Source organism: Sporosarcina sp. 6E9 (assembly GCF_017921835.1).
Lineage (GTDB): Bacteria > Bacillota > Bacilli > Bacillales_A > Planococcaceae > Sporosarcina.
In genome coordinates this window covers 228,369-459,054 of record NZ_JAGEMN010000001.1, presented here as the reverse complement: position 1 = coordinate 459,054, position 230,686 = coordinate 228,369, and the positions used below count along the sequence as shown (strand labels likewise).

At 38.1% G+C, this 230,686-nt stretch carries 227 protein-coding genes, 1 other RNA gene, 3 pseudogenes and 1 riboswitch (2 of these 232 only partly in view); of the genes and pseudogenes, 57 read left to right on the top strand and 174 right to left on the bottom strand.

Annotation, left to right across the window (positions count from 1 at the left end; all coding sequences use genetic code 11):
• The 3 genes from J4G36_RS18820 to J4G36_RS02465 all read right to left on the bottom strand — a co-directional run.
• Positions 1 to 590 carry the 5' portion of a family 4 glycosyl hydrolase gene (locus J4G36_RS18820; protein ID WP_210468384.1) on the bottom strand. Its footprint begins 694 nt before the window's first position, so only the first 590 of its 1,284 coding nucleotides appear in the window; the start codon lies at positions 588 to 590; its stop codon lies off the left edge, out of view.
• Between the two features lie 555 nt (positions 591 to 1,145).
• Complete coding sequence (locus tag J4G36_RS02470; RefSeq protein ID WP_210468382.1) at positions 1,146 to 1,589, bottom strand: hypothetical protein; 444 nt, start codon at positions 1,587 to 1,589, stop codon at positions 1,146 to 1,148.
• Between the two features lie 6 nt (positions 1,590 to 1,595).
• Positions 1,596 to 1,943, bottom strand: coding sequence for an ASCH domain-containing protein (locus J4G36_RS02465; RefSeq protein ID WP_210468380.1), 348 nt, complete (start codon positions 1,941 to 1,943; stop codon positions 1,596 to 1,598).
• A 258-nt stretch (positions 1,944 to 2,201) separates the two neighbouring features.
• Between J4G36_RS02465 and J4G36_RS02460 the strand changes: the two genes are divergently transcribed.
• Positions 2,202 to 3,413, top strand: a complete 1,212-nt coding sequence (locus tag J4G36_RS02460; protein WP_210468379.1) for a CynX/NimT family MFS transporter — start codon at positions 2,202 to 2,204, stop codon at positions 3,411 to 3,413.
• A 111-nt stretch (positions 3,414 to 3,524) separates the two neighbouring features.
• Here J4G36_RS02460 and ribH read toward each other — a convergent pair whose 3' ends face one another.
• From ribH to J4G36_RS02430, 6 genes are all read right to left on the bottom strand, one after another.
• Positions 3,525 to 3,995 carry a 6,7-dimethyl-8-ribityllumazine synthase gene (gene ribH, locus J4G36_RS02455; protein WP_210468378.1) on the bottom strand — a complete coding sequence of 157 codons (471 nt, stop codon included), beginning with the start codon at positions 3,993 to 3,995 and terminating at the stop codon, positions 3,525 to 3,527.
• A 12-nt stretch (positions 3,996 to 4,007) separates the two neighbouring features.
• Entirely contained in the window at positions 4,008 to 5,201 is a 1,194-nt protein-coding gene (locus J4G36_RS02450) for a bifunctional 3,4-dihydroxy-2-butanone-4-phosphate synthase/GTP cyclohydrolase II (protein WP_210468377.1), read from the bottom strand.
• Positions 5,202 to 5,216: 15 nt separating this feature from the next.
• Positions 5,217 to 5,867, bottom strand: a complete 651-nt coding sequence (gene ribE / locus J4G36_RS02445; protein ID WP_210468376.1) for a riboflavin synthase — start codon at positions 5,865 to 5,867, stop codon at positions 5,217 to 5,219.
• Between the two features lie 626 nt (positions 5,868 to 6,493).
• A riboswitch (FMN riboswitch) is annotated at positions 6,494 to 6,668 on the bottom strand.
• A 95-nt stretch (positions 6,669 to 6,763) separates the two neighbouring features.
• The gene (locus J4G36_RS02440) at positions 6,764 to 7,651 is read right to left on the bottom strand and encodes a glycine betaine ABC transporter substrate-binding protein (protein WP_210470388.1); all 888 of its coding nucleotides are present in this window, start codon (positions 7,649 to 7,651) and stop codon (positions 6,764 to 6,766) included.
• Positions 7,652 to 7,653: 2 nt separating this feature from the next.
• Positions 7,654 to 8,505, bottom strand: a complete 852-nt coding sequence (locus J4G36_RS02435; RefSeq protein WP_210468375.1) for an ABC transporter permease — start codon at positions 8,503 to 8,505, stop codon at positions 7,654 to 7,656.
• Entirely contained in the window at positions 8,498 to 9,760 is a 1,263-nt protein-coding gene (locus J4G36_RS02430; RefSeq protein ID WP_210468373.1) for a quaternary amine ABC transporter ATP-binding protein, read from the bottom strand. The genes J4G36_RS02435 and J4G36_RS02430 overlap by 8 nt, the downstream gene beginning before the upstream one ends.
• A 218-nt stretch (positions 9,761 to 9,978) precedes the next feature.
• Between J4G36_RS02430 and J4G36_RS02425 the strand changes: the two genes are divergently transcribed.
• The 3 genes from J4G36_RS02425 to J4G36_RS02415 all read left to right on the top strand — a co-directional run bounded on the left by J4G36_RS02425 (position 9,979) and on the right by J4G36_RS02415 (position 12,597).
• Positions 9,979 to 10,524 (top strand): GbsR/MarR family transcriptional regulator, encoded by a 546-nt coding sequence (locus J4G36_RS02425; RefSeq protein WP_210468371.1) that lies wholly within the window; start codon positions 9,979 to 9,981, stop codon positions 10,522 to 10,524.
• Between the two features lie 106 nt (positions 10,525 to 10,630).
• A complete protein-coding gene (locus tag J4G36_RS02420; protein ID WP_210468369.1) occupies positions 10,631 to 11,128 on the top strand; it encodes a PH domain-containing protein in 498 nt (165 codons plus the stop codon).
• Positions 11,125 to 12,597, top strand: coding sequence for a PH domain-containing protein (locus tag J4G36_RS02415; RefSeq protein WP_210468367.1), 1,473 nt, complete (start codon positions 11,125 to 11,127; stop codon positions 12,595 to 12,597). The genes J4G36_RS02420 and J4G36_RS02415 overlap by 4 nt, the downstream gene beginning before the upstream one ends.
• 41 nt (positions 12,598 to 12,638) lie before the next feature.
• Here the strand turns inward: J4G36_RS02415 and J4G36_RS02410 are convergent, their stop codons facing one another.
• The 6 genes from J4G36_RS02410 to J4G36_RS02385 all read right to left on the bottom strand — a co-directional run bounded on the left by J4G36_RS02410 (position 12,639) and on the right by J4G36_RS02385 (position 16,948).
• Positions 12,639 to 13,091, bottom strand: a complete 453-nt coding sequence (locus J4G36_RS02410; RefSeq protein ID WP_210468365.1) for an OsmC family protein — start codon at positions 13,089 to 13,091, stop codon at positions 12,639 to 12,641.
• Between the two features lie 47 nt (positions 13,092 to 13,138).
• Positions 13,139 to 13,627 carry a hypothetical protein gene (locus J4G36_RS02405; RefSeq protein ID WP_210468364.1) on the bottom strand — a complete coding sequence of 163 codons (489 nt, stop codon included), beginning with the start codon at positions 13,625 to 13,627 and terminating at the stop codon, positions 13,139 to 13,141.
• Positions 13,628 to 13,743: 116 nt separating this feature from the next.
• Positions 13,744 to 14,877, bottom strand: a complete 1,134-nt coding sequence (locus J4G36_RS02400) for a bifunctional cystathionine gamma-lyase/homocysteine desulfhydrase (protein WP_246880374.1) — start codon at positions 14,875 to 14,877, stop codon at positions 13,744 to 13,746.
• A 1-nt stretch (position 14,878) separates the two neighbouring features.
• A complete protein-coding gene (locus J4G36_RS02395) occupies positions 14,879 to 15,811 on the bottom strand; it encodes a PLP-dependent cysteine synthase family protein (RefSeq protein ID WP_210468362.1) in 933 nt (310 codons plus the stop codon).
• On the bottom strand, positions 15,811 to 16,281 hold the full coding sequence (locus J4G36_RS02390) for an S-ribosylhomocysteine lyase (RefSeq protein WP_210468361.1): 471 nt from the start codon (positions 16,279 to 16,281) through the stop codon (positions 15,811 to 15,813). The genes J4G36_RS02395 and J4G36_RS02390 overlap by 1 nt, the downstream gene beginning before the upstream one ends.
• Positions 16,282 to 16,294: 13 nt before the next feature.
• Positions 16,295 to 16,948, bottom strand: coding sequence for a class I SAM-dependent DNA methyltransferase (locus J4G36_RS02385; RefSeq protein ID WP_210468360.1), 654 nt, complete (start codon positions 16,946 to 16,948; stop codon positions 16,295 to 16,297).
• A gap of 180 nt (positions 16,949 to 17,128) precedes the next feature.
• Between J4G36_RS02385 and J4G36_RS02380 the strand changes: the two genes are divergently transcribed.
• Positions 17,129 to 17,665 carry a manganese efflux pump MntP gene (locus J4G36_RS02380; protein ID WP_210468359.1) on the top strand — a complete coding sequence of 179 codons (537 nt, stop codon included), beginning with the start codon at positions 17,129 to 17,131 and terminating at the stop codon, positions 17,663 to 17,665.
• A gap of 82 nt (positions 17,666 to 17,747) precedes the next feature.
• Here J4G36_RS02380 and J4G36_RS02375 read toward each other — a convergent pair whose 3' ends face one another.
• A complete protein-coding gene (locus tag J4G36_RS02375) occupies positions 17,748 to 18,491 on the bottom strand; it encodes a FixH family protein (RefSeq protein ID WP_210468357.1) in 744 nt (247 codons plus the stop codon).
• A gap of 149 nt (positions 18,492 to 18,640) precedes the next feature.
• Here J4G36_RS02375 and J4G36_RS02370 point away from each other — a divergent pair, with 149 nt between their 5' ends.
• The 3 genes from J4G36_RS02370 to J4G36_RS02360 are packed head-to-tail and all read left to right on the top strand — an operon-like array spanning position 18,641 to position 21,302.
• A complete protein-coding gene (locus J4G36_RS02370) occupies positions 18,641 to 19,315 on the top strand; it encodes a response regulator transcription factor (RefSeq protein ID WP_210468355.1) in 675 nt (224 codons plus the stop codon).
• A 3-nt stretch (positions 19,316 to 19,318) separates the two neighbouring features.
• Positions 19,319 to 20,743, top strand: a complete 1,425-nt coding sequence (locus J4G36_RS02365; RefSeq protein ID WP_210468353.1) for a sensor histidine kinase — start codon at positions 19,319 to 19,321, stop codon at positions 20,741 to 20,743.
• Positions 20,730 to 21,302, top strand: a complete 573-nt coding sequence (locus J4G36_RS02360) for an SCO family protein (protein WP_210468351.1) — start codon at positions 20,730 to 20,732, stop codon at positions 21,300 to 21,302. The genes J4G36_RS02365 and J4G36_RS02360 overlap by 14 nt, the downstream gene beginning before the upstream one ends.
• Before the next feature lie 92 nt (positions 21,303 to 21,394).
• On the opposite strand, the gene J4G36_RS02355 is transcribed toward J4G36_RS02360, so the two are convergent.
• The 9 genes from J4G36_RS02355 to J4G36_RS02315 form a co-directional block, all read right to left on the bottom strand.
• On the bottom strand, positions 21,395 to 21,955 hold the full coding sequence (locus tag J4G36_RS02355) for a hypothetical protein (protein WP_210468349.1): 561 nt from the start codon (positions 21,953 to 21,955) through the stop codon (positions 21,395 to 21,397).
• A gap of 100 nt (positions 21,956 to 22,055) precedes the next feature.
• Positions 22,056 to 23,303, bottom strand: a complete 1,248-nt coding sequence (locus J4G36_RS02350) for a glutamate-5-semialdehyde dehydrogenase (protein ID WP_210470387.1) — start codon at positions 23,301 to 23,303, stop codon at positions 22,056 to 22,058.
• Between the two features lie 33 nt (positions 23,304 to 23,336).
• Positions 23,337 to 24,437 (bottom strand): glutamate 5-kinase, encoded by a 1,101-nt coding sequence (gene proB / locus J4G36_RS02345; RefSeq protein WP_210468347.1) that lies wholly within the window; start codon positions 24,435 to 24,437, stop codon positions 23,337 to 23,339.
• Positions 24,438 to 24,611: 174 nt separating this feature from the next.
• Positions 24,612 to 25,163 (bottom strand): YusW family protein, encoded by a 552-nt coding sequence (locus tag J4G36_RS02340; protein WP_210468346.1) that lies wholly within the window; start codon positions 25,161 to 25,163, stop codon positions 24,612 to 24,614.
• A 114-nt stretch (positions 25,164 to 25,277) separates the two neighbouring features.
• Complete coding sequence (locus J4G36_RS02335; RefSeq protein WP_210468344.1) at positions 25,278 to 27,293, bottom strand: penicillin-binding transpeptidase domain-containing protein; 2,016 nt, start codon at positions 27,291 to 27,293, stop codon at positions 25,278 to 25,280.
• A 138-nt stretch (positions 27,294 to 27,431) separates the two neighbouring features.
• The gene (gene rlmN, locus J4G36_RS02330) at positions 27,432 to 28,496 is read right to left on the bottom strand and encodes a dual-specificity RNA methyltransferase RlmN (RefSeq protein WP_210468342.1); all 1,065 of its coding nucleotides are present in this window, start codon (positions 28,494 to 28,496) and stop codon (positions 27,432 to 27,434) included.
• Positions 28,497 to 28,658: 162 nt separating this feature from the next.
• Positions 28,659 to 30,041: an aspartate aminotransferase family protein gene (locus J4G36_RS02325; RefSeq protein WP_210468340.1), complete on the bottom strand. Its 1,383-nt coding sequence runs from the start codon at positions 30,039 to 30,041 to the stop codon at positions 28,659 to 28,661.
• 67 nt (positions 30,042 to 30,108) lie between these two features.
• Positions 30,109 to 32,073 (bottom strand): TRAP transporter permease, encoded by a 1,965-nt coding sequence (locus J4G36_RS02320; protein WP_210468338.1) that lies wholly within the window; start codon positions 32,071 to 32,073, stop codon positions 30,109 to 30,111.
• Between the two features lie 40 nt (positions 32,074 to 32,113).
• On the bottom strand, positions 32,114 to 33,118 hold the full coding sequence (locus tag J4G36_RS02315; protein ID WP_246880372.1) for a TAXI family TRAP transporter solute-binding subunit: 1,005 nt from the start codon (positions 33,116 to 33,118) through the stop codon (positions 32,114 to 32,116).
• A gap of 372 nt (positions 33,119 to 33,490) precedes the next feature.
• On the opposite strand from J4G36_RS02315, the gene J4G36_RS02310 reads away from it, so the two are divergent.
• Both J4G36_RS02310 and J4G36_RS02305 read left to right on the top strand, forming a co-directional pair.
• Positions 33,491 to 33,808, top strand: a complete 318-nt coding sequence (locus J4G36_RS02310) for a YflT domain-containing protein (RefSeq protein ID WP_210468337.1) — start codon at positions 33,491 to 33,493, stop codon at positions 33,806 to 33,808.
• A gap of 128 nt (positions 33,809 to 33,936) precedes the next feature.
• Entirely contained in the window at positions 33,937 to 34,314 is a 378-nt protein-coding gene (locus tag J4G36_RS02305) for a hypothetical protein (protein WP_210468336.1), read from the top strand.
• A 51-nt stretch (positions 34,315 to 34,365) separates the two neighbouring features.
• On the opposite strand, the gene J4G36_RS02300 is transcribed toward J4G36_RS02305, so the two are convergent.
• The 9 genes from J4G36_RS02300 to hisZ form a co-directional block, all read right to left on the bottom strand.
• Positions 34,366 to 34,530: a hypothetical protein gene (locus J4G36_RS02300; protein ID WP_210468335.1), complete on the bottom strand. Its 165-nt coding sequence runs from the start codon at positions 34,528 to 34,530 to the stop codon at positions 34,366 to 34,368.
• Positions 34,531 to 34,586: 56 nt separating this feature from the next.
• Complete coding sequence (locus J4G36_RS02295; RefSeq protein ID WP_210468334.1) at positions 34,587 to 35,132, bottom strand: hypothetical protein; 546 nt, start codon at positions 35,130 to 35,132, stop codon at positions 34,587 to 34,589.
• A 111-nt stretch (positions 35,133 to 35,243) separates the two neighbouring features.
• Positions 35,244 to 35,867, bottom strand: coding sequence for a bifunctional phosphoribosyl-AMP cyclohydrolase/phosphoribosyl-ATP diphosphatase HisIE (gene hisIE / locus J4G36_RS02290; protein ID WP_210468333.1), 624 nt, complete (start codon positions 35,865 to 35,867; stop codon positions 35,244 to 35,246).
• On the bottom strand, positions 35,851 to 36,624 hold the full coding sequence (hisF, locus tag J4G36_RS02285; protein ID WP_210468332.1) for an imidazole glycerol phosphate synthase subunit HisF: 774 nt from the start codon (positions 36,622 to 36,624) through the stop codon (positions 35,851 to 35,853). Before hisF ends, hisIE begins: the two co-directional genes overlap by 17 nt.
• Positions 36,614 to 37,336, bottom strand: a complete 723-nt coding sequence (gene hisA, locus J4G36_RS02280; RefSeq protein ID WP_210468331.1) for a 1-(5-phosphoribosyl)-5-[(5-phosphoribosylamino)methylideneamino]imidazole-4-carboxamide isomerase — start codon at positions 37,334 to 37,336, stop codon at positions 36,614 to 36,616. The genes hisF and hisA overlap by 11 nt, the downstream gene beginning before the upstream one ends.
• Before the next feature lie 161 nt (positions 37,337 to 37,497).
• Positions 37,498 to 38,082, bottom strand: coding sequence for an imidazoleglycerol-phosphate dehydratase HisB (gene hisB, locus J4G36_RS02275; RefSeq protein ID WP_210468320.1), 585 nt, complete (start codon positions 38,080 to 38,082; stop codon positions 37,498 to 37,500).
• A 1-nt stretch (position 38,083) separates the two neighbouring features.
• Positions 38,084 to 39,364: a histidinol dehydrogenase gene (gene hisD, locus J4G36_RS02270; protein ID WP_210468318.1), complete on the bottom strand. Its 1,281-nt coding sequence runs from the start codon at positions 39,362 to 39,364 to the stop codon at positions 38,084 to 38,086.
• 6 nt (positions 39,365 to 39,370) lie between these two features.
• Complete coding sequence (hisG, locus tag J4G36_RS02265) at positions 39,371 to 39,997, bottom strand: ATP phosphoribosyltransferase (RefSeq protein ID WP_210468316.1); 627 nt, start codon at positions 39,995 to 39,997, stop codon at positions 39,371 to 39,373.
• Positions 39,998 to 41,218: an ATP phosphoribosyltransferase regulatory subunit gene (gene hisZ, locus J4G36_RS02260; protein WP_210468307.1), complete on the bottom strand. Its 1,221-nt coding sequence runs from the start codon at positions 41,216 to 41,218 to the stop codon at positions 39,998 to 40,000.
• A gap of 126 nt (positions 41,219 to 41,344) precedes the next feature.
• Here hisZ and J4G36_RS02255 point away from each other — a divergent pair, with 126 nt between their 5' ends.
• Positions 41,345 to 42,142, top strand: coding sequence for a histidinol-phosphatase HisJ family protein (locus J4G36_RS02255; RefSeq protein ID WP_210468305.1), 798 nt, complete (start codon positions 41,345 to 41,347; stop codon positions 42,140 to 42,142).
• Positions 42,143 to 42,201: 59 nt separating this feature from the next.
• Here the strand turns inward: J4G36_RS02255 and J4G36_RS02250 are convergent, their stop codons facing one another.
• Positions 42,202 to 42,414 carry a DUF6366 family protein gene (locus J4G36_RS02250; protein ID WP_210468303.1) on the bottom strand — a complete coding sequence of 71 codons (213 nt, stop codon included), beginning with the start codon at positions 42,412 to 42,414 and terminating at the stop codon, positions 42,202 to 42,204.
• A 138-nt stretch (positions 42,415 to 42,552) separates the two neighbouring features.
• On the opposite strand from J4G36_RS02250, the gene J4G36_RS02245 reads away from it, so the two are divergent.
• Positions 42,553 to 42,909 carry a hypothetical protein gene (locus J4G36_RS02245; RefSeq protein ID WP_210468301.1) on the top strand — a complete coding sequence of 119 codons (357 nt, stop codon included), beginning with the start codon at positions 42,553 to 42,555 and terminating at the stop codon, positions 42,907 to 42,909.
• Between the two features lie 137 nt (positions 42,910 to 43,046).
• Here J4G36_RS02245 and J4G36_RS02240 read toward each other — a convergent pair whose 3' ends face one another.
• The 12 genes from J4G36_RS02240 to J4G36_RS02185 form a co-directional block, all read right to left on the bottom strand.
• Positions 43,047 to 44,492, bottom strand: coding sequence for a WD40/YVTN/BNR-like repeat-containing protein (locus tag J4G36_RS02240; RefSeq protein ID WP_210468299.1), 1,446 nt, complete (start codon positions 44,490 to 44,492; stop codon positions 43,047 to 43,049).
• A 223-nt stretch (positions 44,493 to 44,715) separates the two neighbouring features.
• Positions 44,716 to 45,864, bottom strand: coding sequence for a mannitol-1-phosphate 5-dehydrogenase (locus J4G36_RS02235; protein WP_210468297.1), 1,149 nt, complete (start codon positions 45,862 to 45,864; stop codon positions 44,716 to 44,718).
• 1 nt (position 45,865) lies between these two features.
• On the bottom strand, positions 45,866 to 46,303 hold the full coding sequence (locus J4G36_RS02230; protein ID WP_210468295.1) for a PTS mannitol transporter subunit IIA: 438 nt from the start codon (positions 46,301 to 46,303) through the stop codon (positions 45,866 to 45,868).
• Between the two features lie 12 nt (positions 46,304 to 46,315).
• Complete coding sequence (locus J4G36_RS02225; protein WP_210468293.1) at positions 46,316 to 48,406, bottom strand: BglG family transcription antiterminator; 2,091 nt, start codon at positions 48,404 to 48,406, stop codon at positions 46,316 to 46,318.
• Positions 48,407 to 48,487: 81 nt separating this feature from the next.
• Positions 48,488 to 49,930, bottom strand: coding sequence for a PTS mannitol transporter subunit IIBC (locus tag J4G36_RS02220; protein WP_210468291.1), 1,443 nt, complete (start codon positions 49,928 to 49,930; stop codon positions 48,488 to 48,490).
• 177 nt (positions 49,931 to 50,107) lie between these two features.
• Positions 50,108 to 50,662 carry a GNAT family N-acetyltransferase gene (locus tag J4G36_RS02215; RefSeq protein WP_210468289.1) on the bottom strand — a complete coding sequence of 185 codons (555 nt, stop codon included), beginning with the start codon at positions 50,660 to 50,662 and terminating at the stop codon, positions 50,108 to 50,110.
• Positions 50,663 to 50,914: 252 nt separating this feature from the next.
• Positions 50,915 to 52,297, bottom strand: a complete 1,383-nt coding sequence (gene gdhA / locus J4G36_RS02210; RefSeq protein WP_210468287.1) for an NADP-specific glutamate dehydrogenase — start codon at positions 52,295 to 52,297, stop codon at positions 50,915 to 50,917.
• A 533-nt stretch (positions 52,298 to 52,830) separates the two neighbouring features.
• Entirely contained in the window at positions 52,831 to 53,613 is a 783-nt protein-coding gene (locus J4G36_RS02205; protein WP_210468284.1) for an HAD family hydrolase, read from the bottom strand.
• A 57-nt stretch (positions 53,614 to 53,670) separates the two neighbouring features.
• Positions 53,671 to 55,359 carry a dihydroxy-acid dehydratase gene (ilvD, locus tag J4G36_RS02200; protein WP_210468282.1) on the bottom strand — a complete coding sequence of 563 codons (1,689 nt, stop codon included), beginning with the start codon at positions 55,357 to 55,359 and terminating at the stop codon, positions 53,671 to 53,673.
• 129 nt (positions 55,360 to 55,488) lie between these two features.
• Positions 55,489 to 56,778, bottom strand: a complete 1,290-nt coding sequence (locus J4G36_RS02195) for a LysM peptidoglycan-binding domain-containing protein (RefSeq protein ID WP_210468270.1) — start codon at positions 56,776 to 56,778, stop codon at positions 55,489 to 55,491.
• A 545-nt stretch (positions 56,779 to 57,323) separates the two neighbouring features.
• Positions 57,324 to 58,982: an FAD-binding dehydrogenase gene (locus J4G36_RS02190; protein ID WP_210468268.1), complete on the bottom strand. Its 1,659-nt coding sequence runs from the start codon at positions 58,980 to 58,982 to the stop codon at positions 57,324 to 57,326.
• Between the two features lie 26 nt (positions 58,983 to 59,008).
• Complete coding sequence (locus J4G36_RS02185; protein WP_210468265.1) at positions 59,009 to 59,794, bottom strand: MBL fold metallo-hydrolase; 786 nt, start codon at positions 59,792 to 59,794, stop codon at positions 59,009 to 59,011.
• Positions 59,795 to 59,958: 164 nt separating this feature from the next.
• Between J4G36_RS02185 and J4G36_RS02180 the strand changes: the two genes are divergently transcribed.
• Both J4G36_RS02180 and J4G36_RS02175 read left to right on the top strand, forming a co-directional pair.
• A complete protein-coding gene (locus J4G36_RS02180) occupies positions 59,959 to 60,561 on the top strand; it encodes a spore coat protein (protein WP_210470385.1) in 603 nt (200 codons plus the stop codon).
• A gap of 135 nt (positions 60,562 to 60,696) precedes the next feature.
• On the top strand, positions 60,697 to 61,356 hold the full coding sequence (locus J4G36_RS02175) for an HAD family hydrolase (protein WP_210468262.1): 660 nt from the start codon (positions 60,697 to 60,699) through the stop codon (positions 61,354 to 61,356).
• A 45-nt stretch (positions 61,357 to 61,401) separates the two neighbouring features.
• On the opposite strand, the gene J4G36_RS02170 is transcribed toward J4G36_RS02175, so the two are convergent.
• The 12 genes from J4G36_RS02170 to J4G36_RS02115 form a co-directional block, all read right to left on the bottom strand.
• A complete protein-coding gene (locus J4G36_RS02170) occupies positions 61,402 to 63,309 on the bottom strand; it encodes a PTS fructose transporter subunit IIABC (RefSeq protein ID WP_210468260.1) in 1,908 nt (635 codons plus the stop codon).
• On the bottom strand, positions 63,309 to 64,238 hold the full coding sequence (gene pfkB, locus J4G36_RS02165) for a 1-phosphofructokinase (RefSeq protein ID WP_210468257.1): 930 nt from the start codon (positions 64,236 to 64,238) through the stop codon (positions 63,309 to 63,311). Before pfkB ends, J4G36_RS02170 begins: the two co-directional genes overlap by 1 nt.
• Positions 64,235 to 64,987, bottom strand: a complete 753-nt coding sequence (locus J4G36_RS02160; RefSeq protein WP_210468255.1) for a DeoR/GlpR family DNA-binding transcription regulator — start codon at positions 64,985 to 64,987, stop codon at positions 64,235 to 64,237. Before J4G36_RS02160 ends, pfkB begins: the two co-directional genes overlap by 4 nt.
• A 189-nt stretch (positions 64,988 to 65,176) precedes the next feature.
• Positions 65,177 to 66,148 carry a S8 family peptidase gene (locus J4G36_RS02155; RefSeq protein ID WP_210468251.1) on the bottom strand — a complete coding sequence of 324 codons (972 nt, stop codon included), beginning with the start codon at positions 66,146 to 66,148 and terminating at the stop codon, positions 65,177 to 65,179.
• Between the two features lie 330 nt (positions 66,149 to 66,478).
• Positions 66,479 to 67,090: a pyroglutamyl-peptidase I gene (locus tag J4G36_RS02150; protein WP_210468248.1), complete on the bottom strand. Its 612-nt coding sequence runs from the start codon at positions 67,088 to 67,090 to the stop codon at positions 66,479 to 66,481.
• A 76-nt stretch (positions 67,091 to 67,166) separates the two neighbouring features.
• Positions 67,167 to 67,406, bottom strand: a complete 240-nt coding sequence (locus J4G36_RS02145; RefSeq protein ID WP_210468246.1) for a ferredoxin family protein — start codon at positions 67,404 to 67,406, stop codon at positions 67,167 to 67,169.
• Between the two features lie 448 nt (positions 67,407 to 67,854).
• Positions 67,855 to 68,043, bottom strand: coding sequence for a hypothetical protein (locus J4G36_RS02140; protein WP_210468243.1), 189 nt, complete (start codon positions 68,041 to 68,043; stop codon positions 67,855 to 67,857).
• A 21-nt stretch (positions 68,044 to 68,064) separates the two neighbouring features.
• Positions 68,065 to 68,973, bottom strand: coding sequence for a homoserine O-acetyltransferase MetA (metA, locus tag J4G36_RS02135; protein WP_210468240.1), 909 nt, complete (start codon positions 68,971 to 68,973; stop codon positions 68,065 to 68,067).
• A 454-nt stretch (positions 68,974 to 69,427) separates the two neighbouring features.
• A complete protein-coding gene (locus J4G36_RS02130; protein ID WP_210468238.1) occupies positions 69,428 to 71,032 on the bottom strand; it encodes an ABC transporter permease in 1,605 nt (534 codons plus the stop codon).
• On the bottom strand, positions 71,032 to 71,937 hold the full coding sequence (locus J4G36_RS02125) for an ABC transporter ATP-binding protein (protein WP_210468234.1): 906 nt from the start codon (positions 71,935 to 71,937) through the stop codon (positions 71,032 to 71,034). The genes J4G36_RS02130 and J4G36_RS02125 overlap by 1 nt, the downstream gene beginning before the upstream one ends.
• A gap of 18 nt (positions 71,938 to 71,955) precedes the next feature.
• A complete protein-coding gene (locus J4G36_RS02120) occupies positions 71,956 to 72,579 on the bottom strand; it encodes a TetR/AcrR family transcriptional regulator (RefSeq protein WP_210468231.1) in 624 nt (207 codons plus the stop codon).
• A 149-nt stretch (positions 72,580 to 72,728) separates the two neighbouring features.
• The gene (locus J4G36_RS02115; RefSeq protein WP_210468229.1) at positions 72,729 to 73,349 is read right to left on the bottom strand and encodes a hypothetical protein; all 621 of its coding nucleotides are present in this window, start codon (positions 73,347 to 73,349) and stop codon (positions 72,729 to 72,731) included.
• A 121-nt stretch (positions 73,350 to 73,470) separates the two neighbouring features.
• On the opposite strand from J4G36_RS02115, the gene ssrS reads away from it, so the two are divergent.
• A non-coding RNA gene (gene ssrS / locus J4G36_RS02110) (6S RNA) lies at positions 73,471 to 73,661 on the top strand.
• 72 nt (positions 73,662 to 73,733) lie between these two features.
• A complete protein-coding gene (locus J4G36_RS02105; protein WP_210468226.1) occupies positions 73,734 to 74,288 on the top strand; it encodes an SLOG family protein in 555 nt (184 codons plus the stop codon).
• Positions 74,289 to 74,330: 42 nt separating this feature from the next.
• On the opposite strand, the gene J4G36_RS02100 is transcribed toward J4G36_RS02105, so the two are convergent.
• A complete protein-coding gene (locus tag J4G36_RS02100) occupies positions 74,331 to 76,400 on the bottom strand; it encodes a catalase (RefSeq protein WP_210468224.1) in 2,070 nt (689 codons plus the stop codon).
• Between the two features lie 300 nt (positions 76,401 to 76,700).
• Between J4G36_RS02100 and J4G36_RS02095 the strand changes: the two genes are divergently transcribed.
• A complete protein-coding gene (locus J4G36_RS02095) occupies positions 76,701 to 77,624 on the top strand; it encodes a LysM peptidoglycan-binding domain-containing protein (protein ID WP_210468221.1) in 924 nt (307 codons plus the stop codon).
• A gap of 68 nt (positions 77,625 to 77,692) precedes the next feature.
• On the opposite strand, the gene J4G36_RS02090 is transcribed toward J4G36_RS02095, so the two are convergent.
• Together J4G36_RS02090 and J4G36_RS02085 are read right to left on the bottom strand one after the other, a co-directional pair.
• On the bottom strand, positions 77,693 to 79,366 hold the full coding sequence (locus J4G36_RS02090) for a ribonuclease J (RefSeq protein WP_210468218.1): 1,674 nt from the start codon (positions 79,364 to 79,366) through the stop codon (positions 77,693 to 77,695).
• A gap of 119 nt (positions 79,367 to 79,485) precedes the next feature.
• Positions 79,486 to 80,319 (bottom strand): alpha/beta fold hydrolase, encoded by an 834-nt coding sequence (locus J4G36_RS02085; protein WP_210468216.1) that lies wholly within the window; start codon positions 80,317 to 80,319, stop codon positions 79,486 to 79,488.
• 231 nt (positions 80,320 to 80,550) lie between these two features.
• Between J4G36_RS02085 and J4G36_RS02080 the strand changes: the two genes are divergently transcribed.
• On the top strand, positions 80,551 to 81,459 hold the full coding sequence (locus J4G36_RS02080) for an aldo/keto reductase (protein WP_483315886.1): 909 nt from the start codon (positions 80,551 to 80,553) through the stop codon (positions 81,457 to 81,459).
• 45 nt (positions 81,460 to 81,504) lie between these two features.
• Here the strand turns inward: J4G36_RS02080 and J4G36_RS02075 are convergent, their stop codons facing one another.
• Both J4G36_RS02075 and J4G36_RS02070 read right to left on the bottom strand, forming a co-directional pair.
• Positions 81,505 to 81,717 (bottom strand): hypothetical protein, encoded by a 213-nt coding sequence (locus J4G36_RS02075; protein ID WP_210468211.1) that lies wholly within the window; start codon positions 81,715 to 81,717, stop codon positions 81,505 to 81,507.
• Positions 81,718 to 81,834: 117 nt separating this feature from the next.
• A complete protein-coding gene (locus J4G36_RS02070) occupies positions 81,835 to 83,574 on the bottom strand; it encodes a sulfate adenylyltransferase (RefSeq protein ID WP_210468209.1) in 1,740 nt (579 codons plus the stop codon).
• 284 nt (positions 83,575 to 83,858) lie between these two features.
• On the opposite strand from J4G36_RS02070, the gene J4G36_RS02065 reads away from it, so the two are divergent.
• A complete protein-coding gene (locus J4G36_RS02065; protein ID WP_210468206.1) occupies positions 83,859 to 84,242 on the top strand; it encodes a VOC family protein in 384 nt (127 codons plus the stop codon).
• Positions 84,243 to 84,303: 61 nt separating this feature from the next.
• On the opposite strand, the gene J4G36_RS02060 is transcribed toward J4G36_RS02065, so the two are convergent.
• From J4G36_RS02060 to J4G36_RS02035, 6 genes are all read right to left on the bottom strand, one after another.
• Entirely contained in the window at positions 84,304 to 85,251 is a 948-nt protein-coding gene (locus tag J4G36_RS02060; RefSeq protein ID WP_210468204.1) for a DUF3137 domain-containing protein, read from the bottom strand.
• Positions 85,252 to 85,839 carry a LemA family protein gene (locus J4G36_RS02055; protein ID WP_210468195.1) on the bottom strand — a complete coding sequence of 196 codons (588 nt, stop codon included), beginning with the start codon at positions 85,837 to 85,839 and terminating at the stop codon, positions 85,252 to 85,254.
• Between the two features lie 170 nt (positions 85,840 to 86,009).
• Positions 86,010 to 86,996: a ring-cleaving dioxygenase gene (locus tag J4G36_RS02050; RefSeq protein WP_210468192.1), complete on the bottom strand. Its 987-nt coding sequence runs from the start codon at positions 86,994 to 86,996 to the stop codon at positions 86,010 to 86,012.
• A 24-nt stretch (positions 86,997 to 87,020) separates the two neighbouring features.
• Positions 87,021 to 87,455, bottom strand: a complete 435-nt coding sequence (locus J4G36_RS02045) for a MarR family winged helix-turn-helix transcriptional regulator (RefSeq protein ID WP_210468175.1) — start codon at positions 87,453 to 87,455, stop codon at positions 87,021 to 87,023.
• Between the two features lie 168 nt (positions 87,456 to 87,623).
• Complete coding sequence (locus tag J4G36_RS02040; RefSeq protein ID WP_210468173.1) at positions 87,624 to 88,208, bottom strand: hypothetical protein; 585 nt, start codon at positions 88,206 to 88,208, stop codon at positions 87,624 to 87,626.
• Positions 88,209 to 88,227: 19 nt separating this feature from the next.
• A complete protein-coding gene (locus J4G36_RS02035) occupies positions 88,228 to 88,866 on the bottom strand; it encodes a hypothetical protein (RefSeq protein ID WP_210468170.1) in 639 nt (212 codons plus the stop codon).
• 160 nt (positions 88,867 to 89,026) lie between these two features.
• Here J4G36_RS02035 and J4G36_RS02030 point away from each other — a divergent pair, with 160 nt between their 5' ends.
• Positions 89,027 to 89,467, top strand: a complete 441-nt coding sequence (locus tag J4G36_RS02030) for an SRPBCC family protein (RefSeq protein ID WP_210468169.1) — start codon at positions 89,027 to 89,029, stop codon at positions 89,465 to 89,467.
• Positions 89,468 to 89,549: 82 nt separating this feature from the next.
• Here the strand turns inward: J4G36_RS02030 and J4G36_RS02025 are convergent, their stop codons facing one another.
• Positions 89,550 to 89,867: a hypothetical protein gene (locus J4G36_RS02025; protein ID WP_210468168.1), complete on the bottom strand. Its 318-nt coding sequence runs from the start codon at positions 89,865 to 89,867 to the stop codon at positions 89,550 to 89,552.
• Between the two features lie 136 nt (positions 89,868 to 90,003).
• Positions 90,004 to 90,879 (bottom strand): hypothetical protein, encoded by an 876-nt coding sequence (locus J4G36_RS02020; RefSeq protein WP_210468163.1) that lies wholly within the window; start codon positions 90,877 to 90,879, stop codon positions 90,004 to 90,006.
• Between the two features lie 323 nt (positions 90,880 to 91,202).
• Here J4G36_RS02020 and J4G36_RS02015 point away from each other — a divergent pair, with 323 nt between their 5' ends.
• Entirely contained in the window at positions 91,203 to 91,958 is a 756-nt protein-coding gene (locus J4G36_RS02015; RefSeq protein WP_210468161.1) for a hypothetical protein, read from the top strand.
• Between the two features lie 122 nt (positions 91,959 to 92,080).
• On the opposite strand, the gene J4G36_RS02010 is transcribed toward J4G36_RS02015, so the two are convergent.
• The 3 genes from J4G36_RS02010 to J4G36_RS02000 all read right to left on the bottom strand — a co-directional run bounded on the left by J4G36_RS02010 (position 92,081) and on the right by J4G36_RS02000 (position 94,805).
• A complete protein-coding gene (locus J4G36_RS02010; RefSeq protein ID WP_210468154.1) occupies positions 92,081 to 92,779 on the bottom strand; it encodes a general stress protein in 699 nt (232 codons plus the stop codon).
• 67 nt (positions 92,780 to 92,846) lie between these two features.
• The gene (locus J4G36_RS02005; protein WP_210468153.1) at positions 92,847 to 93,113 is read right to left on the bottom strand and encodes a hypothetical protein; all 267 of its coding nucleotides are present in this window, start codon (positions 93,111 to 93,113) and stop codon (positions 92,847 to 92,849) included.
• Positions 93,114 to 93,335: 222 nt separating this feature from the next.
• Positions 93,336 to 94,805 carry a protein adenylyltransferase SelO gene (locus J4G36_RS02000; protein WP_210468151.1) on the bottom strand — a complete coding sequence of 490 codons (1,470 nt, stop codon included), beginning with the start codon at positions 94,803 to 94,805 and terminating at the stop codon, positions 93,336 to 93,338.
• Between the two features lie 165 nt (positions 94,806 to 94,970).
• On the opposite strand from J4G36_RS02000, the gene J4G36_RS01995 reads away from it, so the two are divergent.
• Positions 94,971 to 95,243: an alpha/beta-type small acid-soluble spore protein gene (locus J4G36_RS01995; RefSeq protein WP_210468149.1), complete on the top strand. Its 273-nt coding sequence runs from the start codon at positions 94,971 to 94,973 to the stop codon at positions 95,241 to 95,243.
• Between the two features lie 70 nt (positions 95,244 to 95,313).
• Here J4G36_RS01995 and J4G36_RS01990 read toward each other — a convergent pair whose 3' ends face one another.
• Positions 95,314 to 95,565, bottom strand: coding sequence for a hypothetical protein (locus J4G36_RS01990; RefSeq protein ID WP_210468145.1), 252 nt, complete (start codon positions 95,563 to 95,565; stop codon positions 95,314 to 95,316).
• 109 nt (positions 95,566 to 95,674) lie between these two features.
• Positions 95,675 to 96,379, bottom strand: coding sequence for a VCBS repeat-containing protein (locus J4G36_RS01985; protein WP_368668710.1), 705 nt, complete (start codon positions 96,377 to 96,379; stop codon positions 95,675 to 95,677).
• Between the two features lie 110 nt (positions 96,380 to 96,489).
• Here J4G36_RS01985 and J4G36_RS01980 point away from each other — a divergent pair, with 110 nt between their 5' ends.
• The gene (locus tag J4G36_RS01980) at positions 96,490 to 96,990 is read left to right on the top strand and encodes a methylated-DNA--[protein]-cysteine S-methyltransferase (RefSeq protein WP_210468144.1); all 501 of its coding nucleotides are present in this window, start codon (positions 96,490 to 96,492) and stop codon (positions 96,988 to 96,990) included.
• Between the two features lie 208 nt (positions 96,991 to 97,198).
• Here J4G36_RS01980 and J4G36_RS01975 read toward each other — a convergent pair whose 3' ends face one another.
• From J4G36_RS01975 to J4G36_RS01960, 4 genes are all read right to left on the bottom strand, one after another.
• Positions 97,199 to 97,981 (bottom strand): YqhG family protein, encoded by a 783-nt coding sequence (locus J4G36_RS01975; protein ID WP_210468143.1) that lies wholly within the window; start codon positions 97,979 to 97,981, stop codon positions 97,199 to 97,201.
• A 248-nt stretch (positions 97,982 to 98,229) separates the two neighbouring features.
• Positions 98,230 to 99,762, bottom strand: a complete 1,533-nt coding sequence (locus tag J4G36_RS01970) for a DEAD/DEAH box helicase (RefSeq protein WP_210468142.1) — start codon at positions 99,760 to 99,762, stop codon at positions 98,230 to 98,232.
• A gap of 128 nt (positions 99,763 to 99,890) precedes the next feature.
• Complete coding sequence (locus J4G36_RS01965) at positions 99,891 to 100,304, bottom strand: universal stress protein (RefSeq protein ID WP_210468141.1); 414 nt, start codon at positions 100,302 to 100,304, stop codon at positions 99,891 to 99,893.
• Between the two features lie 14 nt (positions 100,305 to 100,318).
• A complete protein-coding gene (locus J4G36_RS01960) occupies positions 100,319 to 101,728 on the bottom strand; it encodes a SulP family inorganic anion transporter (RefSeq protein WP_210468140.1) in 1,410 nt (469 codons plus the stop codon).
• A gap of 117 nt (positions 101,729 to 101,845) precedes the next feature.
• Here J4G36_RS01960 and J4G36_RS01955 point away from each other — a divergent pair, with 117 nt between their 5' ends.
• Complete coding sequence (locus tag J4G36_RS01955) at positions 101,846 to 102,382, top strand: recombinase family protein (RefSeq protein ID WP_210468139.1); 537 nt, start codon at positions 101,846 to 101,848, stop codon at positions 102,380 to 102,382.
• Between the two features lie 53 nt (positions 102,383 to 102,435).
• Here the strand turns inward: J4G36_RS01955 and J4G36_RS01950 are convergent, their stop codons facing one another.
• The 9 genes from J4G36_RS01950 to J4G36_RS01910 all read right to left on the bottom strand — a co-directional run bounded on the left by J4G36_RS01950 (position 102,436) and on the right by J4G36_RS01910 (position 107,660).
• Complete coding sequence (locus tag J4G36_RS01950; RefSeq protein ID WP_210468138.1) at positions 102,436 to 103,086, bottom strand: plasmid pRiA4b ORF-3 family protein; 651 nt, start codon at positions 103,084 to 103,086, stop codon at positions 102,436 to 102,438.
• A gap of 120 nt (positions 103,087 to 103,206) precedes the next feature.
• A complete protein-coding gene (locus tag J4G36_RS01945; protein WP_210468137.1) occupies positions 103,207 to 103,986 on the bottom strand; it encodes a sulfite exporter TauE/SafE family protein in 780 nt (259 codons plus the stop codon).
• A 59-nt stretch (positions 103,987 to 104,045) separates the two neighbouring features.
• A complete protein-coding gene (locus J4G36_RS01940; protein WP_210468136.1) occupies positions 104,046 to 104,273 on the bottom strand; it encodes a sulfurtransferase TusA family protein in 228 nt (75 codons plus the stop codon).
• Between the two features lie 28 nt (positions 104,274 to 104,301).
• Positions 104,302 to 105,429, bottom strand: a complete 1,128-nt coding sequence (locus J4G36_RS01935) for an MBL fold metallo-hydrolase (protein WP_210468135.1) — start codon at positions 105,427 to 105,429, stop codon at positions 104,302 to 104,304.
• A gap of 22 nt (positions 105,430 to 105,451) precedes the next feature.
• Entirely contained in the window at positions 105,452 to 106,021 is a 570-nt protein-coding gene (locus J4G36_RS01930; protein ID WP_210468134.1) for a sulfurtransferase TusA family protein, read from the bottom strand.
• Positions 106,022 to 106,074: 53 nt separating this feature from the next.
• Complete coding sequence (locus J4G36_RS01925) at positions 106,075 to 106,371, bottom strand: rhodanese-like domain-containing protein (RefSeq protein WP_210468133.1); 297 nt, start codon at positions 106,369 to 106,371, stop codon at positions 106,075 to 106,077.
• A 16-nt stretch (positions 106,372 to 106,387) separates the two neighbouring features.
• Positions 106,388 to 106,756 carry a rhodanese-like domain-containing protein gene (locus tag J4G36_RS01920; protein ID WP_210468132.1) on the bottom strand — a complete coding sequence of 123 codons (369 nt, stop codon included), beginning with the start codon at positions 106,754 to 106,756 and terminating at the stop codon, positions 106,388 to 106,390.
• Positions 106,757 to 106,782: 26 nt separating this feature from the next.
• Entirely contained in the window at positions 106,783 to 107,262 is a 480-nt protein-coding gene (locus tag J4G36_RS01915; RefSeq protein WP_210468131.1) for a DsrE/DsrF/DrsH-like family protein, read from the bottom strand.
• 137 nt (positions 107,263 to 107,399) lie between these two features.
• On the bottom strand, positions 107,400 to 107,660 hold the full coding sequence (locus J4G36_RS01910; protein ID WP_210468130.1) for a metal-sensitive transcriptional regulator: 261 nt from the start codon (positions 107,658 to 107,660) through the stop codon (positions 107,400 to 107,402).
• A gap of 209 nt (positions 107,661 to 107,869) precedes the next feature.
• Between J4G36_RS01910 and J4G36_RS01905 the strand changes: the two genes are divergently transcribed.
• The gene (locus tag J4G36_RS01905; protein WP_210470383.1) at positions 107,870 to 108,367 is read left to right on the top strand and encodes a DUF2243 domain-containing protein; all 498 of its coding nucleotides are present in this window, start codon (positions 107,870 to 107,872) and stop codon (positions 108,365 to 108,367) included.
• Positions 108,360 to 109,160, top strand: coding sequence for a cytochrome c oxidase assembly protein (locus tag J4G36_RS01900; protein ID WP_210468129.1), 801 nt, complete (start codon positions 108,360 to 108,362; stop codon positions 109,158 to 109,160). The genes J4G36_RS01905 and J4G36_RS01900 overlap by 8 nt, the downstream gene beginning before the upstream one ends.
• Positions 109,161 to 109,226: 66 nt before the next feature.
• On the opposite strand, the gene J4G36_RS01895 is transcribed toward J4G36_RS01900, so the two are convergent.
• Both J4G36_RS01895 and J4G36_RS01890 read right to left on the bottom strand, forming a co-directional pair.
• Positions 109,227 to 109,661: a YugN family protein gene (locus J4G36_RS01895; RefSeq protein WP_210468128.1), complete on the bottom strand. Its 435-nt coding sequence runs from the start codon at positions 109,659 to 109,661 to the stop codon at positions 109,227 to 109,229.
• Positions 109,662 to 109,805: 144 nt separating this feature from the next.
• Positions 109,806 to 110,201 carry a UPF0158 family protein gene (locus J4G36_RS01890; protein WP_210468127.1) on the bottom strand — a complete coding sequence of 132 codons (396 nt, stop codon included), beginning with the start codon at positions 110,199 to 110,201 and terminating at the stop codon, positions 109,806 to 109,808.
• A gap of 138 nt (positions 110,202 to 110,339) precedes the next feature.
• Here J4G36_RS01890 and J4G36_RS01885 point away from each other — a divergent pair, with 138 nt between their 5' ends.
• From J4G36_RS01885 to J4G36_RS01840, 10 genes are all read left to right on the top strand, one after another.
• Entirely contained in the window at positions 110,340 to 110,921 is a 582-nt protein-coding gene (locus J4G36_RS01885) for a protein-L-isoaspartate(D-aspartate) O-methyltransferase (protein ID WP_210468126.1), read from the top strand.
• Between the two features lie 288 nt (positions 110,922 to 111,209).
• Positions 111,210 to 112,739 carry an AbgT family transporter gene (locus J4G36_RS01880; RefSeq protein WP_210470382.1) on the top strand — a complete coding sequence of 510 codons (1,530 nt, stop codon included), beginning with the start codon at positions 111,210 to 111,212 and terminating at the stop codon, positions 112,737 to 112,739.
• A 16-nt stretch (positions 112,740 to 112,755) separates the two neighbouring features.
• Positions 112,756 to 113,181, top strand: coding sequence for an OsmC family protein (locus J4G36_RS01875; RefSeq protein ID WP_210468125.1), 426 nt, complete (start codon positions 112,756 to 112,758; stop codon positions 113,179 to 113,181).
• Positions 113,182 to 113,477: 296 nt separating this feature from the next.
• The gene (locus J4G36_RS01870; RefSeq protein WP_210468124.1) at positions 113,478 to 113,747 is read left to right on the top strand and encodes a hypothetical protein; all 270 of its coding nucleotides are present in this window, start codon (positions 113,478 to 113,480) and stop codon (positions 113,745 to 113,747) included.
• Positions 113,744 to 113,977, top strand: coding sequence for a hypothetical protein (locus J4G36_RS01865; protein ID WP_210468123.1), 234 nt, complete (start codon positions 113,744 to 113,746; stop codon positions 113,975 to 113,977). Before J4G36_RS01870 ends, J4G36_RS01865 begins: the two co-directional genes overlap by 4 nt.
• A 224-nt stretch (positions 113,978 to 114,201) precedes the next feature.
• The gene (locus J4G36_RS01860) at positions 114,202 to 114,888 is read left to right on the top strand and encodes a hypothetical protein (RefSeq protein ID WP_210468122.1); all 687 of its coding nucleotides are present in this window, start codon (positions 114,202 to 114,204) and stop codon (positions 114,886 to 114,888) included.
• Positions 114,889 to 114,908: 20 nt separating this feature from the next.
• Positions 114,909 to 115,673 (top strand): DUF6792 domain-containing protein, encoded by a 765-nt coding sequence (locus J4G36_RS01855; RefSeq protein ID WP_210468121.1) that lies wholly within the window; start codon positions 114,909 to 114,911, stop codon positions 115,671 to 115,673.
• Complete coding sequence (locus J4G36_RS01850; RefSeq protein WP_210468120.1) at positions 115,670 to 116,524, top strand: hypothetical protein; 855 nt, start codon at positions 115,670 to 115,672, stop codon at positions 116,522 to 116,524. The genes J4G36_RS01855 and J4G36_RS01850 overlap by 4 nt, the downstream gene beginning before the upstream one ends.
• Positions 116,518 to 116,865 (top strand): hypothetical protein, encoded by a 348-nt coding sequence (locus J4G36_RS01845; RefSeq protein WP_210468119.1) that lies wholly within the window; start codon positions 116,518 to 116,520, stop codon positions 116,863 to 116,865. The genes J4G36_RS01850 and J4G36_RS01845 overlap by 7 nt, the downstream gene beginning before the upstream one ends.
• A gap of 155 nt (positions 116,866 to 117,020) precedes the next feature.
• Positions 117,021 to 117,215 carry a small, acid-soluble spore protein tlp gene (locus tag J4G36_RS01840; protein WP_210468118.1) on the top strand — a complete coding sequence of 65 codons (195 nt, stop codon included), beginning with the start codon at positions 117,021 to 117,023 and terminating at the stop codon, positions 117,213 to 117,215.
• A gap of 117 nt (positions 117,216 to 117,332) precedes the next feature.
• On the opposite strand, the gene J4G36_RS18655 is transcribed toward J4G36_RS01840, so the two are convergent.
• The 3 genes from J4G36_RS18655 to J4G36_RS01830 form a co-directional block, all read right to left on the bottom strand.
• Entirely contained in the window at positions 117,333 to 117,458 is a 126-nt protein-coding gene (locus J4G36_RS18655) for a hypothetical protein (protein WP_256439539.1), read from the bottom strand.
• A 49-nt stretch (positions 117,459 to 117,507) separates the two neighbouring features.
• On the bottom strand, positions 117,508 to 118,263 hold the full coding sequence (locus tag J4G36_RS01835) for a SurA N-terminal domain-containing protein (RefSeq protein ID WP_210468117.1): 756 nt from the start codon (positions 118,261 to 118,263) through the stop codon (positions 117,508 to 117,510).
• 195 nt (positions 118,264 to 118,458) lie between these two features.
• Entirely contained in the window at positions 118,459 to 119,472 is a 1,014-nt protein-coding gene (locus J4G36_RS01830) for an acyltransferase family protein (protein ID WP_210470381.1), read from the bottom strand.
• A gap of 531 nt (positions 119,473 to 120,003) precedes the next feature.
• Between J4G36_RS01830 and J4G36_RS01825 the strand changes: the two genes are divergently transcribed.
• The 3 genes and pseudogenes from J4G36_RS01825 (at position 120,004) to J4G36_RS01820 (ending at position 122,776) form a co-directional block, all read left to right on the top strand.
• Positions 120,004 to 120,780, top strand: coding sequence for a metal-dependent hydrolase (locus J4G36_RS01825; RefSeq protein WP_210468116.1), 777 nt, complete (start codon positions 120,004 to 120,006; stop codon positions 120,778 to 120,780).
• Positions 120,781 to 121,037: 257 nt separating this feature from the next.
• Positions 121,038 to 121,163: pseudogene (locus tag J4G36_RS18920) on the top strand (DUF8189 domain-containing protein); the annotation flags it as partial.
• A 308-nt stretch (positions 121,164 to 121,471) separates the two neighbouring features.
• Positions 121,472 to 122,776 (top strand): alkaline phosphatase, encoded by a 1,305-nt coding sequence (locus tag J4G36_RS01820; RefSeq protein ID WP_368668709.1) that lies wholly within the window; start codon positions 121,472 to 121,474, stop codon positions 122,774 to 122,776.
• Positions 122,777 to 122,853: 77 nt separating this feature from the next.
• Here J4G36_RS01820 and J4G36_RS01815 read toward each other — a convergent pair whose 3' ends face one another.
• Positions 122,854 to 123,225 (bottom strand): VOC family protein, encoded by a 372-nt coding sequence (locus tag J4G36_RS01815; RefSeq protein ID WP_210468115.1) that lies wholly within the window; start codon positions 123,223 to 123,225, stop codon positions 122,854 to 122,856.
• Between the two features lie 215 nt (positions 123,226 to 123,440).
• Here J4G36_RS01815 and J4G36_RS01810 point away from each other — a divergent pair, with 215 nt between their 5' ends.
• Entirely contained in the window at positions 123,441 to 124,445 is a 1,005-nt protein-coding gene (locus J4G36_RS01810) for an urea transporter (protein WP_210468114.1), read from the top strand.
• 28 nt (positions 124,446 to 124,473) lie between these two features.
• Here the strand turns inward: J4G36_RS01810 and J4G36_RS01805 are convergent, their stop codons facing one another.
• The 3 genes from J4G36_RS01805 to J4G36_RS18650 form a co-directional block, all read right to left on the bottom strand.
• On the bottom strand, positions 124,474 to 124,812 hold the full coding sequence (locus J4G36_RS01805; RefSeq protein WP_210468113.1) for a DUF378 domain-containing protein: 339 nt from the start codon (positions 124,810 to 124,812) through the stop codon (positions 124,474 to 124,476).
• Between the two features lie 246 nt (positions 124,813 to 125,058).
• Complete coding sequence (locus J4G36_RS01800; RefSeq protein ID WP_210468112.1) at positions 125,059 to 125,763, bottom strand: CBS domain-containing protein; 705 nt, start codon at positions 125,761 to 125,763, stop codon at positions 125,059 to 125,061.
• 170 nt (positions 125,764 to 125,933) lie between these two features.
• Complete coding sequence (locus J4G36_RS18650; protein ID WP_256439537.1) at positions 125,934 to 126,056, bottom strand: hypothetical protein; 123 nt, start codon at positions 126,054 to 126,056, stop codon at positions 125,934 to 125,936.
• A 319-nt stretch (positions 126,057 to 126,375) separates the two neighbouring features.
• Between J4G36_RS18650 and J4G36_RS01795 the strand changes: the two are divergent.
• The 3 genes and pseudogenes from J4G36_RS01795 to J4G36_RS01790 all read left to right on the top strand — a co-directional run.
• A pseudogene (locus J4G36_RS01795) lies at positions 126,376 to 126,489 on the top strand (DoxX family membrane protein); the annotation flags it as partial.
• A 411-nt stretch (positions 126,490 to 126,900) separates the two neighbouring features.
• On the top strand, positions 126,901 to 127,023 hold the full coding sequence (locus tag J4G36_RS18645) for a hypothetical protein (protein WP_256439536.1): 123 nt from the start codon (positions 126,901 to 126,903) through the stop codon (positions 127,021 to 127,023).
• Between the two features lie 39 nt (positions 127,024 to 127,062).
• A complete protein-coding gene (locus J4G36_RS01790; RefSeq protein ID WP_210468111.1) occupies positions 127,063 to 127,626 on the top strand; it encodes a DoxX family protein in 564 nt (187 codons plus the stop codon).
• Positions 127,627 to 127,678: 52 nt separating this feature from the next.
• On the opposite strand, the gene cdaS is transcribed toward J4G36_RS01790, so the two are convergent.
• A complete protein-coding gene (cdaS, locus tag J4G36_RS01785; protein WP_210468110.1) occupies positions 127,679 to 128,290 on the bottom strand; it encodes a sporulation-specific diadenylate cyclase CdaS in 612 nt (203 codons plus the stop codon).
• A gap of 134 nt (positions 128,291 to 128,424) precedes the next feature.
• On the opposite strand from cdaS, the gene sspL reads away from it, so the two are divergent.
• Both sspL and J4G36_RS01775 read left to right on the top strand, forming a co-directional pair.
• Positions 128,425 to 128,559, top strand: a complete 135-nt coding sequence (gene sspL, locus J4G36_RS01780) for a small, acid-soluble spore protein L (RefSeq protein WP_210468109.1) — start codon at positions 128,425 to 128,427, stop codon at positions 128,557 to 128,559.
• Positions 128,560 to 128,787: 228 nt separating this feature from the next.
• Positions 128,788 to 129,279: a DinB family protein gene (locus tag J4G36_RS01775; RefSeq protein ID WP_210468108.1), complete on the top strand. Its 492-nt coding sequence runs from the start codon at positions 128,788 to 128,790 to the stop codon at positions 129,277 to 129,279.
• Between the two features lie 481 nt (positions 129,280 to 129,760).
• Here J4G36_RS01775 and J4G36_RS01770 read toward each other — a convergent pair whose 3' ends face one another.
• The 8 genes from J4G36_RS01770 to J4G36_RS01735 form a co-directional block, all read right to left on the bottom strand.
• Entirely contained in the window at positions 129,761 to 130,585 is an 825-nt protein-coding gene (locus J4G36_RS01770; RefSeq protein WP_210468107.1) for a hypothetical protein, read from the bottom strand.
• A 52-nt stretch (positions 130,586 to 130,637) separates the two neighbouring features.
• A complete protein-coding gene (locus J4G36_RS01765; protein WP_210468106.1) occupies positions 130,638 to 132,050 on the bottom strand; it encodes a serine hydrolase in 1,413 nt (470 codons plus the stop codon).
• A 161-nt stretch (positions 132,051 to 132,211) separates the two neighbouring features.
• The gene (locus J4G36_RS01760; RefSeq protein WP_210468105.1) at positions 132,212 to 133,003 is read right to left on the bottom strand and encodes a cytochrome c oxidase assembly protein; all 792 of its coding nucleotides are present in this window, start codon (positions 133,001 to 133,003) and stop codon (positions 132,212 to 132,214) included.
• Positions 133,004 to 133,262: 259 nt separating this feature from the next.
• Positions 133,263 to 134,447 carry an aminotransferase class I/II-fold pyridoxal phosphate-dependent enzyme gene (locus J4G36_RS01755; RefSeq protein ID WP_210468104.1) on the bottom strand — a complete coding sequence of 395 codons (1,185 nt, stop codon included), beginning with the start codon at positions 134,445 to 134,447 and terminating at the stop codon, positions 133,263 to 133,265.
• A 60-nt stretch (positions 134,448 to 134,507) separates the two neighbouring features.
• Positions 134,508 to 135,167, bottom strand: coding sequence for an MOSC domain-containing protein (locus tag J4G36_RS01750; RefSeq protein WP_210468103.1), 660 nt, complete (start codon positions 135,165 to 135,167; stop codon positions 134,508 to 134,510).
• Between the two features lie 301 nt (positions 135,168 to 135,468).
• On the bottom strand, positions 135,469 to 136,743 hold the full coding sequence (locus J4G36_RS01745) for a cation:dicarboxylate symporter family transporter (protein ID WP_210468102.1): 1,275 nt from the start codon (positions 136,741 to 136,743) through the stop codon (positions 135,469 to 135,471).
• A gap of 143 nt (positions 136,744 to 136,886) precedes the next feature.
• Positions 136,887 to 137,771: a response regulator gene (locus J4G36_RS01740; protein WP_210470378.1), complete on the bottom strand. Its 885-nt coding sequence runs from the start codon at positions 137,769 to 137,771 to the stop codon at positions 136,887 to 136,889.
• An 11-nt stretch (positions 137,772 to 137,782) separates the two neighbouring features.
• Positions 137,783 to 139,042, bottom strand: a complete 1,260-nt coding sequence (locus J4G36_RS01735) for a sensor histidine kinase (protein WP_210468101.1) — start codon at positions 139,040 to 139,042, stop codon at positions 137,783 to 137,785.
• Positions 139,043 to 139,544: 502 nt separating this feature from the next.
• Here J4G36_RS01735 and J4G36_RS01730 point away from each other — a divergent pair.
• Positions 139,545 to 139,775: a hypothetical protein gene (locus tag J4G36_RS01730; RefSeq protein ID WP_210468100.1), complete on the top strand. Its 231-nt coding sequence runs from the start codon at positions 139,545 to 139,547 to the stop codon at positions 139,773 to 139,775.
• 57 nt (positions 139,776 to 139,832) lie between these two features.
• Here J4G36_RS01730 and J4G36_RS01725 read toward each other — a convergent pair whose 3' ends face one another.
• The gene (locus J4G36_RS01725) at positions 139,833 to 140,438 is read right to left on the bottom strand and encodes a hypothetical protein (RefSeq protein WP_210468099.1); all 606 of its coding nucleotides are present in this window, start codon (positions 140,436 to 140,438) and stop codon (positions 139,833 to 139,835) included.
• Between the two features lie 269 nt (positions 140,439 to 140,707).
• Positions 140,708 to 141,298 (bottom strand): hypothetical protein, encoded by a 591-nt coding sequence (locus tag J4G36_RS01720; RefSeq protein WP_210468098.1) that lies wholly within the window; start codon positions 141,296 to 141,298, stop codon positions 140,708 to 140,710.
• A gap of 257 nt (positions 141,299 to 141,555) precedes the next feature.
• Here J4G36_RS01720 and J4G36_RS01715 point away from each other — a divergent pair, with 257 nt between their 5' ends.
• The gene (locus J4G36_RS01715; protein WP_210468097.1) at positions 141,556 to 141,957 is read left to right on the top strand and encodes a hypothetical protein; all 402 of its coding nucleotides are present in this window, start codon (positions 141,556 to 141,558) and stop codon (positions 141,955 to 141,957) included.
• Positions 141,958 to 142,070: 113 nt separating this feature from the next.
• Here the strand turns inward: J4G36_RS01715 and J4G36_RS01710 are convergent, their stop codons facing one another.
• The 6 genes from J4G36_RS01710 to J4G36_RS01685 are packed head-to-tail and all read right to left on the bottom strand — an operon-like array spanning position 142,071 to position 146,481.
• The gene (locus J4G36_RS01710) at positions 142,071 to 142,694 is read right to left on the bottom strand and encodes a hypothetical protein (RefSeq protein WP_210468096.1); all 624 of its coding nucleotides are present in this window, start codon (positions 142,692 to 142,694) and stop codon (positions 142,071 to 142,073) included.
• 51 nt (positions 142,695 to 142,745) lie between these two features.
• Positions 142,746 to 143,204 carry a hypothetical protein gene (locus J4G36_RS01705; RefSeq protein WP_210468095.1) on the bottom strand — a complete coding sequence of 153 codons (459 nt, stop codon included), beginning with the start codon at positions 143,202 to 143,204 and terminating at the stop codon, positions 142,746 to 142,748.
• A 34-nt stretch (positions 143,205 to 143,238) separates the two neighbouring features.
• Positions 143,239 to 143,658, bottom strand: a complete 420-nt coding sequence (locus tag J4G36_RS01700; RefSeq protein WP_210468094.1) for a DUF5082 family protein — start codon at positions 143,656 to 143,658, stop codon at positions 143,239 to 143,241.
• A 22-nt stretch (positions 143,659 to 143,680) separates the two neighbouring features.
• Positions 143,681 to 145,084 carry a T7SS effector LXG polymorphic toxin gene (locus J4G36_RS01695; protein WP_210468093.1) on the bottom strand — a complete coding sequence of 468 codons (1,404 nt, stop codon included), beginning with the start codon at positions 145,082 to 145,084 and terminating at the stop codon, positions 143,681 to 143,683.
• Positions 145,085 to 145,089: 5 nt separating this feature from the next.
• Entirely contained in the window at positions 145,090 to 145,368 is a 279-nt protein-coding gene (locus tag J4G36_RS01690) for a hypothetical protein (RefSeq protein WP_210468092.1), read from the bottom strand.
• A gap of 3 nt (positions 145,369 to 145,371) precedes the next feature.
• Positions 145,372 to 146,481: a hypothetical protein gene (locus J4G36_RS01685; protein ID WP_210468091.1), complete on the bottom strand. Its 1,110-nt coding sequence runs from the start codon at positions 146,479 to 146,481 to the stop codon at positions 145,372 to 145,374.
• 967 nt (positions 146,482 to 147,448) lie between these two features.
• Here J4G36_RS01685 and J4G36_RS01680 point away from each other — a divergent pair.
• Entirely contained in the window at positions 147,449 to 147,817 is a 369-nt protein-coding gene (locus J4G36_RS01680) for an SLAP domain-containing protein (RefSeq protein WP_210468090.1), read from the top strand.
• Positions 147,818 to 147,846: 29 nt separating this feature from the next.
• Here J4G36_RS01680 and J4G36_RS01675 read toward each other — a convergent pair whose 3' ends face one another.
• Positions 147,847 to 148,266 (bottom strand): hypothetical protein, encoded by a 420-nt coding sequence (locus tag J4G36_RS01675; RefSeq protein ID WP_210468089.1) that lies wholly within the window; start codon positions 148,264 to 148,266, stop codon positions 147,847 to 147,849.
• Between the two features lie 184 nt (positions 148,267 to 148,450).
• Between J4G36_RS01675 and J4G36_RS01670 the strand changes: the two genes are divergently transcribed.
• Positions 148,451 to 149,143 carry an SDR family oxidoreductase gene (locus J4G36_RS01670; protein ID WP_210468088.1) on the top strand — a complete coding sequence of 231 codons (693 nt, stop codon included), beginning with the start codon at positions 148,451 to 148,453 and terminating at the stop codon, positions 149,141 to 149,143.
• Between the two features lie 213 nt (positions 149,144 to 149,356).
• On the opposite strand, the gene J4G36_RS01665 is transcribed toward J4G36_RS01670, so the two are convergent.
• The 6 genes from J4G36_RS01665 to glgB all read right to left on the bottom strand — a co-directional run bounded on the left by J4G36_RS01665 (position 149,357) and on the right by glgB (position 159,325).
• Positions 149,357 to 150,802, bottom strand: coding sequence for a carbon starvation CstA family protein (locus J4G36_RS01665; RefSeq protein ID WP_210468087.1), 1,446 nt, complete (start codon positions 150,800 to 150,802; stop codon positions 149,357 to 149,359).
• Positions 150,803 to 151,143: 341 nt separating this feature from the next.
• On the bottom strand, positions 151,144 to 153,567 hold the full coding sequence (locus J4G36_RS01660) for a glycogen/starch/alpha-glucan phosphorylase (RefSeq protein ID WP_246880370.1): 2,424 nt from the start codon (positions 153,565 to 153,567) through the stop codon (positions 151,144 to 151,146).
• Between the two features lie 29 nt (positions 153,568 to 153,596).
• Positions 153,597 to 155,072, bottom strand: a complete 1,476-nt coding sequence (glgA, locus tag J4G36_RS01655) for a glycogen synthase GlgA (protein ID WP_210468085.1) — start codon at positions 155,070 to 155,072, stop codon at positions 153,597 to 153,599.
• A 36-nt stretch (positions 155,073 to 155,108) separates the two neighbouring features.
• A complete protein-coding gene (gene glgD, locus J4G36_RS01650; RefSeq protein ID WP_210468084.1) occupies positions 155,109 to 156,215 on the bottom strand; it encodes a glucose-1-phosphate adenylyltransferase subunit GlgD in 1,107 nt (368 codons plus the stop codon).
• 12 nt (positions 156,216 to 156,227) lie between these two features.
• On the bottom strand, positions 156,228 to 157,376 hold the full coding sequence (locus J4G36_RS01645; RefSeq protein ID WP_246880369.1) for a glucose-1-phosphate adenylyltransferase: 1,149 nt from the start codon (positions 157,374 to 157,376) through the stop codon (positions 156,228 to 156,230).
• Complete coding sequence (gene glgB / locus J4G36_RS01640) at positions 157,373 to 159,325, bottom strand: 1,4-alpha-glucan branching protein GlgB (RefSeq protein ID WP_210468083.1); 1,953 nt, start codon at positions 159,323 to 159,325, stop codon at positions 157,373 to 157,375. The genes J4G36_RS01645 and glgB overlap by 4 nt, the downstream gene beginning before the upstream one ends.
• A 390-nt stretch (positions 159,326 to 159,715) precedes the next feature.
• On the opposite strand from glgB, the gene pulA reads away from it, so the two are divergent.
• Entirely contained in the window at positions 159,716 to 161,854 is a 2,139-nt protein-coding gene (gene pulA / locus J4G36_RS01635) for a type I pullulanase (protein ID WP_210468082.1), read from the top strand.
• 181 nt (positions 161,855 to 162,035) lie between these two features.
• On the opposite strand, the gene J4G36_RS01630 is transcribed toward pulA, so the two are convergent.
• From J4G36_RS01630 to J4G36_RS01615, 4 genes are all read right to left on the bottom strand, one after another.
• On the bottom strand, positions 162,036 to 162,875 hold the full coding sequence (locus tag J4G36_RS01630) for a malate synthase (protein ID WP_210468081.1): 840 nt from the start codon (positions 162,873 to 162,875) through the stop codon (positions 162,036 to 162,038).
• A 456-nt stretch (positions 162,876 to 163,331) separates the two neighbouring features.
• On the bottom strand, positions 163,332 to 163,556 hold the full coding sequence (locus J4G36_RS01625) for a hexameric tyrosine-coordinated heme protein (RefSeq protein WP_210468080.1): 225 nt from the start codon (positions 163,554 to 163,556) through the stop codon (positions 163,332 to 163,334).
• A 192-nt stretch (positions 163,557 to 163,748) separates the two neighbouring features.
• Positions 163,749 to 164,564, bottom strand: coding sequence for a ZIP family metal transporter (locus tag J4G36_RS01620; protein ID WP_210468079.1), 816 nt, complete (start codon positions 164,562 to 164,564; stop codon positions 163,749 to 163,751).
• A gap of 148 nt (positions 164,565 to 164,712) precedes the next feature.
• A complete protein-coding gene (locus J4G36_RS01615) occupies positions 164,713 to 165,444 on the bottom strand; it encodes an FG-GAP-like repeat-containing protein (protein WP_210468078.1) in 732 nt (243 codons plus the stop codon).
• A gap of 312 nt (positions 165,445 to 165,756) precedes the next feature.
• Here J4G36_RS01615 and J4G36_RS01610 point away from each other — a divergent pair, with 312 nt between their 5' ends.
• Positions 165,757 to 166,080 carry an EthD family reductase gene (locus J4G36_RS01610; RefSeq protein WP_210468077.1) on the top strand — a complete coding sequence of 108 codons (324 nt, stop codon included), beginning with the start codon at positions 165,757 to 165,759 and terminating at the stop codon, positions 166,078 to 166,080.
• 190 nt (positions 166,081 to 166,270) lie between these two features.
• Here the strand turns inward: J4G36_RS01610 and J4G36_RS01605 are convergent, their stop codons facing one another.
• The 28 genes and pseudogenes from J4G36_RS01605 to J4G36_RS01470 form a co-directional block, all read right to left on the bottom strand.
• Complete coding sequence (locus J4G36_RS01605) at positions 166,271 to 166,666, bottom strand: VOC family protein (RefSeq protein ID WP_210468076.1); 396 nt, start codon at positions 166,664 to 166,666, stop codon at positions 166,271 to 166,273.
• A 1,587-nt stretch (positions 166,667 to 168,253) separates the two neighbouring features.
• On the bottom strand, positions 168,254 to 169,078 hold the full coding sequence (locus tag J4G36_RS01600) for a hypothetical protein (RefSeq protein ID WP_210468075.1): 825 nt from the start codon (positions 169,076 to 169,078) through the stop codon (positions 168,254 to 168,256).
• Positions 169,062 to 169,595, bottom strand: coding sequence for an RNA polymerase sigma factor (locus tag J4G36_RS01595; RefSeq protein WP_368668707.1), 534 nt, complete (start codon positions 169,593 to 169,595; stop codon positions 169,062 to 169,064). The genes J4G36_RS01600 and J4G36_RS01595 overlap by 17 nt, the downstream gene beginning before the upstream one ends.
• 281 nt (positions 169,596 to 169,876) lie before the next feature.
• Positions 169,877 to 170,287, bottom strand: coding sequence for a carboxymuconolactone decarboxylase family protein (locus J4G36_RS01590; protein ID WP_210468073.1), 411 nt, complete (start codon positions 170,285 to 170,287; stop codon positions 169,877 to 169,879).
• Positions 170,288 to 170,494: 207 nt separating this feature from the next.
• Positions 170,495 to 171,833 (bottom strand): annotated as a pseudogene (locus tag J4G36_RS01585) (purine-cytosine permease family protein).
• Between the two features lie 408 nt (positions 171,834 to 172,241).
• Positions 172,242 to 174,521, bottom strand: coding sequence for an ATP-binding cassette domain-containing protein (locus J4G36_RS01580; RefSeq protein ID WP_210468072.1), 2,280 nt, complete (start codon positions 174,519 to 174,521; stop codon positions 172,242 to 172,244).
• Positions 174,522 to 174,719: 198 nt separating this feature from the next.
• Positions 174,720 to 175,085 (bottom strand): TIGR02328 family protein, encoded by a 366-nt coding sequence (locus J4G36_RS01575; protein ID WP_210468071.1) that lies wholly within the window; start codon positions 175,083 to 175,085, stop codon positions 174,720 to 174,722.
• 173 nt (positions 175,086 to 175,258) lie between these two features.
• On the bottom strand, positions 175,259 to 175,672 hold the full coding sequence (locus J4G36_RS01570; RefSeq protein ID WP_210468070.1) for a pyridoxamine 5'-phosphate oxidase family protein: 414 nt from the start codon (positions 175,670 to 175,672) through the stop codon (positions 175,259 to 175,261).
• A gap of 91 nt (positions 175,673 to 175,763) precedes the next feature.
• Entirely contained in the window at positions 175,764 to 177,497 is a 1,734-nt protein-coding gene (locus J4G36_RS01565) for a serine hydrolase domain-containing protein (protein ID WP_210468069.1), read from the bottom strand.
• A 126-nt stretch (positions 177,498 to 177,623) separates the two neighbouring features.
• Entirely contained in the window at positions 177,624 to 178,076 is a 453-nt protein-coding gene (locus J4G36_RS01560; protein ID WP_210468068.1) for a hypothetical protein, read from the bottom strand.
• A 558-nt stretch (positions 178,077 to 178,634) separates the two neighbouring features.
• Positions 178,635 to 179,870, bottom strand: a complete 1,236-nt coding sequence (locus tag J4G36_RS01555; RefSeq protein ID WP_210468067.1) for a dicarboxylate/amino acid:cation symporter — start codon at positions 179,868 to 179,870, stop codon at positions 178,635 to 178,637.
• 136 nt (positions 179,871 to 180,006) lie between these two features.
• Positions 180,007 to 180,516 (bottom strand): YfiT family bacillithiol transferase, encoded by a 510-nt coding sequence (locus J4G36_RS01550; protein ID WP_210468066.1) that lies wholly within the window; start codon positions 180,514 to 180,516, stop codon positions 180,007 to 180,009.
• Between the two features lie 253 nt (positions 180,517 to 180,769).
• Positions 180,770 to 182,554, bottom strand: a complete 1,785-nt coding sequence (locus tag J4G36_RS01545; protein ID WP_210468065.1) for a DUF4153 domain-containing protein — start codon at positions 182,552 to 182,554, stop codon at positions 180,770 to 180,772.
• A 408-nt stretch (positions 182,555 to 182,962) separates the two neighbouring features.
• A complete protein-coding gene (locus J4G36_RS01540) occupies positions 182,963 to 184,396 on the bottom strand; it encodes a vWA domain-containing protein (RefSeq protein WP_210468064.1) in 1,434 nt (477 codons plus the stop codon).
• Between the two features lie 15 nt (positions 184,397 to 184,411).
• A complete protein-coding gene (locus J4G36_RS01535) occupies positions 184,412 to 185,587 on the bottom strand; it encodes an AAA family ATPase (protein WP_210468063.1) in 1,176 nt (391 codons plus the stop codon).
• Positions 185,588 to 185,827: 240 nt separating this feature from the next.
• Positions 185,828 to 186,325, bottom strand: coding sequence for an LURP-one-related/scramblase family protein (locus J4G36_RS01530; protein WP_210468062.1), 498 nt, complete (start codon positions 186,323 to 186,325; stop codon positions 185,828 to 185,830).
• 304 nt (positions 186,326 to 186,629) lie between these two features.
• The gene (locus J4G36_RS01525; RefSeq protein WP_210468061.1) at positions 186,630 to 187,364 is read right to left on the bottom strand and encodes an ABC transporter permease; all 735 of its coding nucleotides are present in this window, start codon (positions 187,362 to 187,364) and stop codon (positions 186,630 to 186,632) included.
• Positions 187,336 to 188,088: an ABC transporter ATP-binding protein gene (locus tag J4G36_RS01520; protein ID WP_210468060.1), complete on the bottom strand. Its 753-nt coding sequence runs from the start codon at positions 188,086 to 188,088 to the stop codon at positions 187,336 to 187,338. Before J4G36_RS01520 ends, J4G36_RS01525 begins: the two co-directional genes overlap by 29 nt.
• Positions 188,085 to 189,110, bottom strand: coding sequence for a hypothetical protein (locus J4G36_RS01515; protein WP_210468059.1), 1,026 nt, complete (start codon positions 189,108 to 189,110; stop codon positions 188,085 to 188,087). The genes J4G36_RS01520 and J4G36_RS01515 overlap by 4 nt, the downstream gene beginning before the upstream one ends.
• A gap of 4 nt (positions 189,111 to 189,114) precedes the next feature.
• The gene (locus tag J4G36_RS01510) at positions 189,115 to 189,882 is read right to left on the bottom strand and encodes a SagB/ThcOx family dehydrogenase (RefSeq protein ID WP_210468058.1); all 768 of its coding nucleotides are present in this window, start codon (positions 189,880 to 189,882) and stop codon (positions 189,115 to 189,117) included.
• The gene (locus J4G36_RS01505; RefSeq protein ID WP_210468057.1) at positions 189,860 to 190,750 is read right to left on the bottom strand and encodes a thiopeptide-type bacteriocin biosynthesis protein; all 891 of its coding nucleotides are present in this window, start codon (positions 190,748 to 190,750) and stop codon (positions 189,860 to 189,862) included. The genes J4G36_RS01510 and J4G36_RS01505 overlap by 23 nt, the downstream gene beginning before the upstream one ends.
• 6 nt (positions 190,751 to 190,756) lie before the next feature.
• Positions 190,757 to 192,070 (bottom strand): hypothetical protein, encoded by a 1,314-nt coding sequence (locus J4G36_RS01500; RefSeq protein WP_210468056.1) that lies wholly within the window; start codon positions 192,068 to 192,070, stop codon positions 190,757 to 190,759.
• Positions 192,070 to 193,737 carry a YcaO-like family protein gene (locus J4G36_RS01495; protein ID WP_210468055.1) on the bottom strand — a complete coding sequence of 556 codons (1,668 nt, stop codon included), beginning with the start codon at positions 193,735 to 193,737 and terminating at the stop codon, positions 192,070 to 192,072. Before J4G36_RS01495 ends, J4G36_RS01500 begins: the two co-directional genes overlap by 1 nt.
• The gene (locus tag J4G36_RS01490; protein ID WP_210468054.1) at positions 193,738 to 195,288 is read right to left on the bottom strand and encodes a hypothetical protein; all 1,551 of its coding nucleotides are present in this window, start codon (positions 195,286 to 195,288) and stop codon (positions 193,738 to 193,740) included. It lies immediately after the preceding gene.
• Positions 195,260 to 196,354 (bottom strand): hypothetical protein, encoded by a 1,095-nt coding sequence (locus J4G36_RS01485; protein ID WP_210468053.1) that lies wholly within the window; start codon positions 196,352 to 196,354, stop codon positions 195,260 to 195,262. Before J4G36_RS01485 ends, J4G36_RS01490 begins: the two co-directional genes overlap by 29 nt.
• A complete protein-coding gene (locus J4G36_RS01480; RefSeq protein WP_210468052.1) occupies positions 196,341 to 198,830 on the bottom strand; it encodes a lantibiotic dehydratase in 2,490 nt (829 codons plus the stop codon). Before J4G36_RS01480 ends, J4G36_RS01485 begins: the two co-directional genes overlap by 14 nt.
• A 178-nt stretch (positions 198,831 to 199,008) precedes the next feature.
• Complete coding sequence (locus J4G36_RS01475; RefSeq protein ID WP_246880368.1) at positions 199,009 to 199,203, bottom strand: thiazolylpeptide-type bacteriocin; 195 nt, start codon at positions 199,201 to 199,203, stop codon at positions 199,009 to 199,011.
• Positions 199,204 to 199,306: 103 nt separating this feature from the next.
• Positions 199,307 to 199,498: a thiazolylpeptide-type bacteriocin gene (locus J4G36_RS01470; RefSeq protein ID WP_246880367.1), complete on the bottom strand. Its 192-nt coding sequence runs from the start codon at positions 199,496 to 199,498 to the stop codon at positions 199,307 to 199,309.
• A 434-nt stretch (positions 199,499 to 199,932) separates the two neighbouring features.
• On the opposite strand from J4G36_RS01470, the gene J4G36_RS01465 reads away from it, so the two are divergent.
• Positions 199,933 to 200,094, top strand: a complete 162-nt coding sequence (locus J4G36_RS01465; protein ID WP_246880366.1) for a hypothetical protein — start codon at positions 199,933 to 199,935, stop codon at positions 200,092 to 200,094.
• 419 nt (positions 200,095 to 200,513) lie between these two features.
• Here the strand turns inward: J4G36_RS01465 and J4G36_RS01460 are convergent, their stop codons facing one another.
• Positions 200,514 to 200,879 (bottom strand): rhodanese-like domain-containing protein, encoded by a 366-nt coding sequence (locus J4G36_RS01460; RefSeq protein WP_246880365.1) that lies wholly within the window; start codon positions 200,877 to 200,879, stop codon positions 200,514 to 200,516.
• A 255-nt stretch (positions 200,880 to 201,134) separates the two neighbouring features.
• Here J4G36_RS01460 and J4G36_RS01455 point away from each other — a divergent pair, with 255 nt between their 5' ends.
• Both J4G36_RS01455 and J4G36_RS01450 read left to right on the top strand, forming a co-directional pair.
• On the top strand, positions 201,135 to 203,375 hold the full coding sequence (locus J4G36_RS01455) for a YhgE/Pip domain-containing protein (RefSeq protein ID WP_210468049.1): 2,241 nt from the start codon (positions 201,135 to 201,137) through the stop codon (positions 203,373 to 203,375).
• Positions 203,376 to 203,688: 313 nt separating this feature from the next.
• Positions 203,689 to 205,095: an MDR family MFS transporter gene (locus tag J4G36_RS01450; protein ID WP_210468048.1), complete on the top strand. Its 1,407-nt coding sequence runs from the start codon at positions 203,689 to 203,691 to the stop codon at positions 205,093 to 205,095.
• A 165-nt stretch (positions 205,096 to 205,260) separates the two neighbouring features.
• Here the strand turns inward: J4G36_RS01450 and J4G36_RS01445 are convergent, their stop codons facing one another.
• Together J4G36_RS01445 and J4G36_RS01440 are read right to left on the bottom strand one after the other, a co-directional pair.
• Positions 205,261 to 206,193: a catalase family peroxidase gene (locus J4G36_RS01445; RefSeq protein WP_210468047.1), complete on the bottom strand. Its 933-nt coding sequence runs from the start codon at positions 206,191 to 206,193 to the stop codon at positions 205,261 to 205,263.
• Positions 206,194 to 206,278: 85 nt separating this feature from the next.
• On the bottom strand, positions 206,279 to 207,517 hold the full coding sequence (locus J4G36_RS01440) for an NADH:flavin oxidoreductase/NADH oxidase family protein (RefSeq protein WP_210468046.1): 1,239 nt from the start codon (positions 207,515 to 207,517) through the stop codon (positions 206,279 to 206,281).
• Positions 207,518 to 207,760: 243 nt separating this feature from the next.
• On the opposite strand from J4G36_RS01440, the gene J4G36_RS01435 reads away from it, so the two are divergent.
• The 3 genes from J4G36_RS01435 (at position 207,761) to J4G36_RS01425 (ending at position 210,168) form a co-directional block, all read left to right on the top strand.
• Positions 207,761 to 208,207 (top strand): MarR family winged helix-turn-helix transcriptional regulator, encoded by a 447-nt coding sequence (locus J4G36_RS01435; protein ID WP_210468045.1) that lies wholly within the window; start codon positions 207,761 to 207,763, stop codon positions 208,205 to 208,207.
• Positions 208,208 to 208,231: 24 nt separating this feature from the next.
• Positions 208,232 to 209,383, top strand: a complete 1,152-nt coding sequence (locus J4G36_RS01430) for an MFS transporter (protein WP_210468044.1) — start codon at positions 208,232 to 208,234, stop codon at positions 209,381 to 209,383.
• Positions 209,384 to 209,625: 242 nt separating this feature from the next.
• A complete protein-coding gene (locus J4G36_RS01425) occupies positions 209,626 to 210,168 on the top strand; it encodes a Gmad2 immunoglobulin-like domain-containing protein (RefSeq protein WP_210468043.1) in 543 nt (180 codons plus the stop codon).
• A 204-nt stretch (positions 210,169 to 210,372) separates the two neighbouring features.
• On the opposite strand, the gene J4G36_RS01420 is transcribed toward J4G36_RS01425, so the two are convergent.
• The 16 genes from J4G36_RS01420 to J4G36_RS01345 all read right to left on the bottom strand — a co-directional run.
• Entirely contained in the window at positions 210,373 to 212,352 is a 1,980-nt protein-coding gene (locus J4G36_RS01420) for a TRAP transporter permease (RefSeq protein ID WP_210468042.1), read from the bottom strand.
• A gap of 36 nt (positions 212,353 to 212,388) precedes the next feature.
• Positions 212,389 to 213,390 carry a TAXI family TRAP transporter solute-binding subunit gene (locus tag J4G36_RS01415; RefSeq protein ID WP_210468041.1) on the bottom strand — a complete coding sequence of 334 codons (1,002 nt, stop codon included), beginning with the start codon at positions 213,388 to 213,390 and terminating at the stop codon, positions 212,389 to 212,391.
• A 21-nt stretch (positions 213,391 to 213,411) separates the two neighbouring features.
• Positions 213,412 to 214,257 (bottom strand): carboxylating nicotinate-nucleotide diphosphorylase, encoded by an 846-nt coding sequence (gene nadC, locus J4G36_RS01410; protein ID WP_210468040.1) that lies wholly within the window; start codon positions 214,255 to 214,257, stop codon positions 213,412 to 213,414.
• A 371-nt stretch (positions 214,258 to 214,628) separates the two neighbouring features.
• Positions 214,629 to 215,318 (bottom strand): hypothetical protein, encoded by a 690-nt coding sequence (locus J4G36_RS01405; RefSeq protein ID WP_210468039.1) that lies wholly within the window; start codon positions 215,316 to 215,318, stop codon positions 214,629 to 214,631.
• A 22-nt stretch (positions 215,319 to 215,340) separates the two neighbouring features.
• Positions 215,341 to 215,913, bottom strand: coding sequence for a signal peptidase I (locus J4G36_RS01400; RefSeq protein WP_210468038.1), 573 nt, complete (start codon positions 215,911 to 215,913; stop codon positions 215,341 to 215,343).
• A gap of 90 nt (positions 215,914 to 216,003) precedes the next feature.
• Positions 216,004 to 219,609 (bottom strand): S8 family serine peptidase, encoded by a 3,606-nt coding sequence (locus tag J4G36_RS01395; RefSeq protein WP_210468037.1) that lies wholly within the window; start codon positions 219,607 to 219,609, stop codon positions 216,004 to 216,006.
• A gap of 755 nt (positions 219,610 to 220,364) precedes the next feature.
• Complete coding sequence (locus J4G36_RS01390) at positions 220,365 to 221,261, bottom strand: exonuclease domain-containing protein (RefSeq protein ID WP_210468036.1); 897 nt, start codon at positions 221,259 to 221,261, stop codon at positions 220,365 to 220,367.
• Between the two features lie 340 nt (positions 221,262 to 221,601).
• Positions 221,602 to 222,426: a DUF2726 domain-containing protein gene (locus J4G36_RS01385; RefSeq protein WP_246880364.1), complete on the bottom strand. Its 825-nt coding sequence runs from the start codon at positions 222,424 to 222,426 to the stop codon at positions 221,602 to 221,604.
• Between the two features lie 433 nt (positions 222,427 to 222,859).
• The gene (locus tag J4G36_RS01380) at positions 222,860 to 223,678 is read right to left on the bottom strand and encodes a carbohydrate ABC transporter permease (RefSeq protein WP_210468035.1); all 819 of its coding nucleotides are present in this window, start codon (positions 223,676 to 223,678) and stop codon (positions 222,860 to 222,862) included.
• Positions 223,678 to 224,538, bottom strand: a complete 861-nt coding sequence (locus J4G36_RS01375) for a carbohydrate ABC transporter permease (protein ID WP_210468034.1) — start codon at positions 224,536 to 224,538, stop codon at positions 223,678 to 223,680. Before J4G36_RS01375 ends, J4G36_RS01380 begins: the two co-directional genes overlap by 1 nt.
• A 92-nt stretch (positions 224,539 to 224,630) precedes the next feature.
• Complete coding sequence (locus tag J4G36_RS01370; RefSeq protein ID WP_210468033.1) at positions 224,631 to 225,932, bottom strand: ABC transporter substrate-binding protein; 1,302 nt, start codon at positions 225,930 to 225,932, stop codon at positions 224,631 to 224,633.
• 96 nt (positions 225,933 to 226,028) lie between these two features.
• Complete coding sequence (gene hisD, locus J4G36_RS01365) at positions 226,029 to 227,282, bottom strand: histidinol dehydrogenase (protein ID WP_210468032.1); 1,254 nt, start codon at positions 227,280 to 227,282, stop codon at positions 226,029 to 226,031.
• 93 nt (positions 227,283 to 227,375) lie between these two features.
• Entirely contained in the window at positions 227,376 to 228,629 is a 1,254-nt protein-coding gene (locus J4G36_RS01360; RefSeq protein ID WP_210468031.1) for an ester cyclase, read from the bottom strand.
• Positions 228,630 to 228,735: 106 nt separating this feature from the next.
• On the bottom strand, positions 228,736 to 229,527 hold the full coding sequence (locus J4G36_RS01355; protein WP_246880363.1) for a carbohydrate ABC transporter permease: 792 nt from the start codon (positions 229,525 to 229,527) through the stop codon (positions 228,736 to 228,738).
• A gap of 74 nt (positions 229,528 to 229,601) precedes the next feature.
• Entirely contained in the window at positions 229,602 to 230,480 is an 879-nt protein-coding gene (locus J4G36_RS01350; RefSeq protein ID WP_210468029.1) for a carbohydrate ABC transporter permease, read from the bottom strand.
• Positions 230,481 to 230,605: 125 nt separating this feature from the next.
• Positions 230,606 to 230,686 carry the final stretch of an ABC transporter substrate-binding protein gene (locus tag J4G36_RS01345; protein ID WP_246880362.1) on the bottom strand. Its footprint extends 1,263 nt past the window's final position, so 81 of the gene's 1,344 nt are visible here — the last part of the coding sequence; its start codon lies off the right edge, out of view; its stop codon occupies positions 230,606 to 230,608.

The window sequence follows — 230,686 nt, the reverse complement described above, 5'->3', positions numbered from 1 at the left end:
CAAGCCTTTACATCAATATGTTCACGATCGATAGCCAGGATTGTAGATACGATTTCAATCCCCGCATTTATTTGATGACAGAGCCCTACCGCTTTGACATTCGTGTATTTCTTAATGGCCATGCAAAGTCTGCTCTCCGGATTCGTAAAGTTGATCAATAAAGCCTCTGGGCAAATTTTCTCTATATCTTTACAAATGTCCAGAAAGATTGGTAGGTTTCTCATTGTGTGAAAGACGGCACCTGGCCCAACATTTTCCCCCAAAACATGTTTGATACCGTATTTTTGCGGTACAGCGAAATCCTGTTTCCACATCTTCACACGATCAACAGCAATTGACACGATTATAAAATCTGCCCCCTGCAACGCTTCTTCCCTGTCGGTGGTAGATGAAATCTGATATCCAGCACCCAAACTATCATTAATACGATTGGCAGCAAGCGCAGTTTTTTCTACAGCATTCTTGTCGATATCCATTAAAACAAGCGTACTTCCCCATAAATCAGTTGTCGTGAATGCATCTTTTATCATGCTCAATCCAAAGACTGCGCTGCCCGCCCCAATAATAACAATTTTCGGTTTATTCCGCACAAAATAAGCCCCCTATAACCTTATTACTATTCGGTTAGTAAACTTAACTTACCAATTGGTTTATATACTACTATGAAAATTCTGACATGTCAACGGTTACAAAGTTCTTAGATTAGTAGATTAGTAGAGCAATAAAGTCCAATGTTACTTGACGCCGTGCATCCTGATAATTATATTTTACACTCGATAATATGAATCAAAAACTTTTCGAAAAAAGCAAAAATAAAAGCTTATCTTGAATGGAATTCCCAATCAAGACAAGCCTAGTTTTTTGATTTACCGAACAACTTTTTTATTCTTTCTGCTTCTCACTATTTTAACGACAATCGGATAAATAATCGGTCCATATTTTATGATTCTTCGGATCAGTCTACCCATGAAATTCTCCTCCACTTTTTAAGGCATCTACCTTGTACCATTTGTTAAATCGTATTTATTATTCCTTTTTCACTAGTTTTTAAACAATATTTAATGCAGACGATTGTTGTCTTCGGGTCAGTCAACTATATCCAATAAAAAAAGCGCACCTCATGGAGATGCACTTTAATATGTATTTTACCAGAGCACCGGTTTTTGCACCATTAGCCAAAGCATGACTAGCATCAAACCGACGTATATCCATGATGTTTGATTTAAACGATTAAGAATATGGTTTTTATTTTCCCCTGGTTTTCCAAAACGTTTTAGAACGATTGTAAATCCCCTAGAGAGAAATAAACCTGACAAAAGCAGAACTGCCACTGTCATCACTACCCAGGACGTATACCATGGCCATGGCCCAAAAATTAATAATAGGACACCTGACACGACTAGTACATGTCCCGCATGCATGACAATTCGGATCACGACGTTGACAATGGATAAGTATGCATTTTCTACATCAGTGTTAACGTCGCGTAAACGCTTGATTGTTGGCATTAATATAAACAATGGTCCAATGGACAGTACTGCACTAACAACATGTATGAAAATAATTAGAGCATAAAAGTCTAGTTTCATACGAAATCATTTCTTAACGGGGCTAAATTCATGAACCCAGACGCTCATCTTTGGTATCCAAGGCATTTTCGGGTGAAGCGCTAAAATAGATTGTTTATAATCTTCCATGTTCGCATACCCTTCTGTTTTGGCATGTTCGTCCGTCATTTCACCGAGGGTCTGCGAGTACAGTGCATCGACTTTGAATTCTTGCCCTTTCAATACCATGATTTCACCAGGGTAAGCATAAACACCGTTACGTCTCGTCGCTGTTTTCTCACCGTTTAATACTTTCTCAACATCCGCTTCAATCGTTACTAGGCGCTCAATCGAGCAGGATTTTTCTGGCAAGTTATCTTTTGTTTGATTTGTCATGTTTTGACCCCTTTTCAATTACTTATTCTATTTACTAGTATAACTATCTTTCCAATATATCGCGAGAAATAGCATGTTTGACTTTGGCTTCATTGAAATCTATAAGTCGCCCTATTTTTTTCAGGGACACACTTTTATAGGTATGTTGACATTCAGACAGTACCTTTTACATTCCTTCATATAACTGATAAAGTTTCCTATTGAAGCAACTTTCTACATAGCTAAAATAGCAAGCTTTATACATAAGGAGGAAGTCATATGAGCGTTCCTGTTGAGAAAGAGATAGAGCAGCGGCGTTCAACAACTAGTTTAATAATTCTCGTCGTTGGAATTATTTTTCTTGCCACTAATTTACGTGCACCAATCACTGCGATCGGACCTGTTGTCGCCATGATTCGCGACAGTTTAGGGATTTCGAATACAGCTATCGGTACATTAACGACAATACCCTTACTGGCATTTGCGGTATTATCACCTTTTGCACCGCGTTTAGCAAGAAGATTTGGTATGGAAATCGTTTTGTTTTTCGTGCTGATTGTGCTTTCAATTGGTCTCGTCTTAAGACCGATGGGCGGATTTTCAACCCTTTATCTAGGCACAATTCTAATGGGTGCAGGAATTGCCATTGCCAATGTCCTTATGCCGGCGTTTATTAAGATGAAATTCCCTAATAATATCGGCATGATGACGGGTGTTTATTCGATCTCTATGAATTTAACAGGGGCTCTCGCCGCAGGTTTAAGTATACCTATTGCTACATCTAGCAGTTTCGGCTGGAAAGGATCTATTGGCATATGGGCAATTTTAGCCATCATAGCGCTTGTTATCTGGATCCCTCAAATTCTACATAGAAAAAACGATTCGTTGCCGGGGCAAAATGGCGTCAAAGGAAAATCGCTTTGGCGTTCTAAACTCGCCTGGAAAATCACCATATTCATGGGACTGCAATCTTTATTGTTTTATTGCTTGGTCGCTTGGTTACCCGTTATCTTACAAAGTCGAGGAATGGAATCAACACAGGCAGGTTGGATGCTATCGGCAATTCAATTCTCGCAATTACCCTTTACCTTCATCGTCCCAATCATTGCAGGTCGCATGAAGAACCAAGTTTCACTAGTTTGGATCACATTCGTATTGATGACAGCTGGACTATCCGGAATCTTATTTGGTAATACTTCCCTGGTTTTAGCTTCAGTGATTATCATCGGTGTGGCATCTGCATTCGCTTTCGGTCTGGCAATGATGTTTTTCTCACTCCGTACGCGTAACTCTTTTGAAGCAGCTGACTTATCAGCGATGGCACAATCATTCGGTTATTTACTTGCAGCGTCTGGTCCGCCGCTTTTCGGCCTTCTATTTGACCTAACAAATGGTTGGACATTCCCGCTACTATTATTAATCTTAGCAACCGGCCTTCTTTTCTTCGTAGGTCTCGGTGCTGCAAAAGATGAATATGTTTCAGAGACATAAAAAACTCAACTTGTATGATGACAAGTTGAGCACTCAACTTGTATATGACAAGATGAGCACTCAACTCGTGTTAAACGAGTTGAGTTTTTTGTTCCATAATATGAAACTTAATTAGTTTTCGAACTGATTCATCAAATTAGCCATTTCAATTGCGGCAGCGCCCGCATCCCAACCTTTATTTCCAGCTTTCGTACCCGCACGCTCAATGGCTTGCTCAATTGTATCTGTTGTTAAAACACCGAAAATAACAGGAATGCCTTCTTGCATATTAATGGCTGATACCCCTTTGGCCACTTCACTACAAACATAGTCAAAATGAGGTGTAGCTCCGCGAATCACCGTTCCCAATGTAATAATTGCATCATATTTTCCCGATGCGGCCATTTTCTTCGCAACAAGCGGTATTTCATATGCACCCGGTACCCACGCTGTGGCAATATCATTATCGTTTACACCGTGTCGACGAAGCGCATCTTCTGCCCCATTTAAAAGTTTACCTGTTATAAAATCATTAAACCTCGAAACGACGATTCCAATCTTTAACCCTGTACCCACTAAATGGCCTTCATAAGTTGTTCCCATTATAATTCCCCCTTAATTATGTAATACATGTCCTAGTTTACTTTTCTTCGTTTCCATATAGTGCTTGTTCTCTACTTTTATAGGCATTTCGATTTGCAGTCGCTCTGTAATCTTAAGTCCATGACCTTCAAGTCCAGATACTTTTCTCGGATTATTTGTCAATAAATGAATAGTCGTCAATCCGAGTTCTCGTAAGATTTGTGCACCGATTCCATAATCGCGTAAATCATCGAGAAACCCTAATTTCTCATTCGCCTCAACAGTGTCATAGCCTTCTTCTTGTAACTTATAAGCTTTCATTTTATTAACAAGGCCAATCCCTCGCCCCTCTTGACGCATGTAAAGCAGGACGCCTTTTCCAACTTTTTCAATTTGTGCAAGTGCGGCTTTGAGCTGAGGACCACAATCACATCTACATGATCCAAAAACGTCACCCGTTAAACACTCTGAATGTACACGCACAAGTACATTTTCTGCACCTTTAATATCTCCTTTTACAAGTGCGATATGTTCACGTCCCGTTAATGCTTCTACAAAAGTAACAGCTGTAAAATCGCCATTTTCTGTTGGCATTTGAACATCTACGACACGTTCAACCAATGTTTCGTTTTTACGACGGTAAGCGATCAAATCTTTAATCGTTAAAATGACTAAATCAAAGCGTTCCGCGATTTCTTTTAACTGCAAACTTCTAGCCATCGTGCCGTCAGCATTCATAATTTCACAAATAACGCCAACTGGTTCTGAGCCAGCTAATTTCGCTAAGTCAACCGCAGCTTCCGTGTGTCCTGCACGTCTTAAAACACCGCCCGCTTTGGAAACTAATGGGAAGATATGTCCTGGTCTTTTAAAATCAGTCGGTTTTGCATCTCTACTTAGCATTTTCAAGATAGTATCGGATCGTTCAAACGCGGAAATACCCGTATGTACAGAAGAATGATCAATGCTAACTGTGAATGCTGTTCCATATGCATCGCTATTGTTCTCGGTCATCGGATTCAAATTGAGTTGTACCGCTTTTTCTTCTTCAATCGGCACGCAAATTAGTCCGCGGCCTTCAGTGGCCATGAAGTTGATCACTTCAGGCGTCGCAAATTCGCCAAGTGCAACGAAATCTCCTTCGTTTTCACGGTCTTCATCATCTACAACGATAATTGCTTTACCTTGTTTAAGTTCTTCAATTGCTTTTTCTACTGTTGCATACAAGTCTACCTCAACTCCCTAATCTAAAAATCCGGTCGCAATAAGCGTTTCCATCGTTACACTGCCACTCGGCTCCTCTTCTTTTTTCGTCAATAATCTTTCAATATATTTCGCCAACATATCACATTCAATATTTACTTTATCCCCAACATTTTTTTGTCCGATGATAGATTCTTGTTGCGTCACAGGAATCAAGGAAATAATAAAACCTGAATCTGTCACACCAAAAACAGTTAGAGACGTTCCATCAACTGTTACAGAGCCTTTCGGAATAAAATAATTCAATAACTCTCGTTCGATTTCAATTTCCATATACACTGCATTCGCAACGTTACGAACAGATATAATTTCACCCGTTCCGTCGACATGGCCGCTGACAAAATGGCCTCCGAATCGTCCGTTTGCTGCCATCGCGCGTTCTAAATTAACCGAACTTCCTGCCCGAAGTTCCTGTAGCGTAGTAGCTTTCATCGTTTCCGGCATCACATCGGCAATAAAATGATCGCTTGAAAAATTTGAGACCGTCAAACAAACGCCGTTAACGGAAATACTATCTCCTTTGTTCACGTCACTTAGCACTTTCCTGCAGGTAATCGCGAGTTGAAGTGAAGTTGCTCCTGGCGTTACCCGGGACACAGTTCCAATTTCTTCAATAATTCCAGTGAACATATGCGGTTATTCCTTCCTCTAGTTACTAATGGCTAAAATACTTTACACAAAACTTTTTTTAAAAATCAACTCTATTAATGAGTATGCTAAAAAGCCTCTCTCTGACTAAGCAGAATCGAGCGTGAATAAAAATATTGCTTTTAACGAGTAAATCTTGATTAAATTATCTATCTTGTATTGGATTCTCTCCACCATGGGGCGAACGGGTGGTAAGGAAAGGATAATCATGAAGAACGGTTTATACGTCAACCCTCAAAATATCATTTTGAGCGCGTTGAAAAATGGACAGGAGCTGTCCCTTATTACAATGAAAGCTCCATCCAGGGTGGCGGCTACTTTCAAAGTGACGTGTATTATTCCGTATTTGTAAAAAATGCTTGGTTCAATTGTCGCTCTGCCTCTTCTTGCAACCAGAGAATATTGCCACAAATATCGGCAATCTTAAGAAGCCTATAATCTGGCCGTCTGACACAAACACACCCATTTTTCGAAGCGGCAAGTGTGTCCTTTTAAATTACGGTCAAATTCTAGAACAATATTCATAAGATGCTCTTAAACTATGAGTATTCCCCCTTTCAAATAAAATTGAAGAGGACAAAGTCTCAAGCATTGCATCTAAAATAACCAAACAACTTCTCCCATCCAGACTATAACTGTCGGTGCCGGACTTTCACCAGCTCCACCGCCCCTCAAAAAAGAAGGTCGGGTCACGGACTAATGAGCAAGGGAGAAGAATGCAGTACAATTCTTCTTTGCTCAATCACCGTCGGTAAGGAATTTCACCTTGCCCCGAAGAGTTTGTTATATAAATGCTATTTAAACGTTAACACAGATAAAACATTAAATCAAAAAAACTCAGCCCGATTGCTCGGAACTGAGTAAAAAACTTCATGAATTTATTCTTTTAAATCTTCTATTGAGTCGATGTCCATATATTTCGGTACAACTAGACCAATTTTTACGCCTTCCATGCTCGTACCAATATCATCGTATTTTCCTTCAAACTTTTCTGCATAAGTTTTGTGTGTAATTGGCAACCAACCCGCAAGAAGTACATCTGCGCTTCCATCAGCAACAGCTGTCCACATTGGACCTGCTTCAACTTGTGACATTGTTACTTTATAGCCCATATCTTCCAATACAAGCGCAACTACATTTGTGCTCGCAATCGTACTATCCCAAGCTACATAGACAAACTTGATCTCATCACCATCTACTTTATCAACGCCTTCTGTCCATGATGCCACTTTGTCTTCATTTTTATCAAGCCAGTTTTGCGCTGCAACTTCAGGTTCTTCACCATCGATAATCTCGACCATGACTTCAGCCATATCTTCTTCAGTCCACTTAAAGTTTGCAAGGATTTCATAAGCTTCTGGTGAGTCTTCTTCGAGTCCTAAACGACCAATTGTGTGAATCTCTTCCGCTCCGCCAAATGACCCTTCAGGATCCTCAAGATATTTCAATTCGAATTTCGCGAATTTCCAGTGCGGGGACCACCCTGTAACAATAATCGGTTCTTCTTTGTCATAGGCCCTTTGTAATGCCGCTGTCATTGCTGCCCCTGAACCCGATACAACTTCCCATTTATCGAGTTCATAATCAACAAGCGCACGGTCTGTTGCTTCCATAATGCCTGCACCTGGGTCGATTCCAGTAATCTTATAATCTACAGATTTACCTACTGAATCAGTAGCCCCTCCTTCTTCTTTGTCTTCGCCACAAGCAGCTAACCCTACTGCAAGTAATGCAACTGCTCCTAGTCCTAAAATTTTCTTTTTGATCGTCATGAATTTGTTCCCCCTTGTTTTTTAGATCCGGCATGTTGAGTGATTCTGTCTAAAATAATCGCAACAATTACGATAGCGACACCTACTTCAACACCTACTCCGGTCTTTAACTGCGTTACTGCTCGGTAGACCTTCTCACCAAGTCCTGGTGCACCTACCATTGAAGCGATAACAACCATTGATAGCGAAAGCATAATACTTTGGTTTATACCTGCCATAATAGTTGGCTTGGCGAGCGGGATTTGAATCTTGCTCAACCTTTGCCACGATGTGGAACCAAATGCCTCTGTCGCTTCTATCAAATCTTTAGGCACTTGTTCAATTCCCAACATTGTTAAACGTATTGTCGGAGGCATTGCAAAAATTACAGATGCCACAACACCGGGGACAACCCCTATATTGAAAAAGAAAATTGCTGGTATTAAGTAGACGAATGCTGGCATTGTCTGCATTAAATCCAGAATTGGGTTGATAATATTACGTACTGTCGCTTTTTGCGAACCCCATATTCCAATGGGAATTCCTATCGCAATGGCGAACACGACGGATGTAAGTACGAGCGCTAACATCTGAAGCATGTCGTACCAAAATCCTAAATAATCGATAAACAAAAATCCGATTAAAGTGAAAACCCCTATTTTTCTTGTAGAAATTAGCCATGCAGCAATTGCAAATAATATAGCAAGAAGAATTGAAGGAACAACTGCCAACGTATCTACAAATCCTTCAACAATTGTTTGCAAAACAATTGCTATGCCATCTAAAACGGATCCAAAATGTTCAATCAGCCAATCTACACCATTGTCAATCCACTCAGAGAACGGAAGTCTTGGCAATAGTTTATCCATTTCCATTCACCTCTATCGTCATTTCTTCAATCGAATCCACAACGCCATTTTCATTAATGAATTGGCCATTCCCTGACAATGCACCGATAAAAGCGCCGCGGATAATGATGCCGCGAAGGCGTTCGTTCTCATCGATGACAGCAACTGGGATCGTTGCGGTTGAAACGATATCAAACAACTCCGTTAAAACGCGGTCTTCGGGAACCGTGAGAAGATCAGTTGTAAGCACTTCCTCGAGCGACTGATTTTTCTCTGTCGCTTCTAAAGCATCCTGTGCCATGACTGCGCCGAGTAATTTCCCTTTTTTATCGACAACATAAATTGAAGAAATGCGGAGGCGTTTCATAAGTCGAAGTGCAACCCGTGGCCCTCGGTCTATTTGAACAGTATCAGCCTGTTTCATAATGTGACCAGCCGTCAATACCTTCGACAGATCAACATCCTCAACAAATCTTGCCACGTACTCATTTGATGGATTCATCAGAATTTCTTCAGGTGTTCCAATTTGTACGATTTCTCCGTCTTTCATTAACGCAATACGATCACCAATTCTCAGGGCTTCATCTAAATCATGTGTAATGAAAACGATTGTTTTTCCCATATCATTATGAAGTTGTAATAATTCATCTTGCATATCTTTTCGTATGAGTGGATCTAATGCACTAAAAGCTTCGTCCATCAATAAAATATCTGGATTATTTGCCAATGCACGCGCAAGACCAACCCGTTGCTGCATGCCTCCACTTAACTGGGATGGATACTGATCTTCGTATCCTGCAAGACCAACTAGCCTCAAGGCTTCTTTCGCTTTACTTTCTCTTTCTTCTTTCGAGAACCCTTGGATTTCCAATCCATACTCTGTATTCGAAAGAATTGTTTTATGTGGAAAAAGAGCAAAGTTTTGAAAGACCATCCCGATTTTTTTTCGCCGTACATTGCGGAGTTGCTCTTTATTCATCGTTACAACATCTTCGCCATCTATTAATATATGGCCTGTTGTCGGGTCGATTAATCGGTTAAGAAGTCTAACTAAAGTAGATTTTCCGCTTCCAGACAATCCCATGATGACAAAGATTTCTCCATCATAAACATCGAATGAAGCATTTTTAACACCGACCGTTGCACCTGTGTTCTTTAAAATCTCACCCTTCGTTTTTCCTTCTTTTAATAACTGTACTGCTTTTCTGCTGTTTCTACCGAAAATTTTCGTAGCGTCTTTTACTTCGATCTTTTTTCGGGCAATTTGTTCTGACATACTTACACTCCCTACTAGGTATTTCCTATCTATAATTTACTAGTATAGCTGTAACACATTTGTAATACAACTGTTTTTACAATTTAAATTGAATATACGGTTAGAACTGTATGAACTTTTGATGGTATGAATTGCTTTTCTAGAAAAACTGTACTACGCTATAAGAAAACAGCTAGAATAAGCTTAGATAAGCCCTTAGCTATAAGGAGTTGCGGAAAATGGATGGGAATGAAAGATTGGAAAAGGCTCGTAAACGGATTACAGAATCAATTGCGCAAAACATTCATCTATACGGCCTCCCACCCTCTGCTGGAAGACAATATGGAATGATGTTCTTTCAAGATCGGCCTCTAACACTTGACGATATGTCGGAAGAACTTGGAATGAGCAAAACGAGTATGAGCACATCGATAAGAGCACTAGCCGAAGCGAAGTTAGTCGACCGTGTATGGGAACGCGGCGTTCGAAAAGATTTATATGAAGTGAAAGATGATTGGTATCAAGGCTTCATTGATATGTTTAATAGTAGATGGCGAAGTTCAGTTTCCCTTCATTCAACGGCCATTAGAAGATCACTTAATGAACTAGATGAGCTAATAAATGACGAAACAATTAGTCCTGAAGTGTTAGAAAAAGCTAAAATCGACAAAGAAAAGATTTTGTATATTCGTGATTATTACGATTGGCTCGATCGCCTTATCGATGCTTTTGAAGAACATGACATTTTTAATCTCGTTCCGAAAAAAAATCAAACTGAAGAATGACTAAAAAACGGCATCCATTTATGTGGATGCCGTTTTTCTTCTGAAACTATATTGTGGTAACATCGTATATTAATATGTAATTAATTGAATCATAGGGGATGGTTAGATGTATTCGCAAGTTCATGCACCAGGAAATCGATTATCAACAGACGCTGTAAAAGTTTGGATAATAAGCGGTGTGATTAATTATACGATTTGGCTCGCTATATTATCGGGTTTTTTGTATTTAGATTATCGATTTTCCTGGTACGAGTGGATTGGCTGGGTGTTAATTTGCATTATTAGTTTACTAGCACTAACTGGTATTTGGTCCGTCTTTATCAAACCTTTTTTGCTTTATAAAAACTGGCGATACGATGCTGCTGAAGAATTTTTGCAATTAAAGTCTGGAGCATTCAATGAAGAACATCAACTTGTTCCGATGACAAAAATCCAATCTGTGGCGACTAACCAAGGTCCTATTCTAAGAAAGTATGAGTTATACTCGCTGACTATCGAAACAATGGGATCTACTCATAAAATCCCTGCACTTCCAAAAGACGTTGCCTTTGAACTACGGAACCGCATTGCCCATTACGCTAAAATAAAGGAAGTTGACGAATGAACAACTTCAAACGATATCATCCATTCATCATTGTCATGAATTTATGGACATTACTTAAAAACAGTTTTGCCATTTTTGTCTTTTTCATTTTTTCATTCGTATCGACATCACCACTTTATTCATACGGAAGACTGGCGTTTCTCCTGTTCTTTGCGTTAGCCGTATTAAAGATTATTATGGACTGGTTTGTCGATAAATACGAAATTGTCAACGAGTCGTTTCAAATGTACCATGGGATTGTCTTCAAAAATGAACGCATTGTGCCATTTTCAAAGGTACAAAATGTACAGCGACAAACTTCGTTCCTTCATAGAGCGTTTAAACTAACATCGCTGACACTCGAAACCGGCATAGCCGGTTCTGACGGCGCGGTTGAATTTAAAGTGATTACAGTTAAAGAAGCAGATCGCATCGAAGACCTTATAAAAAAAGTTGAATTAGAAGTCGAGACTACTGTTGAATATCCTGAAGTAGAGACGAAATCGGACCAGCGGGTTATTCATTTTACCCCAACAAAAAAAGATGTTTTAAAAGCTTCCTTCACATCCTTTAGTTTTCTATTATTAATACCAATTGTTGGCTCCATCTTTTCTAAAATCGAGAAACTTGAATGGGTAGAGAAAAAGGCTGAAGGTGTTTTATCAAGGATTATCGAGTCTAGCTTCACTACTGTTATCATGGTGATTCTATTGATTATTTTTTCTATTATTATTGGAATTGCCAGAACCTATATAAAATACGGGAAGTATGAAATTGCATCTGATGATGAACGGATTTACATTACTAAAGGCGTACTACATGAATCTGCTTTTACAATTACGAAAGATAATGTACAAGCGATTGAGATCAGGCAATCCACAATTAAACGTCTGCTTGGACTTGCGGAAATTAAAGTAATAAGTGCTGGTGGTGTTGGCGAAGGGTTGCTTGAACCGAACTCGCTCTATCCATTCTTACCTATCAATCGGGCGTATGAAATAATCCATGAAATTTTACCTTCTTATGAAGTTTTCAATACGATGGAGCGACTTCCAAGAATATCATTTTGGATTCGCATGCTAAAACCTAGTTGGATTTGGATAACTTCTACGTTAGTGCTATTTTATTTCAAACCGCCCTTATTGGATTTCGAACAAGCTTGGTGGGTTATCTCAGTCGGCCTGCTTCTAATAATCATTGTTTCCAGGCTGCTCAATTATTTTAATACTCGCTATACCTTGAACGAAGAGTTCATCCAATTCAAAACTGGAAGCTTCGAAACTTCAGTATTCATTTCAAAACGTACTAAAATAATTGAGATAAGTGTTAGACGGAGTAAGATTCAACAGCTTCTGGGACTTGCTTCAATAGTAACGGTCAACCACGCTAAACCATTTCATTATTCGAGTGTAGATGACGTTCCGCTAGAAATGGCAAGTAACTTTTACACATGGTATGCAGGTCGAGTAGATAAAATAAAAACAGAATAAAAGCATGCGTACACTTCGTTTTGGAAGTGTATGCATGCTTTTTATAAATCTTCACTCTTGATAACTGCTTGTAATTCCACCTCAACATTACCTTGAATAGCTCTGCTAATCATGCAAGATGTCTCTGCTTTTTCCGCTAGTCTAAGCGCAAGCGACTTGTCTTTTTCTGTTGCGTCTGCTTTTAGCACGATAGATGGTTTATGAATGATCTTTTTATATGTAATAACGCCATTTGTCACATCGACAACGCCTACTGATTCCATCGTCAATACTTCTTTTTCGAGATTACTTCGCTCCATCATTGCAGCCAATGTGATGATATAACAAGTCGCCGCAGCTCCTAATAGCATTTCATCTGGATTCGTTCCGATCCCTGGCCCTTCCATTTCCGGTGGAATCGAGACTTTTGTTTTCAAATTCCCGGCGTCGATTGTTCCGACATCATTCCGTAAACCCGGCCAATTCGCCGTTAGGTGGAAATAGTGCTCTGTCATTTTAATAACTCCTTCGCTATATCTGTTGAGATAAGTGTAACAAATTATTATGGATGAACGCTAAAAAGACCCCTAAGAGTAAAAATTCTCAATAGAAGTGCAATGAATAAAGATGCTGTTAAAAATATAAGGTATGTGTTCACATTGAAATATTGATTATTGACATGTATTGACATGAATGAAGTTATTTGATTAATATAATCCCAATCCACAAAATCAAATTGTTCCTTATAAGCATCAGCTAAAACATTGCGATATGCCATGAAAGAAGCCTTTTGATAAATGACCGCAACCACCCAATAAATTGCAATTAACGTCATAGTGAAAACTAAGGGTTTTCTTTTGACTTCAATATTTATTAATTTAAACCATAAAAATACTAAATAACAAAAAAGTAAAAAAAGAACTGTGATTAATGGTATTGCGGGGTTTCCGTTTCCAGAAGTCTGCCCCGGGAAAGGTGTCATTTGATTAATGAGAATAAAAAGTAATGCACAAACTAAACTAATCAAAATCACTAGTGCTTTATTCTTCATCTGAACCATCCCCTTTATTATATATTAACAGATAAGTTAATAAACCGGCGATTACATAAATAAAAAGATTGGCCGAGGCATTCTCTACTTAACCAATCTTTTTATCAACCTTATTGTTATGCCAATGATTGTTCCAAGTCCTCCAGTAAATCCTCAACATCCTCAATACCCACAGAAATACGAACCAATCCGTCTGTAATTCCTAATTCCAGTCTGCGATCACGTGGAATCGATGCGTGTGTCATTCTTGCCGGGATTGAAATTAAGCTTTCTACGGCACCTAAACTTTCAGCAAGTGTGAAGTAACGTAATTTTGCTAGCAGTTCATCCGCTTTTTCTTCGCTACCAACATCGAATGATATCATACCGCCAAAACCCGTCGCTTGTATTGTCATTAATTTATAACCTGGATGATCTTCTAGCCCAGGATAATAAACTTTTCCAATTGCGTCATGCGCGACTAAAAATTTTGCGATCTTTAATGCATTTTCATTATGCTCTTCCATACGAAGCCCGAGCGTTTTTATCCCGCGTATTAATAACCATGAATCTTGCGGTCCAAGAACAGCTCCAACTGAGTTTTGAATGAAATGCAGTTCCTCCGCCAGTTCATCGGTTGCAACAACGACAAGCCCTGCGACGACATCGCTATGTCCACCGATATATTTTGTTGCACTATGCAGCACGATATCTGCTCCTTGCGAAATGGGTTGTTGGAAATAAGGCGTCATAAATGTATTGTCGACAATTGTTAACAATCCTTTTTCCTTACCAAGCTTAGCAACTGCTTCAATATCTGTCACTTTCAGCAAAGGGTTCGTTGGCGACTCTAAAAATATCGCTTTCGTGTTTTTCTCGATCGCCGCTTCGACTTCAGCAATATCACTTGAATCGACAAATGTCGAGGAGATACCGAAGCGATTCAATACTTTCGTCATGACACGGTAAGTCCCGCCGTATACATCGTCCGTCAAGACGATATGATCACCTTTACTGAACAGCATCATGACCGAACTGATTGCCGCCATGCCAGATCCAAAAGCAAACCCGGCTTGGCCGCCTTCTAAATCACTTATTAATACTTCCAATGCATGACGCGTTGGATTTCCAGTACGTGAATACTCGTAACCGTTAAATACGCCGACTGATTGTTGTTTATACGTGCTCACCTGATAAATCGGAGTTGAAACAGCACCTGTCGTTTCATCCCCCACAATTCCACCGTGAATTAACTTCGTTTTTGCTCGCAATTTATTCGCTCCCTTTGAACAAATCATAAATATCTTGACTTAAATACCGTTCACTTGAATCCGGAAATATAGTGACAATGTGGCTGCCTTCTTTCGCTGCTTCTGCTTCACGTAATGCCGCGCAAAAAGCAGCCCCGGAAGAACTTCCGACAAGTAGTCCTTCGTATTTTGCTAGATTTCTTAGTTGAGTAAATGCTTCTATGTCGCTTACTGTATGAATCTCCTCAAAATAGGAAGTTTCCATATACTCGGGGATAAATTCCATACCAATTCCCTCGGTGACATGGGGCCCTGCTATTCCACCATTTATTATCGAGCCTTCTGGTTCTACGATAACTGTTTTCACAAGTGAATTTTTCCCTTTTAAATACTGAGCAGTTCCCATGAAAGTCCCGCCGGTTCCTGCCCCCGCAACAAAGATATCAATTTTTCCATCCAAATCATTCCATAGTTCAGGTCCAATTGTTGCTACATAAGTCGCGGGGTTTGCGGGATTGGAAAACTGTGAAGGCGAATATGCTCCAGGTATTTTTGAAACAAGTTCACGGGCTTTTTCAATTGCACCTGTCATCCCTAATTCAGTTTTCGTATTGATTATTTCTGCGCCAAGTGCACGCATTAACGTTTGTTTTTCCACACTAAACTTTTCTGGCACAACAAATTTCACATAGTATCCTTTTCCGATTACCGCGAGCGCTAAACCGATTCCTGTATTCCCAGCAGTCGGTTCGATAATCGTTCCGCCGGGCCCAAGAGCACCCGACCTTTCGGCATCCTCGATGAGAGATATCCCTAACCGATCTTTCACACTACCACCTGGATTTAAATACTCGAGCTTCGCGAAAATCCGGCAATTATTCGGGACAGGAATATGGTTGATCTCAACAATCGGTGTATTTCCGATTAGCTCTTGCACACTGCTATAAACATTCATTACTTCTCCTCTTTGTACACTTGGTGCCATTCATCTTTCTTCAGAAGCATATTCTCCGCCAGTTCTTTTGCGCCATCCAAGCTATGATTTGCAGCCCATCCGCACTGAACGACGTTGCACGCCGGTACTTCATTTGCCATTAGCACATCTTTTAATGTTTTTTCTAAAATCGACAGAATCTCATCGTAATTATTATGATTTATGACCGTTAGATAGAAACCCGTTTGACATCCCATCGGACTAAGATCTACAACTTGATCTGTGTGATTTCTAATATTTTCAGCCATGATATGTTCTATTGAATGGAGCGCATCCATTTTCATGAACTCAGTATTTGGTTGTGTAAACCTAAGATCGTATTTATAGATTTCATCGCCCAATGCCCCTGTTTTTTTTCCTGCCAAACGCACATATGGCGCAGCTACTTTTGTATGATCTAAATTGAAACTTTCAACATTTAATTTTTCCATGGTTTTTCTCCCCTTAGTTTTTACTTTTCAACTTCTTAGTCGCGTTCAGAATCCAAACATAATCATTCATTTGCTTGCAAGCGACATCAAATCCTGCCTTCATAAATAAATCCATCAACACGGGTACCGTTGTGTAATACTCACGCTCTAAATCATCTGCCACATTATGAAAACCTCGTGAACGCTCTTTGGCAATTTGCGCTTTTTTTGCTCCTTCGGTTATAAACATCGTATCTGCAAAAATCACTTTACCGTTTTCCTCCAACAACTCGGCATATTTCTTAAGCGCAACTCCTTTTTCTACATCCGTCAAATGATGGAATACATAAGTGCTAACGATTGTATCGATTAATAAGCCGTCCACTTCAAAATCCAATAAATCACCGTCTATGATTTTCAGCGTTGGAAATCGTTCACTAGTAAGTTGGCGCATTGCATCGTTTGGTTCGATACCGATAACAGTCAAACCTTTATCTACTAATTTAGCAGTTAAGTTTCCCGTACCTGTTCCAAACTCAAGAACTGTTCCCGATGATTTATTTGCAACATCAGCCAATATTTCGTCATAGCCTTCAAACACATCGCGATACTCCGGGTCCTTCCCCGCTACAGATGCATCATACGAATCAATCCATTCATCAAAAATATCAATGAATTCACGTCCCATTTCAAAACTCCTTTTATAAACATACTATTCATACCGACTTAGTAGGAATTAGGCTTGCACTACTACTTATACCACATTTTAAAAAATATGCCAAGTGAAGCTTAAAATTATTACTTGCACGCCATTATATGTTTACTCATATATATAGATGATTACTATCTTTTGCGGGAGGAAATAACGATGGAATGGTTAACCATCTTGTTAATCAGTATTGCGGCTAATATTGATAATTTAGGAATTAGTGTATCATATGGGTTAAAAGCGAATCGAATTCCTTTTACAACAAATATAATAATCGCGATTATTTCCGCCATATGTACTTTTATCTCGATAACTGCGGGACAACTTTTATCCAATTACCTTTCAAATTCTACCGCAAACTTTGTGGGTGGATTTTTAATTGTTTGCCTTGGCTTATGGATTATCATTACTTCAAAAAACAAAGTACCTAGTAGAGTAATAAATATCGGATGGAAAGAGTCGATTTTTCTAGGGAGCTTACTTGGACTTAATTGTTTAACAATAGGGTTCGGCGCTGGAATTACGGGAATTCCCCCGCTTTATGCCTCATTATCAATTGGATTATTTTCGATAATTTCAATTTCCATAGGCATTACAATCGGAAATAAAATTGGAAATACATTATTCGGTAAATACTCAAATAGCTTTGCAGGATCATTACTAATATTTATTGGGTTCTATGAAATATTTATTTGACTTATAGGTTTTTTCTACCTATAGGCTTGGCAACTAAAAAAGAACTTTTTCGATTAAATAATAATCGAAAAAGTTCTTTGAATTACTTAACTGTTATTTCATGCTCAATATGTTCATGTAAGTCTTCATCATCTTCAACATGAATTTGGACATGATAAGTGCTAGCTTTTTCAAATGTAAAGTCGGCTACATATTCGCCGGCTTCAATTTCTTTTGCATCTACCCAATCGTGTTTTTCAGATAGATCACTCCAAATTTCATATCGGACCTTTAAGCTTTCATAAGGTTCATTATCTATCTTGATTTGAACAACCAGCTTTTCATCACTATTCGCAGCTACTTCATCTGGCGTCATAAATTCCATTGAAAATCCTTCAGTATGGTAATGATGATCAGGTTCTGCTTGTTCATCATAATTTCCGCCATCTCCTACAACAACTTCTTTCAACGGCATCGTATGAAGCCCATTAGCTGTTACATGCACTTGCACGTGGAATAATCCTTCATGTTCAAATGAAGTTTCCGCTGTATAAATACCGCTTTTTTCATTAACAGAATCAATCATTTCGCTATCAGATTTCTTTCCTTCTTCCCAAACTTCAAATACGACTTCGTCAGCGTCTTCAATTTCCTCTTCACCTTGCGTGACATACGCTTTCATTTCCACAGTTTCGTTAATATCTACTGTTTCAGAAACAGTAAGTTCGACTTCTAACATTTCAGGTGCTTTTACTTCTGTAGGCACTTCCTCTTCCTTACCATTCCCACAAGCAGCCAACGCACCGACCACAACGATCAGTATTAATAAACCGATTTTTCTTTTCAACTGTATTCCTCCTCGTTCTATTTGATAACGCAATCCTGCTCAATCCAGTATAATTATAAATAATTACTTCGAACTTTATGTGAAGTCGCCCTACATTTCACATGGACTTCATAATTGCATCCGAAAATAGAAATAAAGAGGTGTTTTACATGAATGGTTATACAATAATGATTATTGATGATGAGAGTCAAATGAGGGAACTCGTTCGTACATTTTTAGAAGCTGAACAATACCATGTCATTGAAGCAACAGACGGTATCCATGCTTTAGATCAAATAAATAAAACTTCACCCGACTTATTAATCGTCGATGTGATGATGCCCTATATGGATGGTTTTCAATTTGCGGAAGAAGTAAAACGCAAATCATCCATTCCCATTATTTTTTTATCAGCAAAAGGCGATGAATGGGACAGAGTAAAAGGACTCAAACTCGGTGGAGATGATTATATCGTCAAACCTTTCCTTCCGGCAGAGTTAGTAGCACGGGTTGAATCTGTTCTTAGACGCACGTACCAAAATTCCAATTCACAAAACTTGCTGAAAGTCGGGCCATTTGTCATTGATTCATCCGCGCATACTGCAACAGTCGATGGCAAATCTTTATCGTTGACGTTGAAAGAATTTGGGCTTTTGCAACTGTTTTTAACGAATAGAGGACGCGTCTACACCAGAGAACAACTTCTGGAACTTATTTGGGATGAAAACCATAAAAGTACAGACCGCACCGTAGATACGCACATTAAAACATTGCGCTTAAAACTAGGTGATTACGCCAGTGTGATTGAAACTGTGTGGGGTGTTGGATATAAATTAGAGGTGTGAGTAGTGAAAAATTCCAGATTGACATTCAGTAAGAAAATACTCGTTCTTTTACTATCGAGTGTTGGATTTACAATATTATTTTCTTTTTTCTTCATTCATTATTTATATTCCAATTTGTATCTGGCTAGTATTGAAGAATCTATCATCTATCAAGGACAAAGAACAGCGTCCCATTATCATTACGGGGAATTAAGCGATGAAATCATCGAAAAAATTCAATGGTATAATATCGTTTCAGAATACGAAATAATTGTTGTTGATAAACTAGATGATTTATCTTCTTACTTCCCATACAAAATCAATTATGAAACGTTAGTTGACCCACAAGATCAAGCGTCGTTAGAAAATGGTAAATATGTTCTGAAAGAGGGATTCGTCGAAGAATTTGACCGTGAAATTATTGGGGCCATTTTTCCGATCAAAGGCGAAGACAGTCTGCTCGGTTTTATCTATATATATGTCCCGCTTGCGGCGATTCAAGACGTGTTTCGGGATAGTATTCCAGTACTCTTAGTTACTGGTACATTGTTTTTCTTTATCCTCTTTTTAATCGTCAATCGTTTCTGGAATTCGATATTTAAACCGTTAAAAAAACTTCAACAACAAGCCGTAGAAGTATCAGAAGGACAATACTCGAAATACCTAGAATTTACTTCAGATGATGAAGTCGGGCAATTAACGAGAGCTTTTAATAAAATGAGCTATTCTCTCGGACAACAAGAGAAACGTAAAAAAGAATTTACTTCAAACATTGTTCATGAACTACGCACCCCACTCACCTATATTACGGGTTATACGCAGGCATTAAAACATAAGATTTACACATCACCTGAAGAAGCCGCAAACTACCTAGTAACAATTGAAAAAGAAGCGGAACGGTTAAGCAAACTCATTAATGATTTGAATGAATTAAATCATTTACAAGAAGACTTTTATTCAATTGAATCCCAGCCAATCGCGATTGCCCAATTATTAACAGACACGATTGACCTATTTATGATTCTAATTGAACAAAAAAAGTTGACACTCAATTTAACCATTCGAGAAGATTTAATCATTATGGGCGATCCTCAGAGAATCCAACAAGTCTTCTATAACGTTTTGGATAATGCAGTCAAATATTCAACAGAAAAAAACAAAATTAAAATCAACTTGGTGGATGATGGTAATTACGTTCTATTTTCAGTAATAAATCAAGGCACACCTATTCCAGAAGAAGATATTAATCGAATAGGAGAACGTTTTTTCCGTACTGACAAAGCGAGAAACCGTGCAACTGGAGGCACTGGATTAGGCCTTTCCATCGTGAAAGAAATCGTTCGATTGCATAACGGAACTTTTACAATCGAAAGTAACGCTTCTGAAGGGACCAACGTTTTAATTCAATTGCCAAAGTGGAAAGAAGGGGATTTCAATGAGAAAACTTAATGTAATCATTCAAGTACTGTGTGTTTCCCTTCTTCTTCTCGCCTGTACACCCAAACATCAAGAAGAACGCAAAATTGAACCGTTTACATTTACCAATCAAGAAGGACAAGCGTTTGGAATGAATGATTTAAATGATACTATCTGGGTTGCTAATTTCATATTCACGAACTGCACAACAATTTGCCAACCGATGACCGCTGAAATGGCATCCCTTCAGCGTATATTCAAAGAAAAAGACTTCAACGTTGAATTCATATCATTTACAGTTGATCCAGCGATTGATAAACCAGATAAATTAAAATCATTTATGACAGACTTCAGCGATGACCTTTCGAACTGGAATTTATTGACTGGATATACACAAGCCGAGATAGAAGTTTTCGCAAGAGATCAATTTCAAACCATCGTGCAAAAACCAGCCTCCTCAACCCAAGTCATTCACAGTTCAAACTTTTACTTGATCGGTAAAGACGGGTATTTTGTGAAGGAATATAACTTTGTAGATGCAACTTATGTAGATGAAATGATAACGGATATTCAAGAATTAATGAAAAACTGAGGAAGCCCTCCGAAAAACTCTCCAAAAGAGTGATATCAGTAAAAAATGAGTACATGAATAAAAGAATAATTCATGTACTCAAAATTCATTTTTTAATCATATAAATATATAATTTGAAGCAAATATGACGCCTCGTCAGAAATGATACTTATAGACAAAGAAGTCTCCCCTTTTGTTCCGATCATTGTGTGCATCATCGGTCCAATCTCCATTTTCTCAACCTCATATCCATTATCCACTAAATACTTATCGTACATTTCCAAACTCCCTATAAATTCGCCTTCTATTTGATAGGATAACGTAATGGAATTTCGACCGTATTCGTCATCCCTATCTTTTGGTGAAATGCTTGTCATAACTAAAAACTCTTTTGCTGGCAACGAAATATCCTGTGGAAATTCATCTGGAATTTCCGCATGCGATCCCATATTTATTGTTACCGCAGTCCCATCCCCATCCTGGCCCGTTGTGACGGAGACGCCACCATCATCGGAGTCAATATCTATCGTCGATTTTTCGCCGTCTTCTCCTTCTATCTCTACGCCGCCTTTACCTAGCTTAATCTTTCCGCCATCTCCTGTAGGAATCGATATGCACCCAGTTAGCAATAACATGACGGCCAGAAAACACATAAAACTTCTTAATATATTCATCTAAATAACCTCCAAATAGTTTCTGGATCATTTTCCAGTCTATTCAGAATAACGATGAAAAGTTAAAATAACGTAAAGAAGTTGAATTCATTATCGAAAGTTATTCGCGTATTTGTCCGTCCCCTTGAATGACAAACTTACTCGAGGTAAGCGCCTGAAGCCCCATCGGCCCTCTCGCATGCAACTTTTGGGTACTAATCCCGATTTCTGCACCGTAGCCAAATTCGAATCCATCCGTAAAACGCGTCGATGCATTATGATACACCGCAGCTGCATCTACTTTAGTCAAAAAGAGCGTAGCATGATTTTTATTAGTTGTGATAATCGCTTCCGAATGACCCGTTCCGTATTGATTAATATGATCAATCGCTTCGTTAACAGTTCCAACTACTTTCACACCAACTGACAGCCCCAGGTACTCCGTATACCAATCTTCCTCCGCAACTTGTTCTGCAAATGAAAACAAATCTGATACAATTTGATCTCCGAAAATCTTAACATGATTTTCATCAAGTGCATGAAGAAGCTTCTCCCCATGTTCTGCAAACCATTTTTCATGAATGAGAATCGTTTCAATAGCATTACACACGGATGGACGCTGAACTTTCGCATTCAACCCAATCCTGATAGCCATATCCAAGTCAGCTGATTCATCGATATACAAATGGCAGTTCCCTGCACCCGTTTCCAATACCGGAACTGTCGATTGTTTCACTACAGTCTCGATTAATTTTTTCCCACCGCGTGGAATTAACACATCAAGGTAATCATTCAATTGAAAGAGTTCTTTCGCAGTTTCATGACTTGTATCTTCAATCAACTGAACTGCGTCCACTGGGATAACACTCTTTCCAAGCGCTTTGTGGATGGATTGTATAAGTGCTTGATTTGAAAATTTAGCCGAAGAACTTCCTCTTAAAATCACAGCATTTCCTGTTTTCAATGATAATGTCGCTGCATCAACAGTCACATTTGGACGTGCTTCATAAATCATTCCAATAACGCCAATCGGAACGCGTTTTTTATTTATAAGTAATCCATTATCTTTCGTGATAGATTCAATGACTTCCCCGACTGGATCTTGTAATTGCACCAATAATTTAATCCCGTCGGCCATCGCTTTAATACGATCTTTTGATAGCATGATGCGATCTAACACTTCATCTGTAAGACCATTTTCACTTCCTAGGGCTAAATCCTTTTCGTTTTCAGTTAGTAATAATCCAGTATCGAAAATCAATTGATTGGCAATTAAATTGAGGGCCTCATTTTTTCTTTCTGTAGAAATTCCGATTAATTCTGAACTGACATCTTTTGCTTTTTTACCTTTTAGATGGACTTCACTTATGATTGCTACCTTACCCATTTTAAATTCCCCCTTTTATATGCTGACCCATTTTTCACGATGGATTACTTCTACTGGTGTAGAATTTACACGTTTCGTCTGTTCTTTACTCTTCTGTCCCATAATTTTAAGTAAATCATTCGATGAATACGTTACTTCGCCTTTACCGATTAATCCATTCACCCCAAATACTTCAACGATATCACCTGGGTAAAAGCTTCCTTTTACTTGAAAAATTCCAGCTGGTAGTAAATTTTTACTTTTATAAAGAATTGCCTCTTCGGCGCCTTTATCAACAAAGAGTTTTCCCGTCGCCTCCGAGTGCATCGCAATCCATTGCTGACTTATATTGATTGAATTATGAACAGGGTTTGAAATATAAGTTCCATCCCCCGCACCTTGGATCATTTCCAATAACTTGTTTTTACCATAGCCAGTGCCTATGAAAACCGGAACACCGACCGAAAGTGCAGTTTTTGCTGCTAATAATTTGGATTGCATACCGCCCGTTCCAACTGTTGAACCTTTGTCGGTTGTGAAGGATAACATTTCATCAGTAATTTCATTAAGTGATTCAATTTTTTCGGCAGTCGGATCTGCATGAGGATTTCCTGTATAAAGGCCATTTACATCAGTTAAGATGATTAATTGATCCGCCCGAATGAACCCACTAACTAAGGCTGATAACATATCATTATCACCGAATGTCAATTCTCTGACTGAAACTGTATCGTTTTCATTAATTATCGGCAAAATTCGGCGCTCAAGTAATTCTGTAAGTGTTGCATATGCATTTTTAAAACGTTCGCGACTTGTGAAGTCATCTCGTGTCAGTAGAATCTGTGCGGGCACAATTGAAAACTTTGTAAATTTATCGATATAAGATTGGATTAGTAAGCTTTGACCAACAGCCGCTGCCGCCTGCCTTCCTTTCAGTGTAATCGGTCGTGCGCTATACCCTAATCTACCAAAACCAGCCGCCACCGCCCCCGACGATACCAACAGAACTTCATGGCCCGCCTTACGTAACTCAGCGAGCGCATTCACATGATCAGTGAATTTCTCTTGGTCAATTTCCCCTCGTGCATTCGTTAATGAACTGCTTCCGATTTTTACAACAATGCGCTTTTTCCTCATTTGACATTTCCCCTATATAGTTTCTAAATTTAATGTATGTATATTTATGCTAATTGATGAATAAATAACATCTTACTATACATTCACAAAAAAAGAAAGAGAATTATCAAGGAAATTAAAAACCGAATGCAAAAAACTGCCTATTCCTCGAAATTAGGAATAGGCAGTTAAATATTATTTAATATCTTCAAACTCTACTTTCGTTCCATCTTTAAACGTGATTTCTACTTCGAATTTAGTGTAATCATTTTTCAAATTAAAAACGTCTAGTACTTGCTCTATGGCGTCTGCCTGGCTCGTCTCTTGGTCAATTGTCAATTTCTTCACCAAAGGATAAAGCTCATTAAAAGCATCGGTTCCTTCTTTCCTGACCCCGTTGATTGAATCCTCAATTTCTGCTTCAATCGTGCCATCCTTGTTTCTTTCAAGTTCTACGTCATATTCATCTTGAGTTCCATATTCAATATCCAGATTGAATTCCAAGTAATCAAGTTCATCCATTTTGGCAAGGCCTTCTGAATTATCTGCATTTGTTTGTTTATTTGTGTTTGCTCCAGTATTTGTGTCCGTGCCATTTGTTCCTTCAGTTCCGCTTGTTGCATCATTATTATTGTCTTCAACTGTTTGTTTGTCTTGTGTTTGATTATTATCGTTCTTGTTCGTTCCACAAGCTACAACAACTAAAGAAAGTGCTAACACTGCGATAAAAAGAAATATTTTCCTCATTTTATCGACCTCCTCCTTATTATTTGTTCCCGAATTGATCTGCTTTTACACATGGAACTCAAAAAAGTAGCAAATCTCCATCATCACAATGGAATTTGCTACTTGAATGTTTTTTTATTTTGACATCACATTGGCAACTTTTTTTACAACATGATTACTGCCACCCTGATCTTCTACACCTTCAATCATCATTGCTATAATGTATGACATGTCCTCTGTGGGATAAGCGACAAAGAAACCATTTTCTTTCCCTGATTCGCTTTGTGATGATTTTAGTTCTGCCGTTCCTGTCTTCCCTGAAATTTTAATCGCTGGGATATTTGCATCTTTCGCAGAACCGCTAACGACGACTTCCCGTAAATCTTTCCGGAGAATTGCCGCATTTTCAGGAGAAATGAGCCCCTCTTTCCACACTTGACCTTTTTGTTCATCTTCAAATAATATCGGTTTAACCATTTTTCCATCATTAATAATCGGTCCATAACTTGAAGCCAAATGAACGATATTCATTAACATTTGACCTTGTCCAAATGATGTATCTGCAAGTTGTCCTTCTGATGCAATCTTACCATCATTTGAGATTTGCGACTTTCGAAGTGGATAACTAAAAGGAATTTCCTCTTCAAAACCAAACTTAGTGAACCCTTCAACAAATTTGTCCCTTCCCAAAGCCAATGCTTCCATCGCAAAATAGATATTATCCGAGTAAACGAGCGCTTTTTGTAAATCAACTGGATTTGGAGGGCTATATAATCGTGATACTTTGAAATTTCCCCATGAACTATCCTTTTGCCATTTATTATCGTTTATTGTATGACCTTTCTTAGGGTTCAGCGTTCCTGCAGTTAAACCAATTGCTGCTGTTACTGGTTTAATCGCTGAACCCGGTGCATACGATGCCGCAAATCTATTTAAGAGAGGCTCATCAGGATTCTCAGTCAATTCATTATAGCGCGAACCACTAACCCCGATAGCAAATTCATTGGGGTCGAATGCTGGTGAACTTGCTAAAACGAGCGTTTCACCTGTTTTCGGATCAATAACTGTAGCAGTTCCCGGTTCATGATTCATTGCTTCAAACGTAGCCTTTTGTAGATCAGCATCGATAGTTAATTTAATATTTTCTCCGTCTACTGCAGACTTTTCGGCAATTGTAATTTCAGCATCATGATCCGTTTTTTTAATATAAATTCGAACACCGTCTTCCCCCCGAAGTCGTTTCTCGAGCAGTTGTTCTAATCCGCGCTTACCGACAAGGTCTGTATCCACATAACCGTCCTCCGCAAGCTTTTCTAATTCATCCGCATTAATCCGACCAATATAGCCGATTAAATGAGAAAGTGCATGACTATATGGATACTCTCTAAGGTCCGCTTTTTTTGATCCTACACCGGTTATTTGTTTTGCTTCATCGAAAATTGCTTCTTGTGTGAAAGCTAAATTCTTTATCGGAACGAATAGATCCGGTTTAACCCAACTTTGGTTCAATTGTTTATCGATAAATTCTGGTGTTGTTCCTAGAATACTTGCTAATTTTTTCGTATCCGCATCTACATCAAATTGTCCAGGAACTACTCCAACTTCAATACCTGAGCCATTTACTGCGATTGCCTTATCATTTCGATCGAAAATCTCTCCACGATTTGCATGTATTGTCGAAACACCTACCTTATCCTGTTTCATTAAGTCAGGCAATATGAATGATGGATCCCATTCTATGTACCAGTTATCTTTTTCTTCACGCACTTCACTTTTTAATACGACATCCTTTTCAAATTCAATGGGACCAGCGATTGTTTCCATTTTAATCTGAACAGGGTACGTATAATTTTCTTCTTTATTATAAATTTCATCTTCGTCTACGACATCTGGCTTATCAAATTCGATGACGACGTCTTTAATCCCCAAATCCTTATATAGTAATTCAGTCCGGTCAATGAACTGCTCCCTGCCAAAAGCTTCTTTTGAACGTTCTTCAATAAATTCATCGTACATTTTAGTAAATTCAGCTTTACTCCATAAATCGACATACTCGCCTAATCTATCCATCGGCGTAACTTCTTTTTCTTTTTTCGTGCATGCCGATAAAAGTAAAATGAATGTCAGGAAAATAATTACACGTTTCTTCATAAACTTTGCCCCCTTTAGCCTTCTCTTTATATGATAACAAAGTATTAGATTTAGTCCCACAACTATTGTTCCAAAATAATTAAAATAAAAAAAACGATGCAACAAGTTTTGCTTAAACTTGATGCATCGGTCGATGATTTATATAGCTTTTGTCTTCTTAATTTGTTTACTTCTTAATTGTCCGCAGGCCGCATCGATATCGGTTCCTTGCTCGTGACGGACACCGCAATTGATTCCTGCATTTTTTAATGTTTCATAGAATGATTTAATCGCTTCCGGCGTACTTCGACTATATTGTCCATGTTCGTCAACAGGATTATAAGGAATCAAGTTCACATAGGACAAATGACGCTTATTCGCAAGCAATCTGGCAAGTTGTTTCGCTTCTTCAACATGATCATTAACATCATTCAATAAAATATATTCGAATGTTATGCGACGATTTGTCGTTTCCAAGTAATAATCAATCGATGCCATAAGTTTATCAATCGGGAATGCCCGATTAATTTTCATGATACTTGTACGAAGCTCATCATTTGGTGCATGTAATGAAACAGCCAAATTTACTTGTAGATTTTCATCCGCAAAGTCCCTAATTTTATGTGCCAGTCCACTTGTTGAAACGGTAATATGACGAGCTCCGATTCCAAGACCTTTTTGCGCATTAACAACGCGCAAGAAATCCATCAAGTTCGTGTAATTATCGAACGGTTCGCCAATGCCCATAACGACGATATGACTGACACGTTCATTTAACTCTTTCGCGTCAAGGTGTTGCTGAACCTTCATAATTTGCTCAACAATTTCACCGCCAACTAAATCGCGGCTCTTTTTAAGCAGCCCACTCGCACAAAAACTGCACCCGATATTACAACCAACTTGGGTTGTAACACAAACTGAATAACCATATGGAAATTTCATCAAAACCGTTTCGATTAAATTACCATCTTGCATTCTAAATAAAAACTTAATCGTTCCGTCGGCAGACTCCTGTTTGACCGTCTGTTCCAATGTTTGTATAACGAACTGTTCTTCTAATTGTTCGATGCATTCTTTATTTATGTTTTTCATATCGCTAAAATTAGTTACACGTTTTTTATAGAGCCAGTCCCATATTTGTTCAGCACGAAATCTTTTTTGACCGTGTGCGATTAACCAATCGGATAACTGCTCAGGGGTTAAACCATAAATTGATTTTTTCATTTCTTTGCCTCATTTCAAAAAATACAATCCATTCATTATACTACTTTATTACTGAAAATGGAACAAGTTTTTTTACCTAATGTCATTTTTAGATGTATCCAGATAAATAAAACGGATTATTCACGGCCCGTTACAATCACGCCGTAAATAATCCGTTAGCATCTAAAACAATCGATTCAATGTCTTTTCATATGCATCTAGTGTGCGGTCAATTTCTTTTTCACCATGCGCAGTCGATAAACTATAACGATTAAGTGGTTTTGTGTATACACCTAGTGATAACAAGTGATAATCGATTTCTTTCCGCAATTTAAAATTGGACTGTTGTAAATCACGATAATTTCGAATTTGTTTCCTATCTGTTAGTACTAAATTGAATATAGATCCCAAACCAATCGTTTGCGATTCAATTCCTTTTGTAGAGAATAATTGATTGATTCCTGTTTTTAATTTATCTGTCATATCAAAAACATGCTGAATTTCATTTTCCAATAGTTCAATGGTTGCTATGCCTGCAGCTAGTATCGTTGGATGGCCATTATACGTTCCGCTATGAAATAAGACATCTTGAGCGCTTGAGGCTTTACTCTGACTATTATCAAAAACATCCGATGCTGCGGAAGGTGTGCTAATATCCATGATTTCCTTCTTGCCACCAACAATACCGAATGGAAAACCGCCACCAACCACTTTTCCCAATGTCGTGATATCCGGTTTAATTTCGTACAGTTCCTGGGCCCCTCCTAGACTAACGCGGAAACCCGTTTTAACTTCGTCAAAAATTAGTAGAATACCTAACTCAGTTGTTAAGTTCCGCAACTCATCCATAAAACGCTTTTCCGCTGGTATGAAACCGCCTTGAATTGGTTCTATAATTACCGCTGCAACTTCATCTTTTTCAATCATTAATATTTCCTTAGTCGCTTCAAAATCGTTAAAAGGCAAAATTATGGTATTTTCAAAATGATGAGGATCTACACCTTTCGACTCGGATATTGCTATCGGATTGCTCGCGGGTCCCGCTGCATTTACGGATGGATTAATACTTAATAATACTTGATCGAATCCGCCATGATAATGCCCTTCAAATTTTGCTATTTTATATTTACCAGTGTATGCATAAGCAAGACGAATCGAAAGCAAAGTAGCTTCAGTTCCAGAGTTCGTGTATCGTAATTTTTCCATACCCGGATATAACTGTTGGATTTTCTGCCCCATTTTCACTTCCAAATGATGTGGTGTACCGAACAATAAAGTTCCATCATTCGTAATTTGTTCCTGGATCGCTTTCAAAATTTTCGGATGTCCGTGGCCAGTCATCAAAGCACCATAGGAAAGTAGATAATCTACATATTCATTACCGTCGATATCGGTCAGATAAGCACCGGATCCTTTTGCCATAATTGTCGGATACGGTTCGAAAAACTTTATATTCGCGGTAACACCACCTGGCATAATTTTTTTAGCGGACTTTGAAAATTCAAGTGATTGAGGCGTTTTCTCGATATATGCTTCCCTTCCCGATAACACTCCGCTTTGATCCATATAATTAACCTCCTATCATTATTTTCGAAGAAAAAAAAGCTAACCCAGCACGGATTAGCTTTTCAGTTTAAACTGTAATGGCACTCGATTCTAATTGCTCTTTAGCTTCATCTGGTCTTTTTGATTGGATAAACCAAATTGCAGCTAGTAAAACGAATCCAATTGCACTAGTTTTCAATTCAGGAACTATCAACATAAGACCCCCGCTAAATAAAACAACTCGTTCCCATATCCTTGAATTTCTTGCAAAGTAGCCAATAACAGCACTACTCACGCCTATCATTCCTAAAATAGCGGTCGATACTGCTAGCAATAATTTAAGCGGCGTCGCATCCACCAGCACCAGAATTGGATTGTAGATAAACACATACGGGATAATGAATGCCGCAATCGCTAATTTCACAGCTGTAACCCCAGTTTTAAATGGATTACCTTTCGCTATCCCAGCTCCCGCATACGCGGCTAAACAAACAGGCGGCGTGATGTCCGCAACGATTCCAAAATAGAAAACAAACATATGCGCAGATAAAGGCACAACCGCAAACTCATTGATAAGCACGGGGGCTGCAATCGTTGCCGTTACTACATAATTTGCTGTCGTTGGCAGACCCATTCCAAGAACAATACATGCAATCATCGTGAAGAACAGCGCTAGAAGAAGATGTCCGCTAGATAATGCAATAACTCCAGCTGCAAATTTCGAACCTAACCCAGTAATACTTACAACCCCTGCAATAACTCCCGCAGTTGCAACAGCTGCAATTACTGGAAGGGCTACTCTCGCACCTTGTTCTAATACATTTACAATTTCTCGTATATTCATTCGTGACTCTTTCCGTACATAAGCTACAAGAAATGCTGACAAAATCCCGAATAATGCCGCACGTTGTGGCGTATATCCGATCATTACTGTACCGATGATTACGAATAACGGAATAAGCATAAAGCCGTTTTTAATCATCAAATCTTTAAATATCGGTAATTTATCTTTTGGCATGCCATAGATTTTTAATCTTTTTGCTTCAAAATGAGTCCCGATAAATATACCCGTGAAATAAAGGATGGCAGGAACAAGTGCTGCCAGCATAATTGTTGCATAGGAAACACCTAAATATTCCATCATGATAAAAGCCGCGGCCCCCATCATCGGCGGCATTATTTGTCCGCCCGTAGATGCAGAAGCTTCGGTAGCACCCGCGAATTCCGGCGTGAAACCAGCTTTTTTCATCATTGGGATTGTAAATGATCCAGATGCAACTGTGTTGCCGACTGAACTTCCGGAAACAGTTCCTTGTAGTGCACTCGCAACAACCGCAGCTTTAGCTGTTCCACCGGTATAACGACCGGTTAATGCAAAAGCGATATCATTAAAGAATTTACCAATCGGGGTGTGAACTAAAATAACGCCGAAAAATAAAAAGAGGTAAATAAACTTTGCCGATATTTGAATGGGTGTCCCAAAAACACCACTTTCTTGGAACCAAAGATTTGGTGCAAGACGTTCAATAGAAAATCCAGGATGCGATAAAATTTGTGTGGGTATCAACCTTCCATAGAGAGCGTATAAAATGGCTACGCTTGCTACGATAACTATCGGTAACCCGACGGTCCTTCTCGTTGCTTCAAGAACGAGAAGAACACCTAGGATTGAGATAATGACATCGGGCATGCTGTATCCTGAGATTCTACTTTGTAAAATAGAATCAAAGAAAATTATTTTATGATACGCTACATACATCGCGCTAAAGGCCAGGATTAAATCATACCAAGGAACGGTTTTCTGTGTGTTCATCCAGGCTTTTTTTGCTGGATATAGGAGAAAGATAATTCCCAATGCCGTACCTAAATGAATCGCACCTTGTTTTTGCGTTGGAAGTGTTCCTGCATATCCAGTGTATAAATGAAAGATTGTCAACGCGACGCCGAGAAATGTTACGACCCACGCCCATTTTCCAATTTGAGTACGAAATTGATTTTCCTTATCATACTTTTCAAGGATTGCTTGTGCATCGACTTCTTGAACATTTTTCATGTCGCGTATCCCCTCTCATTTCAGATGTTGATCGATGCAATTACTTCAAATCATCAAAGCTTGTAATTTTAGTTTTTTCTCTTGTCACAATTTGAATGACCTCCGGATAAATATGTCCAATGAATGCTGCATTTTTCACTTCATTGTCCTTGAAATCCGCTTCGCCGTTCAATGCTTGACCAGCAGGTACGTGAACTGCCATTCCTAAGTCCATATGACCATCACGAATACTTGCCAAGTTTTCTACTGAAGCACCTGTTTCTGTATTCGTTACATTAACGCCATCGATATGTTTATTCCAAATGCTAGCCATTTCGCCGCCTAACGGATAATACGTTCCGCCCTGGCTTCCTGTCCCTAGAATAAATTCAGATTTCCGGTCGCCTTCTTTTGCAGTAAGTTCCGCTACTTCGTTGTCGACAGTTAGTCCTTGTTCTTCATAATATCTTTTAGCGCCTGGATGGATTAATAAGCCTTCAGCACCGCGAAGTGCATTTTCAAGCGTCATTTGTTTTGCTTGATCATGTGTGTTTTCACTTGCATTTTCAACCATAATTTTTGCCATCTGATATCCGAGCTCATCATCAATCGTATCTGTGTTCCCCATTAAAACTGCGTAAGCGGTTACAGTTTCAACATCTTCAGTCAAGAAATCATACGTATCCTTTGGAATCGTCAATCTTCTATACCCTGAGTTTTCCTCAATATATTTTATTGCTTCATCAGAAAGACTTAGCATTTTCACATCTTTCGAAGAAGCTTGCAAACTTTCGATACTACCTGCTGGCAATCCTAGAATCCCAATGGAAACATCAATATTTCCATCTTGAACACCGTCCGCCGCATCCCCAAATCCTTCTTGGAATTTATTGTAGTCGGCATCTTCAATTCCATAAGCTTTTAAGATTAGTTTCGATACGTTATTCGTTTCACTCGCTGGTGGCCCAATCGCAATATTTTTCTTTTCTCCGCCACTACAAGCTGAAAGTATAACAAGTAAACCAATGACTAGAAATAATAAAGCACGCATTTTCGTCTGTTTCAACTAAATTCCCCCTCGTATTATATTTCCTACAACCCTAGTAAGCTTGTACTCTGGGAGATAATGCTAATCAACTGTTAGTGCCCACCGAAAGGTAGTAGCTTATTATAGATTATACTATTAAACTTTTTAAATACAACGACTTTTCCATATAATCTGATTAGCGGCGAGCGATTAAAGTTAAACTTTCCTTTAACAATGGGATTCTTCTATTAATTATGCTGTCATAATTTTTTATCCTACACACTAAGGAGACGACTGCACGAATATAGGAAATCCGATTCATTTATCGATTAATTTTTACAAGTTTTGTTTAGAGCTAAGGAAATGTAGGTATACAAGAAGTAAGAAATAAATTTGGAGGGAATATAAACTATGAAAACAATCGTAGAAAATGCAGTACAAGCAAAAGAAGAAGTCGAGAAATTGGAGATGCAAGGCTATTCTCGAGATGACATTTATATCTTTGCGCATTATAAGGAAAGAGAAGAAAATATCTCCGATGCATTAGATACCGAAGAAGTTGGCATGAAGGAGCAAGGTTTTCTGGATAGCATGAAAAACTTAGTTTCCTCTCGAGGCGATGAATTGCGTTCTAAAATGGAAGCAGCAGGGTTAACTGCTGAAGAAGCCGACGATGCTGAAAAAGAATTGGATCATGGAAAACTTGTTGTTATTGCCAAAAAAGACTAAATTTCAACAAATAACTACCCCCACTCCTAAACGAGTGGGGGTTTTGCCATTTTAACGAGCTTTTCATACATTATTGTACAAATGTCTTCAATAATTCGGTATCATAGACTAGAAGGTGGGTGTGAATCGTGGAAAATAACTTCGGTAAAATCGGTGTAGTTGCTGGCTTGTCGACTTTTGTTCTTTTAATCGTCGGAATTCGAAACGTATTGGGTCAACCAATTGAAATATTAAATTTTGTTGCTTTTTCTGTTTTCGGCTTAATTATCGGAATCATTATGGCTTCAATATTATTTTACAAATTAAGAATCGCCTTTTACATGTTCAGTTCATTTCTATTGATTGCTTTTATTGAAATGTTTCGGAACTTCATTATGAATGCCAATGGACAAGGTGATTTAATTGGCGTCCTATCGCTGTTTATCATTACTTCATTTGGACTTGGTCTTTCATTGATTGTCCAATTTATTGTCATTTTACTGAATAAAAAAAAGAACGCTAACTAAAAATCTCAGGCAAGGAAACGGTTGTAGTCGTTTTTTCGCCTGAGATTTTGCTTATGATGAAGCCTTATTTTTTTGTTTTATTACTGCCATAACCAAATTGAATAAAGCTAAAATCGCAAACAAGATTGCAAATCCATATTGTCCATTCTCATAGCGATTATATGCAAAATACCCCATAAACAAAGCTAGCCCAATATCTAGATATTTTGACCCCATGTCCATAACCTCCTCTAGCCTAAAACCATTACTAGATTCAGTATACATGATGCATCTTAGTCCACACCTATATATTCAACATTCGCCATACTCCGGATACCGCCACTTAGCTCTTTCACATGGCCATTTTCGGTTAATCTCAAACGATTACCATCAATAAAAATGAATACAAATTCTGGAAATCCGTCGCCAGGTAGACGATCATAGTAAAAAGCTTTGTCTATTTCTTCCCAAAGATAGATGTGCTGCTCCTGGGAAAAAAGGGTTCTGAATGAGATTGAATCATTTGATAAAGCTGTATAGGTTAACGATGCATAATAAAAGAAAACCCCACTTGTGAGTAAAAAAATTAGGCTAAAAATAATTGAAATCCTTTTTATATCTAAAAAGAAAAGAGTTGCCGGGGCTAACAGTAAAAATAAAAAAGCTATAATATAGGCGACATAGCCCTTCCCCGGTACAATGACACCCCAATTGTCAGGGGAAAAGTACAAGGTGTCTGCGACATTCGATGGTATTATCAAGAGGAGTATAGGAGATATCAGCAGGACGACAATCGCAATTGCCATATATACATGTCTTGTCTCGTAAACCTTTTCCATTTTTTCACCACCCCTGTTTAATTCAGACTGTACCATATATCCTATCAACTATATGATATGCCGATAAAACAAATAAACCACTTACAGCATTTTAACTGTAAGTGGCTAGCATTATGATTGAGCTCTTCTTTTCAATAATTCTTCTTTAATATCGGATAGGCTAACATCTGAAATCTCCATCAACACTAGCGAATGGTAAAGTAAGTCAGCAAGTTCACTTGTTAACTCGGCTTTATCTTCATTTTTGGCACCGATAATTACCTCGCTTGATTCTTCGCCGACTTTTTTGAGCACTTTATCGATACCTTCTCGGAAAAGATAGGATGTGTATGATTCTTCTATCGGATTCGCTCGGCGATTTTTAATTTCGGCGATGACTTCGTGTACGATTTCACGGTTTGATAGTTCAACCTCCAAACTCGTGTTATAAAAACAAGATTTCTTGCCAGTGTGACAAGCAGGCCCCAACGGCTCGACTTGAACAAGTACGGCGTCGCTATCGCAATCAAATGAAAGCTGCTTCACAATTTGACGGTTACCAGAAGTTGCGCCTTTATGCCATAATTCTTGGCGTGATCGACTAAAGAACCACGTTTCTTTTGTTTCAATCGTTTTCGTTAACGCTTCTTCATTCATATAGGCGAGCATTAAGACCTTTCCGGTTTGGCTATCTTGTACGATGGTGGGAATGAGCCCTTTTTCATCGAATGAAACAGATTCAATTTCTATCGTCATTGTCCATCAGTCCTAACTCATTAGTTTTCAAAAAGTCTTTTAGTGTTCGGATATTGATTTCATTATAGTGAAAAACAGAGGCTGCCAACGCCGCATCGGATTTTCCTTCTGTTAAGACTTTCTCAAAGTCTTCCATCTTCCCTGCTCCGCCACTTGCTATAATGGGAATCTTTACCGCTTGAGCGATGGTTCGATTCAGTTCTAGGTCATAGCCTTCCTTCTCGCCGTCTCCGTCGATACTGTTAATAACTAGTTCACCTGCACCTAACTCTTCACCTTGAACGGCCCACTCAATAGCATCTAGGCCTGTATCTACCCGTCCGCCTTTACTAAAGACGGACCATTTCGAAGGTCCGACCTTTTTCACATCCATCGATAAGATAACGCGTTCAGAGCCAAACTTGTTAGCAGCATCTTTTATAAATTGAGGATTATCTAGTGCAGAACTATTAATCGATACTTTATCCGTTCCAACGTCCAATAAGTGTTGTATATCTTCAAGCGTTCGAATACCGCCGCCGACGATAAATGGAATGGGAACTTCTTTCGCGATAGTCGCAATCGTATCTAAAAATAAAGGCCGATTATCCGTTGATGCTGTAATATCATAAAAAACAAGTTCATCTGCACCGTCTGCCACATATTTTCTTGCCAAATCAATTGGATCAGCGACTTCTTGAATGTTTTCAAACTTCCGTCCTTTTACGACTTTACCTTTATCAACATCTAAACATGGAATAATACGTTTACTCGCCATTCTTGTCTCCTCCCAGAAGCTCGTCTAACGTTACAGTGCCTTCATAAAGTGCTTTTCCCATTATAGCTCCGTAAAGATTCATTTCTTTTAACAGTTCAAAATCATTTTGAGTGGTAACACCACCTGAAGCGATAATATCGATTGAGGATGCATCATTTATTTCTTTTAATTCCTGAAAATTTGGTCCTTGCATCATGCCATCTTTTAAAATATCTGTGTAAACGACTGTTTTTACACCGATTTCTGCTAACTCTTTTATTAAGTCAGTGGCTAGTGTATTGCTCGTTTCAGTCCAACCATCTGTAGCGACCATTCCGTTACGCGCATCGATTGAAACAGCGATTTTGTCGCCATATTTTCCAACTGCTTCTTCCAAAAAAGGGCGATTTGTGATGGCAGCCGTCCCAATTATAATTCTACTGACACCATTCTCAATATGTTCATCAATAATCTCCATGGAGCGAATTCCGCCACCCACTTGAATAGGAATTGAAACTGCTTTTGCTATCGCTTGTATTGCAAGACGATTTGAGGAATCGCCCGTTTTTGCACCATCAAGGTCAACGATATGTATGTATTCCGCCCCTTGTTTTTCCCATAGCAATGCCATGTCAGTCGGCGAATCACCGTATATAATTTCTTGATCATAATCACCTTGTATCAGTCGAACACACTTGCCATTTCTTATATCAATTGCAGGAAACAGAATCACGTACCATCGCCTTCTTTCGGATTAATAATAATAAAGTAGTTTAGATTTGAAAAATACTAATCAAGCAGCTTGCAAGTCGGGACTACTATTCACCCGTAGACAACTAGCATAATTTCCTGGAAAATGTCTGTCCACCCGCAACGGAAATCCACAATGTCTCTTTAAAGTAATCCCTTTGTCGAAGGAACCCCTTTAACATCTGGATTAATCTTACTAGCTGCGCTTAAAGCCCTTCCAAACGCTTTAAATATCGATTCAATAATATGGTGCGTGTTTTTCCCATACTGCAAATTGATATGTAACGTCACTTTTGCGTTGCTCACAAATGCCTGGAAAAACTCTTCGACTAGTTCTGTATCGAACTGCCCCACTTTGTCTTTCAATCCTTCGACATGATAAACGAAAAACGGACGCCCACTTATATCAATCGACACAGTCGACAAAGCCTCATCCATCGGAATCGACACAGTCGCATATCTGTCAATGCCTTCTTTCGTTCCAATGCTCTTATAGAATGCTTGTCCCAATACGATTCCAATATCTTCAACCGTGTGATGTTGGTCAACCTCAATATCCCCATCACACGCAACTTTCAAATCGAATAAACCATGCTTCGTAAATAAAGTCAGCATATGATCAAAAAAACCAACACCTGTTTGAATATCTGTTTCTCCACTACCATCAATCGCAAAATCTAATGAAATTGATGTTTCAGCAGTTGCTCTTGAAATTGATGAACTACGCATATTATTTGTCCGCCTTTCGAATCGCAATTGAATTTGCATGGGCCGATAACCCTTCTGCATTTGCCAAAGTAATGATATCATCCGAAACATCCCGTAATGCTTCCTCGGAATAATGAATGATACTTGATCGTTTAATGAAGTCATACACACCAAGCGGCGAGGAAAATGTTGATGTGCCACTAGTCGGTAATGTGTGATTTGGACCTGCTATATAATCACCCAAGGCTTCTGGTGAGTGGTTCCCTAAGAAAATCGCACCCGCATTATCGATAAATTGCATTTGTTCCATCGGATTTTCAACCATTAGCTGTAAATGTTCCGGGGCAAGTATATTAACCAATTCAAATGCTTCATTTAATGAATCGACGCGTACAATCCGTCCATTATCTTCAATCGATTTTTCAATAATAGACTTCCGTTCTGATAAAGCCGTTTGTTTCTTTACTTCTTCACTTAATTCCTCCGCAAAAGATTGACTTGTCGTGATACAAACCGCTGTCGCTTGTTCATCATGCTCCGCTTGTGACAATAAATCCGCTGCCACGTATCTGGGTACTGCGGTTTCATCGGCGACAACACAAATTTCACTAGGACCTGCAATCATATCAATCGCGACATCACCGAACACCCACTTTTTCGCACGTGCAACATACGCATTTCCAGGGCCAACAATCTTCGCAACTTTTTGTACCGTCTCCGTTCCATATGCCAATGCCGCAACGGCTTGTGCACCACCAACTTTATAAATCGTTTCAATCCCGACTTCAGCGGCGGCAACTAGAACATGCGGATTGATCTTTCCGTCTTGCCCCGCTGGCGTTGTAATCGCAATGTTTTTTACGCCGGCTATTTTTGCAGGGATCGCATTCATCAAAACCGTTGAAGGATACGTTGCCTTTCCACCAGGGACATAGATTCCTACACGAGCGAGAGGTGTTATTTTTTGTCCTAGAAATATACCACTCGCTTTCGTTGTAAACCAAGATTTTTCAGTTTGCTCCTCATGAAAAGCGCTAATATTTTCATGGGCTTTCTTGATTGCGACTATAAATTCATCACTGACTAACGCTCTCGCCTCAATGAATTCCTCTTGGGAGACGAGTAAATTATCCAGCTCCACCTTGTCAAATTGAGCCGTGTATTCGATAAGCGCTTCGTCACCTCTTTCTCGAACCTGTTCGATAATTTTCAGCACAGTTCGATCTAAATCTTCATGACTACCGATTGTTGTATCGCTCTTATTTAATTCAATCTCATATTGTTCGCCAGTAAGTATTTTCAACAACCATCACTCCAATACTACTTTTACCTTCGTTATAAACCGTTCAATTTGGTTCGTTTTTGTAGCGAAACTCGCTTTATTCACAATGAGTCTCGCACTAATATCGACGATTTTATCCAACACGACAAGTCCGTTTTCTTTCAACGTCGTTCCTGTTTCAACAATGTCGACAATCACTTCGGATAAACCAATAAGCGGTGCCAATTCGATGGAACCGTTCAACTTTATCGTTTCAACACGAATTCCTTTTCTATCGAAAAATGCTTTTGTAATGATAGGATACTTTGTTGCCACAGTTAAAGGCGCACCATTCTGCAGCTTTTGAGTAGGAAAACCAGCAACAACGACTTGACATTTCCCGAGGTTCAGATCCACTAGTTCATAGACATCAGGTTGTACTTCCATAATTGTGTCTTTCCCAATGACCCCAATATCCGCTGCACCTTTTTCTACGTATGTAGTTAAATCAGCTGTTTTCACAAAGATGAGCTTTACTGTTTCTGTTTCATCGTACATGACTAGTTTCCGACTTTTATTATGATAATCCGGAAAGTTCAGTCCTGCTTTTTCGAGTAGATTCATTGCCTGTTTTGACGTACGTCCAGTCGCAATGGCTAATGTTAGATAATCCACTTACATTGCCCCTTTCGCACCATTTAACATCTTGAGTAATTCATTTAAGGATTGGAATGAAGTTTCCTCTTCCCGATACTTAAATATATTTTGGTCATTTGAAATCATTAATTGATAAATGCTGTCTTGCACATTCGATGATGCCTTCAATAGTGGATAAGAAAGAACTGTATAGTTTCGCTCACGTAATTCATTGGCAATTAGAATGGATTGTTGTAAATTATCATCACCGTAAAGTATTTTAATATCAATCGGTGTTCGCACGGAGACGGTACCGGTTGTTAAAGCTGTTACAAGCGACTCTACCTCACATGCAAAACCGATTGCCGGTAAGTCCGCGCCGAATTCATTGCCCAACTGGTTGTAACGGCCCCCCATTAAAACAGGCTTCCCAAACTTCTCCACAAAACCTTGGAAAATCACATCCGAATAATACCCCATATGATTGATAAGCCCTAAATCGAGTACGATATTATCCTTCAATCCATATAATTTAAGAATTTCATAGACTTCTAACAGATATGCGAGCGTTTCGTCCATTTTCTCTGTTTTGATCATGTTCTCGGCTCTTTCGCTCACTTCCATTGGATTCCCGTATAACATTGGAATCGTAACAATCGCGTCGATAATGTCCTCAGCGATATTGAATTGCTTAAGGAAAGGTCTAAGTTCTACAATATTTTTCGCTTGTATTAAACCCTTCAACTGTTCGATATCTGGCGTATCTAAATCTATCATTTGAATTAATTCCTGAAAGAAACCGGCATGACCCATTTCAATTTTTATTTCACTGAAACCTAAATCCTTCAAGGTATGGCATGCAAGCGCAATTACTTCTGCATCCGCTTCAGGAGAAGTTTCACAAAAATACTCAACTCCGGCTTGCGTGCCTTCAATACTATCTTCCTCAAATGACGATTGTCTGAAAACATCTTGGACGTAATAATAACGTAAATCATTTGGTAGCTTAGGATAGTTATCTGCTAGTTGCTTAGTAATCGGTACTGTAATATCCGGTCGAAGTACAGAAACTTCGCCAGTTCGATTAATTATTTTCATCATTTCTTTTTGGTTGATAGAACTTTTCACTTGTGAATACAGGTCGTATTGTTCAAACATCGGTGTTTTTATGCGTTCATAACCGTATGTTTTAAATCTTTTATTAATCGTTTTAATTGTACGTTCATACCTTTGATAGTCTTTGACATTTTGGTCATTCATTCTATAATCATTATACAATTGTAATTTTCACACCTTTCCGCCGAACACTTTAATACTTTACTAGAGTGAAGTTGTTTATTACTATAATATATGAAATACTGATTGTCAACACAAGGAGGAATTTTGATGTTTGATTACCATATGCATAGCCATTTTTCTGCAGATTGTACGACTTCAATGGAAGATATGGTCGTTGGTTCTATTGAAAAAGGACTGAAAGAAATTTGTTTTACTGAACATATCGATTATGAGTATCCAGATGAAACGATTGTTTTCGATCTCGATTTACGTGAATACAGCGAGACAATAAATCATTTGCAAAAGAAATATGATGGACAAATTCGTTTGAAAAAAGGAATCGAAATTGGCGTACAACCCCATTTACTACATAAATATGAGACTTTAATGGACAAAGAAGCGTTCGACTTTGTTATTTGTTCTATGCATACGACCGAAAAGAAAAGTTTACATTATGGGGAAATTTTTGAGGGCAGGACAATTGAAGAGGCCTATATGGTTTATTACGATGAACTATTTGATTGTGTGAAAAACTTTAAGCGATTTAATGTGTTGGGACATGTTGATCTAGTCAAACGTTATTCAAAAAAACAGCCAACCGCACGTTTCCACGATGAACTGTCGGCTATATTCAATGAAATTATTCCTGCGGGAAAAGGCATCGAGTTAAATACATCGGGTGTTCGATATGGCTTGCCACATGCCATGCCAAGCGATGACGTTTTAAAGCTATATAAACAATGCGGCGGTGAAGTTATTACGTTGGGTTCAGATGCACACCGCGTGGGGGAAATTGCATTTGATTTCAAGGAATCATTAGCGTTGCTACAGTCAGTTGGATTTAACTATATTGCGACATTTGATCAGCAACAACCGACGTTTCATCCGATTGAAGGACTGTTATAAATGGCGTTGTGAAACAGAAGAGTCTTTTTGCTCTCTTCTGTTTCACATTTAAATTATCTTCAAAACAAGAGATGATATAAAACATACCCAACTATAATGCTGATAATTAGTAAACCCATACCTTTCCAACCTAACCCGCCCGTTAAATCAGTTAGATTCCCACTACTTCCCCTATTAAGAGAATCGTGCAGAGAACCCGTAGAATTATTTTTCAATTCACTCTGCCTTAATCTTTCTCTTTTTTCTTCAGGCGTTTCTTTATGTTTATTCAAATTAGCTGCCACTCCCGAAATAATTCCTATTTTATATTCCCTAATAGTTTTGTATCTTTCTTATGATACTCTAATATTATCAGATATATCTATATAATCGTACCCTTTCGAATAATAATATGGTTAGGAGTGATTTAAGTGAAGGTAAGTCCACGTTTTTTAGTACTTTTCATATTTATTGTTCTTACTGTGGCACATTTTTCGAAGGGAGGTTATCCCTATCCAAATGATTTACCCAGGAAGGGAGAATTATCAATAATAGTCGTTGTTCCAGATAATGAAATTATAGGAACACCAAATTTCTTAACAAACTTTGGTGAACGTGGTATTTCTGAAATTATCTCAATTTATTTTAGCGTAATTAATAATACACATCCTTTATTAAAAATAGATAAAGCTCCTTATTATATATTTCTAGATCACAAAGGAATTGTCTTTGAGACAACAGATATTGAAGATGCTATTATGTTTTATAATCAAAATGTAAATGAATGAACCCGTTACAAAGAGATTCAAATCAGAGGATTACTTGGGCTATTAGTGCCTGATGTTCAATTAATTTAACAATTAACATAAAAAACGCTGAATTTATCTGTTCAGCGTTTTTAGTAATGTAATGAAATTTATCGTCTCTACTGAATCATCATTTCTTCCCACGAATAATTTGGTATGGTTGCTATCCATAACGTATCTCCCATGATATCCACATCCCAAACGATGGTATCCACGGCATCAAACACTTTTTCAGATTTTCCGTCATCTTTCGTACTAATGGAATAAATCGCTTCACCTCTATATGTGTATCCGAATAATTTCTCTCCTTTTTTAATAAACTTACCTACCATTTCATCAACTTGAATCTTTCTCCAATTACCTTCTTGAAGATTTCGGGTCCAAATGCCACTTTCTGTGGTAATGAATAACCTATTATGATTCACTTTCATGTCATCAGGTACATCATTACTATTCGGCATGGCTATCTCGTTCCAGCCATCATTTGTCTTTTGCAAAAGCTTCCTATCTTCTGTGAGTCCTAACAAATCACCATTATCCGATATTTGAATCGCATAAAATGGTTTGGGAACAATCGCCGTGTCCCAACTTTCCCCTTGATTGGTTGTATAATAAATAGTTCCATTTGATAGCACAGCTATATGGTTGTCGATTGAATAATCTACGAGCTCAATCATGTGGTCTAACGATAGAATTTTCGTTCCTTTATTCTTTGATGTAATACCCGCCCATATTTCTTTTTCCGTTGCCGCGTATAAGCGATCATTTTTATCAAACCACGCGTGTGTGACATAATTATTAACTTGGAGCTCTGTCCCGGACTTTCCGTTGTTTTTGCTCAATTCAATAAAAGGTTGCTTGGTTGTACTAAATTGTGTGGGCTTTTTGTCTCCCCATACGACTAACTTTTTGTTTCCAGCGACAACTCCCGTAATTGCCATCCCTTTTCTTGTTAAGGTATCGGTACCCATACGTTTGGATAGTAATCCGCCACCGTATGGTAATTTATGCATGGCACTGACCACTTCTCCGTTTTGAGCATTGAAAGAAATTGAAGTAAAGCGATTATCTTGATCATTTCCAAACACTGTTAGAATGGGCTTGCCATCAATACTATCTAGTGTAAAGTTATAGCCCGTTGCCCAATCTATTCCTTGTTTTAGGCCGTATTTATCCTTTGCTAGTTGGACAACATCAGGGCTATCCAACTTAATCTCATCGTAGGATATTGTTGGATCCGGAGTTTGCTTACTTGTTTCAAACAAGGTAATTTTCTTTTCCGTGATTCCAATTATCACAAAATCCTCTGTACCTGGAACAATAAAGATCATAACCCATTTAAAGCGTTTCCCTGCTTCTCCTCTCGAGCCTTCCATCGTTTCATCTACACTGTTTACACTTGTAAGTGTTGCGTTTTCATTCCATTCTTTTGCTCTCTCGAATCCAATGTCAATTGCTTCTCTTAATGTAATTTCACCTTCTGAAGCGAAACCCTCATTGCCAATGAAATTTACAAAAACTAAAGAAATAAATAATAAACAAAATATTGTTTTTAAGAAACTCAAAATTACCACCATCCTATGATTAAGCGCATTTTTAGGATGGAGTAAATACTTCGTTATATACCTTCTTAAATCCAATGTAACTAAAACAGTTATTAGACTTATTATGCGCTGATATGATTATTACAATGAAAAAAAGTGATGATTTTACTGCCTTATAATCGAATATCCGTAACAAAAAAAACGTGTACTTGAACAAGGAATCGTTCAAGTACACGGTAATATTTTAGTCTAATTTCTTATATTGATCTTCAATCGCAGTAAATAGTGCTGTACCAGTTGTTAAGCCAGTATACTTTTCAATCGCAAATTCGATTCCTTCTTCCCGAATTGCTGATTGAATTTCAACAGCATCAGGATCTTCCACGTAATCATAACGGAATGCAGCCGCAATCGCGGATACTAAATTCCTAGGGACTTCATTAAACAAGTCACAGTACTGTTGTGCAGGGCTGATGAATCGATCATTCGATTGCAGTTTACGCACCGGGGAACGTCCTACCCTGGTCGTCTCATCAGTAATAAATGGATTTGCAAAACGACCGATGATTTTTTGAATATATTCGTTATGCTTCTCTTCATCGAATTGATATTTCTCAACAAGAAGTCTGCCTGTTTCTTGCAATACCTTCTTGGTAGTCGTCTTTACAGCTTCATCAGCTAATGCCTCGTGAATGATACCTATATTCGCTTGATAGCTTAAATACGCTACAGTCGCATGTCCAGTATTCACTGTAAATAGCTTTCTCTCAATGAACGGTTCCAAGTTTTCTACAAAAGTAATTCCTTTAACGGGTGGATTATCGCCAATGATCTCTGCATCTTCCACAACCCACTCGTAAAAAGGTTCTACTTTAACAAGTAACTTGTCGTCGTTTACTTCGTTTGGCACGATACGATCTACCGCTGCATTGGGAAAACTGAAAAACTGATCAAATGAAGTTTTTTCCTCATCGCTTAACTGTTCATAAACTTTCTCTTTCAGAAACGCACTGCCGCCAATCATATTCTCACAAGCAATGATTGTTAATGGCGTTTTAGTATGCGTCAATCGCTGCTGAAGTCCCTTAGCGAGTAGACCCGCGATATGGGGTAAGATATTCGGTCCAACTGCTGCTGTCACCAAGTCAGCCTTGCTGATAGCCTCAATCACTTGCTCAGGATTTACCGCGCTATTAATCGCTCGCACATTTTTTACAATCGATTCATCCTGTGTCGCGTTAGCAAGTTGAACGGTATACGCTTGTTTTTCGTTTATCAAGTCGACAATTTCGCTATTCACATCGATAAAGCATGTCTCATATCCTGATTGATACAATAAGCTTCCGATAAAGCCTCTTCCTATATTTCCTGCGCCGAAATGCACTGCTTGCATATTAGTTAACCCCTTCAAAGAAAGAAAGAACTTCCTCTTCTGTGGTAGCACTTACGATTTTCTCAACATTTTCTATTTCTGAAACAACGATTGCAATGTTAGAAAGAATCTCTAAATGCTCATCGCCTTTTCCAGCAATTCCAATGATCAATTTTACGATATTCCCGTCGCCAAAGTCGACACCCTCCGGTACTTGAATAATCGCTAGTCCAGAGTTTTTCACCTCTGTTTTTGCATCATCAGTACCATGCGGAATCGCAACAAAATTCCCCATAAATGTAGAAGTCATTTCTTCACGCTCAAGCATTTTCTCGATATATGCCGACTCAACGTATCCTCTATCGACAAGAACCTGCCCTGTAAAACGAATTGCTTCTTCTTTGTTTGTTAACACCTTATTTAAAACGATATTTTCTGCTGATAAAATTGATAATGACATGACTAACACTCCTCAGTTTTTAATTTTTTCATCTACAAATCGTTCTAACTTTGACCCTAAATAAGCATGAATCAGGGTCTCGTCCTTAGATTCAAATAACTCAATACTTTGTTCACTTTCGATAATTAAAGTGCTTATTAAACTCAACACTTCTAACCCCGGTTCGTGATATGGATCCGGCGACAATAACAGTAAAACCTGATGCACTTCAATGTCATTTCCGTCCATTGCCTTCATTACAATTGGTTCCCTAAGCGTATGTACTGTAAACGAAGGCTTTAGCACTTGTCCATGTTTCGTGTGAAATAAAGCCAACTTCGTATCAGGAATACCAAAACCGCCAAGTGCTTCCCTTGCAAACAATGCTTCTGTTATCACTTCCGCATTTTTAATGACTTGTTTTCTTTCCAAGTGCTCGCACATATTTTGGATACAAGTTTCTAGTGGTAGGCCGTCTTCTTCTGTCGTATGTTGAAATCCAGCTAACAAATCGGCCACGGCTTCTGTATAAAATTGAATACGCTCCATTCGCGCTACGATAGCTTCTATGCTAGTAACATGTTCCTTCAATTCAGGTGCTGCTTTAATGAGCATTTTTCTCTTTACAAATAATTCGATTTGAGTTACTTCTTCCGTTGTTAAAAATGGACTAACCATAATATATTCATGTGAGAAATCTTGCAAATGAATCGTTGAAATCACTAAATCTCGATCCGAAATCTGAAGTTCATTGAGTTCGAAAACAGAAACGTTCCTAACTTCTTCTATCTCCCGAATTTCTCTTCGTAGCTGAGTTGCTAACATTTTAGAAGTCCCAATTCCGCTAGAACAAACAACATAGGCTTTCAAATTGTTTTTCCCAGTCAAACCTATAATAGCAGACCCAAAATGCATCACTAAAAAACCTATTTCTTCATCAGGAATCTTAATATCGGTAAATACCTTTTCGCATGCTTCGGAAACAATTTGAAATAAATCCTTATAATCCTTGCGTATGCTTTGTATCAAAGGGTTTGTAATCCCCATATTTTGTTCAATCCGATATAAAGCGGGTCTAAGATGCGTGACAAGCCCTTCCAAAAGCGGGGCATTGTTCGTCAACTGATAACCTGTAATTTCTTCAACGTTTTGTATTAATCTCTTCGCCTGCATCATGACTGTGAAACTTGGAACTTCAAGCAAATTTTCTTCATTTTGTCGAAGTTTAGCCCCTTGTAGATGCATCGTAATATAGCCAATTTCAGCTTCTGGAATTTCAATGTTGAAACGTGAAATTAACTGACTAATAATTTTCCGTGCAGTCTCGTATTCCGGTTCCTGTTTCAGCTGGTTTAAAAAATCTTTATTCATTTCAATTTTCTCGCCTTGCTTAATGCGCTCAATTGCCAACGCTAAATGGACGATTAGCCCGACGTAAGCATTATCCGTAATTGAAATGAGGGTGTCATTTTTTAATTCGCGCATGACATCCTCAATAACAAGCAACTTTTCTCGATCAACAAGATGCAGTAAGCGCTCTGAAATAGCATTTTCTTGAATAGCAAATTTCTTTTGAAGACTGCCTTCTATCAAAGATAAAAATTCATCCTCTTTTAATGACTTGGCAATCACATAACTAATTGCCCTTCTCTTCGCTTTTTCGGGACCGCTCAATTCAATGCCATATCCTCTTTTTCTTAGGATGGATAGTTGAAAGTGTTCTAATTGTTCTTCTAACTTTATTAAATCAGCGCTTATCGTCGCAGCTGTGACCCGCAATTCATTTGCCAAAGTAAATAATTTTACGGGTCCTGTTGCTTCATATAATGTGCATAGAATCAACGTTTGTCTTTCGTCAGCCATATAATCCTGTAAGGAAAGCGTCATCAGCCTTCTTTTCAGGTTTTCTTTATTTTCTTCAGACCCAGTAATTTGAATTCCGACGCCGGTTTTTCTGACAAGTCCAAGATCATGCTCATTTAAAAGCTTTTCAATACCTTTTAAATCACGATGAATGGTTCGGGAACTGACACCAATTTCCTCCGCCAAATCTTTAATTGTTAATTCGTCGCGTTTATCGAGCAATATTTCCACGATCAATTTTTCCCTTGCAGAAATATACATTAGAAACACTCCATTATCAAGCTAGATTTTCATCAGTAAAACTCAGCTTACATTACATAAGCTGAGTTTTATTGGCTTTATTTATTCCTGCAGCTTGTCAAGAAGTTCATCATATTTCGGGCTGTTTAAAAAGTTTTCTACAGAAATATGGTAAGCGGTTGGTACTTTTTCCTGCGCACGTTCTGTTAAATCTTTATGGGTTATGACAACTTTTGCATCAGCAGGTAAATTGTTAATCGCCATATTTGAAACAGCGATGTCAAGTTCTGCTTTCTTCACTTTGTTTCTTAATATGCCGGCACCCATTGCACTGGAACCCATTCCCGCGTCACAAGCGAATATAATGCTTTTGACATCAGAAAATGAAATTTCATTCGTAGGTTCTTCCACAACTGGTTGTTGCATCAAATCAGCTGCGTGGCTTTCTTTCCCTTTTAATGCAGATGTCTTTTCCGTCGCTTTCGCCAACTCTTCATCATCTTCATCTGATTGCTTGGCAGTCTTTAATATAAGTGCCGCTATAATGAATGACACGGCTGTTGCAACTAGAACTCCGGCAATGACACCGATATAACCGCCTTTAGGAGTAAGCGCAAGGATTGCAATTATACTACCAGGTGATGCTGCTGCAACTAAACCTGCTCCCGATAACTGGAATGTCAATACGCCAGCTGCCCCCCCGAAAATTACCGCGACCAAAAGTAGCGGTCTCATTAAAATATACGGGAAATAAATTTCATGAATTCCACCCAGGAAATGAATAAAACCTGCACCGGATGCTGTTTGTTTCGCCATACCTTTACCAAAAACCATATAGGCCAGTAAAATCCCAAGCCCTGGTCCTGGATTCGATTCTAATAGAAAGAGTATTGATTTTCCGACTTGCGCGGATTGCTCGATTCCAATTGGGCTTAACACACCGTGGTTAATGGCGTTATTTAAGAACAATACTTTCCCCGGTTCAATAAATACACTCGCAATCGGCAATAAGTTTGCATCAACGATTACTTGAACACCCGCTGCAAGAGATTTATTTAACCCCTCCACTAAAGGACCAATTCCTTTATAAGCGACAAGCGTTAAAGCACCTCCAATAATTCCCGCTGAGAAATTATTGACAAGCATCTCAAAACCTGACTTCACTTTTCCTTCAATCAATTTATCAAACTTCTTAATGACCCAACCACCTAAAGGTCCTACAATCATCGCACCAAGGAACATTGGAATATCTGCACCAACAATGACACCCATTGTCAACGTCGCACCAACGACTCCTCCGCGAATATCATAAACAATACGTCCACCAGTAAAACCAATTAAAATAGGCAATAAGTAGAATAGTATTGGATCTACCAGTTCTGCAAAACCTGCATTCGGAATCCAACCTGTAGGAATGAATAACGCGGTGATTAATCCCCAAGCAATAAACGCGCCTATATTCGGCATGATCATGCCGCTTAGGAAACTTCCAAAACGTTGAATCCTAACTTTAATATCTCTATTTTGTTGTGGTTCTTTTACCATTTACATAAACTCCTTTCTTAACTTTGCATATGACACGATAATATTTCATTCGATTCTTTTCAATAGTAGAGCGTTTTCACCCAATAAGCTATTGAATGAAAACGCCATTTTGTCACATCTATTGTTGCCATCTTTTTATGTACGGGGATTTCTCATGAAACTATTCTTGTCGAAGCTTTAATACTTTATCATTTTCCGATTCAAAGTTTGTTCCATCAAGGCCCAAGCTTCATCACATGTTGTGCTAGTCAGGTATGGTTCAAATCCATAATTCAAGTACATATTAACCGCCTGATAACTAGTCGTTTGAGATGTTAGATATGCTTGCGAATGATGACGGGCCAAAATATTCATCGCTTCACTCAGTAGCGGTTTCGAAAGTTTTCTTCCTTGATATTCCGGCACCACGCCTACCCAGTGAATCCTACCTAATCCTTCACCATAGCCTTCCAAATCACCGTACCAAGCAGTTGTCGTAGCAATCGCTTCTCCTTGCTCATTTTCAATGAACAAACAACGCGCAGTCATTTCATCAATATGTGCACCAAATTCATTTTTAAAATGTGCAAGGGCGGCATTTTCATCTTTAAATTCCCCTACACTTGTTTCAATCCTCGTCCAATTCTTTTCGTCCCCTTCTTCAAACAACCTGATTCGAAACTCAGCTGGTAGCGAATATTGAGGAATATTTAACATGTTTTTCCTCACCATAGCTAGTTTAATTCTTTTCATTTAAAGGCAACTCCCTTTTGTCAGTAACTGTTTATTAAAATATACACATCATAGTAACATAATTTATCAACGATTATCCTAATTTTCCCGGCAAAAAGTTTTGCTTGCAGTTATATGCGATTTGCTTGCACTGAATAGGATTTTCTTGCAAGTGAGGACCTTCTACCCGCGCGATAGTTGGTGCAACAAAAAACACTAGACGCCACGCCAACAGTTAATGTTGACGCATTGTCTAGTGTTCTAGTTAATTACTTATCGAATGCCATGGGCCATCATCGCATCTGCAACTTTTAAGAAACCTGCAATGTTCGCGCCGACAATTAAATTGCCGGGTCGCCCATATTCCTCTGAAGCAGTTAAGCAACTTTGGAAAATTTCATGCATTACTTCTTTAAGTTTTGCGTCGACTTCTTCAAATGTCCAGTTGAGGCGCATACTGTTTTGCGACATTTCCATTGCCGATACGGCAACACCGCCAGCATTCGCGGCTTTCGCCGGAGCAAATAGGACATCATTTTCGACGAATAAGTCAATCGCTTCTTTTGTGCATGGCATATTTGCGCCTTCTGCAATTGCCTTTACATTATTATTAATAAGTTTATGGGCTGCCGCCTCATCGATTTCATTTTGAGTTGCGCATGGCAAAGCAATATCGCAATTGATCGACCAGATTCCAGTGCAGTCTTCAAAATACTTGGCACTGGAATGGAACTTTTTATATTCCTTTATACGCTTGTTACCTACTTCTTTCAACAGCTTTACAGTTTCAACGTTTATACCATTTTCATCATAAATATAACCGCTGGAATCACTACATGCAACAACTTTCGCACCTAGTTCAATTGCTTTTTCCATTGCATAAATCGAGACATTCCCAGATCCTGATACAACAACTCGGCTTCCATTAAAGGTTAAATCATTCACTTTCAACATTTCTTCAGCAAAGTAAATGGTTCCGTAGCCAGTTGCTTCTTTCCTACCCAAACTTCCGCCGTAATTCGGGTCTTTCCCCGTAAAGACGCCCGCCTTATGGCCGCCATGGATACGATTGTACTGTCCGGACATATATTCAACTTCTCTTCGACCTACGCCAATATCTCCAGCCGGAACGTCGAGATCCGGACCGATATACTTACTTAACTCAGTCATAAAGCTTTGAACGAAACGCATAATTTCACGCTCAGACTTATTTTTAGGGTCAAAATCAGAACCCCCTTTACCAGCTCCAATCGGTTGGCCAGTAAGGGAGTTTTTAAATATCTGTTCGAACGCCAAAAACTTCATAATACTCGTATTGACGGAAGGGTGGAATCGAATACCACCTTTATAAGGTCCTAAATCGCTATTAAATTGTACTCGGTACCCACGATTGACATGGACTTTTCCTTGATCATCTTCCCAAGCAACTCGAAAGGTGATAATTCGATCCGGCTCGGTAATTCTTTCTAATATGCCATCACGAATATAATGTGGGTTTTTTGAGAAAACTGGACGTAATGAATCGAATATCTCCCGGGTTGCTTGTAAAAACTCTGTTTCCCCAGGGTTTCGCTTTTTTATCAAAGAATAAACCTCATGGACATAATCATTTGCAAGTTTTTTTGGATCTTCATAAGTTTCATTTAAATTTGCCAAAATATCATCAGTCCTTCCTTTAAGTCAAATTACATCAATAAGACCGTTTCGTAGGCTTTAATAAAATCCAGCGCGTATTGTGAATCACAAAAGTATACTTCCCCTTTAATTGTTGAAATGACGGGCTTCCGCTGAATCATGTTAAATTACACGAATTTAGTATATTTCTTTATAATACAATTAAATCTCGATACATTCAACATGAATATTTGAAAAAATAAATCAATATTGTGTACATTCCAATATAAAATACTTTATTTTTTCAATAAAAAGGCGTATTATTCTAGTATTCAGACAACGCGAGTAATCTGATAAGTTTTTTAAATCTAGTAAAAGGAAGAAGGAAATTGCGATGAAACCTATGAAAATAATACGAACAATCGTGAGTGCAAATTTCTTGTTGTTATTTGTCTTTGCTTTTCTTCCCATCCTTATGATTAAACCCGATATCGAAATCATGCAGATAGTCTTGGATTTTATTAACAAAGAATAAGTGTAATGAAAAAAGGCCTCTCATACGAAAGGCCTTTTCTTTATTTCTCCAGTATCGGAAATAGTTCTTCCAAGTTTTCGATTTCATAAGTCGGTTTGATTTCATTATGCGGTTCATTGTTCTCTCGGTTTATCCATACAGAAGGAATACCAACATAGGATGCGCCTAGAATATCCGTCATTAAATTATCCCCGACCATCAACGCTTGACTGGGTTTCACATCGCATAGTTCCAACGCATGATCAAATATTGTTCGATCCGGCTTACCTATGCCAAACCCTCCCGAAATGATGATATGCTCGAAATAAGGTGCAATTTCAGGTGTAATTTCAAGTTTGGTATTTTGCAAACTCGGTGAGCCATTTGTTAGTAATACTAGCTGGTAATCATTTCTTAGTTTATCCAGCACTTGAAAAGTTTCTTCATAAACAAATGGGCTTTTTTTCCGTTCTTCGATAAACAGTTCTGCTAGTTCACTGCCCAATTTAGCATCTTTAATGCCAAGACGGTTAAGACCGCGAGTCCACGCTTCACGTCGATAAGTTGGAACGATTTCCTTCATCTTCTGAAAACTCTCTCCCGCATCATCAAACGTACCCCATAATCCTTCAAATGGGTTAATCCCTATCAGCTTTGTATGTTCATAAGTTTCGTAAGTTTCATATAATGCGCGCGCTTCTTCCCGAACAGCCGCTTCAAGTTCGCTAGGATCAACATCATAACTGTTGGTAGCCGCCTCACAAGTCTTTTGAAAAGCTGTCGCAACACTTTTCTTATCCCATAATAATGTATCGTCCAAATCAAAAATTATTGCTTTAATCATTGTTATCCCCTATCCATAAAGAATCGCCCCTAGTCAGACTAGGAGCGTTCGTTCAAGTTATTTACGATTGAAAAAATCTGTTACTGCACCGATTGACGCACAGGATACGTTATGAGCGTATTTTCCTAAAACCCCGCGTGTGTGTAATGGTGGTGCAACCCAATCTTTCTTACGTCTTGCAAATTCTTCATCAGAAACTGCAACCTTTATTTCTTGCGTTTCTGCGCTAATTGTTATTTCATCATCATTTTGAATAAAAGCGATTGGTCCACCAGCTTGTGCTTCTGGAGAAATATGACCGACGACTAGTCCATGTGTCCCGCCGGAAAATCTTCCGTCCGTTAAGAGTGCAACTTTTTCACCCAACCCTTTACCGACAAGTATACCAGAAATCGAAAGCATTTCCGGCATTCCCGGCCCACCTTTTGGACCGACATATCGAATTACTAAGACATCGCCTTCTTTAACTTTGTTTTCCATTACAGCATTTGTTGCTTCTTCTTCCGTATCAAACACACGAGCAGGACCTGTATGCGTCTTGACTGACACGCCAGACATTTTTGCAACCGCTCCATTTGGTGAGAGATTCCCTTTCAGGATAACTAGAGGACCTTCATCACTTAAAGCTTCTTCAAATGGCATGATAATTTTTTGGCCTTCAGCTAAATCAGGCGCTTCCTTCAAGTTTTCCGCAATTGTTTTACCGGTTACAGTCAAGCAATCTCCGTGCAGATAACCAGCTTCTAAAAGCATTTTCATAACGGCTTGTACGCCGCCAATTCGGTGCAAGTCTTCCATTACATACTTTCCGCTAGGTCTTAAATCTGCAAGATGTGGTGTTTTCTTTTGAATACGATCAAAGTCGTCCATCGTCAAATCCACTTCAATGGCATGTGCCATAGCAAGGAGATGAAGAACAGCGTTAGTAGATCCACCCAATACCATGACAACTGTAATCGCATTTTCAAACGCTTCTTTCGTCATGATATCTTTGGGATAGATACCCTTTTCCATTAAATTATAAAGTGCATGACCTGCTTCTTCACAATCCGCTAGTTTATCCCCCGAAACTGCAGGGTTTGATGCACTGCCCGGTAAACTCATGCCGAGTGCTTCAATGGCTGATGACATTGTGTTTGCAGTATACATACCACCGCAAGAACCAGCACCAGGACATGCGTGACATTCAATTTTTCGTAGTTCTTCTTCATCGATTTGTCCGCTATTTAATTGCCCAACACCTTCAAAAACTGAAACTAAATCGATACTTTCTCCGTGCAGTTTCCCTGCGGCAATTGTACCACCATAAACAAATATAGCTGGTACTTCAGAATTTGCGATTGCAATCATACAACCAGGCATGTTTTTATCGCAGCCTCCGATTGCAACAAGCCCATCTAAGTTTTCGCCGCCAACAACAGTTTCAATAGAGTCGGCAATAACATCCCGGCTAGGCAAGGAATAACGCATGCCTTCTGTGCCCATTGAAATTCCATCCGCAATCGTAATGGTATTAAAAATCATCGGAACTGCTCCGGCATCTCTTGCACCTTTTTTCGCGGCTATCGCCAATTTATCAATATGTATATTACAAGGTGTTACTTCACTCCAGGTACTAGCAATCCCTACCATTGGTTTTTCAAAATCTTCATCTGTTACCCCAACAGCACGTAACATCGCGCGGTTTGGCGCTCGCTTCGTACCTTCACTGAATACTTTACTATGAATTCTCAAATCTTTTTTCACTCTAATTCCTCCTCTTTCATTGTTTTATTATACGACATCTTTTATATAGTTCAATGTTTTCTTACAAATTAATATAAAAATAGTAATCCCCCGCAAATAAAATGCAAAGGATTACTAGTCTTGTAAGTATCATCTTTTTCGTATCTTAAAATTATCTTTTAACAGCAGCCAAGCTTGCGGAAATGCTAAACCGAGTTTCCAAAACATAATGCCCCGGAGATTAAACTGCTTGATCAAATCATACTTAGCTTGAATGCTTCGCGCGTCTTCAAACCACACTTCATGTAAGACGCCAGCATCATCATAGTAGTTGAAAAACGGTGCTTGCGCGACATAATCATATTGGATTGCCACATTTTCTCGTAACGCAATTGCGATGGCTTGTTGTGGGCTTACCGCTTTCGCGGGCGCACCGCCTTGTGTAGCGAACGGTGACGACCAATCATAACCATATAAATTTTGTCCCAACATGACTTTATTACTTGGCATAACGCTTGTCGCATATTCCACAATCCGCCGCACAGGAATGATTGGACTAACCGCTTGTGGTTCACTGTACGTATATCCCCACTCATACGTCATAAGTGCAACAAAATCCATTAAAGCACCATGTGCCGCATAATCATGTCCACCATATATGCCCGTCAGCACATTACTAGACATTGGTGCAACTGCTGTTGATACTGTGAACCCAGCCATATGCAATCGAGTTCTAGCGCGACTAAGAAAATTATTATAAAGTTGTCTGTCAGCTGGAAATAGTAGTTCGAAATCAAAATGAATGTCTTTGTATCCGACATCATTTGCCACTTGAATGATATTTCCAAACAACTGATTTTGTAAAGCTATATCCGTAAGAATTGCGTGTGCAAGTGTAGGTTCGAATCGGTAATTTTCCAGGTTACTTACAACCATTGCATTTGCAACGCCATTGGAGCTTGCAATTTGTGGGATATCATCTATTGTAGGTGCTTGTAACGAACCATTTCGCAACACTTGATAACTAAACATCGCTAAATAAGTTAAATAGGTTCCACTCGTTTTAGCACGAACTTCTGTAATCATCGCTTCTGTAACCGGCGTGCGAGGTTCTACATAAAGCATCGTTTCAATTTCCAGTTTTGTTTTTTGTGGAATTTGAAGCCTTTGACCAATTTGCAACATCGTAGTGGTAGCTAAACTGTTTGCATTCGCAAGCGCGGCTATCGTGGTACCATATCGTCTTGCAATGCTAAACAATGATTCTCCGGGTTGCACAATATGAAAACTTCCCTCGACGGGAATGACCAACGCCTGCCCTACTACAAGTCTGGATGGATCCGGTATTTCATTTGCTGTTGCAATTACTTCTACCGATACGCCATATGTCTTACCAATCGCATATAAGTTTTCCCCCCGCTGAACAACGTGGATTTGCATTCGCTCATCTACCTTTCTGTCAAAAAGTACACTCTCTCTAAAAGTTTATTGATGTGACAAGCTTAATATGCATACAATTAAGAAGCCATCAAATTTAGTAGCATGCAATTAATCATGATTAGCAGAAAAAATGATTTATTTCCAGAAAACATATGCCCTTTCAAATTAATTGGCATACACTAATGATGACAAGGCAATCGCCTATGGGTTGAAGAAAAATATAGTCGAAGGAAGGGAAACGCTTGAAGCTCAAAAAAGTCTTCCGAATATTTTTCTGCGCAAACTTACTCTTATTATTCGTCTTTACATTTCTTCCAGTTCTAATTTTAAACCCCAACTGGGACCAACTAGAATCCATTCTCAACTACATGAATAAAGACTGAAAAGCAGGATTGAAAGCCGCCGAAACGACTAATAACCTATTGTAAACGACTAACCGCTTCACAAAATCGACGAACACCTCAAAACAAACGACCATAACTTCATTAAGTAAATCAAAAACGCCGAAGCTCACCTACATTGAGCTTCGGCATTTCACTATATAATTATGACTCTAGCGCTTTAACTAGGCCTCTTCCTGCTTCCCTTCCAGAGAAGAGGCAGCCCCCAAGAAAAGTTCCTTCTAACGACCGATAGCCGTGAACGCCCCCGCCGCCGAATCCCGCCACCTCACCTGCGGCGTATAAACCGCTTACAGGCACACCGGTAGAATTTAGAACTCGACCCGATAAGTCCGTCTGTAACCCGCCCAATGTCTTTCGACTAACGATGTGCAATCGAACAGCGATGATTGGACCTTTTTTGGGATCCAAAATTTTATGTGGAGATGCAACTCGAATTAACCGGTCGCCAATATACTTACGAGAACCGCGCAAAGCGATGATCTGAAGGTCCTTCGTGAATGAATTTTCAACATCTTGATCTCTTGATACGATTAAGCGCTTAATCGCTTCTAATTCTAAAAGATTCTCACCTGTCAATTTATTCATACCTTCAACTAGATCTTCCACATTATTAGCGACAATAAAATCCTCGCCTTTATCAATAAACGCTTGCACGGGAGCAGTTGGACCTGGCAGAATGCGCTGCAATACCTTTTTAATACTTTTTCCTGTTAAATCGGGATTTTGCTCTGATCCAGACAATGCAAATTCTTTTTCAATGATGTCCTGTGTCAGAATGAACCACGAATAGTCATGACCGGTTTTCCGAAGCGTTTCAAGCGTCCCCAGCGTGTCAAATCCCGGAAAATTTGGGGCTGGAAGTCGTTGCCCTTTTGCATCCAACCAAAGAGAAGATGGTCCCGGTAAAATACGTATGCCATGTTTCGCCCATATTGGATCCCAATTTTTAATGCCTTCAGTATAATGCCACATCCGGTCTCGATTAACGACTCTTCCTCCCGCACTTTCTGTAATTCCCAGCATCCGTCCATCAACATGCGCGGGAACACCTGAAATCATTGTTTTTGGTGCTTCCCCAAGACGTGATGGCCAGTTTTCTCGTATAAGTTCTTCGTTTGCACCGATGCCACCACTCGTTACTAAAACTGCTTTCCCGTAAGCTTCAAAATGATCAATAACCTCTCGTGAACTTGCTTCCCCGCGAGCGGCAGAACTCGGAACGAGGCGAGAACCGCGCACTCCAATTACAGCACAATCTTCCGTTAATAATTCATCGACACGATGTCGCGGAAGGTATTCGACTAATCCTCTTTGTATTGCAGAACGGACCTTATCTTCAAATGGCTTAACAATCCCTGGGCCGGTTCCCCAAACAATATGGAACCTAGGAACTGAGTTTCCAGGACCTTCCGCAAGATGACCACCGCGTTCCGCCCAGCCGATAACTGGAAAAAAGCGAATCCCCCGAGCACGTAACCAGTCCCGCTTTTCACCCGCAGCGAATTTAACATAAGCTTCGGCCCATTTTCTTCCCCAAAAGTCTTCATCATCTTCTCGGTCAAAACCCGCTGTTCCCAACCAATCTTTCCATGCCAGCTCAAAAGAATCTTTAATGCCGAGTCTTCGCTGCTCCGGCGAATCAACGAGAAACAATCCACCAAACGACCACCATGCCTGTCCCCCGAGAGAGGCTTCCGGTTCCTGATCTAACAACAGCACTTTCTTTCCAGCATCGGTCAGTTCAACCGTGGCCACTAAACCAGCCAATCCAGCACCTACGACAATCGCATCATACGCCAAAAAAATCCCCCTTTTTTATTACGTATTTATTTCAAAATCGAGTTCACAATATGAATTGGCGAGTTTTCAAAGAGAGAAAAATAGTTCATCGGATGACTTTTTGGAAATAATTCTTTACGAATTTCACGATTGGTTTTTCCTTTTTCGTGCATCGATAATACATCTTGATGTATTTTCTCCAAGTAGGCTAATTTATCCTCTATAACGTTTCTTCCGTTCGGAATAATACCTGCGTGGGAACAAATATATGTTTCAAAATCATACGTCAATATCAAACGCAATGAGCTTATGATTTGTGGAATCGATTCAAATGAAAATAAGCTTCTTGGTCTTGATTGTACATACAGATCACCGCCGAAAAGCCACTTTTTTTCTCGATTATATAAAACGATATGATCGTGTGAATGGCCGGGTGAATGAATGATATCCCAAGTATAATTCGGTGTTTTGAACTTGTTTCCCAATGGCTGAGCTTCGAAAGGCGCTCGTTCTCCCCAAAATACTTTTCGGTAAAATGGAAGCTTCATCCGTTTATTACAATAATTCACTCCAGTTTCATGAATATATATCGGGACTTTTTTATTTTCCTGAATCCATCTTGCTGCGCCTGTATGATCTTCATGATGATGTGTTAAAATGACTTCATTAATATCCCATTCATTTAATAACGGCGTTAGTTTTTCTATCATTTTCTTCGGGCCTGTATCTATTAGAAGCCCATCAATAAAATACACGGACACTAACAACTGTCGGCCTGCAAATTTATTTACAAATTCAGCTTGAACCAAATCATTATATGTAATAATTTCCATCGAATTGACCCCTTTTGCCGAAAAAGCGTATTTTGTTTTTTCAATATAATTAATGAATATCTTCTAATTCTACATCCATACTACGGGTGATGCAAAATAACTTTTATTAGTAGGAGGAATTTTAGTTGGATCAAAATCAAAACGGCGGCCAAACTCATCAAAACATGCATACAGGTAATGTACCCGCGCAAATGAATCATGGTGGTCATGAATTATTCGATGTTCACGAAGTTCTTTCAGGATCAGTTGCAGCTTTAAACCAAATGATATTATTACGCCCGCAAGTAAAGGATCCAGAATTACTCGGTATTATGGATCGGCAATACCGCTTTGCTCTAGATGAATACAACATTACTGTAGAAGCTTTTAAGACGGGAAAAAATCCTTCACATCCGACCGGAAGTTATAAAATGACGGGGGGCAATGACTTTGTATACGGCATGAAAGACTCCCAACCTAAAAAACCAATCCAATCAGAATCAGAAATATCCGATGAAATTATTTCTGGATTCATGCTTGATGCCGCTAAAACGGCAGCCTCGGGCAAGACGATGGCTGCGCTTGAAACCTGTAATCCAGTCCTGCGCCGTGTTCTCGCGGATTCTATTCCGAACTGTATCGAGATGGCTTACGAGCTTGCGATTTATCAAAATAAACACCATTACTATCAAGTGCCACAACTCGCCCAGCAAGATATGCAGCAGTTACTTAATTCATTTGCAACAGGCGGTCAACCGGCAATGCCAAAACAGCAGAATTTACAGTAATAAGTAAAATATTTTTAAGCCGAGGGCTCCCATCCCCGGCTTTATTCTTTTTGACGGACCTCCATTGCAGAAGCTCCCAAAACACTGTATCATTTTCACTAGAGGTAAATTGATTGGAAGGAAATGGTGATAGTGATGCGGGTTGCAATTGTGGATTTTGATGGAACTTTGTATGCAAAAGAAACATTTCAAATTATGATGGATCATTTAAAAGAACATCCAGTTTATCATACGAGGTATAAACGATTTTTCCGTTCTATTTTACCACCTTACATTGGCCATAAAATGAAAGTGTATCCGAAACATAAAATGCGCGAACGTTCCATGCAAATTTATTTGGATGCGTTGAAAGATTTATCCGTCGAAGAAATGGATACCTATTTCCGTGAAGTCGCCACGAAAATGAAAGCAGATTTTAATCCGGACGTCGTTACTAAAGTTAAACAACATGCAGCAGACGGCGTACATGTCATGCTTGTTTCCGGCGCCTATACACCACTTTTACATATTGCGGTAGACGGATTGCCATTCGATAAAATCATCGGGACGAATATTCCTATCAAGAATTCAGTGATTGACTTAAAAACACCGATTCTTCATGTCCAAGGCACTGAAAAAAACGAACAAATTGAAACAGCTTTAGCAAATCAAAAAATTGACTGGGATAATAGTTTCGCATATGCAGACAGTTATTCAGATTTATCCGTGCTTGATCTAGTCGGAAATCCGGTAGCCGTCCAACCCGAAGAACAATTAAAATCCATTGCTAAAAAGAGAAAATGGAAAATCATTTAAAAGAACCCGTTGCTATGAACCAAATTAGCAACGGGTTTTTGACGCTTATACAAGCTGTGGATTATTCTTTTTTAGCATCCCTGCAAGGAGTGCAGTTACAATTGTACCGATAATTATCGCCAGCGCATAAAGTAGTATACTTCCCACACCGCCCTCGACCAGCCCCATGACAAACACGCCGCCATGTGGTGCACGTAAAGCGATATCAAAGAACATCGAAAGTCCACCTGTAACAGCAGCTCCTGCAACCGACGCTGGAATCACACGCGCCGGGTCAGCTGCAGCAAACGGGATAACGCCTTCCGTTATAAAACAGGCACCGAGAACGTACGCGGTTTTCCCAGCTTCCCTTTCTTGCTTCGTGAAACGTTTCTTAAACAATGTTGTTGCAAGTGCAATCCCTAGCGGAGGAACCATTCCTGCCGCCATTACTGCAGCGATGAACGTGAAGTTTTGCGCATCAAGCATCGCAATTCCAAATGTGTACGCCGCTTTATTTACCGGCCCACCCATATCAATTGCCATCATCGCGCCTAATAAGATTCCAACTAGCACAACGTTAGTTCCGCCAAGTCCTTCCAAAAACGAAGTCAATCCCGTATAAATCTTTGTTAATGGCGGATTGATAACCATCATAGCCAATCCTGTCAACGCAATACTAAATACCGGGAAAAACAATACCGGCTTTAACCCTTCTAGTGAATCTGGTAACTTCGAAAATAGTTTCTTAACAAGCAAGGTTAAATATCCCGCTAGAAAACCAGCGATTAATCCGCCTAAAAATCCAGATCCACCAGCGGCCCCTTCTACGCCGGTAACTGAAATGGCAATCAAACCACCAACCATACCCGGTGCAAAACCAGGACGATCCGCAATACTCGAGGCGATGAATCCAGCCAAAACAGGCACCATCAAGAAGAATGCCATTCCACCGCCGATCTCACTTAGCATTGCCGCGAATGCATTGTACTCGGGACTGTCCGGATTACCCGACTCGATTCCCCAGAAAAATGACAATGCGATTAATATACCGCCTCCAACAACAAATGGAAGCATGTTGGAAACACCGTTCATCAAATGCTTATAAAATCCGCCTTGAGATTCCGGTTTCTCGTCGCTACTTTTAGCACCATCATGTTTATAAACCGGTGCATCATTACTTATCGCACGATTTAATATTGTCTCAGTTTCATAGATTGCTTTTCCAACAGGAATTTGAATAACAGGCTTACCATCAAAACGTGCCATTTCAACTTTCGTATCTGCAGCTACAATAATTGCATCAGCTTCTGCGATTTCAGCATCCGTCAACCGATTTTTTACGCCACTCGAACCATTTGTTTCAACTTTAATCGAAATACCCATTGCTTTCGCAGTTTCAGAGAGTTTTTCAGCAGCCATAAACGTATGCGCAATTCCCGTCGGACAAGCCGTAACCGCAAGGATCTTTCCTGTGACTTTCGGTGCATCCTCAACTACTTCACTCGGTCCGTCTACCTCGATTTCTTTTTCATTTACAATCGCTAACAAATCTTCTTTCGATGTTACAGCAAGTAATTTCTCGCGGAAGTTGTCATCCATTAAAAATGTCGCAAGTCTGGAAAGCGCTTCCAGATGGTCGTTGTTTGCCCCATCACTCGCCGCAATCATGAAGAATAAATGCGCAGGCTTTCCATCAAGTGATTCAAAGTCAATTCCATCAGTTGATCGACCAAATGCAATTGCCGGTTTCTTTACGGCAGCAGACTTCGCATGAGGAATCGCAATACCATCACCAATCCCCGTCGTGCTCTGCTCTTCACGCGCTAATATATCTGTCATAAAAGCATCTTTATCATTTAGTGTTCCTGCTTGGTCCAATTGGGCTACCAATTCTTTTAATATTGTTGGTTTCGAATTTGATTGGACATCTAGAATAATCGTTTCTTCTCTCAATAAATCCGTGATTTTCATTATTTCTCATTCCCTTCTGCTAGCGAACGAATTGTAATTTTTTCTAGCAAATGATCAACATCATTTTTTTCGCATAAATCAGATGTAAAAGCAGTCGCACTTCCACTAGCGACCCCATATCGAAATGCCTCAGTCGCATTTTCATTTTTCGTGTATGATGCTAAAAATCCAGCTACAAGTGAATCGCCAGCACCAACCGAGTTAACGACTTGACCCTTTGGTACTTCTGCTATTAACGCTAGATCATTCGTTACCAGTAGCGCGCCTTCCCCACCCATCGATACAACGACATGCTGAATTCCTTTTCCAATAAGTTTCTGAGCGTAGAAAAAAGCTTCTTCCTTAGTCGATATTTCGACATTAAACAAGTCACCAAGTTCATTAATATTTGGTTTGACAAGAAACGGTTTCGTGTCTATTAAATTATTTAACGCAGTTCCTGATGTATCCAAAACAAACTTAACGTTATTTTCTCCACAAATCGCCGCAATTTCCTTAAAAAATGAAGTTGGAATTGAATCTGTTAAATTTCCCGCCAAAACGAACCAGTCGCCCGATGTCATCGCTTGAACCTTTCCAAGCAATTCTTGTTGTTGAAATTCATTAATGCTAGGTCCCGGCCCATTCAACTCTGATTCTTCCGCCGCCTTAACTTTCACGTTGATGCGCGTAATATCTTCCGTTCGAATAAAATCTGTTAATATTCCCTCTTCTTTAAGCAAGTCCGTAATGTATTCACCAGTAAAACCACCAATATATCCCAGCGCAATACTGCTACTACCAAGTCTTTGAAGCACCCGTGATACATTTATCCCTTTCCCACCAGGATAATAAAACACATCAGATGTGCGGTTCAATTCCCCCAATCGTAGTTCAGGCAAGTAAGTTGTGTAGTCCAAACTTGGCGTAATCGTGCATGTATAGATCATGTTAAAGCCACCTCTACTATTGTTTTTTTCTTCAATCTTTCAAGTGACGTCATATCAAGTTTTCCTGTCAACAAAGTCGCATTCTTTATGTCTTCAAATTTTGCAAAGCTTACTTTCTTGTACTTTGAATGATCAGCCAGGACATATGTTTTTTCTGCCAGCTTGCTCGCCAGCCTTTTTACTGCGGCTTCTTCAGGATCTGGCGTGGTGTAGCCAAACTCTTCATGGAATCCATTGGTGCCTAAAAAACATTTGTCAAAACGATAATTTTCCAACGATTGAATCGTTTGGGACCCGACAAGTGCGCTCGTTTTCCCTTTGACGTATCCACCCGTTAAATACGTAGTTATCCCATGTTTCACTAAGGCATCAACATGAGTGAGGCCATTCGTTACAACTACAACCTCTTTATTGTTTATAAAAGGTATCATATGCAATGTCGTCGTTCCCGCATCGAGATAAATACAGTCCTGATTTTCAATGAATGACGCCGCGTATTTTGCAATTTCTATTTTCTCTTGAAGGTTTCTGGTTGATTTGTCTAGAATACTATGTTCATGTCGTTTGCGTTCATTTATAGTCGCTCCACCATGAATTCTAGTCAGTTTATGTTGATTCTCAAGCTCAGTCAAATCACGACGAATGGTAGATTCTGATGCGTTTGTTATATCAATTATATCCTGTACTTTAATCGTTTTCTTTTCGGCCAATAAATTTAAAATCAAATCTTGTCGCTCAGTCGTTAACAAGCCAACAACACCTCGAATGTGTTTAATAATTTTATAGTAGCCAACTAATCATCCAAAGTCAATCATATTCAACCAAAAACAGTCACCCCCAAAAAAAAGGATTGGAATTCTACTTAGAATTCCAATCCTCTTTTTTATGGTTTCATATGTGGGACCAGCGAGAAAACATCCCAATCAAATAACTGACACTTAAACTGAACACTCCTGTAAAACATGATCCACAAACTCTTGATCAAATACCTTGTCAAGATGCTCTAGGACTGTCAAATAGATAACCCCGTTACCTTCGAGCTTTGGAGAAAAACCGAGCGGAACAGTTCTTTTGATTAGTTGTGCATATAACTCCGGCTCAGTAAGTTCTCTTCCAAAATAATTACGCGCCCAAACCTTAATGAGCGCCAATGCCCCGGAAACATGAGGGGCTGCCATCGAAGTTCCGCTTAAAGTAGCATATTTCCCATTTAAATAGGTTGATAAGATTTCTTCGCCAGGCGCCACTAGATCAATTTCATTGTGAGAACTTGTAAATTCACTAGAAAGTCGATCGAAATTAATCGCGCCTACACAAATAACTTCATTATAGCTGCCTGGATAGGCGAATTCATCTGTACTATCATCGCCATCCCCATCATTCCCAGCAGCACAAACGACCAAGATATTATTTGTAATCGCTAGTTTTATTGCTGCATAAAGTTCATAATTGTCATCAGGCCCGCCGAGCGACATCGAAATAATATCTACTTTTTGTTCAATCGCATAATGGATACCTGCGATAATCCAATCATGTAGTCCAGACCCCTGTTCGTTAAGAACTTTCACGATCAACAAATCCGCTTCCGGAGCCACTCCAACTACTCCGGCATTCGTTTCACTTGCCGCAATCGTCCCAGCTATATGGGTACCATGGCCATTATAGTCTTGATATATTTCAGATTTCCCTGCGTCGTCATCTGTAAAATTTCTCCCACCAATAATGCGATCTTTTAGATTGGGGTGGTCTATATCACAGCCTGTATCCAAAACAGCAATTGTAACACCTTTCCCTTTCGTTTCTTGCCAAATTTTTGGCGCCTGAATCAATTCAATGCCGCTCGGGACTTCGTTGACTTCATTGGCCTGTTGATTTACTTGAAATGGAATCGCACGAACAAATCGTTTCATTTTTCTCCCCCTCATATTTTAATAATATATTGGCAAATCCCACATTCCGTGTAGAAGCAAACTGACGTGAAATCGTGCAATTGTTTAATTAATCAAAAACGAGAGAATAAAATTTATATATATTTATGAATTAAAGAGAAAGAAGAACTATAAGAGTGGAAAAGGTGAATGGATACTTGGCACATACAGTACGATATGGGCTTGGTAGACAGTTGATTGTAGGATTCATCGATGACATACTTGAGGTTATTTTTGTTTACCCGAATCCACAATATTCAAACCACTTAGCGAAACATACGCTTACACGTTCGCGTCACCCCAAGATTTCTCTCATTCATCGGAACTTAACGCTTCAATACATATGGAAACACTTTTTTTCAAATCTTCATGGGACCAACTCGGAATCCCGCCGTGTTGAATCGCCAATTCGTGCGAAGCTGGAATATGAATAAAACCACACTTCATATTCGGTTGAAATTCGTGCGCAAAATAAAGCGCCATGTACATGACGTTATTACATAAATAAGTTCCCGCGGAATTCGAAATAGCTGCTGGAAACCCCGATGCTTGCAACTGATTCACCATGTCTCTAATGGGTAAAGTCGAAAAATACCCATCATTCCCTTCTTTGAGAATCACTTCATCAGTAGGCTTATTTCCTTCGTTATCAGCATCCCCGTCTTTCACATTGATCGCGATTCGCTCAGGTGTTATTTTACTGCGCCCCCCAGCAAGTCCTAACGATATAACCGCATCTGGCTTAATCTTTTCAATATGCGCTAAGAGTTTGCTGCCCGAGGACGCAAAATCGACAGGTAATACTTCGCCATAAACTTTATAGTTCCCAATTGTTTCTCCATGCAATTCTTCGACTATTTTCATCGTCGGGTTCACTGTGAATTTCAAAAAAGGTTCAAATCCCGTGAGTAGTAGTTTTTTCATAAGCCACTCCACCTTAATATTTTTATTTAGAAAAAAAAGATATTCTCTAGATTAAGGAGAATATCTTTATGGTTAATTAAGCAATATTATAAAATGTTTTCGCTTTTTCTAAAAATGGCAGATCCTCATCAAGTAAATCTTCTTCGTGGTAAATTGCTTCAACTGGACATGCCGCAACACAAGCCCCACAATCTATACAAACATCTGGGTCGATGAAGAACTGATCTTCGCCCTCTTCGATACAATCAACCGGACATACCATCACGCAATCCGCTGCTTTTTCTGTAATACAAGCAGATGTTATCACATAGGCCATCATATACGCCCCCTTTATATTTTTTCAGCTTCAATCTAGCTTCTATCCTTTAGTTTAATATACTTTATGTAAAATAAAAACCCTAATGTTTGTATTTAATGTGACTTAAAACAACGGTGTTGACATTCATAAGTAAATGCGGTATAGTTAATCAGTTGAGAAATTTGGGTAACAAATGAGATTTGATGTTCTGGCATTCTACGTAATGTTTTTGATATACTTATTCACACTGGCGCGACTATAGGGTCGCAAGGACGTAAAAGTAGGTAGGGTTTACGTTGCTTAGGTAGAAGACGCCTAGTGGAGCAAATTACCGCGGTTAAGAAAGTTCATACTTTCTATGGAAATTATTCTCTCAAACATTTGAGATGAAAAATCAATTCAAAAATTTAATGTTACCTTAATAAATAAAGGGATATTCTCGAAATGAGAATATCCCTTTTCCAATTTAACTTTTCCGTTTTTTGGTTTCTTCCCGTATATAAAGTAAAAGTATGAAGGCGCCTACTGCGTTCAATACAATATTTATTGCAAAAAATAATTTCCACATGATTGGCGATAACGTTAGAAATTTAGAAAGTATATAGATAATCATCGCTAGAACAATTAGTATAAACCCAGTATTTCTTTTCTTCATTGCAATTTACACCTCAATCTTTCATTTCCATTCAAAAGGTGTTTCTTGGTATACATAATAATTCAACCAATTCGAAAAGAGTAAATGTGTATGAGACCGCCACGTATTTAATGGTTTCTTCGTTGGATCATCATTCGGAAAATAATTCTCTGGCACATGGATATCAATGCCTTTCGCTACATCTCTTGCATATTCCTCAGCAAGTGTATCTGCATCATATTCTAGGTGACCGGTAATCATAATATGTTTATCATCATTCGACATGATTATAAATGCACCTGCATCATCGGACTCCGCTAGTAATTTCAAATTTGGGTTTCTTCTAATTTCTTCAGATGAAACAGTCGTATAGCGTGAATGCGGCGCGTTAAATTCGTCGTTGAACCCTTGTACAAGCTTCACTGTCGCATCTGATAAACGATGACTGAACACGCCAGAACATTTTTCGGGTAACTCATATTTATCAATTTCATAATGGTGATACAGCGCGGCTTGCGCACCCCAACAAATATGTAAAACCGACGTCACATTTTCTTTCGACCAGTCCATTATCTTTGTCAATTCGCCCCAGTAATTAACATCTTCGAATTGTAAATGTTCAATCGGCGCACCCGTTATGATTAACCCGTCAAATCGACGATCCTTTATATCATCAAATGTTTCATAATAATTATCTAGATGTGATTTGCTAATATTTTTAGAATTATGGGTTGCCGTGTATAAAAAAGTCACATTTACTTGAAGTGGCGTATTCCCTAATAAACGCAACAACTGTAACTCCGTACGTTCTTTTTCAGGCATCAAATTCAAAATTGCAATATTAAGTGGGCGAATATCCTGCATCTTGGCACGATCCTCATCCATAATAAATATCTTTTCTTCTTTTAACAATTGTCGTGCTGGCAATCCTTCTGGTATATTTATCGGCAAATGAACTCTCCCCTTTCACCTTTTCATTATATGTATTTATCATTTCTCAATAGTATACACTATTTTCTATTAATTCGAGTCGAGTGAAAGTTTTCTTCTAATATAATTGGAAATTACCTTCATTAATAAGTTCGATTTCACTCACTTGTGTTTTCCTTGCACTCAAAAGATTTTACTTGCAAGTCAGGATATTTCACCCGCAAAAATGATTCGAAAGTGACTTAGCACAGAAGACCACTCTAAATGACCTCCTATTTATTATGAAATTAGTTGATTGCAGTGGAGGGCGGCGACTCCCGCGGAATAAGCGGAACAGGTGAGACCCCGCAGGTAGCGTAGCGGACGAGGAGGCTCACCGGCCGCCCGCAGGAAAGCGCCGCCCGGAACGGAAATCAACGGTCCAAATATAAAAGAGTACTTGAATAAGTACTCACAAAAGTTATAAACCTCCTAGTCATCCCTCAATATCTCGTCTATCATATCCAACAAAACCAATCACAGCCGCAATAATCGCAATAACGACTAAAATCGATACTTTCATATAATCCATATCTTCAACTGGAATATTCGGAACTTGACCGAATGGCGATAAATTACCTAGCCACTCCGGAAACTGAAGTAACCCACCCAAATACACAACAATAAACGAATAGATTAAGTATAACCAAGCCAAGCCGGTCAATCTTGGAGCTGCGCCAATTAATAACGCCGCCAGACCTATCATGACCCACATAGCCGGCAGATAAATCATCGCCGCACCATAAAGCGTTCCGAACGCCAACCCTTCAGCCATCACGGCATTTCCCGCAGACCACAACCCAATTGCAGCAGATGATAGCATTATAAAGCTTGTCACAATCGACACGACAAATGAACTGCCCATCAAACGTGTCCGAGAAATCGCGCGTCCAAGAAAATGCTCTGTTCGATTCTTTTTTTCTTCTCCGATAAGTTTATACATAGCCATCAAAGCTGGAACAGTACTTAACATCGCCATAATCGACATCAGCATCGTTATGAATTGATCTGTTAACGAAAAACCTTCGACAGGCGTCAAAAGCTCTACTAACATCTCATTATCCAAGAAAAAAGACTCCAGTTCGCCAAATACAGAACCATAAGATGCACCGAGGATGAACATGCCAATTCCCCAAGCGATTAAACTTGTTCGCTGTAACCTAACCATGAGACCTAATGGACCCTGCAAAAATGTTGATGCATGTCTTCTGCCGGGCTTAGCCGGTAAAAATCCCGAACCTAAATCTCGAATCGCATTTAAGTAGAATGCAACCACAACTAAAAGCAATGCGACACCTATCGTTAATACAACTGGCCACCAATAATTATTCACATAAACTTCAGAGCTTAACACCCAACCTAAGGGTGAAAACCAAGAGAGCGTCTCATTTCCAACATCTCCAACAGCACGGACAAGGTAAGAAACGCCGAGCACCGTAAAAGCGAATCCAATTGTACCCCGTGCGTTTTCCGAAAGCTGTGCAAAAATAGCCGTAACTGCCGTGAAAAATATTCCCGTTGCACCTAAAGTTGCTCCGTATAATAACGAGCCTTCCAAATTCATACTTTCAATGTCCATTGAATACAATCCAAAGCCAATTAGGATAGCAAATAGAATATTTACACCGCTTACAACAACAACCGTTGACGCCAAATTAGACAAACGCCCCGTAGGCAGAGAACGGATCAATTCAATCCGACCATCCTCTTCATCCGAACGCGTATGACGCGCAACCAATAATATACTCATAAGCCCAAAAGCAATCGCGGTAAAGAGCAACATTTCATGAGCGAACATTGCGCCAATTGTATAGTTATCAATCCCATAGGCCGGACCTACCATTGCTGTCATAGCTGGATTTAACATTGTTTCAACAATCGACTGTCTTTGCGCTTCTGTCCCGTACAAATCTGTAAATGTCTGTGCCACTAAAAAGGTAAAGGTAGCTAACCCTACTAACCAAATCGAAATACGCAATCGATCTCTTCTTAATATGAAACGAGAAAGGGTCCCTGTTTTCGTAAACAGATGATTATTCATCAGACTGCACCTCCGACTCCTACCGAAACCCCTTCATAATGACGCATGAATAAATCCTCCAATGTCGGCGGCGCACTTTCCAATCTAATAATTCCATATTGACTTACAAACTTCATCACATCATCCAACGCTTCACCATCAATATGGATGGAATACGACTGGCCTTCTACTTCTACATCATGAACGCCTTTCACTTCTTGCAAAGCGGTCATTGGCAATTTCGTTTCAACTTGTAGATGTGCTCTCGTTAAGTGTCGCAACTCATGTAAAGAACCCGTTTCAATAATTTTTCCTTCACGAATAATCGCAACTTTATCGCATAACTTTTCAACTTCAGACAGAATATGACTTGATAACAACACGCTTTTCCCAGCGTTTTTTGCCTCTAGTATACATTCCTGAAATACACGTTCCATTAACGGATCAAGCCCCGATGTCGGTTCATCTAAAATATATAAATCCGCATCCGACGATAAAGCAGCTATCAATGCAACCTTTTGCCGGTTCCCTTTTGAATAGGTTCTGCATTTTTTAGTAGGATCCAGATCAAATCGCTTGATCAACTCTTCTCTTCTGCCTTTATTATTAGTCCCACGCAACTTTATAAATAGATCAATAACTTCCCCACCGGTCAAGTTCGGCCAAAGATTTACATCTCCAGGCACATAAGCAATTCGTTTATGAATTTCAACGGCATTTGCCCACACATCTTTCCCGAAAATTGTTGCACTCCCCTCAGTGGCCTTCAATATCCCTAGCAATATACGAATTGTTGTTGATTTGCCAGCACCATTCGGACCGATGAAGCCATAAATCTCTCCTTTTTTAACAGTTAGATTAACGTCATCCAATGCAGTAAAACTGCCAAACTTCTTAGTCAAATTGTCAATTTCCAAAATGGTCATGTCCCATCCTCCTGTTATTCATTGATAAAAAGCGGTTTTCAACACATCCACATATTCAAAAAACTCCTCAAAATAACGTTCATAATCAATTTCAGAAATCACTTGATCTTGTAACCGGCATTTCAAATTTTCTTCATATCCACGAAGTGACCACTGCACCAATTCAAACGCCTTCTTCGAATCAATATCATCCCTAAATAGCGTAAAGTCTATATTTTCATAAAGCACAGAAGCCCATTTTTCTTGCATAGCTAGAAACCTATTATTCAATCCGGTCTCAAGTTGGTCTGGATTGGTAACAAATAGTGCGGAAATGAAATTAATCACTTCTGGGTGTTTTAGAAGAAATGCCCATTTAACTTTAGATATGACTTTCAATCTTTCAAACAGATCTGTATGAGAGTAATCGACTTGCTCAAGATATTCTTTTTCCAATATTTCGAGGCAATAATCAATCAGATAGGCGTAAAGTTTTTTCTTTGATGTAAAATAATAGAACAGCATCCCTTTCCCAATTCCCGCCTCTTTAACGATTTGGTTGGTCGAAGCTTGTTCATATCCTTTGTCCGCAAACTCTTTAAGGGCAGTATTTAGAATGACTGCTTGCTTATCCACTTCTACATTTTCAAATTTTGATGTCACATTAAATTCCTCCGCTACAACTCTAGTAGACCAGAATGGTCGACTCCAGAATAACATGTACCGACCAACTTGGTCAATAACTATTTGATAGTTATGAATAAAAAAAAGAATGCCAGTGCCACAAAGTTTATTTGTGACTGACACCCTTTTTAATCGACCTTTTTCTCACTTTCTTTCAATTTATACCGAAGTGGCGGCAATGCCGTACTCGAAACTAATTCATGAATGTAAAAAGATGTAGCGTTATAACCTTCTTCAATTTTATCTGCCAGAAAATGTGTGCGTTCATAGAGAATGGAACGAAAATTATCTACTTTCCTCATCAACTTCTCCGTCAATGCTTCCTGATTTTCCAACCGACTAATCACTTCTTCTTGAAAACTTTCTTGATTCTCGATTTGCTTGACCATATCCCGTTGTAACTCCATTTGTTGTTCCATCTTAGTGGCTAATTCCGCATTTCGTTTACTTTGCGTCTCCAGCAATGTCGTGACGTCGTTTCCTAAATCCATTTGCTCAATTTGTCTATCGGCTAATTCCTGAACATCATAACCAATTCTTTTCACCCGAGTAGCTTGTAGTCGATTTTGTTTTTTTAATGACTTTTCCAATGACTGCAGGGAATTCTGCAATTCAGCATTTGCCTGGTTTTGTTTTTCGATTAATTCGGATAAATAATCTTGTTTATAAACAGCCTGATTCGGTTCTGTGAGTTTAGTTTTATTTTTATAAATGGCTGGGTGCTTTTTATGATTGATAAATAACCCCATGACTCAAAACCTCCAATCGCGTGTAATCTATCTTATGCGCGCTTATGAAAAAAGGATAAACAAAAATCTGTCATAAATCATTAAGCATTGATTCATATTGAAAAGTCGTGTATACTAACGTAACAAGCTGCATTGTTCGTATGACTATTAAGTTTTAACCTTTATACTGTAACAGGGAGTTTTACATCGAAATTGGAATGGCGTGCCTCGTTCATTATTAATGAGGACATACAGGAAAATTTCTGCGAACACCCACTTTTAGAAGTGGTGGTTTAAAACTTTCTATATAAATACGGCAGAGGCGGCTTACCTACATAAGTTACATTCAGTCAGTTTCCTGTGGAAGCTGACTTTTTTATTGATTCGGATTGGAGTGGAACTACTTTGAAACGATTAGTCATCACGGGCTATAAACAACATGAACTGGGGATATTTGATGACAAGCACCCTGGGATTGATTACATAAAGAGAGCGATTAGAAGTCGTTTGATTGATTTTTTAGACACAGGACTAGAATGGGTTATTGTCAGTGGTCAACTAGGTGTTGAATCTTGGGCGGTCGAAGTTGTTATTGAATTAAAAGAACTATATCCGGAGTTAAAATATGCGGTCATTACACCTTTCCTCGAACAAGATAAAAATTGGAACGATACAAATAAAATGAAATACAATGAAATAATCGCCAATGCCGATTACCATGTAAGTCTAACGTCGACGCCATATGAAGCACCTTGGCAGTTTGTAGAGAAAAACAAGTTTTTCCTTCGCAATTCCGACGGCATGCTTATTCTGTATGATTCTGAAAATGAAGGGTCCCCGAAGTTTATCAAAGAAGCCGCTGATCGCTTCGCGGAATCGACCGACTATCAAGTGCTCACGATTACACCGGATGACTTAAATGCGATTGCCGAAGAAGAACAAATGAAAAATTGGTATTGAAAAAGCTGCTATCCAAAAATCTTGGGATAGCAGCTTTTATTATTAATAAATATCGCGATTCCAAAACCGTTGTTTTGCAACTGCTTCTATAAAGTTCTTATCAAACTTATCGTCTTCTGAAGCAAAAACAATTCCCGGTCCTTTCTTTGCATTGGACGCTTTAAAAAACGTATTCCCGCTCGTGGCGATTCCTATAGGCTTATAATGCTTAAACGCTTCATTGATAAAGTACTCAATATCGCTTTGGAACTTCGCCTGATTAGCAGCTTTTCCCCCAACAACATAAAGCGCATCATATAAAACCGGATCTGTTGTTAGGAATGTTGCGGTGATATTCCCCCTAACATTATCCTTGCTCCGGACAATCCCTAATTTTTCGCCGATTAAATCTACATTCACGCCTGAGTTCAATAAAGCTGTAACTACCGACCTAACTTCCGATGCATCAAAACCATTTCCTATTAACACACCGACCCTCAGAGTATACGGATAATATTTCGTGTTTGCCTGACTTAGCGCGGGTGATGATTCACTAACTTTAGATTGCTCCCCCGTCGGACGATTCACACCAACGTTGTCTGCAATTATGGTGGCTAGTTCCTTATCGACATGAACAAACATATCGACAATTTGTTGCCGGACGCTTTTACTTTTCACTTTCCCGACTTCAAAGATAAACGCATCTTTAATATGCTTTTTTTCTGGAGGTGTCATACTGTTCCAAAATAATCGCGCTTGAGAAAAGTGATCCTTAAACGAATCGCTTCGGGCTTGAATGACTCTTCCTTCAACTTTCTCTTGGTAATGAACAAATCCGCCTTCTTTTGCGGTAGATGTCGAGGGTGTATTATCGGCAAGCGAGTTTTTATGGTATGCTACTTTTCCTACATTAATCTGCGTTCGATGATAACCATCGCGCTGATTATTATGGACGGGCGCAATGGGACGGTTAATAGGGATTTCCGCAAAATTCGGTCCGCCAAGACGAATTAATTGAGTATCAATATAGGAAAATAATCTCCCTTGAAGTAACGGGTCATTCGTAAAATCGATTCCTGGAACTATATTTCCGAGATGAAAGGCGGCTTGCTCTGTTTCCGCAAAATAGTTATCGACGTTTTTATTCAATTGTAACTTGCCGATAATCTTAACCGGCACAATCTCTTCCGGCCAAATTTTTGTAGCGTCAAGAATGTCGAAATCGAACATGAACTCGTCAGATTCTTTAATGATTTGAACACCTAACTCAAACTCCGGAAAATTCCCATTCTCGATGGATTCATATAAATCAACCCGGTGAAAATCCGGGTTCTTTCCCGCTATTTTCTGCGCTTCATCCCATACAAGAGAATGGATGCCAAGTATCGGTTTCCAATGAAACTTCACAAAATGTGCTTTTCCCATATCATTAACAAAGCGGAATGTGTGTACACCAAATCCTTCCATCATCCGCAAACTTCTTGGAATTGCTCGGTCAGACATTAACCACATAATCATGGCAGCGGTTTCTTGGTTATTGGCAACGAAATCCCAAAAAGTATCATGCGCTGATGAAGCCTGTGGAATTTCATTATTAGGTTCGGGTTTTATTGCGTGGACCAAATCTGGAAACTTTATGGCATCTTGTATGAAAAATATCGGTATGTTATTTCCAACCAGGTCATAGTTCCCTTCTTCTGTATAAAACTTTGTAGCAAATCCGCGTACATCTCTAACCGTATCAGCAGATCCCCGACTTCCGACAACGGTCGAAAATCTTGTGAAGGTTGGCGTTTTGGTTCCAGGTACTTGAAGAAATTTTGCTTTCGTATATTCTTTCATTGATTCATACAGTTCAAATTCCCCGTGCACCGCAAATCCTCTCGCATGTACAACCCTTTCCGGTATTCTTTCATGATCGAAGTGGGTCATCTTTTCGCGGAAATGAAAATCTTCTATTAGTGTCGGACCACGAACGCCCGCCTTTAATGAGTTTTCATCTTCTGAAACTTTCAACCCCTGATTGGTTGTCATTCGCTTCCCTTTATCCACTACCCGAAACTGATCCAGTTGCCTGTCTTTGCGATTCTCATTACCCGTTTGCTTATGTTCTGTCACAAAATCCCCTTTCATATGCACAATCTCTTCTACTATATGCAATCCCCTAAAAAAATTCTCATTACCGACCTTTTAAACACAAACCAATGTTTAATATCAGTAGAAAAGAATTGTTACAACTATTACAATTATTACATTTGCTAGCGACAAACACTTAAATGTATATATTCTAGTAGCCATGGCTACAACTATTCGTAGAGAAATAACATCTCTCCATCGCCAAGAGGTGCTTTTGGGAAATGAAAATGGGCACATGTGAACTATCGATTAGTTGATATGTCACTATTTTTAAAAACGAGGAGGAAGTTTATTAGTATGAAAAAATACATTATTGTGTTTGCGATTATTTCAACCCTGGCAATAAGCTTTGTCAGTGAACAAGTATCCGCACTACCGCTACCCATAGCCGAATTTGATGCTGATCTAGTGTTTCAATCGGAGCCGGAATCTTCAACAACCATTTATCAAGTGCAACCTGGTGATACATTATGGGCGATAGCCAAGAAGAAAGATGTGAGCGTTGAAGATTTAATATCTTGGAATAAGCTTAATAACAATCTGATTCACCCAGGTCAGGAGATTAAGATTAAGTCGATAGAGGTTAAGATGAAAGCGGTTAAGGTTAAGGCAAAAGAGGAAGTCAAAAAGTATACGGTTAAAAAAGGCGATACACTCTCGAAGATTGCTAAAGATCAAGATATTTCATTGAATGATTTAATTGTATGGAATCAGATTACGAGTTACTTAATCTTTCCAAATGATCAATTAATAGTCAGCGGAGAAAAGAGTTCAATAATAGCGACGAATATTGAATTACATCCGACAAAGATAAAAGTACCACTGGCAACGTCAACTACAACTGCATCTGCACCAGTCGTTGCGAAAGCTGCACCAGCAGTAGTGAAGGCTAAACCAGCAGCAGCAAAATCCGCACCAGTGAGTACGGGTGGACGAGAGATGACAATGACTGCAACCGCATATACTGCATATTGCGAAGGTTGTTCGGGCGTAACCTATACAGGAATCGATTTACGATCCAACCCGAACCAAAAAGTGATTGCAGTAGATCCGAACATTATTCCACTCGGTTCACGTGTCTGGGTTGAAGGCTACGGCGAAGCCATCGCAGGCGATATCGGCGGCGCCATAAAAGGCAACATTATCGACGTATTCATACAGCACAAAGCGGATGCCCTTAACTGGGGACGGCGAACAGTGAAGATAAAAATCTTAGATTAAACAAAAGCAACTATCTCCAATTGGGGTAGTTGCTTTTTTTATGCGAGTAGCCTTTTAGCCTCGCAACCTTACGTTTCAATAATAATCGGTAGAATCATCGGTCTCCTCTTTGTGCGAGCATATAAAAAGGTATCCACGTCTTTTCTAATACTTTGCCTCATAATGTGCTGACGGTTTCCATTGGCATTTTTTAGCAAAGAAACCGTTTCAACAACTAATTCATTTACTTCACTCATCAACTCTTCCGCATCTCGGCTATAGACGAAACCGCGAGAGATCGTATCTGGATCGGCAATGAGTTGGCCATCCGATTTATTTATCTTAACGACAATTACAAGCATGCCTTCTTCAGATAGAAGTTTGCGATCACGTAACACAATATTCCCCACATCCCCGATACCAAGACCATCAACGAAAACATGTCCCGCTTGAATACTTCGCGTTTGGCGAGCTGTCTTATCGGCCAAATCAACCACATCGCCGTTATTGATCACGAATATGTTCTCGCCATCCACACCAACGGCTTCAGCTAATCGTTTGTGATGGTGGAGCATTCTATGTTCTCCGTGAATCGGGATAAAATATTTCGGTTTCATTAATGTCAACATCAGTTTTAACTCTTCTTGACAAGCGTGTCCTGAAACATGCATACCTGTCGCGCTTCCGGAACCGTAAATCACATTTGCTCCTAGCAGATAAAGGTTATCAATCACACGTGACACACTTTTTTCATTTCCCGGAATCGGCGAGGATGCAAAAATAACTGTATCTTCGGGCAACACCTCTACTTGACGGAAATTCGAACTAGATAGCCGCGACAAAGCTGCCATCGGTTCGCCTTGGCTTCCCGTGCAAAGAATGACGACACGCTCGGGATCCATTCTACTTATTTCATATTTCTCTATGAGCATGCCTTCAGGAATTGTTAAGTAACCAAGTTCCGAAGCAACCGATACCACATTCACCATGCTTCGACCGAGAAGCGCAAGTTTACGGTTTGTCTTTACCGCCGCGTCGACGACTTGCTGGACTCGGTGCACATTAGATGCGAACGTCGAGATAAAAACTTTCCTGCGCGCTGTACTAAATGCCGCTTCAATATGTTCGCCTATTAATCGTTCCGAAGGGTTAAAACCTGGACGCTCCGCATTGGTACTTTCAGATAATAGAAGCAGAACGCCTTTACGCCCGATTTCGGCCATTTTATGAATATCCGCATACTCATCATTAACAGGCGTTAAGTCAAATTTGAAATCACCCGTATGGACCACTGTTCCCTGCGGTGTATGGAACACAATTCCCAGACAATCTGGAATACTATGGTTGGTTTTGAAAAACTCAACCTGTACTGTTCCAAAATCCAACTTTGAATCGCCATTAATCATTTGCAACTCAGTTTGACGTAAAAGCCCATGTTCCTTTATCCTCAGTTCGATTAATCCTAATGTTAAGCGGGATGCATAAATCGGCATATTGATTTGTTTTAATAAATACGGGATTCCACCGATATGATCTTCATGACCATGCGTGACAATCAAAGCCCGTATCTTATCCTGATTTTCCTTCAAGTATGAAATATCCTGGATAATCAAATCAATGCCCATTAATGTTTCGTCTGGAAATTTGGAACCGCAGTCAATTACAATAATGTCGTCTTCGCATTGCAATACATACATATTTTTCCCGATTTCATTAATGCCACCTAATGCAAAAATGGATATCGCGTTTTCAATTGTCATCAAGTAAAATCCTCCCACGCTAAATGAATACTTAAAGTATGCCCATGAAGAATTTTATTATAATATGGTTATTGAATGAAAAAAGCCTGCCATTCAAAATGGCAAGCTTAGATTTCCCACTATTAAATTGTCACATAACGCCTAACTGGTTTTGAAACGGTCGCTTTCTCTTCTTCTACTTGCACTCTTCCATTAAAGAAGTTGAGCGCTACCTGATTGAATTCATTATGTTTTTCGATGTTGCAAACATGACCGCATTTATCAATGACATGGACAGTTGCGGCTTTGTCTTTCACCGTATCTTCTTTAACAGGACCGATAAACATATAGTCTTGACTTCCCATAATATAAATCTTGGGAATGACATTCTTCTCAGTATCAACTAGCGGATATATCTCAGGTACTGTGGAGGCAAACTTGTACCAGCGGATGAATTCTTTCCGTCTAAGCTTTTTCGCCTCACGGATAAATAAATTCCTCGATAGTTTGTGATGTTCTTTCGGCATAAGAATCCATGCAAATAGTTTATAGAGCCACATATATGGCACAAATCCTTTAATCATATCGCCTGTTTTCAACAGCATTTTCGCCATCTTCGTAAATCGAATAATCGCGCCGCCCAAAACCATACTCTTTATACGATGTGGCGCGTGAATATGCAAACTATGCAACACGACCGAACCTAAACTAATTCCTGCAAAATGAGCTTTTTTAATCGACAAGAAATCCAAAACATTAACAACATCTTGCGCAATTCCCTCAGATGTATACTTAAGCAACTCAGGTTTATAATCAACCGAACCACCGTGACCTTTTAAATCAATGAACAGTAAATTAAATTCTTTTTTAAAATCCTTCACTTGTTTGTACCAAATATTTGAATTGCCACCGAGTCCGTGGAGAAATACGACCCACTCATGTGACGGGCTTAAAATATGCGTTTTATAATGTAACAAATAAGCACTTCTCCGTTCTATTAAATACGTTTGTAGTAATCTTCTAAGATGCTGTTATTCGAGAACGGGATCTAGCTATCCGTTTGCCTATGAAAATCACTTATACGCTTACAAACACATTAATTATTATTCACACAAAAACATTATAGCATGAACTGCGCTAAATTCCATACTAATAATGGTATACTATTGATAGTATCTATATAGAAAGAAGGGATTTTATTGAAGAATATGAAATTAGGCACTTCCGAGTTGACTGTCTCGGCTATCTCACTTGGCTGTATGCGCATGGGAAAACTATCGAAGAGTGAAGCTGCAAACGTGATACATAATGCATTAGATGTCGGCGTAGACTTCTTTGATCATGCCGATATTTACGCTGGCGGAGAATCGGAAAAGATTTTTGCAGATGCCATTGACATGAATCCGACAATTCGTGAAAAAATGTTCATACAAACAAAAGCGGGTATCCGAAAAGGTTATTTCGATTTTTCAAAGGAACATATTTTGTCGTCTGTTGACGAGAGCCTTAAACGACTAAAAACGGATTATATCGATGTTTTTCTCCTTCACCGTCCTGATGCCCTTGTCGAACCAGAAGAAGTCGCAGAAGCCTTTTCAGAATTAGAGAAAAGTGGAAAAGTACGCCATTTTGGAGTAAGCAATCATAACCCGATGCAAATCGAACTATTGAAAAAATACGTTCAACAGGACTTAATCGTTAATCAACTGCAGTTCAGTATCATGCACACAAGTATGATTGACGCTGGCATTCAGATGAACACAAAATTTGAAAATTCGATGGATCGTGACGGCAGTATTCTAGACTATAGCCGCTTGAACAATATGACTATTCAAGCATGGTCCCCTTTTCAACACGGTTTCTTTAAAGGAGTATTCATTGATCATGAACAATTCCCAGCGTTAAATGCAAAACTTCAAGAAATTAGCGATAAATATGAAGTCACCAAGTCGGCAATCGCCATTGCATGGATTTTACGTCATCCAGCCAAAATTCAACCGGTTGTGGGGACGATGAACCCTGAAAGGCTAGCAAGTATTGCGAAAGCAACAGACATCATTTTAACCCGCGAAGAATGGTATGAAATTTATCTAGCTGCTGGAAATGAACTGCCATAAGATTAAAAGACCTCTTCCAGATTCAAAACTGGTTGAGGTCCTTTATTATTTATCTACTCTGTGGTATTCAGCGACCTGAATCACCCTGACATCCTTTGTATTCAACTCATGATAAATCCCACGACTATCGGTGAATGAAATGTATTGATCACGTTCACTTTGAATACGTTTTTCAGCTTCTTCTTGTGATTCCGTATGAATAAATCTTCTTATGTAGTGCTCCTCATCAAAAAAGTAAGTCACTTTGAATTCCTTCATTACATTCACTCTCCTTCATGTTACTTGTAGTATAGCCCTCATTCCGGAAAAGTTAGAACTCAACGCAAACATCCACCAACCGGAAAATCAGATTGGTGGATGTGTAGGCGAAATAATTTATTTATCGTTCGGTTCGTCACTGCCTCTGTAGCGTTTATAAGGCAAGAGGTTCCAACTTCGGTATTCGACATCTTCCTTACGAAGAACTTTCGGCATATCTGCAAGAATCTTTTTCGCAACTTCTAGTTCCCGTTCCGCTTCGGCTTTATCTTGATACATGAATTCATCGGAAGCTGCTGCTGGTGCTTGTGCTATTTTCTCTTCCAAGTCTTGGATAACCATTTGTTGTTGAGACCGCACCGCATCCCGAGCATCTGCCACCCATTCCGGCTGAAGATTCCGGTTTGTATCTCCTACACTACTAAACTCTTCGAAAACTTCTCGGTAAATGCGTTCCGCATTGGAACGCACGTCTAAGTTCGCTTCTTCTAAATCAAGATTCGTAAGCTCTTCCACAGTTAACGGAGTCACACGCTTTCGTCCTCCTAGTCTTACTCTATCTAAATAGAATGGGAACATGCTTTTAATCGTTTTTCCGACAGGAGAAATGGCGACTTCGTTCTCGTCAAGTCCTTTCGGCTGTACCCCTTGAATTGCGATACGTGCCGACTCGGGACGCACAATTTCTTTCGGTGGCATAATTCCGTGTCGAAGCATCTCGCGGATCCCTGTGCCAGAAATATTAATACGATATTGCTCATCATGCGGACAAGATTGAACGGTTCCAGGACTATCGCATCGCGTGCAATAAAAAACCTCGTGGAATAGTCGAACATCGATACCCAACTCTGCAGGATCAAACTCGTTGAAAATAGTATGACTCGCATACTTGTCATAGTATTCGCCAATCCCAGCGTGGTCTCTCCCAATTAAGGCATGCGTACAACCATAATTTTTCATGATCAATGCGTGTAATACAGTTTCACGCGGACCTGCGAAAATATAAGTCACGCGAAGAGGTGCAAGGATTGAACGTCCTTTTGGATAATACGTATCTAACACACTACGATACGATAACATCCGGAACTCGTGCCGTGTATATTCTCGTTTTGCCATCTCAACCAATGGTTGCAACAATAAGCCATCGATTTCTTCAAGTGCGTTTTTGTGAATATACTCATGGCCCCTGTGTAATGGATTAGCGCCCGTAATAAAACCGGCAGCTGAACGAAACTTCTTCTCTTCATAAAACTCATGCCAAGTGTCTTTTGGTTCCAAACGCAGTTTTTCGAATGGTCCCCAGTCCACTCTCCGTAATAACTTAATCGGCCCGCCCAGTGACGTATCGCCCATTCTTCTATAAATAGAGTCAACTCCTGGATGATTTCGATCTGTTGTGCCAAATAGATGAGAGGCACGATATTCTTTATCATATTCAAAAATATCTTCTATTGTCATAATTGCTACTGGTTCGTTGTTTTCATCAGAAAGCGCTACTTCATCTCCAATTGAAAGTGTTTTCACTACTTCGCTGTTTCGTTTACCGATTGGAGCAAAACTTAAAGGGACAGGCCACACCAATCCATTTGCCAAGCGGCCAACAGTAAGAACAGATTTATAGTCAACTTCATTCATAAAGCCTTCATTGGGTGATAATACACCTGTCGCAATCATTTCAAGCGTAATGACCGCTTCTAGGTCCACCATAATCGCGGGTAAACTTTTTGCGCGCACTACCGCCTCTTCCAACTCAATACCTGTAAGAACCTTATCGATTAATTCCCCACCATGCGGTTGCTGAGGATAGTCCGCAAACCTATTTTTTGTTGTTGTTGTCGTTGTCATGTTTTCACTCATTCTCCCAATTCCTCTCCATTCATGCCACATGCCCTAGATTTACTAAAGGACGGCAAATCGTATATTGCTTACTAAATTTCCTTTGTCCCACAGAATCTTATCAATACCCCTTAAATTTAGTGGATGCATAAAACTTGTAAGCTTATTCTGAATCTTATCACATGTTTGTTTATAAAAAAAGCGAAATCTTATGTTAATTTTAGTATCCGTATATTAATAAGCGAAAGTATTAGATTAATTATGCTATATTATGATTAGTTCTGGATTAAAAAAGAGTGAGTGTATTGATCAGTAAAGTCGGTCAAATTATGTTGTATGTAAATAATCAAGATAAAGCTATAAAATTTTGGACAGAAATCATAGGTTTTAGCGTGAAATCCGAAGAGGATAACGGACAGGGTATGAAATGGATTGAAATCGCCCCGTCAAATGAGGCTGAAACTGCGTTAATTCTCCACAATAAGGCCTTAATTGCGCAGATGCAACCCGAATTATATCTCGGAACACCATCATTAATTTTTTTCACTGAAAATCTTGATGAATTCCATACCCACTTAACAAATCAAAACATTACAGTTGGTGAAATTATGAGTTTACCTTCAGTTCGAGTATTTAATTTTGCGGATTATGAAGAAAATTATTTTGCGATTATGGAAAAAGGCAAGTAATTGAAAAAGTCCCTTTCTCAACAAAAAGTTGGAAGGGGCTCTTGTTTTCCCATTAATGATATTATGCCTTACTCCATATTCGCCGATTAAGTGTTAACTCATCGACTATTGAAAAATACTCCAAAAAGTCATCATATATTTCTCTTAATCTTGCTTCGTCATTACTATTGTGAAGCTGACCACTGAATTGATCTTTTGTTGTTCTTCTAAAAATGAACATTTTATTATCCACAAAAGTAAATTCTGCTTTTCCATCAGTAGTATGACTGTATTCCATGAGCTTACGTACAAAGTTTGTAGAAAGAATATAGCGGGCTTCTACGTCATCAGTTGTCATGACTACAAATTCTTTATTAAAGTCATGATCAGTGAGTTCAATCTTATATGCACCTATGCTTTTAACATGTGCATGTGTGTTAGCCAAAAACTTTCGTCTATAAATATACGTGCTTCCCTCAAAAAAATTATTAAAATCAGCAATAAATACAACCCCTTCAAACACAGTTGTTATCTTATCATCTGAACTATCACCCGAATCCATCACATGGATTTCTGATAGTTTAAAAGTCGTTAATCCCAATTGTCCTTCAATATAATCTTCACCACTTACCATATAATTCTGTCCAAAATAATTGCTTTGATATAGTTCATTCTTTTTAATATGCTCATTTGGGTTATAAGTAGCATGGTAGGTAAATTCACCGTCATCTTCCGGCGATTTATAATTTTGAAATAGCGCATCTACTAGTTTTGTAATAAACAAATCAGCATATGTTTTTTTAAATTTATAATTCATACGATTAAAAACTATTGACCTCAGAAACATGCAGAAAAACAATGAAAAAGCGACGATAAATATATTTTTCGTTAATAAATAAAACCCTATAATGATTAAACCGAAAACTATATTAGTGATTAATTGCTTTTTTTTCGTGTTTTTCCTTTGTTTATCAGCCGCAGAGAATGAAGGTTGTAAAATTGGTAATATCGATTCAAATGATGGAAACATTTATATTCCCCCTAATCTTTCACTTAGATTGATATCTACTTTATGCTCTTCTGCAACTTCTAACATATCGACTTCATGAATTTTCATAAATGAGCCAATCATACGGGTTGGAAACTGCTTTAGCTTTGTGTTTAATTGGTAAACGTTTGCGTTATAGGATCTACGACTGGCTGATAACTTTTCTTCTACATCGGTAATCGCTGATGTTAAACTACGATAGACTGTGTCCGCCTTCAATTCGGGATAATTTTCAACTTGTAATCTTAGGCTTTTTTGAAGATTTTCAATCTCGCTCGATGCAGCTAGTTTTTCATTGGCTGACATCTGGATGTAATTTGTACGAATTTTAGCCAGCTTTAGTTGTGTTTCTTGTTCATAATCTGTATAAGACACAACGGTGTCCGCAAGTTTCGATAATTGATCAAACCGTTGCAATAAATATGTGTCAATCGCATGATGCGCCTCTTCTATTCGGTTGCGCAAAGAAATAAATGTGTTGTACTGCAAAACCAAATAAATAATAATGATGCCCGCGAGGCAAAATAACATTATCAACATCAATAGAAATAAACCTAGAATGATTTCCAAAATTTCTCCCCTTTTTTAATACATTTTATTAACTTTATTAAATCATCTATATTTCAAGTGTATGTTTTCAATGTTAAGACAAGGTTAAGTTATAACAAAACAGCCTTCACTCCATTATGGGGAGTGAAGGCTGTTTTGTTTTTCAGAAATATTACCAAATCCAACTGTAATTATTTCTCGTATTCTTTTTCAAAATCAATTGTGCTTCTAACTGTATCAATAGGTCTAACCAACTTCTCAATTTGCTCGCGTTTCGGCTCCAAAAATGGAGGTAAGGAAAGGAGTTCACCAAGCGTTTCGTACGGCTCATCCCCCATAAATCCAGGGCCATCTGTCGCAAATTCAAATAAGATTTGCGGCGCAACACGCGCATAGAGCGATCCAAAAAAGAATCGATCGACAAAGCCTGAAGTTTGGAATCCGAAGCTTTCAAGTCTGTTTGTCCATTCATCTAATACAGCACGGTCTTCGACACGGAATGCAGCATGGTGAACTGTTCCGTAACCTTGTTGAGCGATGGGTAAAACGGTATTATGTTCAACAATAATTTGAGCACCGTTTCCACCCTGCCCGCCTTCGAATAAATGATAGGAACCTTCTTGTGCGTTTTCATTAAAGACCATCACTTTTTCCAATACTTCCTTGAAATAATCAAATTCAGCAATGCGGACAAAAACAGGGCCTAAACCAGTAATTGCAAACTCAAGTGGAATTGGACCATTCTGCCAAGGGGTTCCTGATTCTATGCCTTCATTAAACTCATCTGAAATCAATTGATATTGTTGATCATCAAAATCAACAAATGACAATGTCTTTTTGCCAAATTGTTCTTTAATGCCTGTATGCTCTACTTCCAAACGATTAAAACGTTTTACCCAATAATCAAGCGCAGCATCTGTTGGTACTCTGAATGATGTTTTTGAAATTTCATTTGTTCCGTGGGTCCCTTTTGGGATGTTTGGAAAATCAAAGAACGTCATATCTGTCCCCGCACTACCTTTATCATCGGCAAAAAATAAGTGATAGGTTTGAATATCATCTTGGTTGACGGTTTTTTTCACCAAACGCATACCAAGTGCATATGTGAAAAATTCATAGTTTTTCTCTGCGCTACTCGTAATAGCTGTGACATGGTGAATTCCTTTTAATTCGTTCATAATGATTGTCCTCCTGTTTAAATATTATAGACTTTTTGCTCTATATCCAATACGTTTTAATAATTCAACTGTCTCGATAAGTTCATCAGCTTCTAACTGATCAAAAACTTCTTCCATAATGATTTTATGTTTCGGAAAAATTTCATCCATTAACTCTTTTCCGCTTTCGGTTAGTCCTGCATGGGTTACGCGCCGATCTTTTGGACAGGCTTTGCGAATTACATAGTTCTTATTCACAAGCTTATCGACGACATAAGTGATACTACCGCTAGTCAGAAGAACCTTCTTCCCAATCATTTGGGTTGGTTGGTCACCTTTGTGGTACAACAACTCTAAAACAGAAAACTCTGTTGGGTTTAGTCCATATTTAGCAACATCTTTACGAATGACTTCTTGAATTGCTTGGGAGGTACGAAGTATGACAGTAACAGCTTTTAATTCTTCAGAGTCTACTTTCATTTTTATCACCCCTAAACTTATTTGAATTCAAGTATCTTTAATTCGAGATAAACATAACATGAAATGAATTGCTTTGTCAATCGTCGTGTTTACAAATTGATATGAAGTAAAATGATACTATTATGAAGACAAAAAAGAAGCCCACTAAAAAAGTGGACTACAGCATTCTTATTCTTCAAACGCATCGGGATAAACGACACGCTCAAATACCTCATCGGTCATATGATCTTTATAGTCAATTTCTACTTTGACCTTATCTGGCGCTGCACCGTCAAAGACTTGATAGTACATCCCAGACATTGCCAAGCCGAATGCAGCTAAACCGTCAAAACCATTCTCAAAGGCTTCTTTATCGACGATTAGCGTAAACTTCGAGAATGATTTATTGTACTTTATATCTTGAATGGATTGAAAATCTTCATCGGTTTTCAATTCATCGGCATAACTTATTAGATTATCAGCTATTTCAGCCATCATTTCTTTATGCTTAGACTTTGACATCTTATAAGTCAATGATCCATCGCTATTTTTTGTAACCTCTGATACTCCTTCATCTTTAGCATTTTCAATAGCTTCCTCAATATCTTCCCCTTCAAAAAACGATGCAGGTAATGTCACTTCAACATTTACAATTCCTTTATCGACAGCCACCTTTTCACCGGTGTCAGCCTTTGCACTTTCGCTACTATCTGACGAGCAAGCAACTAAGAATAGCAACATGAGTGCGGATACTAAAATACCAATCTTCTCCATTAAAAACCCTCCTGAATTTTTATTTCACCAAAAAGAATACAGGTGACCCTTCACTTGAATCATACGAAACTTTGAAATCGTCACCGATTCTAACCTGGTTATAAATATAACCTTCGCCTGTTGCGCCACTAAAGAGTTCCTTATGCAGTTCGTTTGGTATTACAGCTGAAACTAACTCATATACTTCCCCTTCATCTGAAACAAAATTAAAATTAAACGAGGAGAAAAATAAGCTATCATCTTCCGTTTCTGAATCCTTCAAGAATCCCTTCACCTTTACGAGCGCATATTCATACCCTTCTTCAGCTGGTTCATTAAACTGATTTTCTTTCTCAATAATGGACCAAGCCTCATCACCGCGGATTACTTCTAGTAAAGTTAGTTGAAGTGCTGAAGGATACGAATTAAAACTGTCATCGTAAATATTTTCCTTTACAGTAATCGTATCTCCAAATGGCAATGGATTTGAACGGGTACCTACCGACTTTTCTTTCTTATCTTCTTGCTCTGTTTCTTCGACGCCATCCTCTTCACTATCGACACCCGAATCCTGATCAGAAGCTGCTGAAACTTCACGATCATTTTTTTCATCAATGTCACCACATCCAGCCAACATCAATAAAGTTGCAACGCCTAAAATATACAAAATCTGTTTCAATTAAAACCCCTCCATATCATTTTTTACCTTCTCCTTTATTGTAAACAATGATTAAACGAGACCTTTGCGAATATCCACAAAGGTCTCGTTTTAATTATTCATTTGACTCAATAACACATGGTATACTTGATAAAACATTCTGAAAGAGAGTTGACTTTGTATGTATACAGATATTATGACAAAAATGAAAATCCTAAAACCGGTAAATGAAGTATTCGAAGCGATTATAGACCCAGTAAAAATGGCTAATTATTGGTTTTCATCGGGAACAGGAAGAGTAGTACAGGGCAAAACGATTACTTGGAGATATGATGAATACAATGCAGAAGGGATGATTTATGTATCAGAAGTACTTGAAAATGAAAAAATCGTATTCTTATGGGGCGAGGAAGGTCAAGAAACTGTCGTTACGATAAAATTAGAAATGTTGGATAGAGTCACTACAATCATCCAGGTAATTGAGTCCGGGTTAAAAGAAGATGATCCCGAAATCGTAAACAAAATGCTAGGTCAAAAAGAAGGTTGGGTTTACATGTTGACTTGTTTAAAGGGGTATTTGGAAAATGGCACAAACAATTTGAGAGCATCATTAATTCATTAAATGAATAATAAGCGTTGAACCACAAAAAACACGTTTCATGTTGCGATTGAACGTGTTTTTCACGTTATTAATAATGACTTAGTTAACTGCAACCACAATGACCAAATGGGCCAATCGGAATCGCACACGAATTGCATAACTGGATTTTTTTCTTTTTATTGGCCAGTCGCTTTTCATTTTCTTTTTTCTCTTGAAGAATCGAAGAAGCAATAAATCTGTCTGCCTTATCCTTTGTAAAGAAAAAACTTATCCCGTAAATCACTCGTATTGGCGTTGCGTGATTAGCTAACTTGATATTTAGTTGATTTTTACTAACATACTTAACTATAGTACCTTTATGAACTTCTTTATTCTTAATTACAAATACCTGTTCTCCAACCCCAACATTGTGTACCCCCATATACCTCCCCTTTCGAAAACTTTTACTTTTATTTCCGCATAAAGTAATTCTTCTATCCTATGAATTCTATGACATAAAAATGCAAAACTCCTTAAAATTACAGGCTACCTTCCCTAGATTTATACTTTTCCTCAATTCACCCCAATCGATATTGCTCTAATGCCAGTTGTGCTGCTAATGCTGATATATCTCGATTGTTTATCCTAAAGTCAGTTCCAGCGTGTATGACTAGTTCCAGTCTGTGACTTCTGGTATTTTTACGTACATCACCTATTCCAGTGAATTGAACGACTCGTTCACGATTTAAAACTTGATTGATTGCCCAGAATTTATTCAAATAGCTACTGTTATATGGATCGGCTGTAAAAGATTCTTCGAAGACGACAGTAATCACTTTGTTGTTATTTTCCACAACTATTTCCGCGGTTTCGCCATCTACTATATTTGATGTAATCTTCCCCATAACCAAACGAATTTCGCCGATGTCAGATGCCGTAATTCCATCGACTAATCGCTTTGATATATTTCTTCTTCTGAAAATGAGTTCATCTTCATACAATCCACTATCAAATAAAACGAGCTGTTCTGCCTTTACGTTAGCTTTTCTAGAAGTAATTCCCCTAACACTATTTCTAGGTTTAATTCTGCTGTTTCTTAGTGCCTCGCGTTCTTCCACTGATAGATTCATCTGAATATAGGCGTCATTTAAGGCATTTTGCCGTCTATTATAAGAGATTTCGACACGCACAATATCCGTGAGATTTCTACCCAACTTAACAGGAAATCGGGCAAAATAGTAAGGACAATTTACTGAATGTTGATCGTATCTCCATGTTCTGAAATGCGGGTATCTCCCGCCACTATAACTAATTCTGGCTGAACAATTTTCCGTCGGACAAAATATTTTCTGTTTCAACTTATTTGTATACGTATGAGTTGTTACTTCACCAAGGTGAATTTCCTCTTCAAATCCATTATCGTCTCTATAGAATACACGCACTATCCTCCTCATAGAACATTACCCCTTTCTTTAATCAAAAAATGTTGATAAGAAAGCCAAATTGAACTGTTAACAGAATTATCGCCATACTCACACTTTACCACAACTTGGAAGTCCTTGATATATATTTTTTAATACTTGAAATAACAAGCGAAATAACCTCGTAATAGAACAGCAATCATCATCGCGATTAGCGGTGCTTTTCGTTTTAGAAAGGATCTTTATGGTAATTCTGGTATGATAACAGTAGTTTAAATATATATTTAATATTCCATAAACCGTCCAGATTTTAGAAGAACACTTAAAATAATTAAATTTGTGTTGGGAGAGATCATATGAGTCCAAGTGAACTGATCTACTTTTTTTTAATTGGAGTTGCAGTAGTAATTGCGATAACAATTCTGTGGTTTATTTTTAGAAAGAAAAGAAGAATAGCAATTGTGTTTACGAGCATCCTAGTCTTAGGATTTTTCGGATATATTCTCTATTTTCCTACGTTGAAAACGAATAAACATTCAGAGGCGTATGAAATCGTAAGTGATTATCTAGATAATAACTACCCCAATCGGGTATTCACGGTTGTACCGGAACAATATGAAGCCGGATATACAGTTGGTGATTTCCATGTAAATGATGTTGAGACGCCAACTATCGGTGTGATCTTGCGGTGCGATAAAGATGAAGTAACAGAAATAGGTACTTGGTCAAATCTCGAATATCCGACACAGCAAGAACTTTGGCGTGAAATCCAATCGTATTATGGAAGTCATTATTCGTTAAATAAAGACCTTGCGGAAATAACTAAAATAGATGAATGGATTGATGGTGAGCTGACAGCCTTTGCACTAACTATTGATGATATGCCTGCCATTGCCCTATTTAATTACTCTAAAGCAGGTTATGACTTATTGGAATTACAGGAAGGAGAGCGTGAAGGTTACGTTATTATTGAAAGAGAGGGTTATGTATTTATTTATGCAGATGAACGCTATCAAGGAAGAAAAGTTTCAGCGAATTTGGTAAATAATAAGCAATTCACTTTCAATGTCGACGAGCAAAAAGGTCAATTAATCATCGAGAAACAACAGTAAAGAAAGAGTCCAATTCGTATCCGAATTTGGACTCTGTTTGGTGTTTGATTTAGTTCCTGTACCGCTCAACTGAATGGTTTAGTATTTTACAGAAATTTCAATTTCATAGATATCATAGTCGGTCACGGTCGTTTTGGGGGGTCGTATTGTGAACGCTCCGTATCTAATTTATCTTCAGCATCTCTATCAATTTGATTCACAAAATCTTCCTCTTCATGTCGTACGTTGTCACCATCAACGAAAACTTGTCCTGCTGCCGTCTCGTCATACACCGCTCGTCTTTCGATATCTACTTCTTCACGTGAAACGGGGACTTCCACTGACTGTTCTTGCCCGACAACATGTTCACCGATATTCACTTCGGTATCGATATTCCGGCTAGCATGATTTAAAGTAGCGTTTGCGCCTACATCACCAGTGGTCAAGTTCGAGCCTAGGTTCGGATCGGAATAGTTTTCTAGAAATTCCGCCTGCCTGTCATAGGTTGTTCTTCCGTATTCTTGGTCAACATACAACAAGATGCGCCCATTCTTCACTTCCTCATAATGACGAGTAGCTTCTTCTTTGGTGAGTCCCATATCATTAAATGCCGCCTTCACCGGTTCATCTCCACTAATGAAGGCAATGAATCTATCTAGCCAGTTTCCGCCTGGAGACTCCAAATCGACATCCGTCTGTCCTCGAACAATCGATAGTGAATCTTCATCATTTGTGACAACGTAAATATCATCTTCTGAATAGCCTTCTGTCTTTAGCTCGTCAATTATATTCAAAACTTCGTGTTCTGTTTGGAATGTACCTACAAATCTTTTATCTGCCATGTTGATATTTCCTCCTAGAATTTTAGTAGTTTTAGTGCTTAGTCTATAAATACCCGTGTCACAAAGTCTAAAACACAAAAGGACCTCCCATAGTTATGTGACTGGTTCGGTTGACGGGGAGAAAAACGCTACTGACAGTGTCAAATATCATACCAATCAGCATAATTTCAACAGCAAATTGGCAAATAAAAAAGCTTAGATTTCTAAGCTTTTTACGTATATTTACTAGCTTTATTTTACTAAAGCAACCGCTTGGTGACGATGTAATATATTTTTGAACATCCAAGCTATCAAAGTAATATATCAATTTTTCGCCTAAAAGATCTTCAGTCATCAGAACTGTATTGTATCCCCAATATATCCCTCCCTCACTTAAACTCAACGTCAATCAAACCCAAGATACTTCTTGAACTAACCTACACTTTAACTTTAATTCGATTGAAACAAATAAAGGTTCCCATTTTAAATGTTGATGTATCAACGAAAAAAGAAGACACTAATTCATATGTGAATTGTGTCTGTGAATAGATTGTTATTTGACGTTTTTCCTGTAAAATCATGTCCCACAAAAAGTTTGATATGGAATGGTGGATTCAGGTAATGTTGTATATTTTTCATTTGCAGAAGCGTAATTGTATGGATCTTGAAGAGCTTCCAGAAGTTGATTCATCACACGATAATCGCCTTGCACAACTGCAGCTTCCAGTGCTTCTTCGACGCGATGATTACGAGGAATGACTGCTGGATTGCTGTCTCGCATTAATTGGTAAGAAGATTCTATAGATTCCTGTTGTCTCTCTAATCTGGCTTGCCATACGCCATGCCACTCCGTAAATTCTGATGAGCCAAACATTTTGTGATCAGTCAATTTATTAACAGTCAACGCACGAAATGTATTGGTGAAATCGGCTTGGTGATTTTTCATCATGGTAAGTAGTTGATTGATTAGACTGGCATCGTCGTCTTCTTCATTAAATAATCCTAATTTACGCCTCATGCCAGACAACCAACTCGATTGATACGCCTCAGGAAATCTTGAAATTGTATCTTGCGCTAATTTGAGGGCTTCTGACTCGTCTTCATGTAATAGCGGGATGAGCGTTTCAGCTAAACGAGCGAGATTCCATCCGGCTATCGATGGTTGATTGCCATAGGCGTAACGACCTTGAATGTCGATTGAACTGAAAACAGTTGCTGGGTCGTACGTGTCCATGAAAGCGCAAGGACCGTAATCGATTGTTTCACCGCAAATGGCCATGTTATCGGTATTCATCACACCGTGGATAAATCCAACTAATTGCCATTTAGCGATTAAAGCAGCCTGTCTAGAAATTACTGCTTGCAGAAACGAAAGATAACGATTTTCGTCAGCTTCAATTTCCGGATAATGACGTTGTATCGCATAATCGGCCAGTTGTTGAAGATCTTCAAACGTTCCCCACTGCGCAGCATATTGAAACGTCCCCACACGTAAATGACTTTTGGCAATGCGCGTTAATATAGCACCTGATAACATGGTTTCGCGGAATATGGCTTCTCCTGTAGTTACCACCGCTAAACTACGGGTTGTTGGAATACCAAGTGCATGCATCGCTTCACTGATAATATATTCTCGCAGCATCGGGCCAATACCAGCTCTTCCATCGCCACCGCGAGAATATTGGGTACGCCCTGATCCTTTTAGCTGAATATCAAATCGCTCGCCCGATGGCGTTATTTGTTCACCAATGAGCATTGCCCGGCCGTCACCCAACATCGTAAAGTTTCCAAATTGATGGCCAGCGTAGGCTTGCGCAAGCGGCAATGCACCTTCAGGAATCCCGTTACCGGCAAATACTGCAATTCCCTCCTCACTTTTTAGCGTATTGGCATTTAGCCCTAGCGACATTGCCAGGGAATCATTGAGGATTATCAATTCGGGTGCGTCTACAGGATTCGGATCCATCTTAGTAAAAAAGATGTTCGGCAGACGAGCATAACTATTGTCTAAATTCCATCCAGTTTCTTCTTTTTGTATATTTGTCATATTAATCTCCTAGAATTATTTATTTTACACTTACGAAATACCGATATAATAAGTCTATACTTTTCAGGATTGATTATACGCATTATGTATATTGATATCGAATCATCTGCGTTGGGAGTAAATGAATCATTTCAGGAAATACTACGAAAAAAGGAGGTAAAGAAAATGGCGAAAAACAATAAAATATTAGTTCCCGAAGCGCGAAAAGAGTTGGATAAACTGAAAGCCGATGTTATGCGTCAACATGGATACAAAGTGAATTCGAACAATCCTGACGATGTAAAATTCGAAATAGCAAACGAACTCGGTATTCCTTTAACAAAAGGTTACAACGGTAAAATTACCGCTGAAAATGCAGGTAAAATCGGAGGACCGATTGGCGGGAATATGGTAAAAGAAATGGTTCGGATGGCGCAGGAACAAATGTTAAAGAAGTGAATGGATTCTAGGAATAACCAGAGAAAAGTGCCGGTTTTTGTAACCAGGCACTTCCTTGATGATTCTTAAATTATTTCTTTTTCGGTTTTTGCGGGGAATAATCTTGGTGATCAAATTCTTCCGCGGCTTCTGCTAATTGCGATTGAAGTTCACGAAAGTTTTCATTTCCTTCTTGATGATTTTGGGCTAAATTTATCTCTGCAATTTGTTGCTGATTTAACCTGGGATCGCGTCGTTGGATAAAACTATTCGAGTGTTCCTGCCGATTCAAATTTAGTCGTACGCCCTTATCATGATGCGATTTATTATCTTTTTTCGCCAATTCCCTCACTCCTTTTTAATGTAATCAACTGTAGTATTCGCTTATATGAGGACAGTATACGTTATTTACAGGAGATGAAGGCGTTATCAAAATTAAGTGGAAATGGAATCTAATTTTCACTTGAAGTTAAAAGAGATAACCACTTTGATACGAATTGATTGCCGTTCCATGTCAATAAATTTTCAATATAGCCCAAGGTATCGCCATTAACCGTTCCAATAATCCGTTGGAATGCTAGTATGTCATAATTGTAGCTTTTATTATTTGTAATGATTGGATTCAAGGCGCTAATGCCCAAAGCCCCGCCAAGAAATGGTTCCTTCAATTTACCTTCTTCATCATAAAACTGCGATAAATAATCGGCTCCTTTGTTACTGATGTCTATCTTGAATAATTTATTTAGCTGTCGGTTTTCAACATTAACCTTATAATAATCTTCATAATTTACATTGAATAAGTACTTTGCATTGTATTTATCAACATCAAATAGTTCTTTTAAAATGTTGTTTCTGTATGAATAAATATAAAAGATTCCATAACCGCCGCTACCACCCGTATCAGCGCTGATCATAATATCAGCAATATTGTCTTTATTGAAATCCCCAAGAAAAAGCCGTGCATTATAGCCGGCCGTACTTTCGAGCGGGATGGTTGTTTTTTTATTTGACCGCCCATCTTGAATAAAAAGTGTGATGTTATCGGCTAAGTTACCCAGTTGTGCATCGACATTCCCATATAGATAGACGTTATCTAAAATACCGTCACCAGTGACATCTGCAATTTTCCAGTCCAACAATGTACGGTTGCTATTCACATTAACTCCCCCTATTCATACAAACGCCGTTAATTGTAATGTATGCTAATCAGCTTTCATTTCTTCATCCTGTTATAATAGAAGAAAAGTGATTAATGGGGTGCCCATAAATGGATAATAGAATTGCATGGATGCGGCTTAAACATGGTCAATGGGATTTATACTTGGCTGCGACAGACCAAGGACTTTGCTATGTGGGAACGCAAAACGAGGATTTTGATGACTTTGAGAAATGGGCTATGAAGCGATTGCCTGGGTATTTTTTAGTGGAAGAGAAGGAGACACTGAAATGCTACGCACAGGAAATGATGGAGTTTTTAGACGGTCAGCGGAAGGAATTTACGACGAGCACTGACTTGCATGGAACGCCATTTCAGCAATCTGTTTGGCAAGCATTACTGGAAATACCTTTTGGTAAAACAGTATCTTATTCAACGATTGCGGAACGTATCGGAAATCCAAAAGCTGTACGCGCCGTTGGAACAGCAATCGGAGCCAATCCCATGCTGATTGTCGTTCCTTGTCATCGAGTAATTGGAAAAAACGGCTCTTTAACCGGCTTTCGTGGCGGACTGGATATGAAAGTGCAGTTGCTTGATATTGAAAGCTGATGCGAACGGAACACCTTCTCCAGCAAAAAGAAATAACCCCCCTCCGCTAACGATCGACCACGTAAGGAGGGTGGTTATTTCATTACACGCTAATACTGACCGCTCGCTTTTCTTTAAAAGGAGTTTCTCAGACGTTCAGATTTCCCTATTATATGTCGATTATCCCATAAATACATTCCATGATTCTGCCTAAAAGAAAAGCGACATGTCATTTCAAATAAAATAATCCACCATTGATGATTTCAATTTTAATCCTTGCTTCATATTGTTGGTCCATTGCTTCTTTTTCGATGTCATAACTCTCTGGCCTATCCTCTACCCCTTCATAGAAATACTCCAATACTTTGCGATCCTTTTCCCACCTCATTTTTGCTTCTTCCGCCCATGTATGATCATCTTGTTCAATAATATTGTCGATTATGGCATCCAAACGTTCAAGTGCCCGAGCAGGGGTTATAATATACGGTAAGTTGAACGTGTTTTCCGACATATTTACATCCAAATCCACGTCACTTATCGATTCCTGAAATCCGTCAATGAGTTCACCAGTCATTAAGTTAATCCCCAATGAATATAAGGTTTCTTTCGTTTGATCACTATAATACGAAAGCTTATAATTCACGCCTAACCATGGCGTTAAAATGCTTTGCGAACCAAATTTATCGGATATCTTCTCGTACATCAATACAAATGAACCTAATTCTTTAATTGTTTGGAGTAGCTTACTAAGCCGCGGGGAACCGAAATGCACAATTTCCCCTTTAACATCGTCAACTAGCCTGTTTTTATCTGTTATTAAAGTGATTTGCGCTGGGCACGGCACACCATTCGTACTTTCCACGTACTGCCAATAAAAGGGTCGATTCATAATCCTTTTATCCATATCAATTGTTAATTGGACAGTCAGGTAATGCTCTTTATCAGTTAACACTTGGCAATCGTTTTCCTTGAAGAGCTCTCTTAAATAACCGTGAATTTGTTGCGGAAACATCTACTCCCTCCTCTTCTTTAACACGGGATAAAGTGAAACTTCAATAAATGGGTCGCACTTCCCTATTTATTATTAGTTGAACCAATCGGGTAGGGAGGAATCGAACTTTATTCCTCCGCACCTACGTGTCGTTGATGAACTTCTACGGCACGTTAACACGGGATACAGTGAAACTTCAATAAATGGGACGCACTTCCCCATTTATTGTTAGTTGAACCAATCGGGTGTTTACGTGCCGTTGTTACTTCTTACGGCACGTTAACACGGGACAAAATATCATCCAACTCGCCCACCACTTGTTCAAAAACGCCGATTTTAATATACAGCAAATCCAATATATGATCCTCGATTGTATTCTGAATCGCTAAATTGTAGATATTAACATCGTGTTCCTGACCTAGCCGATGGACACGACCTATACGTTGCTCTAACTTCATTGGATTCCACGGCAGATCGTAATTTATGACATGATGACAAAACTGGAGGTTAATCCCTTCACTACCCGACTCCGTCGCAATCAACACTTGTGCTTTTTGCTCAAACAGTTGCTTCATCCATTCACGTTTACTTTTGCTGAATTGACCGTTAAAAGTAACGCTTGTAATTCCTTTTGATTGTAAATACCACTGTAAATAGGTTTGACTTCCCCGGTATTCGGTAAAGATAATTACCTTATCACCTTTAACACGAGAAATAATTTCATAAGCCTTTTCCGCTTTTGAATTTATCTCAAGTTCCATTAGCTTTCCAATGATTTCTTCTATATAAGAGATATCTTCCGGTTCCGTGCATCTTTCAAGCATATTTGTTAACGTTAAAGCCGTCGCTTCCTTACTGCTACACATTTCCCTCTGCAGCGTAATCAAAGAAAAGGCATCCGAAAATACAGTCGAAACATTTTTAAGTTCAGAAATCAGGTCGTATACATCTCGCTCTTCCTTCGTAAAACTGATAGGTATTATTTCTACATTTCGATTTGTCCATTCAATTCCAGTATCTTCTCTTCTATTTCTGACCATAACTTGATTAACCAATTCTTTTAAGTATTCATCATGCTCTACATTGTGTTTACTTGCGGAAAATGAAGCTTGAAACGATTCATAATTCCCAAGATGGCCAGGTTTCAATAAAGAGATGAGATAAAACAGTTCGAACACATTATTTTGAATAGGGGTAGCCGTTAATAACAAACAAAACTTTTTCTTTAAATTTTGAACGAACTCATAACTTTGCGTTTTATGGTTCTTTAATTTATGGGCTTCATCAATGATGATTAAATCAAAGTCTTGTTCGTAAATTCTCTCTCTATGCGGACTTCTTTTTGCCGTATCCAAACTCATGACGACGACTGAGCAATAATTTAAATCATAATTTTTCTTATACTGCAAAGCAGGAATGTGAAATTTTTGATTTAATTCATCAATCCATTGATTGACCAGCGAAGCTGGAACCAAAATCAACGCCTTTTTTACAAGACCTCGGATCAAATACTCTTTTAAGATTAATCCCGCTTCGATGGTTTTACCGAGCCCGACTTCATCCGCCAGAATTGCTTTCCCGTTCATTCTTTCAATAACCGTTTCCGCAACTTCCAACTGATGAGCTAGCGGAGTCAGTTCAGGTAAATATCTTGGTGATTGAAGACCTTGGAAATCTGTTATCAAGTTCATTTTTGCAATTTCATAACTCATATTATATAACTTCCAACTATCCCATTCAGCGCGATTCTCTAGCCGTTCCGTTAAGCCATCTTTCCATTCAGACGATCTTTCAATAATCAAAAATATCACCCCATTCGACGTTTACTTCCTGGTTAGGTTGTCCAAAAATGAAATTCCTATGTTAAATTATAAAGATATAAAATTTCCAAAAAAAAAAGCGAACTACAGATAGTAGTCGCTTCGAATTATTATTTAACAATCGTAACTGGACAGTTTGCGTGCTTTACGACTTTGTGGCTTACACTACCGAGAACCATTTCTTGAAATGCATTTAAACCGCGGCTTCCGATAACGAGTTGATCAATTGAATGATCTTTCACATACTTTATTATCTCTTGACTCGGCTTTCCTTTTAACATCGTACTCTTTATCTTTACACCTGCAGAACTCGCAAGCTTTTCAACAGGTGATACCTTTTGTTCACGATTTAAAGCTAAGCTTTCTGGACTTTGTGCTAACAAACGTTCATCTTTCGCTTTATTATAATCTGCGACGTAAATTACTTCCAAATTTGACTCAGGTATATATTGTGCGAGCATAATTGCATGTTCGGCGGCACGTAAGGCATTGTCTGATCCGTCAACTGCTACAGCAATTTTCATTTTATCATTCCCCCTTATGTGAATTGTTGATATAATTGTTCACTTGAAGAATTTAACCCATGGATTTGTACAGCTACGCCCTTTTGTTCAAGTTTCTGTTTCACTTTAATAATCGCAGCAACAGCAGATTCATCCCAAATTTGACTGTTTTCGAAATTAATAACAACCGCATTTTCGGTAACATGGTCAAAGGACTGTATAAACTTAGTCGTTGATGCGAAAAACAAAGGCCCTTTTACTTTGTATTGATTTTCGTCCTGCAAGACTGACACACGCGAAATTTTTGCAACAAAGAAAAGCGCGCTAATAATTACTCCAGCGACAACGCCGATTGCTAAGTTATGCGTATACAAAATAATGGCGACGGTGATAAGCATGACTAACGACTCCGATTTGGGTGCTTGTTTCAAAAATTTGAATGAACCCCAATTGAAGGTTGTCGCACTCACCATAATCATCACACCGACAAGAACTGGCATCGGTATATCTGCGACAACATCGCCTAAAACGATGATTAAAAACATCAAAAATACACCCGCCGTCAATGTTGATAAACGCCCTCGTCCGCCTGATTTAATATTGATAACAGATTGTCCAATTAACGCACAACCTGCCATCCCGCCGAAAAAACCAGTTACGAAGTTTGCAATACCTTGTCCACGCGCTTCCGTGTTTTTATTGCTCGGCGTGTCCGTCATGTCATCCAATACTTGGGATGTAAGAAGCGATTCCAATAGGCCGACAACTGATAACGCCAATGCATAAGGTAATATAATTTTTATTGTTTCAAAATTAAGCGGAATGTCTGGCAAAAAGAAAACTGGCAACGTATTTGGCATCGTTCCTAAGTCGCCAATTGTTTGCAATTTCACGCCACTTATTAGCGCAATACTTGTCATTACCACTATAGCTATCAACGGTGCGGGAATATATGTGAAAAATCTCGGAATCACGTACACCAATATTAATGTAATGAGTGCAAATACATAAGTCATCTTACCTGCTCCAAGTAAATACGGCATTTGCGTGATGAAAATCATAATCCCGAGTGCATTCACAAAGCCAAGCATGACGGAGTTCGGTATGAAACGCATCAAATTAGCGACACCAAATAACCCTAGTATAAATTGAATAATTCCTGTCAAAATAGTTGCCGCGAGTACATATTGCAAGCCATGGTTGGCCATCAAGCTGACAAGTACTAACGCCATCGCACCTGTTGCCGCCGAAATCAATCCAGGACGTCCGCCAACAAATGAAGTAATGACTGCAATTGTAAATGAAGCATATAAAGCGACACGTGGATCAACGCCCACAATGAACGCAAAAGCCAATGCTTCAGGAATGAGCGCAAGTCCAACAACGATACCTGCTAAAATATCGGCGCGCACATTCCCAAACCAATGTTGTTTTAAAGTATGCATCTTGTTCCCCTTTCATAATCAGTAAGCTACATTTAATCTAATAGCAATGGTAGAATGTTTATAGTATACCATTTCTATTCCCAAAAACTAATACTTTTGGGAAGATAGGAGAAAATAATGAAATACGGATACATCCGACCAATTGTTATGGATCAACAATGCACTAATCAATTGAATAATATGATCATTGATAAATTATATAAAGAAACACATGGGCTCGCGAAGAAAAGGACAGAACTTGAACAATTATTGATGACTGTGCAACCAGGAGACGAGCTATTTGTTCAAAACATTGAAGTATTAGCTGATTCACTTCAGCAACTTTTAGATATTTTACGACTCGCCGAACGCGATCAAATTAGGATTCATTTCATTGATGAACAACAATCTAATCACACGATTCATGAGGCTACATTACTTCAAGGAGCGACATTTTTCGCGGGGTTGCAATCGACTTTTTTAAGCCATTCTTCGACTTTCACACTGCAAGTTGCGAAACAACAGGGCAAATCGATTGGTCGTCCGCGAAAGTCAGATGAAAATTTACAACGCGCATTCGCCATGTATGATAGCAAGAACTATACGCTATATGACATAAAAGAAGCTACGGGCATTAGTAAATCGACTTTATATCGATATTTAGATAGTCGATAAAGAAATAAGAACGCCCAGTGGACGTTCTTTTGTTATACTACTTTATCATTTCTTCAATTAGCTGGCCCACGGTATTTATCAGAAAGCACATGATAATTGTCATGATCAATCAACTGCCATTCTGTTTTTTTGATTTTAACCATTTTTAAGTATTCATTTATTCGCGCCGCATCGTAGGGTTTATAATTTTGCTGCTTCGCCCAGGATTTCGTATGTAGGTAATCAGGATGTTTAGGGTCGTGATACACTTCTAGGAACAATTCATAACCCGGCGGACCACCGACATCTTCAGGAGGCGCTGTTCCTTCTCCGTCAAGTAATGTTGGATAGCCAAAATAGTAATCTTCAACAATTTCTTCAAGTTCTACTCGAATCCGCCAATCGTCTCCGAAATCATAGGTATATAAAAATTCGCCATGCTGTTCAATTATCGCATCGATTTTAATACTAGTTGGTGCCTTTGCCTTTTTAGAAGAATACTTGTTGTCTGCATAGTCCGCTCTGATCACTTCATTATCCGTAATAAAGTAATCATCGATTGTCACACCAAAGAAATGGTATGGCGATAACGTACTTTGAAAGTTTGTGACAGCTTGAATTGTTTGGTGCAAACGATGAAATGTAGCATCTGCTGGCATTATCACACGTCTCCAAATGAGTGGCGTTATGTCTTCAAATGTTAGTTTTAGAATATATGCTTTCATAAGTCAGCCTCCTCTTTTTCTTATCATACGTCATTTTGAAATTTTCTTATACGCTAACGTATTTCACAGCAAAAATGAAAAGACCTTTCGTTTATTAATCGACGAAAGGTCTTCCTTTTTCTATAATAATATATCCATCCAAATTTTCACAGCTGTAAGTAATATAATCGTGGCTAAAAAGATTTGAAGGACTTTGATATTCATTTTCTTTCCAGTTTTAGCACCAAGAGGAGCGGCTATTAAACTCGCAATTACCAGAATTAGTGCAGGAAGATAATCAACTTGCCCGGTTGAAATTTTACCTGCTGTTGCACCAATTGACGATATAAAAATAATTGCTAAAGAAGAGGCTATCGTCACCCTTGTCGGGATTTTTAATACAACTAACATGATTGGGACGATTAAAAATCCCCCGCCTGCGCCTACGATTCCTGAACCTAAACCGACAATTAAAGCTAAAAACATAGCGAGCCACTTGTTAAATGTTACTTGATCCAAAGGTGTATCGTCTATTCCTTTCTTGGGAATAAACATCATAATTGCAGCTATTAATGCTAGGATTCCATAGACAATATTAATACTTTCTTCAGTCATGGATCCTGATCCAAGACTTCCGATAATACTCCCGACTAGTACGCCTGCCCCCATATATATGATCAGTTTTTTATTCAAAAAACCGCCTTTTCGATAGGCCAAGACACCACTTATGGATGCAAATAACACCTGAACTGCACTTATTCCTGAGACATCATGCGCACTGAATGCCGCCAAACCAAATAGCGGTGGAATAAATAAAAGCAATGGATAATTAATAATCGCTCCACCTATTCCAACCATTCCAGACATGTATGATCCAATAAATCCTATTAAAAAAATGATGATAATAAATGTGAAATCCACTTTTAAAACCTCCTAAAGAAAGAAGGGAACCCTATCCGATAAGGTTCCCCAAAACTTTGTCAGCCTTTCTTTACCCAAAACTTTAGTACACCATTTTCTTCAACAGATTCCAAAACCTCATGTCCTCCAACTTTAGACCACGCTGCTAAATCTGCTTTAAATCCTTGATCCGTTGCGTGTACTTCCAATATTTCACCAGTTTCTACGTTGTCCATAGCTCTTTTTGTTCTTACAATTGGCATTGGACAAGCTAAGCCCGTTGCGTCTACTATCATATCTGCTTTCATCTTTCATCTCTCCTATTTGTAATCATTTTTATCGAATTGCACAACGATTTGGTCCAACTTCCATCTCGCGTTGCTTTTCATCATCCGGCGTAATTTTCCCCATATTGGTTTCACGGATTTCTTCGTAGGCATTTGGCTGAGGAGGTAAGTTTCCCGTTACCAATTCTCTAAACGCCGCTTCATCTGTAATGTTTAATCCATGATTTTCTGCGAATAATGTTGCTAAAGGTTTGGCTACACTTCCATCTTCATTTAACTCGCTCGTAATCATAAAGTGAGCAGGTAAGACGATTAAATCATCGGATAGTTCACGATATCGGTGATACAATGTTTCTCTTAAATCACCGACCCAATCCTCTGCCATACCTGCGAGATCCGGTCTCCCTATGGAATCGATGAACAAAATATCTCCCGTTAGTAAATATTTTTCATCTACGACAAATGAAGTTGAACCTATCGTGTGTCCCGGTGAGTACAGTGCATGAATGTTTATCGCAGTGTTTCCTATCTTAATCGATTTACCGCCTTCTAATGGCTCATAGTCAAATTGCACTTCAGTTGCATCTTTCGGAGGTAACCAATAACTTGCATTGGTTTTTTTTGCAATTTCTCTGCCCCCTGAAATATGGTCAGCATGTAAATGTGTATCAAAAACATGCGTAATTTTTGCACCAATACGATTTGCGTAATCGAGGTAAATGTCTGTCATACGTGCTGGATCAATAATCGCTGCTTCGCCGTTTGAAACGACCATGTAAGACAAGCAACCTTTACCAAGTCGTACAAATTGGTGAATTTCGCCGCCATTTGATAATTTTCCAACTTTTACGTGTTCTAAATGTTCACTCCATGCCTTCATGCCACCTTGTAAGTAATAAACGCTAAGCCCAGCGTCGGACAACATATCAGCAACCATAATCGACGAAGCTTCCTTTGCACATACAACTAATACTTCTTTGTTTTTAGGGATTGTATCCATGATTTCCTCAACACCATCTAGCAAATCAAAGTATGGGGCGTTTATAATTTCAATTTTATCCCCTTCTATTTTCCAATCACTAAAGGCACTTTCATTTCGAACATCCAAAATAAATAATTCTTCTTTATTGATGACTTCTTTAGCGACTTCTTTAGCCGTCATAGCTGTTACTGACATCTTACATACCTCCTATAGTTTTTTAGTTTACTGATTTCTCTGTAGGACCCGTCCACATAGTCATCCCAGGAACGACATTAAACACTTTTGTGAAACCCACTTCGGTTAATTTTTGTGACGCTAAGTCACTCCGGTTACCCGTACGACATACGACGTAAATTTCAGATTCCTTGTCGAACTCATTTATGAATTCTTCCAATTCACCAAGCGGAACAGATTTTGCATTTGGAATATGATTAAACGCATATTCGGCTGATTCACGTACATCCAAGACCACTGCGTTGTGGTTCTCTTTTAGCTTTTGTTGCAACTCTTCATTTTGAATGACATGTGGATGTTTCATTTCTTCTTTTTCTTCATCACTTGCTTTACGAAGATAATGCTTTAAAACTGATTCTTTTTCTAATGTTCCCAAGTATTGATGCCCTGTGCGCTCCGCCCATGCTTTTAAATCTGCTGTTGATCCTTTGTCTGTTGCTTGAATCTCCAATACCTCTCCCGATTCCAAATCTTTCATTGCCTTTTTAGTTTTCACAATTGGCATTGGGCATGCCAATCCGATTGCATCTAATACTAAATTTGTTTGAATCATCGTTTATTCCTCCTGTCCAATTACCCTTAGGGGTATATAAATAGTTAAATTTTTTATTCTGTCGGACCGTTCCACTCAAGCATTCCGCCAGTCATGTTCGTTACGTTAAATCCATAATCTTCTAGAAATTTTGTTGCCTGGCCACTTCTACCTCCGGAACGACAAACCAGTATATATTCTTTGGATTTATCCAAGTCTTGCTTCTTGAATTCTACTAACCCTAAGGGTATATGGATTGCACCTGGTATCTTTCCAACTTTTACTTCGTCCACCTCGCGCACATCGATAAGATTTATTGGTGCATGTTCATTCAATAAAGTTTCTACTTGATTTGCTGAAATTTCCTTCATGATGAATCTTCCTCCTTTAGTTGCGCCAAGCGCTCATTCCGCCTTTTACGTTTGTAATGTATTTAAATCCCATCTTTTTTAATACTTTACTCGCATTGATACTTCTCATACCACTTTGGCAAATCAAAAATACTTCTTTATCACGAGATAAGTCTCTGGCTTGATTATGAAGCGTTGCTAATGGCATATTTATAAATTCTTTAATGTGATTCGCTTTAAATTCATTAGGCGTACGAACGTCAATGAACTGCTTATCTTTGTTTTTTAATTCGGGCTTCAACTCTGCCGCGCTGATATTTCGAACACCTTTAGCCGGAGCCAATCGTTTATAGAAAAACCATATGACAGCAGCTAGCAAAAGTATATTTATAAGAGTTCCAACCATAATTAGATCAAAACCTCCCTATTTGATTAAATGAATAAATTGACATGACCATCTTCTGCTTCAGCTAGATAAGCTGCCACACCTGCATATTCAATTTCGTCCAATAATTCTTCTTGTTGTAACCCTAGTAAATCCATTGTCATAGTACATGCAATAAGCTTTACTTCTTGTTCCTGTGCCATCTCGATTAATTGCGGTAGCGTCATGGCATTATGTTTCTTCATGACATGTTTAATCATTTTAGGACCCATTCCAGCAAAATTCATATTGGATAATCCCATTTTGTCTGCACCCCTCGGCATCATTTTACCGAACATTTTTTCAAGAAATCCCTTTTTTAGTTTCAGTGGTTCATCTTTCCGCAATGCATTTAGTCCCCAAAATGTATGGAATATGGTTACTTCATGATCATAAGCTGCGGCCCCATTTGCAATAATATAAGCCGCCATTGCCTTATCATAATCACCACTAAATAATACAATTGTAGTCTTTTTCTTTTCAGTCATCTCATCTTCCTCCTAATATCTTAATTACCCGCCGGGGTATGTCGTGATCCAAAAAAATATACCTGCAGGGGTATACACTATATTAAAAAGAAGCGTTCGTCAACCCCCGATATCCGAGTTTTGATGAACATAAGTCTTTATCTGCTTTTGGTGAGAAGTTCAACCGCTTCTTTGACAAGATTTTCAGTGTCTTCACCCTTCTCAACACTTTCCCGGACGCATTGTTCAAGATTGGTGCTTACAATAACTCCCATAGTCCGATCGATTGCTGTACGCGCTGCTGATAATTGGGTAACGACCTCACGACAATCTTTTCCTTGTTCCATCATTCCAAGTACACCTTTGATCTGGCCTTCAATTCTTTTTAGCCGATTGATAACATTTTTATCGTATTCCATTTCATAACCTCCTCGTTCTTGAAATCTAATCTAAACTTAGTTTATACCCCAGTGGGTATGCTTGTCAAGTTGATAGTTTGAAACGTGATAGCAGCACATTGGTTAATGAGAGTTTAAACACAAAAAATCACCCGTTTACCTTTATCTACTTTCGGCTATACTTTTGAGGATACTTACTTCTATGTTTGGAGGCAAGGAATTTGAAAGTCATTCAAAATGTGAAATTCAATACAACAAACAAAATAAAATTTGCACGTCGAAATTTGTGGTCAGGCATTTTGTTCGGGTTAGGTTTTGTCGCATTTCTCGATGAAACGCTTTTCCACCAGTTGCTCCACTGGCATAAGTTTTACGACAAATCGACTGTCGCCGTTGGTCTGGTTTCAGATGGGCTATTTCACGCATTTAGCTGGTTTGCGACTGTAGGCGGACTCTACCTAGTTGCCGACTTGCGAAGGCGTGGTGCACTATGGCATAAGATGTGGTGGGGAGGTAAATTGCTTGGGGGCGGGTTTTTTCAATTATATGACGGAACAATCCAACACAAAATAATGCGCATTCATCAAATCCGATACAATGTGGATATTTTACCCTATGATCTTGTCTGGAACATTTCAGCAGCCATCATGATTATAGTTGGTATTGGTCTGATTATGGCAGCTAAACGTGATCAACGTGAAAGTAAAGGAGCGTTTTCCCATGCATGAAACGGCAGGCAATCATGCTTTCTTTCTCTTTACTGAACTATTTTTTGGAGCTCCAGCACTTATTGCGATTGGACTTTATATCGGGGCTGTTCTGGTAACCAACCGTAGAAAGAACCTTCGTAACTGGCCTTTATTCCGTACAATTTTCTTCGTTGCTGGTGTATTTTCCGCGGCATCTGCATTGGTTGGACCGCTATCACGTCAATCTCATGTCGATTTTACATCTCACATGGTAGGACATTTACTGCTTGGTATGCTCGCCCCGCTTCTCATTGCAATTGCAGCACCCATGACATTATTGCTTCGCACACTCAATGTCCACACTGCAAGAAAACTCAGCCGAATTTTAAGAAGCCAACCCATTCGATTCTTTAGCCACCCTATTGTCGCCTCCATCTTGAACATTGGTGGATTGTGGCTCCTTTACACGACTAACTTATTTACAGCAATGCACGAAAACCTTTTGTTACATGTCATCGTGCATATTCACGTTTTCATCGCTGGTTATTTGTTTACAATTTCACTCGTTTATATTGATCCGGTTTTTCATCGTTTCAGTTTCCCGTTCAGAACTTCCGTCTTTATTCTAGCGCTTGCAGGACATGGTATCCTGTCAAAATTCATTTACGCGTATCCACCGGAAGGCGTTCCAATAGAACAAGCAAGAATTGGTGCGATGTTTATGTATTACGGCGGTGATGCGGTTGATCTTTTATTAATTTTTATCCTATTTAGACACTGGTATCAATCTGTTCGGCCGCGCAAGAATATTGCAGTTAGGACAGCGGCATAATTTAAATAAAAAACAATCAGCCATTTGTTCAATCTGCTGATTGTTTTTTATTCAAAAGAATTCCCTTTAACTTGATTTTAGGTGCTGATTCTCATACAAGCAATCCAAAAGTTCTTGTACGGCGACTTCACCTGCATGAATCCACCTGTTTTTATCAGTAATTTTCCCGTCGGTATCAATCGGCGATTGGAATTGACTAAATCCGGTTGCATCTATTAACGAACTACCTTCCCTATCCACTCCTACATGCACCACGTGCTTGATCACGAAAGATGTGCCAAATTCAATTGTCGTGTCATAATTATCAAGTTCACCGTCTCTAACGAAAAAAGGAATTCGTATATATATCGTTTCACCCTCTTCTCGACATAAAACATGATCAAAGAATCCAGCATCATAATCCCAGTTTCCGCCTAAGTGATATCCAAGGTCTTGAATACAATCTCTTACCACACCAAAAGTTGCTCTTTGCCCATCTAGCTTTGTTTGCAATTTCAACATGTTGATCCCTCCTACATTAAAGCATTCACAAATGGAGGAGCAAACATACTATTCAATATTGGAAAAGTTCTATGCATACGACTGCAAATAAAAAAGGAGGTCGATATTTCGACTTCCCTTTTCATATAGGCATTATTATGTTTCTTAGAGAACTTCTTTCAGCCATTCTGACATTCTGTATTTCGCATAATCATTTTCAAATTCATACCATATATCGCCGATTCCTTGCTCGCCTAATTTATCCTCAAAAGTTCGAAGAGGTTCTTTTCGTTTCAAAACATCCAGAAGTTGAACAGTGATATTTGAATCTTGCGTTTCAGCAAATTTCACCATTAGATCATAGGCTTCTGACGTTGTAATCTGCGGAATCCGAACCAAATTTTTAACAGCTTCATTTTCATCCCAATCAATTTCGGGCATTCCATTCTTCGAATCAGGAGCATCTAAAAGAATCTCCTTGGTCTTGGTATCAAGAACATAGGATAACTCATAATCCGACTCTAAAAAAACCACAACTAATTCATCAATAAGTTCCATCATACTCACCCTCTTTATGTTTAGTATAGCCCTTAATCCGCAAAAACAATGTCAGCGTCTCGTCCTACAAACAATATTGTTTACACATACCATTTAACGGAAATGATTTGACTATACCTATAATACAAAGGAGCCTAGACAATGACAAATCAAAACCAAGAAATCATCTCTTATTTTGAAAAATTAGATCGTAGCTTTTTCATGGATACACACCAGGAATTTGCCAATTTGGACGAAGCGATTCCGATTGGGCATGAACAAACCATTTCCCAACCTTCCCTTGTGCTTGAAATGACTCTTGCCATTGATCTACAACCACAATCAAAAGTGTTGGAAATCGGAACGGGTTCAGGATTTCAAACCGCCCTGCTCGCCGCCTTTTCGAACGCCGTATATACAATGGAACGAATTGAGGAACTGCACGTACGTGCTAAGGAACGTTTGAAAGAAGCCGGTTTTACAAACATCCACTTTAAACTCGATGATGGAAGTATAGGATTAGAAGAACACGCTCCATACGACCGCATAATGGTAACAGCTGCCGCTGCCCAAACTCCGCGCGAACTAATTGACCAATTAGCCATCGGTGGTAAAATGATAATCCCCGTTGGAACACCCTTTCTACAGAAACTCCTGCTGATTGAAAAAGCTGAAAACGGTAAGAATTACACTGAAGTATTAAATGAAGTTAGGTTTGTGCCTTTGAAAGGAAAATATGAATAGGTACCTATGAATAGGTACCTGTGCATGGTTGAATTATGACAATTCATCGCATTGGATAATTAGTCAAATAGAAATTGATAAACCTATATACAGTGGGTATTCACTTTTCACTTTATGCAATTGTAGTGAATTGACTGAGTAGTGTCTTGCACAGGTACCTGAAAAGGGTACCTAAAAAGTGTTTGAAAACCTTCTGGGATTATTTAAAACCAATTCGTGGTATAGATGAATGACGAGGGGTATACTTGAAAAATATCTTTTTTAGGGAGGAGGGAATAATTGAACAAGATGAAAAAAACTAAATCGATTCGATTGTTGAATTTTATTGAGGAAAAAGGCAATAAGTTGCCGGATCCGGTTACGATTTTCATCATTTTTACGTTACTTGTTATCGGCATATCCCATTTACTTTACATATTGGGGATTGAGGTCAGCTTTGAAGGGGTTAACAATGAATCGGGACAGATAGAGACGCTGACTGTAAAGGCTGTTAGTTTACTTGTTCCTGAGGGTATTGCGTATATGTTTTCAAATGTCGTGACAAACTTTACTTCTTTTGTCGCACTAGGTCCGGTTCTTGTTGCGATGCTTGGGGTTGGTGTTGCTGAAAAAAGTGGCTATATTAGTGCGTTAATGACGAATACTGTCACGAAAGCTCCTAAGAAATTCGTCACGCCGATTGTGGTGCTTATGGGTGTCTTGTCCAATGTCGCTGCTTCGGTTGGTTATGTTGTGCTGGTTCCGCTTGGCGCCATTATCTTTTTAGGTTTCAAGCGACATCCGTTAGCTGGATTGTCGGCTGCATTTGCTGGTGTTGCCGGTGGATATTCCGCAAACCTCTTCTTGGGAACGAATGATCCGCTTTTAAGTGGGATTACGACAGAGGCCGCCCATATTTTAGATGCTGGTTACATCGTGAACCCGACAGATAACTGGTTTTTCATGTTTGTTTCGACGTTCTTAATTGTCATTATCGGTACGCTTGTGACGGACAAGCTAATTGAACCGAAGTTGGGGAAATATATTCCCAATAAAGAAATTGAACATCAAAATGTAGTTACCAGCGTAGAGAAAAAAGGACTCTTATGGGCAAATATTTCAATCCTTATTACAATCATCGCGATTGCCCTACTCGTTCTTCCTGAAAACGGCGTACTACGGGGTGAAGGCGGCAGCCTAATTCAATCGCCATTTATGAGCAGTATTATTTTCATGATGATGCTCATCTTTCTAATACCAGGGATTGTGTATGGATTTGTTACGAAAACCATTAAAAATGATAAAGACATTGCACGGTTAATGGCCTCTTCATTGGAGATGATGTCCGGATTTATTGTATTAATTTTCTTTGCCGCACAGTTTGTAGCACTCTTTAACTATACAAATTTAGGGACAATTATTGCCGTTAACGGTGCGGATTTTTTACAGTCGATTCATTTGGAAGGTGCCCCGTTACTTGTGGCATTGATTTTTATTACCACGATTATTAACTTATTCATCGCTGCGGATTCTGCAAAATGGGCAATTATGGCACCGGTATTTGTTCCCATGTTCATGCAAATGGGCATTGCGCCGGAAGTGACGCAGATCGCTTATCGGATTGGAGACTCCTCAACGAATATCATTTCTCCTTTAATGCCGTTCTTTCCATTAGTTGTTGCTTTTGCACAGCGATACGGCAAGGAAAATGGTGTCGGGACAGTCATATCTCTGATGTTACCCTATTCAATTATTATTTTGATTAGCTGGATAATCTTTTTCGTTATCTGGTATGTACTTGGAATTCCAGTGGGTCCGGGAACAAATTTAAACTACTAAGAGAGGATGAATTAACATGAAAGTAATTACAACATGGACGGGTGGACGCGCTTTTACCGCTGTTGGAGATTCAGGTTATGATATAAATATGGATGCGACAGAAGCATATGGAGGACTGGGAAAAGGCGCAACCCCTACTGAAATGCTCCTCGGTGCCTTGGCAGGATGTATCGGGATTGATGTAACGATGATTTTGAGACCCCACTTGGATAAAATCACGAACATCGAAATTATAACCGATGGAACTCGAAAAGAAGAAGCGCCAAAAGGCTTTACTGCAATGGACGTAACCTTCGTGATTGACGGCGATATCAATAACAAAAAAGTTTGGCGCGCGATTCGGTTAGGTAAAGAGAAGTATTGTTCGGTATCGGATTCGTTAAAAGCCGATGTTAGCTTTAATTTGATATTGAATGGTGAAGAATCTCCTGAATTGGTTTGAATAATATTGTTATCGATTGAAGAAGCCATCTATGTGGCTTCTTTTTTGTTGTATCGGATGTCTAATCCATGCTAACGAAACATACATGAATTGGCGGATAAGTGTTATGGTGATTATATCCAGTTACTAAAACAATATGGAACTCCTTGGAGGTTTATTGATGCGAAAAAAATGGTTACGGATAATTGCAGCACTGCTATTTATTACTGTATTTATTATAGTAGGTTCTTTGACATTGAAAAAATTGAATACACCTGATACCGGAGTTTAATCATGATTTTACGAAAGAGTTTTTAATGAAAGATGCGGAGACGTCTGAAGGGTTTCATTTGTTTGGGTCAGGTACAAAGAAATATACAATTCTTTTCCCTGAGACCTATATAATGGTGGATGATTCTTATTATAAAAAAATAGGAAACACATCTAATGTACCTGATATGGAGAATGTTTATATAATCCAAGAAGGTGTTTCGCCCAAAGAAAATCAGATGATTAAGGGAATTACGCTGGCATTACATCTTGGTGGAAATGTAATTGTAGATACTAGATTAGATGGTTTATTATGAGAAATAAACGTCCTAGAAAATGTACAAAGGTTGAGAAAATCCTGGATGACAATAATACAGTTTATTATGTTGAGAATGTTGATGAATACCATGCTGATGATGGCAGCGTTGATAGAATCTTTTATTTTTATAGGTTTATTACAGATAATAATTCAAAACAGGCACTGTATGATTTTGAAGAAGAAATGCAAATGGGCTTCAAGATAATGAATAGTGTGGAATTCAAGTAGTTTAATTCAGTTTAGTAACAATCTAAAAATCAGTGTTTTGAATTCGGAGTCCATAATAAAACTACAGGTACCCCTACCAGTCTCAGTACGCATTTAAAAAATAAAAGGTAATTAGACCTAACTACCCTTTTGCGTACTAACGAACCATACATGAGTTGTCAGAAAAACGGTATGGTAATTATATCTAATTTGAAACAGGATGGAAGTCCTTTGGAGGTTTATAGATGCAAAAAAGATGGTTAAAGATAGTTACAGTATTATTAATTTTTATTATATTTTTCATTGGAGGTTCTTATATATTGAAAAAAAAGAATACACCCGATACACCGGCATTTAATCATGATTTTACGAAGAAGTTTTTAGTGAAAGATGCGGAGACACCTGAAGGATTTCATATGTTTGAGTCGGGTACAAAGAAGTATACGATTCTTTTCCCTGAAAATTACTATATGTCGGATGGATCTTATTATAAGAAAACTGGAGAGACATCAGATATACCTGATATGGAAAATGTATATATGCGTGAAGAAGGGATATCTCCTAAACAGAATCAGATGATTAAAGGAATAAAATTGGCCCTGCATCCAGGTGGTAATGTAATTGTAGATACTAGAGTAAAAGGTTTATTAAGAAAAGTAAATGCACCGAATGATACAAAAATCAATAAACTCGAAGATAAAAACAAAACTGTTTATTATGTGGAAAATATTGAAGAATATCATGCCGATGATGGTAGTATTGACACTTACTTTTATTTATATGGATTTATAACAGATAATAAATCAAGACAGGCTCTTTATTTTGAATTAGAAGATACCTGCTTTAATAGCGATACTAAAGATTGTGAAATAGATTTTGAAGAAGAAAAGATATTGGGCTTGGAAATGATGAAAAGCGTCGAATTTCAGTAGTTTTTTAAGGGGGGATAGTCTTGGAAAAGGAAGGTTTGCTTAGTAATACTATGCGTGCCAGAATTACTAGCATTGAATATGATGGCATTAAAAAAGAAGACATTGAAAAGCTTTATATCCAGGAGTATGGCGAGTTGCCTCCTAACTTTGATATTATTAAGTCCAAAGATTTGAACATCGGCAAGGATTCAGGATTTAATGCTACAGCGATTCACTTCTACGATGAAGAAATTAATGAGGTTTATTTCATAAACAGAGGAACAGAAGCAGATATTGGTAAATTGAGGGATGGATTGTTTAATAAACTAAAAGACTACAGAATGGAACCTGAAAAATTAAAGGAAATAGTTTTTAACGGAAATGAGGATATTTATACTGATATCTATACTGTATTAATAGGAGAGGACCAGTTTTCATCAGAGGACAACGTAGTCTTCACGAATAAAGTAATTGACAGGGCAAATAAAAAGCATAGTGATTTGGAGTTAACGTATTTTCTAGATGGTCACTCCCTAGGTGGTTCGGAAGCACAAAATATAATGGTTTTTACCAAAGATTTATTTACAAATGTGAATGTGTATAACGATGCCCCTATGAATATATATAATACTATCATGGTAAATGACCATTTGAAGAAAAAAGTTCAAAAGGAGTATGGTATAGCTGTCGAAGACATTAACGATCTAAAAAAATGGATCTTAATGACCTTCGTACAATTCTCAATCAAGAATACAGCCATTATAGCAATAAAATCACTTATTACAGAAACGAAGATGACCTTTTGACAACCTTGAAACTTCCTTATGAATATAGATTAATAGACGCGTCCGAGTCCAACGTAAAGACATTCAAAGGTCATCCTGATGCTGAGATGATTGATGTGGTCGGAAAGTATCCTAATCTTGCGATGGGAATAACGTATATTTTAAAACGTGCGAATAAAGAAGGTGGAATTAGGACTCGAGATATTGCTGCACTTGCTGCCGTATATTCAGTCTCTATGGATTCTTTATGGTCATTTATTGGCCAAATTCAAGACATGATTAACGATATTAAAGGTATGGGAGAGCATATTGGTTCGGGACACAGCATGGATAAGCTGATTGAAAGAATGGCAAATGAACAAGGACGTTTGATTGTCGGCAATGAGGAAATCTATTTAATTGCTGATTCAAATGGTAAAAAAATTGAACTGAATATCGATGAAACTTATAGGTTTTATAAAACGGGACTATTGATTATGGAAGACAAACAGCGTGTAGTCGATAAACTAATGAGGACATATGAATACCATGTCTTTTCCAGATATGATCGATTTCGCAGAAAGGTTAGACAAGAAATGGATCATATCGAAAACTATCCCCACACTTATCTATCGGCTGGCGATCGCTATACGCATGATGCGCAACATATCATGCGGTATAAAAACTTACGATTTATAGAAAATCCTCCATTCAAAACTCCTATGCATGTTTCAACTCATTTGGAAGGCACTATTCACAACCTCCAGGAAGAAACAATAAGGCAAGAGAAATTTTTAGAGACCTATAAGAACGGAATTTTAAAACTTGTTGAAGCCGATCAACGTGTGGCATTATTATTTAATACTTTTTTGGAAAGAAGGGATGCATGGTGAAGAATGGGACAGCACAACTAGTCGCAATTTCAGAAATTGAAGAAATCTTATCTTCTGCGGTAAAAGAATTAAAACAAAATCTTGCCCAGATTGAGAATCTAAATGAGTCCTTTATACAAAGTGCAAAAAATATTAACGAAAAAGCGTTTAGTGGCGAGTTCAGGGATAGTTTTATGGATGAAGTCGACAGAGAACGACGGTTGATTCAAAATCTAAATGCGCACAATCTGGATGCGGTTCGTTTATTCGCTAATCGTTACGACCAATTTCTATCGGAAACAGCTTCGCAAAGTTATGTATATGAAACTGAATTGATTCCTACTGGAAATAGTGGTTCGTGAATTTCTTATGCCTTTCTTCAATTTCAATCCGTGTTTCCATATCAATCTCCCCCTTTATATCTTCACAATAATTGTATTTACTTTCTAAAATAATTTTCATCATTTCGGGAACACTATCTCCAGAAGATTTTCAATAAACAAAGGAGGTATTATAATTGGATAGAAACAACCCAAGACCGAATGATCCGGCTGATTATGAAGAAAGAGTGAGGAAGACAATCGGCAATATGGAAGCTGCTGAAGAGGCGATGAAATTTGCCGAAGGAAAAGAACTTGAGACGATAAAGGAAAAAAATGCAAGACGTCTGGAAAGTATTACCAGCACAAACAATGAAATAAATAATTCATAAATGAATTGAACTAAACAAATCTTGTTACAGCTATATTACTGTTGCAAGCTTTTGTTTGTTCTGTGGTAGTAGGGTTCTATTTGCATTGATAAACGACTAACTTTGATAGCGTTGATTTCATAATCGCTCCAAATCAATTTGGTTTTGATTTAATTGATGGGCAATTGAATCGACAGATAGTTGGGCATTTCTAATTCGTTTTGAAAGTGATGCGTCTGTTTCCAAAGCATAAAAAACCCTCATTGCCTTTTTACAGGATAAATGAGGGTTACTCTTTATTAGCGATTGCTAATTATATTTTCAACTTGATGTCAGCTTCTGCTTTTAACTCTTCTACATGTGCAGCTAGCTTTTTTTGCTGTTGTTCTTGTTCTATCATGCTTTTAATCTCATCGCTTACTTCTTCAAGCGGCGGGAGTTCTTGACCGCTTTCTTTATTTTGAGCCGCGGCTTGATCATAGTACTCTTTTATTTCTTTATCTGTCACTTTTTCCGCTGGTGTAAATTTATCTTGATACTTTTCAAAAATAATTGATTTAGCGATTATTTGTTCTTTTACTGTACGCACATTCATATTTTGACTTTTGAGTGCTTCTTTCATTGTCTTTTCATCGCCAAATTGCTCTACAAATTCTGCATATTTTTGATCTATCTCAGATTCAGAAGGAGTAATTTTCTCTTCTTTTGCTTTTTGAAGAATCAATGTTTGATTAACTACAGTATCAAGAGTTTGCATTTTTACTTGTTCCGCCGATTCTTTGCTTGATGGGTCTTGTCCCATCTGTTGCATTTGGCCTTGAATGGACGACAATGTCGCATTATATTGCTCACCTTTTAGTTCTTCATCATTTACAATTGCTACGATTTTGTCCTTCTCCACTTGTTGTTCAGCTAATTTCGCTTGCATCTCTTCTGCAGACGCCATCTCTTCTTGGCCAGCTGCTTCAGGCTTTTCATCTTTTGCTGCTTTATCGTCTTCACCGCAAGCAGCTAAACTTAATGCAAGTGCTCCTGTTATCAATGGAAGTAAAACTTTTTTAAATTTCATGTTGTAAACCCCTTTCAAATCTGGCGCTCTTTATTCCACGAGCGTAAGTTGCATCTTAACCGACTTTTATTGCAAATCAAACCCATATCCCTTGATGACATCAAATTGTTATCTAGTTGTCATGTTGCGACTTTAACGTTTCCCAATTTGATGCGCATCTCGTGGATAAGGTGACGGTTTGATTACAAAGATTTGTTACGTCCTGTTATCTAGCCTACCTGTCGTTCTTTCAAATACGTTTTTGAGTATCGTGATTCTGCCCTCGATAAATGGTTGCCAAACGCCTTGCACAGGTTTAGTTGATAACAGTAGAACAATTACCGCAGAAATCAGTGCAATGCCAAGTAAATCGTAAATAGTATTTACCTGAAAAACATCGCCTTTCCGGAATAGTTGAATCAAAAATCCGTGCAGTAAATAGACATATAATGTTCTTGTCCCAAAGTGTGTTAACCTGTTATGCGTTTGTGGAATCCATGCTAGAATACTGATCGCCATCATGGCTGATGTGATATATACAAGTAATCGAGCGACCCCGCCGAACGCTGGCATGTCAAGGTCGCCATAAGACTTCGAAGCCAATAACCATCCGGAATTAAATTCAGGTGCAAAATAAATCGCTACCGCAACAACAGCTAACACAATTAATGAAGCAATTTTCACACTCTTACGTTTCAGCCACACGACTTGGTCTTCCTTCACCCAATATCCAAGTAAGAAAAACGGGAAAAAGACAAACGTCCGTGACAAACTAAATGCATGTCCGATTTCTCCAAAATAACCAATAATTACACCAATCAAAACTGCAAGTGCCACACTGAATAATGCAGGCACCTTTTTAAAAAATGATAATAGTATATGCCAACTAAACAAGCTAAATAAAAACCAAAGTGACCATTGCGGATAAAATACCCCGTTCTGCCAACCATTTTTCCCGATGTAGTAATAAAAAATCGTGTATAGCAGTTGGAAAATCAAGTATGGCACCAATAATTTCTTAGCTAGATTAAAAATATATCTGATATGTCCCGAACCTTTCGCAAAAAATCCTGCCAGAAAAATAAAAGCCGGCATATGAAATGTGTAAATCCACATATATAAAGTATTTATGCCACTTGATCCATCAATGAATGGCTGGATCATATGACCAAATACAACTAAAAATATTAATACTAATTTTGCATTATCAAAAAATGCGTTCCTCTCCAACGTCCTCACCTTCAAACTGTTTTCTGACATACAAGCAACTTACCCGCTTTCAAACCAGATGAAAACCATTTCCAGGCGATTTAACAGAGATGTAACGACTGTAAACAAAGTGATTCATTGTAGTAAATTTGTAATGTCAGCGGTCGACCATTGCGAATGTAGAGTAAAAAAGTGCGGAAAAGTCATGCCAATTCTTACTCAACCTGATTTATCATTCAATTCAGCAATCCGTAATAAATACCCTCAAAATTCATATTTGAGGCTTTTCGCTTACCACTTTTAGGTAATCCTTTTCCGGTACCTGTGCAAGGTTCAATTATGACAATTCACCAACTTGGATAAGCAATCAAATCGCAATCGACAAAGCCATACATAGCGGATACCCTTTTTTATTTCATACAATTGTAGTGAATTGACTGATTAGTGTCTTGCACAGGTACCAATTTTTTTTCTTAACCTAATCTTAACCTTCATTTCATACACTTGATCATGTAACAGAATCAACCAGCTTTTTTGAGGAGGGTATTTATAATGAAGGTTTCTCGTTTAGGTCACGCGATGTTTTTATTGGAGAGTAACGAAGGTGGCAGGTATCTGATTGATCCATTTTTCGACATGAATCCTGGGTTTCCAAAGAAATTAGACAACGATAAATTTTACAAATCAATTGATGCTGTTTTTCTTACGCATGGACACTTTGATCACACAAGTGGTTTGGACAAATTAGTAGCTGTCAATCCTAAGCTTTTAATTGTCGCGCAATATGAGTTGGCATTTATTTTAATGCAAAAAGGTATGGAGAATGTTTATCCGATTAATCTTGGGGGGTCTATTAATTTAGACGATGTCAGCGCTACAATGGTACCGGCAAAGCATAGTTCATCCTACGGTGAAACGGAAGGCCCTCCGATGTATGCGGGCGAAGCAGCGGGTTATATTTTTGACTTTTCAAATTCCCTGACGTTATATCATTCTGGCGATACGGCTGTCACATCTGATATTAAACTTATTCAAGAGATTTATAACCCAACAGTAGCGATTCTATCCTCTTCTGGCCATTTCACTATGGGTCCGAAAGAGGCAGCTTACACCGTGAAAAATCTATTAGACGTGAAGTATGTTATTCCTAGTCATACTTTTCCTACAAAAGAAAATGCTGCTTCCAGGGAAAACTATGACCTTTTACTGGCAGGGTTTCCAATCGTTGCGGAAATGATTGATAAAGACCGGGAATTGGTCGAGCTACTAACAGATTATGATAAAACAGAAGTGATTGTTTTAGGTTTCGGAGAGGAACATGAGTTTTGAATTGTAAAAGGTGGTACGGACGCAATTGGAGCGAATGGGAAACTCTTGGTTAGGGACCTAATCGGATTGATGTGATTGAAAAGAGGAACAGACGGTTAATGGAGGGATGGCTCTAACTGGAGTAACTGGGATAGCCTTGGCGGTGTATTGACAAGTAGCCCCACTGTTTCCTCACGCCGTCCGAATCAACTCGACGTTTTGTAAGGGGAACAAATCAAAGGCTATATCAAAGAACATGGAATGGTTCTCGGTGGGAAAACTGGGTAGACCTTGGCGGTTCATTAACATCAGCTCCAGCTGCCGTGTCTTGGGGACCCAACCGGATTGATGTATTTGCTAGAGGAGAAAATCAAAACCTCATCCACCTATATCGCACGCGTTAAATAAACAACCAAAGAGAGGTACCTGTGCGTGGTTGAATTATGACAATTCAATTATACGGATAAAAATTCAAATATGCTATCGACAAAGTATTTTGTAATCAGTATCCAATCTTCTCTTTATGCAATTGTAGTGAATTAACTGAGTAGTGTCTTGCACAGGTACCTAAATTTTAATCCTTACCTATTTTTAGGTGGGGATTTTTTGTGTTTCCTACCGAAGATTAACAATTTCTTTACACTAGTTTAATACTAGCTTAACAAACCAGCGATAGACTTAAATTGTACGATACTTTGAAGGAGGAATTTAATTGAAGAAAACTTTCAAGAAACAAAGTATGATTTTTGCGCTTGCTGGGAGTTTGATTGTAGGAAGCTTTGTGGGATATGCATCACAACAAACCGCTAAAGCCAAAAATCCTGAATCGAATAAAAAAGTGGAAAATGTCATTTTCATGATTCCAGACGGGTACTCTAGTGCGTATGCGACAAATTATCGATTGTATAAAGGCGAAGAATCGGTCATGGATTCCCATCTCGTTGGCATGCACAGGACGTATTCCGCAAATTCGGAAGTGACGGATTCTGCCGCGGCTGGAACAGCGATGGCAACCGGAACGAAAACGAACAATGGCATAATTAGTATGGATCCAGATGGCAATAAACTCGAAACGATTTTACAAGCTGCTGAAAAGAGTGGTAAATCTTCAGGATTAATCGCTACTTCGACGATTACCCATGCCACGCCTGCGGTATTTGCTTCACATGTTGAATCGCGCGCGGATGAAAAAGACATTGCTCCACAACTCCTTCAAAATGATGTTGACGTCATACTAGGCGGCGGTAAAAAATATTTTAGTGATGATTTATTAAACAAAGCAAAACAAGATGGTTATGAAATTGTGTCCGATGCAAAATCGTTAAAAAACTTAGAGAAAACAGACAAACTGATTGGTCTTTTTGCTGAGGATAGCTTATCCCCTGAACTAGATCGTGAGGCAACTGATGAGCCAAGCTTGAAGGAAATGACCGCAGCTGCCATTAATGTTTTAAGTAATGATAAAGATGGATTCTTTCTAATGGTTGAAGGTAGTCAAATCGATTGGGCTGGTCATGCTAATGATGCGGCGTGGGCGATGAAAGACGCTGAAGCGTTTGAAGATGCAGTTGAAGCCGCAATGGATTTCGCGAAAAAAGATAAGAAAACGCTTGTCGTTATTGCAGGTGACCACGACACCGGTGGAATGTCTGTTGGCGGTTACGGAAAATCAGGTGCGAATTTAGAAATTCTTAAAAATATAACAGCGACAGGCGATTTCATGGCATCTCAATTAAATGAAGATCAAAGTAATATTCAAGAAGTCATATTGCACTACACAGGAATTTCATTAACAGAAGCTGAAATTAATCAAATCAAACAAGCAAGCAATCCAGCATTCGAGATTAATTCAACAATCTCTAAGCATGCACTTGTCGGTTGGACTCATACTGGACATACAGGTACAGACATTCCTGTCTATGCTTATGGTCCACAAGCCCACAAATTTTCGGGTCTAATCGAAAATACAGATTTTCCGACATTAATGGCTGAAGCTATGAAAATACCATTTAAATAAACCTAGATTCATAAGTTGCACATATAAATATAGTAGTGCGAGCCAGTAAATTGGCCTGCACTACTTTTTTTTGATAATCACCTGTGTTGGTCCACAAGAATAGGATTACCATCCGGATCTTCAATCGTAAAACTCGCGGGCCCTTCACTTGATTCATCCGCTTCTGTTAAGAAGTTAACTCCTTTTGCTTTGAGCTGCGCTTGAAGTTCTCGAATGTCTATAAAAGAGTCGAGATTTTCAGCGTTTTGATCCCAACCTGGATTAAAGGTAAGTATGTTCTTTTCAAACATTCCCTGGAATAGCCCAATTACGGTGCTTCCATTTTTCAATATCAGCCATCCCAGCGATATGTCTCCACCTAAATCTTGAAATCCTAGTTTTTCGTAAAATGCTTTTGATTTATGAATGTCTTTTACCGTTAAACTTATCGAAAATGCGCCTAGTTTCATAATTATTCCTCCCTATTTTTTATGGATATCATTTGACTCTTTTAGTATAGCACTTGTCAGACAAGATGCTGAAAACTACAAATATATCGTTTTGGGTTATCGTAATGGTTTTTTTATGTTACCATACCTAAATACTTCTTGGACAACATTCTATTAGGTGCAATTAATTAATTTGTTACCTAAAATATGATAAATACGATAAGGACGATATATACATGCCACCAGCTGCACTAAACTTTCACTTTTTCCAAAAGTTCTATTTACTTATAGCTAGTTCATTAAAAGGATTTTCACAAGTTTTATTAGTGGGAAATGCCTTTTCCGGATTTCTAATTCTAATTGGAATTACATTGCACTCCCCTCTTTTGGGTTTAATGGCATTTCTAAGTTCGATTGTGGGAACAATTACAGGAAAATATTGTGGCGGAGATTCGGATTTAATTCGCAATGGAATTTATGGTTTTAACGCTATCCTTTGCGGTATTTCCACAATTCTCTTTCTTCACGGGGATAAGCGCTGGTTTATCGCGTTATTTGCCGCCGCTCTTGCCGCATTATCCTTGAAAATGCTGACAAAAGTATTGGACAAGTGGAACGTGCCTGTATTGACTATTCCATTCGTTTTCATCACATGGATTGGTCTACTTATCGCTTACCGCGTCGACACATTATATATGGATCCCGATTTTGTCATAAGTTCACCAGCAATGTGGAATTTGCCAGTTGAAGGGACGCCAACTCTATTGGTCGGGATGATCAAAGGAATTGGTGAAGTGTTCGTCATCGACTCACTTTGGACTGGATCGCTTATACTATTAGCGCTGTTTTGGGCAGGCTGGAGATTTGGGTTGTATGCCATAATTGGAACATTTGTATCGTGGATAACCGCTTATTTTATCGGAGCTGACACGCATTCGTTAAATTTGGGTCTATACAATTATAACGCCGTTTTGACAATTATCGCCGTTAGTTTAGTCTTCAATAAAAAACCGAAAAAAACGCCGTATATCGGCACGCTCGCAGCAATGTTAACAGTCCCCATAACCGCAGGATTGGAGTTGCTTCTCGACCCACTTGGACTCCCCGCATTAACATTCCCGTTCATAATATGTTCATGGCTATTTATCGCATTGGGGAAGGTTTTCCAGGGCTATAAATATAAACAAACGGTGCCTTACACGGGATATCGCCAAGAAATAAGCAGCCGAATTGAAGGATAATTCACCTTCAAAATGGCTGCTTTTTCGTTTACATTAAAGGACCTTGATGATTATTTGGATCTGATTTCTTTTTATCAACTTTCTTATCTTTGGTAAAATCCGGCTCTTCTCCAAACTCGGTACTTAAATCGGGATTAGTAAATCTCCGACTATTGGTAACGGTGTCCAATTCCTCGTCCGGTTTTAGTAAAAGCCCTATACAAACAAGCCCACTAATTCCAACCAGAGCATAAATCAACCGAGACAGAGCCGCATCTTGTCCTCCAAAAATGGCTGCAACTAAGTCAAATTTGAAAAAACCAATCAAGCCCCAGTTAATTGCACCAATGATAACTAATGCCAGAGCAATCCTTCGAATGATTCCCATTGTATTTCACTCCTTTGATTAGATAATTGAATTGATGTTGTTACAATTCAACTTATCTTTTACCAAAAAAGCATTTTAATACTTCTGGAAAAAGGTACCTGTGCAAGATTGAATTATGACAATTCACGACCTTGAATAAATAAGCAAAGGGATGTCGACAATGTTTGATATAGTCTGCATCCCTTTTTCAATTTATGCAATTGTAGTGTATTTTCCGAATAGTGCCTTGCACAGGTACCGAAGTTTTTAATCGATTTTTAGTAAATCAGCGGGGGTTATAATTCCGAGAAGTTTTTCCGAACTGTTGCCGGTTGGCGTAATCAGAAGTGCCTCAATCCGCTTACCTTGGCTCATTGCTTTTTTAAAATATTCCTCTGCTTCATAAACTGAAAGATCTTGACTAATAAAACGATAGGTATTTTTCTTTTTCTCATAGTAATAAATGTCGATTAAGAGTGGCATTTCTCCAGATATAACGCCGTCCGGATATTCATCAGCCAGCCAATATGTAATGCCGTTCGCAGTTACAAGCCCAACGAATTCGGAATTTCTATAAAGCGGAATTTGATTAAATTTTTGTTTACGAATCAATTCTAAACCCATTAAAAGTGTGTCCGTGGACTTTAAGGTATGAACTTTTCTTCGGAACATTTGACCGACTGTAACTGGTTTTGCAAGTTCACGATCGATATATTCAATCATTTCCACAATGTCATCGTGAGGTTCAGCGATAGCATATTCAACATCAGTCCGATTATGCACGATTGCATTCCGCAAATTTGCATAAACCCGCAAATCATCTTCAAACTTACGAATAACCGCGCTTCCCTTCTTGGTTCTGTCAATTAGCCTCGAAAAAGGCATATAATCTATTAAGCCGCTCATTTTTTCCATTGCTTTCTCGATACGATTATAAGCAAATATAAATCGATCTGAATTCCGAACACTCACGGTACATACCTTCCTTCCTAAATTGCCAAATTATTTATTTCTATTAATATACACCAATAATTACGATAGAAGTAGTTAAAATTATTTTTCTCAATGCAATTATTTCTATGCTCAAAAAAAGCTACCCTGGAATCATTTATTCAATGATATCCCGAATAGCCCCGAATGCATTAATTTGTGTAAGATAATAAAGCGTTTTGATCGAATTTTTGAAGTGCTAGTAAAGCTTCGTTCTTGTCATGGTACTCAAAGATTCTAACATTCATTTTCTCAAAAACTGTAATTACCCACATTTTGCATTCTCCTTATCCCAGTATATTTTATTAATTATTAATTCTAAAAGAGTTGTTCGTCTAACTTAACTCTTATTTTACGCCTATTTTCAATGAGTTGAAGGCCTTTTTGAAAGAGTCACAAAGTCTCCAATTTCTTAAGTCGAATTTGTGAATATCCGATTGAAAGGTACCTGTGCAAGGTTGATTTATGACAATTCACGGCTTTGGATAAATAGTCAAAGGGATTTCTACAAAGCCTTTCATGGTCGCCACCTTCATTTATTTTATTCAATTGTAGTGAATTTACTGAATAGTCCCTAACACAGGTACCTGAATTTTAGAAAACGTCGTAATTCCAAATGCGGTCCCGTTTTCTTATATGGTTGCATGGGGTGAAGTATTAATTGGACTTGGCCTAATCGTCGGACTTTTAACAGGAATTGCCTCGTTTAGGAACGCCGTGGTCCACAAGAAAACAAAATTAATGAGATGATATCCCAAGTTCTTTTACTTGGGATATTTTTTATTTAACAATGTTCCCGTTTCAAAGACTCATCCATTTTCGTAAACTGCAGCCTTGATCGCTGGCAACGCTTTTGAAGTCGTTATCCCTTTGAGCTGTATATATTGTATAAATGTATGCAAACTATTGCGTAATTCGGCTTATAATTCCCGCCATGTAAATCCTGATTCAAATGTTTTCACAAATTCGACAAAATACTTTGGACACTTTGTGAACTATTTCACAATGTATGTTCCGATACTACAAATGCTAGTATAATAAGAATTAAGTTAGACGAACAAATCACTTAGACGCAATGGTTCAAAGAATATAGCTAATAAAAAAAAAGGAGAATGCACAATGTGGGTAATTACAGTTTTCGAGAAAATGAACATTAGAATCTTCGAGTATTCGAATAAAGATGAAGCTCTACTAGCACTTCAACAATTCGATCAAAACGCTTTATTATCTTACACAAATTAATGCATCCAGTAATACAAAATATAATTATGAGGTGAGGAAATGGTTGAATTACAGAAATCTCAATTTGGTAAACATGTTATTATCGAGGAAAATCCACTATCAAGATGGTTATTTTCCAACACGACATCCGCGTGGATATGGTTGATTTTAAGATTATACCTTGGTTATTCTTGGTTAACTGCGGGAATTGGAAAAGTTACTTCCGACGTTTGGACAGGTGCCAATGCCGGAGTTGCTATTGAAGGATTTATGGGTGGTGCCCTGGCAAAAGCTGAAGCTGGGGATGTTGCAGGGTGGTATGCTTGGTTTTTGGAGAACGTCGTAATTCCAAATGCGGTCCCGTTTTCTTATATGGTTGCATGGGGTGAAGTGTTAATTGGACTTGGCTTAATCGTCGGACTTTTAACAGGTATTGCAGCATTCTTCGGCGCACTTATGAATATGTCATTCTTATTAGCAGGTACTGTAAGTTCGAATCCCGTTATGTTCATGATTGCAATACTACTAATTCTGGCTTGGAAAGTTGCCGGTTGGTATGGACTAGATCGTTGGGTGTTGCCTCGTTTAGGAACGCCTTGGTCCACTAGGAAACGAAAAGAATAAATAAAGACTATCCCAAGTTCTTTTACTTGGGATATTTTTTCGCCCAAAAATACTACATACCGCCATGTGTAGTTATTGGGTACATATTCCCCCCTTTAGCAAATGAAACCCTTCCCGTCTCTTCTGAAACAACGAGTATAAGTGCATCGCTTCGTTCACTTAAACCCAATGCTGCACGATGGCGCGTGCCAAGTTTTTTATCGCCTGTATATATTTCCGATAACGGGAGAACGTTTGCTGCGGAAACAATCTGATTCAGTCGAACCAACACAGCGCCATCATGAAGTGGGTTCCCAGGATAAAAAATGGATTCTAATAATGAATGGGTCAATTCTGCGCCTAACGGGATCCCCGGTCTTATCAAAGTTTCGAGCGAATCTTCACGTTCTATTACAATTAAAGCACCATGTTTCATTCTCGACATTTCTTGCAAACTTATTGACAACTCCGGATACTTGTCCGTAAATGGAGCTAAATAACAATTTAAGTAAAAAGTTGCAGCTTTAATTTCAATATCTAAAAACGTTTCCTTTATTTTTTCAAAATTACAAAGCAGACAATTGCTTTCATCATCAATTACTTCTAAATTACCCTGTAATTCACTTATAACTTTATGTATATCCTTTTTCAGGGTTTGTGTCATCGTCGTAAAATCACATTCCATATTTTCCACGTAACTGCACCTCTACTTTTTACTACCAAATGTACTGAAAGTTTACCCACACCAGAACTATTTAACCCTTTAATGACTAAGGATGCGAAGCAAGTGCAAAACTATGATCAAAGGTGGTGACATCAATGTCCAAAAAAAACAATCATAACAAAGGTAAAAAAGCGAATAGCGTAACACCGCAGGGTATTGCAGATACGGAATTCGCAACAGAGCCGAAAACCAAATTAGAAGAAGCTGCAAAAAAGAAAAACACAAAATAGGTACCTGTGCAAGGTGCAATTATGACAATTCACGGATTCGGATAAAAATTCAATGGGATACCGACAAGATGTTGTATAGTCGGTATCCCCTTCTTGTTTTATACAATTATAGTGAATTAACTGAATTCAATCTTGCACAGGTACCTTTTTTGTTCAAACTGATTAGATGATTCTATTCTCCACTAAATGGTATAATTCAAGAAAACTTACTAAAAGAGGTGCGAGACTATGATGATTAATGACGAAGCACGCGAACAACTACTGATTGAAGTAAATAGTTTAACAGATGAAGAATTAAATTGGATACCTACAGATAATAGATGGTCGATTCGTCAAGTGATGGAGCATTTATATTTAATGGAATCGAGTATTTCGAAAACGATAAAGCGCCAACTATTTACCGGAGTACAGAAACAAACTAGCGACAAGCCGATTGAACGGACAACAGACAGGTCATTAAAAGTCGAGGCCCCGGATTTTGCACAGCCAGGAGAAGTATTCGCTACGCTTGATGAACTGAAAAGTAAGCTTTCTAAGAGTCACAGTCAATTGAAAACAATCGCAAACACAGTTCCAGAAGAGGAACTTGCTGCAAAGTCCTATCCACATCCTGTATTCGGCGACATGAGTCTTAAACAGTGGATTCCATTTGTCGGCTACCATGAATTACGACACATCGAACAAATTAAAGAAGTCAAAGAATCGCTTAAAAATAAATAATCTTTATTGATTTGATGTAATGGAAATAGCCGAATTCGGGGAAATTTATGCTTTGCACAATTCAAGTAACCATCCACTTGTGAAATTCATTGTTTATGATGACTATAAAATAATATTCCCGCAATAATATAAAGCATGGAGAAGAATGGGAATAAGGGTATGTAATTGGAGAAGAACAAAAGAAATATACCCGAAACAATAGATACCCAAAACCACCTTGGATCTATATTAATCACCAATTGATAAAACGCAAACCATATTCCGATTACAATCAATATTAGTAATCCTACCATCCCATATAGGTAAAAATAACTTTGCCCTTGATAGGTTACTGGATCTCCAATCGCTGTTAAGTTGAACATTATATATAGGACAAAGAAGATTATCAGTGTAGTTAGAATGTTGAGGGACGTAAGTAAAATAATAGCTGATTTCCGCATATTTGGACTCCCCTCCTTCATATGTGTGAATCCTGAGACCATCATCTTTCATGATTAATCGTAATATATTCAGCTAGTCTTATTTCTTCCTCATTATCATTCAGATTGAAAATATATTCCCCACTTGGGAGATTTCCTTCGTTTTTATGCACGTACGCAATAACTTTTTCAAACTTTTCTTCAGCTGAAAGTTTCTTCGACTTTTCACTATATGTTAATTCGACAACGAAATGTAGATCTGGCAAATAGCCTTCATTGTTATAATTATTGTCCTCTAGCATGTGCTTGGTTAGTAAACCAGCAAATTCTGATGGTTCGTCGAATTTCCCCGCATTATAATCTGCAGTCAGCGATTTTACCAACATCTCTTTTTCCTTCTTATCCTCAATAAATACTGATGTTTTCGCCATCACATTCACACTATATAAAGAAACGCCTTTATGATCCTCAAGAAACTTGTCTATTTTATTTTTGTGTTCTGATTGATAGATTGAGGTCAGTAAAAACTCGCCTAAATTACGCAGCCCACCACTTTCAATGTCAATATCACCCAATGCCCGATATCCACTATTATCTGCGTCTATTTTAATACGCGCTTCAAATTCGAACTCGGGATTGTTTGTTGTGCGTACAGGGACCCTTAATCGTTCATCGTCAATTAGGGGAAGTGCATCAACGAAATCAAATTTCAATTTATCCATATTAGGAATAAGGTCCAAGTTAAAATCTTCTTTTCCTTTTCGAATTATTGTATCACGAATTTCCGATTGTACATTTTCATCATCCCTAAACGCTTTGGATTCTTTGGAAGCACAACCGCTCAAAAAAATGGTTGCTAACAACAGACTAGCTAACCATTTATTCATGCCTTTCACCCCTTACATCATTACAAAATGTTCAAATATACAGCACATTTAATCATTTTCCATCTCTAAGTATTTGTCTAGAACCATAAAAAACGCGATCAACTTTACCTTCTTCATTTGAAATAAATCGAATGGTATCGTGCTGATTCTTTTCAATTCCAACAAAAGTGTCATGACCGACATGCCGAAGCGGATTATGGGAGCCGCCTGTAAAGTGCATTAATTGACCATCTTTCACATCGATTTGCACGTTCATGCCTTCTCCTGATTTATACGTTCCGACAAACCTCTGAAATTCTTTTTCATCAATCGGCTCCGTTTCAAAATGGAGATGCGTGGCATCTGCTTCTCTTCCGCCAAGTACGTTGAGCGCGCCCATTAACAATCTACCAGAAGGTACACTGGCTAAGCTAGATAACGCGACGCCAGTCAAACCCCTTTCAGGCAGAATAAACATCAGTGAAGAAACGCCTTTCAAACCGCCGCCGTGTTCAATAAGCGTATCCCCATAATAATCCGACGTAATTCGCAAACCATATCCATAATAAATGCCAGTATTGTACTCAAAATGGGGATAAAGCATTTGAGCAACACTTGCCTGAGATAATATCCTTACACCGTCAACCATTCCTTCATTCCGAAAGATTTCCAAAAACCGTAAAATGTCATTGATGGTTGATTTCAAATAGCCTGCAGCTCTCATCGCAGGCGCATCCCACCAGATTTCTGTCGGATAAACAGAAACGCCCTCTTCAGTCGTTTTCGCCGCATACAGTCTTGTCACATTTTCAAAGCTGTTCAATTTCTCTAAATCAAAGAAAGTTCTCTCCAATCTTGCTGGTTTCAAAATATGCTCAGCCACGTAGTCCTCATAGGCTTGCCCACTTACCCTGCTAATAATGATCCCAAGTAATCCGTAAGAATCATTCGAGTAACTAAAAGAAGTTCCGGGCTCCGCAAGTAGTTGATAATTCAGCTCTTCAATAAAGCCAAACATCTCATCATATGTATCAATTGCCTGTCCCATATTATTAACTAAATCCAAATCGAGATAATCTTTCGCCGACGGATCTTTGTCAATACTGCGTTTACGCGCAAACACATGTGTAGAAGTCGGCGGAATCCCCGCAGTATGCGTCATTAAATGATGTATTGTAATCTGTTCCGTCTGCTTCACATCGGCTGTTTGAAATTCGGGTAAGTATTTCAATATTTGATCATGGACAGAAAGCTTGCCTGCCTCTTGAAGTTGCATAATCGCAACGCAAGTAAAGGATTTCGTCATCGAAGCAATCCCGAAAATTGTATCCGGCGTAATCTTTAGGTCATTTTCAACATCGCGATGCCCATAACCTTGCTCATACAGACGCTCACCACTCTTGTTAATTCCAATCCCGACTCCGGGGATATGGTTTTCTTCTACTAGTTTATTTGCATAGATTTCAAATTTCGACATATTCTTCATTTATAAATCTCCCTTACTAATAGTCTCGATTATAATCACTAAGTTAAATTTCTCCTGATAGTATTTCATTCGAGACCTATCGACAAATCCCTTCTTATTCTTAAAAGCTACATATGCCGTGTCGAATTATGACGATTCTTTAAATCAAGTTTTTGCAGTACCTAAATCTTCACTCGATGGAGTGAGAATAAACTTAGTTTGTGTATCACCAACATAAGAAACCCCGCTATGACTTGATCGACTCTGCTGTCAATTGAAAATGAAAGCAGTTCCGTAAGATCAAAATTAGAAGGTAGACAAAGTGCTGCGCTGATTTTAAAGTGGGTCGGTAGACTAAACATTCCGCCAAGTAACCCCATCAATATAAAGTACAAACAGGCAGGCATTAACAAAAAACCGCTTTTAACAGCATATTCTTTCCTTTCCTTTTCATCCAAACGCTGACTTGGATTTGGGGATGCGATTGGCCAATAGATCACAAAAGATAAATAAAGTAAAAATAACATATAAATTGTGTGTAAAGTTGGATATTGTGAAAAAACATGCAATATAGGTGGCAGATGGTACATAAAAAACAATAACGCAAAAATATAAAGAGCAAAACTAGGTGGGATAAATAACTTTTCTGTAAATCTTCTCCATGGATGATTTTCTATTTGTAAAAATAAAGAATAAGGAGTTCCTATCAGGAGGAGCGGTGGGATTATAAAGTAATGAATACTCATAAAAATCATATGAGTGCTGAATGATAAGTGGCTCATTGTTGATAAGGGGCTTCCCATCGATAAGTAAACAAGGATTATTCCTATTAGGAAGAGGCAGGGCTGTATGGAATGGAGTTTTATCTCTGTAAATCGGCGTAAAAGAACACTGTATACAATAATTACCCCAACAAGGCCCAGGAAGAAGAGAATATTCCAATCGTGAGCGACTAAACTATAAATAACAAGCAATAGAAACCCCCTCAGTGTTTGTGAAAGCAGGTATTCATATTATGTTGCCGGCTGGTTAAAACGTCTGGGGCGACAATTCAGGGAAATAATATCCCTCTTAATCTATGCTTCAATGCCCGGACTAATGCATTCATGTACTAAGTACTTAAATGAATTGATATTCTTAAAGATCACACTAAAAGTAAAAGGTCCGAAACCATTGTCGGTTTCAGACCTTTTACATCGTTGCTACTTTTTAGGTGCCATACGAGAGTCGACATTAAACATTTGAAATATACGTATGTATATCAATCTTAGCCAGCCGCTCAACAGCCATTCGCAAAGCCTCTACTTCCCGAACGAGCGCCAACCGGACATAGCCGGCACCTTCCGTACCGAATATACTTCCGGGTACCATTACCACACCACTTTGTTTAATCGCTTCAAACGCAAATTCCTTGTCGTCCATCTTAAACGGAAATTTCGCCCAAACGAACATCCCGCCATTTGAAGGTGTCACTGACCAACCGATTTCAGTTAAGCCGGCTGTTAACATCTGATGTCTTTCTTTAAACTCTTTACGTAATACTGCTGTAATTTCTTCAGCATGATCCAAAGCCATGGCAGCCGCTTCTTGAATAGGTTCAAATGTACCATAGTCTAAATTAGACTTGAATTGCTTCATTATGCTGATGATTTCTGCATTACCAACCATATAAGCAATCCGTGCACCTGCCAAACTAAAACTTTTGGACAATGAATTGATTTCAATGCCGACTTCAATCGCGCCAGGAATGGATAGGAAACTAAATGGTTTATCTCCTGTGAAATAAAATTCAGAGTAGGCGGCGTCATGTAGCACGATAATATTGTATTGCTTTGCAAATGCGATTACTTTTTCAAAAAACGTTGTCGTAGGCATTGCAGGCACAGGATTACCAGGTAAATTCAAAATAAGCATTTTTGCTTTTTGCGCAACCTCTTCGGGAATCGCATCTAAAACTGGTAAGAAATCATTTTCCGCAAGTAAAGGCATTTCATATGGAATTGCCCCTGCCAATTTTATGCCAACTTCATAAGCAACATAAGCAGGATTTGTTGTTAATACGATATCTCCTTCATTACAAAAAGCGAATGGCAGATGGACCAGCCCTTCTTGAGACCCCATCGTTTTCAAGACTTCCGTATCCGGATTTAGCGTAACGTCTGAACGTCTTTTATAATAATTTGCAACAGCCTCATGGAAACGTCTTGTCCCACCAAGCGTGTAACCGTATGCACTCTCCAAAATACTTTGCTCCGATAAGACTTGTCTTACTTTTTCATCAGGCGGTAAATCTGGGCTCCCTAAACTTAAATCAATTATTTCAACGCCAGTCTCTTTTTTGTGTTCTGCTGCTGCTTTTAAACTTCCGAAAATTGCTGGTTCAAAAATAGCCATTTTTTGCGAAGGCTCAATTTTCATCGAACTGCACCCCATTCTATGTAAATTAAATTTTTCAAAACACTTTGCTATGAACACCCTCTATTTAGTGTCCAACTTCTCCAAACGCACGATAAGCGACGCTCGCCAGCGTGATGCTAATTCTTGGATATCAAGTAACTTCTCAATACTTTCTTTGTCATTTACTCGTTGAAAATAAATGTCATTAGCAACTAACACAGACAGTTTTTCAGGATGTTGTTTGAGTAACGTAATTTTCGAATCGTCTCTAACAACGCCTTCCTTAAGTACTCGGCATAGATAACCTGTATATCCTGTTTCCACCATTCTTTTTAATAATAACGATAAATTCGTTCGCTTTGTAATTGTACTGCAAGGAATTCGACTTTGCGTAATTTGAATGACGGCCTCGCCAACTTGAAATATATCGCCTATATGAACATCTTTTTCTAACATATTTGCAACTGTTAAATTTTCACCAAATGCAGACGTTGGTAAAGTCGTCTTAAATTCCGCTTCCCATAACGTGTAATGTTCATAGGGATACATACAGACTGCGCGATCTGCCCCTCCGTGAAAACGTAAATCGGCCACACCATCCCCTCGAAATCCATTTTTCGTTAGAAATGCATCATGAACACTTTCTTTACAAATACCTGTATTAATTTCTTTACCATTTTCATAAATTAACGTTTTAGGAGTTCCGATAGAAAGATTATGAATCCTTTTCATTTGACTCATCTTTGAAAACGCCTCCTATTATTATCAAATTAGAACTTACTATAAATGATATTATACTATACAGAATTATTTAAAGTACAAAAGCAATGGAAATACATTGTATCCTAAAAAGTACCAACCAAAAGGTACCAACCAAAAGGTACCTGTGCAAGGTTGAATTATGACAATTCAAGATATCGTATAAAATATCAAAAAAAAGTCGACTAAGTGTTACATTGTCGACTTTCTGTTTTTATTATGCAATTGTAGTGAATAGTTTGATGCACAGGTACCCAATTTTGAGTACCCAATTTTTTCTAGCTTACGCCAGCTCTTCAGCTGTTTTCATATAATCTTTACTTTCCTCAGGATTGAAGCGGCCTTCTGATTTTGAGATGACAATTGTTGCCGTTGCATTTCCAAGTACGTTTACGACTGTTCGACCCATGTCAAGAAGTCTATCCACCCCTGCAATGAATGCAAGACCTTCTAGCGGGATTCCAACTGTGCCGAGTGTTGCTAGTAGAACGACAAAGGAAACCCCTGGTACACCTGCAATTCCATTAGATGTGACCATTAAGACCAAAACTAATGTGATTTGTTCCATAATGCTTAAGTTTATGTTATACATTTGTGCTATAAAAATTGCCGCAAGAGCTTGATAGAGTGTAGAACCGTCCAAGTTAAATGAATACCCCGTCGGAATGACGAAGGAAACAATGTCTTTTGGACAGCCTTTCTTCTCCATTTTCTGCATCAATCTTGGCAATACCGTTTCTGAACTTGCCGTGGAATACGCTAAGATTAATTCGTCTTTCAATAATTTGATCACTGAAAAAATACTTGATCCTACCATCTTGGAAATGAGACCAAGTACAACAACAACGAAGAAAATCATCGTTGCATAAACAAGAATCATTAATTTACCAAGTGGGATTAACGAACTTAAACCGAATTTTGACACGGTCACACCAATTAATCCAAATACACCAATTGGCGCAAATTTCATGATTAGATTCGTCACCCAGAACATTGCATCTGCTGTTCCTTGGAAAAATGCCAAGACAGGTTTTCCTTTTTCTCCGATAGACGCAATTCCTAATCCAAATAATACCGAGAAGAAAATTAGTGGAAGCATATCTGCATTTGCCATTGAATCTACAATATTACTTGGCACAATGCCTACAATGACATCCATAATTCCTTCATTTTGCACTTCTTCTGTCGTTTGAACATATTGATCGATATCGCCCTTTGTCAGTGATGACATATCGATGCCATCACCCGGCTTAAAAATATTTGCTGCCGATAATCCGACAACAATCGCAATTAACGAAACAAGCTGGAAGTATAGCATAGTTTTTCCGCCAAGTTTGCCTAATTGTTTGATATCTCCAGTTCCAGCTACACCAACAATTAATGTCGACACGATAATTGGAACAACGATCATTTTAATCATATTAATAAAGATTGTGCCGAGCGGCTGCATATAAGTTTCAACTGCAGGGTTTCCGTAAAAAATTGCACCAACGATAATCCCTAAGATTAATCCGACTAAGATTTGATAGGCTAAAGGAAATTTGAATTTTCTTTTCATCAATAAGTCACCCCTTCATCGTCTGTAAACGCTTTCTCAAAAAAAGTAAGCTTAAGAAACAGTTTACGGGCGACTTATTGAATCCGACAAAATCCGACATTATATACAGGATTTTTTTCTCCGTAGAATCATTGGTAATTCCATTAGGGGTGGCTGGTTTTATCAACAACTTCACGATACAACATTTGAATGAACTTTTTGCTATTCACTTTCACTTTCATTGGCGTATCCTCATTCGCCTGAATTTGTTTCATGCGAATTCTTATTTCTGCGAAGTCAAAAAAGCGGGGCGCGTAATATTCGAATTCTGGATTGGTGAAGTCAATGGAGCCTAATGAAGCTAAATTGTTAACAGCTGCAATAATTGTTCTTCGGATCCGTTGTTCAATGGCTTTACTTTCCTTTTCCACGTTTTTTACATCCATTTTTTTTGCGACTTTTTCATATAATTCTTTTAATGAAGGTACCTGAAGGTTATCATCCCCATTTTCCATTAGAATTTCAATCATCGATACGATATCATGGCTCCCGGACTCACCGACTATTCCCATATCATTTAAAATAGAAAGGACAGTTTCTTTCACATTCCTTCTCGTTTTTGTTGTCGTATTCGGGCCAAGGTTCACCAGAGAGTCTCGGATTTGCAATAAAGAATTTTTTAGTTGTAATTGTTCAGCTGTCTTCTTTAAAATGCTAGATACTTCAATTCGATTAATGGGTTTATGTATAAAAAATTCTACCCCTCTTTCATAGGCCTCCCCTACCATTTCTTTATTGACGACTTGAGAAATCATTATAAACTGGCCTTGAAATCCCTCTTTTTGTAACTGTTCGATAGTTTCAATCCCATCTAATTCCGGCATTAAAAAGTCAATTAAGACAAAATCAGGCTGCGTCGAAAGGATAAAAGGAAGTGATTTTTTTCCACTCTCCGCTTCGCCTATCACTGCACCAAGCGCACCTTCAGTTATAATTTGCGCTAACATTCGACGGCTTGCTGTATCATCATCTACAATAAAATATCGCAGCTTTCTTCAACTCACTTTCTAATTATTTCAGTTGGGATTTCGATTCGGAAAATCGTTCCATTTCCTGAAGAGTCTATTTGAATTTGACCATCTAATAGTCGAATAATTTCTTGGACATGCGACAAACCTATTCCAGTAGCGGCTACCCCTTGAACGCTATATTTTGTCGTATAACCAGGTTCAAAAATCACAGATACATCCGCATTTGGAATTCCTGCACCAGAATCTTTAATAATGAAATTGGTGGTTTCTCCTTCTTCAAATAACTCTATAACGATGTCTCCTCTTGTCTTAATCGATTCAACAGCATTTGCTACAATATTATTCAAAAGGGCAAGAAGTGGAATCTGTTGGTTCGTTTCAAAATCGCCGGCTATTGAAAAATGAAATGAAATGTTTTTCTTTAATAACTCACTATACTTCTTATTTGAAGTCACTACAATATCTATTAGATCGGACAAAAAGAAGTTTTCATTTCTTTCTTCATTTGTCATTTTAGACAAACCCGCAAAAATCCGTTGCGAGTCCTTTTTCACCTCGTGGATTTCTTGCGCGATGAGTAATGCTCGCGCACTTAACTCATGCAGCTCTTTCTTCTTTAATCTTCTATATAAGTCATGACTGGAAGCGGTAATTTGTTCGATATGATCCATCGACTTCTGCAAATACAAGGTTTCGGCATACAATTCAGAACCAAGACTCAACATTTCTTGCATCTGTTTCTTATGTTCCGAAATAATAATCGAGCTATACAAACCAACGACAAAATAGCTTCGCAGTAATGCGACTCCCACTAAAATTAACCATTCATGTAACGTTACATGCACACCATTTAATAACAATCTTGCAAGTTGTTCTACACTATTTCCTATAAACTCTAATGCTGCCGCCCAAGCTCCCAGGAGAAGCGGAGAAGTTTTATACTGCTCTATTTTAATAAAACTCAATCCCACTGCAAATAAAAAATAAAATAGAAAAACAGGGGAATGGGTTTTTAAACTTACCAACCAATCTGTATGGTTCAGCATATCTCCAAATAGTCGAAAACAAACAACTGTCAGGCCTGTAATTAGACCAGTACGAATCAGAAATGCTGGGGTTCGTATCAAAAGAAGAAGAAAGAAAGCAATACTTCCAAAACCGAAACGAAATTCATCACCATTAAAAGGAATTACTTTAATTTCACTTGCAATAGCAGTCATTAGCGCTATAAAAACTAAGTATAACCAATCACTTCTTTTGAAACTTTTACTGAAAAGGTTATTTAACATAACCGCGACCCTCCTTTGCACGTTCTAGACTATTTTAACAAAATATCTATACGTTCGACTATCATTTACTGTATTCATATTAAATCATGATCCCGGATTGCGCTAAATAGAAAGTCGTAATGAAATAACCACGCCAACAAATTCAGTAGCGTGGTTGCATTATCTAGTACTATTTACTTCACTGACTCCCTACTAACTACACAAGGAATAGCACACATTTCATACCAAAGATTACATTACTATTAATGTTTGTTGTAAAATAGAAATAGATTTAGATACCAGAAATACTAAAACGAACAACTATCAACTAAAGGAGTTTAAACTATCATGAGATTCGATGACATTATTGCTTTCACTATTCTTTTTCTATTCCTCATCGGCAGTATAACGATTATGGTTAAAGTCTTCAAAAGCAGGCCTTTAAAAATATTTCACGGAACAAAATACCTAGGGATAAATAACAAAAGTTAGTTTATCTTTTAAAGTATTTGATACATACTTTGTGAGAAATTATTGGATTCGGCCAAATGTTACTTATGAAGTAGTTTACAAGTTAAAAACTGAAGAAGGCAAGCTTACCATGTCCCTCGACAATCAACTTTTTGAAGAAACGACAACCTCTGTGGAAGGTTCTGTTCTCATGACGTTTGATAAAGTAAAACCTGTCGTAAAACTCGTCGGAGAGAATGCTAAGAATGGTCATGCTGAAGTTAAATTAATTAAACATCAATGAACTGTTTCCTACAAAAATAACCACGCTAACGACTTTGTCAGCGTGGTTATTTTTAATTTACTCTACTTCTTCAAATGTGAAATTTTCTATTGCCATAACTTGATTATTTTCATCCAGCGTTTTTACTAATTCCTCTTGCTCGTGTGTTAGTGATAAGACAACTGGAACTGCGCTGTTCGGTTGTAAAACACCAGTTTCTTCTTCAGCCATAGTCACGCGTTGTTTCTCCCAGACGAATTCATTATCTTTATTTCCTAATGTATAATCGAATGCGAAGTTTTTAATCGCCACCGGCAATTTGTTTATGCCAAAAAGGACTAATTTTGAATTTCCTTGATCATCATGGATGGTATTCACTACATAAAGACTGAAATCATTCTCTAGGCCAATGTCTGGGTTTTTTTGAATAATTTTGTTTAGCTCAGTGTATAACTCATTATTATCTAAAGTCGCTCCTGCTTCTGCGTCACCTTTTAAAACTTGTAATTTCAAACCTGCTTCGCTCCCATCCGTCTCACTGCCAGCTTTTTCATGACCCTTTGAAGTGTCCTCTGTTTGGTTCGTCTGGCCATCGACAGCTGTTCCAGCATTTCCTTCTGTTTTCCCGCACGCCGCCAAAGCAAGAATTGATAAAATCGTTAATAATACTAGATACTTTCTCATTTTGATATCTCCTAACTTAAACGCTATTTTATAAAAGGTACCTGTGTGCATGGTTGAATTATGACAATTCATGACTTCAGATAAAAATTCAAAGAGTATCAACGAAGCTTTATATGGCCTGTTTCCCATTTATATTTCATACAATATCAGTGTCTTTCTGAATAACTTCTTGTACAGGATACCTTAAATCTACTTCTAAAAAAAATTAAAAATGAAATAACCACGCCAATAAATTTGGTAGCGTGTTTACATTATCTAGCTAGTAATACTTATTTCACCTCTTCATATATGAACCCATCAATTGACATCACTGTTTGACCTTCTTCTAGACTATTTAATATTGCAACCTGTTCTTCAGTAATCGACAATACGATTGGAAGTGCACTGTCCGGTTGTAAAATTCCTGCAGTCTCTTCTTTCATTTCAACTGGTTGTCTTTCCCATACATATTCTTTATCTTTGTTGCCTAACGTATATGTGAATTCAAAGTTTTTAATCGCTACTGGTAACCTGTTGATTCCTAATATGACTAACTTCGAATTCCCGTCATCATCATGGTATGTATCCACAACGTAAACACTAAAATCATTGTCCGCCCCGATTTCAGGGTTTTGTTGAATGACTTTGTCTAGCTCATTGTAAAGGAGATTATTTTCTATTGTCATTCCAGCCTCTTCGTCACCTTTTAAAACTTGTAACTTCAAGCCTTTTTCGCTCCCGTCTGTTTCAATACTATTTTCCTCAAACTCTGTTTTGTTTTCTTCGTTGGTGACAGGTTTCTCTGTATTATTTTCTGTCTTCCCACATGCTGCTAAAGCGAGAACAGATAAAACCGCTAATAATGCCAAGTACTTTCTCATTTTGATATCTCCTAACTTAAACAATATTTATTTTTGATAAGCACCTTAGAAAAGGTACCTGTGCAAGGTTGAATTATGACAATTCATGACTTCGGATAAAAATCCAAAAAAGCGTACCAATAAACGGCACCTAAAAAACCATTAAAATAGAATTTAGGTACATTAAATCGACAATAAACAACTATGCATTCATAATAGAATTATAAATTGTAACCAGCCCACATATCTTTGAACTACTAGTAAAGGAGTTTAACAATATGAATAATATTTTCTATTTTACGATGGTGATCCTAATTTTTTTATCGATTGTCATTGGCTATACAATACTAGCCATTAAAATTGCGAAAGGCCCTAAAAAATTATTCTTAGGCACAAAATACTTTGGTTTCAAAAAGATCAGTTTAAACTTTACATTGTTTAATACGTTCTTCATGCGAAATTTTCTGGTTCAACCGAATGTTACCTATCAAGTGATTTACAAGTTGGAAACTAAAGAAGGTGATCTAACGATGTCCCTTGATAACCAACTTTTCGATGAAACCACTTCTTCTACAGAAGGGACTTGTTTCATGGAGTTTAATAAAATAAAGCCTGTCTTAAAATTAGTCGGGACACATGCAAAGGATGGTCGCGCTGAAGTTAAGCTAATTAAACAATGAAAAGACATCTTTTTTCAAGTGATTCCTAAGTCCAGTATCCACCGCTCATAAAATAAATAAGAAATAACCACGCAACCAAATTTGTTTGCGTGGTTATTTTTTTCTGGTAATATTTATTTCACTTCTTCAAATGTGAAGTCATCTATTACCATCACTTGATTATCATTGTCCAAGCTTTTCAATAATTCCTCTTGCTCTTCAGTAAGCTCCAATACAATCGGAAGAGCGCTGTTCGGCTCTAAAATACCCGCCTCTTCCTCGTTCATTTTAACGCGTTGCTTTTCCCAAACATATTCATTATCTTTGTTACCTAATGTATACTTAAACGAAAAGTTTTTAATCGCCACCGGTAATCGGTTTATTCCAAAAAGGACTAACCTAGATTCGCCTTGATCGTCATGGATTGTATTCACTATATAAAGACTGAAATCATCCGCCACGCCGATAGCCGGATTTTTTTGAATTATTTTATTTAACTCTCTGTATAATTCACTATTCTCTAAAGTTACACCTGCTTCTTGGTCACCTTTTAAAACTTGTAATTTCAAACCTTGTTCGCTCCCATCCGTCTCACCGCTCTGTGAATCTCCTTCTGTTCCGTTCGTTTCAGTCCTGTTAGTATCTTCTGCTTGATTCGTCTCATCATTAACAGGTTTATCAGCATTTCCTTCTGTTTTGCCACACGCTGCTAATGCAAGAACCATTACAATTGTCAATAAATATAAATACTTTCTCAATTTAAATGCTCCTAACTTTTGATTATACTATGTTGTTTTTAATAAATCATTTTATTCTTTATTAACAGGATAAGTAACTTCTATTTGACGTAATTCACTTGAAAGTTCAGTTGTTTGATAAATTTCTTTGTCTGCTGGTAACCCTTTCGTCATGACCTTTATATGTAAGACAAATCCTTCGCCAGGCTTTAATTCACCTAAAAAGTGTTCTGGAAGGTCTAATTTTACATTACTTAGCGTCGCTTCAGGATTTGCTGGCACTTGAAAGGCCATCTTAGCATTCAAAGTGTGAATCAATTTATCGGTTTTATTTATAAATACGCCGATTACGGTAATGATACGATCAACATGCGAATAAAGCCCTCTCAGTAAGACAAAGTTAACTGTATTCTGTTTGAAATCGAATTCATTTTCATCAAAAAAGGTTTGAATATCTGTTAATTCTCTTTGCACTTCAGGATGATTTCTTTGTTTTTCATGTGCTTTTGCTAATACAATCTCTATTCCCACTAGCTGTGTATCTTCCCTTCATATGGATGACTTTTTAATTGACCAAATTCCCTATCTTCGTCGATATCCAATTTAATGATGCTTTTATTTGTCCAATTAAACCTTCTGTACTGTATGCTTCATTTTGTAACCTCATTAATTCTGTATTTAAATCATCCAAATTCCTGTCAACCTTTTTAATGTAGGTTGATAAACTCCCTTTGATTAACGAGCTTTTAAATAAGTTATTATGTTCATTCAATAACTGACCTTTCCAATGAGTATGACTTTCCTTGGATTCCCCATTCAACTTACTTTTAAAATCTAGCAAATCACTTTTCAACTCTTCAAATTTCCCTATTATAACTTTAAGAGATTCAATTCTAACATTTAGAGAATCTATTTGTGAACTGCAATGATTTAACTCAGATTGTTTTAAGTTGTACTGATTTTGAAGCGTGATTCTTTCGTTCACATCTTTCACCACCTATTCTCTTCTACCACGGCCATTTCAATTGTACGGTTGGTACTTGCACGGCTATCTTGATTCCCGCTAAGACCTTTAAATTAATGTCTAATTCATTTGCTCGTACATTAAAGTAATCAGTAGAGTAAAACGGTTCACTCTCGAACTTCAAACCTACTCCAACTTGTAAACCTGCACTCACTTCTCCATCTATTCCCAAAACAGATTTCACTTCATTAAATTCAGATCCCGGGCTTTCCACACCAAATATTGTGATGCCGGCCTCCGCCTTTGCGCTTGCCGCAGTTGCTTCTCCGCCTAATCCAACTTTAACATTGTCATCTGGATCTAATGGAAGTACGAAAGAGGCATGACCATCTGCTGTAAAAACCTCTGCCGACCCACTCGCATACCCATTAAATTCCTCAGATCCGACCATAACCTTGCCGTCAGATTTGGCATACGCAACGTTCCCTTCAACTGATACCCCATCTTTTCCTAAATGAAAGTCTCCATCCGCAGCCAAAAGCTTGCCTTTTACTTCACCTGTCCCATATCCAAATAATGTTTTTCCTTCGATGGAGCCTTTCGCCATGGCAGCTTCCCCTTCGGCATCAAATGCAAGTCCATCTCGTGTAAATTGACCAGATGCGCCGGCTAAATAACCAGAACTAGCCAAATAATTTTGATCACTTGTTCCAACAACCCATTGCCCCTCATCGCCCCTTGCAACACCCGCATGATGTATAAAAGGATCATCTTCTACCATAGTCTCAAAAGCCCCATTACTTTCAGTTGAATACCATGCTTGTTCCGGAATTTTATTTAACTTACTATAATGAATGCCATTTTTATCACGAAAGTTTTCAGACAGCTCAAAAATATTTCTTTGTAAATGTGACACACGTGTTATCAAATCACCTAGATTATTGGAGACACGAGAATCGATTTCCGAAAGTTCATTACGCCTTCTATTAATATTTTTCAACACTTCATCAAATGATTGAAAAACTTCGTCTCCTGGCAAGTTTGTAGTTGCAATAAATTCAGATGCCTGACTAAGTAATTGATTTGCATGGCTATCAATCGCTAAAAACTGTCCGCTTTTCCCATTAATCCGATCCTTTACGCCTTCCATTGTAGTTGAACCAACAATGCCACGATTGCTTTGTTCAAACATTAAAAAATCGGATTGCACTTTTTTTGCTGCTTCTAATACCTCTGCCATTATGTTAATAATTTTCTGAGATAAATTGATATGAGAAATACTCATATACGCTTTAAAAGCATCCCCCGCTTGACCACGGAAGTTATTCGTTTTCGAAAGAATAAGAGATGTTTTATACTGCTCGTATAATCTTGTGGATACATCATCTCCATACTTATTTAATTTTTCAACAATCTCATTCAATTCCTCATTTACTAGCCTAGGCATAGCATTCACCCATCCATTTCATTTGCAAGGTTTAAGTCCTTCTGCACCCATTTCTCTCTTAAAGATTCCATTTCCGCAACATCCTTATTTGACAATGCCATGTATTGTTCGACGCATTCGTTAAATAGATTCACTATCGCAATTAATTCACTCACTGAATCTAAAATGGTATCTTTATTTGCATTCACAGTATCCTTTACAGAAAGACTCGCTAGTTCCCCTGTAGTCGCTTTAAAACTATCAACCTCGCCTTTAAAAGCATCCGGATTTAAATAAACCTCCAAATTTTACCCCTCCTTATAATATCGCAAATGCCCTTCTCTAATTTTATAATCTCTTGCTTTTAAAAACTCCATCATGTCATCTTGATTAATCGTTTCCAAAATGGCCATTGCTTCAAAATAATTGATGCCGTTAAAGTGAAGCCTTCCAACCTTTTCAATAAATTGGAAAGGATAAAGAACCAACTCCTGATAGAGTGATTGATAGATGTCTTTTATTGCTTTTTTTACATTCTTATCTGTAATTGGTGTGAAGACATCATGCTTATATTGCGCTAGTTTATCTTTGTATACGAGACTCGCATCCAAAGGATCCACCTCGATTAAATAAGCGCCTCTAAATAGGATTTGACCAATGATTGTAAGTACGACATACTCCTTGGCCAAATCAGTTAAAGTTGGCTCTCGATCAAATTTAATACTACCAACTGCATAATTCCCCTTAGATTTAACGACCAATTTTTCATCATGTAGGCCATAAATATCAACTGGTTCATAAAGTTGCATGACTTCTTTATCAGCGAATTTCTCCACATTGAGATTTCTTACAGTTTTCACATCGATATTCCCATGAATAAATAGAAAACAATTTTCAGGATAAAAGAGTGATTTCCTTATCGTATGGACGGTATCAAGGTCAACGTCTAACAAGTCTTTCGTGAGTCCATCTAATTTGAAAGACTTGTTGGCATGTGTGAATTCCTGAAATTTCATTCGGCCGCGGAAATTTAAATCTTTATAATTCTTTTTAAACCGATTAAGAGTATTTTCCTTTTCAACAAGCCATTTTTCTTCATCTAGCTCGATTGTAAATAAAGTATCAAAAATCGTTTGAACGTCTGATAAAAACCTGGCTTTTGACGTTTTAATGAGAAGACTGGATGATGTCATCGAGACGACAGGAGTTATTTCTATAGAATGATTTGTTTTGATAGACGCAGCTACATAATTAAGGAACAGCTTAGCAGAGGCTGACCCAATCAAGATAGTTTCATTGTTATGTGATATTTGTCTAGGTAAAAATCCGGTGCCGATCGATAATGATACGTAAACATCATCTTTTAGATCTGCGGGATTCAGGCTTACCTTCACATCATTTACGTCAAATAAATGCATCGTTTGGGCTCCTTTTATTTTGTATACGCTTGATTAAAGGTTAAATCATATAAGTTATTTTAAATCATATAAGTTATTTTTCGTTTCTATCAACAAAATATAGTTGAATTGCTATGGTTAATTATAGCAAAGCACATTATTGTTTACAGGTATTAACAAAACTACCTATAAAATGAACAAAATCACCCACAACCAAAGTTTCAATTTAAAAGAACAGTGAGCGTTCATGTAGTTTCAAATACCCTCACTAAAGGACTTATGTAGGTACCTGTGCAAGGCATAATTATGACAATTCAAACCTTTGTATAAAAAAACAAAGAGATATCGACAAAGCATTATACAGTCGACATCCCTTTTTCATTTTATGCAATTGTAGTGAATTTATTGAATTGTTTCTTGCACAGGTACCTAAAAACCAGTACTTTCTCATTTTCATATCCCCTAACATAAACATATTAAATACTTAAAATATCTTTTTAATACAAATAAAAGGTACCAATGAAAGGTACCTGTGCAAGGTTCAATTATGATAATTCACAACGTCGGATTAACATTCAAGAAGATATCAACAAAGCCTAATATAGCATGTTCTCGATTACACTTTATACAATTGTAGTGTATTTTCCGAATAGTTCCTTACACAGGTACCTAAAATTTTGGGATGCATAATTGATTTTTCCAACCAACGATATGCCCCTCCCGATTCGACATTAGAACTGCTTTATGAAATACCTTCAACATTCCTAGTTTTCAATAGCGCTATGTATGAAGCAATTCTACCATATTATATTCAATTACTTAGCATGTGAATTTAAAGTTAAAACGTACCTATGCAGTTTCTGGCACAGGTTCGTTTTATTAATATTGGCTTGCATTAATTTTCATGCCGTGAATTAAATGTCATCCCCCACCAAATGAAACATTTCCTATATAATAGAAACAACATACATAAACGGGAGGGACGAAGATGCAAACATTGTATTTTGAACCAGCGTGGGATAAGACAATTGCACCCGCGGATAGAGATAAAATAAAGGTCCATTTTCAATCTAGGCACCTTGTAAACAACATTCAGTTTTCATTTTTATGGGATGCAATCAATCATAAAGCGGAGCGGTTGGTCACAGTTCTCATTCTCAACGGGAAAGAGACTTCCCTTCCTACACGAGATATAGTGATCGCTTATAATCAAGACAGCAGGCAAATTGCTACAGGCATTTTCACCCTACCTCTAGCGATTCCAGCCAAAACATCAATGCCGTGGACTTTTATATTTACACAAGGGAATCAAACAGAAGCACATCCACATTATACGATTATTAATAAATCACGATAATAAATTAGGGTTAATGACAGACCGATCACCTAACCATTTGAACTATCATCGTTAATAACTTCAACCTTAAATATCTTAGGATCTAATTTATGATTGATAGCTGTTTCCTCTAAAATCTTTTTTACTTCTATTCGTTCTTGTTCAGTTGCTTTTTTATTGGACAGGGTGATTTTAATGCGGATTTCGTTTTCATCATCCATAATTGCATGTAAACTGTGTTCATAGCCTTTTTCTCTTAACCGCTCCCCCATTTTTTTATAGAATCCAACTTCCATATGATAGGATTCCAGATAGTCATTAGCTTCTTCTAGCGAAACATCCCATTTTTCATGTGATAAATTTGTGTCGATATTCATTTCTATATTTGAGAAACGAGCATAGATAAATAGCATAATTATTACTAATAAAAGTAGACCAAATCCAAGTAAACCACTGATTCCCATTTTCACAAAGGCCACTCCTTGTGTTCTTTTTTAATATTATGCCTAAGAACCTAAATTTATAATTAGACGAATTATGCAAAAAACGCATAAATTCCTTCGTACAATTTCTTGTACAAGTACCTCCATTGGATTCAACAGCCAATTAGCCTATAATAGTAATTATTATGTATCAGAAGGGATCGATTTAATTTTGAATAAAAAAGTTGCTGTAATTACAGGTGCTGGAAGTGGATTAGGTGCATCACTTGCGAAAAAGTACGCAGAAGATGGCTATCATGTTTGTTTACTCGGAAGAACGGCAGAAAAATTAAAGCGTACTGCGCAAGGCTTACCAAACGAAGATCATTCAATTTTCTCAGTGGACGTATCCTCTAAACAAGAAGTCTCCCGCGTTCTCACAAGTATTAAAGAAAACTTAGGCACAGTAGATGTCCTTGTAAATAATGCCGGCGTTGGTGTGTTTGATTTAGCGGAAAATTTATCAGAAGAAGCAGTCCACCAAATGATTGACATTAACATAAAAGGGACCATTTTCTGTACACAAGAAGTACTCGCCGACATGAAAACCAGAAATAGCGGTAGCATTTTAAACATCGTCTCCACAGCTGGTTTAGAAGGGAAATCAACAGAGTCTGTATACTGCGCAAGTAAATTTGGTATGCGTGGATTCCACGAGAGTCTATTGGTCGAGCTTGAAGAAACCGACATTCACGTATTCGGCGCCTATATGGGTGGCATGAAAACAGAATTCTGGGACGGTATTTTCGACGAATCCCAAACAGCAGGATTAATGGACCCAGGAGACATTGCTGACATCATCTACCATAACGCAAAAGTTAGAAAAAATTTAAACGTAGAGCAAGTCGTCATAAAAAATCACTGATATTAATGGGTACCTGTGCAAGACACAATAATGACAATTCACGACTACGAATAAATAACCAAAAGGATACCGACAAAGTTTTATCTGTCGGTATCCTTTTTTCACTTTATGCAATTGTAGTGAATAAACAGAGTAGTGTCTTGCACAGGTACCAAAAAAAGGTACCAAAAAAACTGATTTCCTATACATAAGGAAATCAGTTTTTTATAAACATTAGTTACTCGATTCTACTACTACATTTTTCACCGCAACTTCTCGATGGCGAATAATTTGTCGTATGTACATCATAAACACAATAAATGTGATAATACCGCCGATAGTAAGTGAAAGTGAATACGCCAAGTTCAATCCTTCAGGTGCGTATAGGAAGTAAGTTGCTACGACACCCGTCATGAAAAGTGCTGGGACCCCTGCGAGTATATGCGCATGTGCACGTCCTTCTTTCAATAGGTAAGAAACGACAACCCACAACATAATTGTAGCCGAAAGCTGATTTGTCCCACCTACGTATCTCCATAAGAATGAGTAGTCAATCGTTGATAATAAAAATGCTGGAATACCGAGCAGAACTGTCGCTATCAAAACCGTGCGCTTCTTGTCTGGATCAAACCATTTAGATACTGACTCCATGACAATCATTCTTGAAGAACGAAGCGCTGTATCTCCTGTCGTAATCGGTAAAATAATGACTGCCAAAAGGGCTAAAATCCCTCCGATTGTACCAAGCATCGTTGAAGACATTTCATTAATCACACCTGCTGGACCACCCGCGGCAAGCGCTGCCTGAAGTCCGCCCGTTCCACCGAAAAATGTCATTCCTGCTGCCGCCCAAACCAGTGCAATCACACCTTCTCCTATCATTGCACCGTAAAATACTTTGCGTCCTTCTGACTCTTTCTTCATCGTTCTAGAAACAATTGGACTTTGCGTTGAATGAAAACCCGAAAGCGCTCCGCAAGAAATCGTCACCATTAGCAATGGCCAAATTGGTAACTCCCCAGGATGTAAATTACTTAATGTCAAGTTAGGAATCGTATAATTACCAAATACGAGCACCGCCCCTATCGCAACCGCCATAAAAATTATGATTGCACCAAAGAGTGGATATATTTTACCGATAATTTTATTTATCGGCATAACTGCAGCGAGTAAAAAGTAAGCAAATACAATCACTAATGCACCTATAAAGGGAATCGGTGTAATTTGAGCAATTAGCTGTGCTGGACCTGCTGTAAAGGCTGCTGTTACTAAAATCATTAAAATAAGTGTAATGACAACAATCGATTTTCGTGCAAAAGTTCCTAAGTATTTTCCCACGATTTGTGGGAATTGTGCCCCGTTATGTTTCAAAGATAACATACCTGAAAAATAATCATGAACCCCTCCGGCAAAAATCGAACCGAAGACAATCCATATAAATGCGACAGGTCCATACAACGCACCTGCAACTGCACCGAAAATAGGTCCTAAACCAGCAATATTCAATAACTGGATTAGCCAACCTCTCCACCAGCTCATCGGCACATAATCCATGCCATCATTTACGGTGTACGCGGGCGTTTTACGAGAATCATCAATCTTAAATGCTTTCTCAATCACTTTCGAATAAACCGCGTACCCGGCTAGTAATAAAATAATTGAACCTAAAAAAGTAGCCATCAACGCGCCTCCTATAATTTAAAAATACTAACAATTTGGTATAGCGACAATTATATACTATAACAATATAAAAACAAGCGCTCTACTCCTTTTCAGAAAGGTGCCTGTGCGTCGTACATTTATGACAATTCAATAATGTGAATAAAAATTAAAAAGGTTATCGATAAATCCTTACCCAATCGATACCTCATTTACAACTTATGCAATTGTAGTGAATTAACTGAGTAGTGTCTTGCACAGGCACCTAAAAAGGGTACCTAAAAAGGGTACCTAAAAAGCTACATCTAAAAAGATGCTTTCAAGGTGCCTTAGTGGCAACTTAAAAGCATCTTCAAAACGTGTTATACAGGCTTTATCTTCCAGATTTCTGTCGCGTATTCTTTGATTGTGCGATCGCTTGAGAATTTACCTGAATAAGCGATATTTGTGAGACTCATGGAGAGCCATTTTGATTTATCGCGATAGACTTGCTCCACGTGCTCTTGGATTTCCAAATAAGGTTCGAAGTCTTTTAGCACGAAGTAAGGATCGTTGTTATACAGGATGTTGTAATAGATATCTTTAAATTCAATTTCATCTGTGCCAAATCCATTATTTAATTGATCAAGTATCCTGCTAATACGGTCATCACTATGATAAAGATCCATGGCCCGGTAGCCGCCGTGGTTATTGTACTGGATGACTTCATCTGATTTTAAGCCGAAGATGAAAATGTTTTGACTTCCTACTTCTTGTTGGATTTCAACATTTGCACCATCCAATGTGCCGACTGTTAAAGCACCATTCATCATCAACTTCATGTTCCCAGTGCCTGATGCTTCTTTACCTGCTGTTGAAATTTGTTCGCTAATATCGGCAGCGGGTATGATGCGTTCTGCTAAACTCACATTGTAATTTTCTATGAAAACGACTTTTAACTTATCCCGAATATCCGGATCGTTATTTACAATCGTGGCGACCTTATGAATGAGTTTAATAACTTCTTTGGCTAAATGATAACTGGGCGCTGCTTTTGCTCCGAATATAAAGGTCCGGGGTGTCATATCCATATTGGGACTTGATTTTAACTGATCATATAAGTACATGATGTGAAAAACCTTCAGCAATTGCCGCTTGTATTCATGTAATCGTTTGACTTGCACATCGAAAATCGATTGTTCATCCACTAAAATACCCGTGCGGTCATGGATCAGCTTAGCTAAAATTTGCTTATTTTCAAGTTTTACTTGATTGACCTTTTCTAAAAAAGGCTGGTCACTCGAATACTTTAAAAGATTTATAAGTTGGTTTGGACGCTGAATCCATTGTGAACCGATAGATTCCGTTATAAGTGATGCTAGTTTTGGATTTGCCTGTAGCAGCCAACGGCGGTGTGTAATTCCATTCGTCTTATTATTAAAACGTTCAGGGAAAAGTGAATAAAAGTTTTTCATTTCCTGTTTTTTTAATATTTCCGTATGTAATTTAGCTACACCATTTACACTAAAACTACCTACAATTGCAAGACGCGCCATATGAATTTGTCCATCGGCAATAACCGCCAACTCGGGAATTTCCTCCCTCAACTCCTTATGGTCAAACCAAATCCCTTTACAAAATCGTTCATTAATCTCGTCAATAATCATATAAATTCTTGGTAATAAGTGCTTCATCATCTCTACCGGCCATTTTTCAAAGGCTTCACTTAAGGTCGTATGATTCGTGTATGCAATGACTTTTGTCGTTACCTTCCAAGCATTATCCCAGCTGAATTTCGCTTCGTCTAGCAATATTCGCATAAGTTCTGGAATCGCTAAAGTTGGATGTGTATCATTGATTTGTATGACAACCTTTTCTGCCAAGTGCTTTAAAGACTTTCGATTATTTTGCTGATAGGTTTTTATGATTTGTTGTAAACTCGCGGAAACCAGAAAATATTGTTGCTTTAAGCGTAGCTCTTTCCCCTCATATTGGGAATCATCCGGATAAAGATAACCTGATATTCGTTCAATCGAATGCTGATGATCGAGTTCATGGAAATAGTTTGAATCCCCGTCCTCATGGTCTTCATTCTGCTTTACCGGCTCAGCACTCCAAAGTCTAAGTGTATTCGTGACACCGTTTTGATAACCAATAATGGGAATATCATACGGAACAGCCATTACTTTATCCGTGTTTTCATATTTAAATTCAAGATTTCCATCTTGCTTCTGAAACATGCTAATATCCCCGTGAAAATCAATACTTACTGCTTCATCTGCACGTCTAGTTTCCCACGGATACGGATTTTCCAACCAATTATCAGGCAGTTCAATCTGATTTCCATAAATAATTCGCTGCTCAAATAAACCATAACGGTATCGGATGCCAAAACCGTGACCTGCATATTTCAAAGAAGCTAACGAATCAAGAAAACATGCTGCTAAACGGCCTAAGCCACCGTTTCCTAAACCAGCATCATGCTCCTGTCCGTATACTTCTTCCGGACTGAAACCGAGCTTGTGTAAGGCTTGATTTGAAATATCCAGCATTCCGCAATTCAGCAAATTGCTTTTGAGCAAACTGCCAATTAAAAACTCCATAGATAAATAGTAAACCTGCTTATTCATTTTTTCTTCATATTTCTTTTTTGTTGCTTCCCATTGGGGCATCATTTCTTCATTGACAATCGCTGCAATTACATAATATATATCGCTATTACGGGCATCTTTTAGATCTTTTCCTGTTTCTTGCTTTAATTTATGACCTATTTTCTCAATAAACTCATCCACTGTTAGTTCAGGCAAAAACTTCTCTCCCTTATCGCGCATAATGGTTAAATTTCTTGCACCTGAAGCTCCAATCCATCTTCACTTTCGACGTGAGGCAGTGTACGCGCCTTTAATTCACGGTAAAGCGTTGTGTACTCATGTGCCGATTCTTTCCAGCTAAATCGACTTTTATTCACATTCTGGCTTAACTTCAACCACTGCAAGGGCTGGTGATAGATTGTTAATGAATAGTTTAATACAGTCAGCAGATCATGCGCATTATAATTCGTAAAACTAAAACCATTTCCTTCACCCGTCAGCTCATTAAAGGCATGAACGGTATCTTTTAGCCCCCCAGTTTCACGAACAATCGGCACGGATTTATACTGTAGTGCAATGAGTTGTGCCAATCCACAAGGTTCAAATAGGGATGGCATTATAAAAAAGTCGGATGCCGCATATAATTGTCTGGCCAACGCTTCATCAAATGTCAGCATGGTCACTAATTTATTGGGATGGCGATGTTCCGCTTCTTTAAAGAAGTGTTCGAATTCGGAATCACCTGTCCCTAAAATAATTAATTGGACATCATTTTCTTCCAGAAAAGCATCTACAATATGTTCCACTAGATGCAATCCCTTCTGCTCAACAAGCCGAGTAATGATTGTATATATAGGCTTGTCTGCGTCAATTGGCAAGCCTACTCGCTCCTGCATAATTAACTTGTTTTCTTTCTTTTTATTTCTGGAAGAACGAAAAGGAACAGGAACGGCTGGATCTGTTAAAGGATTGTATTCTCTTGTATCAATCCCGTTTAAGATACCCACCAAATCTTCTTCTCTTTCCAATAGGATAGATTCCAGCCCTTCACTAAAGTAGGGATCTTTGATTTCCTCCGCATAAGTCGGGCTAACTGTCGTGATTTTATCTGCATGAAACAGTGCACTTTTCAGGCAATTCAACATTCCGTTCCATTCCATCCCAGCGATATGTTCCTCTGGCAATTGGAAGAAGTCTGCATAGGTATCTAGTTTCATGAGACCTTGGTATTTTATGTTATGGATTGTAAACACGGTTTTCATGTCCGCAATCGGCTGTTTAATCTTAGCAAGTGCAACAGCAATCCCCGCTTGCCAGTCATGTGCGTGCAAGATATCTGGTTTAAAGTCGAGATGATGGAGTGCTTCTATCACCGCATGACTGAAAAAGACAAACCGCTCCCCGTCATCGTAATAGCCATAAATCCCTTTTCGCGTGAAATAATACGCATTTTCAACAAAGTAATACATAATGTTTTGATGGGTCAGCGTATAAATGCGCACTTCCTGATTTCGCCAGCCAAATTCAACGTTAAAAGAGGTCTCGTATGTCATTTGTTCATGCCATTCCGCCTCAATCTCATCATAAAGTGGCAAAATCACACGGACATCTACTTTTTCATTCGTTCGCAGTGCTTGCGGGAGAGACCCGATTACATCTGCTAGTCCGCCTGTTTTAACGAAGGGTGTACACTCTGATGCGACAAATAATATATTTTGCATGGTTGATCTCTCCTTTATTGTAGTCTGAAGCATCTATTAAAAAGTTTTACTTTTTGCAATCACATATGGCTTTTCCGTCGATCCGATTAATTTTTGATTGGCTGTAATGTGAACATCTTTATCCAATATGACATTTTCCAAATGTACACCAGCTTCAATTTTACAACGTTGCATAATAATGGAGTTTTTAATAGTCGCTCCTGCTTCTACTGATACGCCTCGGAATAATATACTACCCTCTACATCCCCATCAATTTGACAACCATTTCCTAAAATCGATTTCGTTACATTCGCACCTGTTCGGTATTTCGTTGGCGGCTGATTCCCTATTTTCGTCCGGATGAATGGTTTTTGATAAAATAACGCTCGGTAATTCTCTTCATTCAATAAATTCATATTGTGTCTGTAATAACTCTCCATCGAGTTTACAAATACGCCATACGCCTTATTTTCATAAGTTTGCACTTTTAAATCAGCCAGTCTTTGCTTAATGCCATGCACGAAAAAGTGATCTTCGTTATGCGCAATACATTGGTCGACGAGTGACAATAATAATTCCTTATTAATAATATACACGCCTGTAAATAGCTCGTGATTGTTCAAATCATTCGTTATTTTTGTCACCCAGCCAGCTTCATCCTTCTCAATACGAAAGCAGGATTCGTGCTCCGGATGTAATGATTTTTGTTGCGTCGAGACAAGCGTGATATCGGCTTCCCGTTCAAGATGGTACTTAAAAGCATCCAAATACTCTGTATTAGAAACATACTGTCCACCGCTCACTAGAACATAGGCAGATTTACCACGATTAAAGTAATCGCGGTTATTATGGAAGAATCGCAAGTCCCCCTTTGAAATGTCAGACGGATCATTCCAGTCTGGCGGTAAGATAAACAAACCGCCATTTCTTCTGCCAACCCCCCAATTTTCTCCAGTCTCCAAATGATCCATTAACGAACGATATTTGCTAGAAGTGAAAATAGCGATTTCTTCAACACCCGAATCTCCCATATTAGAAAGAGGGAAATCAATTAAACGATACCTACCCGCAAACGGGATAGAAGCACCGGAACGAAAATATGTTAATTCATGAAAAAAGTGGTGTTCATGCTCTAAATTAATCAAACCCATCATGGTTTCCATTTGCTCGCCCCTTTAGACTTTTACTGTTAATAATAGATTAGTTAATGATTCTTGATCGATCACAAGTGGTTCTTCATCCGCCTGAACTTGGATACAAGTTCCATCTGGGATATTCGTATCTCCCATCACAATCACTCTTTCTAAAACTACATCTCGACCTACTTTTACACCCGGATGTAAAATGGAGTGGGATACAATGCTGTTTTTTTCGATGGTGACATTCTCGAATACGATCGAATTTTCTACTGTGCCGCTTATCCAGCAGCCCGAATTAATAAGTGACTGTTTCACAACTGCGGTTTCATCAATATATTGCGGTGGTATATTCGATTCATTTGAATATGTCCGCCAGTTCCTGTCATTTAAAAGAAACTGTAAATCCTCATCAAGTAAATCCATATTTGCTTCCCAATAGCTTTCAATTGTTCCAACATCTTTCCAGTAGTTGTCAAATCGATAGGCGTATAATTTCAACCCATCATCCACCATGGATGGAATGATATCATTTCCAAAATCATGACTGGATTGTTCATTTGCTGCGTCATCCAGTAAATAAGATTTTAAAGATGACCAATTAAATATATATATTCCCATGGAAGCTAAATTACTTTTAGGTTTTTCAGGCTTCTCGTCGAACTCATAAATTTGCAAGTCTTCTGTCGTATTCAGAATTCCAAACCGAGGTGCTTCTTCCCAAGAAACTGGCTTAACTGAAATCGTTGCATCCGCACCCGTATCCTTATGATGCTGAAGGAGCTTATTATAATCCATTTGATAAATATGATCGCCTGAAATAACCAGTACATATTCCGGATCATAACTATCGATGTAAAGAATGTTTTGATAAATGGCATCGGCCGTACCTGCATACCACTCTCCGCCATCCTGTGCTGTGTAAGGAGACAGAACTTGCATCCCACTATTCAGCCCACCCATTCCCCACGGACCGCCATTTCCAATATGTTTATTTAATTCGAGTGGTGAATATTGTGTCATAACACCTACCCTTTGCAAACTTGAATTCGCACAATTACTTAACGCAAAATCAATAATACGATATTTACCGCCAAAAGGTACTGCCGGTTTTGCGAGATCTTTTGTTAATAAACCCAACCGCTTACCTTCCCCACCAGCCAACAACATACCTACACAATTCTTCATAGATTAGCCTCCTCATTTTGAATCACATGTTCACGTTTAAAAATAGAAATTGCCAAAGGGGGTACTTTTATTTTTATATGTTGGTCTGCCTTATGCCACTTCTCTGGAAACGTGAAATGTGCTGCCTCATTTAGTTGACCTGACCCGCCAAATTCTTCCGCATCCGAATTGAAAACTTCTTTATATATACCAGGTTCCAGCACACCGATTTTATAGTCATAACAGACATTTGGCGTGAAATTACAAACGATAATTAACGAATCTTCCTGACTAGCATCAAATCTCTGAAAAGCGATGATACTTTGTTCAACATTATGAGGGTCAATCCATTTAAATCCATCTGGGTTATGATCCAGCTCATAAAGCTCAGGGTATGCTCGATAAAATTCATTTAGTACTTTTACATACTTTTTTATTCCTTGGTGAAGCGGGTACGCTAACAAATTCCAGTCAAGTTGCTCCCGATCTTTCCATTCAGCATATTGGCCTAATTCCCCTCCCATAAATAATAACTTTTTACCGGGATGAGTCATCATGTAGCCATAGAGCAACCTCAAGTTAGCGAATTTCTGCCACTGGTCTCCAGGCATTTTATTAAGCAAGGATTTTTTACCATGAACCACCTCATCATGTGATAGCGGCAGTAGAAATTTCTCTGAATAGGTATACATAAATGAAAAAGTAAGTAATTCATGGTGCCATTTACGATGAATTGGATCGCATTCCATATACTTCAACATGTCGTTCATCCAACCCATATTCCATTTAAAGTCAAATCCGAGTCCCCCACTATATGTCGGCGCGGTAACAAGTGGTAAATCGGAACTATCCTCTGCCATCATGAGCACACTCGGATGATAAGAACCCATTACTTCATTTAATTTGCGAATAAAGGCAATGGCCTCCAAGTTTTCATCTTCCCCATAAGTGTTATAAATTTTCTCTTCTCCGTCTGCTTTATCAAAGTTTAGGTAAATCATACTCGCCACTGCATCGACTCGAATTCCGTCAATATGGTATTCTTCTGCCCAGAAAAGCGCGTTGGAAATTAAAAAGCTTTGCACCTCGGGCCGCCCAAAATCGAAGGTTAATGTCCCCCACGATTTCTTTTCAGCTTTACGAGGATCGCTATATTCATATAATGCTTGTCCATCAAATTGACGAAGTCCAAATTCATCCTTACAGAAATGACCGGGCACCCAATCCATAATCACGCCTAACTCATGCTGGTGACATTGATCAACAAAGTATTTAAAATCATCCCGCGATCCATAGCGAGATGTGACCGAAAAGTAGCCAGTGATTTGATACCCCCACGATGGATCGTATGGATGTTCAGCAAGTGGCATGAGTTCTATATGCGTGTAGCCTAGTGATTTAACATAAGGGATTAATGTTTCCGCCAGTTCGCGATATGTGTAAAAATCACTTGCGTCTTTTGTTTCCCATTCCTCCAATTGATTGTTTTGTTTGGTCTTCCACGATCCTAGGTGCACTTCATAAATGGAAATCGGTGAAGCAAAAGGATCTAACGTTTGTTTTTCTTTCTGCCATTGCTGATCATTCCATTCATAGCTAGAAACGGTTGGCGTGATCGATGCATTAGCTGGCCGAATCTCGGATTCTAGTGCATATGGATCTGCTTTCATAACTGTCGTGCCATTTTGTGAATGTACTTCGTATTTATAGGCGCTATTTTCACGAATATCTGTAAAAAAACCAACCCAAAGTCCAGCTGCTGTAATCCGTTTTAACCCATGTTCGTTTCCATTCCATAAGTTAAAATTACCTACAACTCGAATGTCACTTGCATTCGGTGCCCACACCCCGAAGCGATAACCACTTTTTCCTTTCCATTCGATGGGATGGCACCCCAATAATTTTTGACTAAAGTAATTCGTACCTTGATGAAATAAAAATAGATCTTCTTCTGAAATATCGTAATCCATTCGTCTGCCTCCCATGATGTAACATACAATTTGATTCTCAAAAAGAAATATTGGTAAATAATCAATCTCCAATAATATATTTTTTCCAATAGTTCAGTTTAAAAGACAGGGAAATTAACCATACTCTCAATTAACGAGCGAAAAAGTAGTACCTTGTCTTTGTGAATTTATTAAGTTTGCTACATATTTATTCTATTCTCACTATAGTATACAACACTTACTCAAAAAAATCTTTTGAATTGTCTGAACAAAAAACTACATTTTTCGACATTTTTACTGTAACCTGTAATATTAGACAGCCAAAACAGCTTTATAAAAACGGATAACTTCCAATAACAAAGATAGAATCATATACTAATTAGAAGAATTGCATAGATGAGGTGGTATTTTATGAAGAATTTTGCGGCATGGATCGATGACGTGTTTGTGTTAACGGTAGAAGCTCCAAATATAGACGCTATCATGAAGAAAGCAAAGCCACCTGTTATTTACTGGGCGGCTATGGACCAGTATTTCCCTGTAGAACTGAGTCATTCAATCGATGCGACTACTGTACGTATGACAGTCGTTGATGTACTACCACTGGGAGAAAACCTAATTTTGAAGTGGGGGAAAACCCGCTTCCCCGTCTATCCGCGCGCAATTGTTCGAACAGACTGGTTTGAGCAACGGTATTCCTGCTTAGATACCGAATTAGGAGCTATATATGAAGAAACAGCAACCATTTTTTCCGTATGGGCTCCAACAGCAACTTGTGTAAAGCTCTGTCTTGACCAGCAAATCTATGCGCTAAAACGTGGATTGAGCGGAATTTGGTCCAGTAAAATTTCTGGAAATTGGCACGGTACCCCTTATCAATACGAAGTGACTGTCAATGGACAAACCATTCACGTAAATGACCCTTACTCGAAAGCATTGCTTGTCAACAGCGAAAAAAGTGTTGTCGTCGATCTATCAAAGACCAATCCAACGAATTTCACAAAAAATATCAGACCTAAACAGCAACATTTACAGGATGCAATCATCTATGAACTGCACGTTAGAGACGCTACGATTCAGAAAGCCGGAGGTATTGATCATAGAGGGAAATACTTAGGGTTGACCGAAACAAATACAGCTACTAAAAACGGCTTTTCAACAGGGCTTTCTTATATTAAGGAACTAGGCTGTACCCACGTACAAATTTTACCAATTAATGATTTCGCCCGTGTGAACGAGCGGCAACCGGAAAAAGATTATAATTGGGGCTATGACCCACTCTATTTTCAGGTACCAGAAGGCAGTTATGCCACTGATCCCGAAAATCCTGTCTCAAGAATAAAAGAATGCAAAGAAATGATTCAAGCATTTCATCAAGCAGACATAGCGGTCATTCTCGACGTCGTTTATAATCATGTGTTCGTAATGGAAGAATCTGCTTTTGAAAAATTAGTTCCTGGCTATTATTTCCGTTATCATACGGATGGAAATTTGAGTAATGGTACGGGGGTAGGCAATGATTTTGCGACAGAAAAGAATATGGCTCAAAAATTCATTTTGGATACGATAGACTTTTGGCTTACAGAATACCGCGTTGATGGATTTCGTTTTGACCTGATGGGCACGATGGACATTGAAATCATGCAGAAAATTCGCGATCGCTGCACCAGGGAAGAAACGCCAATTATGCTTCTCGGGGAAGGATGGGACCTCCCCACTGCCTTGCCTGCTGAAATGAAAGCAACTTCCTATAACGCAAACCAATTAGAGGACATACGTTTCTTTAATGATTATTTCCGGGATTCCGTAAAGGGAAACTTATTTGACGCCCACGATAAAGGATATATCAATGGAGATGGTCGATTTATCGAACGGATGCCACATCTTGTTTCAGGATCTGTTTTAGAGAAATTTGGGGCTCCGTTTGTCTCCGAAGTAAACCAGACGATTAATTATGTAGAATGTCATGATAACCATACACTTTGGGACCGTCTTCAACTGACCAATGCAAAGGCTAGTTTAGACGATAGAAGGAAAATGCATCAGCTGGCTTCCGGTATCACTTTATTAAGTCAAGGCGTGCCATTTCTACATGCCGGTCAGGAATGGTTTAGAAGTAAGCAAGGTGATGAGAACAGCTATATTTCCGGCGACCACATCAACCAATTAGACTGGAAGATGCGGGAAGCGGAAGATAAGCACATACAATTCATAAAAAAACTCATCGCAATCAGAAAAAGGTATCGTATCTTCCGCCTTCGCTCCAAGCAGGAGATTGAAAAACGATTCCAAGTTTTAAATACACCCGCACCTGTTTTCGGCTTTACACTCTTTGGAGACAATGATGACTTTGCGATTTATATGAATCCAACCAATAAACATTGGCAACTTCACCTGCCTTCATCAGGTAAATGGGAAGTCCTAGCAACCAATCATTTGCCCGGACAGACAAAAACCGAAGAAATTCCCGGAGAATTTACCCAGATTAACCCTTATGAATTAATCGTACTAAAAAGGTCATTGAATCCACGTGATTCCTCCCTTTCATAAACTTATTTTGAATAGCAAGGACCTTTCTAAATATAAAAAGGCCGCTTAGAAAGTCAGTTACAGTCGACTTTTCAAGCGGCTTCTTTTCTATTGATGAAGGTTTAACATACAGGTTAATTCGTCTGTTCAGACGAAAATCTAACAAATGGTGGTTAGGACAGTGGATAGGAATTTTTTCTGGTTATTGCTTTATAAAGCCGCTCGCTTCTGGAATGTCATCCATGTCAAGAGCATTCATTTGACAGAAGTATTCCAAAAAGTTTTCAGCCTCTTTGATTTGCTCTTCATCTGTTCTCAATGCAATCAGATCTTTTAAGATTTGAGCAGTCATTATATTATCAAAGTAACGGTATTTACCAGTATTCCACGCAGTGCGATGAGGATGGTTCTTATTGATATAGTAATTCCAGAAAAGCATTTTCTCTGCTTCTGGATCCGTAAGTTCGATTCTGAATTCCGCATGTGATGGGATCATTTCATCTTCGCTTAAATTACCGGAAAATGTTTCATTCACCATGAAGAGTCCGAGAATTTGTCTTTCTGTTTCTGGTTGATCAGCCTTTCTGGCAGTCAGTAGACCTGCACTGTTCGGACGCGTACGAGCCGCCCTGTTTGGTTGACCTTCATTTTTCCCACTTTGAACTTGGCCAGTGGATGCTTGCCAATCGATAAATACATTTTGTTGCTCTTCATCATCCAACCAGAAAACAACTTGTGAACTTTCATGAATTTTATGGTTCTTTAGTTTCTCCTTACGTTGCTGTTCAAGCACTTGTCGCTCTCTTTCTTCTTCAAGTTTTAACTCAAGTGCTCTTTCTTCCCTTTCCCTTTGCAAAAAGACTTTTTCGAAAGTTTTTGCGGTACTCTGGTCATTTAGTGTGATAAATGTTTGAAAAGCATCCGGATAGACGAACTTTTTAATATCCTCATTAAATTCAATGGTGATGACAGAATCCACATGATCCACGATATTCCCTTCACCAAACACTTTATGTGTAATTTCTTCATTAATTAAATTCATTAACACACGCTCCTTATATAATATACTGGGCATAAAACATGTTTTAAAATTAAAAAACCGCACTCAAATTCTGTCCGGAAAGAATGCGCACGTTTAAAGTATGCCGTCGTAATAGCACTTATAACTACATAATACCATATTTTCTGAAAAATCGCAAGTTTTATGGTTGACAACAGTACTTTGCTTATCGTACAATAATAGGTTTTCATAATTCATTAGTAATTATTTGGACGAAAGAAATGATAAATCCGTTTTGGTAATACCCTTAACATCTTTAATGGTTTACATACATAGATCTAATAAAACAATTGACTGTACTTCCGTCAATCAACATTTGATTTTTCGAATCATAAAAAGAGACAAAAATAAAATGACTCTAATTATCAAGAAAAACGCTAATTAGAATCATTTATTATTTGTCTCTATGGGATCAACATAGCTTTGTATACTTCGTATTCAATTCCAATAGTTATTGGCAAAAGCAACCGTTTGAAAATGGATGGCAACTACTTGTGAAGCTGCCGTTAAGCTATCCGCATTTCTAGAATAAACAGGACGCAACATTTCTCTGATTTCTTCAGAAGGCTGTGTAACTTCTATTCCTTTTTGTGCGAGCTTAACCGCTAATTTAAAACCTTCCTCAGGCGTTTGTGTTAGCAGCGTTTGCAGGCCCTTCGACATCTAGTTCACTTCCTTTTTATGTTCTTTCTACTGTTATCGTATGCAAACTAGTAAGAGAGTGCTTTTCACTGCGTTTAAAAAAACCCTGACAGGTCTAGTGTCAGAGTCTTTTACAAGGCATCGTTGATCTAACGCATAAGTATAAGTTTTACAAAACAGTTTGGTTAAAACTAATTAATAATCTTAACGTATTTATCCAAAAGCCACATCCAATATCATCATTACCGTAAATCCAAGCATAAGACACACCGATGCTAGATCTCTATTTCCATTTTCTTGTGAACCTGGAATAACCTCTTCAACAACTACAAATATCATCGCCCCTGCTGCAAAACTTAAAGCAAATGGGAGGAGTGGCGTCATGAATGTAACCGCAAGTACGCCAATTACGGCTGAAATAGGCTCAACCATTCCTGAGAACTGCCCATATAAAAAGCTTTTTCGTCGAGACATTCCATCTCTTCTCAAAGGCATTGATACGGCTGTGCCCTCTGGTAAGTTCTGAATCCCTATTCCAATCGCTAAAGCAACTGCAGCCGGTAAAGTAGCCGATGGGAAACCTGCAGCGACAGCACCAAAGGCAACACCAATTGCTAGTCCCTCAGGTATGTTGTGAAGCGTGATGGCAAAAACAAGGAGCGTGCTCCGTCGCTTATTTTCAGGATTTATTCCCTCAGCACTATTCATTGGAGAAGTTGGATGCACGTGAGGAATGACCTTGTCAGCCAACCATAGGAAAAATCCACCTAGTAAAAATCCAACAGCAGCTGGAAACCAGGCTGGAAAAGGACCAGCTTCTGCCATATCAATTGCAGGTGAAAGCAGCGACCAAAAACTCGCTGCAATCATGACGCCCCCTGCAAACCCTAACATTCCGTCCATTAGTTTTTGGTTGACTTTCTTTGTTGTAAATACTAAAGCAGCCCCAATCGCGGTCATCCCCCAGGTGAATAAGGTGGCGATCAATGCCTGGTTCACCGGACTGAGCGTTGCGAAAAAATCAACCATATTATCCCTCCACCAGTAAAAGTAATATTGTATGTTATTTACTACTTCACTTTCGATTTAATTATATTGATATTGTATGTCAATCGTTTCTCTTACGCAATATTTATTTCTTCGCCTAGTAAATAGGTGCGTTCGTATAAAGTTTGGGTTAATTGTTTCCGAAAATTGCTAACCACTGCTGCCAAATTGCAAACTTTTGTCCATCCCATTGCAATGTATTGATCACATAGCCAAACGAATCTGCGTGGTAAAGCCCGCTAATTTTTTGATAAGCCTGTATTTCATACACACCATCGCGGTCCATATCCACTGGATAGAATCCGCTAACTCCATCAGCCATCCCTGTAATCGGTTTTTTTAAAGTTCCATTTTTATTGTAAATTTGTGATAGATAATCGGCACCTCTGCCATTAATGGCAATTAAAAACGATTGACCTGTCGCCAAACTTTTTACATTAATTTTATATTGATCTAAATAAGTGACCGTATACTGATTTAGCATATTATATTGATCGAAGTCAAACAATTTCTTAGCTTGGTTATTAACGAATGAATAAATATAATTAAACGTAAATGCACCAGATCCACCCGAATCAATGGAAATTAAAATGTCCATGATACCATCCTTAGTAAAATCACCAAGGAACAAAGTGGGTTGATATCCCGAATCGCCATTTTCATTCAGTGCAATGGTATAAACTTTTTTTGTTACACCATCTTGAATATTTAATGTGATTTGCTCTACATATGGACTCGAAGGATCTGTCGACTTTACTGCCGTCAAATAAACGTAATCTATTATCCCGTCACCATTCACATCACCGTATGCACCGCTTACGATTTCCGGTCGTCTATTGCGATATGGATTATTTACATACACGCTCACCACTCCTATCTAATCTTTTATATCAACATATTCACTCAAGCAGCTAGGTGACTCATTATTCTAGATATCTGATAATAGGTACCTGTGCAAGGTGCAATTATGACAATTCGAAAACCCGGATAAATAAACAAAAGGATATCGACAAAGTGTTATATAGTCGATATCCCTTTTCACTTTATGCAATTGTAGTGAATTAACTGAGTTGTTTCTTGCACAGGCACCAATATTTCGTTAGTAGTTCCGCCCCGTTCCGCTGAATTCAATGGTGAATACGTAGGATGAAAGTAGAATATATTACATAAGATCATGACAAGGGAGTGGATTTACTACATGGCTAAAATGATTATTATGTACGAACAACCGATGGACAAAGTTGGATTCGAAAAGTATTATTTTGATGTACATGTTCCTTTAGGTAAAAAGATACCAAATATCACCAACAATTCCGTGCATCATGTTATTCAGTCTCAAAATACAAATCTCGACTTATACCTGATTACAGTACTAGAATTTGAAAATATGGAAAAGCTAACGGAAGCATTTGCTAGCCCAGAAGCAAAAGCTGCAGAAGAAGATGGTGTAAATCTTTTCAAGTATGTTAATCCGCCAATTATTACGATAGTTGAGTAGTTGTTTGTCAGATAATCAACAAATTCAGCTGCTAATAAAACGGGAATAAAAATAAATACCCATTATGTATGGTAAAACAAAAAGAGGTATCGACTTTGTTATTATATAGTCGATACCCCCTCTCGTTTTATGCAATTATAACGAATCGATTGAATGCAGTTTTGGTAAAGATACCTAATAAACTATAATACTATTTTGCATTCTCGTCTGCTTGATGAATACCGATTATATTTCCTTCGGTATCATTGTAATACCCTTGCCAGGCCATACCAGGCAACGCATATTTTGGCAATGCAACCTTGCCACCAAGTTCAAGAATTCTTTTCTCAGTTGAATCGTAATCCTCGACGCCCATTGTACAAGAAAAACCATTCATAGGTTGTCCAATTTCTGGCGCAGGACCTTTACGTTGTATTAATGCACCGTCAATTCCTGGAACACTATTATCACCAGTTACCGCTCCAAAATACTGCATCCCCGCATATTCAGACCAATCTTCAAATTTCCAACCAAAGACCTCTCCATAAAACTTCTTCGCACGATCCATGTCTTCTACATGAATTTCAAAATGAACTAATCTACCCATAATATCCTCCTAAGCTTACTTTTTTCAATATATTCTTCCAGATATTCTTCACTCTGCCATGAAACTCCTTCTACATTATAGATTTAAACTTTATCTTCTATACGAAGTGAACAGCCACCCGACACTTTTCTTGTCTAAGGAAATCATTAAACTTCGAATAAATAAAGAGGGGATATCGACTAAGTCTTACATAGTCGATATCCCCTTTCTCTTTTTATATAATTGTAGTTAATTAACTTAATAGCTTCACTCGCAGGCACCTGGAAATAATAGAGAAAGAAGTAACCGCCCCCCATCGGCAGATGTATGGACGATTACTTCTTCCTTCTCGGCCAAATGCATTTATATCCAACTATTTACACAGTTGGAGCATATGCAATATCGACCATTGGTACTTCTTATAGTCTACCATTTTAGGACTGAATGTTCAAACACTTATTCAATTATTATTCTAAGTCTCGTTTATATATGCATGATAATTATCGAATAGAAGCGTAACAACTCACTTCTAGCAGCATTCACCGACCTAGATAACTTAATTCATAGACAATAAATAGAAATCTCACACTTGACTTAATTCTTTTCTATTGAATGCGCATTTAGAAACCGCTACACAAAGTAGGTTAGGAAAGATTCAATCGCAGTAGGTATCGTGAACTACTGGAGGAAAAATTATTTTATTGTCACAACCTCTATAGCAGTTAAGAACTAGAGTTAATCCTTTAGTGGTAAGGCTTTTGAACCTTTTATTCCATATATTCATAATTGATTAGACTGAATAGTCTGTATGTGGTATGGTTTCCATAAGGGTGGACAAATATTGGTTTATAATGGATTTAGAATTCATGTTTCTGAGACGATTGTAGGATAAGATCCATTAAGGGTTGCCCCCAATAACTTTCCGGAATTTCCTCTTAAAATTAAGCATATACATACTGATTGTACATATACATATTGATTATGCATATACATAATAGTGGGGCTAACTATATAAATCCCCACACAGCCAACTGCATCTAGATTTCAGTTCATTTACGGAGATAGCATGTCTGCTTGTTGAGCACTTCCAATTGAAAGGAGGTGAATACCAATGACAACATACGAAACACTAAGCCTACTCCTAATACTATCTGGTGCATGGATTGCTTTTATGTCGGTGTCGTTGTCAGTTATCATTTTCTTATCACGGAAGGAGTAATAGCCCCCCATCGGCAGAGTTATGGACAACTACTTCTTTCTTCTCGGCCAAATGTTTTTTGATTTTAACAAGTTACACCGTTGGACGATGCGTAAAGTCGACCATGATTTTGTCTTACATTTTATTATTTGTTGGACTGAGTGATAAATTGCCCAGTCCTTTTTTATTCTATGCCACGTTTTTTATTATATGATGAGTTGTCGTCGGAAGTGCAATCCTTTTCCGCTAGAATCAATTACAAAGTACTTTGTATATTATGTAGACAGCGGCTATTTTAGTATTCCCCATACAGACTATCTCCCCCCAAAAAACTATTTCGTAAATTCCAAAATGAAAAAAGGCCTCTCAAAAGTTTTATTAACTACTGAGGAGCCTTTAAGGCCAAATAATTATTGTACGTTAATTGTCTGTCGCAAGTTTTCTAAAATGGGATTCATCGCATCTGCACCTTCAATTGGATATTGAAAAGTAATGACTAGTGCATGTTCTTCAATCTCATAAGCAATAAATCCTTTCATTGGATTGTCACCAAAGAATTGCATTTTCCCAATCAAACCATTCTCTTCAACCGGTATGCTTTCCAATTCGTAAATTTCCTCATATCCTTCTGTCTCAAATCGTTCTTTTACAATTGAAATTGCTTCTTCAAGGTTTGTGTGTTCAATCATTTCTACTGTTATCTTATAATCATATTCGGTTAAATAAGTTATTTTGTTATTGCTCACCTCGGGAACTCCGAAAGCTTCGTCAAATTTATAAGCGATACCATAAGGTTGTATTAGATAATTAATAACATTAATTTCCTGATCCATGCCTTCCACTTTTCTAATGACTGTTTCGGATGTGCCAGTATGAATCTCCACTTGATTTTCATCATTTTTCGGATTGTTTATTTGCATATCATCATCCTTAATGACTGGATTATGATTTGTTTGATTTCCCTCGTTACCTGTTAAACCTTCTTCACTTTGATGGGCGATGCTATTTGATACGAAGTAATAGCCAAACAACAATAAAACAACCATTATTCCAATGTTCATAGCATATTTTAAGCCTGTGAGTAATTTTGGTTTGGATTTATAACGATTACTGTTCATCGAATATAAAACTTTATTTTCAAGTGTGCTTTTTCTCTTCTCATCCCAAATAATATCTTTATCTAATTGTTTTAGTTGTTCATCGAAGTAAGACATATCCTTAGATTTGTTTTTCATTTAAAAATCCCTCCTTTAACAGTTCCTTTTCTAAAGCGGGAATTGCTCGATAAAGCGTTGTTTTAACCTTACCTTCCGACCAATTTAAAATTTCGCTGGTTTCCCTGATACTAAACTCTTTTATTTTCCTGAGAATGATGACCTCACGATAGGAGGACTTTAATCGACTTAACGCTTTATACAACTCAATTGAACTTTCCCTGACCTCCAAAATATCTTCTGTTAAAGGTGCGGAGTCCTTCAATGTTTGAAAAATTTCTTGGAAAATCTTTATAGGTTTTTGTTTTCGGATATAGTCGATTGTGTTATTATGTGCAATGCTGAATAGCCAAGTTTTAGGTTTCGACTTTTTTTGGAAGGTATGGAGGTTTTTATAAGCTTTAATAAACGTATCATGGGTCAAATCTTCAGCTTGATGATAATCGTTAATCATCATCAAGATATACTTAAATATCGAATCACTATAAAGATGATACCAATTCGTAAATTCCTCCTTTGTATCTGGCAAATCACTCACCCCTTTCTTGCATTTTGTTGTTCATCCTATAGACGGATAACAAAATATAAAGTCACAGTCTAATTTACAAAGTAAGGTACCTGTGCAAGGTGCAATTATGACAATTCGAAAACTCGGATAAATAAACAAAAGGATATCGACAAAGTGTTATATAGTCGATACCCTCTTCCCCATTTATACAATTGTAGTGAATTTATTGAATAGTGTCTTGCACAGGTACCTATTTTTTGACGCTTTTAAAAGCTTACAAACCGCTGATAAGAACCATGGAAAAAATCTATTCAATCATCGGTGGTTGCGACTGATATACCACTTTCTTCAAACACTTTTTGAGCAGCTTTTAATGCATTCAAGGCACGCGGAAATCCTGTATACGGGATAAGGTGCATAATACAACCGACTATTTCTTCCGGTGTTAAACCTACTGTCAGACCTGTTTTTACATGCATCTCTATCTGCGGTGTGCCTTGTGCAACGAGAGCTGAAATCGTGGTAAGAACTTTTTGTTTATTATCCAATCCTGGACGCGAATAAATGTCTCCAAAAGCAAATTCAACGACAAACTTACTTAAATCCGGCGCAACATCCTTGAATCCCTCGCCAATATCCATATGGCCGGTTGGATTGTCGCTGTCGGGTGTAGTAAGTTCCATTAATTTGTCTAAACCTTGTTGATAACGATCTTTTGTCATCTTGATAGCCTCCTTGATAATTATGTGTGATACTTTAGTGGAATTCTCATTTAATTCTGAACAAGGCTAGTATATTACTAATAATGCAATAAGTAAAATAAATATAGTATAAAGGTGCTCTACCAGAACCTTACACAAAGTGTTTCTAATTAAAGAAAGCCAATCAAGTCGTTAAACTTGATTGGCTTTCATTTATTTATACAACTTTTAGGCAATCCAATCTTCTTTCGGGATATCATTTGCTTCTCGTTTAATATAATAACGACCTCTTGTCGTGATTCCCAGAATAACTGTCAGAATCGCTGCCAGTATCGCTGCGAAGAATGCTGCCGTACTCTGAAGGAATGTGCCCATATAGCCAAGCGCTGCAATTGTTCCCATCACAGCCGGAACAGTCAACGATATAACGCCGACTGGATTCCATTTATATAAATTTTCTTGTCTTGATTCATAATAGAGTGGACCGATTTTCAGCCACTTCTTGAGAACCAGTGCATCGGTCACTAAAACCGCCGCCCAACTCATCAACGCAACCCCTTGGAAAGTCATTGCGGTGCCGAGATGGTCGACAATGCCGCCGAGCATAAGAATCATTGATGCAACTAAATCCGAAAATGTTCTCAAAAAAGCTCGACAAGGACAATGAGCTACTATAAATGTTGGTCACGTTGATGCGAACCTGCGTCAGCACCGTAAACAATACACCACCGAGCCCTAACAATGTAACGATGTAAACACCCGGGTTTGATTCACCGAGTGTAACTCCGAACCAAATCCCTAGGCCACCCATTACGCCAAAACAGAAGATTTGCGGAATAAAGCCGATAGCGATTGAACCAACTTTTAAATCTTTAGGCTTCAAGAAACGCGCGTAATCCGATGCAATCAACGCGGTTAGTCCCATAATACCGTGTTGCATTCCGATACATAATAACAATGCTGTTCCGCCGATTTGAACACCTTCAGGCATATAAGTCCAGAAGTTTCCGTCAAATAGCGATGTCCGGTTGAATGTGAAGACAATCGCCGTAATTAGGAAGATAAAGAAAATCGGTAAGGACCATTTCTGAAGTTTGTCCAATTGTTTAATACCGAACCAATTTAACGGAATAACCAGCGAACCAAATACGACAATCAAGACCCATACAGGGATAGCAGGGAAGTAAGCATGTACTGCAGCCACTAGAATCATGCCTTCAAAGGCACAATACATAATAAAGTTCGAAGCGTAGATTAATGAGGTTAATGAGGCTCCTATGTAACCGAATCCTCCGCGGGATAATAAGTTGACATTCATGCCGGATTTTGCCGACAAATAAACGATAAAGCTTCCAAGGATGCCTGCCACGATAATGGCATAAATTGCGGAGATGATAGCATTGGCTGCTCCGAATTGTAGCGCCATGACGCTTCCCATCTGAAAGTAGAAAATGGCAGTCGCGATGCCGAAAGTGATATTGGTAATGCTCACCCATCCCATTTTACGATCTTCACGAGGCACACGATCAAATGAATAGTCACCAATCGGTTCTTTCTTCCTATACAAATCTCTATCTCGCGGAACTTTTTCTTTCCGCTCTTTCTCTCGTAAGTCTCTTTCTCGTAATTTGAGATCTGCAGTAATATCAGATTGCATTCAATCAGATCCTTTCGTTATTCTAATGTTTCTTTTTTTGTTTCAGTGAATGTTAAACAAGATTAAGCGTTTGCAAGTCTAATCGGGGGAAGAAGACAATTTGCTAGCTAGGGGGGAGGAGGAATGTCAGTATACTGTTGATTCATCAGAAACAAAAAAAGCAGTGTGTTTATCTGCCGAGACAACAACTGTCGCAGCGGATAAAATCACCCTTTTTCTAATCAAAACATATTTTAATATAACTTGTTCAAAAAACATTTCGCATTACGAAATGTGGCGCTCAAATTGTAAGCGCCACCAACACTAACGAAGTGTACTTCACGTGAAAAATTCCCCAACACCGTCTCTTAACCAACCCGCGGTCAATGTTTTCGCATTCAACATCTTTTCCGGCTCCCCTTCGAATATAATATGGCCACCTTTTTTCCCTCCGCCTGGACCTAATTCAATTACCCAGTCACTTGCTGCTATAAAATCTAAATTATGCTCAATAATGATAACGGAATTACCCTGGTTTACAAGACGTTGAAATACTTCCAAAAGCTTGCCGTTATCTTCCCTGTGCAATCCTAAGGACGGTTCGTCTAATAAGTAGACTTGACCTTTTTTGTGTAAGTGACTAGCAAGTTTTAGACGCTGCACTTCTCCACCGCTTAAGGAACTTGTCGTTTGACCTAACGTTAAATAGCCCAATCCTACATCTTTTAGCGTATTCACTCTGTTTAAGATCTTGGGCGAGTTAAAATATTCCATAGCCTCGTCGATTGTTAATTCTAAAATCTCTGCGATATTTTTCCCCCGATATCGGTACGACAATGCTTCGTCCGAATACCTAAGTCCATTACACGCTTCACAGGTAACTGTCACTGGATCCGCAAATGCTACATCTGGTTTTGTAACACCTTTTCCTTCGCAGTATGGACAAGCCCCAGTGGAATTAAAGCTAAATAGACCTGCTTGTTGACCTGTTTCTTTTGAAAGAATTGCGCGAAAATCATCCATGATTCCCATATATGTGGCTAACGTTGAACGGCTAGAGATTCCTATCCGGCCTTGTCCCACCATAATCGTTTCTGGATAATTTTCCGTAAACGCTTCCATCATTAAGGAACTTTTACCTGAACCGGATACACCACATATCGATACTAAAACATTTCCCGGGATATTGACGCTGATATTTTTCAAGTTATTTTGACTTGCTCTTTTAATTGTAAAATATTTATTAATCTCCCTTGGTTGTTTGTTTATTTTCAGCTTATGATTTAAAGTTGTCACGGCGTTAGCGTTTTTCAATCCATCTAATTTTCCTTGATAGACAACTTCGCCGCCGCTAGCACCTGCACCTGGGCCCATTTCTATTATTTCATCCGCCGCTTTGATGACTGACAAATCATGTTCGATAACGATTACGGTATTATGGTGTTCCCTTATGCTTTTTAGCATCCGGATTAACATATCTACTTCTTCCGGATGAAGGCCAGCACTTGGTTCGTCGAAAATGTAGGTTATATTGTTCAGACTGCTCCCTAAATGACGGGCGATTTTTACCCTTTGTGCTTCACCGCCGGACAAGGTGCCCATTTTCCTTGATAGACTCAAATAGCCTAATCCCATTTCAACGAGTTGTTTTAAATGCGGGATTGCTTGCAGTGCGATAGATGTCCCCAATGGATCAGTTATCTTCGTTAGTTCCTCGAGTAATTCTGTTAGTTCTAATTGATCGTATTCTGCGATATTCAATCCATTTATTTTACAGGCTAATACTTTTGGATTTAAGCCTGAACCTAGACAGGTTGGACATAATGTATGTGTTGATACTGATAAAACATCATCTTGTGACACTTGCTTCAGCTTTGAGACATCTCGATTGATATAAAGGCGTACAAATCTTGGAAATAAACCATCCCACTCATGATCTTGAGGACCGTTTTTTGTATGAAACGGTGCAAACACTCTTTCACCTTTTGGAGGTCCATATAAAAGTAGTTGGCGTTTTTCCTCTGAATAGTCCTTTATTGGTTTATCTGGATCAAATAATCCACCTGTCATCATCCATCTGCCTTGCCAACCTGAAGGCGATAATGGCTTAAACTTCACTGCATAATCTTGAAGCGACTTATCGAAATCGACCAGCTTATTTATATCAGGGGCAACTACCTCCCCGAATCCATTACATTCCGGACATTTACCGAAGGAACTTTGGCTCGAAAAATCCGTGGCCGATTCTATTAGCGGCGTTCCTATCCGAGAGAATAAAAGTCTAATCAATGGATGTATATCCATATACGTACCCACCGTTGACCTAGAATTCCCCCCTATCGGCCTTTGCTCCACTACCACAACCGGACTTAAGTTTTGCATCAAATCGGCATGCGGTCTTTCGTATCTGGGCATCTGATTTCTGACATAGAGCGGATAGTTCATCGTCATTTGCCGTCTACTTTCAGTTGCTAATGTATCAAAAACAACCGAGCTCTTCCCCGAGCCTGAAAGACCAGTAAATACATTAATCTTTTCTTTTGGTATGTTGAGATTAATATTTTTAAGATTATTTTCTTTTAGCCCTCGTAAAATGATTTCATCTTTTCTTCCCGCCACTTTATCATCCTTTCAGATAGTATATAGGTACATTTAAGAGGTACCTGTGCAAGGTGCAATTATGACTATTTAGGAAATCAGTTAAATATACATTTAGACATTATAAAAGCTTTCTATAGTGGCATTCACTTTTCACTTTATGCAATTGTAGTGAATTAATTGAATAGTGTCTTGCACAGGTACCTCTAATTGGTACCTCTAATTAAGGTGAATACCCTTTTCAGCAAGATTATTGAGGCATTCTTTCATATAGGCGTCATCATGTTCTAGATAAATGGGGCTACTGGCTTTCTCAATTACAACTTCCTCATATGGCGGACATTGTTTCCCACGATAGGTCGCGTTTTCCCATAGCGGATCATTTTTATAGCCGCGGCGTTGCATTTCCTTGATCACTTTCATGTGGTATTGATAAAGTTTATAAGGTGAATAATTGAATATATAATTCACCGTCGCATGTTTTTTGTTCCAGCCGAATCCTCGTAACGCGCAGCATTCTCGGTGTTGCCCGAGCAATTGCTGACGCGGCAACTCCATTAACATGTCTTCATGCCATAATCGCATTATAATCCCTACTTTACTTGTGAGTATCATTCATCATATAAAGTACAGCATACCTTATTTGTTTGAACCTTGAACCTCGAACTTTGAACCTCGAACTTTGAAATTGTATAGCAGAAAAATTAACGCTAATTAGAATTAAAAAAAGGTACCAGCGGATTGCCGGCACCCTCTACTCAGAATTCAATGACTTTTGGTTCTTCACCTTTTTTATTCATTAAACGGATTGCGTCAGGTGAAACCTTTAAAATGACGAGATTAGGATCTTCAGGACCGCTGAACCATGGTTTCAAAAGCTTATTCCATACTTTCTCTTTCATTGTTTCGTCGGATGAAATTGTCACAGTTCCTTCAATTTCAAGATAGTCGTCCCCGAAACCCTTCCCTTCATAGCCGATTAAGATGTGCGTATGCGGATTCGCTTCAAGTTCATCCACCTTCTGCGTTTGTTTGGATGTTACTGTGTAGAGCGTAAATTCATCACTAAAGAAAGTCATATAACGTGAGTGTGGCTTGTTCTGTTGAATGGTTGCCATCGTTCCGACAAAGCTTTCTTTTAAGATTTTTAGTGCAGATTTTTTTGCATCCATATAAAACAACTCCCTATTTTTAACGATATTATAGTTTACCTCTCTAAGGCGGAAGATAAACATCGCTGCTTGGGATAGTAGAAGGTTATATCTAAAAATAAAATTCCCAATACAAAACATTTGCACATAAAACACCTGTAAGAACAATCGTCATCAACCAAATTAGTTTTTCAAATTTTGACAACTTTTTACTTTTTACTCCAAATATTAATAACCCACTACTGACAAAAGCGATGAATATATAAATAAGATTTAAAGTTAAAAATGGCTTTAGAAATGAATAACTCACCATCGATAAGGTCTTATAAAAGATCCAAAGAACATTCGTAAACATCAGTAGATTTAAAAGGTTTTGTGCAAAAAGTAGTTTGTTTAAGTGTTTCTTATTCCATATTCTTCTGAAAGTCGTGATGATAATATAAATGAACGAAAATAATACGGAGAGTAGTCCTAAAATTATTCCAGCCCACTCCAGGGAGTGTTTATAATAAGGAACGTAAAGCAAATCTGAATAGGTATTCGATAACATCTTTTTAAAGAGCGGATGTTTTGTATACACATCTAAACTATGCATACTCAAACCGTCTTCCGTTTTATAAATGCTTGGTTCGAGCTGTGAATAAAACAAGTCGTTAATCTTTAAATCATGCGGCCCACTCTGTTTCGTATGGCCTCTCAAAAATAATCCATGCACGCGACTAAATCCGTGTCTTGGCAACCGTGCCGTCTCATAAATACCTCCCCATTGGGATGAAGTTTCCAAGTTTATGTCATTTTCAGCAGGTTCATATTCACCAAAAACAATTTCAGGAATTCCCTGTGTGAACGTAAACTCATTTTTAACGTTCGTCAGCACCAAAACACCAATATGCTCTTTTCTATCTACATAAAAAGAGGCGCTAAAAGCAAGAGAATTCCCACCGTGACCAAATACATGCTGATTCTTCGACAGCAAATAAAATAAACCGTTTGCACCCCTCGGGATATTGGTTTCCGGATAATACAATGTGGGTTCAAACATGAAGTCAATCGTGTCTTCATTCTTAAATAAAGGCGTTCCATCCTCAGTCAATAATGCTTGCAATAACTTTTGTAGATCACGGGCTGTTCCCATCGCACTTCCTACTGGATACATGGGAAGCGAGTAAAAGTTAGGTTCAATTAATTGCAATGCGTTCGAATAGCCTTGCACCTTTCCCCGCTTCTCTTTCACCCATATATTATCATCTAGTTCAGGATCTATCGCTGTTTTTGTCATTTGAAGCGGTTCAAAAATATGTTGCCGCACATATTCCGCGTAGTCGAGACCACTAACTTCTTCAACAATATAAGCAGCGAGACCACTTCCATAATTTGAATAAGCAACAACCTCACCCGGTGGGAATACTTGTTTGATATCCACTTCTTCAAGCACTTTTCTTAATGACCTTTTCTTGGTTGGACGATGGATCAATAAATCTGTATAACTATCTTCAAATCCTGCATTATGATGCATTAAATGACGCATCGTGATTGGATCCTCAAATGTCGTTTTCGCACGGAAATCATGTGGCAAGTAAATCTCAATATCTGTTTCCAAATCAAGCCTTCTAGCTTCTACTAATTGCAAAACACTGATCCAAATAAGAACTTTCGACACAGAAGCCCACTCAAAAATAGTCTCTTCATCAACAAGAACTTGCGCCTCTATATTTGCATAACCCTTCATTTTATAAATGACTTCATCCCCGTCTAGCACAATCGTTGCCAAACCAGCGATATTCTCCTCTTGTTCTAATATATAACTCTCTAATTTATCCTCTATACCTGAAAGTTCATTTGCCATAATTGATGGAGGAATAAATAAAGTCCATAGAAGTAGAAAACAAATGAACGCCTTACAAGTCTTGTGATTATGATGACTCACTCTAGTCCAAACCCCTTCCCCTCAATCAAACCCGCTGTCTATTCTTTATCCTGAACGCTGCACGGATTTTCTAACAAAACATCCTAAATAATAAGTAGCAAACATAAGTAAGATAGATATAAAACCGATCGTCCCAAGGCCATTAGCCCCCGGAATTAAGAACGAAAATAGCCCATCTATAGTAGCGGAAATATTGATCAACGGTAAATAATAAATCTGGGTAGCCGTTCCAAATATATTTGCCCAATATTGACCAAGAATAATTTCTTGATACATGATAAATAAAAGCATTAACAGGGCAGGTAAATGTGCAATGACAGCTGACTTTATAAGTGTTTTTTCAAACTTATAACTTATGAACCCAACCGTTACCCAGAATGCTAGAAATATAAATCCGATAAGTTTAAAAGGTAAAACACTATCTTGATTTTGCAATATCCATGAATTCATTAAAAAACCCACCACAAAAGGTACGAGTCCCAATAAAAATAAAGTCATTTTTTTAATGATAACAACCTCCTTCTTTTCTCCGCTAAATCGCATACATCACTATCATATGCACATAGTTTCTACACAGTTGTCACAAATACCTTCTAATCCAATCAAACCTATTCACTCTTATACGATCGGGTAGTCGGAATACTCCGTGGATTCCACGGAAGTAATTGCCAGTTTCGTGAATCAAATCACTTAAACTTGGAAATAATGAGTGTAAAGTAGAGGAGCTTGATGACAAAAAAGTATTTTGCTACATCTGTCGTAAAACGACGCTTTTTACTCACAGGGATTTAAATAATAATATTGGCGTAGAAAGCCATTGCAGTGAATGTTCAGAGGTCTGGTTTGAATGGCAAAATAGTGCTGTCGAAAGAGAAATGGCAAAGTGGATTGCGTTTAATACCAATGAATATTCTAGTCAACAGTTTGTTCGAAGTGCCAGGCTTTAATTTTCATAAGACTTTGGATAAATAAGCAAGGGGACATCGACAAAGTGTTATATAGTCGATATCCCCTTGCTTATTTTATGGGATTGATTCATTGGCGAAAATATTATTACTAAACCAATTTAGCCAATCTCTTCTCCTCAGACTTATCCACAACTGCCGCACCGATAATATCACCGATTACGTTAGATGCTGTTCCGCCCATACCTAGAATTGCGTCAACGCCTGCAATCAGGGCTACAATTTCAAGGGGCAGCCCAAACATCGTCAGTACTGCTGCGAGTGTGACAAGACCAGCAGCTGGAACACCAGCTGTACCAATCGACAACAAAGTACCTACCAGAACAATCATGAATAAATCAGGTGGTGAAAGCTGTAGATTCGTAATGTTTGCAGCGAAAACAATCGAAACACCCATACGAATCGCCCCACCGTCAGAATTGAATATCGCTCCTAATGGCAAGGCAAAGTTTGCGACATTATCTGAGATGCCAGCCTTTTTAGCGGACTTCAGTGCAATCGGCAACGAAGCGATGCTACTAGATGTGAAAAAAGCAGTTGTATAGGCATCTTTCGTTTGTTTGAAAAAGTTCAAAAGAGGTGTTCCTGACAACAGTAAAAAGCCGGCGTAGACGAAAACCCATAGCAACAATAATCCCAAATAGAAAACACCAACAAATGCAAATAGAGATTTTAACGTACCCCAACCTTGTCCCCCAAATGCGGACGCACTGATGGCAAAAATTCCGATTGGCATATACAATAATATGCCTCTTAAAATCGTATAAAATAGTTCACTCATTGCGTTGCTGAATTTTTCTAGCATAAATCCATATTTGTTCATTTGAACATCTTTAGAGTTTTTCATAATCGCGATGGCCGCGCCTATAATGATTGCCAGGAACATGATTCCCATTACATTTCCTGAACTAAATGCCAGTATAATATTGTCCGGCACGATGTTTAACAAGACATCCGAAAAGTTCGGCGCCGTCGGTTGATCTACTATCGTGTCAGGCAAAGTTAAGTGTTTTCCCGGTTCGAACCACGAAGCGAGGCCAAGACCGATTAATACAGCTGCGGCAGTCGTTAGCGCATAATACAAAATCAGTTTCCAACCAATTCGTCCAAGTTGTGAGGCGCTCATTTTATTGACGGCAAGAACAACTGTAAAAAAGATTACTGGAATTGCGACCAATGTCAGTAAATTGATTAGCAATGTCCCAAGCGGCTTTAATACTTCTGCTTCTTTCCCCAAAATTACACCGACGGCGATTCCAAAAATAAATCCAAAAGTCATCTTACCTATAAATGGTATATTTTTATACCCAATCCACACCTTTTTCATTCAACCACCACGCTCTCTTTAACAATTTTAAGTGCTGTCTAGTGATATTTAATTGTATCATTCGCATACAACTATTTACCACGTGTAAGGTTAAAAAAACCGGCTTCTCGAAGTTAAATTCAAGAAGCCGTTTTTATTATTTTGATAATGCATTTTTTATATGGGCTAAGTGGTGTTCTTGGTGCCAAGATAATTTTGCAACTTTTGTTGCAACTGTTATTTCACCATTTTTTTGGTGCGTAAAAACTCGACTTAATTGCTCTTCAGTTAAATGATTTCCCAAATATACAATGCGCTCATTTAAACCTTCTAACATTTTAATAGAACTTTCTACAGGAAGCTCCGTATCCGGTTGAATCGCCCACTTATCTTGATCGAAATCCGGTACTGCTGGATTCTCATCAGTTAATGCCAGCTTTAAACGTTGATACATATTCAACTGAGAATCTGCAATGTGATGAACGAGCTGAAGAACCGTCCAACTACCATCACGATATGTTCTGCTTAATTCCTCATCACTTAATGAGTCAACCGTTTCTTTTAATCGATTCGTGTAAGTGTCGATTTCCTTTAACCACTCTTGAACGCCTTCTACTGTTACTTGTTCAGGAACTTGTAATCTCCCAATTGGGTATCTTACATCCATTTTCAATCCCCTTCTTCCCTATTTATATTTTCGTTAATTTATTACAACAATTAGTTCGCAATCCTTTATATATTCTAACATATTTACGAAACAATTGAGAGGTACCTGTGCAAGGTGCAATTATGACTATTCACGACTTCGATTAAATAACCAAAGAGGATACTGACAAAGTGTTACACAGTCAGTATCCCCTAATCTCTTTATGCAATTGTAGTGTATTTTCAGAGTAGTGTCTTGCACAGGTACCTAAAATTTATTTAATATTGATGAAGAGATAAATATCGGCGTTATATTCATCTCCGTATCGATCAATGGTTTTGGCTAGGACACTCAGTTTTACTTTATCGTTTTCCTCTGTAATTGTAGCCTGCTCTACTGAGATTTCATTTCCATTGTACTTGCTAAGAATTTTAGTAAAGATCTTTTCAGTGTCTAGAACAATTAATTCTTCTTCATTTTCATTCAATACACGAATCGACATCACACTATTTTCGTCGTAGCCCTTTGATACTTTATAGGTAGAGCCGTCTTGTTCAATATTAATCGAGTCCTCAGAACCATGCGGATTATGAATTGTTAGATTAATCATATGTTGATAATCTGCAATATCGACAACTGGACTCTTATCCCAGTTTAAGTAAACAAATTGACTTTGATACAAGTTTTCCTCAACTTCATCGTAAACTTGTGTAAATCCAAAGGTCTCCTCGAAGTTATTATTGTAATTGATATTATTGGGCAACCAATCGATTTTATCGGTATAGCCCATATTTTCTAAATAACTGGTGGTTTGTGTAATTACTTTCTTATCTTCATTTGATATTGTTGAATTTGGTAAAATCGTATCATTTTCCAGCATATTATTATCTAATAATGTTCCTTTCAGCAAGCTGATTTGATTTGAACGGCTTACCGTAAAGGCATCAACTGGTGGCATGATAGAAATGACTGAAAAAATGAGTAAGACAGCAACGATTAGACCATTTTTCCTCACGGGCATGAAGCTGAATACGATACCAGCGATGATCGCAAAGACACCGAAGAGAATCACATAATACCTTCCATACGTAATGCCCAATTCACTAATTTTAACAATAGAGGCAATCGTTTGAAATAAAACAATCGGTATCAATACTTTTGGAAATATTACTCTAAAGTAGTGTGCGAATTTATTTTCAAGGTGACTTGCTAAAATATAAACGACAATAACGGTAATTGCATACGACACCAATAGTGGTTCTAATAGGTTCTTCGTCCAAAAATCTCCGTCGATATTCAGTAGAATATAAGCTAGAAGAATGACCGTATATAAAACAGTTATCGGAATAATAATATAAGAAATTAAGATACTTAAATTGTTAGGACAACTGACAGCGCTTTGCAATTTTTCCTCTCGTAGCGCCAATTGCTTAGTTGGTAAAGCTGTATCCTTTTTTCCTAAATAAGGCGGTGTAATGGATAGAAAAAAGATTGGCGCAAATAAAGTAAAGACGATATTTAATGTTTGCGGAATCGTATTATCAGCTACAGAAAACAATAGATTATCGACCGCAAAAATGATTAAACTAATGCCGCTAGCAATAATCCCTGTAAATAGGATGGTTATAAAAATAGCTTTAAATGTTGCCATAAAACTTTCATTAAAAGTTAGTTTACTTTTAATAGAAGGTATCCATATGAATGCCATCAGAAGTGCAAATACTGCGACCCCTGTTTTTATACCCGTTTCCATATTGAAAGTATCTTCAGGGTAGATGGCAAAAAAGTATGCGCCTGCTAAAACTAAAGCACCGACCATTAGTAGTAGGCGTTCACTTTCCTTCGTAAAGAAGCGTTCGTAAATCTGTTGTGCTACTGTACTTAAGAGCGCTCCTATTAAAAACGTTACTAAATACTGTACATAATGATCTCTATCTTGGTGGATGATAATTCCACTAGTAACGGCAGCCGCTAAAAGTAAAGCAAGTGTTAGTGGATAACGGTTGGTGGCTTTTATAATGCCATCAAACATATTTTGAAATCGCTTTTTGACCTGCATCGTAATCACCTCTTTTATTTTTTAAAAACGCTTTATAAATCAATACCCTAAAACTATAATATTCACCCCAATAATATAAAGACTACGACGTTGAAATTGTTCTATTTAGCTCTATTATATATCCTTTAGGCGATAAGGTTAATTTTCAATTAGTGGGAGCGGGATTTATTAAAAAGCACCTAAAAGGTACCTGTGCAAGGTTGAATTATGACAATTCAAAAACTCGGATAAAAATCCAAATGGCCATCGACAAGGTGTTATATAGTCAATACCCCCTTCTCGGTTTATGCAATTGTAGTGAATTTATTGAATAGTGTCGTGCACAGGTACCGAAAAAGGGTACCGAAAAAAGCACCAAAAAATGGTACCTAAAATAAGCACCGTCCGAAGACAGTGCCCATTAATCTTTTATATTTCAAACGCTGTAAAGCTTCCAGAATCGTCTAAATCTGTAACACGTACGACCTTATCTGAAAACTGTTCTACCGTATCTGTATGATTTCCTATGACTAAAGCTAATACTTTAAAATCTTTTTCACTTTTCTTCTTATTAAATACTTCCAGAAATGATTCATCCACTTCATTCTCACCATCGGTAACGAAAACGACATCTGCTTGTTTAAAACGACTTTCGTTGATTACTCTCACCGCTTCTTGAAGCGGAAGCGTAAAATCCGTACCTCCACCCAAAAAAGTTTGAGCTAAACTGAAGATGTCAGAGGTTTTTGTTTTCCCTTTTATATATTTAAATATTTGCGTACGTGTTGAGAACACGACTAAAAAAAAATCTCTTCTCTGCTTGCTTGCAATCGACATCAGCGCTAATGTAAAACCTTTCGACTGCGTGTCAAAATTGTACATGCTTCCAGACTGATCTAAACAAAGTACAATCGGCCCTTTCCCCAAAACCTCTCTACCATTTTGTTCATATTGCATCGTCTGCCCTTCCGCAAAGCGACGTAGAAAGTCTATCCTCGTGACAGGATGGGTGTACAAAACTAATTCCATTGGGAGCAGTCTTTCAATATTATTACCGAATGTAACGCCACTTCTTTCCAGTGATTCACGATGCTTGATTTTCTGTTTTTTACGAGCGATTTGTTTAAATCGACCCGCCCAGTCAGCAATTTCTTGCATTTGATTCGTAGATGCAATTTTTTCTGCTAATGAAATTTGGTCCCGCAAAGGAACTTTTTTTAGTTCAGCATCCCCGCTACCTGCATAAGTGCCGCCAAGTAATGATTTTATGCTGTCTTTCACTTGAATGGTCTCTTGCATGGCTTCTTCAATTGTGACGGAAATTTTATGCGCGTTTTGTTGCATCGTCTTTTGAATTTGTTCATGCAAGTCTTTCATCGCTTTATTTACGTCTTTTTCAAGTTTCGCATGAGTATTTTCAGGGCTACATTCTTTTTGAATTTGCATTTGCATGCGCTGAATTCCTTGAATGTCACCATGCAATTCTTCATCCGCCATCTTTTGCTCTGCGAACCACTCGTTTAATTTCTCTCCAATCTTCATGGTTCCAATTGCTGATGATAAATCATCCAGTCGTGTAAACCGTCGATAGTTCACAAAATGCTCTGCGCCCATTACTTTTTCCATCATTAATCTATTAACGATCAGTTCAGGATCAACTTCCCCCGCCCTAATTTTAGGTTTCATCTTATATAAGGATGCCCAAATGTCAGAAAGCAAGTGTTCAAACATTGGCAAAGCAGCTTCCTCTCTTAACTTTTGTAAACGAGCGGACAGTTCAAAAATTTCACCGAAACGCCTTCTATCAAATGCGTCTGTGTTCAATACTGAAAAAGTGCTATAAGTAATTTTAGTATGCTTCATAAAATTCGCTGCTCCTCACATTTTGAAAAAGGAACTGGTGGATTCTTTCTTTTCATTTATCGCGTCAAAATACCATGGTTCCAACATACGATTTAGAATTTCATGTTGCATCACATTCACTTTATCCAGTAATGCATCGATATCAGCCTTTCGCGCTTGGTTGTTATTTTTCAAGTTATTCAAATCAGCAACTAATATTTTCATTTTTTGAGAGGCTTCCATTCCATACGCTGTTGAATCATCATGAAGTACCGAATAATATACTTCATTCGCTTCATTTTGAATGGCATAAAGCGCTTTATTCACGAAGGTATATGTGTGGTTGGAAATGATGTTTGAAACAGTCTCTATTTGGTCCACCGTTTCCCAAAGTACATGTTCAAGAATTGAGAGATCTTCCACTACCACGATTTGCCTTTGGTTGACTAAGGCTTTTGCTTGAAGTAAACTGAGTGACTGCTTAAACCTACGATCTGACGGGCGTATCCCTTCATCTTTTAACCCATGACGAATTTTAATCAGCGCTTCATATACAACATCAGGAATCTCTACCTGCTCCGCTAATTTCTGTAGTTGCAGTAATTCCTCCATTGTCATTGAGGGCATCAACTCGTTCTTTTCAGTAGCCTTCATCATAGATATAAAATTCGCTTCTTCTTCAATGCGTTTCACTTCGAATCGTAAAATAAAACGATCGAATAAGGCCTCCAAATTTTCATCTTCCTCGGGATATTCATTCGATGCTCCGATTACGGATATTATGGGGACCCTAGTGGGCGGTCCACTATTATAAAATAATCTTTCATTAATAAGGGTTAGTAAGCTATTCAATATTGCTGAGTTTGCCTTAAATACTTCATCCAAGAAAACCAGATGTGCTTCCGGCATTTTAGTTGCGGTATTCCTTTTATACACACCTTGCTCAAGGTCTTTTAAAGACAACGGGCCAAATACTTCCTCAGGCGTGCTGAACCTTGTGAGTAACCACTGAAAGTATTCTGTTCCTGTTATAATTTTAGACAACTCAACCGATAATGCTGACTTTGCAGTTCCGGGTGGCCCAATCATGAGCATATGCTGTCTCGAGAGTAGAGCGACAAGAATTCCCTCAATTTCCTGCTCGCGTTCGTAAAACTTTACATTGAGCGCATGTCTAATTTCCGCTAACTTTTTGAAATTACTACTTGTCATTGGATATATCCCCTTGATTTATAATGTGTAAAATGAATCGACCTCTTTTAAGAGAACTTGTCCAATTTCTTCTCCAATTAAACTCTTTGCACTATCCACTTATCAGGATTATTTATATATCGGTTCAAATGTTTGGACATAGCCAAGTAGGCGTAAAAAAAACGATCAGCTGAACCAATAGAGGTCGCTAATCGTTATTTATAAATACTTTTAACTGCATCGGAAATAAAGGGGGTAATTTCACCCTGGCACCACACTAGTTGCTGCATGATTATCAGCTTTCGCACAGTCAATTGCCACAACAAGCGCTACGAGAAGTGATTCCATTTTCTCATCTATAATTTGCAACTGATAGCTATCGCCCCAAGTGAACCACTTTTGACTCACAGAACCGATTAAATTTCTGTTTTGATAAACTTCAAAATCCATATCCCACCAATTACCCTGAACTTCTATTCCCGCCGCATCGATTGTATAGCGTGCTTTCAAAAAAGAAAATTCTTTTTTAATCGTCATCGTTTCTTGCCCGTGGACTTCAACAAAAAAAGTTGGTAAGAAACTAAAAGTTTTTTTCGTAATCTTAGCAACTTCTTTTCTCCCGTTGTTTCTTACAGAAAAAGTCTTCGGTATTTTCATTAAACTTCCCTCAATAAAATATACCTCATTCCCTTCTGAATCTTTCACAGAAAACTCCCCACTAAGGCTAAATGCTTTTTGTTTCAGATACAGTTCTCTCATATTCCTTCTCCCCCATCTAAAGGCTAGGCTCCTACAGATCAAACCTATTCCCTCTTATACGATATCGCAGAAGAAACGTTTCAAAAATCAGTAAATAAAAAATAGACCAACCTTTTATTAGGCACTTTTAGTAAGTACCTTTTTAGTGGGTACCTGTGCAAGGTTGATTTATGACAATTCGATACTTCGGATAAAAATACAAAAAGACATCGACAAGGTGTTACTTAGTCGACATCCCCTCTTCGCATTATGCAATTGTAGTGTATTGTTTGAATAGTGTCTTGCACAGGTACCTTTCAATTTTTTAATATTCCTTTGAATTAGATTTAAAGAAAATTAGACCTAAACATAAGAGGACAACAACAATTAAATAGAGGACATTCACAAGTTCAATACCCGTCCAATTCCATACGCCCAATAGTATTTCATTCATGTGATAAAAAGGATTTATATCGATTAAAAACTTTAAATAACTTGGAATTCCATCCGTTGGAAACATTAAACCCGAACCAAATAATACATACTGAAACATGATAATCGTATAGGGTAAAACCTGTTTCGAGTTCTTAAATAAGTTATGTGTAGATAAGCTAAATAGTAGCGTGATGCCAATTATTATAATAAAAGTTATAATAAATAAAAACATATGATCCGTTACTGTCGTATCGAATACAAAAATTCCTATTGCTAAAATTTCTACAAATCCTAACAAAGATAGAATCACGCCCCTAATGACGTAGGTGAGGATGATTTGATAGATACTGACAGATGAAACGACAAGTCGTTTATGTATGCCCCTCTCTTTTTCCGTAACGTATTGCATACCAATATTAAAAAATAATACCAAAAATGATATTAACAATGCATAAATCGGTATATACGGGCCAAAGTTTTCTGGTCCTCCAATTTGTCCACTAAAAATCTTCATGAATACAAAGAAGAAAATACCTGGCAATACGAGTATCGGAAGCGCAAAGAATGGTTCCCTAAAAAATACGATGAAATCATATTTACTTAACTTCAAAAGGGACTTGTTCATTCGGTATGCCCTCCTTTTTTATAATCCTGAAATAGACTTCTTTAAAATATAATGCTTTATACTTCTTTTTTAACGCTTCTGGCGTTCCATGTTCAGCAATGACACTATCATTTAATATGTACACATAGTCAGCATACATATCTACTTCTTCCAACGAATGGGTGGACAAAAGAACAGTAACCCCTTGTGCTTTAGACTTTTCAATCATTTTCCATAAATCATCTGTCACCTCTGGATCAAGACCCGTAGTAGGTTCATCTAAAAACAAGACTTTCGGGTGGTTTAAAAAAGCACAGGCAAGCAATATTCTTTTTTTCCAGCCGCCTGATAACTTTTCATATTTCACTTGAAGATGGGACTGTAAGGAAAATAATTTGATTACTTCTGCCACTCTGTCTTTACCAATGTTATGAAATGATGCAAATAAATCGAGAATCTCTGCGATTTTCAAATAGGCATACATGCCACCTTCTTGAAATACAACGCCCATATTGGAACGAATTTTCGATAAGTTAGATTTCTTCTTTAAATCTAGCCCATGAAACAATATCTCACCTGAATCCCAATTTTTTAAAGTCATTAATATTTCCAACAAAGTAGTTTTACCAACTCCGTTTGGGCCTAATATTGCAATGATCTGGTTCTCTTCTACTTCAAATGAAATATTATTTAAGACTTTTTTATTACCATAAGACTTTTGGAGGTTTTTAATTTGTAGTATCATTTCAACACTCCTTCTCTATTTTTATACGATGCTACTTCTATATCGATAACTTCTGAGTTTAAGCTATAATTATCAAAAGCAAATACTTGATTAATCGGTAACTGGGCATCATCAGCTAAATACTTCAATGTATTTTTCATGATGTAATAAAGGGATCGGTTGACTAATCCTGCAACAATAAGTGATTGTGGATTGGTCGGTAAGGATACGGGAGATGGAAATACTTGTTTAAATGAATCGTATCCATAAGTTGTCCCATTAATAATTAGCGGCCCAATGATGAACTGCTTCATATAAAATCCGTAATGCAAAGTAATATCACTTTCGATTACATCTTTTAATTGTTCTACATCTACTAAGCGGTAATCGATTAGACGATTATCTATTATATGGATGGGCTGTTTAGATTCGAATAGCTCCTTATCATAGCTTATATCAATTATCTCTAGACCGTGATTCGCTCTCAATTCATCATAATAGGTCTCAATACTTTCGTAATTACGGGTGGTTAAAAATCTAATACATTGGATATCTTGTAACTGCTCCACAGTAGCACGAACAAGCACGATTGGAATTTGTAATTTTGATAAACTTTGAATGATTGTATCATTGACATCATTAATCCCCCACAGAATACAAACATGATTTGGCTGGTTTTCTTTCAGCACATAGGTGGTAAATAGCCCGTTAAAATCGATTGTTTTTGTATATTCATAATCCGTCAAATCATGTTTAACACTCACTGAATCGAATGCTTCTACGTCAAACAAATGGGGGTAGATTGTATATATTTTGAGCATTAGCTGACCTTCAACTGTTTTCGTCAAGGTAAACATCGATGTAAAGTTATTTCCAATTTCGTCAAAGTTTAAAGCATACTGCTTTAACATTTTTTCAACATTTAACTTTAAAATGATTTGTTCATTTTTTTTATCGAAGACAATCACTTCTTGATTACCCCTCGGATTTATTAACAACAGATAATTATCTTTCAGCTTTATCGCACTGTTTTCTTTTAACAACTCTCTACCCCCCTAATAATGTGTATAGAACCATTTGATCTTGAGATAATCCCAACATTTCACGTATTTCACGCTCATGAAAACCCCCGACCGGAACACTAGATATTTCTAGTGCTGTGCACGCCAATAGGAAATTTTGTGCCATATGTCCTGTCTCTAGCAGCATGATTCGATAAGTTAAGTCTAGGTATTTCTTTGCTAAATCCTTATCATTTCCCACCAGTACAATCACAAATTGGCATTCATCTAGCGTAAAGAAACCTACATCTGTTGAAGCGCTTATCTTATTAAGCGCATCCACGTTAAATAGTCCCATCTCTACAATCTCATTGCTATAAACATTATATTTATATACGTTTGAAGCGAATAAACCAGAATTCAAAGTGCGTTTGGTGGGTAAAATATAAATTTCAATGGCATAAAATTGGCCCCCTGAAGGATAAGTTCTTTTATGTTCTTCTTCTTGGCTAATTCCAAAGCTATATAACATTATTTTCATAAAATCTAACGCATTGATATCTCTCTCACCAAACGTCCAAGAAGTCCTTCTATTTTTTAGTACTTCAAGGAAAGACTTCTCTATTGGTTCTTGAAATAAAGATTGGTCTATTTTAAATTTCACTTGTCTATTTGGCGTATCTAGATTTTTGACTTCATACTCCCTTCTTGGTGATTTTTTCATCTGGAGGAATGGGGCATGACTTGATGATTGATGATATTCACGATATTTCCTCGTTGTATCGTCGATATTAAAAGACATATCCCATTTCATTCTCACTTACCTCCACTTCAGTAGACTTCATAATTGTGGCAACAAAACTTTCTAAATAAGAAGGTAATCCTATTCGATTATTAAACATATGAACATGAGAAAATATTAAATAGGGAATCGCATCTTCTTTGCCTTTCAAAGTAATTTCACGGAATATCCTGTGAATAGATTTAAGATATAAATTCTCATTATCGTCATGAAGCATTTTCCTAATGAGACCTCTTTGTTCATTGAATAATTGGGAAACTTTAGTGATTTGTTTTTCATTCACTTGTCCTTCTTCAGTAAAAGAAGACCAAAATTCTTCATAACTTTCTAGTAAATTTGTAGACTGTTTTTGCGGAAGAAACGCTTTCATCTCATAGAAGAAATCACAAGCATAAATTAGCTTCATCGTAGTCGAAGCATGATCCTTATTTTCTGTTAATCTCCGTAAAGCTAAATCACTAGTAATTTGAAAAATTTCTTCGGAATAACCGATTAATGATTGTCCGCCATATCTTTCAATTTCAGGTTTATAAGCCACTTCAGTGATCGTTAGATCATCCATCCAATATAATTCTGATTCGTTTGGTTTATCTCCATCAAATAAATGATTTTTATAGTATTCTTCTTTGGTTAATTGAATCGTTGGTTTATATACCGATTCAAACCGCTCTACGACCATATGCAATCCATTTACAATTGTTTGGTACGCTGGTGATTTGAATCGAAAACGAATATGAGGACCCCCTTGCCAATATCTAATAAAGAAATACTGACTTATGTTTTTTTCATTTTCTCGGATAAAAGGATGTAAATAATCTTTTAGAAATAAATCATGATGCGTCATATCATGGATAAATATATGATAAGAGTTCCATGTCATTTAATTTCACCTCCACTTTAATCCAACGCTCTTTTTCCCATATCCAAACAGACATCCGTAAATAAAGTATTCCTGTTGTTCCGGTTGACATATTTTGTGACAATATGCATCATCAATATTTTTAAATGGCCTGGTAAATGCATCTTCAGCTGAATATAAAAGGGACATGGAATGTACAATTTCACCAATATGGATGTGTGACTCGATAAATGATGACAATGATTGTTCCCCTTCATCCGTAACAGTAATTAAAACTAAAAATGGTAATGTATCAAGATTCATCAATTCTTGGGCTTCATAAAAGATTGAATAGATATCATAAGTAGGATTTACTAGCTTGATATCGTTTCCAACGTATTTATAAACCCCTCTTGAAAGCCCTTCCACATGGTGAATAACAAAGTAAATCGATACGTTAGGAGATATCCAATCCATGGTATGCATATTCAACTTTGATATAAAATTCTTAAATACATCTACTTTTAACGCGGGACCTATATGAAATGTACCTAGCCGCTTATTAAGCGAATGCCTTTGAGTTCTCTTAAACTGCAAGTCATTTATTTGTTGGTCATACAAGCTTGCAATTCGAATCTCTGCTTTTTCAGCCTGCTTAAAAAACAAGTCAATTCCTAATGCTCGTAATTCTGCTATATAGTTATACTTTTTCTTAATATCCATTTTTTGTGAAAGTTTTTTATGACTGTCCATCGGATCATTTAACTTCGTTATCTTTACGTTACCCATTACATATAAGTCATCTGCGTTAGTGATAGAGTTACTTTTAGACAAAGATGCGTATGGTGTAAAACAAAACTCACCATCTTCTATCCCCAAACGACTGTCATCATTCACCAACCACTTTATATCTGAAAGCAAATGTCCTAATTCTAACAAACTTAGAGGGATTCCAAATTCTCCATAGACTGAGCATGTCCTCCATAGATCAACACATATGATTAGTTCGACCCTATCTTGTTTCGTAGGGTCATAACCAAAATAGATAAAGTCATCGTAGCCGGCATCATATAGAAATAAATAACCATGATAATGGATGATTGGAAGAAATGGATGAATGCTTCTAGGTGATGGTGTCTTCTTTCTAAATCCATACGGGGTAGATGCATGGTATTCGCCAAAAGAAAACACTTCGTTTACTAGCCGACCTACGGCTGAATCAGCAATATTAGGTACTCCACGTTCTTTTTGAACGCCAACATATTCAAATATTGTTGTGGGTGAAGCTACATATTCGAATGAAAATACTTTTTTGTTTTTTTCGTATCTCGACACTGTATAGTATTCAAATAGTTCGTTCATCAAGGGAAGGGGTGTGGCTCCTTTCCTACCATGACACTTGATTTTCCTGCTACACGCTTTAAACGTTCTTCATTTATCCGTTCATTTTGCTTTCCAAATGTCATTGGTTGAAGACTAGGGATAAATACCTTAACTACGGATAATCCCATTTCATCAATTAACGAGTTTGACATATCTGTATAATAAATTTCGGGATGATGCTGCGTAACTTTTTTCAGTATATTTTCGAAAGTAAATGGAAAATCTGGACGCATCTTTTCAACAGTTGTCTTTCCAAGCTGGTCAATATGACTCAGCAGATAGTCAAACGCTTCTCCATTTTCTTTGAAAGCATAATAATTTACATGGTCTTCCATTTGCGTAACTTCACTAGGGTTATTGATTAAGTACTTTAGTCCTTCCTTTTCTTGGGATAACTTTTCTTCATAAACAATCACTGAAGTCCCAACTTCTACTAAAGCGGCAAATATAGCCTTTTCCGGGTCATAATGCGATCCTGCTGCACTATATAAATATAGACTTGCATCTTCTTTTTTGTTACGCATGAAGATCCACACTGTCGGAATACGCGTTTCCAATGTAATATCAAACAGATAAATGTCGTAACCTAATTGTTCAATAGTAGTCATTAGTTGTATTACATTTTTATCCTTGATACTAATCGGATCGATAATTTGGGGTAACTTTCTTAAGTACCAGTGCACAAGGAAACTATCCCGTTCAATTGCTTCCAAAACCGCATATACCAATGCTTCCTCAATACTTCCCCCCATAGCGGTACCATTGGACGTTTCATAAATGAATCGATTCTCATTACGTAAGAGCTGGTTATCAAAGTACATCATCTGTTCGGGAATTAGCCATGTTTCCTGAGATGGATATAATTTAGTTTCACTCCAGAATATCTCTTGCTGCTTGTCAAATGGATGACGCAATATATATTTTTCCGGCGGGATGACGGCAAAGTTTTGCGCTATTAATCGGTCGTATGAATAAAAAATCGGTTGTTTAAACTGCGGTACCATAGATGAATACCTTTCTAGCATTTCTAAAATGGCAGCGTTTTTGGCATCTGATAATTGCTCCGTCCTCCCATAGGAGTAAAATATCCTGCTGTTAATCCTCGATTCAATCGCATACATTGGAATAATATTCGATTCTGCATCCCTAAAGAGACGTAAACCGACACCAATATCACGATCTATTAACTCATCTATAAATGATGTAATGGTTTGAGTGATTGCTTTTTTATTCTTAACGCGATACGTTCCATCTGGATGATTAAATAGCAATTCATTCTCTTCTTGTTCCAGTACGTATGCATGACATAATCGACAAAATGGCGTTTTCCTGATTTTCTTCCATTCTAAATTCAAGTTTTTTTTATCTATGATAAGGATTTGATTGATGAAATCTTCTTTATTCAGATTCGTTAGGAACGCCTCAAATACATGTAAGCCATGTCGTTCCTTTGATTCAAAGTCAATCCTTTGTTTCAAATCACTTTCATTAGATTCTAGTAAGTGGTAAAAGCAGGAAAAACAACCGTCCCCTTCTTCAGCTTGGAAAGGACCAATAAATAGATAGGATGACGTTTCAAAATAATTCATTTTCCTACTTGTATCCTGCCTGGTAATATTATCAGGATGAATATTTATCGAATACATTTATATCACTCCATTCACTTTAAACCGCCCTATAAAGAGGCCATGCGGTTCAAATTGAGGTTGATAAACCCAAACGTTTTCTTCGATATCAAGATGTCTGTTACTTGAAATAATATCTTGATATATCACCTCTTCTAAAACAACCTGACTGGGGTATGATAATGTTGACAATGGTTGACGAAACAAATCCCTTTTGATATCTATTTGATTTTTGACAGAAGCGGTTATATAAGCAAGACCACGATTTATTTCTTCATCCATTTTTGTCGTTAGATTACTTTTATACAAAGTGCGATGATCTTGGTCTAATAAAGATACATAAAAGACATATGATTTATAAACATATTGAACAACGATTTTGATGTCAGTAATATATTCAGAAAAAGCTTTAACAAAAGTCACTTTATTATTTATGTCGTGTGGCAGGTCCGTTAACTGATAAAAAGTCAGACTCTCTTGTAAAAAACTTGCAATTCCTCGAATATAAAATTGTTCTTTTGTGTTTTCCGCTATCCATTTTTCTTGGGGATTGGCCTCCCTTTGTAAAAATTTCTCGAGCACATGTGTTAATGCATACTCTGCAGCATCTCGATATGAATAATCAAAAACCGTATAGTTAAATTCCTCATCGACTTTGATTTCATACTGGACGACATTTAACTGATTTTGATAGGTTCCATCCCCCCCATTCAGAGAAAACGGAATCGATTCGAAACTCAAAAACTTATTCTCAATGGCCTGTATATACTCCAAATTATTTTCAACATATGGGTTAGGAAACTTCCGCTCATATTGGTTATACGTACTTGCTAAGGCTTTCTTATTGATGGTATTTACTTGTCCACCACTACTAACTCTGGTGATCACGTCTGCTTCTGATTCATCCTGTAGTCTTTTTATACATTTAAGGAATAAGTGCATTGATAAAATGTCATTTCCTATCGATAGCCTACGGACCTGTGCGCTGTCACCCTCCAATAATAATAGTGCCTGTTTTGGATCCGATTTCTCCGTGTGAAAAAACAATACATAATTACCGGATTTATGAATAACACATAAATCCCCTAAAGACAGCTTTATATCATTGTTTTCTTCTATCCAAATGATTCGCTGCGTTGACTTACTTGAATTAGATTGTCCAATTAATCCATGCGCATTAAAAAAAGTTTGCACATACGAAGGTGCTGAAACTAACACCATTTTTGTCGATACCAGTTTTTCTAAAACTGTTACATGATCATCAAATGTGTTCTCAATAAAATCTATGATGAATTCAGACAATCCTAGTTCTTCAGGTGGCTGGTGAATTAGATTATTGACTAACGAAAACTTCACAAGCTTCTTATATTCATTACTCTTATCCGTTAAATCTAATTTTTCACCTTCACGAAATGTAGCCAAAATAGATAATAATAATTTATAATCTTCTTCTCCTATAATTGCTTTTTGAGCCGTAGTATTTTTGTGAATCATTAAGGTTCTTTCCTCTGATACATATTTAGGGAAAAAGTTTGTTCTTGTTTTAAAAAACAAAGGACTCACCTCTTTCATTTAAAATAGCATCCCAGGTCGTATTATTTTGCTCTAATACATATCGCGAGACTAAATAACAGGCCGCATTCTTTTCGTTAAAATGAATGCCTAACATATGAACAGTTTTATAAATAATATTTATGAGGACTTTAAATATTTGGTGTTCTTCATGTTGTAATAAATCATTAATATTTTTGGCAACTAATTCATTATGAAACTCACTATTTATATCTGTTATGTTTTTCAACAGCAAATCGTACTGCTCTTCGCGCGAGTAATAGCCTTCCTCATCTACTTCTAGTAAAGGTAGCTGATCTACTATTTCCGCATGCATTTTTTCTACTGTTTGTAGCCAAGTTGTCCCAAATGATGCGTAGTAATCTTCATTTAAGAAGAAGGTTTTGGGATTTAGAATGTCATACATTTGGTTATAGACTTGCAAGTATCGCTCTTTCATACCAAGTGTTTCAGCAATCGCTAATACCCCTTCTATATTTGAAATATAGACTAACACAGCGTCCTTCTTCTCAAATTTTGACACTGAAAGAACATCGTAAAATGCTCTTGTCACGAATTCCAACTGTTTTTCTTTGGTTAACGACGAGAGTACCTGAATATGATTGTTTATAAAAACTTGTATAATGAATAATAATTCTGTATGAATGCGAAAGTGATTAAATGAATTAAACCTCTTTTTCACGTAATTTGAATCTATTGGCTGATGTGTAACTTGTAAATGATGATCAATAGATATCGCGATATTTGACCTTCTTTCCATCTGCGAAACAATTTCTGTATTCCTAACGTAAGTTTCCACTTCATTTATTAATTGGTTTTCATCTAATAAGCCAAACTGTTCCTCACAATAACTCATGAATTTTTCTTTAAATAATTCAATATCAATCTTATTATCCGTCGTAACTACCCGAAAGTTAGGACCACCGTACCAATCTCTTTCTGCGTGAAATAGAATATTGGTTTGATTGAAATAAGGGATGATGAACTGTTCATAAACATTCTTCTTTTGCATTTCGTTACCAAAAAAGTAGGCTCTAATTTCTGTTACATCATCAAGACTCTTCACTTAAATTCACCTCAATCTGATACTCCATATTATGAGTTTCATGTGATTTTTTCGGATAAAACTCTTCGATAATAATATACTTTTCATCTTTAATTAGTTTTTTAAATTCTTTTACAAACAATGGCGAGTATAGGTTCATATACTGCGGCTTCATTTCCGATCTGTTTGTAGATTCAAAATTAAATGTTTCACCTACAATGTGTTTACTTATAAAAAACTCTAACGGCAGCTTATCTGCCTTAAACCGTTTAATAATTGCCAGATAATGATCATAGTCGGATTTATTTCCTTCTTTTATCATGTTTTCCACGTACAACAGCCATTTTTTCCGCATAATCGTTAATTTACCAAGCGTAAACCTTGGAATATGATCAACGACAATTCCTGTAATTTTTTTGGGCATTTCCCACAAATCAAAAAATCCTGCATCATACCTCGGTGATAGCGCTGTCGTTAACATTCGAATACTTTGTGGAAGCATATAATCTACCAAACTACCAATATAATCAATATTTAGGGGTACATCTGGATTTGACTGTTCCACAATGTCCAACATTTCTGTCTGCTCATTATATTTATAGTATAAGTTTTCACTCGATTTCACAGATTCATCCGCTGCGTGTGTTTTACTGTGTGGAATCATTAATCGATTGTTAATAAAACGTTCATGATGATTCGCATTAAACCCAAATCCTTCCCTAATCTCCAATAAGTCCTCTGGGAAAGTGGCTTCGATATATTTCTCAAAGTCTATATCTGAATATATATCACGGTCAAATTGAAAGTACCTAATAAATAATTTAAGATTTCCAGCATATAGTTTATTTAAAATATAATGATCTTCTTCTTTTTGAAACAATACAGTCGATGATAATGGGGTAATCGTTAAATGCATGGTTTTCATTAAATAAGCGAACCATTTCTCGACTTTTTCCTTATCAATTTCAGCTGAATTCCCTTGTTTTTTAATGTGAAATAAATGTTTATTGAAGCCTTCTTTAATTTCTTCCATAACTTTTGCGCCCTTAGACTCTAAACCGTCTACTGGAGCCAAAACATTAGTCCAATTACTAAACATTGCAACCACGTCAAGGAATAATTGTCTCATCTCCCCCGAACCAATCGGAGTCAGGTTTTGTTTATGTAATTGGCGGTACTTATGTGCAAATTCATATCTAAATTGAAGTGGAATACTTGTGAGTATAGCTATTTTTTGAATGTATGAGATGTCATGAAGTAGTGAGGGATCAATTGCAAATGATTCTTGGGAATTTTTAATTAGATAATCTTCGTAAAAGATGTTTTCTTTGGAAAACGAATAATTAAATAACTGTTCCACGGGGGCAAGTTCTTTTGTAATCATAGTGTAGATGCGAAACCGTTCTTGATAGGTTGCATGTTTGTACTTCTGTAAATGTTGCGCTATGTTTTTTATGGACGTTAAGATAACGGTACGTTTACTTGATTTTTCATCAAAACGAGAAATGGTTTCATAAAATTTTTGAAAGGTATCATTGGAATACTCATCTAATTCTATATCAGGATAAAGTATCCCTTTTTTCAAGAGACCTTCTTTAAATAAGATATGTGCATTTTCTTCACTAGTAAAACGTGATAATATGTCAATGACTTCTTGATAGGTTAAGGGTTTATTGGATGATGATAATGCTTGAAAAACTGCATTATTAGATATTTTGAAGTGATGTTCAATATTATTGAATATCTTTCCTCTATTTATGTCTTGCCGAATGGTTATTTCCATTTCATTCTCATTATGCGCTTCGCCTGCAAAACGATATGTCATTTGGGAGATAAATTCATCATCTTGACTAATCAGCTGAATAATTTTCTGTAGTATATAAAAATTCATATCTAGTTTATATACTTGTTCTTCATTTTTCTCGTTTATTGAATTACCAAATTTCTTTAATTCGATTCCTGTAAAAGAACTAAATGGGCTTGTTTTATATGCAGATCTCGCCAGAATTCGTAGTAATGTACTATCAAGTTTTCTATGTTGCGCTTTATGCTTATGCGGTAGTATTTCCAGATATTTGTTTAACTTATGATACATTTCATAACTTACTAATGGGAGTGGATTTGTAATTTCATCATGGTTATTAAATAACTCCCATAACTTTTCTCTATGGGTCTGTTCCATTTCTATAAAAGCATTTTCTAGTTGATTTTCTAAATTTATTATTTCATCAATCTGTTGTTTGTAGTTCACTACGATTTCCATAATTTCTTCTGGTACTTGGTCCAGTTGGACATTCTTTTGATTATAAATTCGCCTTTTATAATTTAATATTTTATTATTTTTTGTACGTCCAAAGATATCTTCCAACTCTTCAACCACTTCATTATTTTTCATCACAAAATTTTCATATTGCGATAAATAATGGTGGATATTCTGAACGAGTTTTTCGTCTGAAAATCCCGCCATGTTTTTATATGAGATTGGATTCTTTCTCATGATATACCACGGGAAATGCTTCATATTATATCCAGTGCCCCTTATTCGTATTTTATAAAAAGGAGCTAGAATAAGTCATATACCAACAACCTCATCTAACTCCTATCTATCACCGATTAATGTATTTCAGGAGATACTAGAACTAGTTGTAGCCCCTCTTTCCAGAAATACTATAGACTTAACCGCCACCACAACTAATACATGAACATGAACCACAGCATGATGTACTTCCAGATGAGCTAGACCCACTTGTAGCCCCTGTTTCAGAAAGCATCATGGATTCCGATACCTCCATTACATCAATTGAATCAATTTCAGCTAACAAATTTGAAATATCCATCATTGTGTCTACTTCTAATTGTGCTGTTACCATTCTTCCACACTCCTTCTTTTATAATTTATTTTCATTTATAGTCCTTCTTGATGTAACTCGGGGTTAAGAGACACAACAGTCCTCATTACATTCTTTGAACTGCTCAACTTCCGCAACTAATACATGAACATGAACCGCAGCATGATGTGCTTCCAGATGAACTTGATCCACTTGTAGCCCCTGTTTCAGAAAGCATCATGGATTCCGATACTTCCATTACATCAATCGAATCAATTTCAGCTAATAAATTTGAAATATCCATCATTGCGTCTATTTCTAATAATGCTTGTCCCATACTTTCTCACTCCTTTCATTTTAAATTTATTATTATATATAGTAGTTCATGATGTAACCGGGGTTAACGAAAGACAGTATTTATAATTCCAGGACTAAAAGAAAATAAATAGTTGAGTATCAATAAATTCACCAAAGAGCAATTTAAAATGATATTTTATACAATTCCAACAATTGAGTTAATACGTTTCAATTAGCACTCTATACAACAGAAATATTGAAGTCAATACCTTTTTTATAGTTTTTAAAGTTTAATTAAATATGAATCCTTGGCCCCCCTGTAAATTCTACTAGATCAACGAAATGTCGAATTTTGTAAATTATTCGGCAGTTTTTATAGTTATTTATGTTCTATGGTTAAATTTTTCAACATATTGATAATCTATATTACCGAAATAATAAATGATTGATTGCAAGAAAAGGAGGGCGTACACGTTGAATAATAAAAACTCGTTTTTCATCCCAGCTGGAATATTTATCGGATTAGGCATCGGATTAGCTATCAAACAGCCTGCAGTGGGACTATTCATTGGTTTGGGTTGTGGACTTCTTATGTCAGCACTATCAACTTCTTTTCAAAAGAATAAAAATGAGTAAGGTAATATTCAGACGTAAATTTTTTCATAAAAACTAAGTTCTTGCTTATAATTTGTAAGTTTTGGAAAGTGAATGAAATAAGCATTATTACTCATCTGTAATAATAACTAAATACCTATAGTGTTTGACCTATGAAACTAACAGTTTAGAATAACATAATGTGAACAATAAGATCGATCACTTCCCTCTTGAAAAACTCAAGAAAACCCATCACAAATTTATGTGATGGGCTTTGTTTTTTGTTAAATGGAATATAAAAAGGTACCTGTGCAAGGTTGATTTATGACAATTCGATACTTCGGATAAAAATACAAAAAGACATCGACAAAGTGTTACTTAGTCGACATCCACTCTTCGCATTATGCAATTGTAGTGTATTGTTTGAATAGTGTCTTGCACAGGTACCTAAAATTCTATCCTCAGTATTCTACTTCACCGCTCCAAGACGACATCCCCTCTGAGACGTTAACTAAATCATAGCCATCCTTGATTAAAAGTTCACTTGCTTCTTTTGATCTGCTGCCGCTTCGGCAAATCACAATATAGGATTGGTTTTTGTCCAATACTGCACGCTCACCAGTCTTAAGCTCAGATAAGGGTGCGTTTATCGCTCCAATAATATGTCCTTCAGTAAACTCTTCTGCCTCTCGGACATCAAGAACAATCGCCCCCTCTTCTTGTAGCTGCTGAACTTGACTAATGTCAACAGTTACATATCCTTCCTCTGTCCCGCAACCCGTTAGCAATAATAGAGCAGCGAAAATTATCCAGCTAACCTTTTTCAATAAATCTTCTCCTTTATCAAAAAGTATGCATTCTACTCTACATATTACCAGTTGATGCATGGGGAAGGTGAAATATTAGCTACAGATCCTTTACTTCAATAAAATTAGGAGTACGTCATAACGTCATACTCATGACGTTAAAGATAAAATTTTAAGGGTAAGATACATAGAATGAACATCTTTTATTTGGAGGTCTTTTTACAATGCAATATACTGTCGATATAGATAAATTTTTTGATGCAAGGAGGCAAACTAATGCATAGCATTTTCACTATTTTCAAACGAGATGTGCGTAACATCTCTACAAATTGGGTTGTTGCCATCATCATTGGTGGCTTGATTTTCTTGCCTTCTCTGTATGCATGGCTCAATATTTACGCTTCTTCAGATCCTTATAGCAGGACCGATAAGTTACCTGTTGCTGTTGTAAACGAAGATAAAGCAGTTGATGTGCACGATAAACATATTGACACCGGTGCACAAATTGTCTCGACATTAAAGGAGAACCCATCGATGGAATGGCATTTTGTGTCTCGTCAAGAAGCGATGGAAGGTGTTGAATACGGAGATTATTTTGCCGTCATGATACTTCCCTCTAATTTGTCGGAAAAATTGGCTACAGTTGTATCTGGTAAACCTGAAAAAGCTGAAATCGAATACTATGTAAATGAAAAAATTAACTCGATAGCACCAAAAATCACTGAAAAAGGTGCATCGGTCATTGTTGATAAAGTAAGTAGTCAATTCATTTCTACTGTAAATGGTGTCATTTTTGATACGCTAAATACACTCGGACTCGAATTAGAAAAAAACTTGCCAGACGTAAAAAAATTCGAGAACTACATATTTGACGCCGAAAAAAGCTTACCCGAGATTTTTGATTTATTGAATCGTGGATTGAATGATGCGACAAATGCACAAGCAGTCATTCATCAAGCCGAAGAGAAATTACCAGTAGCAAAGCAAATTACAAATGATGGACTTGGTCAAATCAATAACACGCTTACTTACCTAACAACTGCCGAAGAAAGACTTGACGAATTATCTCCAAAAATCAAAGAGGACTTAAAAAAAGTCAGTGAAATTTCAACCGAAGCAAATAACTTTTTGAAACAATTACAAGGCCTCGAGTTAGACTTCACGGAACTGGATAACGCAAAAATAGCACTTGATGACCGAATGACTGAAAGTATTGAAAAGGTAGATGGCGTCAAGCAAGACCTTATTCAATTGCAAGAATTAGTGCAGCAGCTACCAAAACCTGATGAAAATCCGCCAACTGATTCGGAGGAAGAACCAGGAAGTGAAATTGAACCAATACCTCCAGTCCCAGCCCTTAACCTAGATGGTAAACTAGAGAGCGCGATTACTAAAACGGATAATCTGAAGAATCTACTACAAGAAGCACAAACAAATGCACGCACGGTAAACGATGTCGTTAAAGGAAAAACAGAAGAATTAAATCAAGCAGTTAACGACCTACAAAATATCGCTGTCAATACATCCGTTGAAATAGATCGATTTATGAAAGAGTATGTGGAAACAATTGAACCAACCGTCAAGAAAGAAATCGCGAATGCGAAAGGAACATTAGGACAAGCAAAAAAACTGCTGGTAGAAATTCAATCTACGTTACCGGAAGTACAAAAAATTCTAGGTAACTCCAATCGTGATTTGACAGAGGCGAAAGAAACAATTCAAAAAGCGATTGCAGAGTATCCTTATATATATGAAAAAGTGAATCAATTAGCGGACAAGATACGAAATATCCAAGGCGAAACGGATATTAATGAAATCATTCAGTTATTGCTAAATGATCCAAATGCTGAAAAAAGTTTCTTTGAAGAACCGATTCAATTGAAGGAAAACCGCATATTCCCAATAGACAACTACGGGACAGGTATGACCCCGTTTTATACCGTGCTTTCTTTATGGGTCGGCTGTCTTTTACTCATTTCAACACTCTCGACCGATATACATGCAAAAGACTATTCAGCACGGCAAATCTATTTGGGTAGGTTGATAACATTCGGCATCATCGGGCTCTTACAAACACTAATCGTTGTAGTTGGCGATCTGCTGTTACTTAATGTTCATATCCAAGAACCATTTTACTTTATCATTTTCGGGATGTTCATAAGCGTTGTGTTTATGTCGATTGTGTATACACTCGTTTCTGTCTTTGGAGATGTTGGAAAAGCAATGGCAATTGTCATGCTCGTCTTACAAATCGCAGGTTCTGGTGGAACATATCCGGTTATGCTACTCCCCGACTTTTTCGGAGCAATTAACCCATTCCTACCGTTCACGTATGCCATCGACCTTATGCGCGAAGCGACCGGCGGAATCGTTTGGAAACGCGTAGCTAAAGATATCGCTTTTCTCGCGTCCTGTTCAATTATTTTCATCGCGTTTGGCGCATTACTAAAAGAACGTATCAACAAACGTACAAGCCAACTACTGAAAAAATCAAAAGAAGCGGACATTTTTCATTAAAAACAGGAAAAATCTGAGGTACCTGTGCAAGGTGCAATTATGATAATTTAAAATTCCCGATAAAAATTCAATGGGATACCGACGAAGCGTTATATAGCCGGTCTCCCATTTCCACTTTATGCAATTGTAGTGAATAAATTGAATAGTTTCTTGCACAGGTACCTTTTAGCCGGACTTTTTAGCCTTAGACTTTGGCGTATCAATATTGGTATACTGCCCAGAATACATTAATGATATCGGGTGAGATATTAGGTTCGATTGGAATTCTAATTTGATCGAAGATTAAATAACTAAAGAAGGCGGTTAACAGGTAATGGAAAACGCGCAAACATTTGAACTTAAAAAGAATATTCCACTGATGGCCGTTTTATTATCCGGCGCATTTATAACAATTTTAAATCAAACCCTTCTGGCAACAGCACTGCCACCGATTATGAAGGATCTTCAGGTTACAGAAAGTACAGTTCAGTGGCTACAGTCGATTTTCATGCTCGTCAATGGAATCATGATTCCAATCACAGCATTTTTAATCGGTAGATTTACAACACGCAAATTATTCATCACAGCTATGAGTATATTCGCCTTTGGAACATTCATCGCAGCAATTTCTCCTAACTTCGCTCTGTTATTACTAGGCAGGGTTTTTCAAGGAGCCGGTGCGGGGATTATGATGCCTCTCTTGCAAACGATTATGTTTCTACTATTCCCCATTGAACAACGAGGAAAAGCGATGGGCATGTACGGACTTGTTATTGCATTTGCACCGGCAATTGGACCGAGCCTATCGGGATATCTTGTGGATCACTTCGCATGGAAAAGTATTTTTTATGTTGTCCTACCGATTGCCCTCATTATTGTTATTTCTGCCTTCTTTTTGCTGAAAAACGTGACGGAGCTAACCAATCCTAAGATGGATTACTTGTCTATTGTTCTTTCTACACTTGGATTTGGCGGACTTCTTTACGGTTTCAGTATTGCCGGTAACACGGGGTGGCTACACCTGAACGTGGGTATATCCATTGTCGTCGGAGCGATTGCCCTTCTATTCTTCATTCAAAGGCAATTGAAGTTGGAGGAGCCTATCCTCGAATTCAGAGTGTTTAAATATTTTGTATTCACAATAGCTACTGGACTCGGCATGATTGTATTTGCATCCATGATAGCAACAACCGTCATTCTACCGATTTTCATGCAGAACTTGCTCGGATTCAACGCCTTTCATTCCGGCTTGATGCTCTTGCCAGGCGCCGTCGTAATGGGGATCATGAACCCGGTGACAGGGTCACTGTTCGATAAATTTGGCGCTAAGTGGCTATTGCGCACTGGATTCGTCATCCTTACAGTCACTACGTTCATGTTTGCTTACCTATCCGAAGATACAAGTTTCACGTATTTGGCCGTCTTGAATGCGGTACGAATGCTCGGCATTGCTATGGTCATGATGCCATCTACAACGCTTGGGTTGAATCAGTTGCCACATCACCTAATCGCACACGGAACTGCCATGAACAATACATTCCGTCAGATTGCTGGTGCAGTTGGGACTGCAGTTCTCGTCGCGATTACGGTTACAGCGGCAATAGGTGACGACACAGTTGCAGGTGCCATCCACGGGGTAAACGTCGCCTTCCATGTAGCAGGATACATTGCATTCTTCGGACTTTTGTTATCATTTGCAATTAGGGATTCGAAATCCAACCAAAACTCAAAGGAAGTGTAATTGAAAGGTACCTGTGCAAGGCGCAATTATGACAATTCAATACATCGGATAAAATTTCAAGGGGATATCGACAAAGTGTTATATAGTCGATATCCCCTTTCTTATTTATACAATTGTAGTTAATAAACTGAATAGTGTCTTGCACAGGTACCTACTCTTCGGTACCTAATTTTCCAGTAATTTTACAAACTGGTGTCTTCTTTTTGCTGATTCCGCGTAGGCTGCCCGGCGAAAGTGGAGTACGGGATCATCTGAACATTGAAGACCATCTGTCACGATTGTTGGGTCGAATACATGAGGCTCGGCATTATCGAGTCGTCTTTCATGTATGGAAAGTGTACCAATGCAAACTTTTTCGCGATTATCTGGCCATTCTTGTGTAGAGTCATTAATAGAATCTCCTGGTTGTGCTAGTTGGATTATTAAATTGAAATGAATCGGGCCATTTTCCAAGCGATTCACAAGTTCATCCTCCATGGGATTTCCAATTTTAGAAACCGTGAAACGGGAAGTTTCCTCACCGCTATCTGTAGGCTCCCATTCAAATTTAACGGCTTGGCGCTGTTTGTTTTTATTGATCAAATAATATGCGTGAATGCTATAGTAGCGTTCCGTTAAAAAGCTTTTGGACGGTATACTATTTTTCAAGATTTTCGCCGCAGCATGAAAATTAGGGTTGTTTTTTAGTGTGGATATTTTTTCGGTGAATGATAATTTATCCCCTTTAACGGCTTGGAGTAATTGTATGAATTCCTCAGGGGTTTTCGTTATAAAAACCGGTACGGTGGCCATTGTAAGATTGGTGACTTTCCCGTTAGGTAATTGAAATTGAACAGACATCCCTTTTACGGGCACTAATTGTTCAGTAGGGTCGGGATTTGGTGTGCTATGTGAAAAACGTACGATTGCAGAAGTTTCTTGTAACAAATGGCTAGCTGTTGTGTAAGAAGCGGCACTGCCATTTGGTGAAAATATTGCATCGAATCCAATTCCTTTTGCATGTGCTCGCCGATATGCAGGAAATACGCCTGCTATTTCTTCAATAGTATCAATGGCTTCTACCGAAGTAAGGGGGCAGTTTTTTTGATCATTTGACATGGTTAACTCACTCCTATTCATTATAGCTAGATTACCCTTTTACGGATTTTTAAAGCCGCTGTCAAAGAATTAAGCTATCGTTCTATTATGCCCTTCTTCTCATCAATACACTTCGTCCATTCGCTAGAAGATTTTGTAGTAGAGATAGCCAAACATTATGGTTGGGGTTTGGAGATTTAGCTTTCCCGATTCTGGCCAACTGCTGCTCATACCAACCAATTTCTAATAAGGAAGCACTCTTATCTATTTGTTTAATTCCCGTTCTGATTGGTTTTTCATGAACGGTTTCATATTTGCCCGTAAAGATTTTATTTGCCAAATCAGGCACTAAGGCAAAAGGTCTTGCAATGCCAACCATATCAATTTCTCCATTCGCAACTGCTTCCTCCATCCTAACTTGAGAACGAAAACCGCCTGTCACGACTATCGGTGTAGGGATTAATTTCTGAGCCTTTTTTGCATACTCAATAAAATACGCTTCTCGTTTTTTGGTCGATTCTTTTACATCCGCACCCATCATAATCGGGTTCTCGTAGTTTCCCCCAGAAATTTCAATGAGATCAATTCCTAATTCAGACATTTTCTGAAGAACTTCCATAGACTCGTCTTCTGTGAATCCACCTTTTTGAAAATCAGCTGAGTTTAGTTTAATACCGATTGGAAATGACTTTCCGACTTGCTTCCGAATTTCCTTGTACGCTTCCTCCAGAAACCTCATTCGATTCGCTATAGTTCCTCCCCATTCATCTGTACGTTGATTGTGGTAAGGGGATAAAAATTGGTTGAAAAGGTATCCGTGTGCTGCATGGATTTGAACACCCGTAAAGCCTGCTTTTTTCGCAATTCTTGCCGCTTCGCCAAATCGGACAATCAAATCTTCAATTTCTGACACCTGAAGTGCGCGCGGTTGATTAAAGAAACGTTTTAAACCTCCTGTTAAAGGAACAGCACTTGGTGCAACAGGTTCTTTTGAAAGCATTTTGGGTGATTGCTTTCCTGGATGATTCAGCTGCATCCAAAGGTGCGTCCCATTTGCAGTTCCAGCTTGCGCCCACTTCATTAAAATCTTAAGATCACGTTCATCTTCTATTGCAACATTATTCGGCTCACCTAGTGCATTTCGATCTACCATAACGTTTCCCGTCATGACAAGACCTGCACCCCCGTCAGCCCAAGCTTTATATAAAGTCACCAATGATTGACTAGGATTTTGATTGGGCGTGCCCAACGCTTCACTCATGGCAGACTTAAAAATCCGATTTTTAATAAATGTTCCATTTGGAAGTTGTAAAGAATTCTCCAAAACTGACTTTGATTGATTCATTTTTAGTATGTCTCCTTGGGAAAGTAATTAACTACTAAATGATAGCACGCTACTATCAATGTAACTTGATACAACACTTTTTCGCTTCGAATTAATTACATAAAGCCATATAGACCGAATCTATATCATTTTACATTTATTACATATTCCTATGAGATTCATTGACAATCTTCTTCATCCCCCGTAAACTAGTTTAATGATTAAAGTATATACCTATTAAAGTAAATGAGGAGAATGGTAAGAATGGATCGACAAGATCGTTTGCAGAACTTTGAAGCGCTATTCTGGCAATTATCGAGGGATGTGGAACATCTATGGAAAGATATTTATGCAAAGACCTTCCCAGGATCACAATCACGTATTATGTATTTGCTTGAACAAAGTGGTCCCATGAAAATGTCCGAGTTGGCGAATTCTTTACATATTACTGCCGGGGCTGTCACAACTGCTTCAAATATACTGATTGAAAACGGCTATATATCTCGATTGCGGAATGAAGAAGATCGTCGGGTTGTTCATCTAGACTTGACTGAAAAAGGAAGCAGAATCCTTCATGAGCTACAAAACGAAGGCCGAGCCATGATGAAATTAGTATTTACCGATATTACAGATGCAGATTTACAGACGATGACAACAATCTATCAACAAGCGATTGCCAATATAGAACATTTACAAAAAAGAAATCAATAAAAGGATGCGATTCATATTAACAAAATGCTAAAACCAACAATTTTATCGATAGGCATGGCGACAGTGATGGCTGGCGCTGCCATTTCGCCTGCACTTGGACTCATTGCAAAAGCTTTTCCAGATGCTAGTCCAACGATGATTAAACTCATCTTAACGGCTCCCTCGATCATGATTATTCCATTTTCATTTCTATCCAGTTATTTAACCTCTAAGCTAACCAAAAGAACAATTATCATGATTGGATTGTTCATTTATTTGATAGGCGGCATTGGCCCACAATTTGCATCGAGTATTGAATTACTTATACTCTTTCGATTAATCTTAGGGGCTGGCGTCGGGCTCGTTATGCCTTTATCCATGACACTCATCAATGACTATTTTGAAGGTAAAGAACGGACAAAAATGATGGGTTACAACTCTGCTTTTAGTAATCTAGGTGGAATTCTGACGATGTTACTCGCCGGTTGGCTTGCGACATTTGGCTGGCGCGTTCCTTTTAATGTGTACTTTTTAGGACTCATCATCTTTATCTTGGTTTTCTTCTTTTTACCAAAAGGTGAGCTGCAAAAACCACGAAACAAGGAGCAGAAATCCAAACTACCCTTCGCTATATATGGCTATGCACTTGCAATGGGCGGGATTATGTTAGCTTATTATTCAATTGCTACAAACATCGCAATCTACTTAGAACAAAGTGAGTTAGGGGGGGCAACACTTGCGGGAACAGTCGTATCCTTCACGACAGTTGGTGGGATGATTACGAGCTTATTACTCGTTCAGATTGAATCAGCATTTAAAAAGTTTGTCATTCCGGTTATGCTGTTAGGCATGGGGATTGCTTTTTTCATATTAACAGTTACACATAGTGTACCGCTTATTCTAGTTAGCGTTTGTTTAGTCGGATTTGGACAAGGTTCTTTATTTCCAATCCTTGTATTAAAAGCACTCGATCGTGTACCCTTCCATCAAGCTGACCAAACGATCGCTGTGACGTCTAGCTTTACATTTTTAGGTCAATTTTTATCACCGATTGTGCTGGATGGAATTGGTGTCATAGCCAACCAGACGAATATTCGATTCCAATACGGCACACTTTCGGTTTCATTTATACTCATTGTAGTAATCAGTACGGTGATGATACAACGGGCGAATAAACAAACACCTTCTCCTTATTAAGGGTTGTGATAATTTTTGCAACGTGAATACAAAGGGATATTGACACGTCATTAGTCAATATCCCTTTTCTTATTTTATGCAATTGTCGTTAATCAACTGAATAGTATATGACAAAGGTACTTGCCGCCATCACTTAAATATTCCGTGACTTCACCTCTTTTTAACCTTCACTTGCTATCATTAGTCGAAGGGGTTTACTAGGAGTATCGTATCTAATAAGTGATAGAAAGGAAGGTAAACAATTGAAACACTTAATTAGAATGCTGATCGTCATTGCCTCTAGTCTCGTCTTAACCGCCTGCTTTAACATAAAGATTGGAAACGATCAATCAGACACCGATAACGAAAAGAAACCCGCAGAAGAACAAACAGAAAATAATTCTGATACAGATGAAGAAGCAGAACCGGACGCTACAGAAGAGGAGGAGCCTACCGAAACAGAACCTGCTGAAGAAGCAGACTCGACTGAAGTCGTGGCTGAAAATGAAGCCTTTCAAATTTTCGAACCTGCGCCAAATACAGAAGTGAAAAATCAAGTGGTCGTAAGAGGACTTGCTCGCGTCTTTGAAGGAACCATCCAATACGCATTCGAAGACGGCCATTTCATCCTAGAAAAAGGATTTACAACCGCAAGTAAAGGTGGACCCGAATGGGGAGAATTTGAACTCACCATTAATCTCGCCAATGCAATCGATGGCCATTACAGTATCGTCCTCTATGAAGAAAGCGCAAAGGACGGCTCCATCCTTCACGAATTGATCATACCTGTCCAAGTCAGCAAATAAGGTACGGCATCCGCAATTGAAAGAAAATAAGGTACCGAAGATAAGGTACCTGTGCAAGGTGCAATTATGACTATTCCCGATGCCGTATTATAACACAAGGGGACATCGACAAAGCCTTACACAGTCGACATCCCCTTTTCACGTTATGCAATTGTAGTGCATTATCTGAATAGTGTCTAGCACAGGTACCTAAAATTCTACATATTACAAACTCCTAACCCCAACGGAGTCAGTCTTTTTCAATCGCCCTTTTTCTACCGGTTTTCTACTATCATTCTTTATCATGTTTATCTCGCGCTTACGCTGAATAAACAATATTGTCATAATCAGCACCACACCGAAGCCGTCGGATAATATTCCGGGGTAAATGGTTAGTAGTCCGCCGGCAATGAGTGCGATTCGTTCTGCGATTGTCGCCTTTGTAATCAACCAGCCAATCACACCTGCAGCGAGTATAATGACACCTATCAATGCGGTTAAGATTGAGACGATGATTTCTTCTGGCGTCCCATCGAACAGCAGTGCAGGCTCCAAGACAAACATGAACGGCACGATAAACCCAACAATCCCAAGACGAACGGCCTCTAGTCCAACTCGGTTCGGATTACTACCAGAAATCCCAGCTGCCGCAAAGGCTGCTACTGCGACAGGCGGCGTAATTGCTGAAAAGATTGAAAAATAGACGATAAACAGATGAGCAGACATCGTTGAAACGCCTAATTCAATTAGTGCCGGCGCCGCTAGCATGGCAGTTAATATATAGGCCGCTGCAACAGGCATACCCATTCCTAGAATGATACAAATGAGCATAACAAGGATTAATGTAGGAAGTAACATACCTTCCGTTAATCCAAGAACGATACTCGTTAATTTCCCACCGAGTCCCGTAGACATGATTCCTGCTATGACTAATCCCGCAGCAGCACATGCCGTTGATACTGGAATCGCAGATTTCACGCCACTGACCATTGCCGCTGCAATATTTCTAATCCCCATACGTGTCTTTTTATGAAACCAACTCACAATGACAATGGAAATAATGCCATACAATCCAGTTCGAGAGGCACTGTATCCTTGCATGAGAAAAAACACCAACACAATTAAAGGGATAAAATAATGCCACCCTTCTTTTAACACAGTAGAAAGCTTTGGAATATCTTCCTTAGCTGCCCTTGGTAAATCCAGTCGTAATGCTTCAAAATGAACCATCGTTAATAAGGATACATAATAAAGAATTCCTGGAATGATGGCAGCAATAACGATGGTTCCGTATGGAATTTGTGTAACAGCAGCCATAAGAAATGCAGACGATCCCATAATCGGTGGTAAAATACTTCCACCCGTAGAGGCCGCTGCTTCCACCGCTGCCGCAAAAGACGGTTTATAACCGGTCTTCGTACTTACAGGAATTGTGAACGAGCCTGTTGTCACAACATTTGCGGTCGGGCTTCCAGAGATGGAACCAAAAAATGCACTCGCCAGGACAGCAACTTTAGCCGCTCCCCCCTTCGTTCTCCCTGCAACCGACGTTGACAACTTGAAGAAGAACTCTCCAGCCCCGGCTTTATTCAAAAATGCGCCAAACAACATGAACATAAATACGAATGACGCCGCGACTGAAATAGGCGATCCCCACAGGCCATTAAAGCTAAACGCCAATTCATCTAATACTTCTACAGGAGAAAACTTCCGATGCCAGAGCAGCCCCTCTACTCTATGACCCCACAAAGCATAACCAATGCCAATGAAGACGATCACAATAATCGGATAACCGATTGTTCTGCGTGCCGCTTCAATACTCAGAAGCACAAACACCATCCCAAAAAATATATCCACGTTCGTCAACGGTTCCATAATTGGAATTCTGACCGCAAAACGTTCCGCATGCATCGTGAAATAAAGCCCGGCACCAAAAGCAAGTATTGACGCAATATAATCAATCATCGTCGGTCGAGTTGAAACCGTACGTTTAGAATAGCTGAATAGTAAAAACGTCAGACTTAAAATAACCGCCAAATGAATAGCCATCTGATTCATTGGATTTAATTTTCCCCAAACGACAGACCAAACTTGAAACATAGCCAATAGTAATGCAAGAAAAGAAAATATCGATAAATGGCGCTTTGATAATTCACGCCTTTCCCCTTCTGTAAACCATCCGATGAATCTATTTTTATAGTTCACGACACAAACCTCTTCCTTAAAAGATTCAGGTCTTTCTTATTCAATCAAGCCCGCATCCTTAAAAAACTTCTCTGCACCAGGATGTAGGGGCACCTGCCCAACATCCATCATATTGACAGCTGTTAAGTTTTTAAACTCCTCGTGTACAGTCGCGAGATAGTCAAAGTTTTCATAAATCGATTTCGTTACTTGATAAACTTCATCTTCAGAAACATCCTTGTGAACGATTAAAATCGCCGGCGTAAACAATGTATCGATATCGTCTTGTAGAAAATCATAGCTCCCCGCTTTAATTTTCCCGATTTCCATGCCAAGGTTGTCCGATACCGCTTGCATCAATTCTTTATTAAATGAAAGCATTTTTAAATCAATCGTTGTTGAAGCTTCAATTAACCCGCTGGAAGGGACAGATACCGCATCTCCAGTCGCATCAATTCGCTTATCAGCCATCAGTTCAAACGTTTTTGAATCACTAAGATGGTCAACAGATCCACCCCACGAAATAATATCATCATAAGTAACGTTATATTCTTGTAAGATATTTCTCGTAATAATTTCACCAGCTGAACCGATTTGATCCACAGCCAACCGAACAGGCATTTTACGCTGAACGATGTCGTCAAATGTATCATACGGCGTATCAGCCCTCGCAATAAATTGATAGTAATTTCCAGGGATGACGACACTGATAGCACGAATATCTTCATATGGCTGGTCATAGGGTTCCGCACCTGAATAGGCCGCATACGCCGTCATCGCATACGATAGTCCATATGAAACCGCATTTGTCCCTACAGTTGGCGGATTTTCTACAATACCACCAGGCTCAACCGTAACAACCGCACCCTTATTTTCTCTGCGAATGGACTCAGCGATGCCCTCTGTAAAGACAGACCATGCACCGCCCGTACGTCCTCCGATAATCGTTGTTTGGAATCTATCAGCAGTCGCTTCCTTTTCTGTTTTCTCATGACTGCATGCGACAATAAATAGAACACTGAATAGGATTGTCAATAAAATGACGTTTCGTTTCATCATGAACTTCCTCTTTCAATGAGATTATTTTTTAGTGCCTTCCTTAACCTGTAAACTAATATCGAGTGCTTTGACCGAATGCGTTAAAAAGCCCAATGATATGTAATTGACACCCGTTCCATGATAAGTCGCCAAGTTTTCCAGTGTAATTCCACCCGAGGCCTCCGTCACAATGGATTCTGGTACATCATGTCCAAACGCCTTCACTTCCTTAGGTGTCCGATTATCAAACATAATCACGTCCGCACCTGCTTCGACTGCTTCCAGTACTTCTTGTCTCGTTTCCGTTTCCACTTCAATTTTTACCATATGTCCAATCTTTTCCCGGACGCGCTGCACTGCTTTCGTAATGGAGCCCGCAAAAGCAATATGGTTATCTTTAATCATGACGCCATCATACAATCCTTGCCGATGATTTTTCCCGCCACCACAGACAACAGCATATTTATCAAACATACGCAGTCCTGGAATCGTCTTTCTTGTATCACAAATTTGTATGGCAGGGTCGTTTAGCATTTCCACACATTTATTGGTCACGGTCGCAATGCCGCTCATCCGCTGCATAAGATTTAATATTACCCTTTCACCCGTTAGTAAATGCGCAATCGGGCCCGTCACTGCCGCAATTTTATCCCCCGCAGATACTCGATCACCGTCCTTAAAGAACTCGGTCACTTGAATAGAAGGGTCTAGTAAATGATAAGCCTCTTTAATGACGCCGAGACCTGCGATAATTCCATCTTCTTTGACAATAAATACGCCATTTCCAATTTCCGACAACGGAAAAATCGTCTGGCTCGTAATATCCTGATCGCCAATATCCTCCAATAAAAAGGATTGTAATTGTGCGCGTAACTTTAATAGATTCATCCCCTGCTCCCTCTCCCTAACATTTTCTTTGTGCAAAGTTTCACATGTATTTCGATAGTATCCCGAATAAAAATCTCGTTAAAATACGAGGTGTCTTGACACCTATATTTACACAAGTCCACTAAAATAGCAAGTAAACTTTTGATATTCATTATCTGGGAATAGCTGCCAAGAAAAGGTACCAGAGAAAGGTACCTGTGCAAGGAGCAATTATGACAATTCAAGCCTTTGGATAATAATTTAAAGGGATACCGACAATGTGTTATATAGTCGATACCCCCCTATGTGATTATGCAATTGTAGTGAATAGATTGAATATTGTCTTGCACAGGTACCTAAAAACGGTAGCTAAACACGGTACCGTTAATCAATTACTTTGCGAATTCGGCACCCTCATCAATTTGTTTACCATCTACTGTTAAAGTCGCATTATAGATCGCACCTTGGTATTCGTTGCCTGCGCTTTCATCCAGCTTCAAGCCAAACATGATGTCGATGTATTGACCTTCGTCCAGCTTCCAAAAAGAGTCTTCATCTGTTCCTTCACCAATCATAATTTCACCAGTGTCGACACTCATTAAACTAACGTTTTCATTAGTCAACATGCCACCGAATACTTCTACGTCACCTGATAAGTTGACGGATTGCGGGCGTTCATTCGTTGTTCCGTTAAATAGATTCGCCAATTCAATTTCCGCTTGTTCCATAGTATCTTGGCCAGGTTGTACTGTGTATTTCATGGCCATATAGCCTACTTCATACCCGTCGAGTGATGCTTTATCCACAGAATGGTTATACGTCGCTTTCAAATACGCATCTAAATCACCTGTATTCGAAATGGTCATCCAGTTACCGTATTCCAATTGGGATGGGGTGAATTTACCCCCTTCGAAAATGCTCATCTCGATATCCTCACCGTTATTTAACTCGAGTGCCCCATTTTGCATTTCCCCTAAAGCTGTCGTTTGAGATGTAAACCAGGAATAAGTTCCGCCCCCTGAAAATGCAACTAATAATCCAACTACTGCTATAGATAATAAAGTCATTTTTGCCTTTTTCATCACAATCATCCTCCCCATTTTGTTATTCTTTTGTCGACTGCTTCTTCAAATCACCATTTAACCGATATCTTTTTATCAGGGAATATAGCTCAAGCAGCAGATAACCTATCAGTGGTAGCGCAATGAGACTAAACAGGCCCATTGGACTTTTTATAAAATGCATGACATAGCCCATCTTGGGTATTTGAAAAACTTGCTTCCCAATTACACGGTCTCCCGCGACCGCCTCGTCATCCCCCACATTATTGTTATCTCCCTTCGTCGCAAAGCTTACTTTCCCATCCTCTTTGTATATATCGGTCACTCGGTGTGTAATCACTTTACCGTCCTGGTGGAAGGTAATTACGTCATGGATGTCGATTGCATCCGGGTTAACCTTATCAATAATGACCATATCCCCCGTGTCAAAATAGGGGCTCATACTGTTGGATAGGACCGCATAAGGCTGATAACCAAATATAGAAGGGACTTCATCCGGTTGTTTGATAGATTGATAAGCAACAAAAAGAAATACCAGTCCAATTACTGCTATCAATAATAGACTCATGTAGGAAATTCCTTTTTTGATTATTCTCTTCGCATTTGATTTCGCCAACGCTCTCCCTCCTGTTCTCTGTTTGGATAGCGGGCAAAAGAACTTTAAGATGTCCTCTTGCTCACTTTCCTGAAAGCTGATATTTACGGCTTAATTTCTTGGTTCCATTCCAACAGAACGAAGCATATCCGCTAGCCCTTTGTTTCCGAGCTTTTCTCTCGGATTCGCATTTACTTTTGCATTTGGACTTACTTTCATGAAGTTCGCCTCGAGAATGCGCAAATCTTTTTCATCGACAATTCCGTCACCATTAACATCTGCTTGTTTATTTGCTTTTCCAAAGAAAGTAACAGCGCGCATGACGTCGTGTATGTCCACCATATTGTCGCCGTTGATGTCGCCACCAAAGTCCCATTCGTACGTGCGGATGATTTCCTGATCGATACTGTTTCCATCCTCATCTTCTGCATAGACCTTCAATGATACAAAGCCATTACCATTTCGATTATCTTTCAACTCTTCAATGTCAGCTGTGAATACACCATCACCAGCGTTTTGAATGTTCTCTACTTCCACCCAGTCTTGTCCGTCATTGTAAGATAGCCACAATTTCGCCTCAGCAACTGGGATATTTTCTGTATCCGGCTGTTGTTGGACTGTAAATGTAAATGGAATCGTTCCATCTGCCTCTACTTTTGCTTTATTTTTGACATCTAGTGCTAAGTCATAATTTACCGTCAGCATGGGAACAACTTCACCATTGCTGTCAGGCTTTTTAGAGTTAAATGTCCACACGGAATTTGTTTCCGTGGAAAATCGCGATGTGCGATCCGGCACATTTGTATTCAGTTCCATGCGATATTCCGCGTCTTCCGATGTGAGTACAAAACTTCTGTTTGGATTACTAGCTTCAGCAATCATTTCGCCATTTTCAAACAGTTTAAACTTTTGATCAAAGGATTCGAAACTCCAATGATTATCTGCATCTACATTTTGCAGCCTTACACTTAACGTATTGCCATAGCGGGTAACCGGTATATGATTAGCATGTGGTGGATTACCTACTAATACACTTGGATGTATAGGTTGTTTTAGCCATGAAGATTCTTGTTTCCCTTTTTCATAAACTTTGTGGGCGTCAACGTATTGAACACCAGAACTTGATTGCACTTCTTTATTAAATATCGTGTCACCAGGCGTATAGTATTCCATGCGCGTTACGCCTGCATCAAATACATCTGTGACGGAAGAAAAACTGATTGTCTCATACGGACGCCATTGCGTTTCTCTAACGAAGTAGTACTCCCCTGGTCTTTGTTCATGATAATTCGTTTTTACTTGAGCCAGCTCTTCCTTATCTACTTCATAATTCAAGTTGGAAGGAATCGCATCTGGTTCAGGATAAACCAACCTGTAATATGAACGCTCTTTCGAATCATCCTTCAGAGAAGCCATTCTCCAGTCGGTCACAAATTCAAAGGTTCCTTTGCTGATTGGTTCAGTAGGAGCAGCGTAATATTCTGCGCCATACTCTGTGATATAGGTGTGGCTGACACTATTTCCTGCCTCTGTTCCTCGGTGATAGGTCATTTCCTGATAATTCACCCTCACTGCTTCATCAGTGATCACATTGACTTTATTTGCTGTACGACCGTCAAGCGTGATGACTGTATCTTCAGTCAAATCTAGCTCTGGAACACCAACAAACGTCAATTCGCGTGCATAATCCCATGCCCCCATGACATTATACGTACCAGGTAGCAACCTAACAGTCATTTCCCCTTCTTCGTTCCAGCTATTTAAGCTCACTACACTATAATCTAAACGATCTTTCACACTGGAAATGTCAACGCCATCCATGTAACTCGCTGGCGTTCCATAACGAGTAATCCCTTTTATCGTAAGATCGTACATTTCAGGCTCCTTATAAAAGCCTACTGGCGTTTGAATCGTCTCGTCTTTGTCAACGAAATCTGCCTTGACATATCCGCCGTACACTGTATTCTCTCCATTTTCAATATCGAGAATAACGTCTACTTGTCCCGTTTCTCCAGCTGCAATTTCCAGATACTCTTCGGATAATTGAACCATACCATCTGGTGCAGACTCTCCATTTTCCATTTCCATTACTATTGATAAATTCAGTTCGATAGCTTCATCAGACGTATTTTTGTACGTGAGTGTTTTTGTAATTGGATCTACATCGTTATGTGGATATTCGAAATAGCCCATATTTAGAACACCCGGTTTTGCATATACCTCTTGATTAACAGCGCGCAACGCATCCACTCGTCCAGCGCCTTGTTCATAAATCGTATTCGCATCATTCGATACTGCCGATGAAATCAAAGCAGCCTTTAAATCCTCAGGCGAACTTTCTTTCCCCGCATCTTCCCACTTATTCATAAGAAGCGCAGCAACAGCAGCTACATGTGGCGATGCCATCGATGTACCAGACATTGTCGTATAAGAACTTCCATTCGCTCGAGCAGCAGTAATCTCAACACCTGGAGCAGTAATTTCAGGTTTAATCATATACTCCCCAGCTCTTGGTCCTCTACTTGAGAAATAAGCAAGTTCGTCATTCCGATCTACAGCACCAACAGTCAATGCCAAATCAGCTGTTCCAGGCGCAGTTACAGTTCTGTCACCAGGACCATCATTACCTGCAGATACAACAAACAGTACGCCATATTGCTCAGTCAGATTATTAATAACCTGACTAATTGGATCGGTACCATCAGTCGGGATAGAACCTAAACTCATGTTTAAGATATCTGCCCCTTCTTCGGTAGCCCATTCCATTCCTCTAATAATGTCAGATTCATTTCCATAACCATATGAATCCAATACTTTGACGTTGATCAAAGTAGATCCTGGTGCAACACCTTTACGTAGGCCATCTGAAGCCGCTCCACTTCCCCCAATAGTCGAGGCAACATGTGTGCCGTGACCTTGGTAATCGTGAGGCCCATCATCATCTGAAAAGTTTTTTTCCTTTGCCACTCTTCCTTTTAAATCCGGATGTTCTTTATCGATTCCGGTATCTATAACGGCAATGTTTATACCTGAGCCATCATATCCCATATCCCAAACTTCAGGCACACCTATTTGCGGGATACTTTCTTCCAAATCAATCGAAAATCGACGGTCAAGTCGGATATGTTTAATCGTATTATTTAATGTGGCACGACTTTGTAGCATATTGTTTTTCTTAGTAAATAAAGTATTGATAAAATCTTCCGTGTTATTTTTATCAACATTCGCTGCCATAGCATTGATACTCGAAAATACATGACTATCCGATACCGTTTCAGACAGCGTAGCAGTTGAGTTATAAAGCGATGACTTCGTTTCTTCAAACGATATGATAATAGGAATGCCTTCCGAATTTGCATCATCATATCCCATCTCGAGGAGTGTTGTGACGTTAAACAACTCCCGGTCAATCTTCTCAGGGATAAATTCTTTTATGCTTCTCGGAATTACATACACATCTTCATCCATTTCAATGATTTCATAATTTCCATCTTTACCATCAACCGTTTTCATCTCCACGGACATCCGTCCATCATCGGCCTTTTTTACAGTCAATTGATCACCAGTAATCAGTGTTAATGTCTGCGCCTTATCTTGTACAGATGAAGAAGCTTCACCATCATCCGCTAAACCGGATAATGTACTTCCCAACACGACGATTAGCGCCATCAATGCGATAAATATACCTGCGCCTATCCATAATTTAAAACGTTTCATATTTCATCCCCCATTCTCGTTATACAAACAATTTTCCCCTTTTTTCCATCGGATCCTATATATTCCCGCAGGATTTCGATGATAATCAAAAGACACCCCCATTTCAAAAAGCCTTCGTGTGAATGATTAAGTAACAATGGCACCTTCTGTCAAACGTTGTACCAAGTACAAGTGTAGACGACTAAACATGAGAAAGTTGTCGAATTATGTCGAATTATTACAACATTTATCAGATTGATTGGAAAGTTCAGTAAAGAGACACCTTTCATTCGGGCATTCAGACTCATGGAATTTCATAAAAAACTCCACTCAACCCCGGAATGAGTGCGCTTACATGCGCAAGTAACTATCGAACTATAAAAGCGTTATTTTTTTAACTTTATAAATAAATGCATCTAAGTACCCCCACCGTGACAAATTCATATATTCCCCATCATTTTAATTATAAAATAAAAATACACTCTTCCAGTCCCTTCCAATGCATAAGTATTGATTCTGCCAAGCTTCTGGATAACAACTAAAACATATAGTCCTCAAACCAACTGAAGCCACAACAGGATAATTGTCATAGGAAACTTACAGAAAATAAGTACAAACTCATAGTAGAGGTACCTGTGCAAGGCACAATTATGATAATTCAGCAAGATGGGTAAAAACCCAAAAAGATACCGACTAAGTGTTATTTAGTCGGTATCCCTTTTTCAGTTTATGCAATTGTAGTGAATAGACAGAATACTGTCTTGCACAGGTACCTTTCAAGTCACCATTCTCAAAAAGTCATGTTCCCCTAAAACTTTAATCGGATGGCCTTTGTTAATCAGTTCTTCAACTTTTTGCATTTTCACACTTGCAAACACTTCTGTGAAGCTTGTTAAATCATAATCGCCAATCACCAAATAGCCTGTATTCCGAGTCACATTATTTTTGCAAACCCCACCACAATTCAAAACAAGTTGTGCGGCTTCCCCTCTTGTCATCGACTGTAACTTCCCCGTAAATACGACAGAAGCATTAAACAATGGATGTGCTTTATCTACTTTTCGCGTCGGAACTTTCATAGACTTTTTTCTTTTTCTGGCTCCGGCGGGCGTATACTTGTCCGCCTGATGGAGACCCAATTGTAAATTATGCATATCCGATAATTCATCGAGCGAATCAGTTCTACAATTCTCCAATGCTGCTAAAGTCACCAACGCAGCGGCCCTGGCATCTTCTAGCGCATCGTGATGCTTAAAACTGATGCCTAAATGATCTGCCACCGTAGACAGTTTATGATTGAAAAGTGTTGGCCAAACCTTTTTAGAAAACACATAGGAACAACCATAAGTAAACTCTGCGTACGGTTCATTAAGTAAATCCAATGCATAACGCATCGCACTCATATCAAAACTAGCATTATGTGCTATCAACACCTTATTCTTAATCATCCTCTTAAACTCCGGCCAATACTCTTGAAAGGTCGGCGCACCTTGAACCATATCTTCAGTAATTCCGTGAATGACAGTGTTGAAATAGGTAAACTCATCTTCCGGATCTATATAGGTATGAATCTCTTCTTTAATCAAACCATCCTCTACAATCACAATACCGATTGAACAAATACTTGCCCTTGAACTATTTGCTGTTTCAAAATCAATTGCTAGAAAGTTCATGAAAACTACTCCTTTATTCATTGCTTCCTTGATAGACATTTTTGCAGTTGGAATGCCACTCATTATACTACATATTTCATCTTGAAAAATCTTGAAGTGATTTTACTTAGAATTAAAGCGCGTGCATTTATGACTTTGGATAAAAAACAAAGAGATATCGACTAAGTGTTAGCTAGTCGATATCCCTTCTCACATATCATAAAATTGTTGTAAGAATACTAAATAAAATCTCGTACCGGTACCTAAAACAGGTATCGGAATAATACAATATTAATGGTAGCCAAAAGTAATTATTTAGGGATAACGGATACCTTCCTCTTTACTAACTTGAACTCGCAGGTTAGGCCAGTTCAAACAAATTCAAAAAGTGGAAAATCGTTTCTTCAATTTGCTCTTCTGTTTCTGTGTAAGGTATATCTATTATAGGTAAACCTATATTCCAACAATAATTACGTTTAATTCTATCTCGTTGTATACGCTTTCGGTGTCCCTTATAGCCACCAAAATAAGCATTCCTAATCGGCTTATAGTGTTGGATGCCATTATATTCTATTGCAAATAAGGGGTGGTTATTTTGACAAATTAGAAAATCTAAACGTAGGTCCTGATCATGACCAAAAGTTGTTAAATTTACTTCTTTAATGAACTCAATTTTATGTTTCACCAGTAACTTTGTAATTTGTTTTACTCCGTTAGATTCTTTAATTTTATGTTCACACTTTGGGCATGTTTCACCTCTTTTCACCTTAATAGGCTGAGTACGCCATTCATGACCATAACAGCATAAGTGCAAACCATTTCTTCGCATCGATTTATATGGTCCAATAAATGTAATCTCTTTTCGATATTCTTCTAAGTATGTGATGTATTTTTGATGATTTGGAGAAACTTTGTCATTTAAATCCGTTCTCCAAACATTGGATCCCCAAATGTATTTTCCTTGGTCATTTTCAGTATCAATAATATACGATTTTATTAACCTTTCACCTAACTCCTGCTCAAGAGACTCGATATAGGCTTTGAATTGCTCTAGATTTGCTGGCGCTTGAGATTTCTTTTTATTGAAGTGAATGCAACCAAATTGATCTTTTACAATAAAAATAACATTCCCCTGAAATTGGACTTTAGACACTCCTCTCATTAAAAGTATCAGCCAATCACCCATACTAGTAACTGGCACTTTAGCATGTCCCTGTGTGAAAGGTACATGAAATCCATATTTAGAAACATCCGCAATAATTTGCGATAAACTTCATCCCATACAAAAATCGATTATATCGTTCCAAACGTAGCTGATTCAATTTTTTCCACTTATAATATTGTACAATTATACATCGTTATTCGTAACTAGTAGAGTTTCAGTACAAGCTAACATATGTTTATATATACTCAAAAGTTCATCGATTCTGATTTCATCAGGGCGTCTCTGCTCGGAAATCAGTTACAGTGACAATTCAAAATTGGCTAAGAAAAACGATAGGAAATTAACCGCATATTGGCCAGATCTTCCATAAATGAAAAAAGTTAGCCAACAACATTATTGTAAATGCATGTTAGATTTTCTAACTGATTTTGAAATGTTAATTGACATTACTTAATCATTTGACCGCCCCTTCAGAAACACCTTCAATAATTTGCTTTTGTGCAAAGAAGTAACCGATAATCACTGGGAGAACGGCAATTGTTAATCCAGCTAACGCCAAATGCCATTGTTTTGTATATTGACCAAAGAAGAGAAACATTTTTAATGGAATTGTTGCACTGGAATCTGACAATATTAGTGATGGAAGTAAGTAGTCATTCCAAATCCAAATCACATTTAATATTCCAACTGTAACCGAAATAGGCTTTAACAATGGAAGAATAATGTACCAAAATACTTGAAACTTATTAGCACCATCGATAATTGCAGCCTCATCCATTGAATTTGATATGCCTGTCATTGCACCATGATATAAAAATATCGATAAACTAGAACCAAATCCTAAATACATAAAGATTAGACCTGCTTTATTCAGCATTTCCGCTTTTCCAAATAACGAAACGAGTGGAATCATAACCGACTGGAATGGGATTAGCATTGCCGCAACGAAAATCATTAAGATAATGCCACTTAGCTTACCTCGATTTCGCGCAAGTGCATAGCCAGCCATAGATGAAAATAGAATTATAATTGCGACAGCCAAAACTGTTATCAATAAGGAATTAAAGAGAGATCTAAAAAAGTCTAAATCAATAAATGCCTGAATAAAGTTGTCGAATGTTAATTCCTTTGGAAGACCAAGTACCCCCGAAAAAATTTCTTTTTTTGTTTTAAATGCGTTAACAATCATTAAGTAGAAGGGAGATAGCCATAATAAAGCAAGTAGGAGTCCAAACAATTCTATAATCATAAGATTTCGTTTACTATACTTCATTACATGTCAACCTCCCGTTTTTTATTATAATAGACTTGTGATATCGCTACTGCACCAACGATTATGAAGAAAATTACTGCTTGCGATTGAGCAAGAGCCATTTTATTCTCAATAAATGCTGTTTTAACAATGCTCATTGCGACCATCTGCGTCGAATTATATGGTCCACCATTAGTTAAGGATAAGTTTTGATCATAAATTTGGAATGAGTTGGATAATGTTAAGAACATACTAATTGTAAATGCAGGCGCCACTAGCGGAAAGGTGATGTTACGAAAGCGTTGAAAGCCAGATGCACCATCGATTTCTGCTGCTTCAAGTAAATCTTTAGGTATGTTCTCCAAGTATGCAATATAGATAATCATTATGTATCCAGCCATTTGCCAAGATGTTAATATGACGAGTCCCCAAAAACCAGTTTCTGTAGTAGAAAGCCATCCAGATAATGCTTCAATTCCAAGTAATTCACTTAGATTTCCAAAGACACTAATAAAAATAAACTGCCAAATGAATCCTAAAATAAGTCCACCGATTAAGTTTGGCATGAAGAAAACCGTTCGTAAAAAGTTGTTCGTTTTAATATTTCGAGTTACAAGCAAAGCGAGACCTAGGCCCAAAAAGTTTAAAAGGATAACTGAAGCAACCGCAAATTTAGTCGTAAACCAGATGGATGCTCTGAACTCGGCATCTTTAAATAATGTGATATAGTTCTTAAAACCAAGGTACTCAGTTGCCACCAAGCCATTCCAATTCGTAAATGAATAAATAAAACCATAAAAGAACGGAACAATTACAACAATCCCTAAACTTAGAATGACTGGTGCTAAAAACAACCAATATGACAAATCACGATTCCGCATTAAAACATCCCCTATAATGTCTATATAGTATTACAGCTAACAAAAAGCTTTAGTAATAGTTTTTTGTTAGCTGTAATTTTGGATCTATTAAATTACTTTCTCTCCACTTCCCATTTTTCTCGTACTTCAGTAATCATTTTTTCCCAAGTGACATCGCCACTTAAATACTTTTGCATATTTGTTCCAAGTACTTCAGCACTCCAGCCAGTAGGCGAACCTAGAAATACCCATCCAGCTATTGTATTCCCCTCAGAAGCATATTCATAAATGGTTTGCGATAGCGGATCGGCTATTTTGGAATTGTCATACCCCTCATATGCTGGGACAAACTTTAAATCCTCTAGCACCGCTGTTTTACCAATCTCGGATGTATACATCCAATCTAGAAAATCTTTACTCGCTTGAATGACCTTTTCATCATTTTGACTATTTACAGCCCAATACGATGGTACACCAGCTGGAATTTTTCCTTCAAAACCTTCTACTGGAATTGGTATGATACCAATGCCCTCTTCAGCTAACTTTGGATCCATATCATAAACAGAGTTATATATCCAGTTCCCCTGCTGAATAAGCGCAACTTTTTCCAAAGAAAATAATTGTTCAACTTGCTGAGAATAATCTAGGCTTAACACTGGTTGAACGGAGTATTTGTTTTCCAAGTCAAGATGCCTCTTCAATTCGTCGCTTTTGTCAAAAGCGATTGTCTTCGCATTATAAGCTTCTAAAGCGTCATTATTAAATTCTGGTGCAAAGAAAACGTTTGCCAAATGGTTACCAATAACCCACTTTTCTGTAGCTGCAAGCGCAAATACAGCGTCAATACCTAGTTTTTCTTTTTGCTTGTCCAACGATTCAACTGCACTTTCCAAATCTGCATAAGTTACAATTTCGTCTGGATTAATACCTGCTTCTTCAAAAATTCGCTTATTGTATATCAAACCATAACCTTCTTGGTTGATGGGTAATCCCAATACTTCATCACCATCTTGAACAGTATTTAAAGTTCCCTCTAGGGCAACTTTAGCTGCTTCCGTATCAGATACATCAGCTAAATAATCTTGATATTCTTCCACAGCGGAAGGTCCGCCAATGTTAAAGATTGCAGGTGCTTCACCTGAGGAGAATGTTGTTTTTAATGAGGAACCATAATCATGTCCGCCACCGACAGTTTTAACATTAATCTTTACATCAGGATTTTCTTTTTCATATACTTTAGCCAAGTCTTCAAGTTGATTTTTAATTTCTACTTTAAACTGGAAGATATCGACTACTACTTGATCCTTGGAAGCATTACTTTTCCCTTCACCATCTGATGAGGAACACCCCATCAACGCAACAACCGAAACTAACAATACTGAAACGAATCTAAAAAAATTCTTCTTGCTTCTCATGGAATCTCCCCTTTTCTGAACTAAGTTGCATGATTCTTCATCCCATAAATAGTTGATTGGAATTTTAATTTTAATTAAGAAAGACATGCTAGTTTATTAGTTTATTCTGATTGTTGCAGATAGTTTATGGCCTTCTAATCCTTCAATTTCAGATTGTGCCTCTGTATGCGCACCTAAAAATTGAACGCCTTGGCCTTTAATCTCTTGATGAGTTAATATTTTCACGTAACTACCTACCCACAACCCTCCTGTATACCTTGCGGCTCTTTGAGTTGGGAGTGTATGGTTTGTCCCAGAAACTTTATCTGAAAATACAACAGAGCTATCTTCACCAATAAACAATGAGCCATAATTATATAATTCCTTAACCAACTCACTACTATTTTTTGCATGTAAGTGCAAATGTTCAATAGCATATTCGTTGCAAATGTCCATTCCTTCTTGCAATGATTCTACGCAAATTATCTCTCCCCTTGATTTCCATGATTCGTGAGCAGGGGATGAAGTTGAAAAGGTTTGTAAAATACTTGTTACTTCTTGAAGCGTAGACTCTGCAACTAATCGCGAAGTTGTTATAAGGATTGCACGTGCAAATGGATCATGCTCTGCCTGCGCAAGTAAATCAGCAGCAATTTTTCTTGGTGTGGCCGTTTCATCTGCAAAGACCATTACCTCACTTGGTCCAGCAATGAGGTCTATCCCCACCTTACCAAATACTTGGCGTTTTGCTTCTGCAACATACATGTTTCCCGGCCCCGCAATAATATCAACTTCCGGAATGGATTCAGTCCCATATGCCATACCTGCAATTGCCTGAGCACCTCCAATTGCAAAGATATCCGTAGCCCCCGAACGTACTAATCCATATAATACGGCTGGATGAATACCACCTTTATAATTAGCCGGGCTACAGGCAACAATTTGTTTTGCACCCGCAACCCTTGCCGGTGCCACAACCATCGGACCGGATGAAAGCAAGGGAAATCTTCCTCCCGGGATATAAGCCCCGACTTTTTCAATTGGAATTATTCTATGCCCCATTCTAATCCCTTCTCCAAAGTCTTTTTCAAACGGTGATAAACAATCCAATTGAGCTTTTGCAAACTCGGATACCCTATCTACAACACGATCGATTAAAACTTTCACATCTTCAGGGAGGGTCTGCAAACAATTCTCTATTTCCTCTGCACTTACACGTACTGGACGATCTGAATTTCCGAATGATTTTTCATATTCTTTTACAGCTTGGTCCCCATTTTCTTTAACGTTATCGATAATAGTTTTTACTGTCTGTTCCACATCATTTGAAAACGCCATTTCAATTGTTTCTGCTCTCTTCACATAATCCATTCAAATTCCCCCTTAGATTAGGCTGTTTAATACTAACTAAATCTAAATCTCATTTATAATACAAAGTAATCATAATAATTAATAAACTAGTTATTAGGAAATACCAGTAAAGTTTGCATCGTCAATCATATCTCTTAAATAATTATCCTCTGTTGAGTTTAATTCTTCTTCATTCGGCAAATGAATTTGGCGTAAAACCTCGATTCCATCAAATAATAACCATTCTTCTAATATTTTTTCATTTCGAATTTTATAGTGACTAATACCAGCGATATCTATAGGCTTTCCGCTAGCTGCTCCAAAGTATCCTGTTCCCTCATGCATACCTTGAATTCTCCAGCGAACCGCAACGTCCCAATCTCTTTCGGAACCACGTTTGTTACAAGTGACACGTTCAAGAATCACTTTCCCATTTGGAACGGAAGCGAATAAACTAGTAAACATACCTTGAATCTCTCTTATTCCAATGACATCTTTATTACAGACATAATGTACGACTGCGTTCTCTTCATAATATTCTTTCACAAAATTAAAGGAACGACGTGCCCATATACGATTAAATACTAGTTGCATAAACTCTCCGATTTCAAAGTCATCAGAAGACGGAATAAAAATCTCTGGAGGTAGTCCAGTTTCAGCAGTTTCTGAAAATCCAAATTGAATTGACGGTGCAAGTTTCAATGTGCTTTTAGCTACTTTTTTAGCAAATTCAACCGGATCTAAACCCAATTGCTGAATAAGATGATACGTATCCATCACGAGCCATTCTTCATAAATTTTATTATTCAAAATTAAACAGTCTGCGCTTGTTCTAAAAATCACCTTTTTTCCGGTCGCCGGTCCATATAAACTGTCGCCTGTATTTGTAGCAACCGAACGGCCTCTATGGGAAGTGAAAAATCCATTTTTGTCATCGCCAGACCAGATTACACTCCATCCCAAGCCTTTTCTATCCGGGAAAGCATGCAAAGTTTGTAATGTTCCTGAAATAACTTCATTTACTCCATGCGTATTCACTAAGCCTTTATGAACGGTGACACCTGTACTATACGTATCATAGATCAAGCCAATATCTTTTTCTTTCCAAATTTGTCGTGTAATCTTTACGATGTAATCTACGATGTTGTTATACTCCGGATTAAAACCTTTCATACTTTGTTTCCGTTGTTCATCTTTTTTAATATTGATATAATCGTAATCATCTTTTGAATCAATCATATTTACGTCATCAGCATCTGCATAAAAAATAAAATTTGATTGCTTAGGTCGTGATACGGTCCTCTGAGGTAAATTTGTGTTTTTTTCTTTAGGCATTTCTTTTGTAGCTACATTTTTTTCTTCAGTCATGATAACCATCCTTTTATAATATAATTTAATGTTATAATTCTTTATTCAACACTGGTAGTTCTTTAAATTCGGGAGAAAGTGAATAGCAAGTTATAATGTCTTAACGTTATTTGACACCACCTGATGTCATACCTAAAACAAATTGTTTTCTAACAAGCAGCATAAAAATGATTGTAGGTAACACAAAGATAATTCCTGCCGCTGCCATTTGATTCCACATTACACCTTTTTCACCTGTAAAAAAGGATAAGGCAACTGGTAAAGTGACAGCTTCTTGCTGAGTCAAAACTAGTGCAAACATGAATTCATTCCAAGTTATCACGAAACAAAAAACAGTCGCGGTAATAATACCTGGCATTGCAAGTGGTAAAAGAATTCGCCATAAAACTTGAAGCCGATTAGCCCCGTCAATTGATGCCGCTTCTTCAATATCGACTGGTATTCGGTCAATAAACCCCTTTGTTAGCCAAATCGCATAGGGTATTGTATGACCAAGATTTACAATAATTAGGGCAAGCGTTGTGTCAAGTAGTCCCCATTCTCTAAACATAATAAAAAAGGGAATTACGTTAACAATTAGCGGAATAAACTGTGTCGCCAGGATTGCAAACATAAAGAATTGTTTCCCTTTCATTTTGAACCGCGATAAACTATAAGACGCAAGAATACTTATCGGTATTGTAATTAGCAATGTTACAAGTACAACAATCAGGCTATTTGAATAATATTTTCCAAGATTAAAACTTGATCCAAAAACTGTCTTAAAGTTATCCAATGTCGCTTTAAAAATAACGCTTGTCGTATAGGTGGCAGCATCTGGTTTAAAGGCAGTGATAAAAATCCAAACAATAGGTAAAAACAGGAAGATGATTACGAGAATGACACATAATAATTCCAATACAGTAAGGAGTCTTGGTAAACTTTTTTTGTTCCTGGGTGAAGTAGATTTAAAATATGTCATTACATTATTTATCAATTCCAATCATCTCCTTTTGCCAATTTCCTCATGTACACAAAAACAAATATGATTGTGATAAACGCCAGAATGTAACCAAGGGCAGCTGAATAACCCATATCAAAATAACGAAAACCAGTTTTGTAAATGAAGTAATTTAGCACTTCCGTTGAATTACCAGGCCCTCCATGAGTTAGCGTGACTACCGGATCAAAAGCTTTTAATGTAAACATGACCATTAAAATAGATGCAATTAGAATAATTGGTCTTAGCATTGGTAATGTGATTTTAAAAATGATATGTAAAGTATTTGCTCCATCCACTTTTGCGGCTTCGAAGACTTCTTCAGGCATACCAATCAACCCACTAATAAACATAAGACTCATAAAAGGGAGCCAAATCCAAACGACAACTGATATGAGTGCAAGCATTGCCGTCGTACTTGTCCCTAGCCAAACAATGTCCGACAGAGGGGGGATAAGAATACCAATAATCTTATCAAACAACCCATAATCGGAATTAAGCATAAATCTCCATGAATAACCAATTAATGCGGGACTCATAGCGAATGGAATGATTAACACGGCTCTTATATATGATAGATATTTTTTATCTTTACTCAGTAAAAGGGCCACGATGATACTTAGTGTTAACGTTAAAAGGACTGTACTTGTTGCAAAAATAAATGTTACTCCCACACTATGCCAAAATTGTATATCTGAAAATGCACGAAGGTAATTGTTCACCCCGACAAAGCTACCTATTTCCGTGGATTCTTTTAAATCCCACTCATGAAGACTTATCCAAAAAGAGCGCATTAATGGATAAAACGTTGTTGCAGCAATAAGGATTAATGCCGGGGCTAACAAACTATATTTGAAAAGTCTATTTTTCATTTTCAGTCGCCCTTTCATAAAGTTAAAAATGCATTTCGCTTCTAAACTCCGATAAGCTGGTTTATTCATTATTTATTGGTTGCCTAGCCATTTATAAATGGACAAGGCAACCAATCTATTAAATGTTATTTTTCATAATATCCAGCGTTATCAAGCAACTTTTCAACTTGATCCGCAGCGTCGTTTAATGTTTCCTCCACCGGTTT

Coding starts and splice junctions, on each gene's coding strand:
- J4G36_RS02470 (WP_210468382.1), bottom strand. CDS start 1,589: ATGAAACTAGACTTTTATGCTCTAATTATTTTCATACATGTTGTTAGT.
- J4G36_RS02465 (WP_210468380.1), bottom strand. CDS start 1,943: ATGACAAATCAAACAAAAGATAACTTGCCAGAAAAATCCTGCTCGATT.
- J4G36_RS02460 (WP_210468379.1), top strand. CDS start 2,202: ATGAGCGTTCCTGTTGAGAAAGAGATAGAGCAGCGGCGTTCAACAACT.
- ribH (WP_210468378.1), bottom strand. CDS start 3,995: ATGGGAACAACTTATGAAGGCCATTTAGTGGGTACAGGGTTAAAGATT.
- ribE (WP_210468376.1), bottom strand. CDS start 5,867: ATGTTCACTGGAATTATTGAAGAAATTGGAACTGTGTCCCGGGTAACG.
- J4G36_RS02435 (WP_210468375.1), bottom strand. CDS start 8,505: ATGGATAAACTATTGCCAAGACTTCCGTTCTCTGAGTGGATTGACAAT.
- J4G36_RS02430 (WP_210468373.1), bottom strand. CDS start 9,760: ATGTCAGAACAAATTGCCCGAAAAAAGATCGAAGTAAAAGACGCTACG.
- J4G36_RS02425 (WP_210468371.1), top strand. CDS start 9,979: ATGGATGGGAATGAAAGATTGGAAAAGGCTCGTAAACGGATTACAGAA.
- J4G36_RS02420 (WP_210468369.1), top strand. CDS start 10,631: ATGTATTCGCAAGTTCATGCACCAGGAAATCGATTATCAACAGACGCT.
- J4G36_RS02415 (WP_210468367.1), top strand. CDS start 11,125: ATGAACAACTTCAAACGATATCATCCATTCATCATTGTCATGAATTTA.
- J4G36_RS02410 (WP_210468365.1), bottom strand. CDS start 13,091: ATGACAGAGCACTATTTCCACCTAACGGCGAATTGGCCGGGTTTACGG.
- J4G36_RS02405 (WP_210468364.1), bottom strand. CDS start 13,627: ATGAAGAATAAAGCACTAGTGATTTTGATTAGTTTAGTTTGTGCATTA.
- J4G36_RS02395 (WP_210468362.1), bottom strand. CDS start 15,811: ATGAATGTTTATAGCAGTGTGCAAGAGCTAATCGGAAATACACCGATT.
- J4G36_RS02390 (WP_210468361.1), bottom strand. CDS start 16,281: ATGGAAAAATTAAATGTTGAAAGTTTCAATTTAGATCATACAAAAGTA.
- J4G36_RS02385 (WP_210468360.1), bottom strand. CDS start 16,948: ATGGGACGTGAATTCATTGATATTTTTGATGAATGGATTGATTCGTAT.
- J4G36_RS02380 (WP_210468359.1), top strand. CDS start 17,129: ATGGAATGGTTAACCATCTTGTTAATCAGTATTGCGGCTAATATTGAT.
- J4G36_RS02370 (WP_210468355.1), top strand. CDS start 18,641: ATGAATGGTTATACAATAATGATTATTGATGATGAGAGTCAAATGAGG.
- J4G36_RS02360 (WP_210468351.1), top strand. CDS start 20,730: ATGAGAAAACTTAATGTAATCATTCAAGTACTGTGTGTTTCCCTTCTT.
- J4G36_RS02355 (WP_210468349.1), bottom strand. CDS start 21,955: ATGAATATATTAAGAAGTTTTATGTGTTTTCTGGCCGTCATGTTATTG.
- proB (WP_210468347.1), bottom strand. CDS start 24,437: ATGAGGAAAAAGCGCATTGTTGTAAAAATCGGAAGCAGTTCATTAACG.
- J4G36_RS02340 (WP_210468346.1), bottom strand. CDS start 25,163: ATGAGGAAAATATTTCTTTTTATCGCAGTGTTAGCACTTTCTTTAGTT.
- J4G36_RS02335 (WP_210468344.1), bottom strand. CDS start 27,293: ATGAAGAAACGTGTAATTATTTTCCTGACATTCATTTTACTTTTATCG.
- rlmN (WP_210468342.1), bottom strand. CDS start 28,496: ATGAAAAAATCAATTTATGGTTTAACCCCTGAGCAGTTATCCGATTGG.
- J4G36_RS02325 (WP_210468340.1), bottom strand. CDS start 30,041: ATGGATCAAAGCGGAGTGTTATCGGGAAGGGAAGCATATATCGAGAAA.
- J4G36_RS02320 (WP_210468338.1), bottom strand. CDS start 32,073: ATGAAAAATGTTCAAGAAGTCGATGCACAAGCAATCCTTGAAAAGTAT.
- J4G36_RS02310 (WP_210468337.1), top strand. CDS start 33,491: ATGAAAACAATCGTAGAAAATGCAGTACAAGCAAAAGAAGAAGTCGAG.
- J4G36_RS02300 (WP_210468335.1), bottom strand. CDS start 34,530: ATGGGGTCAAAATATCTAGATATTGGGCTAGCTTTGTTTATGGGGTAT.
- J4G36_RS02295 (WP_210468334.1), bottom strand. CDS start 35,132: ATGGAAAAGGTTTACGAGACAAGACATGTATATATGGCAATTGCGATT.
- hisIE (WP_210468333.1), bottom strand. CDS start 35,867: ATGACGATAGAAATTGAATCTGTTTCATTCGATGAAAAAGGGCTCATT.
- hisF (WP_210468332.1), bottom strand. CDS start 36,624: ATGGCGAGTAAACGTATTATTCCATGTTTAGATGTTGATAAAGGTAAA.
- hisB (WP_210468320.1), bottom strand. CDS start 38,082: ATGCGTAGTTCATCAATTTCAAGAGCAACTGCTGAAACATCAATTTCA.
- hisZ (WP_210468307.1), bottom strand. CDS start 41,218: ATGAATGACCAAAATGTCAAAGACTATCAAAGGTATGAACGTACAATT.
- J4G36_RS02255 (WP_210468305.1), top strand. CDS start 41,345: ATGTTTGATTACCATATGCATAGCCATTTTTCTGCAGATTGTACGACT.
- J4G36_RS02235 (WP_210468297.1), bottom strand. CDS start 45,864: ATGCAAGCAGTGCATTTCGGCGCAGGAAATATAGGAAGAGGCTTTATC.
- J4G36_RS02230 (WP_210468295.1), bottom strand. CDS start 46,303: ATGTCATTATCAATTTTATCAGCAGAAAATATCGTTTTAAATAAGGTG.
- J4G36_RS02225 (WP_210468293.1), bottom strand. CDS start 48,406: ATGTATATTTCTGCAAGGGAAAAATTGATCGTGGAAATATTGCTCGAT.
- J4G36_RS02220 (WP_210468291.1), bottom strand. CDS start 49,930: ATGGTAAAAGAACCACAACAAAATAGAGATATTAAAGTTAGGATTCAA.
- J4G36_RS02215 (WP_210468289.1), bottom strand. CDS start 50,662: ATGAAAAGAATTAAACTAGCTATGGTGAGGAAAAACATGTTAAATATT.
- J4G36_RS02205 (WP_210468284.1), bottom strand. CDS start 53,613: ATGATTAAAGCAATAATTTTTGATTTGGACGATACATTATTATGGGAT.
- J4G36_RS02195 (WP_210468270.1), bottom strand. CDS start 56,778: ATGCAAATCCACGTTGTTCAGCGGGGGGAAAACTTATATGCGATTGGT.
- J4G36_RS02185 (WP_210468265.1), bottom strand. CDS start 59,794: ATGGAAATTATTACATATAATGATTTGGTTCAAGCTGAATTTGTAAAT.
- J4G36_RS02180 (WP_210470385.1), top strand. CDS start 59,959: ATGCATACAGGTAATGTACCCGCGCAAATGAATCATGGTGGTCATGAA.
- J4G36_RS02175 (WP_210468262.1), top strand. CDS start 60,697: ATGCGGGTTGCAATTGTGGATTTTGATGGAACTTTGTATGCAAAAGAA.
- J4G36_RS02170 (WP_210468260.1), bottom strand. CDS start 63,309: ATGAAAATCACGGATTTATTGAGAGAAGAAACGATTATTCTAGATGTC.
- pfkB (WP_210468257.1), bottom strand. CDS start 64,238: ATGATCTATACATGCACGATTACGCCAAGTTTGGACTACACAACTTAC.
- J4G36_RS02155 (WP_210468251.1), bottom strand. CDS start 66,148: ATGAAACGATTTGTTCGTGCGATTCCATTTCAAGTAAATCAACAGGCC.
- J4G36_RS02150 (WP_210468248.1), bottom strand. CDS start 67,090: ATGAAAAAACTACTACTCACGGGATTTGAACCTTTTTTGAAATTCACA.
- J4G36_RS02145 (WP_210468246.1), bottom strand. CDS start 67,406: ATGGCCTATGTGATAACATCTGCTTGTATTACAGAAAAAGCAGCGGAT.
- J4G36_RS02140 (WP_210468243.1), bottom strand. CDS start 68,043: ATGAAGAAAAGAAATACTGGGTTTATACTAATTGTTCTAGCGATGATT.
- J4G36_RS02130 (WP_210468238.1), bottom strand. CDS start 71,032: ATGAATAATCATCTGTTTACGAAAACAGGGACCCTTTCTCGTTTCATA.
- J4G36_RS02125 (WP_210468234.1), bottom strand. CDS start 71,937: ATGACCATTTTGGAAATTGACAATTTGACTAAGAAGTTTGGCAGTTTT.
- J4G36_RS02115 (WP_210468229.1), bottom strand. CDS start 73,349: ATGGGGTTATTTATCAATCATAAAAAGCACCCAGCCATTTATAAAAAT.
- J4G36_RS02100 (WP_210468224.1), bottom strand. CDS start 76,400: ATGAAAGGGGATTTTGTGACAGAACATAAGCAAACGGGTAATGAGAAT.
- J4G36_RS02095 (WP_210468221.1), top strand. CDS start 76,701: ATGAAAAAATACATTATTGTGTTTGCGATTATTTCAACCCTGGCAATA.
- J4G36_RS02080 (WP_483315886.1), top strand. CDS start 80,551: ATGAAATTAGGCACTTCCGAGTTGACTGTCTCGGCTATCTCACTTGGC.
- J4G36_RS02075 (WP_210468211.1), bottom strand. CDS start 81,717: ATGAAGGAATTCAAAGTGACTTACTTTTTTGATGAGGAGCACTACATA.
- J4G36_RS02070 (WP_210468209.1), bottom strand. CDS start 83,574: ATGAGTGAAAACATGACAACGACAACAACAACAAAAAATAGGTTTGCG.
- J4G36_RS02060 (WP_210468204.1), bottom strand. CDS start 85,251: ATGTTTCCATCATTTGAATCGATATTACCAATTTTACAACCTTCATTC.
- J4G36_RS02050 (WP_210468192.1), bottom strand. CDS start 86,996: ATGAACGAATTAAAAGGAATTCACCATGTCACAGCTATTACGAGTAGC.
- J4G36_RS02045 (WP_210468175.1), bottom strand. CDS start 87,455: ATGAAAGTAGACTCTGAAGAATTAAAAGCTGTTACTGTCATACTTCGT.
- J4G36_RS02040 (WP_210468173.1), bottom strand. CDS start 88,208: ATGGAGAAGATTGGTATTTTAGTATCCGCACTCATGTTGCTATTCTTA.
- J4G36_RS02030 (WP_210468169.1), top strand. CDS start 89,027: ATGTATACAGATATTATGACAAAAATGAAAATCCTAAAACCGGTAAAT.
- J4G36_RS02025 (WP_210468168.1), bottom strand. CDS start 89,867: ATGGGGGTACACAATGTTGGGGTTGGAGAACAGGTATTTGTAATTAAG.
- J4G36_RS02020 (WP_210468163.1), bottom strand. CDS start 90,879: ATGAGGAGGATAGTGCGTGTATTCTATAGAGACGATAATGGATTTGAA.
- J4G36_RS02015 (WP_210468161.1), top strand. CDS start 91,203: ATGAGTCCAAGTGAACTGATCTACTTTTTTTTAATTGGAGTTGCAGTA.
- J4G36_RS02010 (WP_210468154.1), bottom strand. CDS start 92,779: ATGGCAGATAAAAGATTTGTAGGTACATTCCAAACAGAACACGAAGTT.
- J4G36_RS02005 (WP_210468153.1), bottom strand. CDS start 93,113: ATGACTGAAGATCTTTTAGGCGAAAAATTGATATATTACTTTGATAGC.
- J4G36_RS02000 (WP_210468151.1), bottom strand. CDS start 94,805: ATGACAAATATACAAAAAGAAGAAACTGGATGGAATTTAGACAATAGT.
- J4G36_RS01995 (WP_210468149.1), top strand. CDS start 94,971: ATGGCGAAAAACAATAAAATATTAGTTCCCGAAGCGCGAAAAGAGTTG.
- J4G36_RS01980 (WP_210468144.1), top strand. CDS start 96,490: ATGGATAATAGAATTGCATGGATGCGGCTTAAACATGGTCAATGGGAT.
- J4G36_RS01975 (WP_210468143.1), bottom strand. CDS start 97,981: ATGTTTCCGCAACAAATTCACGGTTATTTAAGAGAGCTCTTCAAGGAA.
- J4G36_RS01965 (WP_210468141.1), bottom strand. CDS start 100,304: ATGAAAATTGCTGTAGCAGTTGACGGATCAGACAATGCCTTACGTGCC.
- J4G36_RS01960 (WP_210468140.1), bottom strand. CDS start 101,728: ATGCATACTTTAAAACAACATTGGTTTGGGAATGTGCGCGCCGATATT.
- J4G36_RS01955 (WP_210468139.1), top strand. CDS start 101,846: ATGAAATACGGATACATCCGACCAATTGTTATGGATCAACAATGCACT.
- J4G36_RS01950 (WP_210468138.1), bottom strand. CDS start 103,086: ATGAAAGCATATATTCTAAAACTAACATTTGAAGACATAACGCCACTC.
- J4G36_RS01940 (WP_210468136.1), bottom strand. CDS start 104,273: ATGAAAGCAGATATGATAGTAGACGCAACGGGCTTAGCTTGTCCAATG.
- J4G36_RS01935 (WP_210468135.1), bottom strand. CDS start 105,429: ATGTCAGTAACAGCTATGACGGCTAAAGAAGTCGCTAAAGAAGTCATC.
- J4G36_RS01930 (WP_210468134.1), bottom strand. CDS start 106,021: ATGATTCAAACAAATTTAGTATTAGATGCAATCGGATTGGCATGCCCA.
- J4G36_RS01925 (WP_210468133.1), bottom strand. CDS start 106,371: ATGAAGGAAATTTCAGCAAATCAAGTAGAAACTTTATTGAATGAACAT.
- J4G36_RS01920 (WP_210468132.1), bottom strand. CDS start 106,756: ATGGTTGGAACTCTTATAAATATACTTTTGCTAGCTGCTGTCATATGG.
- J4G36_RS01915 (WP_210468131.1), bottom strand. CDS start 107,262: ATGACTGAAAAGAAAAAGACTACAATTGTATTATTTAGTGGTGATTAT.
- J4G36_RS01910 (WP_210468130.1), bottom strand. CDS start 107,660: ATGGAATACGATAAAAATGTTATCAATCGGCTAAAAAGAATTGAAGGC.
- J4G36_RS01900 (WP_210468129.1), top strand. CDS start 108,360: ATGCATGAAACGGCAGGCAATCATGCTTTCTTTCTCTTTACTGAACTA.
- J4G36_RS01895 (WP_210468128.1), bottom strand. CDS start 109,661: ATGTTGAAATTGCAAACAAAGCTAGATGGGCAAAGAGCAACTTTTGGT.
- J4G36_RS01890 (WP_210468127.1), bottom strand. CDS start 110,201: ATGATGGAACTTATTGATGAATTAGTTGTGGTTTTTTTAGAGTCGGAT.
- J4G36_RS01885 (WP_210468126.1), top strand. CDS start 110,340: ATGACAAATCAAAACCAAGAAATCATCTCTTATTTTGAAAAATTAGAT.
- J4G36_RS01880 (WP_210470382.1), top strand. CDS start 111,210: ATGAAAAAAACTAAATCGATTCGATTGTTGAATTTTATTGAGGAAAAA.
- J4G36_RS01875 (WP_210468125.1), top strand. CDS start 112,756: ATGAAAGTAATTACAACATGGACGGGTGGACGCGCTTTTACCGCTGTT.
- J4G36_RS01870 (WP_210468124.1), top strand. CDS start 113,478: ATGAAAGATGCGGAGACGTCTGAAGGGTTTCATTTGTTTGGGTCAGGT.
- J4G36_RS01865 (WP_210468123.1), top strand. CDS start 113,744: ATGAGAAATAAACGTCCTAGAAAATGTACAAAGGTTGAGAAAATCCTG.
- J4G36_RS01860 (WP_210468122.1), top strand. CDS start 114,202: ATGCAAAAAAGATGGTTAAAGATAGTTACAGTATTATTAATTTTTATT.
- J4G36_RS01845 (WP_210468119.1), top strand. CDS start 116,518: ATGGTGAAGAATGGGACAGCACAACTAGTCGCAATTTCAGAAATTGAA.
- J4G36_RS18655 (WP_256439539.1), bottom strand. CDS start 117,458: ATGAGGGTTTTTTATGCTTTGGAAACAGACGCATCACTTTCAAAACGA.
- J4G36_RS01835 (WP_210468117.1), bottom strand. CDS start 118,263: ATGAAATTTAAAAAAGTTTTACTTCCATTGATAACAGGAGCACTTGCA.
- J4G36_RS01825 (WP_210468116.1), top strand. CDS start 120,004: ATGAAGGTTTCTCGTTTAGGTCACGCGATGTTTTTATTGGAGAGTAAC.
- J4G36_RS01815 (WP_210468115.1), bottom strand. CDS start 123,225: ATGAAACTAGGCGCATTTTCGATAAGTTTAACGGTAAAAGACATTCAT.
- J4G36_RS01810 (WP_210468114.1), top strand. CDS start 123,441: ATGCCACCAGCTGCACTAAACTTTCACTTTTTCCAAAAGTTCTATTTA.
- J4G36_RS01805 (WP_210468113.1), bottom strand. CDS start 124,812: ATGGGAATCATTCGAAGGATTGCTCTGGCATTAGTTATCATTGGTGCA.
- J4G36_RS18650 (WP_256439537.1), bottom strand. CDS start 126,056: ATGTGGGTAATTACAGTTTTTGAGAAAATGAATGTTAGAATCTTTGAG.
- J4G36_RS18645 (WP_256439536.1), top strand. CDS start 126,901: ATGTGGGTAATTACAGTTTTCGAGAAAATGAACATTAGAATCTTCGAG.
- J4G36_RS01790 (WP_210468111.1), top strand. CDS start 127,063: ATGGTTGAATTACAGAAATCTCAATTTGGTAAACATGTTATTATCGAG.
- cdaS (WP_210468110.1), bottom strand. CDS start 128,290: ATGGAATGTGATTTTACGACGATGACACAAACCCTGAAAAAGGATATA.
- sspL (WP_210468109.1), top strand. CDS start 128,425: ATGTCCAAAAAAAACAATCATAACAAAGGTAAAAAAGCGAATAGCGTA.
- J4G36_RS01775 (WP_210468108.1), top strand. CDS start 128,788: ATGATGATTAATGACGAAGCACGCGAACAACTACTGATTGAAGTAAAT.
- J4G36_RS01770 (WP_210468107.1), bottom strand. CDS start 130,585: ATGAATAAATGGTTAGCTAGTCTGTTGTTAGCAACCATTTTTTTGAGC.
- J4G36_RS01765 (WP_210468106.1), bottom strand. CDS start 132,050: ATGAAGAATATGTCGAAATTTGAAATCTATGCAAATAAACTAGTAGAA.
- J4G36_RS01755 (WP_210468104.1), bottom strand. CDS start 134,447: ATGAAAATTGAGCCTTCGCAAAAAATGGCTATTTTTGAACCAGCAATT.
- J4G36_RS01750 (WP_210468103.1), bottom strand. CDS start 135,167: ATGAGTCAAATGAAAAGGATTCATAATCTTTCTATCGGAACTCCTAAA.
- J4G36_RS01745 (WP_210468102.1), bottom strand. CDS start 136,743: ATGAAAAGAAAATTCAAATTTCCTTTAGCCTATCAAATCTTAGTCGGA.
- J4G36_RS01735 (WP_210468101.1), bottom strand. CDS start 139,042: ATGTTAAATAACCTTTTCAGTAAAAGTTTCAAAAGAAGTGATTGGTTA.
- J4G36_RS01725 (WP_210468099.1), bottom strand. CDS start 140,438: ATGAGAAAGTATCTAGTATTATTAACGATTTTATCAATTCTTGCTTTG.
- J4G36_RS01720 (WP_210468098.1), bottom strand. CDS start 141,298: ATGAGAAAGTACTTGGCATTATTAGCGGTTTTATCTGTTCTCGCTTTA.
- J4G36_RS01715 (WP_210468097.1), top strand. CDS start 141,556: ATGAATAATATTTTCTATTTTACGATGGTGATCCTAATTTTTTTATCG.
- J4G36_RS01695 (WP_210468093.1), bottom strand. CDS start 145,084: ATGCCTAGGCTAGTAAATGAGGAATTGAATGAGATTGTTGAAAAATTA.
- J4G36_RS01685 (WP_210468091.1), bottom strand. CDS start 146,481: ATGCATTTATTTGACGTAAATGATGTGAAGGTAAGCCTGAATCCCGCA.
- J4G36_RS01680 (WP_210468090.1), top strand. CDS start 147,449: ATGCAAACATTGTATTTTGAACCAGCGTGGGATAAGACAATTGCACCC.
- J4G36_RS01665 (WP_210468087.1), bottom strand. CDS start 150,802: ATGGCTACTTTTTTAGGTTCAATTATTTTATTACTAGCCGGGTACGCG.
- glgA (WP_210468085.1), bottom strand. CDS start 155,072: ATGCAAAATATATTATTTGTCGCATCAGAGTGTACACCCTTCGTTAAA.
- glgD (WP_210468084.1), bottom strand. CDS start 156,215: ATGGAAACCATGATGGGTTTGATTAATTTAGAGCATGAACACCACTTT.
- J4G36_RS01645 (WP_246880369.1), bottom strand. CDS start 157,376: ATGAAGAATTGTGTAGGTATGTTGTTGGCTGGTGGGGAAGGTAAGCGG.
- glgB (WP_210468083.1), bottom strand. CDS start 159,325: ATGGATTACGATATTTCAGAAGAAGATCTATTTTTATTTCATCAAGGT.
- pulA (WP_210468082.1), top strand. CDS start 159,716: ATGAAGAATTTTGCGGCATGGATCGATGACGTGTTTGTGTTAACGGTA.
- J4G36_RS01630 (WP_210468081.1), bottom strand. CDS start 162,875: ATGAATTTAATTAATGAAGAAATTACACATAAAGTGTTTGGTGAAGGG.
- J4G36_RS01625 (WP_210468080.1), bottom strand. CDS start 163,556: ATGTCGAAGGGCCTGCAAACGCTGCTAACACAAACGCCTGAGGAAGGT.
- J4G36_RS01620 (WP_210468079.1), bottom strand. CDS start 164,564: ATGGTTGATTTTTTCGCAACGCTCAGTCCGGTGAACCAGGCATTGATC.
- J4G36_RS01610 (WP_210468077.1), top strand. CDS start 165,757: ATGACAAGGGAGTGGATTTACTACATGGCTAAAATGATTATTATGTAC.
- J4G36_RS01605 (WP_210468076.1), bottom strand. CDS start 166,666: ATGGGTAGATTAGTTCATTTTGAAATTCATGTAGAAGACATGGATCGT.
- J4G36_RS01600 (WP_210468075.1), bottom strand. CDS start 169,078: ATGAAAAACAAATCTAAGGATATGTCTTACTTCGATGAACAACTAAAA.
- J4G36_RS01590 (WP_210468073.1), bottom strand. CDS start 170,287: ATGACAAAAGATCGTTATCAACAAGGTTTAGACAAATTAATGGAACTT.
- J4G36_RS01575 (WP_210468071.1), bottom strand. CDS start 175,085: ATGCGATTATGGCATGAAGACATGTTAATGGAGTTGCCGCGTCAGCAA.
- J4G36_RS01570 (WP_210468070.1), bottom strand. CDS start 175,672: ATGGATGCAAAAAAATCTGCACTAAAAATCTTAAAAGAAAGCTTTGTC.
- J4G36_RS01565 (WP_210468069.1), bottom strand. CDS start 177,497: ATGGCAAATGAACTTTCAGGTATAGAGGATAAATTAGAGAGTTATATA.
- J4G36_RS01560 (WP_210468068.1), bottom strand. CDS start 178,076: ATGACTTTATTTTTATTGGGACTCGTACCTTTTGTGGTGGGTTTTTTA.
- J4G36_RS01555 (WP_210468067.1), bottom strand. CDS start 179,870: ATGAAAAAGGTGTGGATTGGGTATAAAAATATACCATTTATAGGTAAG.
- J4G36_RS01550 (WP_210468066.1), bottom strand. CDS start 180,516: ATGGATGTAAGATACCCAATTGGGAGATTACAAGTTCCTGAACAAGTA.
- J4G36_RS01545 (WP_210468065.1), bottom strand. CDS start 182,554: ATGCAGGTCAAAAAGCGATTTCAAAATATGTTTGATGGCATTATAAAA.
- J4G36_RS01540 (WP_210468064.1), bottom strand. CDS start 184,396: ATGAAGCATACTAAAATTACTTATAGCACTTTTTCAGTATTGAACACA.
- J4G36_RS01535 (WP_210468063.1), bottom strand. CDS start 185,587: ATGACAAGTAGTAATTTCAAAAAGTTAGCGGAAATTAGACATGCGCTC.
- J4G36_RS01530 (WP_210468062.1), bottom strand. CDS start 186,325: ATGAGAGAACTGTATCTGAAACAAAAAGCATTTAGCCTTAGTGGGGAG.
- J4G36_RS01525 (WP_210468061.1), bottom strand. CDS start 187,364: ATGAACAAGTCCCTTTTGAAGTTAAGTAAATATGATTTCATCGTATTT.
- J4G36_RS01520 (WP_210468060.1), bottom strand. CDS start 188,088: ATGATACTACAAATTAAAAACCTCCAAAAGTCTTATGGTAATAAAAAA.
- J4G36_RS01510 (WP_210468058.1), bottom strand. CDS start 189,882: ATGAAATGGGATATGTCTTTTAATATCGACGATACAACGAGGAAATAT.
- J4G36_RS01505 (WP_210468057.1), bottom strand. CDS start 190,750: ATGACATGGAACTCTTATCATATATTTATCCATGATATGACGCATCAT.
- J4G36_RS01500 (WP_210468056.1), bottom strand. CDS start 192,070: ATGAACGAACTATTTGAATACTATACAGTGTCGAGATACGAAAAAAAC.
- J4G36_RS01495 (WP_210468055.1), bottom strand. CDS start 193,737: ATGTATTCGATAAATATTCATCCTGATAATATTACCAGGCAGGATACA.
- J4G36_RS01490 (WP_210468054.1), bottom strand. CDS start 195,288: ATGAAAGAGGTGAGTCCTTTGTTTTTTAAAACAAGAACAAACTTTTTC.
- J4G36_RS01480 (WP_210468052.1), bottom strand. CDS start 198,830: ATGAGAAAGAATCCAATCTCATATAAAAACATGGCGGGATTTTCAGAC.
- J4G36_RS01475 (WP_246880368.1), bottom strand. CDS start 199,203: ATGGTAACAGCACAATTAGAAGTAGACACAATGATGGATATTTCAAAT.
- J4G36_RS01470 (WP_246880367.1), bottom strand. CDS start 199,498: ATGGGACAAGCATTATTAGAAATAGACGCAATGATGGATATTTCAAAT.
- J4G36_RS01455 (WP_210468049.1), top strand. CDS start 201,135: ATGCATAGCATTTTCACTATTTTCAAACGAGATGTGCGTAACATCTCT.
- J4G36_RS01450 (WP_210468048.1), top strand. CDS start 203,689: ATGGAAAACGCGCAAACATTTGAACTTAAAAAGAATATTCCACTGATG.
- J4G36_RS01445 (WP_210468047.1), bottom strand. CDS start 206,193: ATGTCAAATGATCAAAAAAACTGCCCCCTTACTTCGGTAGAAGCCATT.
- J4G36_RS01440 (WP_210468046.1), bottom strand. CDS start 207,517: ATGAATCAATCAAAGTCAGTTTTGGAGAATTCTTTACAACTTCCAAAT.
- J4G36_RS01435 (WP_210468045.1), top strand. CDS start 207,761: ATGGATCGACAAGATCGTTTGCAGAACTTTGAAGCGCTATTCTGGCAA.
- J4G36_RS01430 (WP_210468044.1), top strand. CDS start 208,232: ATGCTAAAACCAACAATTTTATCGATAGGCATGGCGACAGTGATGGCT.
- J4G36_RS01415 (WP_210468041.1), bottom strand. CDS start 213,390: ATGATGAAACGAAACGTCATTTTATTGACAATCCTATTCAGTGTTCTA.
- nadC (WP_210468040.1), bottom strand. CDS start 214,257: ATGAATCTATTAAAGTTACGCGCACAATTACAATCCTTTTTATTGGAG.
- J4G36_RS01405 (WP_210468039.1), bottom strand. CDS start 215,318: ATGAAAAAGGCAAAAATGACTTTATTATCTATAGCAGTAGTTGGATTA.
- J4G36_RS01395 (WP_210468037.1), bottom strand. CDS start 219,609: ATGAAACGTTTTAAATTATGGATAGGCGCAGGTATATTTATCGCATTG.
- J4G36_RS01390 (WP_210468036.1), bottom strand. CDS start 221,261: ATGAACTTTCTAGCAATTGATTTTGAAACAGCAAATAGTTCAAGGGCA.
- J4G36_RS01385 (WP_246880364.1), bottom strand. CDS start 222,426: ATGGGTGATTGGCTGATACTTTTAATGAGAGGAGTGTCTAAAGTCCAA.
- J4G36_RS01380 (WP_210468035.1), bottom strand. CDS start 223,678: ATGAAGTATAGTAAACGAAATCTTATGATTATAGAATTGTTTGGACTC.
- J4G36_RS01375 (WP_210468034.1), bottom strand. CDS start 224,538: ATGCGGAATCGTGATTTGTCATATTGGTTGTTTTTAGCACCAGTCATT.
- J4G36_RS01370 (WP_210468033.1), bottom strand. CDS start 225,932: ATGAGAAGCAAGAAGAATTTTTTTAGATTCGTTTCAGTATTGTTAGTT.
- hisD (WP_210468032.1), bottom strand. CDS start 227,282: ATGGATTATGTGAAGAGAGCAGAAACAATTGAAATGGCGTTTTCAAAT.
- J4G36_RS01360 (WP_210468031.1), bottom strand. CDS start 228,629: ATGACTGAAGAAAAAAATGTAGCTACAAAAGAAATGCCTAAAGAAAAA.
- J4G36_RS01350 (WP_210468029.1), bottom strand. CDS start 230,480: ATGAAAAATAGACTTTTCAAATATAGTTTGTTAGCCCCGGCATTAATC.